This window comes from Mesorhizobium sp. WSM3224 (assembly GCF_000427725.1).
Lineage (GTDB): Bacteria > Pseudomonadota > Alphaproteobacteria > Rhizobiales > Rhizobiaceae > Mesorhizobium.
Window position 1 is genome coordinate 1 of the sequence record NZ_ATYO01000011.1, and the last position, 204,352, is coordinate 204,352.

Below are 204,352 nucleotides of genomic sequence, written 5' to 3' on the forward strand. Positions count from 1 at the left end.
GGCCTTGTCGCCGAGGAGTGCCTCAAAATCGAGGCCGGCGATCAAAGGCTCGACCCCGATGCTGTCGTGACGCTGGCCGGGCAAAAGGACGAAGCGAATGAGATTGCCGAGGGCATCGACCAAGGCCATGATTTTGGTGGTCAGGCCGCCACGCGAGCGGCCTATGGCCTGATTTTGAGTCCCCCTTTTGCGCCGGTGCCATGCTGGNGGACCCGGACGAGCGTGCCGTCGACAAGGACATATTCGAAATCGGGATCATCGCTGAGGGTCTTAAAGATACGCTCCCACACGCCCTTCTGCGCCCAGCGCCAGAAGCGCGTATATACGGTGAACCACTTGCCGAACACCTCTGGCAGATCACGCCACGGCGAGCCGGTGCGCGCGATCCAAAGAACGGCTTCGATAAACAGCCGGTTGTCGCGCCCGCTGCAGCCGGGATCACCGGCTTTACCCGACAGCTCCGGCGCGATCCGCTCCCACTGGCTGTCGCTCAACATCAATCGAATCAAAGGCTAGGTCTCCATTTCCAGCCTTGAATCAATTTTCTGCCGCTTTGGGAATCCTGACTGTAAACAGGCCTTAGTGGAAATGCGGCTCGCCGAGGCGTAACGCCAGGACGGCTTGCCTACGCCGGGTTTATGAAGTTTTGCGTTTCCCCAGGATGTTCGCCAGAAGTCGAATCGCGGGATCGATTTCCGCAGTGCCGATTGTTCCGAAGCTAAGAACCAGACCGGTCCAGCCCCGATCTTCGATCTGGTAACGCTCAAGCGGTTCTATCGCCAGACCGTGGGCGCTTAGGACCTGGTCGAGATTGCTCGAAACCCCGCGATCGAGATGCGCCGCCATGTGCAGTCCAGCCAAAGACGGGATGGGCCGCATGATATCGGCGCAATGGCGCGCCAGAGCTTCATTGATCGCAGTGCGCCGCTCACCGTAGATGCGGCGCATTGCGCGAACATGCCGCGCAAGATGGCCTTCCGTGATGAAGGCGGCCGGTGCACCTTGGGCTACCGAAGGTGAGAACCAGTCCGAGGCCTGCTTTGTGACGATCAATGGGTCGTGTGCCCAATAAGGAGCGATTATGTAGCCGAGCCGAAGGGCGGGCAGCAGACTTTTAGAGAACGTCCCGACGTAAAACACCCGATCGGTGCGATCGAGCGTTTGTAAAGCCTCGACCGGGAGTCCGCTGAAGCGGAATTCACCGTCGTAGTCGTCTTCGACGATGACCGCATCATGTCGATTGGCGAAGTCGAGCAGCTCTGCGCGACGCCGGGGTGACATGACAACACCCACGGGGAACTGATGCGACGGCGTCACCATGATCACGGCGATATCGGCCGGAACCCGCTCAACGATCAGTCCTTCACCGTCCACCGGCACAGGCGTGACCTTCGCACCGGCCCTGGCAAAGGCCCAGCGCGCCGGCGGATAGCCTGGGTCCTCCACGGCCACGTGGGTTCGGCCTTGCTCGATCATGACGCGAGCAATGAGATCAAAAGCTTGTTGGGCCCCGGCAGTAACAACCACGTCCTGCGCATCGCACGCGACGGCTCGCGCGAAGGACACGTGCCCGGCGATTGCTTGCCGCAGATCGAAGCGCCCTTCGGGGGCTTCGTATGTGGCGGTTGACCGCATCAACGACCGGAGTGCGCGGGTCTGAAGCCTCTGCCATATCTGAAACGGGAAGCGTCCAATGTCAGGCATACCCAAACGGAAATCATAGCGTATTGCAGGCGACGTATGCGCTGGAGGCGCTTCGTCCAGGGGCCATCGCCGAGCAATTCCCCTGTCCTCCTCCGCAGCAGGACGGGATGCCGTATTGCTCATCTCCATCGCCGGCACGGCAAGGCGCGAGACACGTGTCCCCGATCCCTGCCTGGAAAACGCATGACCCTCCGCGATAAGGCGATCATAGGCCGCGATCACCGTGTTGCGTGAGACACCGAGGAACGTTGCGAGTTGTCGCGTGGGGGGTAGGGGGCTGTCCGCCTTTAGTCGTCCATCGAAGATGGCTTGCCGCAATTGACCATGCAGCGCCGTAACGATCTGCCGCGATCCTCGGATTGGAAGCTGAAGCGGCAGCTCGAAGAATGGATCCATAGAATTCTTATAGGTTGGATGGATTTCGCAGAACCATAATGCCGGGCGGCGGATGACCTAGTAGTGATCTGAAATTGTGGTTGCTAATTTAGCATCAGCTTCGAACTTGGCTGGAAGATTTTCGGACCTGTGAATCCATCTTTTTAGAGGCTGGAGACAAACGACGAAGAGCCGTGCCGTTGCGGAGGCAATGGTTGCTCGAAGTCCTTCCCCCAAGGGCGATTACGGTAGGCCAGTGTGCGTTTCGCGTCCGTTATGGACCGCGCAGGATCGCCTCGATGACCCCAATGCGAGGCCGTCCGACGGGCGAGGCATGGCTCGAGCTATCCTGTTCCGCATCGTCATCTCTATAGAGCGCGTGGCTTGGCAAAAGCTGGGGTGCATTGGCAGCGAGCGGTGCTAGATTTTGTGACACCTATTGTGATATAAAAGCGTGCAAAAACAACGGCATTGCGCCGATCCTACCTCACTGCAGTTGCGCGCTGCGGCCCCCACGAGATCCAATATCCTCTCCTGACGGTGATCAATCTCCCGCCAACGGGAACTCGTTCGCGATGGTGACGTGGTGGTGGATGCGGCCTTCGAAATATCTGGCCAGGACCGCCTCGGTCGCGGCGCGCGATTCGGCGCGGGCGGGGCTGGCAAGGGCGGCGTCGACCGCCGCCATGTCGCGATAGTTGATTGCCAGTATCATCGGGAATTCCGGCGCGCCGTCGTCGCGCTTTTCGGCGAAGGAGACGCGCACGTCCAGCGCACCGGGGAAGGCCTTCCACTTGGGCAGGACGGTCTCGATGACGTCCTTGCGGAACGCCTCCGTGTGGCCGTCCTTCACCTTGCCCTCGAACAGTGCGTAGCGCGTGATCATTTGCCGTCCTCCTCGTCCTTGCGTTGGAAAAATTCCATCAGCGCGGCCTGGTCCTCGCCGCCCAGTCCGGCGGCCGTCAGCAACCGGTGCACCTCGGCGCAGACGGCCGTCAGCGGCATTGCCGTGTGGGTGCGCCGCGCCAGATCCTGCGCGGCGTTGAGGTCCTTCACCATGTTGTCGATGCGGCCGGTTCGCCGGTAGTCGCGGGTCGCGAAGCGCGGCAGGTATTCCTGCAGGATGGCGCTATCGGCGCGGCCACCCCTTAGCGCTTGCGGGATCTTGAGCGCATCGACGCCGGCGTCGAGCGCCAGCCGCGTCGCCTCAGCCACAGCCATGAAATTCAGGGCGCACAGCACCTGGTTGAGCAGCTTGGTCGTCTGGCCGGCGCCGGCCGGGCCCATATGGGTGTAGTTGGTGGCGACGTTGCGCAGCACCTTGTGGGCGTCCGCGACATCCTGGGCCTCGCCGCCGGCCATCAGCGTCAACTCGCCGATCAGCGCCTTCGGCGCGCCGCCCGAGAGCGGACTGTCGACCCAGCGCAAACCCTTCTCGCTTGCGTCGGCGGCCAGTTGGCGCGTCGCGTCGGGATCGATGGACGACATGTCGACGATCAGCGTGCCGGGCCTGGCGCCTGCAGCCACGCCGCTGTCGCCGAACACGGCGAGGCGCACGATCGGCGCCGAATTGAGGCTCAGGATCACGTAGTCGGCCGCGGCGGCCGCCTCGGCAGCGCTCGCCATGGCGAGCGCGCCCTTGGCGACCAGCGCCTCCGCCTTGGCCTTGTCGAGGTCGAACACGGCGAGGCGATTGCCGGTGGCGAGCAGGCGCTCGCCGATCGCCCCGCCCATGGCGCCGGCGCCGATCAGTGCGACTTTGTTGGTCATGACGGTAGCTCTCCGAATTTGGCTGCTATGTCGGCGACGATTTGGTCGAGCGGCGCGTCGATCGCCACGGCGATAGCGTTCTCGTCCTCGCCCGGCATCTCAAGCGTCGCGAACTGGCTATCGAGCAGGCTGGTGGGCATGAAGTGGCCGGTGCGCTCATGCATGCGTTTCGAGATCAGCCCGCGCGAACCGTCGAGATAGATGAACAGCACCGGTGCGCCAGCCCGCTCGGCGATGAAATCGCGATAGGCCCGCTTCAGCGCCGAGCAGCCGACGATCACCGGCGCGGGTTGTTGGCTGAGGGTTTCGCCGACCTTGGCCAGCCAAGGCCACCTGTCGGCGTCGTCAAGCGGAATGCCGGCGCTCATCTTGGCGATGTTGGCCTGCGGGTGCAGCTTGTCGCCATCGACATATGTCGCCGAGATCGCGTGGGCGAGCGCCTCGCCGACCGTCGTCTTGCCCGAACCGGTGACGCCCATGACCACCATGCGCGGCGGCGGGTCAGATCGAAGCCGTGATGCCGCCATCGACATAGAGAATGTGTCCGTTGACAAAGGATGATGCGTCGGAGGCCAGGAAGACGCAGGCGCCGACCAGTTCCTCGACCTTGCCCCAGCGCCCGGCGGGCGTCCGTTTTTCCAGCCACGCGCTGAATGCCGGGTCGGCGACAAGGGCTGCGTTGAGCGGCGTGTCGAAATAGCCGGGCGCGATCGCGTTGCATTGCAACCCGTGTTTCGCCCAGTCCGTCGCCATGCCCTTGGTGAGGTTGCCGACCGCGCCCTTGGTCGCCGTGTAGGGCGCGATGCCCGGGCGGGCGAGCGCCGTCTGCACGCTGGCGATGTTGATGATCTTGCCGCGGCCGCGCCCGATCATGTGCCGCGCCACGGCCTGGCCGACATGGAAGACGCTGGCGACATTGGTCTGCAGCAGGCGCTCGAACGCGTCGGCGGGAAAGTCCTCGAGCGGCGTGCGGAACTGCATGCCGGCATTGTTGACCAGAATGTCGATCGCCCCGCCGACACGCTCGAAAGCGTCGATGGCCGCCCGCACCTTGTCATGGTCGGTCGCGTCGAAGGCGAGGCTCGCGGCGCCGGGAATCTGGCTGGCCGCGGCACTCAGCTTCGCGTCGTCGCGGCCGTTGAGGACCACTTTGGCGCCTGCTTCGGCGAGGCCTTTGGCCAAGGCGAAGCCGATGCCTTGCGAGGAGCCAGTTACGAGCGCTGTGCGCCCGGTGAGATCGAACAGGGTGGATGACATAAATCTGAATTTTCCCGATTGCCTCGCGGCACGCAAGCTTGTTATGTTATCGATAACATCTTCTGTCAAGTCTAGTGGAGCGAAACCGATGCAGCGGCCTCACATCCTTCAGGTTGGACCCTATCCCGCATGGGACGAGGAGCCGCTCAACGAAGCCTTCAGGGTGCATCGCTATTTCGAGGCGGCTGACAAGCCGTCTTTCCTCGCCGAGGTCGGGCCACTTGTGCGTGGCATCGCCACGCGCGGCGAGCTTGGCGCGAACCGCGCCATGATCGAGGCCTGCCCTTCGCTCGAGGTCGTTTCCGTCTATGGCGTCGGGTTCGACGCGGTCGATCTCGCGGCATGCCGGGAGCGGGGCGTGCGCGTCACCAACACGCCTGACGTGCTGACCAACGATGTCGCCGATCTCGGCGTTGCCATGATGCTTTGCCTGTCGCGCGGCATGATCGGCGCCGAGCGCTGGGTGCGCGACGGCAGCTGGGCGGCCAGGGGGCTCTATCCGCTCAAGCGCCGCGTCTGGGGCCGGCGGGCCGGCGTGCTCGGCCTCGGCCGTATCGGCTATGAGGTGGCCAAGCGGCTTGCCGGCTTCGGCATGGACATCGCCTACAGCGATGTCGCGCCGAAGGATTTCGCCTCGGGCTGGGAATTCGTCGCCGATCCGGTTGCGCTTGCCGGGCGTTCGGACTTCCTCTTCGTGACGCTTGCCGCCTCCGCCGCGACGCGCCACATCGTGAACAAGGACGTGATCGCGGCGCTTGGCGAGGAAGGCATGCTGATCAACATCTCGCGCGCGTCCAACATCGATGAGGAGGCGCTGCTCGACGCGCTCGAGACGAATGTGCTCGGCTCGGCCGCGCTCGACGTCTTCGAAGGCGAGCCGAAGCTCAATCCACGCTTCCTCGCGCTCGACAATGTGCTGCTGCAGCCGCACCATGCCTCGGGCACGGTCGAAACGCGCAAGGCGATGGGCAAGCTGGTGCGCGACAACCTTGCCGCTCATTTCGCCGGCCAGCCCCTGCTCACACCGGTGCTGTAGGAGTTCGCCCGCTATGAAGTCGATCGTCATTCACGCCGCCAAGGATCTGCGCATCGAGGACCGCCCGGTCGAGGAGCCGGGGCCGGGCCAGGTGCTATTGCGTCTCGCCGCCGGCGGCATCTGCGGCAGCGACCTGCACTACTACAATCACGGCGGCTTCGGAACGGTGCGCCTGAAGGAGCCGATGATCCTCGGCCATGAGGTCTCCGGCGTCATCGAAAAAATCGGGCCCGGCGTCAGCGGGCTGGAGCGTGGGCAACTGGTCGCCGTCTCGCCGTCGCGGCCCTGCTACAGCTGCCGCTATTGCCGCGAGGGCATGCACAACCAGTGCCTCAACATGCGCTTTTACGGCAGCGCAATGCCGTTCCCGCACATCCAGGGCGCGTTCCGCGAAATGCTGGTGGCGGATGCGCCGCAGTGCGTGCCGGCCGATGGATTGAGCGCCGGCGAGGCGGCGATGGCCGAACCGCTGGCGGTGTGCCTTCACGCCACGCGCCGGGCCGGCGAGATGCTCGGCAAGCGCGTCCTGGTGACCGGCTGCGGTCCGATCGGCCTGTTGTCGATCATCAGCGCTCGGCGTGCCGGCGCCGCCGATATCGTCGCCGTCGACATCACCGATTTCACCCTGGCGATGGCCAGTCGCGCCGGTGCCGACAAGGCGATCAACACCCGTACCGATCTTGAGGGCTTGGCGCCCTATCTCGCCGACAAGGGGACGTTCGATGTCCTCTATGAATGCTCAGGTGCTGCGGCAGCGTTGGCGCAAGGTATCGCGGCGACGCGACCGCGCGGCACCATTGTGCAGCTCGGCCTCGGTGGCGCCGAGATGGCGCTGCCGATGTCGACGGTTACCGCCAAGGAATTGTCGATCAACGGCTCGTTCCGTTTTCACCCGGAATTCGCGGTGGGCATCGAGCTGATGCGCAAGGGACTGATCGACGTCAAGCCGCTGATCACCCACACGGTGGCCTTCGACGAGGCTCTGGCGGGCTTCGAGCTCGCCAATGACCGAAGCCGCGCGATGAAGGTCCAGATCGCCTTTGCATAAGCTTCGGCGGTGCGTTGCATTCCATTGTGATATCGATAACGTACGGCCATGCAGCCTCCGCCCAAACGCCCGACCATGGCCGATGTCGCGCATCGCGCCAACGTCTCGACGATGACCGTGTCGCGCGCCTTCAAGCGCGATGCCTCGGTCAGCGCGGACACACGCGACCGCATCCTGCGGGCAGCAGAAGAGCTCGGCTATGTCTTCGACAGTATCGCCGCCAATCTTTCCTCACGACGCTCCGGTTTCGTCGCGGCGACAATCCCTTCGATCAACAATGCCAACTTCGCCGACACGGTGCGCGGCATGACCGAGGGACTGCGCGACAGCGGTCTGGAGATCCTGCTCGGCTTCACCGACTACAATGTCGAGGAGGAAGAGCGCCTGGTCGGGCAGTTGCTGCGGCGGCGGCCGGAAGCGATCATCGTCACCGGCGGCCGGCACACGCCGCGCTGCCGCAAGATGCTGACCAATGCCGGCGTGCCCGTGGTGGAAACCTGGGACCTGCCCAGCGAGCCGATCGGCCATGTCGTCGGCTTCTCCAACGCGGACGCCGGGCGGCTGATGGTCGATCATTTCGTCGCGCGCGGCTATTTAAGGCTCGGCTTCATCGGCGGCGACACCTCGCGCGACACGCGCGGCCTCGACCGGCGGCGCGGCTTCGTCGCGGCGCTGCAGGACCGCGGCCTCGACGCCTCGCGCGTGATCGCCTCCGGCGTGCCGCCGATCTCGATGCGCGAGGGCGCCACCGCCATGGTCGAGATGATCTCGCGCTGGCCAGACACGCAGGCGGTGATGTGCGTGTCGGACCTTTCCGCCTTCGGTGCGCTGATGGAATGCCTGCGGCGCGGCATCCGTGTTCCCGACGACGTCGCGATCGCCGGCTTCGGCGCCTACGATCTTGCCGAGCAGTCGGTGCCGCCGATCACCACGATCGATGTCGGCGCGCATGAGATCGGCATCCGCGTCGCCGAGCTGGTGCTCGACCTCCTCAACGGGCGCCGGGCGACGGACGACCGGGTGGTCGTCGGCATGACACCCAAAGTGATCGTGCGCCACACGGCTTGAACGCTTTTGAAAACCAAGGGCCGGCGGGGTGACAGCCGGCCCTTGGCTGTTCCGACAGATACTGCCGAAGCTTATTTGCCCCAGACCTTCTTGTATTCGTCGCGGTAGCCGTTGCCGGGGTCGAAGCGGTTGTCCGGGCCGCCGTCGAACTCGACATTGTTCGAGGTCACAACGTGCAATGGCGAGATGTAGCCCGACCATTTCTCGCCGGCCATGGCGCGGTTGAGCTCGTCGACGAGCTGCCAGCCCTGCAGGTTCAGCGGCTCGGCCACCGTCACCTTCTGGAACTGGCCGGAGCGGATGCGCTGGTAGGCCGATTCCGAGCCGTCGCCGGCGGCCACGCTGATCGGCGCGTCGGTGCCCGACTTGCCGGCGGCTGCCAGCGACGGTCCCATGAAGTCGAAATAGAGATCGTTGATCGCCAGCGAATGGGTCCATTGATCGCCGTATTTCTGCAGCAGCGACGTGGTGAGCTGCGGCATGCGCTGCGAGGTCTCGGCGATCGGCGTGTCGACATATTCGAGCACCTTGCCGCCGAGATCCTCGATCTCCTTCTTCATCCGGTCCGCCTTGGCGATGGCGATCTGATAGGTGGAATCGGCGAAGATGATGACGCCGGGCTTGCCCTTGGCATCGACGAAGGCCCAGTCGGCCGCCGCCTTCGACACTTCCATCGGATCGGTCGAGACATTGGCGATGATGCCGAGATCGTCGATCGGCCCGACCGTCGGTGCGGCGTGCCATGCCGCCATCGGGATCTTGGCCGCCTTCGCCTGCTCCATCGCCGGCTTCTGCTCGACGGCATCGAAGCCGTTGATGATGATGCCGTCGGGATTGAGCGCCAGCGCCTGGCCGAAGGCTGCCGTGCGGCCGCCGATGGAGCCGGCGCCGTCAAGCGTCTTGACCGTCCAGCCGAGTGCCGCCGCGGCCTCCTCGACGCCCTTGGTGACGCCGAGAATGCCGCCGTTCTTCATGTCGGCGCCAAGCACGACGATGGTCTTGCCCGCAGCCCCCTTCGGCCCGGTCGTCGGCCCGTCCCACTTCTCGACCTTGCTGGCGTATTTGTCGACGACCGCCTTGGCCTCGGCCATCGGGTCGGCAAGGGTCGGCGAGGCGATGCCGAGCGCCAGGCAGGCGACGCCAAGCTGAAGGATTGTCCTGCGATGCATATCGTTTCTCCCATTAAGCATTTTTGGTTGTCGTTGTTGGTTGGCTGGTGGCTGGTTGATTGGCGGGTGCCTGGGACGGCACGACCGCGCCGCGGCGGCGCTGCGCGTAGCCAGCAATGCCGATCGCGACGAGCAGAGTGACGCCGTTGAACAGCGGCTCGACCCAGAACGAGCCGCCGAACTGCTGGATGCCGGAAATGCCGACGGCGAGGATGACCACGCCGATGATCGTGCCCCAGACATTGACGCGGCCGGGCTTGATGGTGGTCGACCCGAGGAAGGCGCCGACCAGTGCCGGCAGCAGATATTCGAGACCGACGCTGGCCTGGCCGATCCTGAGCTTCGAGGCGAGCAGCACGCCGCCCAGCGCGGTCAGCGCGCCTGAGGCGACGAAGGCGCCCATGACGAATTTCCGTACCGGAATCCCGTTGAGCGCGGCGGCCTTCGGGTTGGCGCCGATGGCGTAGAGGTAGCGGCCGAGCGGCATGTATTCGAGCACGAGCCACATGGCGAGCGCCAGGACGACCACGTAGTAGCCGGTGATCGGCAGGCCGAACAGCATCGTGCCGTTGAGGGAGAGGAAGCCGTCAGGCAGCACGCCGACGACCTGGCGGCCGCCGGTGTACCACATGGCCAAAGCGTAGAGCACGGTGCCGGTGCCGAGCGTCGCGATGAAGGAATCGATGCGTGCCACCTCGACCAGCCAGCCGTTGATGAAGCCGGCAAGCACGCCGAGCAGGATGACGATGATCACCGCGATCGGCCACGGCACGCCGAAGGCGGTCTGCAGGCTGATGGCCAGGATGTGCCAGAGAACGATGCCGTAGCCCACCGTCAGGTCGATGCGGCCCGAGGCCATGGGGATCATTGCCGCCAGCGACAGCAGCGCGATGATCGCCTTGTCGGAGACGATCGAGCGCAGATTGAGCAGCGTCGGGAACGTTCGCGGCAGAAGCAGCGAGAACAGCAGGATCAAGAGCAGCGTCAGGATCGGCAGGCCGTAGACCGGCAGGTAGCGCGCCGCCTTCTGAGCAAAGCTCAGCCCTGACAGTTCCGAGCGGGTCGGCTCCAGCGCCGTCGATTTGATCGAGTTCATGGATCCTCCTCAGGCGGCTTCGGACACAGAGGCAGCGCGGATGAGCGCCGCCGTGGTCAAGGCATCGCCGGCAAGCTCGCGCACGATGCGGTTATGCGAGAAGACGAGGGCGCGATGGCAGATATGGGCGACCTCCTCGAAATCGGTGGAGACGACGATGACCGCGAGCCCGGCCTCGACGGCAACCGCGATCAGCCTGTAGATCTCGGCCTTGGCGCCGACATCGACGCCTGCCGTCGGATCCTCGGCGATCAGGAGCTTGCGGCCCGTCGCCAGCCAGCGGCCGACGACCACCTTCTGCTGGTTGCCGCCGGAGAGCGCCTCGATCGGCAAATGCGGATCGTTGGGCCTGAGCCCGAGCCGCGCGCCGAGCTCCTGGGTGAGCTCGCTTTCCCGTGCCGGCTTCATGAAGGAGAACAGGCCGCGGCCGACGGCCGACGGGTTGAGATACATGTTCTCGCGCACGGAGAGCGACAGCGCGACCGACTCCTCGGTGCGGTCGCGTGCGATGAGGCCGACGCCGGCGGCAAGGGCGGCGCCGACCGAGGACAGGTCGAGGCTGTTGCCGTCGAGCGAGACATTGCCCTCGAAAGGCTCGGCGCCGAACAACGCGCGCCCGACGGCCTCCTGTCCAGCGCCGCGCAGGCCGACCAGGCCGAGCAGCTCGCCGGAGCGCGCCTCGAAGCGGACCGGGCCGACGCTGCCGCAGGTAAGGCTCTCGACCCTCAGCCGCTCCGGCCCGTCCGTCCATTGCGACTTGGCGAACATCTGGTGCGCCGGTCGGCCGACGATGAGATCGACCAGTTCCTGCGGCGTGGTCTCGGCGACCGGCTTCACCGCGACCATGCGGCCATCGCGCATGACGGCAACACGGTCGGCGATGCGGAACACCTCGTCCAGCCGGTGCGAGACATAGATCATGCCGACGCCGCGCTCGCGCAGCGGCCGCAGCGCCTCGAACAGGCGCTCGACCTCGTCGGCCGGCAGGCTTGCTGTCGGCTCGTCGAGCACCAACACATCGGCCTCGGTGGCCAAGGCGCGCGCGATCGCCACCAGAGATTTTTCGGTGCGGGAAAGATCCTGGACACGCGTCGCCGGATCGAAGGCGCAGCCGACCAGCGCCAGAGCGCGCTCGGCGCGGCGCTCGGTGTCGCGCCAGTCGATCAGGCCGGAGCGGCGTGAAAAACCCTGCGCCATGCCGACATTCTCGGCAACGGTCATCCATTCGATCAGGCCGAGGTCCTGATGGATGAAGGCGACCTTCTGTGGCTTGTTGGGGCGCGGCGGGCGGTGGTGGTAGTCCTCGCCGCGAAAGCGGATCGTGCCCTGGTCGCGCCTGTGGATGCCGGCGAGCGTCTTGATGAGCGTCGACTTGCCGGCGCCATTCTCGCCGAGCAGCGCGACGATCTCGCCCGCGTGGATGTCGAGCGAGACCGAGTTCAGCGCCAGCGTTCCGCCGAAGCGCTTGGAGATATCGATGAATTCGATGAGCTTGGGCCGCATCGTTTTGGCCTCCTCCCAAGCCAAGCAAACAGACTGAATTGGCATCGATGTTATCGCTAACATTTTTGCAGGTCAAGTCTTGAAAATGGCAGGCCGCAAAGGCTATCGATGAGCCGTTATCGCGGAGGGATCAAGCATGTTCGGAGACATAGAGGGCGCCGGCTTCGAGGTTCTCGACGAACGGTTCGAGAGCTGCTTCGTCGGCCATGTCGCGGTCGAGCGGCTGTGGACCGGGGGACGCTGGCTGGAAGGTCCGGCGTGGTTCGCGCCCGGCCGGTATCTGGTGTTCTCGGACATCCCGAATGACCGGCTCATGCGCTACGACGAGACCAATGGCGTGGTCTCGGTCTTCCGCGCGCCGTCCGGCAATGCCAACGGCAACACCGTCGACACGCAGGGGCGCCTGGTCACCTGCGAGCACCGGTCGCGCCGCGTCACGCGCACCGAGCATGACGGGTCGATCACGGTGATCGCCGACCGCTTCGGGGGTAAGCAGCTGAATTCGCCCAATGACGTGGTGGTGCGCTCGGACGGCACGGTGTGGTTTTCCGATCCGCCCTACGGCATCGCCACCGACTATGAGGGCGATCGCGGCGATCAGGAGATCGATGGCTGCCACGTCTATCGCGCCGATCCCGCGACCGGCGAGGTGACGCGCGTCGTCGCGATGATGGCCAAGCCCAACGGTCTCGCCTTCTCGCCGGACGAGAGCATCTTGTATGTCGGCGACACCGGCGTCACGCATCAGAAGAACGGGCCAAGGCACATCCGTAAGTTCGCGGTCGAAGGCAGCACGCTGCGCGAACTCGGTATTTTTGCTACGTGCACGGCCGGCCTGTTCGACGGGTTCAGGGTGGACATGGCTGGCCGCCTCTGGGCAGGCGCCGGCGACGGCGTCCATTGCTTCGATCCCGACGGCACGCTGATTGGCAAGATCCGCATCCCCGAGACGGTGGCCAACCTCACCTTCGGCGGCCCCAAGCGCAATCGCCTGTTAATCACGGCGCGACAGTCGCTCTATGCAGTCTTTGTGGTCGCCAACGCGGCAGCGCGAGCGTGAGGTCGATGGTGCCTGCCCGGGTCAGGTCAGGTCTCGAATGATTCATCTCGCAACGAGATTGAGCACCCATATTTGGCTGAACCCCTCGAAGCGAGCATTAATTCCTGTTGGCGAACGGCGCATAGGCTATCGTTTGATTACAGACGACAGCGTACACCGGCAAGAACAGCGATCTCTTCCCAGATTAGGGGTCGGAACAAGGTAAGCGTCGGGTGAGCACCGTGGGTGCTTGCGATCGTCAGGGACCGGGCGGCCGGTAAGGACATTCCAAACGGTGTTGTAAATCGCGTCAGAGACCAGCCAAGCATCGCGCAAGCCTTCAGCCCTCAGCCCGATCAGCAGCGGCTGCTCACGGATAATCAACTCCAGCTCAGCGCGCCGGACCTCATAGGGGTGACCTGGAAATCGAAAATAGTCGGCCATTTGGGTAGCGCCACTCCAGCCAGCGTGTTCATGCCGCCACTTGGGAGAGGGCGCCCTCCAGTTCCATGGCAGGAATTCTGCAAGCCCGGCTCCGACGCTGGCGACGGGGCTGCGGCAATGTAGACGCTCATCGATACACGGCTCAACGAAGTCAACCTCGAAGCCAGGCTCACCGATGTCTTCGTCACAGACTCGTCATGCCGCTTCCGGAAACTAGTTCAGGCCAACGCGATCGGCTCACGGCTTCATTGATGCATCCGCCCTGTGCGCACGGCAGACCCGGCCAATTGCGCGAGTTATGCAAGGAGGTCGGTATGGCCTTGATCGAATCATTCGTTGGCTTATGATTTGGGCAGCAAATGAAGATAAAAAACGCGAAAAAGTTTACGCGCAAGGGGCAGCTCCTCAATCAGGTCGGAGCACTTCCCTATCGCCGAGGGGATGGCCATTCGATCGAGTTCCTCCTCTTGACCTCAAGAGGGACGCAGCGGTTCGTAATTCCGAAGGGCTGGCAGATGAAGGGCAAGAGCGACCGACAGGCTGTCGCGCTTGAGGCCAAGCAGGAGGCAGGCGTCACGGGACAGGTCAAGCCGACTCCGGTGGGAGCCTTTCAATATTGGAAGCGCGTGAAGAACGCCTTCGTCCCGATCCAAGTGACTGTCTATGCCCTTGAGGTCGAGGCCGAACTGTCCAACTGGAAAGAAAGAGGTCAGCGTCAGAGAAGGTGGCTGACCAGTCAACAGGCCGCCAGTCTGGTCGACGAGCCCGAGCTTTCCTCGTTGATTGCCAGCTTTCAACCTTCTGATCAAACAGCTGGGTAGCCCCTGTAGCGTTAAATCTGCGGCTTTCCCATTCCATGATCATCAATCGCGGACCGGATCATCAATCACGGAACGCGACGGTACCACGCGGCCGCTGTTGGGTCGGTATTTTTCTTGCTCGAAACGTTCCTAGCGAAGAATCTTGGTACTGAATGCGGCTCACAACCTATGCAATAAAGTTCTCCGATCGACGACGTGGAAAGGATCAGGTGATCCGGCACAGACAGTCAGCCTGGCTCCGGCGGTGTGGAGACGTTCGCTATCCAACCGCGGAAGCGCTTCCGCGGCCCAAGGATCCGGAAGGCGCGGCGCTGGGTGTGGTTTCGACGCTGTCGGCGCGCTCCAACTGGCCCGAGCGGAGAAGGAACGGAGCTGTCGGATCGCATACTCGTGGCGGGCAAAGATGCGGCACGGACATTGATCCAGTCGGTTGGGCGAGATAGTGTTCGGGAAATACGAACATCTGCGCTTCTCTTCTTGAGGGCTAACTGGTTCGCCTCTTCCGGCCCGACTATTCGCCGGGGTCGAATTCACCATTGAACAAGATTGTCTCCACCGGCCCGAGCGGATTAGCGATCCGCCTCTCCAGCACTTCGACGAGTGTACGCCCGATCCCTGCCATGTCGACAGAATGAACGCCAATTTTGGCGGGTAGGAAACGTGCCAACCGCGTGCTGTCACGAGTGACAATGTGGACGTCGCTCCCCGGCGCAAGACCTCTTTTGCCAAGAACGTGTAATGCCCCTAGAAGGCCCAGCTCGTTGGCGCAAGCCAAGCCCGTCGGTGGATTTGGCGACCCCAGTAAGCGATCGAACCAGGCGGCGCTTGATTCCATGGTGAACATGCCATGGCCGATCAGGGACTGGTCAATCGGAATACCGGCCTCCGCCATCGCCCTTCCATAGCCGGCGAGACGCATGGTGCTCGCCTGATCCTCCGGAACGAGAAGCTGCAGGGCAATACGTCGGCAGCCCTTGTCCATGAGCCATCGGGTCGCCTCGTAGGCAATCTGTTCATTGTCGATATCGACATAAGGATACGCGGTATCCAGGTCGGTTTTTCCAAACGCGACGAATGGGATGAGTTCATCCAGCAGCAGCTTGACGCGCGGATCACCCGACACCAGGCGTGTGATGATGAGGCCGTCCGCGCTATGCGCCTGAAGCAGGCGCTGCACGCTTTCGACCGGGTCGTCGTCGGGCGTGGTGGAATAGATGGATAGACTATAACCCGCTCTCCTCGCCGCCAGCGTCATACCCTCGACCAGAGGGAGCTTCGCCAGATCGGAAAGGTAGTCGCGCGTTTCCATCGGCAGCACTGCCGTCAAGGTCAGGGTTCGTCCGGTTTTCAGCGCGCGACCATGATGGTTCGGGACATAGCCGACCCGCTTCGCCACCTCCTTGACGCGCGCCGTGGTCAAGGGATGCACTTCCGGTCCGTCCTTGAGAGCCCGCGATACCGTGGTCACTGAAAGGGAAAGTTCCGCCGCGATCTGTTTTAGGTTGACCATTATCGCCTGAATTCATTTGCGAAAGCGCCGGCTGATTTTGCAGACCGTCGCAACGTTACCGGATTCCAACTCACGGTCAATCCAAGCTCTCGCTAAAGCAACTTGACTCCGTTGTCTTCGGATGCAATCGTAACGTTACGATTAACAAAAATAGCGCTTTTGAGTGACATTTCAATGAATCCTAGGGAGGAGAACCTATGTCTTGGCTACGCATTTCCTTGGCCGCAATCGCGGCCACCGTTGCCCTGCCCGTTTCGGCCCAGACGGTCACCATCACGACCGCAGGCGGTGATTATGGGAACGCCATAAAGGAGGCCATGTGGGCCCCCGCTGCAAAAGAGCTTGGCTATGATGTTCGCGAGGAGACGCAGAGCGACGGCCTGGCAGCGCTCAAGATGCAGGTCACCTCGGGCGCGGTCTCGACAGACATCATCCACTTGGGCTCACCGGAAGGCGCGCAGGCGGCCGCACAGTCGCTGCTGGAGCCGCTCGACTACAAGATCATTGATCCAAAGTCCGTGCCGGACGGCGCAAAGTCCGACTACTGCTACCCGTTCGACTCCTATGGCACCGTCATGTCGTGGAACACCAAGACCTATGGCGAGAACCCGCCGAAGACCTGGGCGGAGTTCTGGGATGTCGCGAAGTTCCCGGGCCGTCGCGCCCTGCGCGCCAATGCGCAGGATTTGATAGAGATCGCGCTGCTCTCCGACGGCGTGGCGCCGGCGGACGTCTATCCCGTGCTCAGCACACCGGAGGGTCTGGATCGCGCCATCAAACGGCTTGAAGCGATCAAACCGAATGTCTCGGTCTGGTGGACCTCGGGAGCGCAGTCCGCGCAATTGCTGAAAGACGGCGAAGCGGATTTGCTGGTCACCTGGAATGGACGAGCTCAGACCGTGAAAGCCGATGGCGGTACGGTTGACTACACGTTCAAGGGTTCCGTCATCGGCACGGACTGCCTAGCGGTACCGAAGGGGGCGCCGAACAAGGAAGCGGCCATGAAGCTCATCGCGGCGATGACACAGCCCGCGCGCGTGGCGAAGCTGACCGACTTCATCGCCTATGGACCGGTCAATCCAGCCGGCTATGAGGGTGGCCTTATCCCCAAAGACCGTCTGAAGACCCTGGCGACCGCGCCTGAAAACGCAGGCACTTCGGTGTTCTCAAATGCCGGCTGGTGGGTCAAGAACGGCGAGGTCGCCCAAAAGGCCTTTGATGAAATGATGAACCGCTGAGTCTCGAATTCGTCAACTTCCAAAGCTGGAGCCCATCATGAAGTCGCTCCCGATCACCATCGACGGCGTGCGCAAGACCTATGGGTCTTATGTCGCGCTGGATGATGTTTCGATCGACATTCAGGCTGGCGAATTCCTTACGCTGCTAGGGCCGTCCGGATCGGGCAAGACCACGTTGCTCATGGCCCTGGCCGGATTTGTCCGGCTGGATCGCGGTAAACTCTTGTTGGGTGATCGGGACATCACCCGCCTAACCCCCAACAAGCGGGACATCGGCATCGTCTTCCAGAACTATGCCCTGTTTCCACACATGAGCGTCCTGGCAAATGTCGAGTATCCGCTGGTGCTGCGCAAGACGCCGAAAGCCGAGGCCCGCCAGAGGGCGCTCGATACTTTGGCCCGCGTGAAGCTCGAAGGTTTGGCGGAGCGCAATATTGCCGCGCTATCCGGCGGCCAACGCCAGCGGGTAGCGCTGGCGAGGGCGATCGTCTTCGAGCCACGCGTGATGCTGATGGATGAGCCGTTGTCGGCGCTCGACAAAAATCTGCGCGAAACCATGCAGTACGAGATTCGGCGTCTGCACGATGATCTGGGGATCACCACGATCTATGTGACGCATGACCAGCGCGAAGCACTGATCATGTCAGATCGGATTGCGGTGATGAATTCCGGCCGTATTCAGCAGATCGACACGCCACAGCGAATTTACGATCGTCCATCGACCCGCTTTGTCGCGGAGTTCATGGGCGAGGCCAACATTGTAGCCCCGGGATCGGTGCGCAAAATCGACGGCGCCGATGCGTCGCGCGAAGCTTTGATGATCCGCGCGGAAAGCTTCCATCTTGATGCGACGCTCGCCGGGCGAGACGGGATGGTGCTTGAGGGAATGCTGCGCGCCAAGACGTTTCGCGGCGAGAACTGGCTTTTGACGCTGGCGCTTGACGGCGGGCAGGAAGTCCTTGTCTGCATTCCGTCAGCACTTGCCGGGGGCTGCGCCGAACTTGCCGCCGGTCAACGGGTGACCGCCTATGCACCAGCAACGAAAGTTCACGCGATACCGGGAGCGGCAGCGTGACCGTCCTTGCCGATCCTGCGCTGGCAGCAGACGCTCGACGCGAGCGGCGGTTCTTCCTCTCGCTTTCACTGCCTGCGCTCTTCATCGTGGGACTGGCGGCGATACTGCCTATCCTATGGATCATCCGGCAATCCTTCCTGACCACGGCGGGCGAGTACACCGTCGGCAACTACGAGAAGGTGCTTTCTAGCGGACTGACATGGTCGGCGCTCGTCACAACCCTTGAATTGTCCCTGGCCACGCTGGCGATCTGCATTCTTCTCGGTACCCCCCTGGCGCTCGCCCTGGCCAGCGCCAGACCAAGGGTGGCCAATTTGTTGATGGCATTCGTCATGCTGCCGTTGTGGACCTCCATTCTGGTGCGCACCTATGGCTGGCTCGTCCTGTTGCGACGCGATGGCCTGATCAACTCGGCTTTGACCGGCTCAGGCCTGACAGCCGAGCCATTGCCGCTGGTCTACAATTTCACGGGAACGCTCATTGGCATGGTTCACTACATGCTGCCGCTTTTTCTGCTGCCCGTTTATGCGGCGATGCGCGATATCGATGCAAACCTCGTCCGCGCGTCGGCGAGCATGGGTGCCACGCTCGGGCAAACGATCCGCACGGTCATTCTGCCGCTTTCTGCCGGCGGCATCTTCTCGGGTTCGATCATCGTCTTCATTTACACCATAGGGTTTTTCATCACGCCGGCGGTGCTTGGCGGCGGCAAGGTAAATCCTCTTTCCACGCGGATCGAGCGCACGCTATCGACGTTCCAGGATTGGGGCTCGGCGAGCGTCCTGGGCATTCTACTGCTCATCTTGATGGCATTGGTGGGGATGATGTTCCTGGCTGCGCGGCGGCTGATTGCCGGGCACAAAGTCGATACAGCCCATGCTTGAAGCCTATCCAGACAACAGACTGGCCCTTATCCTTCTATGGAGCTTTTGCGCGCTCGTATTGGCGTTCCTGATGCTGCCGACGCTGGTGGTCGTGCCGCTCTCCTTTTCAGCGTCCGATTTTCTCGAGTTCCCGCCGCGCGCATACTCGTTACGCTGGTACGAGAATTTCTTCGGTTCGGCGACATGGATGGCCGGGCTCAGGACGAGCCTGATCCTTGGGACATTGACGGCGACGGTCGCGGTGCCCTTGGCGCTGCTGGCCTGCATCTCAATGAATCGGCTCGGCGGAAAGGCTGCGGCGACCATTCAGGGCGTTCTGCTCACCCCCTCAGTCGTGCCAGGAATTCTGCTTGCGATCGGTCTCTTCTTCGTGCTGGCGGCGCAACGTCTGGTCGGAACGCTGTTCGGCGTGCTGGTCGGACATGTGGTGCTGGCCATTCCGGTCGCCTGCATTGTGTTGTTGCCGGCCCTTGCCCGCTTTGACTGGAACCAGGTGCAGGCGGCGCGCAGCCTCGGCGCAAACTGGCCAAGAGCCATCGGCGGGATAATTGTTCCGCAACTTCAGATCAGTCTGTTGTCGGCCACGCTGATGGCCTTTCTGACGTCGCTCGACGAGTCCGTCATTTCGATCTTCGTCGCCAGCGGTCAAAACAGCACGCTGCCGAAGCTCATGTTCCTGTCGCTGCGCGATCAGATCGACCCGACCATTGCGGCGATCTCGACCTTGTGGACCGTCATCGTCCTGGTCGCCGTCCTGATCGTGAGCCTTCGCCAAAAATCCTGACAGAGACTGGAAACATGCCTACAGAACATCACGCAGCCGGTGCTCCGGCGGATCAATCAACGGACATACCCCAGGTGGGGTTGGCGATCATCACCGGCTCGGCAAACTGGGGGCTTGCCTTCCCGGAAGATGTCGAATTCGCGGGTGTGCGCACCTTGCGGCGGGACATGAGTTTTGAAACGCCTTTCGGTCGCAGCGACAACTGGAAGCTTCTCGAGTTCGATGCCTCGATTTCCGCCGAAGGCAAAACCAAGCGTGCTTTGTGCATGTACTCGCACGGCAATCCCCGCGACCATGTAGACCATTCCTGCCATCGCCGCGCGTTCTGGGTGTTGATGAGCGCGGGGGTAAGGCAAGTCCTGTCGTGTTCGACCATCGGCGCCGTCAACAAGGCGATCAAGCCCGGCGACATGGTGGTGAACGCCGATATCATCGAACTGACGCAGACCCCGTTTTCGCTGCTGCCTGGCCGCCAGAGCTTCGACTGCTCGGGCAAGCAGATTGTATGTCCAAGATGTGCGGCGATTCTGGCCGAAACTGCCCGGCGCCATTGGCCAGCCGAATGCCGCGTTCATGGCATCGAGCAGCAGTTGGTCGCTGGCCACTGTTACGGTCCGCGGCTGACCACCCCGGCCGAAGCCTTGGCGTTTCGAAACCTGGGGGCGGATGTGCTCAACCATTCGATCGCCCCTGAGGCCACCTTGTCGCGCGAGATAGGCGCGTGTTTCGTGCCTCTTGCGTTCGTGACCGCAGGTTTCAACGACTATATGGACCGCAGTCGGCAGGAATTGCTGCAGGAGCATGTGTTGCCGAGCCTCTCTATGACAGCCTCGCGCGTCGCGCTGGAGACTGCCGCACGACTTCCGGCAAATCCGGAATGCTCTTGCCAGGGTTTAAAGTCGCCTCAACCGGCAGAGCGTTCTACCCGGTTCTGAACGAGCGATGGAGTCAGGATGCTCGAATGCCCGGACTTGCCAAGATAGCTTCAGTGTCACAATTGACTCTGCCCCCGGCGGCAGTCGGCTCAAACCACCCATCAGCCGCTCGGCGGTTCACAACTACTCTGCCGAAATCGCGACGATCGCTTCCACCTCGAAAAGCATGCCGTCGAGGGCCAAGCGTGGAACCGGGATCAACGTAGCCGTCGGCATCATGCCGGGACCATAGGCACGTGCGAACTCCTCGCCAAGAATGTGAAGCTTCTTTTCATCGTGATCGACGACCAGCATCGTTTGTTTGACGACGCCCTGCAGATTCGCACCAACTGCGGCCGCAGCGACCGCAAGATTATCGAGGGCTTGCCGTACCTGAAGACGGAAGTCAGGCGAAAGTGACCCGTCCGGCGTTTCACCGCCTTGCCCAGCTATAAATGCGATGCGGGCGCCCATGCCGAGCCGGGCAATATGCGAATAGCCATTGGCCGACGGGTCATAGAGGCCGGCAGGATTGATAAATTCAAATGCTCGAGTCTGTTGCGCCTTTGCGTTTGCCAATGGTTTCTCTCCCTTCTGCTGGGTTTGTGGTCGATTCAGTCGTAGCCGCTACGCAAGCGAAGGTGACCCCGTCGAGCTGCTGCAGTATTGCGCTACAGCTCGACGAAATCCTCGCGTACTTACATCGCCGGGCGATAATACGCGGAGCTCTGCGGTCAGCTTACTGGGTGCAGAAAGCGGGCAACGCCGGGCGACAACACCGCGGTTGCACTACCCCATGAAGGTCTTCGCCCCTGCGGCTACGCGTTTGTCGTCAGGGTTGATATCTGATCGGTGTCGTACCGGTTCCGCAGCTCGGCAAGCGCCTCCGGATCCGGAGAGCCGTGCGCGGCCACCTTCGCAAGCTCCTCGAAATAGTGCTCGTGCCCGGGCGGAGAAACAGTCATCAGCACGCGCGCCGGCTTGTCGCCGATATTGGTGATGTTGTGCTGCACGCCTGGTGGAATGAACAGGTAGGTACCCGGCGTGGCGCGGATCGTCTTTTCGCCGACGTGCCAGACACATTCGCCCTCAAGCAGGTAGAAGGTTTCCTCCTGCACGCGATGAACATGAAGGCCGGTGGCGAACCGTGGCGGGATCGTCCAGTCGAACATGCTCGTGTGCTTCGTGTTCTCCCCGGTGACAAGAAACGCCAGCGGATGGCCACGCAACATGACCCCTTTATTCTCACCTGGCATGCGAATGACGGGAGCGGCGCTCATCTGATCCTCCATTGGCTCGGTGCTGTTCGGCAAGCACCCGGTCAAGATGCGCCCGCCATTTCGACAAGTCGTGAAGCCGCTCCGAAATGATTGCGAAAAATTCGCAAACGGTATCTCCTTCGGGGATGGCAAGAAGCCTCGCCTTTGGCCCATTTCGCCTGGACGCCGGTGCCGGGATTCTGTTCCACGGCGTCGAGCCGACGCCGCTCGGTCAGCGGGCAGTTACACTGCTTGCGCTGCTTGTGGAGCGGACGGGCGTGCTGGTTTCGAAAGAGGCGCTGATCGAAACGGCATGGCCCGGGCAAGCCATCGAGGACAGCAACCTGACGGTCCAGATTGCGGCGGTGCGCCGGGTGATCGAGAACCTGGCCGGCGGCGCGGGCTGGATAGAGACGCGGCCGCGACGCGGCTATCGCTATGTCGGACCGGCAGTCTCGGTTGATGACCTCAATCCGGCAGCCGAGATCCTCGTCAGGCCAACGCCGACCCTGCCCGGCAAGGCGTCGATCGCGGTTTTGCCGTTCTCGAATCTGAGCGGCGATCCTGACCAGGATTATTTTGCCGACGGCATCGTCGACGATATCATCACTGGGCTAGCGCGCATCAACTGGCTGCTCGTCATCGCGCGCAACTCGACCTTCACCTACAAGGGTCGCGCGGTGGACATTAAGCAGATCGGGCGCGAGCTTGGCGTGCGCTATGTGCTCGAAGGCAGCGTGCGAAGGGCCGGCGGCAGCGTGCGCGTGACCGGGCAGATGATCGATGCATCGACCGGCGCACACATATGGGCCGAGCGGTATGATCGCAGCTCCGCCGATATCTTTGCGCTGCAGGATGAAATTGCCCTATCGGCTGTCGGCGCAATCGCGCCGAGCTTGCGGCGCGCAGAAATCGACAGGGTGAAGCGCAAGCGGCCCGACAGTCTCGATGCCTACGATCTGGTGCTGCGGGCGCAACTCGACGTGGATTCCGGCATGCCGGAGCGGGTTAAGAAAGCGCTCGTGCTACTCGAACGTGCCATCGAGCTCGATCCGGCCTATGCTCTGGCGCATGGCAACGCTGCGATGTGCCACCATTGCCTCTTTCTCCGCGCCGGCTTGCAGGAAGCCGACCGCGCCGCTTCGATACGATATGCGCGCTCAGCCATCCTTCATGGACAGGACGATGCCACCGCGCTGACCCTTGCGGGGTTCTCCGTGGGCATGGATGGACATGACCGCAAGGCTGCCTTCACCGCCTTGGAGGCTGCGCTCGCCATCAGCCCGTCGTCCGCCCTGACCTACATTTTGGGAAGCGTCATTCTCGGCTGGGCCGGTGAAGCGGAGCGGGCCATCGAGTGGAGCGAGCGGGGGATGCGGCTCAGCCCATTCGATCCATGGGCTTTTGCCGCATTCGACGCGCAGGCGATGAGTCATTTGCTGCGCGGCCGCTACGATGAAGCCTGCCGCACCGCCTACAAGTCCGTTCATTCCAATCCCGCGCACAGCATCACTTATGTGCAATTGGCAGCCGCCCTGGCCAAGCTCGGCCGGCTGGAAGAAGCAAGGGCGGCCGCTGCGCGGGTCCGCGAGTTGCATCCGACGTTCCGCTATGGGCGGCAGTTCGCAGCCGTCAACTGCGACCCTGCACTCGCGCAATGCCTCGGTGAGGCACTAAATGCTGCCGGCTTGCCGGAGTAACGCATAAGCCATGTCCGCCCCATATTCACCGGCCCAAGCCGGCTTTTGCCATCGTCCCGTATTGCAGTCAGTTTCTTCCTAGGGGCCGGGACGGGGCGAGCGCAAGGTTGAAGGTCGTCGGCAGACGCGGATGGGTGTTGATGATCGAGGCTGTCGTATCCTGGTCGGCCGACAAGATGACAACCATTCGCGCTTGGCGCCTGGGGAAGACGAGCCGTCCGGTTACCAAGAAGATGAAGGCGAGACCGCATATCACCAAGATCGCGGCGAAGGTATTTGCAATTATCTCGCCAAGTTGCATCGTACCGCTCTCACAAGTGATCCCTGCCGTTCGGGTGAACACGGCTTCTCATGATACCCTTGAACAAGGAATTTTATTCCGCAGTCACAGTGCCAATGAGGCCTACCTGCCCTTCAAAAAAGAATTTCGCTGTCGCCTGGAATAGTTTTCGGCTGATCTTAGTAAATGGTGGAAGGAGGGTGAGCCCGACCTGGAAGCGTTTCGAGGGCCATGTCGGAACACAGGGAGCGGCGCAGGCAACTGAGGATGCATGGCTCTCAGTTCTTGCAGTCGGGAGGAGCACGCTCCCAATCGGCCCAGCGGTTGCCTGTCCCTAACCGCTGGGCCGCTTCTCTTGCCGCTTTGACGCGAGAGGGTTGAGCGGGTGTGGCTTAGGGAGCAGAAACAGCTTTGGTGATATGAAGAATTTGGACGTCATACCGCACTTGGAAGATCTCTGGCGCTACGGCCGGGTGTTGACCGGCAACGATTCCGAGGCAGATGATTTGGTTCAGGAATCTCTTGTCCGAGCGCTCTCTTTGGCTCGCACTTACGACAGTTCTCGTCCATTGCTGCCATGGCTCATTACGATCGTTCGAAACACCTTTCTCACACATGCCAGTCGAGTTCATTCCCTCAGGCAGCGCATGGCTTCATTTGCCGATCTGTGCGATTCCGCCTTGCCGCCTTCGCAGGAACATTCGGCTGAACTCGCCAATGTCGGACGGGCTCTTGCACGAATGCCGACCGATCAGGCCGAAATACTCCATCTGGTTGGGGTGCTGGGCTTCACTTATGCGGAAGCAGCCGAGATCCTGGGAGTGCCTATAGGAACGGTGATGTCCCGCCTGAGCCGGGCTCGCGCCGCTTTGAAGCACAATATGGAAAACACGGATGACGGGGCTTCCGGTCATTTGAAGCTCGTGGGAGGGCGCGATGTGGCCCACTGATAGCATTTCCGAAGAGGATATCGGCCGCCTGCTGGACGGTGAGTTATCGCAGTCGCAGAGATCCGACCTGCAAGCCCGACTTGCACGGGAACCTGAACTGGCGGCAGAGGTTTTCGCTCACGCACAGCGCATGGAAGCGTTGCGCGACTCTCAGCCACGGCGGTTGTTTCCGCCCGGCGCGAGCGTGGATAAGGCGAAGCAATTGGAAGGGGCGTTTCGCCGCAGGAAAATCCTTGCGCTGCTCAGACTTCAAGTCGCCGCTGTAGCGCTGGTGGCTATCGGGTGGTCGGCCAACTCGTTGACCGTGCCGCTTCGCCAGGGAGGCAAGACGGCCGACGCAACCTTCATCCTGGCCGCTCGGGACGCCTTGCGGGTCGCGCAACTCAATGCCGGGCCAGAGAGGGGTGTCGAGCCGAAGCAGGACAAGATCGAGCGGCTGGTTGGCGCCGTCAACGTCAGCATGCCGACGCTTCCGTCGGTTTGGGTGGTCAAAGATGTCCAGGTGCAGCCATGGAACGGCAAGCAAAGCCTGGTCGTGACTGCCGACACGCCAAGCGTCGGCCGCATCACGCTTGTCGCCGCCCCGATGAACGGCGAGGATGCGGTGCCGCCGACCACGGCTACGGACGGTCGGGTGCCAACAGTGTACTGGCAATCGGGAGGCACGGCCTACGCCTTGATGGGCTCCGCCGCGCCGGACCGGCTCGAGGTGGAAGCAAAGCAGATCGAAGTCGCCACGCGGAGGAATGTCGCTCCCAAGACAAGAGGTTGATCATGGGTCCAATGGCCCGGAAGAAGAATCAGACGGGCGCAATATTAGAGTAAAAGATTTTTCCGTACTGGAGCGCCACTGGCACTGGTCTAGCGCTTCACCGCCGGCCGCGAGCCGTTTGGGAGATTTACACGATGAACATGTTGCCTTTTGAGAGGAGATATTATCCTTCCTCATGCCCAATCTGCGCTGGAACGGCTTTGGAGGCTGAAATCACGCTCCGCAAGGCAGAGTTTCAGTGTGCGTCTTGCGGTGCGTTCGAAATCACCTCGGCAGCGCGCGCCGCCATGAAGGGGCTCTCTCAGGAGAATCGCGGGGTTTGGCTATCGCAGGCGCGGCAACAAGGTCCAACGATACCGCTCGTTGCATGCGCAAACGAATCCATGTCGGATTCAAATGGCCCTGTGGTCTAGGAAGTGCGACCGCGCGGGCACTTCCTCACGGCCCGGCATCAGGCTGGGGTGATGCCGGGCCGTTACGCTGGAATGCCTCCCGTCTTTGTTCAACCGAGGAGAGGTAGTCGCTTTGAAGGCAGCCAACGAGAAGCGCAGATTGAAGGACTACGAAGAAATTGGCTTAATCGGTTATCCCTGCGATGGGGAATACATCGCGGTGGTGGATGACAACAAATGTCAAGGTTGGCTGCTTGGAGGCGAGTTGTGTGGGCTGAATGGAGCGGCTCTCGTTGATCAGGCCGCTGCTTTACCGAGATATTATCCGCAGGGCTGCCGCTTGGTCCTGGCCACGGTAAGGGACGATTGGATCGTCGCTATTCGGGACTACGTCCCGCAGGCAAACGAACTGCCCGAGTTGCCGTCATGACGGCCAGATCGGAAGAGCGCCCTGGGAATGACCTTGATGAGGTGCGGCTTGCCGATATCCGCGCCGCGACCATGTTGCGGGAATCGGCACCAGTGTCGTTCGACCCAAGCATCGAGATCGCGCTGGCCGAAGCCGCTGCTGAAATGAAGGTCGCGAGATCGGACGTCATTCGGCTTGTCCTTCAGGAATGGCTGGCAATCCGCCAAAAGGCGCTTCTCAAGTGACGCGAGCGCGCCATATCGTTCTAAGACGCCTGCTTGCCCAAGCAAGCTCGGGAAAGCGCCATTTTCGGATTGAGCGCTGAGTTAGGCCATGCCGCTAATACCCAAAGCTCGTTCCAGTTTGGACTTGTACGAACCGATCAACGTCCTCAAGCCGGTGGCTCCCGATGTGTGGATCGTTGATGGACCGCAGATTGAGTTCGGCTTCGGATCAATGAAGCTTCCTTTCACCACGCGGATGACAGTCCTTCGGCTCCGCAACGGCGACCTGATCCTCCATTCGCCCGTGGCCCTCACGCCCGCGCTGCGCTCCGCAATCGAAATGCTGGGGCCAGTCCGTTTTTTGGTCGCCCCGAATTCATTGCACTACTGGTGGGTGCCGGACTGGAAAGCCGCCGTAGCCAGAGCGGACGTTCTCGCGGTGCGAGGTTTGCAAAAACGGGCCAAGCGCCCGATCGAGGTTGACCGGTTGCTGGTGGGTCGGGACTCGCCGTGGCCTGGCGAGATTGAGATGCTGGTCGTACGGGGCGATGTCCTCACAGAAGCGGTTCTTTTTCATCGCGCCTCGCGAACGCTCGTCCTCACCGATCTAATCGAGAATTTTGAGCCAAAGCGGGTGCACAACTGGCTCTTTAGGCTGCTGATCAGACTCGCCGGGGTTGCCGACCCGGACGGCAAGGCGCCGATCGACATGCGGCTGAGCTTTTGTCGTCGCCGCAAGGCCTTGCAACTGGCGATTCACCAGATGCTCGCCTGGCATCCGGAACGCGTCATAGTCTCGCATGGCCGATGGTACGAGAAAGACGGGACTGCCGAACTCAGACGAGCGTTCCGCTGGGTACTGTGAGGGTGGTGGTGGAAGCTTGACGCCGGTTTGATTTGTCATTCAGGCAAAGGCAACTAGCTTTCTTGGGGATGGACAGAACGATTGAAACCGCGCTGTTCTTGGTCGTATTGGCGATCGTTGCGATCGGCTTGTCGCTATGGCTTTTTGAGCCGCCCAATTGAGCAGGAAGGTTCTAAGCAGGTGCGCGGATGACGACGCGGGCAGGGGTCTCGTGTGTGCTACGCTTTGATTGCGCCCAGGAAGCTGGGCAAGCGCGTCGCTTCCCGTCTCGGATCGGAGACACTTAAGCTCTCTCGTTGCTCGCGCCGCTGAAGAGATAGCCGGAAGCGGGGCGCCAGTTTCCGGGTGAGAATGCGATCCTAGGCGATCCCGGTGGTATTCGACACCTCTCTATTCCCAGCAATCGTCCCTTTCAGTACGTCGGCTCAAAGGTCTGAAAAACCGACGCACTGAAAAGTCAAACTGTTGGCGAACCGACCCTAATTTCTGGGCAGGATCAGCCGTTGGTAACAGGCAGTGCGACGAAGCGGTTCGAATCGTCGCGGGTGATCTGCATCAGCACCGCCTTGCGGCCGGCCTTGGTGGCATCGGCCATGGCCTTCGAGACGTCGTCGGTGGTGTTGACCTTATTCGAATTGATCGAGGTGATGACGTCGCCCGGTTGGATGCCGCGGTCCGCGGCGGTGCTGTTGGGATCGACATCGGTGACCACAAGGCCCTTGCCGTTGTCGGCCTTGGTGACAGTGAGCCCAAGTTCGGCAAGCGTGTCGGCCTTGGCGGGGGGCGCCTGCCGCTTGCCATCATTCGAGGCCTGCTTGTCGCTTGCCGGCAGTGTGCCGAGATCGACCTTGACGGTCTGAGTCTTGCCGTCGCGCCAGACCGTGACGTCGACCGACTTGCCAGGCGCATAGGCGCCAATCAAGCGGGCGAGCTCCTTCGGCGAAGCGACATCCTTGCCGTCGACCTGGGTGATGACGTCGCCAGCAGCGATGCCGGCCTTCTTGCCGGGGCCGTCGTCCTGGGCGCTCGAGACAAGCGCGCCCTTCTCGGACTTCAGGCCGAGCGACTCGGCGATGTCTTTGCTGACCGGCTGGATCTCGACGCCGAGCCAGCCGCGCTGTACCGAACCGTTCTTCATCAGGTCCTCGACAATCTGCTTGGCGGTCGAGGCCGGGATATCGAAGGCAATGCCGACGCTGCCGCCCGACGGCGAGAAGATGGCGGTGTTGATGCCGACCACCTGGCCGTTGAGGTTGAAGGTCGGGCCGCCCGAATTGCCGCGGTTGACCGGGGCGTCGATCTGGATGAAGTCGTCATAGGGGCCGGCGCCGATATCGCGGCCGCGGGCCGAGACGATGCCGGCGGTGACGGTGCCGCCGAGGCCGAACGGATTGCCGACGGCAACCACCCAGTCGCCGATGCGGACCTTGGAATCGTCAGCGAAGTCGACATAGGTGAACTTGTTGCCGCCGCCGTCGACCTTCAACACGGCGAGATCGGTGCGCGGATCGGTGCCGATCAGCTTGGCGTCGAATTCCTTGCCGTCATTGGTGACGACGCTGAAGTCCGAGCCTTCCGAGACGACGTGGTTGTTGGTGACGAGATAGCCGTCTTCGGAGATGAAGAAGCCGGAGCCCTGCGCGACCGGACGGGGTTGGCCGTTGTGGTCACGGTGACCGAAGCGGCGCATGCCGAACTCGCCGCCCTGATCGCCAAAGCCGCGGAATTCCTTGAAGAACCGACGCAGTTGCGGGTTGTCGGGCAAGTTATCGAAACCATTCTGATCGTTGGAGCCGTCGTCGGCGGTCGACTGGACCTTTGCCTTGACCTTGACGCTGACGACCGCCGGCGTGACCCGTTCGACGAGATCGGCGAAGCCCGGTAGCTGCGCTGTCTGAACGTGCACGGCATCGGCCAGAACGGGCCTTGTGCTGGTGGCATAGGCCCCGACGCCGATCACCCCGGCAACAGTCAGGGACGCAGCGGCAGCCATCAGACGTTTGTGCGTACTGGAAGCCATACTGGGGAAATTTTTCATGATTTCGTATCCTCTTTGCAAGAATCTCGCCCTGATGGGCATCGTACCGAAAAGAATAGAGAGGCGCACATTACGACGTCATTTCCATTGTATGAACAGTTTGTAACGTTGGCGAATAATCCATCCGGGCACTGCCCTTGAGATGATCTCGTACTGACGATTGCCGTGAAGGTCGGAAGCTTCCATTCCTGACTAGACAAATAGTCAGCTACTTCCTATGCTCAAATCTGAACAGTACCAGAAGTGCTGCGATCATGCCGTGGCCGTGTCGGACTCCAGACCGGCGTGCTGTCAACGGGCGCTACATCTTGGCAGCGACCCTCCGCTTGAAGCCATCCAGGATCTGCTCGGCCAAATGTGAGTAGTTGCCGTCAAAGTGGTGGCCGCCGGGTGTCTTGATCACCTCAACACCTCGCTGGGAGAGCGCATGACAAAATGTGTCAGACTCCTCGTCCCCATAAAAGCATTGGATCAAATCCGGTGGCACCTGCTGGATCGCCGGCGCGACTGGGATAGCCTCTGAGCTGGGAGCAGCGCCAAGCCATCCTGCGACTTGAATCTCCCAATCGGCTGTATTCGCGAACCCCAGTAGGGAGATTTGCGCTATATGTGCTTTCACGTTGGTGGCGAGGTGGTTGTAGGCGAACGGGAGTACACCTGCCCCAAAGGAGTAGCCGACCAAGGCCACGTGTTGGGTGTGCCATTTTTCACGGTATGTCTGGATCACCGCGGTCAGGTCCGCCGCGGTCTGTTCGGGCGTTTTTTTCTTCCAAAAATACCGGACGCTGTCCCAACCGACTACGGACACCCCACGCGATTGCAGCTCTTCGGCGATTGTCTTGTCGAGGTCGCGCCAGCCGCCGTCGCCTGACAGAACGATGGCCATCAGCCCAGTTGGATGTGACGCCGGCAGCTCGATCAAGGGAAGCGCCGAGACACCATTGACGCCGCCCGTGTCGAGATGTGGCGCTACAAGCGAGGGGAGGGCGCTGGCCGGGGTGCCGGGGACAGACTGAATGCTCATCGCCGCACCGGCGCTTTGGAGCGAAGTAAAATGAACGCGTGCGTCTTGCGGTTCTCCTGCCGTGAAGCCAAGGCTCCAAAATCCCTGCAAGGCCTGGGACGGCCCGTACGCGAAACCACCTTTCTCCGGAAACGAGGGCGCCCCCGCGCAAAGCGGGCGCTCGCTGGGAAGAACCACGCTCGGATCTACCGAGACAGCCCCAGCCAGCGTGTTGACGGGAGCTTGCGCCAGAATGGCCCGCGCAAGCGTACCGCCGGCACCGACACCAGCCAGAATGGGAAAATGGTACTGCAGGCCACTGTGCTCACGCTGCAGCCGGCGGCTAAGGACCTCCACATCGCCCACGAGGTTATGGCAGGGCTCCTTTTCTTCCGACAGCTTGGCCAGATAGGTTTTGGTGTCCACGCCGACCGCAAGCGCCCCCTGCCGTCCGAGTGCCGCGAGCGTCGCCTGGTTCGCGTCGCTCCATCCGTTCTCATCAGAGAACAAGACGACGTATCCCTGGATCTGGCCGTCCGGCACCAAAAGGTGGACATCCCCGTAGCGGCCGCCCTCGATCGCCAGTGATGGTGTCGGCGCCAGGATTGCGAATGCTGCTGCCAGCAGAAAGGCCAGACTATTCATTCTGCGTTCGTGCTCCTGCGCCCCTGAACCTGCCACTAATCAAAGCCGTAGCATCCGCCAGGATGACAAATGGGCTCAACGTGCCCGAGGCAGCCAAGTAGCGCGGCTCCCACACCGGATTGAACTTGTTTTTGAAAACTCTGAGGCCCTGGAAATTGTAAAGGCGCGTGCCATATCGCCAGATCATTTCACCCAACCTGTGCCATCGCGACGATAGCGGAGCCGCCAGCACGCCGCTCAGCGGAGCCATGCCGAGGCTCAAACTGCGATAGCGTATGTCCTTGAGTTCGAGGATCAGCTTCGTGAACAGGAATTCCATGGCGTAAGGCGATGCCATGGCAGTGTGCCGCATCAGGCCAACCGACGCTTCCTGGAAGGTTCCAGTCGTCATGACGGTTGCGAAGGCGACGGGAACATCGCCTTGGCGAGCGAGGGCGACCCACTGAGAGCCCAGATAGGCCGGCTCGAACGCAGCGATCGAGAATCCTTTTTCCCTGGTCCTGCGCGAACGCAGCCACTCGACCGAAACGTCGGTCAGAGCATCCATGACCCTGGCAGTCTGGTGAGGCGGCACCAGGTCGAACGTCAATCCTTCACGCTCGCCTCGCTTAAGCGCATAGCGAAGGTGGGCACTCGCTCCACCTCTCAGTTCGAAGGCAGCCAGTTGCACGCATGCCTCCTCGCCAAGCTTCATCACCGAAAGGCCCGCATCCAGGTAGAACGGCAGGTTTTCGGGGCGGATCTGGTAGAATGCGGCGCGGCCACCGTGACTGGCGGCCAATGCGACGAACCCCTTGATGAGCTCCGGCCATTCCTTGACTGGACCTACGGGATCGAAGAGCGCAATCCAGCTACGGCCGCGCTTTCCATACATTATGAAAGCGTCTCCCGTTTGCGAGAACATCAGGCTCTTGTCACCCATGAGGGCTAGCATTGCCTGGCTCCTGTCCTGCGCACGAATGATCCGCGAGGCCTGCCCGAGCACCATTGGGTTCGGACGCGTCGCAAGGCCTTTTGGTGGGCGAAGCAACTGCCAAAGGCCGATTGCGACGGCAAGAACCGCCGCGCCAAGCAAGGCACGCAGCGCCCTGGGAGCTTGCGCGTCGAACTCGAATTGCCACCACAGATCGCGTGCTGTGTAGTCGGCATTCCGGAACGCAACAAAGAAGATCGCGCTCGTTGCGATGACTATCAGACCGGCGGCGGCGATCCATCCCAGGGTAAAGGGGTGGTCCAGCATTGACGCTGGCCGGTCGAATTGGCGTTTGGTGGCGAGCAGGAGGCAGATCACAATAGCGAGGAATCCAGCCTCGCCATAGGCAAGTCCCTTGGCCAAAGACAAGCCGAGGCTCGCTGTGGCCATCAATAGCGCAAGCCACCAGGCGCCGTCACGTCGCTCGAACAATCCGCGTGCGACAAAAAGAAATACGACGCCCAACAGGCTGCCCATGAAATGAGAGGTTTCCACCACCCAAAGAGGCAGTTGCATCGAGAGGATGGCCAGCCTGTGTCCGAAAGTCGGCGTCGCCCCGGACACGAGAAGCATCACTCCGGTCGCAAACGCGATGACACCCATGAAGCGCGGTGTCAGGCGTGCTGCTGCCTCGATGAGAGGATCGCCTGCGGTAGGGTTCCTCGTTCCAATAGCAAGCCGAGCTTCGAATATTGCGAGCAGAGCCGCGGAAAGCACCACCGGCATCGCAAAATATATCCCCCGATACGCCAGCAGCGCGGCCGCGATCTGGTCTACGGAAGCATGTCCCGCAAAAGCCCAGAAAACAGCTGCCTCAAATATCCCAATGCCGCCTGGTAAGCTGCTGACAACGCCCAAAGCGGTAGCGGCAGAGAAAATCGCGGCAAAGCTAAGGAAGTCGATTGAAGCCCCCGGTAGCAGCATCCACAGTGCGGTCGCGGCTGCGAAGAGCCGGACACCCGTCAGCCCAAGCTGCATGCCGGCGATCGCTTTGCTCGGTGGGGCAAGACAAAAGCCGCCGATGCGGACGGGGCCGCGCAAGCCAAACAACAGCAGTATGATCGACCCAGCGAGCGCGCCCCCTGCCACGACCTGCAAAAAGGTTGTCGGCCACTCCAGAAGATGGGAGACCGGCACCGCTTCGATCAGGGTCGTCAAGCCTCCGAAGCCGGCAAGGCCGAGACCGAACCCGCCCGCGACGAACAAAAGGAGGCGGGCAATGTCATCGGACCGAATCCCGGCGGCACGGTAGATGCGGTATCGGACAGCCGCGCCCGTGAGAGTGCCAAACCCGACAGCGTTGCCGAGAGCGGTACCGCAAAAACCGGCCACCACGGGCGCTAGGCGGGGCGTGCGAGCGCCGACGTAATACACCGCACAGATGTCGCGCCCGATGACGGCCGCGAAGCTTACCGCTGTTGCAAGGATCGACCCGCCAATCGCAGCCGCAGGGAAATGACTGAGGGTGTGCACGAGGGCATGATAATCGATGCCCTGGATCGTGCTGCCGAATGCCAGAACAAGAAGGCTCAACGCTGCAAAAATGATTGCGGAAAGCGCGAGGCGGCGTGCCTTGGCACCTGATTGAACCCCCAGTCGCGGGATATCCAACTGCACCGCGCGGGGGGCGGAGTTCTCTTGCGCGATGCTCGCACGTCCGACATCTGTTTGGGCGGCAAGCGACACCGCTTACGCCCTTATTTCTTGTCGCTGGAACGAAACGTAGGCGATGGTGAACAGCACTAGAAGCGCGGCGATCATGCCGGCGAGCTGCGGCCAGATCAGCGCCACGCTCAACGAGAATGGCAGGGGTGCTCCCATCAGTGCCCCGCTCAACTGGTCGGTGAACAGCAGGCCGAGCGAGCGCGTTGCCGGGTTGAGCAAGGCAAGCGTGGCTTCCCCGTAGAGCGTGTTGGGCGAGATGCGGGCGATGGCCTGCTGAATGTCGATTTGATGAACCGCGGTCATCGGATCGAGAGGGTCGATCGGCGCGACGGCGCCGGCGATCAGCGGCGCCAGCATCGGCCAGAACACGGTGAACAGCAGCCATGCGGTGAGCGCGCAGAGCGCCGACGTCGCCGGCGATTTGACGATGGTGGAGAAAGCCATCGCTACCGCCAGCCAAACGCCGGCATAGACGAAGGAAGCAAACAGGAAGGCAAGGCCGCGGGCGATCTCCTCCCCGCTGGGTGGCAGCCCCAGCAGGAGCATGCCAAGGCCGGTGACCAGCAGCCACAGAGCCAGCAGGCAGATGGCGATGACCAGAAGCCCGCCCAGGAATTTGCCGGTGAGAAGCGCGTCGCGGTAGATCGGCTGCGACAGGATGCGCGACAGCGTGCGGCGATTGTATTCGCCGTTGATGGCGTCGAAACCCAGCGCTATCGCTACCAGAGGGATCAGGAAGCCGAGGAAGAAGACGAAGGAAGGCAGGGGTTGCTGCGCGGTGGTGAACAGCCGCAGGAACAGGAACTGATCTTCACCGATTGTGGCCTTGATCTGGCCGATCGCGGCATAGACCGATCCGATTGCCGTAAGCAGCACCAGAACCATCACCAAGTGGATGCGGATGCTGTTCATGTGATCGGCGGCTTCCTTGAGCGCGATCGTCGACAGGCCGGCAAATGGCGATCCTTCACGCCGCGACATCATGGTTGTCTCCTTCGAAAAAGCGGACATAGACCTCGTCAAGGGTGGCCTGACGGATGGTCATTGAATGAAGCGCGCCGCCGGCGTCTACGATGCGCCGGGCAATGTCGGCCCTGACGTCCGCGTCGGCATCGATGCGCCAGCGTCCCGTACCCAGCGGGGCCAGGCCGGATATGTGTGGCGCGCCGGCGAGCACCTTTGGCAGATCGGCCCTTTCAGCCTCGACCTCAACCATATGTGAGCCGCCGAGGACGTTGGCAGTGAGATCTTCGACCCGTCCGATGAGCCCGATGCGGCCTTTGCGGAAAAGCGCTACCCGGCCGCAGATCGTTTGCATCATCGCAAGCTGATGGGAGGAAAGCACGAACGTCACGCCCTCGGCCGCCAACTCACGGATCAGCTCCAAAAGTTCCTGCGTCGATTGCGGGTCAAGACCCGAAGTCGGTTCGTCAAGGATGGCGATTTTGGCTTGCTTGACCAGCACCTCGGCCAGTCCGAGCCGCTGGCGCATGCCGTGCGAGAAGGTGGCGACGTGGCGATGGGTGACGTCGGCGAGCCGCACCCGCGCCAAAGCGTCAATGATGCGCGTGTCGGCCTCTTTCGATATCAGGCCTGCAAGCCTTGACGTGTAGGCGAGATTTTCCCATGCAGTCAGATGATCGTAGAAGCCGATCTGGTCGGGGAGGTATCCGACCTGCCGTTTGACGGTCAGCGGCTGGCGCAGCGGATCGAGTCCGAGAACACGGATCGAGCCCGCAGTCGGCTCAGTGAGGCCGAGAAGCAAGAGGATCGTGGTGGTCTTCCCCGAGCCATTAGGGCCGAGCAAACCGAATACCTCGCCCTTCTCGACAGTGAGATCGATGCCGTCGACCGCCGGAAATCGACCGTAACGCTTGACGAGGCCGCGCGCTTCGATAACCGGGCTCATCGCCGTCCATACCGAGTCACGGCGAAGGCGAGCATCAATGCAGAGGCGCCGATGACGCCGAGGCCGGTCACTCCCCAAAGCGTGGATGTGCGCACGGTCACCCGGAAATTGGCGCTATCGGATGCGCCCTCGCCATTGGCACGGACCGAGACCATGTAGTCGCCGGCGATCGCCTGGGTCGAAGGTGTCATCGAGACGCCGACATCGGATGTTCCGCCTGGTGCGATCTCGTCGACCTTCTCGGGATGGAAGGTGACCTTCCAGCCGGATGGTGGGCTCGCCGAAAGCTTCAGATCGCGGGCCGGTGCCGACCCGCTGTTGGACAGCGTGAATGTGAAGGTGCGTTCCCGACCCGCCGTGGCATCGCCGGAAAGCCGGCCCTGGGGACCTGAAAGAGAAACGGATGGCCTGCCGGTAATGTCGAGCAGCAGTTTTGTGTCGGCGCTGGCGGTACCGCCGCTGGCTGCGACCGCCACTGGATATTGACCAGCCTGGGCGTTGTCCGGCGGCTGGACGCTGACCGAGAGCGTTTTCGATTCCCCCGCTTTCAGCGGCAGGCTGGTCAGTTCCTGAGACCCGTAACCCTGCTTGAAGGTCACCTGGAAGCCGGGCGGCGCCTTCGAAAGCAGGTTGACCGTCGAATCTTCCTGGCCATCGTTCTTGATGTCGACTTGGAAGTCGAAGGCGGATTTGGCGGTGCCGCGCAACGCAGGGAGCTTGGGTTCCAGCGTCAACTTCGCCGGCTCGGTCTTGGCAAGCGTCACCACCATCGGCAATTTGAGAGCTTCCGTGCCGGCCTTCCCGGACACGGCAAAGTTTATCCCCTTGCCGACATCACCTGTCGGCGGCGTCAACTTCAGTGTCAGACCGACCGTACCATCGGATCCGGCGATTGCCGCGGTAACGGGTTTGCCGCCGCCGTCGATCTCCCACTTCCAGCCGTCGGGCAAGCCATCGACGCCGAGCTCGACACGTTGCGGCGGCAGTCCGCGGTTAGCCAGACTTAGGGGCACGCTGACATTCTTGCCGGCCTGGGCCGAGAATTCAGGATAAGGCGTGGTTAGCCACAAGCCGGTCGGCGATTGGCTCGCGGCACTCGCCGCGGTTTGCGCGTGTGCCTGAGGTGCAGCTGAAACGAGGCCGACCGCCAATATGGCTGTTGCGACACAGGTTGTTGGGTTTGAAAAGGGCGCGCGAATACCCGCAGGATTCATGGATTCCTCCCGCTCACAAATTGAAAATTATCGTTTTCGTGCAAAGCCTTGGCGGCTTTGCACGGGAAGAAATGGGGGCCTCTATTGTGGCACGAGTTGGGCGATTATCATCCCGCGCGGCCGTGTTCACGGATTTGTTCCTATTTGTAATAACGCGTGATGACGCTTGCTGCCGATTCTCGGTTCGAAAAGGTCGCTCCGCTGGAAATGAACGAGACCTTTAGCCAGCGCGAAGCGTCGCGCGGGGCTCATTTTCCCTTCCCTCGCCAATCCTCTACCAGCGAGAAGAGAAACGAGCCTGACCAGGTCAGGAGTAGCAATCCGTTCAGTGGCGCTATGGACGTGACGAGCCGCATTTCACCGGCGGGTATGACGTTGTTGTACCCCAGGGAGGCGTAAGCCTCTGCTGCATAGTAGAAATAGTCCATGCTCGACGGAAAGGTCTTTCCGTTGAAATCGCCGAGGGAAAAGGTCTGGTCCGCGAGGTGGAATATCGCAGCATAGATCCCGATCTCCAGAAGATGAAGTCCAACCAGTCCGCAGATAACGAACAGCAGCGCGGGATAAGCCCCAGCTGACCTGCGGGCCAATCTGTCGAGGCGTTGGATTGCCTCATAGTGCAGGGAAGACGAACCAATAACTGCGACAAACGTCAAGGCGATGGCGATCAGCATGTTCAAGGGATTGTCTCGCTGTCTCTTTTCAGCGCTTTGAGCCGCCGGGAGAAGACCGCTTTGAGCTTGGCGAAGTTGCCATGATTGCGCGCAAATGGGCCGAGAAAGTGAGGCGTTTGGCGTCCGCATGCAGGTGCATTGGTATCATCGTCTCACCACAGTGCCGCCGTGTCTCTGGACCACCGCGTCAGTGTTGGGTCGAAGGCCAAGGGTCGCTACACTGCCCTTCGAGTTCTGCTGACAACTGCTCGGGCGTAATCACGCCCCGTCTGAAAAGGCTCATCACCTTTAGTGCGATCCGCTCACGGTCAGAGTCGTCAACGATCTGGTGCGCGGCGCAATAATCGTCCAACGCTTTTGTCAAAATGGCGAGTTCGATGGAATCAGCCACCCCGTATGGTGACATGCCTGCCTCCCTGTGCCCGGCGAAAGCCTGATAGTCGCTTCCAAGCGTCCGCTTGCCTCGGTTCGGTACGGGCGACGAATGGGGGCTACGCCTTAAATGTGACCCCCAAGAGTCAATTCAAACCGCACGCGAAAAAGTGAACGCTCGGCCGACCTAAGCGGCCGGCAAATGCATACACCCTAAAGAAATCGACCACTCAACTGGAGAGCAATTCGCGCATTCGGTTCCGTTCCGCCAAGCGGGGAGGCCACGGATGCCCGACCGACGTCGCAGGTCATTTCATTGGATTTATTGAGGCGGTGAGAGCATACTCGCTTGCGCCGTTCCTCCTAAGGAAAGGCATACTCATGCGCATGGGTGCAAGAAGCATCCCGATCGAATACTACATTCTCAGGATTGCCGGGCCGGCCGCTCCGGAGTTTGGCGCCGATAGCACAATCGTCGGTTACCTTGCTGATCAACCGATCTTCGCCACGGTCGCGGATTCCGCAGGCACCCGCTACCGCTACGTTGGACTTGCGGCTCGACTGTCCGACGGACGTTACGATGTCCAATCACTCTCTCCCGGCGAATGGATCGTTGAGCCGGGCCTCGTTTACCGTTCGCAAGGCTGACGTTCCTTTCTAGAACGATCAATTAATTGGGCGCCGCCAGTGATAGTCAGGTAGCTGCACGGCGTCGGTAATTTCCTTCCCGATCACCAGACGCGCCAGCCCAGGTACTGCGAATGCCTTTGTAACCAAGTTGCGGAACAGCAGCCCGAACTGTGTCCTCGGTGCCAGCGCGGCCGCGAACCGCTCTGCGCCTTGCTGCTTTTTTCGGATGTAGTCCCGCAACAATGTTTCGTAACGGAGGAAGGCTTCCTGATGCCGTCCGCCAGCTTTCAAGAGCTCGCCTGCCAGCACATACTTGGAAATCATCGCCAAGGCTGAACCCTGTCCCGCCAACAGGGAAACGCAAAAAGCGGCATCACCGGTAAGGGCAATGCGACCGTGCGACCAGCTGGTCATCATGATCTGGCTGACGCTGTCGAGATAGAGCTCGTCAGTACGATTCAACTCTTCCAGGACGTGAGGGCATTCCCACCCCCCATCGGCATACTTGTTGCGCAGCATTTCCTTTTGCATGTCTAACGCCGTTGGCAACGGCTCGCTACCGACGGCGAAGACGAACAGGAACAGCGTGCGATTGCGATGCAGCGTGAACCGGCCGAGCATTCGCCCTGGCCGCCCGTACATCAAATACACGTCCTCGTCGCGCGGGCGGTAGCCTTCGGCCTCGAATGCCGCGACGGCGTAGCCGAGTTTCTTCTCGAATTGACGCTGGGGCCCGAATGCCAGCCGCCGAACGCCCGAATGCAAACCATCCGCGCCAATCACCAAACAAACTTGCGTTCGCCTCCATGTTTGAAACGAACGCGCACGCCGGCTGACGCATCTTCAAGCCCGACGATCTCATTGCCGAAAATGATCTCTGTCCTGTCTTTGGCCTTTTCGAAGAGCAGCCGCGAGAGATCGCTGCGCGCGAGCGTGACATAGCGGCCGTTTGTCAACTCGCCGAAGACGTCTGTGCCAAAGCCTGCGACGCGCTTTCCGTTATCGTCCACGATGCGCATTTCGCGCGCATGATATCCCACGCGATTGATGTCTGCCTCGAGGCCCATCCTTTCGGCGATCCAATAGCCAAGGCCCCAAAAATCAATGACGTAGCCCCCGGTGCGCAATTCAGGCGCCTGTTCGATCAGAGTCGGCCGGAATCCGGCAGCGGCGAGCCAAAAGGCAAGGGTAGGTCCCGCAATGCCCCCGCCGGAAATCAACACCGTTCGGTCGGTCATATTGAGCCACCCCTTCTTAAAGCACTTCGCCGGGATAGACGCCCCACAAGTTGGTTTGTTTGACGAAACCGGAGGTCTCCCCTAGCGCGACAGCGCACCACTTTCCGTCACACCGTGTCAGTTTGACTCGGACGCGAGGCTCGAGCCAGGCGGTGATGGGACCATCGATTGTCGGTCTGTTGCGCAGCGCCACATTGTTCTTCGTCCAGGGAGCGACAATCCCCGTTCTGCGCCCCGACAACAGGGGTCCAAAGATCCATCCGGTGGTTCCCTCCCAATCCCTTACGCGGCGCCAATTGCCATACTGCTGGTAGATCTCCAGCGGGATGCCCGGGCGTGTCATGACCCATTGGATGTCGTAGCCGGTGCCAGGGCCGACGCGAAGGTTGGCCGATGAAGCTTTCAGCGAGACGAAGCGAGGTAGAGGAAGAGCTCGGACCTCCGCCCGCAGCCCTGTCATCGGTGCGGGTATCGAGATCAGCGCGGTTGTAAGAATGAAAAGGGCGAGCACAAATTGCAACCGACGTCCGACCAGCCGGCGGACTGTCAGGAAGCCGAGCGGTGCTCCGGAATTCATGGTCGTTTACCTACGAATGTGGGAGGGGTCGATCATCGTCAGACGCCGTCAGAGGCGCCGCTCACTGCGTCCGATCGCTCGGTGCTTAGGCTTATTCGACGAGCATGTGCGCTTCTCGAGCCGCATCGACCAATGCGTCCCTGGCGACGTCGGCCGCAATGGCGCCATTCATGGCTTGGCGGCAGGCGCGTAGCGCCGCCAGATGCTTCTGACTTCCTGCACTGCGCCAGTGCTTGGTAAGCAAGTCGACCGCTTGATTGGCGTTGGAGAGGTTCTTGATCTCGCCGGAAATGCCGGTCGCCACTGGCACCGGCCTTGAAAACCACGCTTCATACATGGCCTGGCCTCCATCGCGATGAATGCCCGGCAGTGCACGCGCGCTGCCGGGTGATTCTGGAGTGGCGGTCAACTTTTGGTGTTGTCCTGAGCCACGCTGTTGGCCGGGATTGTGTCCATCGCCGCCAACCTGTCCGCACACAGGTCCGCGGCGCCCGGGGCATCCTTCTTCATTCCGGCCAGTTTCACCCAGCCGCCGTCGCTGATGAAACTGTCCCTCTGGTAGGAAGACGTTGCCTTCAGCTTGGTCAAGTTATCACTCGCGTTCGAGGCAGTGATGAATTTTTGGACGCAGAGATTGGCGACCAGTTCAGCCCGCGCCTTGATGGCGGACGTCTTCGCCATTTCAGACGCCGTTCCGGCCGTAGTCCAACCGCCAGCCGTGAAGCCGACCATCATCGTCAGCACCACTGCGCCTGCTATTGACCAAAACCATAGTGTCTTGGAGGGCTGATATTCGTCGAAGCGTTGCGAAATTGTTTGATTGGCTGCCATGGTTTCCTCCGTTTTAGATACGCTCGTTGTTTCAGGTTGATTTCCGCCGTCCCGGCCGAAAATGGCCGGAAATCGGCCTGTTGATCGACATGATGAGTCCATCTCTGCAGGGGCGACCCAGTTTGGGAGATGGGTCAGGGGGATGCTGGGTCCGATTGGCAGAATTTTCGGTCGCGAGCACGTCGGCGCAGATACTCGTACATTCGCACTCATCTCCCGCACTCTGACGCCTGGGACGCTGTGCTTGAGCACTCGGAAATTCTTCAAAATGGCGAGCACGGACAAACTTCACCTCGATGCCGCATAATATACCGAGCCCGGCCGAAAACTATTCCAGACAGTCGCGATTATGTGAAGTTGGGGCATTGTTGGCGTGGTCAGTTGGCCAGACCTGAGAAACGTCGCGGCCGGACCAAGTGGCAGGATTTCCGTCGCACACTTGCCGACAATGGCGGCTGCCTAGGGGCATGCCGCCAATCGCTGGCGACTGTTGAGCGCATCGACAGGTTATTTGTTTCCGCTCAGCGGACGGCGTCCGCCCACGTCGCTGCCAGGTCGGCGGCAGAGGCGATACTGGCCCCGCAATCCGCCAATATCTGCGCGGTAGCCGCCACCAGTTCAGCATTGGATGCGGCGATGCTGCCGTTCGGCAAAACAAGGTTGTTTTCGAAGCCGATCCGGACGTGACCGCCGAGCAGTGCGGCGACCGTGACGCATGCAGCTTCGTTGCGACCGAAAGCGCAAACACTCCAATGCGTAAAGCGCGGCATGTCCTGGGCGAGGAATGGCAGAAGATCGGAGGGAGAAGAAATTTGTCCCTGTGTGTAGCTGCCCAGAACAAAGAGCACAGGCACGTCCGACCATGGAACAAGGCCGCGCTGTTGCAAGTTCGACAGCCCAATTGCCTCCTCAGGGGAATAGAGGATGATCTGCGGGAATATCCGCTCGGCATGCAGCCAGGTCATGAAGCTCGCGAATGCCGGTTCCGATGCGGAGTCCGGAACGATTTCGCGAAGCGCCAACGACACCGCTTGCGGCTTCACGTCCCGCACGACAGCCATCTGGTCGGCGGGCGAATAGATGCCCAGCGCTTCGGATGTGATTTGGACGACAAGCCTATCGCCGACAGCATCGCGGATGGCGGCGATCGCCTGGCGATAGGCGTCGGCGTCGAGCAGATGATTGCCGTCTCTGTCGCGCACATGGACGTGAATCATGGCCGCACCTGCTTCGGCGCATTCGGCGGCGGTCCGTGCCAATTCTGCCGGTGTCAGCGGGATTGCGGGATGGTCGGCCTTTGTGCGCCGACCGCCGTTCGGCGCAACGGCGATGGTGATCGGGCTGAGGTTGTTGGTGAGGCTCAACGAGGTGTACCGAATATTAGAAGATTCATACGGATCAGAAGTTCATCATATTGAAACGTATGTTGCAATCGTTGATCTGCCGAGCTAGCAATATTCATGGACCAGGGGGAACTTGCTGAACAGATCATCAATGCGTTCGACGGAATGTCGGCGCAGCTCCGGTCCGCGGCCCGGTATGTCCTAGACAGGCCACATGATGTCGCGCTGCTGTCGATGCGCGAGCAGGCCAGGCAAGCCGGCGTGCAGCCGGCGACCATGACGCGACTGGCACAGCATCTGGGCCTGGATGGCTACGAGACAGTACGCGAGATCCACGCCGCCGCGATCCGCGGCGGTGAGATCGGTTTCGCCGGCAAGGCCGGCGTCCAGGTCGCCAGCCAAAAGCTCAAGGGCGATCACGCCCTGGCGACCGATATCCTGCAGTCGATTTCCAGTCAGGTCGCCTGTCTGGCCGAAAGCAGGTCGATCGGCCGGCTGGTGGAAACGGCCAAGGCTCTGACCGCGGCACGGCGCGTCTACTGCCTGGGCCTGCGGTCGAGCCACGCGGTGGCGTGGCATCTCCATTACATCCTGTCGCTGATCGGCGAGAAGTCGGTTCTGCTGCACGGCATCGGCGGAACAGACGGTGATGCTCTGCGCAGCGCAACCAGGGACGACGTGCTGATCGCCGCCAGCGTTCTGCCCTACACGCGCTTCACCATCGAGCTTGTCGAGTTCGCAGCCGGCCGTGGCGTGCCTATCATTGCCATCACCGACAGTGAGGTAGCGCCACTGGCGCAACTGGCCGACCATCTGGTCATCGTGCCGACTAGCAGCCCGTCCTTTTTTCACACCATGACGCCGGCTTTCATCGTGTCGGAAATCCTCGGCGCTCTGGTCGCCGGACAGGCAGGCGAGAGCGCTGTCGAGGCCTTGCGACGTTTCGATGAGCAGGGCGCCGCCCTCAACACCCATTTGAATCAACGTCCGCCGAAGAAGGTGCTCTGAGAAACAGGTCATGACACACATCCTCCATCGAGCCATCCACTCGACGCTGCCGGTCGCGGTTCGAGGCAAGGGCATCGAATTGTTCGATGCCGAGGGCAAGTCCTACATCGACGCGTCAGGCGGCGCCGCCGTATCCTGCCTTGGCCATGGTCATCCCGACGTCATCGCCGCGCTCCACGCCCAGCTCGACCGCATTGCCTACGCCCATACCGGCTTCTTCACGACAGAGGTAGCGGAACAATTGGCGGATCGACTGGTCGAGGATGCACCCACAGGGCTCGACCACGTCTATCTGGTCAGTGGCGGCTCGGAAGCGATCGAGGCCGCGCTCAAGATGGCCAGGCAATATTTTGTCGAGAAAGGCGAACCGCAACGGCGCCATGTCATCGCGCGCCGGCAGAGCTATCACGGCAACACACTCGGTGCCCTCGCCACCGGCGGCAACGAATGGCGGCGTGCCCAGTTCAAGCCTTTGCTGATCGAAACCCATCATATCGATCCCTGCTACGCCTATCGCTACCGCCAGGAAAGCGAAAGCGACGAAGCCTATGCGGCGCGCGCCGCCCAGCAACTCGAAGACAAGATCATCGAACTTGGTGTCGACGAAGTCATCGCCTTCGTCGCCGAGCCTGTTGTGGGCGCCACGCTTGGCGCGGTGCCGCCGGTCGCAGATTACTTCAAGCGCATTCGCGTCATCTGTGACCGCTACGGCGTGCTGCTCATCCTCGATGAGGTCATGTGCGGCATGGGCCGCACCGGCACCCTGCATGCTTGCGAACAGGACGGCATCGCTCCCGACCTGCTGGCCATCGCCAAGGGACTCGGCGGCGGTTATCAGCCAATCGGCGCAGTGCTGCTCAGCCCGCACATCTTCGACGCCTTCGCCAACGGCTCGGGCTTTTTCCAGCATGGTCACACCTATATGGGTCACCCGATGGCGGCCGCGGCCGGCCTTGCCGTGCAGGAAGTGATCCGGCGCGACCGCTTGCTCGACAATGTCAAAGCAATGGGCGCGCGGCTCGACGAACGGCTGCGCCAGCGTTTCGGCAATCACCATCATGTCGGCGACATTCGCGGCCGCGGCCTTTTTCAAGGCGTCGAGCTTGTGCTCGATCGAGCGACCAAGCTGCCCTTCGACCCGAAGATCAAGCTTCACGCCCGCATCAAAAAGGAGGCGATGGCCCGAGGGCTGATGGTCTATCCGATGGGAGGCACGATCGACGGGGTTCGCGGCGATCACGTGCTGATTGCGCCGCCTTTCATCGTCGCTGAACTGGACGTCGACCGGATCGTCGAGCGCCTCGGCGACGCGGTCGATGCGGCAATCGCTTCGGCGACGTGAATGCGCGCCCCAGCCGCCAACCAGTTCCAAAACGTCACCGGCGCGAGGCCGGGACAACCACCAGAGAGGTAGCAACATGCGTAGTTCAATGAAAACACTGATTGGCGCGGCGGCCTGCATGCTGCTGGCGCTGCCGTCGAATGCGGCGGAGCAGCGCTTCGTCACCATCGGCACTGGCGGAGTCACAGGTGTCTACTACGCCGTCGGCGGTGCCATTTGCCGACTGATGAACAAGGATCGCCAGAAAACCGGTATCCGATGCTCGACGGAATCGACTGGCGGTTCGGTCTTCAACGTGAACTCCATCCAGACCGGCGATCTCGACTTCGGCCTGACCCAGTCGGACGTCCAGTATCAGGCCTACAACGGCACCGGGAATTTCGACGGCAAGCCGTTCAAGGATCTACGCGCCGTGTTCTCGGTCCACCCCGAGCCCTTCACCGTGCTGGCGCGACCGGATGCCGGGGTCAAGAAATTCGAGGATTTCAAGGGCAAGCGCTTCAACGTCGGTAATCCCGGTTCAGGCACGCGTTCCTCGATGGAGGAACTGCTGAAACAGATGGGCTGGACGCTTGGCGATTTCTCGCTGGCCGCCGAACTGAAGGCCGACGAGCAGGGTAGCGCGCTCTGCGACAACAAGATCGACGGCTTCTTCTACGGCGTCGGTCACCCGTCCGCCGCGATCCAGGATCCGACCACGGCATGCGGCGCCAAACTCATCCCGCTGACGGGTCCAGCGGTCGACGCGCTGGTGGCGGCGCATCCCTATTACTCGGTGGCCACCATCCCTGGCGGCATGTATGCCAACAATCCCGACCCGACGACCACATTTGGGGTGCGCGCCACGGTGGTAACCAACGCCATTACGCCCGATGACGTGGTCTACGAAATGGTCAAGGCAGTGTTCGAGAACTTCGACGACTTCAAGAAGCTGCATCCGGCCTTCGCCAATCTCGATCCCAAGGAGATGATCAAGGCCGGCCTGTCGGCGCCGCTGCATCCGGGCGCGGAGCGCTACTACAAGGAAAAGGGCTGGATGTAGGCCAACCATTGCGAGGCGCCTGATAGGCGCCTCGCAATACAATCATAAGAGAAAAAATGAGCGTGGGGAACGATGACAAATCAAAGCCAGCAGGTGGAAACGCCTGACCAACCCGTCGTCGACATCGACAAGCTCAACGAGATCGTCGCCGAGGCTGACACCGGCGGACGCAAGCCGGCCGGCCTCACCGCGAAGCTGATCCTCTACGTGTCGCTGGCTTGGTCGCTGTTCCAGCTCTGGTATGCGTCGCCCATTCCCTTCATGCTGAATTTCGGCGTCGTCAGCGACGGCATCGCCCGCTCCATTCATCTCGCGTTCGCCCTATTCCTGGCGATGCTGACGTTTCCGGCGTTCAAGTCGTCGTCGCGCCGCCGCGTTCCGCTGTCCGATTGGGTACTCGGCATCGCCGGTGCGGCGGCGGCGCTTTATCTGGTGGCCTTCTACAAGGATATCGCCCAGCGGCCTGGTCTTCCAACCATGGCCGATCTTGTTGTCTCGATCGTTGGCGTGCTCATCCTGCTCGAAGCGGCGCGCCGCGCCGTCGGACCGGCCATCACCGTCATCGCCGCTATTATGCTGGTCTATATCTTCGCTGGCCCGTATCTGCCCGGATTGCTCGCTCACAAGGGCGCAACCTTGCCGCGCGCGGCCTCGCAAATGTGGCTGACCTCCGAAGGCGTGTTCGGCGTGGCCCTCGGCGTTTCAACCAATGTCGTTTTCATGTTCGTGCTGTTTGGCACATTGCTCGAGCGCGCCGGCGCCGGCGGCTTCTTCATCCAGCTTGCCTTCTCACTGCTCGGCAAATATCGCGGCGGGCCGGCCAAGGCCGGTGTAGTGGCCTCGGGCCTGACCGGGATGATCTCCGGGTCATCGATCGCCAATGTGGTGACGACCGGGACCTTCACCATCCCGCTGATGCGCAGGGTCGGCTATTCGGCGGTGAAGGCCGGCGCAATAGAATGCGCGGCCGGCGTCAACGGCCAGCTGATGCCTCCGGTCATGGGCGCGGCCGCGTTCCTGATCGCGGAATATGTCGGCATTTCCTATGCCGAGGTGGTCAAGCATGCTTTCTATCCCGCGTTGCTGACCTACGGCTCGCTATTCTACATCGTCGATATCGAGGCGATGAAGATGGGGCTGAAGGGCCTACCGTCGAGAAGCACGCATTCGGCATTTCAGGGTGTGCTACGCGGCCTGATGGGGGTATGCGGCTTCATCGTCCTTGCAGGTTTCGTCTATTACGGGATTGGCTGGACGAAGGTCGCGTTCGGCGCAGCCGCGACCTGGATGATCGGTGCCGCACTCGTCGCGGTCTATATCGGCCTTGTCGCCTACCGCGCGCGTCATCCCGATCTACCGCTTGAAGACCTGGAAGGCGAGATCGTCCGGATTCCGCATTTCGGCGAGACGGCGCGCACCGGCCTGCATTTCCTGCTGCCGGTGATCCTGCTGATCTGGTGCCTGATGGTGGAGGAACTGTCGCCCGGCCTTTCAGCCTTCTGGGGCTCGGTTGCCTTGATGGCACTGATCGTAACACAGCGGCCTCTGACGGCATTTTTCCGCAAGGATGAGGCGCTTGGGCCGCACTGGTTCCAAGGTCTCGACGACCTTTTCGGCGGACTGAGCGCTGCCGCACGCAACATGACAACGGTCGGTATCGCCACCGCAACCGCTGGCATCATCGTCGGGACCGTACTGCTGACTGGCATTGGGCTGGTGATGACGGAACTTGTCGAATTCATCTCGGGCGGCAGCTTCATCATCATGCTTTTGTTCACCGCGGTGATCTGCATCATCCTCGGCATGGGAATGCCGACGACCGCGAGCTATGTCGTCGTCGCCACTTTGATGGCACCGGTGCTCGTCAGTCTCGCGGCGCAGAACGACCTCGCCGTGCCGCTGGTCGCGGTCCACATGTTCGTGTTCTATTTTGGACTCATGGCGGACGTTACGCCGCCGGTGGGCTTGGCAGCCTATGCCGCGGCGGCGATTTCCGGGGCGGATCCGGTCAAGACCGGCTGGCAGGGCTTCAAATATGAAATCCGTACCGGCCTGTTGCCGTTCATCTTCATCTTCAACACCGGCCTGCTGATGATCGATCTCGAAGGGCCCTTCGACTTCGTCGCCATGGTGGCAACGTCCACATTGGCCATGGTTTCCTTTGTCGCGGCAACGCAGAACTGGATGCTAACCCGTAACCGTTGGTACGAGACGATCGCGCTGCTTGTGATCTGCTTCGTTCTGTTCAGGCCGGGTTTCGTCCTTGATCAGGTGAGCGAGCCGTACAAGGCAATGCCTGCCTCTGAACTTGGCCATGTCGTCGACGAAACAGCGGACGGAGGCGCTATTCGCCTGCGGCTGACCACGTTGAACATCAATGGCGACGAGATATCGAAGCTGGTGAGGCTACAACTCGGGCCCGGAAATTCGTCCGCAGAACGCCTGAAGGCTGCAGGCCTGGATGTCAGTGCGCTCGGCGACAGCGTAACGGTAGGTGTCGTGCGGCTAGGTAGCCAGGCGGCCAAATTCGGTCTTCAGCCCGGCGACGAAATCAATCAGGTGCTGGTGCCGGCCGCGCGCCCGTCGCGTTACTGGTTCGCGCTTCCCGCCATTCTGCTGTTCGGGCTGATCTTCTGGATACAAAGGCGACGTAGCCGCTCGCTTGGCCCGCAAGCCGCGTAAGCTATTTTTTTCGCACGGCAGTTCCTCCCCGTTTCATTGCCGGTAGAAACTGCTTCGCCGATTGCCACTGAGATCTTGTATGCTAATGCATGTCGCCCAAAAGTGCTCAGCGGTTTTGGGGGAACGACATGCATCAAAACAAAGACTTGAAGCGCGTCAGCTGAATTCGTTTCAGCGCGACGCGCTTTAGTCGCACGAAGGGTGAAGATCTCGCTGGTCGGGCAGGACATGCATCCGGCGCTTTCGGGCGACCGCGGCTACGTCATGGAAACCGGTCGCATCGTCCACCATGGCGCGGCAAAGGCGCTGATCGACGACCCGGAGGTGCGCCGGGCCTATCTCGGACTGTAGGTGGTGCGTCCCGATCGCGTAGCCGATAGCCACGAGCGGGCCTCTCCAACCTAAAAGTGGACCCGCACAAGATTTTTCGTAAGCTGGTACGGACGTTAACCTCGGGACTGCGCCAGAGCTGTGACGTCAAGAACACTCAACGTCTACACGTTCGTCTTTTGTGCTTCGAAAGTCGCCTAAAAGGAATTCAACGGTATGACGTCCGGAATTATCTGTCGTCGTGAGGGGCAAGAGTCCAGAATTATCTGTCGTCGGCCGGACTTCTAAGTGGATGATATCCCGCCGCTTTCGCCCAAAGAGGTTACCAATGCCCTTTGGACAACAGGTTACCAATGTGCCCCAACGACAATCAATTCGCGACTGACCTTAAGCGGATGTTTTGATTGAGCTATTGCAGCCACGATTGGGAACCTAAGGCCAACCAACACGCGCATTGGTAACCTCCAGCGACAGGTTTGGTAACCCTCATTGAGCGAGTGGCGCCCGCACTCGCCGGGGGTGACATTGATATTGTCTCCGCGAGGTGGTCTGGGACGATCGTCAAATAGCCTACACGTTCGCGATGTAGCATTTCCCCACAAAATTTTCAGGACTTGCCCCGCGTCGACGCCAGGTTGCTAACTATGAGTGAGTGGCTGACCACAGTTGAGTTTTCTGCGCTGGTCGGCATTGGGCGGCAAGTCGCTCACCGCGCTCTTCGTCGGCGTCGCTGGCGAAAAAATTCGCTTGAAGTGCGGAAGGTCAATGGTCGGCGCGGCGGGAACGCCGGAGAGCAATATCAGGTGAATTCCACGTCCCTGCCGCTCGAATACCAGCACCGTTTAAAGGTCTCTCAAACCCTCGTTGAAAACCACTCAAAATCAATCACCGGCAGGACGGCAGAGCACACGTGGTGGCTCGATTACCTGAGGCCAGCGCTTCAGCATCCGGTCAAGTCGACTGCCCGCACCGACGCCCTGGCCGAGCTAGCAGACAACCCAACGCGGAACTGGGAGGGCACGGCGGTCAGCTATTCCCTGCGGACGCTGCAGCGCCATGCCGCACGCTTTGACGAAGACTTGAAGGTCGGACGGCATGGTCGATCGGACAGGGGCAAGAAGCGTGTCGTCGTAAGCCGGAGGTGGGACAAGCTGGTCCCGTTCGACGCATCCACCAAGGCAAAGATCGCGGAGGACCTAAAGCAGGAAATCCGCGGCCTGCTCAAAGGCGGCATGTCGTGGGGCCACACCCTGCAAGAAGCCGAGAAGTTCCTGATCGACGCGACTCGGGCCTGGGGCTTCCGCCCCGGCGATCCTAACGTGATGGAGCGCGCTTGTTCTATTCCAACCGACCTCGTCTCAGCGGAACTCCACTTCCGAAACGTCCACCGGTTTAAGCGCGACCATAAGGCTTACGATGATCGCCGGCCGCGTATCCGGCGCACCGTCGCCTGCATGCAGCCGATGGAACTGGTGGTCGGCGATGTTCACCCCGTCGACATTCACCTCACTCGTCCTGACGGCACTGTCGCCACTGCTAGGCTGATCGGCTTCCTAGACTGGGCGACGCAGCGCCTCTGGATAGGGCTGATCTTTTTCGAAAAGCGCGGCGGCGTGCAAAACCGCGACGTGATCGAAGTCTTCGCGGCCATGATCGAAGCGTGGGGCATGCCGCAGTCGCTCTATGTCGACAACGGCAAAGAATTCGGCTTCGCCGCCTTTCTGGACGACGCCATGCTGCTTACCGTGCCGGGCTTCCATGGCCCGTCCCGATCAACCCACGTCATCAATGCTTTGCCCTACAACGCCTCCGCAAAGCCGATTGAGCGTTTATTCGGCGATCTGGAGACGCGCTATTTCAGCACGGCGCGCGGCCACATCGGCGGCAACCGAATGAGCAAGAAGCAGGAGGCTATCGGCAGGACGGTGGCTCCGTTCGGCGCGTTCGAAGATGTGGTGCCGGCCATAGAAGGCTTCGTGCGCACCTATAATCACACTGCGCAGGGCAAAAAGAGCGCGCTCAAAGGTCTCTCACCTGAAGCCACATTCCGCAAACACCTTGGGGCCGGATGGGCACCGACTGCGATGAGCCGCGATGAAGTGCGCGCGGCATGTGCGCGAACCGAAGAGCGGTCGGTTATTCAGGGTGCGATATCGGTCGGTGGCCGTCATTGGACATGCCCGGAATTGCAGGCTTACCAGCACGAGAAGATCTGGGTTCGTGTGCCGGCCTATCACACACCGGCCGAGTTGCTGCTGCTTGACCGCTATGGTGAACGAGTCGGCATAGCCTCTCCCGACGTCGAGTTCCATCCGCTCGACAGGCGCGGCGCAAAAGCATCAGCCGAACGCGCAAAGGTGCATCGGCAGGCGGTGCGTGACCTCGATCGGTCAGCGCCTGATATCGACGTGGCTGCACGCCTGATCGCACGCGGCCAAGCCCAGCCTGACACGGTCCCCAACGAGCCCGTCGGCATCGTCTCTTACGATCCGGCGAAGCGGCCGGCGCGGATCGTGATGCCGAAGAAGCCTTTGCTCTCCGAAGAGCGCCGACGCGAACAGGACGAGCGCATAGCCGCTCAGATGGATCTGGTGAAGAGGATCGTCGGATGACGATGTTCGTTGAAACCCGGGCTGCGCTCACCGTGCGGGCTGCCTTCGATACGGCGGTCAAGATGCGATATCCGGTGCTTGCGGTCGGCAAAGCCGGACTCGGAAAGACTGTAGCGCTCAACTGGATAGCCTCCCAAAGCGGAGCTGCCTATTGTGAGGTTGCGCAGCATACCAAGGCTATCAGGCCGATGTTCCTGATGCTGCATGACGCCTACCGCGTCCAAAGGGACAGCAAGCACACATACGATCTTGCGAAGGATTGCATGAATTTTTTGGGCGCCCGATACGGCCCGACGCGTTCGTTGCTGGTGGACGAATATCAGAACTTCACACCCACTGTTTTGCGGGAGCTGCTGCATCTTCAGGAGCGATGCGGATTCGCTTTGCTGCTCACCGGCAACACTCATCGGTTAGCGGGCACGAGGCGTGATACCCACGCTGTGGATCAGATCGAAAGCCGTATCGGCATGCGTTTCGAGATCGGGCAGCCGACGCGGGAGGACTGCGTGAGGATCGGCGCGGAACACAACGTTGAGGGAGCCGACGCCTACGAAGCGATTGTTATCTACGGTGAGAACACCTCCCTTCGCGCGCTTTGCCATCTCCTCCAGAATTGCGCTGCCGGGACCAGCGGCTTCGGCAGCATTCGTCTTCCCCGGATAGAGACCACGCTTCGCGGCATGTCGTGCGGCAGCGATGTGCTCAGGCTTCTACACGAGCGCCGAAATGCCGCCGCAGACGACCTCCGCAGCCCGGCTTAATTCCGGACAGCGACAGATAATTCCGGACGGCACACTGGAATTGGTGCAATCGCGAAAGTTAGCGCGCTAGCTGATCAGCCCTATTCGCCTCATTCCTACACTTTCAAGCGGTGGGGAGATGGCGGTTGCTGCTCTTTTGGCGAGCTCCTTCCCGGCAAAGTTTGTAGTCGGCTTGCCGCCTCCCGGGGAGGTTAACCGTCAGAAATGAGTTGCCCAATAGTGGTCATTCGAACGGATGGATCGTTGTTCTTTCCGCGTCCAAGGGGAGCCTGTCTCCAGGTGATCTACCCGAAGCGATCGATTCTGAAATCGTCGAGTGACGTTTCACAACGGCCGGTCGTCATGAGTTCGGCCATGGCGTCGCCCACGCCCGGGCCAAGCTGGAAGCCGTGTCCGCAGAAGCCGAAGGCATGGAACAGGCCTGGCGTCGTCGCCGAGCGTCCCATGACCGGCAGCATGTCGCGCACATAACCCTCGCAGCCGGACCAGGTGCGGATGACCGCGACCCGCGCGATTGCAGGCACCAGCCGCGCGACCGCGCGCAGTTGCAGCGAAAGGTGCGTGGGATCGGCCGTCGCATGGCCCGGCTCCAGGTCCACCTGCACCCTTTCGGCCGCGCCGCCGAACACGATGTTGCCCCGCTCGACCTGACGCAGATAGGCGCCATGGTCCTTGTCGCGGGTCCAGATGCCAACCACCGGCAGGATCCGATGCGGCAGCGGCTCGGTCACCCCCATCTGCGGGCCGCGGACGTCGAGCGGAACCTCTTCGCCGAACTGCGCGGCGATGCGCGCGCCCCAGGCTCCGGCGGTGTTGAGCAAGCACTCGGCGGCGAACCTGCCTTTTGAAGTGGCGACAAGGAAACCGGAGTCCGTCCGCACGATCTGTTCGACCCTGGCGTCCTCGACGATCGCCGCGCCAAGCTTGCGGGCAGTTTCGGCGAAGGCCGGCGCGATCAGCCGCGGATTGCCGCTGCCATCTTGCGGCGAGAACGACGCCGCGATCGCCTCGGGACCGAGCCGGGGAAAGCGTGCATGGATTTCACGCGGCCCGAGTTCCTGGAGTTCAAGGCCCCAAGGTCGCGCCGCCTTGGCGTAGGTCCGCATGTCGGTGAGACCGCCTTCATCGAAGATCAGCCGGATATGACCGGTGGCGCGGAATTCCACGTCGCGCCCAAGCATGTTTTCGGTCTCGCCCCACAGCCTGAGCGAGCGGTGAGCCAGCGGGAGCTGGGACAGATGACGCCCGGTGCGCCGGATGTTACCGAAGGAGGCGACGGTTGCCCCGGTGCCGATCCGATTGCGCTCGATCAGCGTCACGCGTACGCCACGCCCGGAGAGGAAATAGGCCGAAGCCGTCCCCATCAGTCCGCCGCCCAGCACGATCACGTCCATCGTCATTCCTTGTGCAGGGCGGATGATCCTTGAACGCCGATCTTGTCCGCGTCGCTGCATTGCGTCAAAGATGGGTTTGGGTAGCAGCCATAAGCTTGACCTATGGAGTGGCAATGCGGGCGCGTCAGCTCGAGGTATTCATAGCCGTCATGCGCGCGGGCACCGTGACTGCCGCCGCGCGGATGCTGAACATTTCCCAGCCTGCGCTCAGCCAGATTCTGCTTCACACAGAGGACGAACTCGGCTTCGCATTGTTCGAGCGGGTGAAGGGCCGGCTACGCCCGACTCCGGAGGCTCTGGAGATTTTCCCCGATGCCGAGAGGCTGTCGGCAGGGCTCGACGGGCTGCGCCGCAAGACCACGGATCTGCGATTGGGGCGCGCCGGGCTGGTGAGGGTAGCTGCGTCCCCGCCGCCCGCCATGGCGATATTGCCGCGCGCGTTCACGAAATTCCGGGCGAAGCATCCCAATATGTTGTTGCGCTCCCACAGCGCGCCGATCGCGGCGATCATCGACATGCTGCGCGCGGGCGATGCCAGCGTCGGGGTGGCCATGGATGACCGCTTGCCTCCCGATATCGAGGCGGAAGTGATCGGCAGCGTCGGCTTCTCATGCTTGCTGCCCGCTGGGCATGCATTGAGTGGGAAAACCGAGGTGACGCTCGCCGATCTCGTCGGCGAAGAATTGATATCCTATCGCGGGAACACGCATCCCGCCGACGAACTGGCCCATGCAGCCCGCGCGCAGGGCGTGGCGCTTTCGCCGTCGCTCGAGATTGACGCATCCATCTCCGCCGTCGGGTTCGTTCAGGCCGGCCTGGGAATCGCCCTTATCGACGCGCTGCTGCCGTGGCACCAGTTTGCCGGGCTTGCCATCAGGCCGCTTGCTGCGGGGCCGGAATTTCCGATCGCGCTGCTCACCTCGCGCGCACGAGGGCTTTCACGTGCCGATGAGTTGATGCGCGATGAAATCCGCGCAGCCTGTTCTGCTGTCCTGGGTGAAGGCCCCGCAAGGGCATAAGCAAGGCTTATATCTTTGTCTGTCATCCATCTTGGACCCGAACCATCCGGTCATGCCAGCTTCAGTCGGCAGACAGGAAGGGACGCATCATGGATGGTGTCATCGGGGCGAACGACGCGCAGAACGGAGCCGACTGGAAGGTCGGCGTCGATATCGGCGGGACATTCATCGATTTCTGCGCGCTTGAAGCCCGTTCCGGTCGTGTCGCCTCGCTGAAAGTGCTGACGACGCCGCAAGACCCGGGCGCCGAGCTGATGACGGGTCTCACTCTTCTGGCTGAGCGCGAAGGCTTTGATCCTAGGCACATGACGCGCTTCGTGCACGGCACGACCGTCGGCATCAACACGGTCATCCAACGCAAGGGCGCGCCGCTCGCGCTGTTCACCAATGCCGGCTTCGAGGATGTGATCGAGCTCGCGCGGCTGCGAATGCCGGACATGTATTCGCTGTTCTGCTCGCGGCCGGACCCGCTGATCTCGCGCGACATGGTCTTCGGCATTCCGGCTCGCATGCGCGCCGATGGCAGCGAATCCCAGGCACCGGATCTGGCGGCGGTGGAGAGGGCGGTGGCCGTGGCGAAAGCGAACGGAGCGCAGGGGATCATCGTGGCCTTCCTCCATTCCTGGCGCAACGCCGCGCAGGAGGCTTCCGTGAAAGCGGCGATCACGCGCCTTGCACCCGACCTCTTCGTCTTTTGCTCGGCCGAGGTCTGGCCGGTCATCCGCGAATACGAGCGCAGCTCGACCGCCATTCTCAACGGCTATGTCCATCCGCGCGTCGCGGGCTATCTGACGGCGCTGGAAGAGCGGCTGAAGGGTCTCGGCGCGCCAGCCCGCCCCATGCTGACCAAGTCGAACGGCGGGCTGATGAACGCTGCCGAAGGCAAGCACGCCTGCGTGAACATGCTGCTGTCGGGAACGGCCTCCGGCGTCATCGGCGCCTCGTGGCTGGCGCGTCAGGCAGGCGAAGACAAGGTTCTTACTCTCGACATCGGCGGCACCTCGGCCGACTTCGCGCTCATCATCGGTGGCGAGCCGCAGTTCGGCACCGGCGAGCTGATTGGCGAATTTCCGCTCTATATCCCTTCCGTCTCGGTCAGCTCGATCGGCGTCGGCGGTGGCTCGATCGCCAGTGTCGACGCGCAAGGCGTGCTGCGGGTTGGGCCGGAGTCGGCCGGCTCGACACCGGGACCGGCATGCTACGGCCGCGGCGGCGAGCACGCGACGGTGACCGACGCCATGGTGGTGTGCGGATGGCTCGGTCACAGCGAGATGGCCTATGGCCAACTGCGGATCGATACCCAACTGGCGCATCACGCGGTCGGCGAGCTTGCCGCCCGACTCGGCCGCCCGATCGAGCAGACCGCGCAGGCGATCCTCGACATCGCGGTGTCCGAAATGTTCGTCGAGGTCGAGAAGCTCACCTCGCGCGCCGGCATGGACTTGCGCGATTTCACGCTGATGCCGTTCGGCGGCGGCGGCCCGATGCTCGGCGCCTTCCTTGCTCGCGAACTCGGGATGAAACGCGTCATGGCGCCCCGCCGGCCCGGCGTGGTGTCGGCGCTCGGCGGGCTGGTGGCGGATCTGCGCGGAGACTTCATTCGCACCATCTTCAGCCCGCTGTCGGACATGTCGCTTGCAGGAATTCGCGAGGCCTTCGAGGCTCTGGCGCGCGAGGGGCGCGACTGGCTTGCGGCGCAGGGGCACGATGCAGCGGCGGAGCTCAATCTGTCCTGCGACATGCGCTATATCGGGCAGAGCTACGAGATCGAGGTTGTCCTCTCGCCGGAATGGCTGACGGACGGCAACGCGGCCGCCATCGCGCGGGCCTTCCACCGCACCCATGAGCAGCTCTACGACTTCCACGATCCGGACGGCGAGATCGAACTTGTGAACGTCCGGCTGTCCGCCATAGGCGCCGGGCCGAAACTCTCCCTCCCGCAGACCGAAGAAGTGGAAGGTGCGGCCATCCCGGCGCGCCGGCTCCCGGTCTATACGGGCCTGGGCGTCGAGACCGTCGACCTCCACGACCGGCAAGCCCTCGTGCCGGGCAGCACATTCCACGGGCCTGCCGTGGTCGTTCAGGAAGACACCACCTTCGCCATTCCCGCCGGGGCAAAGGCAAGGGTCGACCGCCACCTCAACCTTCTGCTGACCTTTGCGGAGTGAGCCATGTTTGACCGCACAAACCTTCAGGTCCTGGCCAACCATTCCCGCGCGGCCGCCGAGAATATGGCCCACACGCTGCATCGCACCGCGCACTCCGCCTTCGTCAAGGAGACGCAGGATTTTACCGTGATGCTGATGGACCGTTCAGGGGCAACCTTCGCCGTCCCGATGGAGCTTGGCGCCACCTGGTATCCGGGGCTTTCGTATCACCGCGCTATCGCAATGGTCGACGACTACCGGCCGGGAGACGTTGCGTTCACCAACGATCCTTATTCCGGCTATGTAGCCACGCACGCACCCGACACGCATCTGTGGAAGCCGGTCTTCGTCCAGGGCGAGATCGTCGCCTGGACGGGAGGGCATATCCACAACACCGACATGGGCGGGGCGGTGCCGGCTTCGCTCAGCCGGGCGCTGACCGAAATCCATCAGGAAGGCATCCGCTTTCCTCCCATGAAGCTGGTGAACGAGGGCGTCTTCGATGAGGCGATTCTCCGGATCATGAGCACCAACGTGCGCAAGCCCGACCTCAACATCGGCGACATCAAGGCGCTGGTCGGCGCGCTCAATACGGGCGAGCGCAAGATCCAGGCAATGGTGAGGAAGTTCGGCAAGGCCGGCTTCGTCGAAGGCGTTGCCGCTCTTCTCGACCATGCGGAGGCGCAGGCGCGCGACGTGCTGCGCTCTATGCCCGACGGCATTTGGGAATTTGCTGACTATGCCGACGAGGATTCAGTCGAGGCCAATCCCTGCCGGCTGAAGCTGACGCTGACGATCAGGGGCGACGAGGCGGTGCTTGACTTCACCGGCTCCGATCCACAGCTCGGCTCCTCGCTCAACGTGCCCTCTGGCGGTGACCCGCGACACACCATGCTGCTGGTGGGCGTCTATTACGTGCTCTACACGCTCAACCCGAAGATCCTGCTCAACACCGGCCTCACCCGGCCTTTCACCTGCATCACACCTCAAGGTTCGGTGCTGAACCCGGTCCACCCCGCCGCAGTCGGCATGCGCTCGCTCACCTGCGCCCGGCTGCGGTCGGTCATCTTCGGCGCCTTCTCGCAAGCGGTGCCTGAGCGCTTGCCCGCCGCGCCGGCCGGCAACAACTGCATCGTCAACGTCATGACCACCGACGAGCGCACCAGCCGGACCGTCATCGCGGCGGTGAACCCCGTGGTAGGGGGCGGCGGGGCGATGCCGCATCGCGACGGGACCAACGGATCGGGCGCGGACGCAGCCTATCTCAAGAACACGCCGATCGAGATCACCGAGACCGAGACCCCGGTCGAATTCCTGAAATACGGGCTGGCCAGCGACAGCGGCGGTGCGGGGCGCTGGCGCGGCGGCCTGGCGACCGAGATGGCCTTCCGCGTCTTCGCCCCCGATTCCAGGATCACCGCGCGCAACCGCGACCGCAGCCTCTTCCGTCCCTGGGGCGTGCTGGGCGGCAAGGCGGCCGGCCTGTCGGATATGGTCGTCAATCCGGGAACCGGGCACGAGCGGCGGCTGGGCAACATCGACACCGCGGTTCTCCAGCCCGGTGACGTGCTCGATATCCGCTCCGCCGGAGGCGGCGGGCGCGGCGATCCGCTTGAGCGCGAGCCCTGGCGGGTCGTGCAGGACGTGCGGCGCGGTTATGTCTCGCCGGCCGCGGCCGAACGCGACTATGGCGTCGCCATCCGCGGCGGCAAGGTCGACGAACAGGCGACGCAAAGGCTGCGCGCGCGGCAGGGTCCGGCTGCCGGCCATTTCCATTTCGGTCCCGAGCGCGAAGGCTACGAAGCGCAGTGGTCGCCGGCCGCCTATGACCGGCTCACCGCCATACTAAGGGATTTGCCGATCCACTGGCGGTTCTTCGCCAAGACGGAAATCTTCCGCCGCATGGTGGGGCGCTCTGGGCCGGAAGGCGTCCAGGCGGCCTTCGATGCAGTCTGCGAACGGTTTCCCGAACTGCCTCGTCCTCGCCTGGTGCGAGAGGCCGCGGAATGATCGCCGCCGGCCGCATCGTTCGGCTGGCCGAGCGCGACCGGACGCAGCTGCATTTCTTTCTCGACGGGCAGACGCGCACTGCATTGGCGGGCGACACCGTGCTGACCGCCATGCTGGCTTCAGGGCACGCATTGCGGAAGTCCGAATTCGGGCCCGAATGGCGCGCCGGATTCTGCCTGATGGGAGCCTGCCAGGATTGCTGGGTGTGGCAGGACGAGGGACCGCGCATGCGGGCGTGCTCGGCACTTATCGCCGAAGGCATGCGGTTGCGAACGACGCCGCCGGAGAGCTGGCCGTGAGCGAGACCTTGCCGCGGGTCGCGATCGTCGGCGCCGGTCCCGCCGGCATAAGGGCGGCCGCGACGCTCATCGAGGCTGGGCTGCACCCGGTGGTGATCGACGAAGGGCATAGCGCCGGCGGGCAGATCTACCGCCGTCCGCCTGCGGAATTCGTCCGCACGCCAGAGCAGCTCTACGGATCGGAGGCGGCGAAGGCACGCGCGCTGCATGCGCTCTTCGACCGGCTGGCGGCAGACGGCCGGCTCACTCATTGCGCGGCGAGCTCGGTCGTCGCCGTGCATGAAGGTCGGCTGCAGGTGTTGGGGGAAGGCGGCGCGCAGATGATCTCTTATGACCGTCTGATCCTTGCGACTGGCGCCTCCGACCGTGTCGCTCCGGTCGCGGGCTGGCAGAGCGCCGGCGTCTACAGCCTTGGCGCGGCGCAGATCGCGCTCAAGGCGCAGGGCGTGGCCCTCGGACGGCGGATCGTCCTGATCGGATCGGGGCCTCTGCTGACGCTGGTCGGTGCCCAACTCGTCAAGGCTGGAGCGGATGTGGCGGCAGTGCTGGACACCTCTCCCTGGCATCGGCAGGCGCGTGGGTTTTGGCAGCTTGCCACCCGTCCTATTGTCGCGCTGCGCGGTCTGGCCCTGCGGGCGAGGCTCGGCGGCCGCTACCACGCGGGCGTGACGCTCGAACGGATCGAGGCCGACGGGAAGGGTGTCATGGCGATGTGCTGGCGCGATGCCGGCGGAAGGCAGCGCCTCACTCAATGCGATACGATAGGCATGGGCTGGCACTTGCGGGCGGAGACACATCTGGCCGATCTGGCTGGATGCGCGTTCAGCTATGATGAGCAGTGGCGGCAATGGCTGCCCAAGACCGACCGGATGGGTCGGGCCGGCAACGGCGTCTATCTTGCGGGCGATGGGCTTCGTCTTCTGGGAGCGGACGGCGCGGAGATAGCGGGGCGTCTCGCCGCGGCGGCGTGCCTTGCCGATCTCGGATTGCCGGCGCCCTGTGCCAGCGCCGATTTGCGCAAGCTTGCGCGGCTCGAGCGCTTTGCGGGCGGTCTGGCCTGCGCCTTTCCCTGGCCGGCCGCGATGGTGCGGGCGCTTCCCGACGACGCGGTCGTCTGCCGATGCGAGAATGTGAGTGCCGCAGACGTACGCCAGAGTGTGGATCTTGGTAGCGGCGAGGCGAACAGGGTGAAGGCACTGTCGCGCGCCGGCATGGGGCGCTGCCAGGGGCGCTATTGCCAGCTGGCTGCCGTCGAACTCGCAGCTGTGCAGGCCGGCTGCACGCCCGGCGCTGTCGGCCGATTTCGCGGGCAGGCGCCTGTCCGGCCGGCGCCCATCGGCGCTTTTCTCCGGGAAGGCTGATGCGGTTCCAGAGGCTGGATGTCGGCACGGATCAGGTCTTAGAAATCGGCGACCTTCCCCCAGGCCGAAGCGTCGAAGCGCTGGGGATCGTAGGACTTCGGATCGACGATCGGTTTGGAGCCAGTCACCAGATCGGCGACAAGGTGTCCGGCGCCGGGTCCGATGCCGAAGCCGTGTCCCGAAAACCCGGCAGCCAGGAAGAAACCCGGAACGGTATCGATCTCGCCGATGGCAGGCACGCCGTCCGGCGTGCTGTCGATGTAGCCGGCCCAGGCCGCGCTGATCCTGGTCTGGCGCAGTGCCGGCAGAAGTTCGAGCGCCCGGGCATGGGTCAGGCGGATGGTCGCCTGGTCCGGGGCCGGATCAAGGATGCGCATCTGCTCCATCGGCGTCGGCTGGTCGAGCCGCCAGTGCCGGAGCGTTTCGTGGCCCGAACGCATGCCCTGCAGGCCGCCCGGCGCGAGACTTCGCCACCGCTTCAGGAACATGGGCAGGAACCGCGAGGAGAAGCGCATCTGTTGCGGCGTCACATCCACGCGGCCGCGTCCGCTTATGGCCAGCGTGTAGCCGCCGTCGCCACGGCGCGTGGCCGAGATCCTTGCCGTGTGCAACGCATCCGGAAGGCCCTCCGCGCCCGGCGAGACGGACAGGATGGAGGAGCGGATCGAAGCCTGCGGAAAGCGGAACCCGAACTGATGGCAAAACGAGGAGGCCCAGGCGCCGCCGGCCAGCACCGCCATCTTCGTCAGGATCGTTCCGCTTTCCGTGACCACGGCGCTCAGGCGCCCGCCTTCGGTCTCGATACCGCGCGCGGCGCAATTCTGATGCACGGTGCTCCCGAGCTTGCGGATGGCCCGGGCGACCGAGGGTGCTGCCCGCGACGGGTCGGCGGTGCCATCGGTCGGCGAGAAGACGCCGCCCTTCCATGTCCGGCCCGTGGCGCTGCCTCGCTCGCTGGCCTCGGTGCCGTCGAGCATGTGCGTGGTAACGCCGGCTGTTCTGGCGAAATCACGCCAGCGCGCCCAGCCGGCGAGCTCCGCTTCGTCATTGCTGAGGTAGAGCAGGCCGCAGCGGCGAAAGCCGGTGTCTTCGCCGGTTTCCGTCGCGAAGGTGTCCCACAGATCGAGGCTGCGGGTCGCCATTGGCAACTCGCGGGCGTCGCGGTTCTGCTGCCGGCACCATCCCCAGTTTCTGGAGGACTGCTCGGCGCCGATACATCCCTTTTCGACAAGCGCGACCTTCAGGCCGCGTCGTGCCAGGTAATAGGCTGCGAAGACACCGACGATGCCGCCGCCGATCACCACAGCGTCCGCGGTCTGTGGCAGGTCGCCGGATGTCTCGATTTGCTGTAGCGGTGCGCGCATGGCCTCTCTGCCTTGAAGCGCCAATCTACCGTGTTGCGCAGGCAGCCGCTGCCGCAGTTGAGGCCGAGGCAGAATTTTATTCCGATAAGCCTGCACAATTCGAGAGCCCATGCGTTTCAAAGCCCTGTCCATTCGGATGGACAGGCAGGCGAGCTGTGGTAGTGTCGGCGGCTCTTGGCAAGGCAGCATTTTGTGCTGTGGCATGCGTTCTTCGGAGACGACCATGAAACTGGATCGGATCGACATCAAAATTCTGTACGAATTGCAGAAGAACGGCCGCATCACCAATGTAGAACTGGCTGATCTGGTGCATCTGTCGCCAAGCCCGTGCCTGATGCGGGTTAAGAAATTGCAGTCGGAAGGCTACATCGAAGGCTATTCCGCGCAGGTCAATATCGGCAAGCTCGGCCAGACGCTGACCGTGTTCACCGAAATCACCTTGAAGAACCATCGCCAGGTGGATTTCGCCCGCTTTCTGGCCGTGGTGGAGAAGATCGACCAGGTCATCGAATGCCACCTCGTGTCGGGCGGCTACGACTATTTGATGAAATTCGTGACCGCCGGCATCGCCGAGTACCAGACGATCATGGAACGGCTGACCGATATGGATATCGGCATCGACAAGTATTTCAGCTTTGTCGTGCTGAAGTCGCCCATCGTCAAGGCGCACATGCCGCTGCCCAGTCTGTTTCCGAGGTAGCAAGCGGCGGCCGCGCCGCGCGCTGCAATTGTCGATTGCAGCGCGCTACAAGATGTCCGGCCGCAAGATCGGGTGCAATGCCTCCAATTCGGCTTGCATCTCGGCGACCATCCAGGCGCGGATATCGGCGACGACAGGTCGTACCAGCCGTGAGCGCGGTGCAATCAACTGATGGATCCTGCCCGTGTTGATCTGTCTGTCCGAGGCTGGGACAAGGGTTCCCTGAAGCAGTGCCCTTGAAACGTTGCTGAGCCAGCCGAGCGCCACGCCTTCTCCGTTCATCGCAGCCTGCAGGACGACCGCATAGTCCGAGAATTCGAGCCACTTCGCCTTGCTGGTCTTGCGGTCCGCCACACTGCCCCAGGCGTTCAGCCACTGCTCCTTGGCGTCGGTAAGGTGAAGCAGGACATGACTTTCCCCGGTTCCGGCATGCATCAACCGGCCGTGGGCCGACAGGTAGGATGGGCTGCACACCGGAACGATGATTTCCGGCGAGAATGCCCAATGGTGATAGTGCGTATCGTCATCGGTCAGGATCCTCATGGCAAGGTCGACATTCTCGGCAGGCCCCCGCAGAACGCCCGCGATCAGTTCGAACCTGAGGTCCACATCGGGAAACCGCGTGTGGAAAGCCCCCAGCCTGGGAACGAACCAATGCGTTGCCAGAGAGCTCGACAGGGAAAGGGTGACCACAGGCTTCGCGGCGTTGTTCTGCTTAATTCTCCGGATCACCTCCTCGATGCCGTCAAATCCTTCCCGTACAGCCGAATAGAGGGCGCGCCCGTCCGGGGTCGGGGCCAACCCCGTTGGGCCCCGCGTGAAAAGAGCGACGCCAAAATCGGCCTCAAGCTGGGCGATGCTGCGGCTGATGGAAGGTTGCGTGACGTTGAACTCGCGCGCCGCGGCCGTGAAACTACCCAACCGGGTAGCAGCCTCGAAAACAAGCAGTCCGCGCGCGGAAGGAACGAGTTTTGCAAAACCAGCCATACGCCGAGCGTATAGCCACCCCAACAATTTTCAAGCTTTCCGCGGTCTCGTAAATGGCGAACTATAACCATCATGAATGGGGTGGAGCAGGACGTGAAGACAGCGGCATCTAAAGCAGACAGCACATCCAGCGATCCTCTGCTTCAGCCGTTTCGGCTCAAGGGGCTGACGCTGCGCAACCGCATCGTCAGCACCAGTCATGCCTCGATGCTGGATGATGGCGGCCTGCCACTCGAGCGTTACCAGCGCTACCATGAGGAGAAAGCGCGCGGCGGCCTGGCGATGACCATGGCGGGCGGCTCAGCAATGACCTCGCCCGATTCGAGCTGGGGCGGCGGTCAACTGGACCTTTCGACGGATCGCATCGTCCCTCATCTCCAGTCGCTGTCGCGGCGAATTCATCCCCACGGCGCGGTCGTCATGTGCCAGGTCTCCCATCTTGGCCGGCGCGCTACCGCCTATGCCGGAAACTGGTTGCCGCCGGTGGCGCCTTCACGCGTTCGCGAGACTCGAAACCGGAATTTTCCGAAGGAGATGGACGGCGCGGACATCGACAGGATCGTCAAGGATTACGCCAGTGCCGCCAAGCGCTGCCATGACGGCGGTATGGACGGCATCGAAACCGTCACCGGCGGCCATCTGATCGGGCAATTCCTCTCGCGCAGAACCAACAGACGCACGGATGGCTTCGGCGGTTCACTCGAAAACCGCGCGCGCTTCGGCCTCATGGTCCATGAGGCGATTCGCCGTGCGGTAGGCGACAACCTTGCTGTCGGCATCCGGTTGGTGATCGACGAGGCCGCCGACGACGGGTCGGATTTCGAGGAATGCCTTGCCTTCGCCAGGCTGTTCGAGCGGGAAGGCCATATAGACTTCTTCAATTGCATCTTTGGCCGCATGGACACCGACCTGTCCCTGGCTGAGCAGAACATGCCCGGCATGTTCAGCCCGAGCGCACCGTTTCTGCCGCTGGTCGGGCAGTTCAAACGGGAAACCAGGCTGCCCATCATCCACGCCGCAGCCATTCGCGACGTAGCCACCGCCCGGCATGCCATTCGCGAGAACCTCGTCGACCTGGTTGGCATGACGCGGGCGCATATTGCCGACCCCCATATCGTCAACAAGGTGATGCGCGGAGAAGAAGAACGCATCCGCCCTTGCGTCGGCGCATCCTACTGCCTCTACAAAAAGGTCCAGTGCATCCACAACCCGGCCAGCGGCCATGAAACGATCATCCGCCATACGATCGTGCGGGCCGAAACGCCGAAACGGGTGATCGTGGTCGGCGGTGGCCCGGGTGGGATGGAAGCGGCAAGGGTCGCCGCCGAGCGCGGACACAGAGTGAGCTTGCTTGAAGCCGGGGCGCGGCTTGGCGGGCAGGTGCTCGTCGCGGCCTCCGCCTTCGACCGCAAGGATCTCATCGGCATAGTCGACTGGCGCGTCGACGAACTCGTGCGCCTGGGCGTGGAAGTCCGTCTCAACACCTATGCGGACGCAGAAATCGTCCTTGCCGCAAAGCCAGACGCGGTCATCGTTGCCACCGGCGGCATTCCGGACATGGAATGGCTGGAGGGCGCCGAACATTGCGACAGCGTCTGGGACGTCTTGACCGGGGCTGTGCCGGCGAAGGACGATGTGCTTATCTACGACGAGACCGGACGCCAGGCCGCAGTTTCCTGCGCCCTGCATCTGGCCCGCCCGGGGCGCGTGGTCAGTATGGTCATAGCAGACGACACCTTGGCGATCGAAACGCCCTATCCGGACAGGGTAAGTTTCCGCAAACGCGCCTCCGAACGCGGCGTCCGGGTCGTCAGCGATGTGCGCCTGGTCAAGGCAGCGCGCCAGGGCAACGGGATTGCCGCCACGTTCCGGCATGAGCTCACCGGCGCGGAAACGGAAATGACGGCAGCCCAACTCATTGTCGAGCGCGGTACGGTGCCCATGGAGGATACCTACCAGGAATTGCGTATCCGCTCCGCCAACAACGGCGTCACCGACATAGCACTCATGACGGGAACGGAAACGAAGGGAGACTATGGTCCCCAAGCTGCCGGATCGTTTGTCCTGCACCGCATAGGAGACGCGGTTGCCAGCCGGGACATCTACTCGTCGATCTATGAGGCTTACCGGCTCTGCTCGCAATTGTAGACAGGGTGAAAGCCGGCTGCGGTGGGCTGATTTGCCCTGACAGGAAGCACATTAGCCCATGAAACTCGATCGGATTGACATCAAGATCCTCTCCGAGCTGCAGAAGAACGGCCGCATCACGAATGTGGAACTGGCGGAATTGGTCAATCTCTCCCCCAGCCCATGTCTGATGCGGGTAAAGAAGCTGCAGGCCGAAGGCTATATCATGCGCTATTCGGCGCAGATCGACATCGCGAAGCTGGGGCGGACGCTTACCGTCTTCACCGAAATCACGCTAAGGAACCATCGCCAAAATCGACTTCGCGCGTTTCCTTGCCGCCATCGATAAGGTTGATGCGGCTGTCGAATGCCACCGCGTTTCCGCCCGCTACGACTACCTGATGAAATTCGTGGCCGCCGGCATCGGCGAGTACCAGGCGATCATGGAGCGGCTGACCGACATGGATATCGGCATCGACAAATATTTCAGCTTTGTCGTGCTGAAGTCTCCCATCGTCAAGGCGCACATGCCGCTGCCCAGTCTGTTTCCGATGTAAATCAACGATGGCCGTATAGGTTGACCAGCTCGGGGTCGCGAATGAGGCTATCGAGCCACGTCGGGTCAAGCTTCGGCACCGAGGAGAACAGAAGCTTGGAATAGGGGTGGGTGGGCGCCTTCAGCTTGTCGGGCGTGATCTGCTCCACCCGCTCGCCATTGTACATGACCATAATTTCGTCGCAGATCGCTTCGACGACCGAGAGGTCGTGGCTGATGAAAATGTAGGAAAGGCCCAACTCGCGCTGCAACTCCTTGAGCAGCTCGATCACGGCGGCCGCGACCACCGTGTCGAGCGCCGAGGTGATTTCGTCGCAGATGATGAGCTTGGGTCCGGCCGCCAGGGCGCGCGCGAAGTTCACGCGCTGCTTCTGGCCGCCCGAGAGCTCCGACGGGCGACGGTAGCGCAGCGCCCTGGGCAGGCGAACCATGTCGAGCAGTTCGTCGACGCGCTTCGAGCGCGCCTGCCTGTCGAGGCGGTGATAGAAGGCCAGCGGCCGGGAAATGATGTCCTCCACCGGCTTTGCCGGATTGAGCGCAGTATCGGCATACTGGAATACGATCTGCATCTCGCGCAGTTGGTCCTGGCTGCGTTTCCCTGCGACGCGCTGTAGTTGCTTGCCATCGAAAACGATATCGCCGGCCGCCGCCGGATGGATGCCGGCGATGACGCGCGCCAGCGTCGATTTTCCGCAGCCGGATTCACCGATGATGCCGAGGTTGCGTCCCTTCTCCACGACAAGGCTGACGGAGTCGACCGCGCGGATAACCGGCTGCCCGTCAGGTTTCACCGGTCCGTATCCGGCCGTCAGATTGTCGATGCGAAGCAGCGGCCTCGCGCCGGCATCCGCGTCCGCATGCGCTTGGCGCGGCTTCGGCTCGAAGGCGGCCAGCAGTTCGCGCGTGTAGGGATGCTGGGCAGCCGAAAGAATCTGAGCCGTGGTGCCGGTCTCCTGCACTTCGCCGCCCTTCAGCACCATGATGCGGTCGGCGATCTGGGCGACGACCGCGAGATCGTGGGAAACGTAGACACCCGCTATTCCGCCCGCGCGCATGACCGATTTGAATGCCTTCAGCACGTCGATCTGCGTCGTCACGTCGAGTGCCGTCGTCGGCTCGTCGAAGATCATCAGCTTGGGATCGCCGATGAGCGCCATGGCCGCCGACAGCCGCTGCAACTGCCCGCCCGAAACCTGGTGCGGATAACGGGAGCCGATCCCTTCCGGGTCCGGCAGCGACAGGGCCCTGAAAAGCTCGACCGCTCGCTTTCGCGCCTGCTCGGGCGGCATCAGCCTGTGGATGCGCGTAACCTCGATCACCTGCTCCATGATGGTGGACGAGGGGTTGAAGGAGGCGGCGGCGCTTTGCGGAACATAGGCAATGGCCGTGCCGCGCAACCTGGCCCTTTCCTTCTCGGAAAGCGCCGCCATGTTCTTGCCGTTCACGTTGATTTCGCCGCCGCTTATTCGGCAGCCGGGCCTTGTGTGGCCCATGAGCGAGAGCGCCACCGTCGTCTTGCCGGAACCGCTCTCGCCGATGAGCGCGATGATCTCACCGTCGGCGATATCGAGGCTGATGCCTCTGATGATTTCGACGACCCGCCCGGCATCGGTCGTTGCCTCGATCCTCAGGTTCCTGACCTCGACGAGATTGGTCATGCGTCCCGGTCCCTGATCTTCTGCGGCAGGTTGTCGATCAGCAGGTTGACGCTGATGGTGAGGCTGGCGATCGCCAGCGAGGGAATGATGACGGCGGGAGCCGCGAAGGGCAGGCCGCCGATGTTCTCCCGCACCAGCGCGCCCCAGTCGGCGAGCGGCGGCTGCAGGCCGAGGCCAAGGAAGGAGAGGCCGGAGAGCAGAAGCACGATGAAGACGAAGCGCAGGCCGAAGTCAGCCAGCACCGGGCGGATTATGTTTGGCAGAATCTCGGACCCGACGAGGTAGATGATGCTTTCGCCGCGGACGCGGGCGGCGGTCATGAAGTCCATGGTGTTGATGTTGACGGCGAGAGCGCGCGCGAAGCGGTAGGCGCCGGGGATATAGATGATGGCGAGCGTCAGGATCAGCACCGGGATCGACGAGCCGACCGCGGCGACAACCACAAGGCCGAACAGCTTGCTGGGGATGGAGTTCATGGCGTCCAGGAAGCGGCTGAGACAGGTGTCGAGCCAGCCGCCGGTGACGGCAGCGATCATACCCAGCACGACGCCCGAAAAACAGGCGATGGAGACGGCTGCGAGCGATATGCCGACGGTGTAGCGTGCGCCCATCAGAACCCGCGAGAGCATATCGCGCCCCAGATAGTCCGAACCGAGCCACAGTCCCTGGCGCATCGGGCCGAAATAGTCGTCGTCGACAATGTCGCCGATGGAATGGGGAGTGACGTGGGGCGCCAGGATCGCGATGAGCGTCCACGCCAGGATGACCAAAGCGGCCACGACGCCGACGAGGCTGTAGCTGTGGCCCAGGAAGGACCGCCGGGAGGTTGTGGCGCGCGCTATTGTCATCTCAGCCTCGGGTTGGACATGATGGCGACGACGTCGGCGGCGGTGATGAGGAAGAGGTAGCCGAGGCAGAAAATCATCGCGCAGCTCTGGATCAGCGGCAGGTCGCGGGTGGCGACGGCATCGACCATCAGCTTGGCGATGCCGGGATAGTTGAAGATCGTCTCCACGATGATGACGCCGCCGACTAGATACGACAGCGAGAGCGCGACCGCGTTGACGATCGGTCCGAGCGCATTGGGAAGTGCGTGCTTCAGAACCATACGGCTGCGCGATGCGCCCTTGAGAAGCGCCATCTCAACATAAGGCGTGGAGAGCGTTTCGATCACCGCGGCGCGGGTCATACGGATCATCTGGGCGGAGATGACGAAGGTGAGCGTGATCACGGGCATCGCGTAGATGCGCACAAGGTCGGTCAGCGAATGCGCCTCGTTGACCGAGGACAGCGCCGGCAGCCATCTGAGATAAACGGCGAAGAGCAGGACCGCGAGCGTCGCGACCATGAATTCCGGCACGGAGATGACGCCGATCGAAAGAATGGTGACGGTGCGGTCATAGACAGAGCCGCGCAGCATGGCGGCGGTGATGCCGAGCGTCAGCGCCAGTGGCACCGAGAGCAGCGTGGTAATGCCGGCGAGCTTCATGGTGTTGACCAGGCGCCCGCCGATCAGCGCCGCGACCGGCATCTCGTTGGCATATGAGGTGCCGAGGTCGCCGTGGAGCAGGCCGACAAGCCAGAGCAGGAAGCGCAGGATCGCCGGATCGTTGAGATGCATGGCCTCGCGCAGGCCGGCGACCGCTTCGGGAGTCGCCGCCTGGCCGAGCAGGATCGACGCGGTGTCGCCAGGTAGCATGCTGGTGGCGAAAAACACGGCGAACAGCACGATCAAAAGCGTGATGGCCGCGATCCCCAGCCGCTTCAGCACGAGGTTGAGAACCCCTGACTTCATTGAAGCGCTCCCGGCGGTTGCGTTCGGCCAAACAATCTTGCGCAATGCAGTGCCGGGAACCGGCTGACCGGCCCCCGGCAGGCTTCTCTTAGGCTTCGAGCCAGAGGTATTCCGCCATCGCGTAGCCCATCATGCCACCGAGTGGGTTCGCCTCCAAACCCTTCACCTTACTGGAGAGGGCATCCACGTTGGAAATGTAGGCCGGGATGATGGTGCCGGCCTCTTCGGAGACCATAGCCTGCATCTGGCCATAGATCTCCTTGCGCTTGGCCTGGTCGAGCGAGCCGCGCGCCTCGATGAGCATCTTGTCGAACTTCTCGGACTTGTACTGGCTTTCGTTCCACGGCGCGTTGGAAGCGTAGAGGAGCGAGAACAGGATGTCCGGCGTCGGGCGCGGATTGATGTTGCCGAAATGGATCGGCGCCTTGAGCCAGTAATTGTCCCAGTAGCCGTCGGCCGGGACGCGCTGGACGTCGAGCTTCATGCCGATATCCGCACCGGCGGCCTGGATGATCACCGCCATGTCGATCGACGAGGTGGCGGCGTCGGAGGCGATCACCGGGATGGACTGGCCGAGCAGGCCCGCCTTGTTGAAGTGGAACTTCGCCTTGTCCGGGTCGAAAGCCTTCGGCTTGACATCGGGATTGTGGAAGATATTGGCCGGCGAGACGGGCTGGTCGTTGCCGATTTCTCCGAGGCCGCGCAATGCGGATTTGACGATCTGCTCCCGGTTAACGAGATACTTCATGCCGGCAACGAAGTCGGCCTTGCTGCCCGGATCCATGTCGAGCCGGATGTTGAGGTCGGTGTAGTTGCCCGAAGTCGTCTTCGACAATTCGAAGCCCTGTTGGCCGCCGATGAGCTTCATCGCTCGCGGATTGATTGAGGCCGCAAAATTGATGTCGCCGGAAAGCAGGGCGTTGACGCGGGCGCTGTCGTCGCTGATGGCGATGAACTCGAAGGAGTCGAGATAGGGCTTGCCCGACTTCCAGTAGTTCTTGTTCTTGGTGACCACCGAACGCACGCCCGGTTCGAACGTTTGCAGCACGAAGGCGCCGGTACCATTACCCTTGGAGAAGTCCGTGGTTCCGTCCTGGACGATCATGAAGTGATGCAGCGCCAGGATGGTCGGCAGGTCAGCATTCGGGTCGGCGAGCGTGATTTCGACGGTCGACTTGTCGACCGCCTTGAAGCCGGTCATCTGCGCTGCGATCTTGGCGACCTTGGAACCGACCGCTTTGTCGAGATGGCGCTTCAGCGAGAAGACGACGTCGGCGGCGGTGAGGTCCTTGCCGTCGTGGAAGGTGACGCCCTTGCGCAGCTTCACTGTCCAGGTCTTGGCGTCCTTGCTGTCGAAGCTTTCAGCCAGCTCCATCTGCGTGACGCCATCCTTGTCGAGGAAAGTCAGGCGGTTGTAGAGCGAGCAGCAGCGGACATAGTCGGTGGAGAGCGACGCCTTTGCGGGATCAAGCGTGTCAGCGGTCGATGACGACCAGCCGGCGGCCTTGAAATTTCCGCCGGAAACCGGCTCAGCAGCGACGGCATTGGTGGCGCGGCCGAGCACCAGGCTGCCCGCGGCAACCGCGGCGCCGCCGGCCAACAGCATCTTGAGAAGTTCGCGGCGGCTCGCGCCCCGCCGAATGGCGTTTTCGACCATGGCATCGTCTGCGCTGGTCCAGTTCGGGATCTTGTCGGTCATGTCATTCCCCTTTCTATTTGTTTCTCCGGGATGCTCGTCTTGCTGCGGCTTTCCGGGCTTGGGCTCAGGTTCGTTCCTTCAGGCTTTCCCGCACGGCCGCCGCCAACGCGGCCATTGAGGTGAAGTGATGGTCCGGCGCGGTGAAGCGCTCGGGCTCGATCGTGCCGCCATAGCCTTTCTGGGCGTGCCGGCGCTCGATCCAGCAATTGGTCAGGCCAAGTGTCCGGGATATTCCGATGTCGTGATACTGGCTTTGCGCGACGTGCAGGATGTCGTCCTTGCCGTCGCCGTGAGAGGCGACGAAATCGAAGAGCTTCTGGAAAAACGCCGGATCCGGTTTTTCCGTGCCTGTGTCGTCGGTGGTGAAGGTGGCGAAGAAGGGTGATCCGAGTTGCTTCTCGAAATGGTCGAGCGCCCAGCGCCGGGCATTGGTCATGGCTATTAGCTTGTGGGATTTCGCAAGCTCGGCCAACGCCGCCGCGCTGTCGGGGAAACCTTGCCAGGCGCTGGCGGAGTCCCGCAGCCTGACGCCGTATTTCTCTTCGGCCGGCAGGCCGAGTTGCGGCGCGATAACCATGTAGACCCGCACGAGATCGTCGGGAAACAGCCCCGCATCGGGCATGTAGCGTGCCTGCCGATACAGGGCCAGCGCGGCTTCGCCATCGATGGCAACGCCAGCATCGGCGGCAATCCCGGCCAGGCAGGTCGTGATGCCGCCTTCGAAGTCGATCAGCGTGCCGACGACGTCGAAGGTCATGTACTTGAATTCGCTAAAGCCCCTGGCCAAGACTGGCTCTCCTCTGCGCGCGGCCGAATTGCATGGTGCTGAACAGAACAAAATTCCGTGGGCGTCGACCTGTCAAAAGCCCTGAAATTTGGGACTTCTGGCCTTGTCTTAAGGACAGTCTGGCACTTCCCCCGCGCTGGATTAGCCGAAAAGGCGCTGGGCTGCGGCACAAAATTGCGAAATCGTCTGCCCCGGCGCTATTTCGAAACACGCGGTGTTGGTCGCCCGTCATGCCAAGGCCCGGCGGACATCGGCATCGTCCAGCGTCTGGTCGAGCGTCCGGCGCGTGCGCTCGATGATCGCATCAATGTCGCCGTCGGTGCAGCAGAGCGGGGGAGCGTAGCCGAGAACCCCGTTGGCAAAGGCACGGATGATGAGACCGTTGTCCCATGCCCTGTCGAAGACGCGCCGCGCCGGCATGGCCGATGCGGGTAGCGGCGTCTTCTTCTGCTTGTCGACCACCAGTTCGATCGCTGCAAGCATGCCGCGACCGCGCACATCGCCGACGAGCGGGTGATCGCTCAGGCCTGCCAGTCCCGCCATCAGGCGAGCGCCGGCCTTGATGCCATTCTCCAGCAGGCCGTCTTCGTAGAGCCTCAACACCTCGAGCGCGACGGCGGCGCTGACGGGATGGGCCGAGTAGGTATAGCCGTGGCCGACCGCCGAGGCGCCCGCGCCATCGGCGACGACGTCGTAGACATGATCGGCCATGAACACGGCGCCCATTGGAACATAGCCCGAGGTCAGCCCCTTCGCGCTCGTCATGAAGTCGGGAACGATGTCCTCTTCCGTACAGGCAAACAGGGGGCCGGTGCGGCCGAAGCCGGTGATCACCTCGTCGGCGACGAACAGGATGCCGTATTCCCGGCAGAGCTCGCGCACGGCCTTGATCCAGCCCTTCGGCGGGACGATGACACCGCCCGAGCCTTGGATCGGCTCGGCATAAAAGGCGGCGACCCGCTCCGGTCCGAGTTCCTCAATCTTGGCCTTCAGCGCGGCTAGCGATGCGGCGGTGATCGCGTTCCCGTCCTCGCCCACCGGGTTGCGATAGGGATAGGGCGAGGGGATCTTGTGCTGCCATTCGAAGGGAATGCCGAAGCCGGCGTGAAAGGCGGGCAGTGCGGTCAGGCCCGCGCCGACCACCGATGACCCGTGATAACCCTGTTCGATGGAAATGAACTGATCGCGTTTCGGTTCGCCCCTGGCATTCCAGTAGTAGCGGACGAAACGGATCGTGCTGTCGACCGCGTCCGACCCGCCGAGCGTGAAAAAGACGTGATTGAGGTCACCTGGCGCGCGCTCGGCCAGTTCCGAGGCGAGCCGGATGGCCGGCTCCGAACCGAGATCGAAATAGGCGGTGGCGTAGGGAAGCTCACGCATCTGCCGGGCCGCCGCCTCGACGATGCTGTCGTGGCCGTAGCCGGCGTTGACGCACCACAGCCCCGCAAAACCGTCGACGAGTTGCTTGCCGGAGGCGTCGGTCACGGTCGCGCCCTTCGCCGATTTCAAGACGCGCACGCCTTGCGCTTCATGACCACGGTATGAAGAGACCGGATGGACGAGATGGGCGCGGTCGAGTTCGATCAGGGAATTGGCGAGCATTGTTGTCCTCCTAGCCGAGCGCCTGGTTGGCGAGGGCGTAAACTTTTGGCCTGGCCTGTTCCGCGCCGTTCTTGGGCGGACGGTCCATGGCCACGCCGCCGCCGACATGGGCGAGGCCGATTTCCTCGAGCCAGCTGGCGATGCCGGTCCCGCTGCCAGTATCCACACGCAGGAAAGCGCCGGCGCGCGGCGCGGCGAAGAAGCCGATCAGGGCCTTCGCCTCGTCGATACTTCCCGCGATGACCGGACCAATCACCTCGCCGCGTCCGAACGGGCGGATCGCGGCATAGGCCTCGATGACGCCATTGCGGCGGACGACGGCGAATTGCCCTCTCTCAGCCAGCGCGTCGATCAGAACCCCACGGTCGGCGCCATAGGCATCGCGGTCCATAGCCTTGAGTTCAGGCAGGTCGTCCTTGCCTGCAGCCTCCACGCGCTCAGGCGCGTCAAGCGCCGCGACCTCGCCCTGATGCTGCACAATGGTGCCGGAGGGCACGAAGCCCAGTTTCTCATAGAGAGGCATGCCGTCCGCCGTCGCGACGAGCCGCAGCGGACGGTTCCCGGCCAAGGCGAAGGCCTTATCCATAAGCCGGCGCCCAAGCCCATTGCCGCGCGCGCTCCTGTCGACGATGACCATGTTGATCATGGCACAATCCATGCCGTAGGGCGTGACCAGGATGGTTCCGGCGACGCGGCCGTGGTCGTCGAGAGCAACGGCGCCGCTTGAGAGCTGCAGCGCCATCTGCCAGTCCTGCGGGCGATGCGGCCAGTTCTCCTGGCGAGAAAGCGCTACGGCTCCCTCAATATGGTCAGGCCCGAAGGCCTGGAGTTCGATGTCGCCCTGCGGCATGAGGCATCCTTCCGTCTGCTGCCCAAGTGTCGGTCATCGGCGCGGCGCAGATCGTCTGAAGGCATTGGTTTTGGCAGTATCTTTCGCCTTTGCGCGATGGGTGCGCCGCATCTTGTGCTGGCACCGTCCCCGATTGCAGCGCCTCACGCTGCGCGGCGCCGCCATCGGCGCGCCAGATGCTACAGCGTGCCAAACCGGATAGCGGATACGGAACTTTCTGCTTTCAGGAAGGCGATTTCGGTCAGGTGGGTCGCCGTCTGCCGTCCTATGATGAAATACATCCCAGCACGGATGTGCTTCCACCGGAGATCGACGGACATGGCTTCTTTCAGGCCCAAATACATCACCTTCGACTGCTATGGCACGTTGACCTTTTTTCAGATGGCGGAAGCGGCGCGCGACCTCTACGGCAGCCGGCTCGACGAACCGCGCATGCAGGAGTTCATCAAGAACTTCTCGGCCTATCGGCTCGACGAGATCATGGGCGACTGGAAGCCCTATGCCGACGTCATCCACAATGCGCTCGAGCGCACCTGCAAGCGCAACGCTGTTACCTTTAACCCCGACGACGCCAGGATGGTCTATGAGCGGGTTCCGACCTGGGGACCGCACGCCGACGTTCCGGCCGGCCTGGCCAAAGTCGCCAAGGAAATTCCGCTGGTCATCCTCTCGAACGCCATGAACGCGCAGATCATGTCCAATGTCGAGAAGCTCGGCGCCCCGTTCCATGCCGTCTACACGGCCGAGCAGGCGCAGGCCTACAAGCCCCGCTTCAAGGCCTTCGAATACATGTTCGATAGGTTGGGCTGCGGCCCGGAGGATGTTCTTCACTGCTCGTCCTCTTTCCGCTACGACCTGATGTCGGCACACGATCTCGGCATCAAGAACAAGGTATGGGTCAATCGCGGCCACGAACCGGCCAACCCGTACTACGGCTATGTCGAGATATCGGACATTTCCGGTCTTCCGGGCGTGGTTGGGCTTTGAAACAGGCGGATCGGCGATGAAGTTGGTGTCCTACTGGCACGACACGGCACCGTTCTTTTCCGGCGGCGCGCAAGGCCCGGTCGAGGGACACTATGATGCAGCCATCATCGGCGGCGGATTCACCGGCCTCGCGGCGGCGCGCCAACTGGCGAAGGCTGGCGCCAGGGTGGTAGTGCTGGAAGCGGAGCGGGTGGGCTGGGGGGCGTCCGGTCGGAATGGCGGGCACCTGAACAACGGACTGGCCCACAGCTACCTCTCGGCCAAGGCGGAGCTCGGCAAGGAACGCGCGATCGCGCTCTACCGGGCGCTGGACGATTCCGTCGACACCATCGAGGCGCTGGTCGCCGAGGAAGGCATCGACTGCAATTTCCGCCGCGCCGGCAAGCTGAAGCTCGCTTCAAAGCCGCAGCATTTCGATGCGATCGCCCGCAATTTCGAAGCTCTTCACGCGGAAGTGGATCCGGACACGGCGCTGCTCTCGGCGGCCGATCTCAAATCCGAGATCGGCTCGCCCTTCCATGGCGCGATGCTGTCGAAGAAGAGCGCCATGATGCATATGGGTCGCTATGTGGCGGGGCTCGCCACGGCGGCCGCCCGCCGCGGCGCCATCATCCATGAGAACACGGTGGTGACGGATCGCAAACAGGCCGGCGGCAGGCATGAGCTGACCACTTCGCGCGGCCGGATCAGCGCCGACAATGTGCTGGTGGCGACTGGCGCCTACACCACGCCGAATTTCGGCTATTTCCGCCGCAGGATCATCTCCGTCGGCAGCTTCATCATCGCCACGCGGCCGTTGAGCGACGCCGAGATCGCCGCCACCATGCCTGGCAACCGGACATGCGTGACCTCGATGAACATCGGCAATTACTTTCGGCTCTCGCCTGATAACCGGCTGATCTTCGGCGGACGCGCGCGCTTTTCGGCGACATCCGACCAGCGCTCCGATGCCAGGAGCGGCGAGATACTACAGGCAGGCCTCGCGGCGATGTTCCCGCAACTCGCCAAGGTCGAGATCGACTATTGCTGGGGCGGGCTGGTCGACATGACCAAGGACCGCTTCCCGCGCGCCGGCTATCATGACGGCGTCTGGTTCGCGATGGGCTATTCCGGCCATGGCGCCCAGCTCTCCACCCATCTCGGCATGATCCTGGCCGATGCCATGCTCGGCCGCGAGGATCGCAATCCGATGAAGGGACTGGGGTGGCCGTCCATACCCGGTTATTCCGGCAAACCCTGGTTCCTGCCGATGGTCGGCCTCTACTACAAGGCGCTCGACCGGATTCGGTGATCGCTGGCCCCGCTCCGCCGAGGCTTCAGCCAAATTGCCTTAGCTGAGGCCGCCAATGTGAAAACTCTTCATCTCGAGATATTCCTCGATCCCGGCTTGCGCCCCTTCTCGCCCGAGGCCGGACAGCTTGACGCCGCCGAACGGGGCGACCTCGATCGAGACCGAGCCAGTGTTGAGCCCCACCATGCCGAACTCCAGCGCCTCGCTGACGCGCCAAGCGCGTTTCAAATTCTCGGTGTAGAAGTAGGAGGCAAGCCCATAGGGCGTGCCGTTGGCCAGCGCGACCGCCTCCTCTTCCGTCTCGAAGCGGAAAAGCGGCGCGACCGGCCCGAACGTTTCCTCGCCGGCGAGCAGCATGTCCTTCGTGGCGCCGCTCAGCACCAGCGGCGCTACGTACTGACAACCCTCCGGCAACGCCGGTTTCTCGGTGATGATCGCAGCACCCTTGGCGAGTGCGTCCTCGACGTGGCGGTTGATCTTCTCGACCGCCGCCATGTTGATCATCGGCCCGATGGCGACGCCGGGCTGAGTGCCCGGCCCGACCGTCATGGCGTTGACGCGGGCGGTAAGCTTCGCGGCGAAGGTTTCATAGACACCGGCATGGACAAGGATACGGTTGGCGCAGACGCAGGTCTGGCCGCCATTGCGGAATTTCGACACCAGCGCGCCCTCGACGGCAAGATCGAGGTCGGCGTCGTCGAAGACGATGAAGGGTGCGTTGCCGCCGAGTTCGAGGCTGAGCCGCTTCACGCTGTCGGCCGCCCCGCGCATCAGCATCGACCCGACCCGTGTCGAGCCGGTGAAGGAGATCTTGCGAACGGTCTCGTTCGCCATGATCTCGTTGCCGATCTCTGTGGGCATGCCGGTGACGATGTTGATGACGCCGGCGGGGATGCCCGCCCGTTCGGCAAGCGCACCGAGCGCTAGCGCCGAATAGGGCGTGAACTCGGATGGTTTGATCACCACCGTGCAGCCGGCCGCCAGCGCCGGCGCGACCTTGCGGGTGATCATCGCATTGGGGAAATTCCACGGCGTGATGATGCCGCACACCCCGACCGGTTCCTTCAGCACGATGATGCGGCGGTCTTGCGTCGGTGATGGGATGGTGTGGCCGTTGATGCGGCGTGCCTCCTCGGCAAACCATTTGACGAAGGAAGCCCCGTAGCGGATCTCGCCTTTGGCCTCGTCCAGCGGCTTGCCCTGTTCCGTTGTCAGGATCAGCGCGAGATCGTCCAGATGCGCCAGCATCAGGCCATGCCAGGCCTCCAGGAGGCCAGCGCGCTCGGCGCTGGTCTTCTTCTTCCAGCCAGCATAAGCGGACGCCGCGGCCTCGATGGCCGCCCGGGTCTCCGGACCGGCCATGTCGGGCACCGTGCCGATCGCGCACTGAGCAGCCGGATCGACAACATCGACCGTTTTGCCGGATCCGGCAGCGACCCATTTGCCGTCGATCAGGCCGGCTTCGCGGAAGAGACTTTTGTCTTTGAGGTTTTTCATCAAACGACCTTGCAATCAGGAGAGCGCTGCGACGACGGCGGCCGTGATGGCCTGCGTTCTGTCTTTGCCCGGAATGGTTCCAATGCCGCGCGCGGTTGTCGCTTCGACCGCTTGCATGACCCGCCCGGCTGCGGCCGCTTCGCCGAGATGGTCGAGCATCATGGCGCCGGACCATATAGTAGCGATGGGATTAGCGATGCCCAGATGCGCGATGTCGGGCGCGGAACCGTGCACAGGCTCGAACATGGATGGTGCCGAGCGGTCGGGATTGATGTTGGCGGAGGCGGCGTAGCCGAGCCCACCCTGGATCGCTGCGCCGATGTCGGTGAGGATATCGCCGAACAGGTTGGAGGCGACGACCACATCGAGGCTCTCCGGTGCCATGATCATGCGCGCGGCGAGCGCGTCGACGTGATAGCTGGTGACGTCGACGTCCGGATAATCCGCAGCCAGCTTTCGCGTGATGTCGTCCCAGAACACCATCGAATATTTCTGCGCGTTGGACTTGGTGACGGAGGCCAGCTTGCGTCGACGCGCCCGCGCCTGCTCGAAGCCGAAGCGCAGGATGCGCTCGACGCCGGCGCGGGTGAAGATCGAGGTTTCCACCGCGACCTCGTCCAGAGTGCCCTGATGCACGCGCCCGCCGGCGCCCGAATACTCGCCCTCGGTGTTCTCGCGGATGCATAGGATGTCGAAGCTCTCGGCACGCAGTGGGCCGTTGACGCCCGGCAGCAGGCGGTGCGGCCTTATGTTGGCGTATTGCACGAATGCCTTGCGGATCGGCAGCAGCAGACCGTGCAGCGAGACCGAATCCGGCACCTCCGCCGGCCAGCCGACGGCGCCCAGAAGAATGGCGTCGAAGCCGCGCAAGGTCTCGATGCCGTCCTGCGGCATCATGCGGCCGGTATCCTTGAAGAATTTGCAGGACCAGGGGAACTCGGTTCCGGTCAGCGCAAAGCCGAAATTTCCGGCCACCGTTTCCAGCACCGTCCAGGCGGCGGCGGTCACATCGCTGCCGATGCCGTCACCGGGGATCAGGGCAATCGAATAGGACTTCATCGGCATCTCTCTAGAGGCTGATCAGGACGCTCTTGGTCCTGCGGTTGGCGAGATAGGCCTCGCGGCCGAGATCCTTGCCGATGCCGGAGCGCTTGTAGCCTCCGGTCGGCAGGATATGGTCGCGCGAGCGGCTGTAGCGGTTGATCCAGACGGTGCCGGCCTCAAGCTTGCGCGCGAAGCGGATGGTACGGGACAGGTCGGAGGTGAACAGGCCGGAAGCCAGCCCGTAGGTCGGATGGCTGGACAGCGCCAGCGCCTCTTCCTCGGTCTCGAAGGTCTGGATGGTCAGGACCGGGCCGAAGATTTCCTCGACGATCGCCGGGTTGGCCTGGTCGACATTGGCGATCAGTGTCGGCTCGTAGAAATAGCCGGGGCTGTCCATGGCGCCGCCGCCGGTCAGGCACTCGCCGCCGGTCGCGATGGAGGCCCGCACGATGCTATCGACACGCGCCCGCTGTCGTTCCGAGATGATCGGCGAATACTGCGTCGCCTCGTTCCAGGTCGCGCCGGGCCGCACCGCCTTCATCTTGTCCAGTATGGCGGCCGTCAGCCTGTCGGCCACGCTCCTCTCGACGATCAGCCGCGTGCCGGCGACGCAGGCCTGGCCGGCATTGAAGGTGACGCTGCCGGCGATGGCCGTCGCCGCCTTCTCCAGATCGGCATCGGCAAAGACGACCTGCGGACTCTTGCCGCCGAGTTCCAGCGTCATCGGCTTGACGCCGGTGCGGGCAACGTTCTCCATGATCGCCGAGCCGGCGCGGGTCGAGCCGGTGAAGCTGACCTTGGCGATCTCGGCATGGCCGGTCAGCGCCGTGCCCGTCGTCGGGCCGTCTCCCAGCACCACGTTTATGAGCCCTGCCGGCAGGCCCGCTTTGACGGCGAGTTGCGCCATATAGACGGCCGAGAAGGGCGTCATTTCCGATGGCTTCAGCACCACCGCATTGCCCGCTGCCAGCGCCGGACCGAGCTTCCATCCGGCCATCGAGATGGGAAAATTCCAGGGTGTGATCGCGCCGACCACGCCATAGGGCTCGCTCATGATCATGCCGAGAGTGGCGTCGGCGGTCGGCACGAGCTCGCTTCCTTCCTTGTCGGCGAATTCGGCAAAGAAGCGGATCTGCTCGGCGGTTATCGCGATGTCGCCGACAACGAGCTGGCCGACGGGGCGGGTGGAGCACAGCGCCTCGATCTTGGCCAGCGTTTCGGCCTCCGCCTCGATCAGGTCGACCCAGGCCTGGAGCGCCTTCGTCCGTTCGCGCGGCCGAACACCACCCCAGTTGCTGGACTTCAGCGCGGCCTTAGCGCTTTCCACGGCACGGCCGATCATATCGACGCCGGCCACCGGGCAGGCAGCGTATGCCTTGCCATCCGATGGTCGGCGCATCTCGATCGCACCCTCGGCCGCGATCAACTCGCCGCCAATGAAATGGCCGATGGGAAGGGAGACGGTATCCGGGTCGAAGCTCAGGCCCATGGCACCCACTCTGGAATATTCTGCAGGAGCCTAGCGCGGGCTCTGGCGCAGCATGCACCGTTCGACGATCGGTCGCGGATGATTGTTGTGTGCCGGCGATGACAGACGGCAAAATCTGTTGCGGAGGCCGGCGCCTCCGCGCTCCCGTCACCCTACGGTCACGTAGATCTTGCGCACCGTTTCTATGGTCTTCCAAATCCCGGTGAAGCCAGGCTTCATCACGAAGCTGTCGCCGGCGCGGTAGGTCACCGGCTTGCCGCCGTCGGGCGTGATTTCGATCACGCCGGAGAGGATGTGGCAGAACTCGAAAGTCTCGCCCTTGATCGAGCGCGTTTCGCCAGACGTCGCCTCCCAGACGCCGGTATGGACGAGGTCGCCCTTGGCGACATCCTGAGCCCAGGTCTTGAAGGCGGGGTTGCCGGAAATCAGCCGTTCAGGCAGCGCCGCGGATTCGCGCGGCGGGAAGGCTGGGCTGGTATCGACGGTCTTGAGCAGGGACAAAGGATGGCCTTTCATGTTGGACTCAATAGCCGCGCGACCGGTCGACGAGCCCGATGGGGTCAAGACCGGCGCGGTAACGCTTGATGTTTTCGACAACGGCCTGTGCGGCGCTGGCGGGCTGGGTGACGCTGGCGACATGCGGGGTCAAAATGACCTTTTGATGCGACCAGAATGGATGGCCGGCCGGCAGCGGTTCGGGATCGGTGACATCGATCATCGCAGCAGAGAGTTGGCCACTGTCGAGCGCGGCGACGAGGGCTTCGTGGTCGAGCTGCGGCCCCCGGCCGGTGTGGACGAGCGCCGCGCCCCTGGGCAGTTTCGCAAACAGGTCGGCATCGAGGAAACCGCGTGTCTCCTCGGTCAGCGGCAGCAGGCAGATCAAAATGTCGCTGGCGGCGAGCATCTCGTTCAGCCCGGGCTCGCCATGATGACAGGTCACGCCCTCGATCCGCCGCGGCGAACGGCTCCATCCAGCAAGCGGGAAGCCGAAGGGCTTCAGTCGGTCGAGGACGGCTTGGCCAAGCTGCCCGAGGCCGAGCACGCCGACCCGGCGCGACCCGGCCTGCGGCTGTGCGATATCGGCCCATGTGCCGGCGCGCTGCTGCGCCATATATCCAGGCAGGTTGCGGTGGAGAGCGAGCACGGCAAGCGTCACATACTCTTGCATCATGCGCACAATGCCTTCCTCGATCATGCGCACGATCTTCACGTTCGCAGGCACCGCATCGAGGTGAAATTGGTCGACGCCGGCGCCGATGGAAAACAGGATTTCCAGGTTCCTGTAGTGGCTGGGATTATCCGGCACGGTCCAGCTGATCAGGTAACGCACGGTGTCGGGATCGACCGTTCCGGCATCCATCGTGAAGGGGACGTCCGGCAGTTCTCTCGCGAAGGCATCGGCGAAGATCGCCCCGCGGCGCGCATCGGAATTGAACAGGAATGTCATTCCGGGTTCCTTCAAGCCGCGCAGTGGGCGCCCAGCGCCTCGATCAATCGCTGGCTGGCGGCGAGTTCGCTGGTGAGAATGTGTTCATCCGGCTTGTGGGCGCGATCGATATCACCGGGTCCGCAGATGATCGCATCGAACCCAGCGGCCTGGTAAAGCCCGGCCTCCGTACCGTAGCTGACGGCGGCAAGCGGTGCTTCGCCGGTCAGGGCGTACAGCAGTCCCGCAAGCGGCGCATCCGGTGGCAGCGACATCGCCGGATAGGCGCTCATCGGGCTCCACTCGATGCGAAAGCCCTCGGTTGCAAGGGCCTCTGCGCGGGTCCTCACAGGCGCCAGCAGGCTCGCCGGGTCGACGCCAGGTATGGCGCGTGCCTCCAGGTCTAGCATGCAGGTGTCGGGGATGATGTTGACCTGATGTCCGCCTGCCACCACGCCCGCTTGCAGCGAGGAGTAGGGCGGCTCGAAGGCAAGGTCGAACGGACCGTGCGTCAGCCCTTCGGCCTCGTCGACGGCCGCGCTCAGCGCCGCGGCCATGGCGTGGATGGCGTTGAGGCCGAGATCGGGCCGCGAGGAATGGCCGGAGCGCCCGTTGACAATCACGCGGGCGGCAGCCTTGCCCTTGTGGCCGCGCACGGCGCGCATGCCGCTCGGCTCGCCGACGATGACGCCGAGCGGCTTGGCGCAAAGCTCGGGAAGGCGGGCGATCAAATGCGGCACGCCGCGACATCCCACCTCCTCGTCGTAGGAGAAGGCGAGGTGGATTGGCCTGGCAAGGCGCAGTCCCGCAAGCGTGGGCACGGCCGCGAGTGCCGCGGCAAGAAACCCCTTCATGTCCGTGGTACCGCGTCCGTAGAGCCGTTCGCCCTCCTGGCGAAGCGCGAAAGGGTTCGAACTCCATTGCGGCTCGCTGGCGGGAACAACGTCCATATGGCCGGACAGTATGTAGCCCGGGACATTGGCGGGGCCGATCGTCGCGAAAAGATTGGAACGATCGCCTTCCGGCCCTGGAAGCACGGTGACCTGGGTACCGAGTTCCGCGAGATAGGTCGCGACCCAGCCGACGATATCGCCGTTCGGCCTGCCGGCGACCGATGGAAAGGCGACGAGACGATCGAGGATGTCGAAGACGTCCATTCCAGCCCTCAAAGCGTTTCGGGTTCGCCGGAATCGGTGCCGTCGACCAGATGCTGCCAGATTTCCAAAGAGGATGTGCGCGTTCATTCGCGATTGCGTGCCGAAAGCTGAAATGTTTCAGTTGAATCTTGCGTTGCTGCGCGGCTTTCGAGCAAATCGTATCGGTCTGCTCGTTTAGCGTTGGCGGCAGAGGGTGGCCATCGGTGCGTGGCGCTCTGGTTGCGGAAATCTCGCAGGGGCATGGAATTGAAGCCGTCCGGAAGCTTGAAAATCGATACCTTCTCGATGCGGATTGGCGACATCGAAGACGTCGAACTGGACCGTTTGCACGCGCTCTCGCTCTCCGTAGGATGGCCGCATCGCGCCGAAGACTGGCAATTCCTACGCCAATCGGGAGAGGGGTTGGTGGCGCTCGATGAGATCGGCCGGGTTCTCGGTTCGGCCATGTGGTTCGCGCATGGTACCGATTTCGCAACCGTGGGCATGGTCATCACCTCGCCGCGGCTCCAGACGCTGGGGGCGGGGCAATGGTTGATGAAGCGGGTTTTCGACAAGGTCGCCGGCCGCGACTTGCGCCTCAACGCAACGCGCGCGGCAAGGCGGCTCTATCTCTCCCTCGACTTCCAGCCGGAGAAGACCGTTTATCAATGCCAGGGCATCGCCCGTGCGCAGACGATCGTTGCGCCGGCAAATATTCGGGGCGATGTCCGGAGTTTGGGCGAAAATGATATTGCCGCCGTGATCGCGCTCGACGCGGCAGGGTTTGGCGTGAGGCGGGCGGCGCTCATCGAAAAGCTTTTCGCACACTCGGCCGGCTATGGTCTTTTCAGGGGTGACAGGCTGAGCGCTTTCGCGCTCTGCCGGCCGTTCGGGCGGGGCCATGTCGTGGGGCCGGTCGTGGCGGAAAGCGACCCTGACGCCGTGGCCACCGTCCGGCCGCACGTGGCCGACCATTCGGGATCTTTCCTGCGGATCGACACCCACATGGACAATGGCGAGTTCGCTGCCTTTCTGGCGCACAGCGGAATGCCGGTCTTCGACACGGTACTGACCATGTCGATGGGCAAACGCCTCCCCGATTTTGTCATCGGCGGTGCAGCTACACTGACGACCTACGCACTAGCTAGTCAAACTCTTGGGTAATACTTTGGGTAATTCAGTCTCCCAAACCGTGCGCTTGGGGACTCGGGTCCAGCGAACGGCGAGCGCTACAGCGAGCTGCTCATCGCATAAACGGAGCCAAAGGCGAGCGGTAGAGTTTGCCAACTATCGATAAATACAAGTTATCGAAGAGGAAAGATCATGGTAATCTGACAATCGGCTGACTCGCCGATGATATTACACTCTTCCGTGGAACGTGCATATTTGCGGAAGCCATGCCTCGCCAAGTCACTTCATTGTTCTATGACAATTTGCGGCTGACCGATGCAGATAAACTGCGCAGGCTGGTCAGGACGGGGGCCTATGAAGGCCGTACAGACGGACTTGCGAGGAGCAAGCTCCAAGCCAACGTCGTGATTGTGCCCCGGCGCTTTGCCGGCGATTTCCATCGGTTTTGCGTCCGCAACCCTCAAGCCTGCCCACTGGTGGGGGTAAGCCGCGCCGGCAGCCCGCTGCTTCCAGCGCTGGGCGATATCGATATCCGCACCGACGCTCCGCAATACAATATCCACCGATTTGGCGAGGTGATCCGTCAGCGGACGGATATCATCGACCTCTGGCAGGACGATTTTGCCGCTTTCGCACTCGGCAGCGCGCTTACCGTCAAAGCGGCTCTCGTGGAAAAGGGCGTCGAGCTGCGCAGCATCGGCCGCGGCAAGGCCCTGCCAAAGTTCCGGACCAAAATCATGACGCGCGGCGCGGGACCTTTCGATGGCGAGATGGTCGTCTCCATGCGTCCCATAAGACAGGGCGATGTCGACAAGGTTCGCGCCCTCACCGCACGCTTCCCGCTTGCCCATGGTTCTCCTATCCATGTCGGAGAGCCATCGATTATCGGAATAGGAGATCTGATGGCTCCCGACTGGGGCGACGCGGTCGAAATCATGGACGGGGACGTCCCGGTTTTCTGGGCCAGCAGCCTGACTGCGCAACATGCGCTTGCTCGCGCCGAACTCGCGACTTGATCACAGTATCGCCGGGGGCATATGTTAATCACCGACGTTGATGCAAAAGCAGATGCTGGTACTTTCAAGGTTTGATACGGTTTCGCTTCCGGCGATACTATCATCGTCATCTTCGCAGGTTGGTGACCGGTACTGATGGCCGGGACGTGCTGGTAGGATCCGTCCGCTTTTCCATACCAAAGCCGTTGGTCAGCTTGCGGCTCCAAACTGTTCGTCAGCCGGTTCTGCAATTGGCGATCGACTGGGGTTCCTAGAAGCTTTTCGAACTTTCTGTCTTGCGGCTCCCGTCGAGATGCGCGCGCTTCTGGAGGAGGTCGGGCTGTCAGGATCCGCTGTGGTGCAACCTTGATCTGAGCATCTATGGGGGTTCGAGTCGGTAGACCGCTACATCGCAAAACCCACTATTGAGGAGGCGTTCTTTTGCTATCGTCGGCAAGCTACCTGACAGCAAATCGAGATCGAGCGCCACGATTCGAGATGGCGGGTCGGGACGATGATGGGACGGACTGAGCCGAATAAGTTCATACTTTTGAATGCCTTAGGTTAAGTCGCTGAGTAATGCAGTACCGTGCGGGCGGCAAAGGCAGCTTGAGCAGGCGCGGATCGATCGGCTCCAGAAAGACGCGGCTGCATTTCAACAGGCCACGAAATAAGGAGATTCGTCGAACTGCTCCGGGTGCGGCAGTCATCAACCTCTTCAGCCGCGCCCGAAACCCGAAACGTTTGAGCATCGGAGCCGTTGGCCGTTGGCACAGGCTGATCGGATCGATCCGGCGCGGTTGGGGATGCCCTTCTTGCGGCAATGAAAGACGAAGATGAGGGTCTAGGCCATCGGTAATGGCAGCCTGCTCAATCTCGCCAATCGTTGGTTGATCGCTGCCTCGCTCGCTTGTTTGCGCTCGGAGACGAGCGTCTGTCGATATCAGTTGTGTTTGACATAGGGGCCCTATGGCAATAGCTTGATGGCGCTGGTATAAAAGGTATGCCACGTGATTGGAGTTCAGATTAAACAGCGGAAGCTTTCGGACGAGGTCGCAGCACACCTCGAGCGAATGATCCGCAATGGAGAAGTGGCCGAAGCCGACCGGCTCCCGTCGGAACGGGAACTGATGCGGCAGTTCGGGGTCGGGCGCCCTTCAATCCGTGAGGCGCTGCTGCATCTGAGCAAGATGGGCCTTGTCGAGGTGAGGTCCGGCGAGCGTGCCCGCGTCACTCGACCCACCCCCCAATTCGTGATCGACGCCCTCTCAGGGCCGGCGCGGCACATGATTTCGGCCCCGGGCGGTGTTCACGACTTCCAGAGCGCGCGTTTATTTTTCGAGGTCGGGCTTGCCCGCAATGCCGCTGTGAATGCCGCGCCAGACGATATTGAAAGGCTCAAGGAGGCGCTCGAGATTAACCGGCAGTCCATCGGCGATCTCACGCGATTCGAGCGCACCGACGTCGATTTCCACTACGTGTTGGCAGTGATCACCCGGAATCGAATCTTCACAGCTATCCACGCCGCTTTAGCCGAATGGCTGCTCGAACAGAGGCGCACGACTTTGGCCGAAGGTGAAGACCGCAAGGCCTACGAAGCCCATCGCCAAATCTTCGAGGCAATCGCCGCGCGCGATCCGGACCGGTCCGAAGCGGCGATGCGCAGGCATCTGGAATATGTTTCGAGGCGCTATCTGGAAATCGCGAGGCCCAAGTGATGACCGGCTACGTTGTCTGGGTCGATTTCCGCCTCAAGCCGGGCACCCGAGACAGCTTTAGAGAGCTCGTCGACGCCAATGCGACTGCGTCGGTGTGCAACGAGGCCGGCTGTCGCCGCTTCGACGTGACGGAGGCGCGCGGCGAGCCAGACCGGATCGTGCTCTACGAGATTTACGATAGCGAAGCCGCCTTCGACGAACACTGCCGAACAGCTCATTTCGACGAATTCAATACTCAGATCACGCCGCTCGTCGACTCCAAGTCGGTGACGATCTGCGACCTCGTTTTCGAAGGCTGCGCCTTGAAGACATAATCGGATTGCGCCCCTTTGCGGGCGAAGGGAGGAAGTGCATGTCAGAGCCAAGGCTCAAGGCGTTAGCCGCTCACCGGCAGATTAAGCTCGGCACGCTTGTCGCCGAGTTTGCGACGCCGGGAATTGGGCACATTCTAAAGTCCGCCGGCTGCGACTTCGCCTTCTTCGATATGGAACATTCGGGCTTCAGCCTGGAAACGGTGAAGAGCGCGATCCGTTATTTCGAAGCTGCCGACCTGCCGGTTATGGTGCGTGTGCCGTCGAAGGACTATCATTTCCTCGCCCGCGCCATGGATATGGGCGCGGAAGGCCTGATCGCGCCGATGGTGAGTACCGTCGAACAGGCACAGCACATCATCAATTCTATGAAATATCATCCTGTTGGCGCTCGCGGCGTGGCGCTGCAGATCGCGCATGACCGCTACCGTCCGGGCTCGGTTGCAGATAAATTCGAAGCGGCCAACCAGCGCTCGGTGTTCATTTGCCTGATCGAGACAGCCGACGGCGTCAAGAACATCGACGGCATCGCGGCACTGGACGGGGTCGATTGTCTGTGGGTCGGACACTTCGATCTGTCGGTCTCGCTCGGTATCCCCGGCGAGTTCGCCCATCCCACCTTTACCGCCGCGATGGACAAGATCGTTGCCGCCGCCAAGAGCCACAACAAATCGCTCGGTCGCCTGGTGCCCAACGTCCAGCAGGGTCACGACTTCTACGCACAAGGGTTCGATTTCATTTGCTATTCGGGCGATGTCTGGGTCCTGCACGATGCGATAGCCGACGCGGTCTCCAAGATCCGGGCCGGGTGCCAGTAAGGGCGGAGGAGATGATGGACAGCGAAAACTTCAGGGTGGCGCTTTCCGGTGATTTCCGGAAGCCGGACGACTCGCCGACCTATCCCGACTTCGACCTGGAGCCGCTACGCAATGCGCCCGGCGTCGAGATGGCTTTCCTGGAATCGAACAATCCACTGCACGCCGAGCAGCTTGAGGATTTCGATGCGCTGATCCTGCTAACCCATCGTTTCGATGCAATGAGTGTCCCGAAGAGCGGCCGCCTAGCCGTCGTCGCTCGTTTCGGGGTTGGCTACGATACCGTCGACGTCGAGGCCTGCACCGCCGCCGGCATCGCCCTGGTCATTACGCCCGACGGGGTGCGGCGGCCCGTTGCCGTATCCGTCATCACGTTCATGTTGGCACTGACCGGCAAACTGCTCACGAAGGACGCGCTGACCCGCAAGGGACCTGAAGGGTTCAATCAGCGTTCGGAACATATGGGCGTCGGTCTCGTCGGGCGCACGCTGGGATCGCTCGGCATCGGCAACATCGGCGCCGAAGTCTTTCGCATGGCGAAGCCCTTCGACATGAAATTCATCGCCTATGACCCATTCGCTGACAGGAAGCTGGCTGCCGAACTAGACGTCGAATTGGTCGGGCTCGAGGATCTGTTCCGCCGCGCCGACGTACTGTCGGTGAGTTGTCCGCTGACGCCCGAGACCCACCACATCGTCAATGCCGAGCGGCTCGCCCTGATGAAGCCGACAGCTTACCTGATCAACACCGCGCGCGGCCCGATCATCGACCAGAAGGCGCTGACGAAAATGCTGCAGGAGCGCCGCATCGCTGGCGCGGGGCTCGACGTGCTGGAGCAGGAGCCGCCGGATGCCGAGAATCCGATCCTCAAGCTCGATAATGTCATTCTGACGCCGCACGCGCTCTGCTGGACCGACCAGTGCTTTGCCGGCAACGGCGCCGCGGACGTCAAGGCGGTGCTCGAGGTCCAGCACGGCCGAGAGCCGCGCGGCGTGGTCAATCGCGAGGTGCTTTCGAACGAAGTATGGAAGAATCGGCTGGCCGGTTTCGCTGCCCGCCTCGGGACTTAGGAGTACGAGCATTCGGCGCGCCGCCGCAGCCTTTGCGTCGGCTTCACGGGAGGAAGGCTCGACCGCCGCGCCCGCGGACGAGTGAAGCCAAACGTAATGGGAGGAGCAAGTACTATGAACGATCATGACAAACGCGACTTTCAGGCAGGCCTCGAAGGTGAGGTCGACGCCTTCATGCGCGGCGAAACCACCCGCCGAACTTTCATAACCCGCTTCGGGCAGATGACCGGCATGCTGGCAGCTTCCGGACCGATACTCGCCATGATGACGGATTGGGCGCTAGCGCAGCAGAAGCTCGAACTGGCGGACGCTGCTTCCCCGCTCGGCCAGGCACAGGCGGCGGCCATGAAGGCGTCGATGGAAGGCCCGGCGGATGGTTCCGCCTTCCGTGCGGTCCAGGCTGCCAAGACGCATTCTGGCGTCACGCTGAACATGACCTACGAAGCAGGGCTGCAGGCTCTCGACCCACGCAATTTTAGTGGGCCGATGTGGGAGCAGCTTACGGGTATGAAGTCGAATGTGGTCGAACTATCGAACCCGGACCAGTACTCTAAGGCTGTCGCCGAGCACATTGCCGGCTCAGGCGCCTATGACGTTCTCGACATCTCGCCAGCCTGGACGCCGTCGCTCGCCGATGGCGGCGTCATCGCACCTCTTGACGACTACATCGCCAAATATATGAACCCGGCCGACCTTGCGGACTATCATCCTCTCTACAAGGCGCTGCCGACCTACAAGGGAAAGATCTGGGGCTTCTTCGACGACGGCGACATGTTCGCTCTCTACTTCCGCAAGGATATCTTCGAGGATCCGAAGATGATGGAGGCCTACCAGGGCAAGTTCAACGCCAAACTGGGGCCGCCGAAGACCTGGGAGGAGTACGCCCAGATCGCTCAGTTCATCACCGACCAGATGGCGCCGAAGGTTTATGGCGCGGGCCACTTCCGCAAGGCGGGCAGCCCGGGCAACCAGTTCGACTTCCTGCAGCAGTTCCGCGCTAACGGTGGAAAACTGTTCGGCGAGGACATGAAAGCCGGCTTGGCTTCGGACGCCGGCGTCAAGACACTGACGAACATGCTAGCGGCGAACAAGGCCTCGATCCCCGGCAATAACGAACTCGACGCCGTATCCCTATGGGCGGCGTTCCTGACCGGAAAAGTTGCCATGATCTATTCGTGGCCGCCTACCGGCCGCATGGCGGCGAACTATTCGCAGTCCGCCACAGCGATCAACTTCATTCCGCAGTCGCAGATCGCTGGCAAGGTCGGCTATGCAGTCGTGCCGGGCAATCCGGAACATGCCACTGGCTACAACAAGGCGTTGTCGGCGGATTCGCCCAATCCGGAGGCGGCGTATCTGTTCATGCAGTGGGCCTGCTCGCCGCCCGTCTCGCTGGCGCGCTGCATGCTGCCCTATGCGTTGCGCGACCCGTACCGCATCTCGCATTTCAAGTCGGAGCTCTATGGCGCGCTGTTCCCGAGCGCCAAAGAGTACTTGGCCAACCTCAACAACTCGGCCAATGTCGGCCTGCTCGACCCGATCATGCCCGGTGCGCAGGACTATTTCCTCTCGATCGACCGGATGTGCACAGCGGTGTGGGCCGGCGCCGACCCGAAGGCATCGCTTGGGACGGCGGCAACTGAGTGGAACGAGACTACCGACCGGCTTGGCGTGGATTCGCAAAAGGCGTTCTTCACCGAGTTCCTGAAGCTGCCTGGCGCCACCGCCGACAACACGGTTGAGAAGCTTGGCATGGCAGTCACTCTCTGAGATCTCGGCCTGCTGGGAGGCACGTCGGCTCTCTTGAGCAAAATCGGTGTTGCGGGCGCTTCGCTCGCAACACCTCCCGCAACCGCCAGGCGGTTTTTGGAATAAACGGATGCAGCACACCGCCACGATCAGTCGTATGAAGGCCGCCGGCGCTCCGCCGCGGCTGTCGGCCTTCGCGCAATGGGCGGACCGCCACTTCAAATGGCTTCTGGTCGCGCCCGCGGTGCTGCTGATTCTGGCGCTGTCGATCTATCCGCTGCTGTTTTCGATGGTCGTCTCCTTCATCAACTACGACTTCCAGGTGCCGGGCCACGCCTTTGTCGGAGTGAAGAATTACGAGCGGGTCGTGTTCGATCCCGTGGCGCGCTGGTCACTGGTGCTGACAGCATGCCTGTCGGGACTCAGCGTCGCCATCGAGTTCGTGCTTGGGCTGCTTGTGGCGCTGACCATGGTGCGCAGCTTTCCGGGCCGCGGCGTGATCATGTCGATCCTGATCGTGCCGCTGTTCATAAGCCCGGTCATCGTTGGCCAGGCCTGGACGCTGCTGCTGCAGCGGCCTTTCGGGCCGACCAACTACATTCTGACGCAACTGCTGGGGCAGGAGGTGACGATCGGCTGGATGACGGAGAGCCCATGGCTCTATGTCTCGCTGATCATCGCCGATGTCTGGCAGTGGACACCGTTCATGTTCGTCATCCTGCTCGCCGGGCTTACCGCCATCTCCCCGAACCTCTACGAGGCGGCGGAACTCGACAGCGTCAATGCCTGGCAGGCCTTCTGGGCCATTACCGTGCCGCATCTCGGGCCGATGATGCTGCTGGCGCTGACCTTTCGGCTCCTCGACGCCATCCGCATGTTCGATACCATTTTCATCATGACCGGCGGCGGGCCGGGCACGCAGACCTACACAGCCTCCTATTATCTATACACCGTCGGCTTCACCCAATTCCATCTGTCACAGGCGACAGCCGGAAGTTGGCTGTTCCTGATCTTTACTGCATTGGTGGTGATGCTGCTGGTAAGGCGGCTCTTGAAGGCTGAGCCGGTCTGATGCCCGTCGTCGCGCGCGCCCGCCGCAGGAAACGCCGGTCGGTGCCGATCGGCCGCATCCTGCTGCTCGGCTTCTTCCTGGTCTTCGTGTTGTGGCCGCTCTACTGGATGTTTAACACCTCAATCAAGCCGAGCGACGACTACCTCACCGTGCCGCCCGTCTGGTTCCCAACCGCACCGACGCTTGTCCACTACAAAGCTGCGCTGTTCGCCTATCGCGGCCTCGACGGGCTGATCAACAGCCTGATCATCTCGCTGTCGGCAACGGTGCTCTCCGCCCTGTTCGGCACACTGATGGCCTACAGCCTGGCGCGCTACAACACCGGCGGCCAGCATTTGTCCTTCTGGGTGCTCTCGCAGCGTTTCCTGCCGCCTATTGGCATCGTGCTGCCAGTGTTCCTGATCTACCGTGGCGTCGGCCTTTACGACACGCATATCGGCCTGATCATAGCCTACACGGTGTTTACGCTGCCGGTATCGGTGTGGATGATGTTCGCCTATTTCCGCGGCATGCCGAAATCAATGGAGGAGGCGGCCCTCGTCGATGGCTGCACGCGCTGGGAGGCGTTCTGGCGCGTGGCTGTGCCGCTCGCCGCTCCAGGGATTGTCGCGGCGGCCGTCTTCGCCTTCATCGCCTGCTGGACGGAGTTCTTCTTCGCGCTGATCCTCACGAGCCGCACCGCTTTCACGCTGCCAACAGTGTTCCGTGCCTTCATCGGCTTCCAGGGGGCGCAATATGGCGAGGCGGCAGCCCTTGCCATCGTATCACTCGTTCCATCGATCGCGCTGGGGGTACTTGCTCAACGACACCTCGTGCGCGGGCTCACGCTCGGCGCCGTTCGCGGATAGAAAGGGTCGCATGGCCGAAGTCAGGATCACCGGCTTGCACAAGCGCTACGGCGCCTTCCATGCCGTGCGTGGTATAGACCTCGACATTCGCGACGGCGAGTTCACCGTGCTGGTCGGCCCATCCGGCTGCGGCAAGAGCACACTGCTGAGGACGATCGCCGGGCTAGAGGAGAGTTCGGAAGGCACGATCGAGATTGGCGGCGAGGTCGTAAACGATTTCAGACCGCGCGACCGCGACGTGGCGATGGTCTTTCAGGACTATGCGCTCTATCCGCATATGAGCGTGGCAAAGAACATCGGCTTCGGCCTGAAGGCCCGCAAAATGCCGAAACCGGAGGTGGAGGCGCGCGTCGCCGAGGCGGCGCGCATGCTTGGCATCACCCCTCTGCTCGGACGCTTTCCGCGCCAATTGTCCGGAGGACAGCGCCAGCGCGTCGCCATCGGCCGCGCCATCGTGCGCAACCCGCGCATCTTTCTGTTCGATGAGCCGCTGTCCAATCTCGACGCGCAACTTCGCGATGAAATGCGCGGCGAGATCAAGCGCCTTCACCAGGCCATCGCCACAACGATGATCTACGTCACCCATGACCAGATCGAGGCGATGACGCTGGCTGATCGTATCGTGCTGATGCGTGACGGGGTGATCGAGCAGCAGGGCACGCCGCTCGACCTGTTCGAGCGCCCCGGGTCGACCTTCGTCGCAGGCTTTCTCGGTTCTCCGCGTATGAGTTTCCTGCCGGGCACGCTGACTTTGGGCGGCAGCGCTGCCGCCATCCGGCTCGCGGATGTGCTGCTGCCTGTAGCGCCCGGCAGGAAACTGAATGGTGCCACGGACGGACAGAAGGTGCTGCTCGGATTAAGGCCAGAACATCTGACGCGCGCGCACGCTGCTAGGCCCGCGCAGGGCACGTTTCGCTATGATGCAACCATCGACCTGCTGCAGCCGACCGGCTCGCGCAGCTATGCGACCTTCCGCCTTGCCGGCGCGCCGGTGATGGCGGAACTGCAGGCGCACGACGTCAGCCGTCCCGGCGAGAGGCTGCCGATCGACATCAACATGAATCGAGCCTCGATTTTCGACGTCAAGACGGAGCGAGCGATTTGACCCCGGCAGCATCTCGAGCAGTCCGCCTGTGTGGAACCGAACAGATCGATCCGCCGCTGCGGTCGTTGCGCGCTGGACCCTTGTCGGTCGAGTTTGACAATGGGGCGTTACGCTATGTCCGTGTCGGCGGGATCGAGGTTTTGCGGGGGATCTCATTTCTCGTACGGGACGAGAACTGGGGAACCTATACGCCCGTTCTCGATGACCTCCAGATCGATGAAAAGCCCGATGCGTTCAGCGTCGCCTACCGTGGAACATGCGCCGGAATATGGGGTCGCCTGGCCTACCAGGTACGAATCGCGGGCAGGAGCGATGGTGCGCTGTCCTTTGTGGCAGAAGCCGAGCCTGAAACGGACGTGTTGACCAACAGAACCGGCTTCATCGTGCTGCATCCGATCGAGGGTTTGGCCGGCAAACCGCTAAAGGTGCTGCACGAGGACGGTCGCGAGGAACTATCGGCCTTTCCGGACCACATCGACCCCGCATGTCCCTTCACCGACATCCGCGCGCTGTCGCACGAGATCGCTCCTCGAATCTGGGCCACATGCACCATGGAAGGCGATGCATTTGAGATGGAGGACCAGCGGAACTGGTCCGACGCCTCTTACAAAACTTATGTGCGCCCACTGCGTCGCCCATGGCCCTACAGGTTGTCCAAAGGCCAGAAGTTCACGCAGGCCGTCCGTTTTCAGGTGTCGGGAACGCTTCCTGCCGGGACGTCTGAAAACCATAATCCACCTATCAGACTGACGATCGGCGGGCCTATCGGCCGTATGCCCCGCATTGGCGTCGGCGTCGCTGCCGACGAGGCGAAGCATGCGCTGGAAATCCCCGAGCTCATTCGACGGTTGGCTCCGCAGTGGATGGTCTGCCAGATCGATCTCCGGCTCGGACATGGCCAAGATCAACTTGAAAGGTACGCGGCCCTAGCACGGTTGACCGGCGGTAGCGTCGTTCTCGAGATTATCACCAAGGGCACGCTCGATCCCTTCGGCGAATTGGAGCCGGTTGCGGGGGCTGTCCACACCCTCGGCTTCGACCTGGAGGCTGTCTCCGTCTTTCCGGCGCAGGACATGAAGTCGGTGCAGCCGGGGGCACCGTGGGCAGCGATGCCCACCTTCGAGCAAAGCTACTCCGCCGCGCGCCGAGCTTTTCCCGGGGTGCCACTGGGCGGCGGCATGGCCGCATACTTTACCGAGCTCAACCGAAAGCGCCCGCCAGCCAGGGCGCTGGACTACGTGACCTTTACCACCTGCCCAAACGTGCACTCAGCAGATGATATCTCCGTGATGGAGACGCTTCGGGCGATGCCCCATCTGATCCGCTCTACGCGCACTTTCATGGGCGAGCGCTTGCCCCTGCGTATAGGTCCCAGTCAGCTCGGCTGCCGCGAGAACCCCTACGGAACCTCCACTGCGCCGAATGAAGCGAACGCTCGCGTCTGTCTGAGCCGCATCGATCCTCGGCAGCGCGGGCTGTTCAATGCGGCTTGGACCGTCGGCTATTTCGCGGCCTGCGGGCGCGAGGGGGTCGAGGCCGTCGCGTTTGGCGCGTTCACCGGCCCGTTCGGACACGTCTACAGGAAGGCCGACTTCGTGCAGCCGTGGTATGATCAGCAGGATCGCCGCATGATGTATCCCGCTTTCCATCTTATGGCAGGTCTCTCACAGCTCAAGGGCGCCACCCTGCTGTCCGTCGAAACATCCGGCGCTGAAAGCGTCGCGACGATCGCAGCTGAAAAAGATGGGCGCGCGACTCTGTGGCTCTCAAACCTCACCGCCAAAACCCAATCAGTGCAGCTTTCGGATACGCCGATCAGCGCCCGCATTGCTCTTCTTGCTGCCGACCAGTTCGAGCGGGCGGCAACCGATCTGAACTTCATGGAAAACTCCGTGAGACAGCTCGATGATCAATTCATCTCCCTTGACGCCTACACCGTCGCGCGAGTCGACCTCGACCGATCGTCTTCGACATAGCCCGATGGAGAACAGAGTCAAATGTTCGTTCTGGCGTTCAGTGTCGGATGTCCGGTTAATGGCGCATCTACGGCTTGCATGGCAGATGAATCCGCCTATCCAATATCAGATGGGACGCAGTCCCAACAAACATGCAGTTCAGACAGTCGATTACAAATCTATGATGAAGTCGTGCGGCGTGTCTTATGCTGTGGTGAGGCGACACGGTAACAACCTTTGCAGTCATTATATCCTTTGCTTTCATCAGCCGCATCCCTAGCTCAGTTCAAGTGAACAGGCGCCCAAACAGGTTCTGGTTCCCTGGTCTAATCGAATTTCAGGCGGCGGCTTCGAGTGCGACGGCCGTTTCCACGCCGGCGCTACGCGGAAACCATGGATGCAAGCCAAGTCCGTGGCACGCATGCCCGCACGTGAGCGTGGCATCCAGGCTCCCATGACGCAGTGCATAGACAAAGCATGCCGTGTACCGGTAGGGACCGATCTCACCGGCGACACTATTGTGGCTTCTGCGAGCGTTTCGGCTGCGAGGCGAATGCCAAGGCCAGCCCGGCCGGCCGCGTCCTTCGTTCGCCTGACCTGAGCGACACCGGTCACGGATGGGCAACGAGTTCTCGTCCAGGTCTTAGGCCCTTCTTCACCATTGGAAAAGCACAAGGTGCAGCAAGACCGAGTGCGCCAGCGATAATATTCGGGTTCGCCGAACTCAGACGCTCTCGAGCGTCTCAATCACGCCAGCCCTATTGATGCGACCTTCTCGTAGAGGGAAGTGGATCTGCATTCCAGTTTGCAGTCGCGGTATGCAGGAACTCCATGTCAGCTTGGTCGCGGCCCAATCCAAAGCCTGTGGGGTCGAGGCGCATAGTCTCGATATCGACCACTACACCGTGCGGCCGCTCAAGCTTCAGGACGGGCTGGCGCTGGCCCCGGACGAGCCGGGCGTGGGTGTCACCTTCGACTGGCAGAAACTGCATGAGTTTGAGCAGAAGCGCATTGGCTGAAGCTCTGGCGCGACAGCATCGGCCTGCCCGAGTGCATCATCTAGTGGAGCGAATGGGTTTGCGCGCCGAAGACTCCGCTCGGTGGAGCAATACGCGGTTTCGTCCGATTTGTTTTGCCAGATAAAGCGCGGCATCCGCTTGACGCTGCAATTGCTCCGGGGAAGTGGCCTCTTCGGACGCTTGAACCGCGACCCCGATGCTCAAGGTGACATGGCGTGATACGCGCGATCCTGGGTTGGGCAAACCAGCGTCCTCAACGCCCTTGCGAATTCTCTCCGCCACGGCGACGGCCTCTTCTTCATTCACTGCGGGCAGGAGCACCAGAAACTCTTCGCCGCCGTAGCGGGCCACTTGATCGCGATCTCGCCTGACGTTTTCCTGGATGATGCTGGCGACCTCGACCAGACAGCGGTCGCCCTCGGCATGGCCAAGGTGATCATTCAGCTTCTTGAAGTGGTCAATGTCGCACATCAGCATCGCCGCGCCGTCCAGGCACCGTTTGTCACTGCCCCACAAATGGTCGAGCGTTTCCGTCATCCAGCGCCGGTTGGCGATGCCTGTGAGCGGATCGGTCTTGGCCAGGAGTTCCAGTCGATCGTTGGCTTTCGCCAATTCGGCGACCCTGCGCCTGTCGCGAAGCTCGAACAAGAAAGTCTTCTGCGCCAGAATTGTCATGATGCGGCGCGCCGCGACGGTCGCGAAAATCCCACTGGCGAAAAACAGCGTCGCCGCGACGGCGTTTCCAAAACCGATGGCCGGATTCTGCAGCTGAAAAGCCAGATAGAGACCGAGCGACAAGGCGGCAATGGCCACCGTCCAGGCCAGCGGAATGCCGAAGATGATAATGGCTGTAATGGCCACGAACAGCATGATGTTCAAATGGCGTTCGTAGAATTCGCCACCCGCGCTCACGCCGACCAGGGCAATCGACAACAAGATGAGGAACATGCCTGCGATCAGCGACGCCCCTTGAATCCAGGGCGCTTGCGGTTTTCGCCAGAGCAGGACGACGGCCACGGCGACAGGTGGCAGGATGGCGCCTGGCAATAGCATAGAGTCGGCGACGGCGCCTGGAAGCATGAGCATATTGAGGGCCAAGGTCAGCACGTCTAGCAACGCAACCCAGACCATCCTGGCGCGGATGATCTTAGCCGTCTGCGACCAGATACGGTCCCGAAACAGGCGTTGTATCTCGCCGTTGAGGCGGATGTCGCGCGTGCGGCGCGCCAGAAGGCGGTCCACTTCGCCGGCTAAGGCAGGGTTGTCCTGCACGTCGAGATGCACCAGATCTGACACCATCGATAGGCCTTAACCTCATCCTCCTGGACGTCAATCCGAGCCCTCCGGTCCTCGGCAACGGGCAAACATGGCAAGTTATTCTGAAGATTTGATTTCTAGCAGAAAGTGATCTGCGTATTCGGTTTTAGCCGCGCGACAAGGGTTGAGGTCAGGTCCCTCATTGCAGGCAACTGAGATTTGACTGTAGTGCCAGTCCCCGAGCGGACGCCAATTCGTCCTGTCCTCGCGATAGCAGATTTGACCGACACAAATGTGATCCCGTCGGGCATTCCAGAAGTCTGCTTTCGCAAACGTTGCCAACTATTGTGCGCCCGACGTCCATTCGGGCAGTGGTGCTAGGCTACGGTTGAACTGCTTCCACCACATGGACTCATCTATCTCACAACAGGCGCGAAGCATGCCGTGCGCCTTCTCGAAAGCCTTTGTGGCGAGCGCATCGAACGTCATCTGGGCATCGTACGGAAGCGACACCACCAGTTCCTGACCCGTCTGTGTCCCGCCTTCATCGACCTGTAGATAAAGCCAAACGACGAATTGCGCGCCGTGGCCATTCGCGTCCGCATTGCTAATCTTGATGCGGTCAATGCCCGCTGCAGTGACTTTCATCCGGGGAGCCCTTCATCTTGGATTCGTAGCGAAATCGAGGAAGTCCGTAGCGAACAGAAAGGTTCCGTGAAGGTTCTCCCTATGGTGAAGTAATGATGAAAGAGGTGCGATGGCGGCGAACGGGCTGCGGCCATGCACATGCTGATCGATGCGGTCAGGCTCAACAACGTCAACCCGGAAGCTCGGCCCACCGACGTCTTTGCCGCGTTGCCGACGGTCACTCGATCAACCGGAGCGATGAAGTGCTGCCGTAGAATTGGCCTCATATGCAACGCGGTCTTGATGTGCTCGATCCTCTTAGCGGCCTGCTCTGCGCTGATCGCTGTCACATCGATCGTCAGGCTGTTCGGGTGCTCCGGATCAAGGACAGTGACCATCCGACTGCGGTGGCTCGCGGCTTCCGGATCGATCGATCTGAGGCGGTCACGTCGACTCTGGCGATATCACGCGACGAACTAACTCGGCTTCGGGTGGCGCAGAAACGACCGCATTGGCGTCCAGTTTACTGGCACTCTGCCCAAGCACCCTTCACGCGGCTGAAGTGTCAGCGCAGTGCTCAATAGCGGAGGGGGTCGGCATCACTGGCCGCTAATGATAAATAGTTAAAATCGTAAAGTTAAGCTCAGCTGGTGCTGGACGCTCTCGTGGCTGCGTTGCCCACTCTCGCCGACACGGTTTCAGGCGTCGCCGTGGCCTCCTATTTCGCGGTCCGCAATCCCGAACATGAGATCGCCGCGCGAGGTCTCATCCGTGAGCAAACCGAGCTTCCGGTAACCTGCTCGCATGAACTGTCGTCGAAGCTCGGCGGGCCAAGCCGCGCGCTGGCGGTCCTGTTGGCCAAGGCAGCCAACGAGCGCGCCAAGAGGAAGGCGAAGCAGTGAAAGCCCCGCGACGGTTTTTCGGATCAGTGAACGAAAATAAGTTCCGGAAAATTGATTTTGGTCAAACGCAGGCGGCTGGAAACATGGGATTTTTTCAACCTGCAGTTTCTCGAAATAGGCACCTCCGATGGCCGACAATGTTGAAAAGCTCGTAAGGGAGTGTAATCTCAGCCGAAGTAAGGGCGCGGACTTCCCGACAATTTGGCGGGTCACGTTACGAGGGCATTCGTATGTGTCGGGTCCGCCGGTACAGGACCGTGACGAACGCGGCCCTCTTCTCAGTATCCCTTTGATTACCGGTCGCCATATCTTGTTTGGCGATTCAGGTTTTCGCGCTGATTAGATTCTGGCAAGTAGTCGAAGAGCCGCCCATCGTTGCCGGACATTTCCGAATACAGACGAAGTGCCCTTCTGAGGTTCTAACACCTAGTTCGGTGGAGTAGCCATCCGATGAGGCGCATTGCTGTCCGGCAGCATTGACAAATCCCGGAAGAGGAAACCCGAGCAGGCGGCGAAATATTACGCGTCGCAGCCGCCGGATCAGTATCAGCCAATCTTGAAGCGGTCATCGGTCCTTCTTTCGCTTGCCAATCGCGTGAATGTCTACATCGTTGCCGCGGTTCCTGTCCGGCCAAACCATGAATAATCCTAGTTGCTATTCGCTAGATCTCGCTGGCCCCTGAGCGCGAGGACGAATCCTGATCGTCTGATGCATCCTTCCTCAAACGGCGGTTTGTTGATCGAGATCAACGATTGCCGGGCCGCCAATATGACAATGACAGCCGGTAGGCAGGAGTGATCAGCATGACCTTTCTCGATTACCTGATTTCAGTCGACGCCAGGACTGCCCTGATGAGCCATATGATGCAGAAGCTAGGCGTCGAGAAACAATTAAGATAGGTGCCGGACCATGCGGCCGTCACCAATCGAGCAGTGGATCGATATCGCTCGTGCGGGCGTCAGGACGAATGCTCGACCTGGCTCGACGAAGACCAGCAAGCCGATGATCCGCCAGATTATTGCCGCAACCGCGATCTTATCGCACGGCTGCAACACGCGGCCGGTCAACGTTAGAACTGTTGACCCTCGCCTGGACAGCATCAGGTCAACCGCGTCGGCGATAAAGGCCGCGTCATCGATCCTGATGACCGGGGTTGTCGTGATGGCTTGGGCAATGCATCGCCAACTCCTGGTCGTCGAATGGGCGGTGGGCTTTTTAATTTTACGTCGAATCGTCCGTGGCTTCGATTTACAGATAAGTGGTCGATGCCTCTGCGTATAGCCGCTCCTAATCGGAGGAAGCCCGTCGCTTCTGCTCATTAAGCTGCGACGGACTTTTCTCTTGGGCAAGCGCCGTTATGAAGGGGTGAGAATCAGTCCAATCAATCGGGCAGCATGCCCTCTTCCTTTGCCGCAGCCTCGAACGCGGTGCGCACATCGTCGGGACGACTCACCGGCCAGAGCGGCTAGGTAGGCTTGCACGGCTTTATTCCGGTTGCGACCTCGTTTGGGCCATTCAAGCAGGTTCTCAGCGGCGGCCTGAACGTTGTTGACCTCTAGCGGACGCCCGGCTGGCGGGTCTTCACCGATACCGGTGGCGAGAACCACCGCGTGCCATGGGTGCGCATCATTCAAAGTTGGTTAATTAGTAAATTCTTGGCAATGCGCCAAAAAAGATGAGGCCGGAATCAATCCATCCGGGCGACTCCGACCATCTGGAAGCCTGCCGCGCTTTGAGGGGAACGCCCAGCAGCATGCAGGCTTACGATTTCAAAGATGGCGGCAATATCGCCAAAGGGAAGAGAGACCAGCCACCGGCCAGGATGACTGATCTCTCGTCTTCACTCGCCGAGCGGACCTCGGGGGCGGGGGCTAAATTTAGAAGCTGTAGGACAGCCTCGCGCTTTTTCGCCTTCAACGATGGGTCGCCGTCGAGGCCGACCTCATGAAGCCAGCTTCCCCGCCATTCGCAACAGGCCTGCCTGGCCTCAAGCCCGGGCAAGCCCGCGAAAGCGGTTATCGACCGCTGCGGAGTCTATCGAGGGTTGGAGTCGCAGGACTGCGACCTAAGTAAACCACTATCGAGCAAGCACTCTTCCATTTTCAGCGACGTTCAGCACAATGCAAGGTAACGGCGCGCTGCCGGAGCACCTGTTGGGCGCCCGCCGAAGCGGCCCGACAGTCTGCTGGGCTGGCCAGTCGGTCACAATAAAGAAGGCCGCTCCAGGTGAAATGGCAGATGAAACGGCCTTCTCATGGCACGGCGCTGCTCAATAGGCCTTTTTTGATGCCGCAGCCTTCGCAACATGTCTCCTATGCTTCACCGGGCACTTGTGCTTCTTGGTCGGCTTGCAAACCTTCTTCGTCGCTACGTTCTTCTGGTGTGGCTTCGTGGCCGTGGTTGTGGCCGGCGCGGTCATCGTGGTCGAGGCAGCCGGAGCGGTCGTCTTGGTCGCGGCGGCGTTGCCGAGAACCGGCATCGACAAGGCCAGAGCAACAGCGAGGCTGACGGCGGAGAGGATGGACTTCTTCATGGCTTTTTCTCCTTGCGATGCAGGTCGGTTTTAGGTGTCACTGCATCGGGATCGATCGCCGTCACGCCAAGCAGCTTCAAAGCGTTTGCGAGCGTCCGGATTCCCTGCGCCTCCTTCTTGTTGGCGCAGAACCGGTTTCCCTTTCTTTGCAGCGCCTTCGCCGCGGCGACCTGCGTTGCCGCGCGATGGGTTTCGAGGGCTTCGTCAAGTTGTCGGCTGAGATTAGAGCAGCGCTCGGCCCGAGTTGTCGCAACCTTTGTGCCGCCGGCTTTAACCGGCCCGGTGACGAGAGAAATGCCGAGCAACGCGCCCATCAAGCTGATCGAGAACCTTTGCATCGCTTGTCGCCAATCCGAACAAGTGCTGCAGCGCAGCCGCCGATGATGACCCTCTCCAGGAAATCATACGCTTGAACTGTTTCTGGTGTTTTTCTGGATTATTTCTGAATTGTGTCTGAGCCTGCGAGTAAGCTTCGCCCCTCCAACGATCTGCTATTGAGGTATGCTGGTCGCCGAGCTTACCTGGCGAAAGCTGTTCGATCTCGACGCCATCGTCGCTGTAGCGAATGCGGATTTCGTCGAGGCTGTAGAGCCAAGCGGAGAGCTCTGCCGCCCATGCGCGGTACCGCTCAATATTGGAGCGGTCCTCAATGCTTCGGCAACAAAATCACGGTCATGGACCGTTCTAAACTTTGCGAGCGCCGATGCGATGTCGTCGGCGCTGCCAGATTCCCAAATCGTCAGCAATCTCGCCTTGACGGCCTTTAGTAAGGAACCCTTGCATTGGAAGGGTCCGGTCTTGCGGGCGGCGAGCAGCTTTTCGCCGCGGGCTGCCCACCCTTTTACGTCTACAGTACGGCGAACATTGAAAGTCAGTTTGCCAAGGGCACCGGGCTGGCCGGCGATCTGCTGGCTAAGCGGTTCGTATATACGCGAGATTTAGACCGTGGATACGGCGGAGGCGAGCCGGGCACCAATACGCACCGCCTTACCGTACAGCTCCCCAACCAGATCGTACGTATGTTCGTGGCCCCAAGCTGGACGGGCACGATCGGACTCTTGGTCAAGTCGTTGGTCATCGCGGTGAGCAGCGCTGACCTGCCATAACCTGGGCCGCCACGACCACGACATGCTGTAGCTCGTCACTCGGGAATGTTCGCAGGTCAAGGGTTGCCTGATTCAGCCGATGCTGCCAGCGCGGCGTGTCGGAGACTCCCTTCCCACTCCCGGTCCTTGGCAGAACCGTCATATTACGGCGCCAAGAAGCTGGCTCATTCGCGCCCAGTCGGTCAATTAGTCCGGCCGGTAACGCGCCGCGGGCTTCGGCAGAGATATCGCCGCGCGGTCCAATTGCAGCGCCAGGTTGTTTGTTTATTCCCCTCACTTCCTGCACGGTCGCGCTTCTAGGGAAGCATCTTACGCCTGCTGTGCAGGTCGGTGTTGTGAACCCTCGCTAATCGAAGGCCTAACCATAGTGTTCATCAGCGTCGAAAACCTCAACGCCTCTATCTGCGTGAGGCCAAGAAAGACACAGCCGTCGAACTCAGCCACGTTGTTTCGCACAGCATCCCAAACCAGCCATTCTCCAGTGAGGTCGCACAGCGGTTCGTAAGGGCCCCCGCCCAACGGGATAACGTTCCCGATCCTAACCTCCTTGACGCGCCGCCGACGCCTCCTCGATCCACAGAGTAGGCGTCTCGCCATGCAGTGGCATCACCCATTTGAGTTACGTTGACATTCCCGTTTGGGGTATGAGGGTGTCTCTGTCTGAGGTTTTGCTAAAGTAGAGCGATCGTTCTGGGGAGGTGGGACTGATCCATGCCCATTGCAGACGAATCATTGCCAATCGACATACAACGAGCGCCCGAAGGGCTCTATTCAGTCGTAGCCGCCTCGGAAACCTGGGCGCTGGTGCTCCACCCGATGGATGCTGTTTCTATCCTGCCGACCAGGCCCCGTGCCTTAATTCATCTGCCTGTCTCTCCTACGATGCGCGAGGTGCGGGTTAAAAACGGTGGTGCGTTTCGGCACTCGTTACAGCGACCGACCATGCCTATGTCTACGTCCTCGAAGGTTCGGTCGAGATCGGGCCCGCCGGTGACCTTTTGGAAGCCAGCCAGCTTGGCTGGTTGACGCGATCGGAGGAGCCGGGATCGTCGGAACTTACCATGACGGCGCGGGGCAATGCCGGCCGCGTTCTGCTTTTCGCCGGCCAGCCTTTGCGGGAGCCGATCGCATTTGGAGCCCTTCGTCGCGCAGGCGGAAATCAAGCAAGCGTTCGCCGACTACAGGGCCGGCCTCTTCTAAACACCCAGTCGACTTGGCGGCTTTCCGGCGGAACGGACCTTCACAGGAGCCGCGTGTCGACAGTCGTCGTGACGGCCATCGCGGCTGGAACAGGGGGATTTTCTGCGATTGCGCAGCGGGCGGCCTGTTCCTGTTTGGTTGAAGGCGATCATCATGCGTCCGATACGGACGTGCTTAAGACGATGCCTTCTTAACATCGTTGCTCGACGGGTTTGCCAAGGATGGCGCTTGTGACAATGTCAATGAGATGATCGGCCCGTGGCGCGAATGAAGGTAAGTCGACGAGCCACCCAAGCGCCAACATCAGGCCAAATAGATCGTCCCCATTCATATCCGCGCGCGCCCTGCCTTCTCCCTGAGCACGGGCCAGCAATCGCGCACTCGCTGAATGCACCGCAGCGCATGAAGCATACAGGGCGGAATCTGGGTTCGTATGTGCGGCCGCCATCATTGCGACAACTCCCTTCTGGGCTCGGGCGAATGCTATCCATTCGCGAAACCAAGACAGGATTGCTTCGTCAGGCCGGGTCGACGTTTCGAGCTCGTCTGCCTTCTGCGTCAGTGCGTCCAGCTTCGAACACACCAACGCTTCAAACAAGGCTTCCCGCGTTGGGAAATGACGAAGCAGCGTGGCCGGCCCGACGCCGGCGCGGCGAGCGATATCGCGCATGGACGCGTTGACACCGTGCTCTGCGACGACGTCGCGCGCGACCGTGAGAATATGGTCGTAATTTTTCCTAGCGTCGGCTCGCATATTTCGCCTCATAAGAGGATTGGTAATCCATATAAGTGGATCAGTGGTCCAATAAATATAGTGCTTGTTTGCAAATGGCAACAGATGCGCTGTTCAACAGCGTGGAAGTGGAAGCCATCGGAAGCACGAACATGGGCATAATCAGCGTCTTCCGCGCGCGACGCGACTGCAGCGGCCGGCGGCCCCCGCGGCAGCCGGTCACATCATCAAGGAGCAATAGCATGCACCGGCCACGAGGTGACCGGCCTAGTCCGGTCGGACAAGTCCGCGGACGCGGTGTCCGCGCCCGGCGGGAGGATCCGCCGCGGAGATCTTGCCGACCTCGAAGCGCTCAAGGCGGCGGCCGCGGAATCGGACGGCGTTCATCTCGGTTACAGGGCTGAACTGCTTAGGTCCGGCGGGATCGTCGCGCTGCGCGATTCGGAACTGTCGATCGTCCTCGCGTTCGGTGAAGCGCTGGCGGCACTGGAAAGCCGCTGGTCGTGGCGGGTAGCATCGCGCCTACGAACGCCGGCCGCGCGGGCCGCATTGGCGCACCGGTCATCCTGGGCCGGCCGGCGACCGAGGATGATCCTGCCCTTCCCAGCGGTCCCATGGACGAAGGCACTCTGGTGTCTCGCAACGTCGTGGAGAGCACCGTCGTCGGACTCGCTGAGCGGGGCGTGGGCTCCCCAGTCGTGCGCATTCCCCCCATCGTGCACAGTTCGACCGGTCGCCTGCAGATGATCGGGCTCGCGAAGCAGAAGGGCTCCGTCGGTTATCCGGTGAGGGAAAAAATGCACCCCATCAAGCGGCTGGACGAGAGCCTCGATGCCTTTGCCAGGCGCCCCTTCAAGAGCCGTTTCCTTACTGCCCTTGATGGCCGAGATCGACGAGGCTGAGAAGGCATGGCCGCACAGCTCTTCGCCGATCGCCTTGACCTTGCGGGTCGACACACCCTGCACATACATCTCGGCCAGCGTCGCCACCAAGGCCGGCTCGGAACGCTGGTAGCGCTCAAACAACTCGGTGGAGAAGCGCCCGGCACGGTCCTGCGGAACCCGCAGTTCGAGTTTGCCGACGCGCGTGGATCCCCCTATGTTTTGACCCATTGTGTTGCGCGACGGACCGGCGTCCGGCCCCCAGTGCTTTCACAATGGAGATCAATGGTTTGTTGCCTGGCTGCCATTGTGGCAAACCAAGTTCGCAGGGTCAGAGGGAGACCGATAGTCCCCCGTCGACCGCTAAAACATGTCCGTTGACGTAGGCGGCAGCGTCGGATGCGAGAAACACCACGGCTCCGCTGAGTTCCTCAGGTTGAGCCCAGCGGCCAGCAGGGGTTCGCGCCTCGACCCATTTGGCAAAGGCCTCGTCGTCGATGAGCGCGGTGTTGAGCTCGGTGGCGAAATAGCCGGGGGCGATCGCGTTGATGGTGATGCCGTGCCGGCCCATCTCGGCGGCAGTCGAGCGTGTCAGTCCATGCAACCCAGCCTTCGCCGCCACATAGGCGTGAATGGTGGGGCGGCCAAGGATCGCTGCAACGGATCCAGTGTTTATGATGCGCCCGAATTTGTTCGGCAGCATCAGACGCACCGCCTCGCGTATCATTCGGAAACAGGCCGAAAGATTGACTGCAATCACGCGGTCGAAGTCCTCGTCCTTCCATTCGACCAACGGGCTGCGATGCTGGATGCCGGCGTTGTTGACCAGGATATCGAGGCGGCCGTGGCGTTCGACAATCCCCTCAAGCGCCGCCCTTGAGGTCGCCGCGTCCGCGACATCGAACGGCAGGGCTTCGGCCCCGATTTTTTCCGCCGCCGCGGAGAGGGTGTCGATGTTGCGCGCGTTGACAATTACCGTTGCGCCGTTTTCCGCAAGCGCCTTGGCCATGGCAAAGCCGAGGCCACGTGAAGCACCCGTCACCAGTGCGACCCGGCCCGTGAGCGAGAACATTTCCGACATTGAAATCCCTGGAGCGCGATAAGACGACAATGCTGCAGTCTAATCGCATCTCGCTCCAAGGAAAGGGCGGGAGTTTCCTCCCGCCCAAGCACTATTTGGCGACGCAGGTATCGGCCGTCTGCGGCGTGCAGACGTCGAGGCCTGTGTAGGTCGGGTCAGCCGGGGGCGCCTTGCCGTCCTTCATATCCTTCAGTGCCATCATCGTCTTGTAGCCCATTTCGAACGGCCGTTGGCCGACCTGGCCAAGCGAGAGCCCTTCCTTCATCTGGTCGATCTGCACGGGAAGTGTGTCGGCGACGACAAGGGCCAGCGCTTTCGAGGCAATCTTGTCCTTGTACGGTGCGACCGCGGCGCGGTTGGCATCAGGAATGAACTGCGGGAAGCCACCCGTTGGAATGAATGCATCAAGGTTCGGATTTTTCGCCATGATGTCCTCAAACTGCTGCACCGAAAGCGGGAAGTCATCGTTGGTGTAGAGCGGACAGCCTTCGATTTCGGTCCAGCCATTCTGGCCCGTCAACCGGTCCCCGGGCGAGGCCGCCGATTTGGTGCCCGAAAGCGTATCGCGAATGCCCTGCATGCGTTCATTGTGGTTGGCCGCCGCCGCACCGCCCGACTGGATGCAGATCGTGCCGCCTTTAGGCTTGACCTGCATCGCAAGCTTGGCAAGGTTCACGCCGATCTCATAATTGTGGGTGCCGATGTAAGCGACGCGAAGGTCCTTGTTCTCGGGCAGCAGGTCGGAATCCCAGGTGAGGACCGGGATGCCGGCTTCCTTGGCGGCCTGCAGCGCAACCGCCATCGCCGCGGCGTTCGATGGTGACACGGCAATGCCGTCTACCTTCTTGGCCACGAGATCCTGCACGATCTGCACTTGCTCGTCGCCGCCGCCATGCTCGCCGGGGCCGATATACATGCATTCCAAGGCGCCCTTCGATTCGGCTTCGGCCTTCTTGCAGCCGTCACGTGCCTGGTCGAAGAAAGGATTGTTCATGTTCTTCGGTACCAGGGCGAAGGTATATTTCGCCTGGGCGCCGGAAACGGCGATCATCATCGCGCCAAGCGCCACGGCCGCCATCAGCAGTTTTCTTTTCATTTTGACGTTCTCCTCCTAGGTGGAATGCCCCGCAGGCCTCCCGCCGGCGGGGTTTTCTAGCGGCTTTTTTTGGGCATCAAGACTGCCAGCCAAGCGGCGAGAATCGATTTGCCGCCGGTCTGCATGCCCAAAAGAACCGCGAGAACGATGAAGGCGCCGACGAAGGCGCCTTGCCAATTTGAATCGATGCCGGCCATCAGCAGCGCATTCCGGATGACCTCGAGGAACGCCGAACCGATGATCGCGCCGAAGGCCGTGCCGGCTCCGCCCATAAGGCTGGCTCCTCCGATGACCGTCGCGGCGATCACGCGCAGCTCGTAGCCTTGGCCCATGGCATTAATGGCCGAGCCGTTGTAGCCGAGGAGCAAGAGTGAGGCGACCGAAGCGGTGAACGCCGAGAAAACATAGGCCTCGAATTTAATCCAGTCGACCGGGACGCCGGTGAGCCGTGCCGCCTCCTCATTGCCGCCGATAGCGAAGAGATGGCGGGCCCAGGCCGTGAAATTGAAGACGAAACCGACGATCAGGGCCAGGATCACCATGGTCCAGAACTGTGATGATAGTTCTGGTATCCAGTGCGGTGCCCAACCCTGTGGCCCATGCAACGGCCATTTCGCCTGACCGATGGCCTTTACGATCGGAGCATCGGGCCCGAATTGGTAGAGCATCTGGTTGGCGGAGAATACGACCGCTAGCGAACGCGCCGCGGACAGCATGCCGAGGGTGACCACAAAAGACGGCATTCCGATATAGGCGACGAAGAACCCGTTGACCGCGCCGCACGCCATACCACAGAAAAGGCCGGCGCAGAATGCGATGTACCAGGGATAGTGCCAGGTCAGGAACAGGCCGGCGACGATGACAACCAGGCCCATGATCGAGCCGACCGACAGATCGATGCCGCCGGTGATGATCACCACCGTCATGCCGAGCGCCATGATGCCGAAAGGTGCGAAGTTGCGCGTGACGTTGGCGGCGTTTTCGGAGGTGCCGAAGCTCGGCTCCATGGTCGTCATTAAGGTGACGAGGGCAATGAGCGCGATCGTCACCCAGAACGGCTGACTTGAAAATACATGTTGAAGCGCCGTCTTTTCCTTGGTCGGGACGAAGTCCGACATGGCCGATCGACCGGTTTCCGGGGCCGACTCCCTGGCACTAACCGATTCCTGAGCACTATTCGCCACGGATGGCCCCCGTTATCAGTCCGGTGATTTCCTCGGGCGACGTATTGTCGACATCCTTGTCGGCAACCTTCGAACCTCGCCTGAGCACAATGATACGATTTGCAACGGCGAAAACGTCAGGCATGCGGTGGCTGATCAACATTACGCCGACACCTTGCGCTTTGAGGCGCCGGATCAATTCGAGCACCTCTGCCACCTGGCGTACCGAGATGGCGGCCGTCGGCTCGTCCATCAACACCAGCTTGGCGTTTGAAAGCCGGGTCCGCGCGATGGCTACCGCCTGGCGCTGCCCACCCGACATCTTCCTGACGAGGTCGCGCGGCCGGGTTTCCGATTTGAGTTCCCTGAACAGCGCTGCAGAGCGGTCGATCATCGCCTGCTTGTCGAGCACTCTGATCGGCCAGAAGCCCTTCTTCATCTCGCGGCCAAGGAAGACATTTTGCGCGGCCGTCAGATTATCCGCGAGCGCCAGGTCCTGATAGACGACTTCAATTCCCTTGGCACGGGCCTGAACGGGTTTATGGAAGTGACAAACCTCGCCGTCCACGACAATTTCGCCGTCGTTCGGCGGAAAATTCCCGGCCACCGTCTTGACTATCGTCGACTTGCCGGCGCCGTTGTCCCCCATCAGACCCACGACTTCACCCCGCTCCACCTTGAAGCTGACGTCGGTCAGGGCCTGGATCGCCCCAAAGTTCTTGGAAACGTGACGAACCTCAAGCACCGGCATTGCGGTCCTCCCCGGACAACATTTGCCAATTTTGTTCCGGTGTTACGCAAGGCAGCTAATCAGCGAAACGCACTCAACACAATCATTATTAGATTGGCCTTATGAGATGGCAATCTTCCTCTGCAACGGCAGGTGAGAAGCGGCTAGGCCGCCACATCAATTGCCGCCAAGGAGTAGGGGGGTCCTCATGGAAGAGAAGCGTGAACTGAAATCCGCTGATATTGTAGCGCCCTGGAAACTGGGAGAGAAAGCGCTGGTCCCGGTCGTGATCGTCGGTGGTCGACGCATGGTGAGCTGCCAAGCCAACATAGGAGCTTTCAAGGACAATGATATCAAACTAACAGGAGCCCACGGCATTTCGACCGTGATGAGGTCTGGTAGTTGATTAGCAGCTAACCCTGAATCCGCCCCTAAACCGGACGGTCTGAAATCGGCCCACTGCGGCTAGTCTACTCATCCCCTATCTTTCCTCCACAATCCGCAAATAAGCCGCCGTCACGAACAGCACGATCAGCCCGAACAATATCCGTCTCGCCCGCTCAGGCATCTGCAGGATCGTCAAGAGGGTCGTCAGCATGGTGGGGCAACCGTTCGGAGTTTCAGGCAACCCCAGAGTAAATGAACGAAAGTTCCGTTCGTTCGAACGATGACATGTAAGGAAATCGGCAGATAGCCTCCATGCTCTGGCCGGTGCTTCGGCGTCGCCGAGGATGCTTCACTGATCTTTTTGCTGCGGCATCCAGCGCTCGGGCGTTTAGGAAGTGGAGAAGACACTAGCGGTGAGGGCCGCGATCGGTGAGGTTCAGCGATGAATCATGCGCAGAGCACCAGGTCGAAATGTCTCCGCTATGACTTCACCTTTATCAAACGACAGCCTTTGATTTTAGCTCACGGGATCCGCAGCAGGGCGCGTAACGCCATGCTCTCCCTCGTTCCATTATGCCTCGGCCTGCTGCTGGCATTTCCGGCAAATAGTCAGTCGGTGGTGGTTTCGGAACAGACCGGTGTCGAGAAAGAACCGAGCAACGCGCCAGCGCTCGGCGAGCATGAAGAGGCTTTACGCCGCGAATTGGCAGCGGCACGAGCGGAACTGGCCAAGCAAGCGCAGGCCTTAAAAGAGCAGCAGCAAACAGACAAAGCGCTCGCGCTCGATCTGGAGACGGCGCAGCGCGCCATTGAAAACTTCAGGGCCGAAGCCAGTCTCTGGGACAACGAGAATGCCGCCAAGCTTGCGGCGCACCCTTCCGAAGAAGCCTCCCAGGCTGCTGCGAAGCAAGCGCTTGATGACGAGCGGAACAAGCTCGAGCGCTTGGAGCAAGAACGCAACACGGCTCGCCAAACGATCGATACTCTCCGGACAGCCGCAAATCTGACCGCGGTCGAGCAGGCCAACGCCATAAAGGGCCGAGAGGCAGCCGAGGTCGCTCTAAAGCAAGCTGGACAAGCACTCGAGCTTGGGCGCCAACGAGCAGATTCAGCTGTCCGTGACCTCGAAGTCGTTCGCAAGGAATGCGACGCTTCAAAGCAGGTGTCGGCAGAGTTGAGTGCGGAGTTGGAAGAAGAACGTGAAAGAGCGATCGGTCTGGCCCGCAGCCTCAGCGCCGCGCGTGACGCAATCGACAAGGTCAAGGCCAGGGATCGGGCTGCGGGTATGGAGGGCGGGCGGATAACACGCAACCCGGCAGGTGCAGTTTCAAGCAAGTTATCGACTTCAGGCGTCCAGCCAGCCCACAAACCTGACTTGCGGAGAAAACAGAAGGTGACGGTCCGAAGGCCACCGCAATCTTCAGCGCTGGCAACCATCGCTCTTCCCGCGGTATTGCTGCCGACGCGGGCACCGAAGAAACGTGACCCGCGCCCGTGAAGACGAGAGCGAGCGAAGTTTATGCGAGGGGGAACATGACAATGAAACAGCACGTCGCAGCCGCGTTGACCATCGGCATCGCAATTGGGCCTGCCTCGGCTCTTGACCCAGGGATAGGCGGCAAGGTCGGCGGTACTGGGGTCGGTGCCGGGGTGAGCGCCGGTTCGCGAGGCGTATCTGCCGGGGTGGGCGAGCGTCGGCGGTGTAGGCGGAGCCAATGTTGGAGCTTCGGTCGAGCGCGTCTGGTGGCAGGCCAAGGCGCTCCACTTTCCTAAGCTCAATGTGACGGTCTGCTTTGACGGGTCGCAGATGGTTGGGCTCGAGCATTGGGGTTATCGCGAGCCCAAGTGGCGCATGAGGATTTCGCCGGCCGATTGGCGGCCCATGCCTGCAGGTTATTGACATGATGCCGAGCGGGCCTTGGTTGGCATGGCGCGCGGCCACAGGCGGGCGGCAGCAAGCGCAGGACGCTTTGGCAGTGTAGGACAGCGGCGGCAAAGAACGCGTGCTGGCGGGGTTATTGTTGTTTCGGGGCGGACAGTCGCTTGTGATACTTGCAAAGTATGACGTAATTCGGTTCCCCGTTAAGGCCGCTGCCGCTCGCGTCAGGAAGCGTGAGAATTTGAAAGCCGAAATCGCAGATCTCGGCCACAACGTCAGGCACATCTCTAGCACTTAATCCAGATACACTGACGACATCGCCGTCTTGGCAATTGCTTGGGCCCGCCAGCAACCCTAACGTGAATATTTTGCACGACCGCTCGGTGTGAGTGGGCTGCGCTTGGGTTGCCCCGGAATCAATCAATTTAGTTACGGTTTTCGGCTGGGGCGTCGGCACTTCCGTAGGCTTCAACGCATCATAGCAGGCTACTCTGTCGGCACCGTCGACCAGTTGCCGGCAATTCTCAATGCCTTGAATGGTTTGGGCGTGGGCGGCGCCCATGAGCACAAGCGACAAGATCGCGAGATATGCCTTGAACATTTTACGCCTCTAGCGTTGGGCCTTTTCGGTCTGTGGTTACGGCCTGGCCCCTGGGAGAGTGATGGATATTCCCGGCACGCGCGCAAGCCGCCGCCTCACCATCCGACGAATTAGCTTCACTGAAATGGTAAGTGGACTTAGCAGCCCGGTTTACGGCAAATTACCCCAGAAGGATGGGGAACGATGGCCAAGGACAAGTTCACGGTCGACGACCTCGAGCAGGATCTGCGTAGTAGAGAGGCGAAAGCCTCACTTCGAAAGAGCGGGCCGTCCAAACGCGATTATCCCAACGCCGATCGCTACGGCGAGGACGGGCGGCGCATTTACAGTGCCTATGATGCTACTCCAGTTCCCCCGCGATCTAGACGCCAAGTCCGGGCGAAGCGCATACGGCTCGCCGCGATCGTCCCGGCACTGATAGCAGCGGTTCTCGTCGTCATCGTCATGAGCGCGTTGCCGCATTAGCTGGCAAGCCGTACTGGCGCTGGCTTGGTGGCTTTTGGACAGCGCTCAATTGACAATTATCTGCCCTTCCGCGTCTCCATTGATGCTCATTGCGCTAAAGAAGCGATGCCAGAAACGGCACCACGCCGAGTGATGGACGTAGGTGCCATGATCATCACGAGATGCAAACTCAAGGGAGGCAATGCCAGAGTCGAAGTCCTCCTCGGCATGCAAAAGTTGGTAGCCGTCGCAAGGTGGACGAGTGATCCTTACCGCAAACTCGCAGGTTGGGATCATGCTCCAGCGTTCGTCACCGGCATGGGAGTAGTTCGGCAGCGCCATCAGAACTATCGCTAGGCAGGCGCGCTTTACCGCCTTGTGACGATATTTGCCCACGCATTCTCTCCCGCCAGAGAATGCGGCCAATCGAGCGTTGAGTCCAGATGAGGGATTGCTGATGCGAGACAGCGCTTGGGTCCTACTGAGCTAATAGCCAATACGGGGGGCGGCTGAGTGCACGGCACGTGTAGGTGTGACCCTTCAAAGTTTGTCCCCATGTCCCCGAAAGGCAGGCGGCAGGACGCGCGGTCGGCTTCGACGACGTATAGATCGGGACGGCGAAACTCCCCTACGATTTGATGTTGCTTGCAGGCGGCATCTCGCGTGCCTGTGAAGTCAGTTTGTCTACTGTCGCGACGATAGCGGTTGCGAGCGCTTCGGCCTCATGAATCAGCTCCGGCCCATAGAGCCCATTGACCATTTCTTCGCTCGGAAGCACGCTCGGCGGGCAATTTTCTTCGATCGTGCGCCTTATCAGCGCGAGCGCTGCGCGGCACTCTTTGATGTCGACCGTCGCCATAAGAAATAAACATTCACTTTAGCTAAAATGTTCCGGAACCAAGTTAGAAGTCGCGCCTCAATCATGCCATATTGAATTAAATTCGGTATTGCGTGGGGTGCCAATGCGTAAGCCTGCCGGCGGGGCTCGGCTATCGTTCATTCCTCCGCTGATGCCGACCTTGGTCGACAAGCCTCCTGAGGGCGATGGCTGGATTCATGAGGTAAAGTTCGACGGCTATCGCTCTCAGATCGTCATTGACGACGCTGAAGTTCGCATCTTCACTCGGCGTCGGCTCGACTGGACCTCCGAAAAATCGCGACTTGGTCGAGGCCGCAAAAGGACTTCGCGTTCAAAGCGCGATTATCGATGGCGAAATAATCGTCCTTAATCATGCCGGAGTTTCAGACTCGGCGGGTGGCGTAAAACCATCACGCGGCGCCAGCACGACCTCTATTTCGTCGCCTTCGATCTCCTGCACCTCAACGGCAACGACTTACGAGATATGCCGCTGGAGGACCGGCGCGAAGTGCTGCAGGCGATGATCCCGGCCGGGGAGCGAATCCAGTTCAGCGAAGCGCTGCCAGGCGCCGGCGCCGCGGTCTGGTGGAGCACGCCGGGCTCGAGGGCGTCGTCTCAAAGCGGAAAGACAGCAAATATCGCTCGGGACCTTCGACCAATTGGCTGAAGGCCAAGTGCTACATCATCGATGAATTCGACCTGCTTGGTGTCGAGCGCGAGCCTGGCAAGCCGGCCTTTGCCCTGATGGCCGAGCGGGGCACAGGGCGCTATCTCGGCGCTGCCTTCATAACCTTGAACCGGGAAATGCGCGAACGGCTCTGGCAGCGCGTGCAGGAGCACTCCGGCCCGGCACCGAAGGTAATGAAGCGGCCGGCGACGCAGTGGGTCAAACCGGGGCTAGTCGGCCGTGTGAAGCACCTGCGCGGCGCGCAAGACCTACGCCATGCCTCGCTGCAGGATTTCCGGGAAGACTCTTAGAAAATGTTAATGTCAGTCGGCGCAAAGCCGGCGCATAATACATGCCTCTGCCCCGCCACTGCGGGTAAGGGTGCCCGGCCTGCATGTCAAAGTCCCCCCGACCCAAGCAGGCCGGGCACTTGGGGGTGGCCGTTTTGTTTCAGCGCAGCGATCAATGCATCTTCCGTCGGAAGGGACTTGGCAAGCCACCAATCATACGGTTTTGGCGGGCGGCCCGGCTGCCGAACCACCTGGGGAGGACAAAACAGCCGGGCCGAGGCCGGAAGAGTCCGTTCTTTTACCCAGCCACCTGCAGAATGGCCTTCATGGCCGCTTAACGCAAGCCGCTTGCTAGAACCGGATTATGGCATCCCGTTGAAGTAGGTAAAGGATCACCAGCACTGCGATGAAGGCAATCTAGATGATCAAGCGGTTCAATAGCGACCCCGTCCGCAGCCTAACCCCGGCGCCGTGTGCCTCGAATTTTTAGATCATATCGGGCTGCCAGGCGCGCGCCAAGCTATCGCGCCGAAGCATCAGTGGCCCAAGTGCCGCCCGGATACGAAATCCTGGTTTCATTGCTGGGGGGCGGCCGTGTGCAGTCGCTTAAGACAAGTAACCCCAAGATCGCGACAAAGGACAGTCTACGGATAAGCATGACTCTCTATTCACCTTTCTGGCTTCGCGTCGGCCGCTGGGCGCCTTGCCCATGGTGCAGCGGCCCGGCCGGCTGGGGGGTAGCACGAGCCGGGCCATGCGGGGGCACACGGATACATGGCGTCGGCTGAAGGCTATGATCACTCCCGCCCCGGCCATCCATACGCTTCCACAACGAGTTACGCCGGACAAGTAATGCGTGTGTATTAGTACGTCCTGTCTCATATTGGGAAATTGTCGACGGCGGAGAACTTGCAAAGGCCACGGGGGCGCGGCCGCACGCAGCAGGCGGTTCATAGGGCAGGCCTATCTGGGCGCTCATGTCACCACCGGAGCCCGAGCCCGTTGTCATGGGCGACGTCACCATGGGCCGCCGCGGCGATGCAGATCGAGCGCGACGCTGCCTCGATCGCCGCTGCAATGTTCGATGGAGGCGCGGAATATCGCGTCTGGATTGATCATCTGGCCGGTATTCTGACAATTTCGCGGAGGTCATCATGACCACGTCAACCATCGACCGCCGCCAAATGCTTCGTGGCCTTGCCGCCTCGTGTGCCGCCGCCGTTACCTTGGCGACTGCAACCACTATTCCAGCCGCGCCTGCCGAGCACCCCGACGCCGAACTGTTCCGGCTCGAGAAGGAATTGGAAGCGGCCCACGCCACGGTCGAGAAGGCTTCGGAGGCCAACCGAAGCCTCGAACGTACGATTGACGCCTTGTTGCCGCCAAGGCCCATTCAGGATTGGATAGCGCCGCCAATGCCGGCTCACCTGAAGCACCTGTACGATGAAGCGCATAAAGCCGTGCGCGTCGGTGACGCAATTAAGGGAGGATGGGAGCCGGAACCGGTTCGAGCATGGTTCGAGGCGAACGCTAAGGAAAGAGCGCGGGTCAAAGCCAAGTGGGATGACTGGATCGCACTGAAGGACGAGCGGTATCGCGAACACGACTATGATGCCACGGAAGAGGCATTCGAAGCCTTATTGGCGGTGGAATGGGAAATCGGCATGCGCATCTGCGAAATCCCTGCCCATACCCTTGAAGGCATCGGTTAAGCTTCGCGTGAACGACACGTTAGACCTGGAGGATTTTGCCGGTCCGAATGAGGCTCTCGTGCCGGCCGCCACAGATATCAGGCGACTCGCGGCCGCCGGCCGCAAGGTGGTGTGACATGGAACCCGACGCAGAGCTATTGCGGCTCGACTTCGAATTCCATGCCGCATTTACCGCTATGGACGCTGCGGCCGATCGGGTTGAGGCGTTCGAAAGGCAGGGCCTCAAAAACAGATGCGCGCGGCCGAACGCGAGCAGGAAAAACTCACGGCCACCACCGATGCCATCGCTCGCAAGATCCTCGCGACACGCGCCAGCACGCCGGCGGGAATGATGGTCAAGCTGCGGGTGAACGACACATGGCCCGGGACTTACGACGATGACGAACTCCTCGCATCCATCACCGCCGACATCAGGTCGGTGGCAGGCGGTGAATCATGAACGCCCACACGCCAGTTCTGAAGCCCTACGGCATGCCCGCAGGCGTTGACCCGCGCCACACGGCGCCAGTCGGTCGAGAAGCGCCTGAACGACCTCCTAGACCGCGCCATGTCGTTGATCACGGCGCTCGACATGATGGAGGTCGATTGCGATCTGGAGGAGACGACCGACGACGAACCGTCACTGCTTTGCCTCCATGATCTTGAGCAGGACAACTGCGACGACGAGGACGGCGGCGACGCCGAGCCGGATCATGACGGCGAGCACGTCACGTGGCCCGACGATTTGGAATCGCAGGAAGTGCTCGTGAGGCCGGCTGCCGCGGCCAGGGCCGATCTCCAGGGCATCTGATCATTCCGCAAATTTGGTTTGAAGCCCGCTGCCTCACGGTGGCGGGCTAGGGGTCCACCGGAACCTCGCACCCGCATTCGCTACACTTGAATAAAGCGTTTTCGCCGCCACTCCCTTGTTCAATGATTGGCTCCTGCCTTGCTCGCTGTATCCAACAGCGCGGGCATTGAGGTACCGCGTCAATGACGGGTTTATATGTGTATACGCGGGCGCCGGCAGCGGCATTGGTGTCCAGATCAGATCTCAGTTTTGTCCTGGCTTCGTCGTGAAGGGCCAACTTGTGTCGCAGTTCCTCAGCTTTCCTTCGCCTGTCGAACGCCAACGCTTCCGCCACAGCCTTTAGCGCGTCATTCAAACGGACCATCAAACCCTCCCGGTCGCGTCCACGTCGCACGGACTTGCCCGATAGTCGCAGGAAAGGGATGGCACCGCAATTCGGCACCAGACAGCGAATGGTGACGCTAGGGAAGACGATCGAACATCGGGAGAACAAACCGGCCTTTCCGTGTTGCAGTCATGTTGCACAGACTGAACGGGACGGGACATGCCCTTTCGACAGCTGTTCCCACGCACCGCCCACCTGCGAGTCCCCGGGGTCCATTTTGCCGACATCATCCAGGCCTCCGTCAAACTGGGGGAAGAGCCTGCCGACCCGGGGAAGACTTTCGATGAACATCTTGCGGAGAAACTGGCCCCGCTTTGCGAGGGTGGTGAAAAACTGATCGAGCTTGGGGACGGCAGAATATTTTCTTCGCGTACAAAGCTCCTGCCTAATGGCTGCATCTTGGGGATGATGTCAGACATCACGGAGCGCCGGAGTTTCGAGAAGAACCTTGAGTATCAGGCACTATCGACCCTCTCACAGGTTTGCCGAACCGCGCCTCGATCTGGATCGCTTTAAGGAAGTCATCGATAACTTCGGCCATGCTGCAGGGGACCTCCTTCTGGTCGAGGTCGCGCGGCGTCTCGGGAAGTCCATCAGGCGGGGTGATTTGGCGGCGCGGTAGGTGGGGACGAGTTCGGCGTCCTGATGTACGGTGCGACGAATGGGACTGGCGACGTCAGCATGGCCACAAGGAGTCGGCTACACCGTTTTTCCAGGCGATCAAGAAAGCCCAGAAGGGTTGCTAAAGAACGCGGACCGCGCGCTCTATCAAGCAAAGTCGAGGGCCGTGGAACGTGGGAGCGCCTACGTGCCAGGGGTACCGGATGCCGCAGCGAGACGGGGCTAATCGCCGATCCGGTGATGATGTTGGAAAATGCGGGGTGGCCTGATGGAGGTCATCTATGGTCGAAGAGACCGACAACCGCCGCGAACGGCGACAGCGCGTGCTGAAAGGCGCGGCGATCATCACGAGCATCAGCAACTCCGAAATCAGTTGCACCATTCGCAACCAGAACGCTGGCGGCGCCGAACTCAAGGTGCCCGTCGAGGCGCGAGTGCCTGAACGCTTCGTCCTGTACGTACCAACGGACGGCGTTGCATATCAATCCGTGTTGCGGTGGCGCAGAAACGACCGCATCGGCGTCCAGTTCACCGGCACTGTACCCAAGCCCCGCCTTCACTACGGCTGAAGCACCAGCGCAGCGCTCAACAGCGGCGCCAGCCGGGAACATTAGGCCGTTAATGATAAACAGATAAAATCCTAAAGTTGCTTTCCAGAGAACGGAAACCAATCCCTTCAAACGTCCTCGCTATTCTGCAACGAACTGGCACCTTAGCACGTACTAATATGAGTGGCAGGCAAGCGCGTGCTGCCCTTAGCTAGTAAGGCAACCACAGGAGAGTGTCATGGCCAGTATCTTCGCGAGAACCGCCAAAGCATTGGCGAGTGGTGCAATGATCGCGGTTATGTGCATGCCGGCATATGCGGCCGGAATCAGCGTCGGAGCCTCTGTAGGCGGGAGCGGCGGCATCAACGGCGGGGCCGGTGCTTCTGTCGGTGGGTCCGGCGGCATCAACGCTGGAGCCGGTGCCTCCGTCGGTGGGTCTGGCGGCATCAATGCTGGGCTCGGAGCATCGGTTGGCGGATCGAGCGGTGTCAGCGCCGGTCTTGGAGCATCGGTCGGCGGCGCAAGTGGTGTCGATGCAGGCGTCGGCGCGACAGTCGGTGGGCCGAAGCTCTTGAAGGCCAGAATTGGCGCAAAGGTTGGCGGTCCCAGCACATTGCGGGCAGGAGCTGGCGTTTCAGCCGGTGGGCCAAGTGGCGTCAATGCCGGTCTGGGGGCGTCCGTTGGCGGCTCCAGCGACATCAATTCCGGAGCCGGGGCGAGAATCGGAGGAGCAAACGCCGTGACGGCCGGGTTGGGTGCAACGGTCGGCGGCACGGGCGGCATTGGTGCTGGTGCCGCTTCAGGGGTCGGCAACGACCTCAATGTGGGTCTCCTCGGCATCGGAGTCGGAAACAATCCGAGCAACCCGACTGGCCCAAGCAATCCCAGCAACCCGACGGGTCCAAAACTGGCCAGTGCCGTCGCCAATATGTCGGGTGGCAAGTTGGCTCGCATGAAGAAGCGGTGCGTAGACGTGCTCGGCAGCCAAGAGACTTACGACCGCGATCTGCGCCAGCTCTGTCTGCTGATCGCCGGCCGCTGATTGGATGGCCGGAATGGAAGTGCGAACCAGCCGTGAGGCGGTATGACACTCTCCCAGCCTCCGGCCAGTCAGAAAGCCCGCTGCCTGCGCGTGGCGGGCTTTCTGCCATCTCGATTGAGGAGCGGGCGGCGGTGTGGTCCAGGTTCCCGGCAGAGCTTATGTGAACCTATTCATAGCTCCTAACCAGCGGAATCCAGACTGATTCACTTCGTCGCGGATCAGTCCGCCTGGGCTGGAACGCGGGTCCGTCGCGCCTCGTGGACCTTCCGCCAGTCGAGACCTTCGAGCAGCGCCGACAGCTGTGCGGCCGTCAGCCGCATCATGCCGTCATGCACTTTCGGCCAGCGGAACTCCCCACCTCCAAACGCTTGGCGTAAAGGCAAACCCCGGTGCCATTCCAGAAGATCAGCTTGATCCGGTCAGTCCGCTTCGCCCGGAAGACGTAGACGGCGCCGCTGAACGGATCGGCGCCCATCGTTTCGCGCACCAACGCCGCCAAATCCCTCCGCACCCTTGCGGAAGTCTATCGGCGGCGTCGCCACCATGATCTTGACCGCACCCGTGGGCCCGATCACGACGTCGCCTTCAGCGCGCGGATTACTGCGGCCACCGTCTTGGTATCGGCGCCCCGGCCGACGCGCATCGCGATGCCGTCGATCTCAAGCTCGATCATACCGGCACCTCGGGTGGCTTGCCGTTTCCGCTGCTTCGGTGAACGGCTGACTACAGGTTCCGCCACCGCCAAAACCGCCGACACAAAGGCAGGAGAATCTTGCTACACCGAAGTGGCCTGTTTGCGCGCTTCGCGGCGCCAGGCGAAGACCTGCTGCGGGCTAAGGCAATACCGACGGGCGACCTCGGAAATGATTGCCTTCGGCTCCAGCGTCTCCGCGATGATCCGCGCCTTATCAGCCACGACCAGTGACGCCGACCGCCGGCACCGTTGATCACCTCCAAACGCCGAAGCTGCCGCTCCGGGTCAAGCGTAAGGTCTGTCCAGACACAAGCCTATCCCCGATCCAAATACAGGATCGGCAACCTCACAGATCGCGATCACTCTCGAAAGGTGGCCCGGAAACACCGCTTACCGAGAATCGACTTCGCCACGACGATCTCTGTGGTTCGCTTCAGACCTCTGCGAAGGCAAACGCCTCGTCCGCCGCAAGCCGCGCCGGTTCGAGTTCGCCACAGGTGAGATGGTATTCGGCCGCCTGGTTGAGCACATAGGAAAGCAGCGCCTTGTCGTCGAAGCTGCGCAAGGCAGCGAGCGCCGCCACCAGCCTCACCTAGAACCTCTTCTGGGTCAACATCCCACCGACGCTATAGAGTGAGGACCGGCGGTAATGCAGCCAATCCTGCGAGGCAGATGGAGGAACCCGCCCTTTAAGAGTTCGACCGAGCGAAGGTGAAGCCGGTTGTATGCCTAGCCCACGTCCCGAATACCATGGGTGAAGAACGAGGGGATTCCTGAAAGGGGCGTCGCTAACCGCAGCGTTGCATCGCTCACGGTTCTTGGGATCTCGGTGGAGGCTTGGCTTCCTCTGAGTTCAACGCCTCAATGACCAGTGGCCAAGCCCTGAGACTGCCGATGCGGCATAGCCGTGCCGTCGCGCCGGTAGCGGCCGAGGGAAGGTCAGCTGCGAGTTTTCACTTCCGCCTGCAGTAGCTTCGAGACGCTGGCTGCGAGGCCTGGCGAAACGTGAGAACGGCTTGCTCACGCGCTTCCTGACCGTAGGCAAGGGAGCCCGGCTTTCGGGTGAAGAGATCGGGGAATGCTCCCTGCGGCACGAGGTTCGGCTAGCCCGCCGCCGACGTCCGCTTCAACGACCCAGCGCCGGCAGTTCGAGGAAGCAAGCGCGGCCTCCCCCGGCTTTGGCGTGGTGAGCACGCGCGCGGCGCATTTATGGTGAGACCGATGAACTACTCTCTCACTTGAGTCCACTTGCAAACCCCTCGAGTGCCGGGGATCGCGAGCCGTCCCATCGTTGCAACAATGTCTGGCGGTAACGAAAATTGAAAGCAGGCCGCTGGTCAAGCGGCCTAATCTGGTCACGTATTAGGTTTGGCTAAAATACTTGGAGACCCTAAAATGCAGCAGACAAAACGAATCCTGGTGACTGGAGGCGCGGGTTTTCTGGGATCGTTCTTGTGTGAGCGACTGCTTGGCGAAGGTCACGAGGTTATATGTGTCGACAATTTCTTCACCGGAAGCCGAAGGAACGTCTCGCATTTGCTCGACAACAGGTCCTTCGAGATCATTCGCCACGACGTGACGTTTCCGCTCTACGTGGAGGTTGACGAGATTTACAATCTTGCCTGTCCTGCGAGCCCCGTTCACTATCAGGACGATCCGGTCCAGACGACCAAGACCAGCGTCCACGGGGCGATCAACATGCTGGGGCTCGCCAAGCGGGTTCGCGCAAAGATCCTTCAAGCGTCCACGTCCGAGGTTTACGGCGACCCTGAAATTCACCCGCAGACCGAGCGCTATTGGGGCAGGGTAAATCCAATAGGACCGCGTGCTTGTTACGACGAAGGCAAGCGATGTGCCGAAACCCTGTTTTTCGACTATTGGCGACAGCACAGGTTACGGATCAAGATAGCGCGCATCTTCAACACGTATGGCCCCAGGATGCGTCCAGACGATGGCCGCGTTGTCTCCAACTTCATCGTGCAAGCCCTGCAGAACGAGCCGATAACAGTGTACGGCACCGGCCAGCAGACGCGTTCGTTTTGCTATGTCGACGACCTCATCGACGGTCTGGTTCGCATGATGCAAACGGGTGACGATGTTATCGGTCCGATCAATCTCGGCAATCCGGTCGAATTCACGATGCTCGAACTCGCCAACCTTGTGATCGAAATTACTGGAAGCCGATCGAGGATCAGTCTTTTGCCGTTGCCCATCGACGACCCACGGCAGCGACAGCCCGATATCGGAACCGCCTTGCGTGAGCTCAATTGGGAGCCAAGAACCACGTTGCGCGACGGCCTTGTCAAGACCATCGCCTATTTCGAGGGCTTGGTTTCGTCGGGCTATCTACGCCCCGCCGCTGCCGAATGAAGACGGTTCTGGTCACCGGCGGGGCCGGCTACATCGGATCACACTGTTGCAAAGCATTCGCCGAATCGGGTTGGTCGGTCGTCACGTATGACAATCTCTCGCGCGGTTGGCGCGACGCGGTCAAATGGGGGCCGATTGTCGAGGGCGACATTTCCGACGCCGAGGCCGTGTCGGCGGCTCTACAACAATATCGGCCTGATGTGGTGGCGCACTTCGCCGCCTATGCCTATGTGGGCGAGTCTGTCGAGCACCCGGAACTCTATTATCGAAACAACAGTTTCGGATCGCTGGTCTTGCTCGAGGAAATGTTGAAAGCCGGCGTCGGAAAGCTGATCTTTTCCAGCACATGCGCGTCTTATGGCGTTCCAGTTCGCTCTCCGATTGACGAAACGCATCCGCAGTCGCCCATCAATCCCTATGGATGGTCGAAATTCATCATAGAACGGATGGTGGACAATCTCTCCTATGCCCATGGCCTCGATGCGGTCGTGCTGCGGTATTTCAACGCGGCAGGATGCGATCCCGACGGCGAGATCGGTGAGCGGCATGAACCGGAAACACATGTCATACCGCTCGCTATCGAGGCGGCCGTCAGGCGGGACCGGATTTTCACCGTCAACGGCATCGACTTCGATACCCGCGACGGAACCGCGGTGCGCGACTATGTCCACGTCACCGATCTCGCACGTGCTCACGTCCTGGCAGGGGAGAAGCTGCTCAGCGACAAGGGTGTCCACGTCTACAATCTCGGGACTGGAACTGGAACATCGGTGCAGGAACTGCTCGATGCGGTGAACCGGGCATCGGGATCGCGCCTTCCTGTGGTTTACGGTCCGCGCAGGGCAGGTGACCCGCCAGCGCTCGTAGCTGCGGCCGGCAAGGCGCGCCGGGAACTCGGCTGGGCGCCTGAGCAATCCGGAATAGACCGGATCGTTGAGACGGCGCTGGCGTGGTATCGCAGGCAATTGTGACAGGCGCGCCACCCCGTCGGCTGTCCTACCGACTCGAGAGAGCACCTACCGCGCCGCCCGAAAGGTTTCAGTTCGCTGCCCGCGCCGAACCGAGTCGGTGGTGAGGCCAGATTAGTCACGTTTTCAGCGTTAGGGCCGACTGACGAAGTAGAGCAGCGTCAGCGTCCTTTATCCGCAGCATCAGAGTCACGCACGATTTCGTGCTGGCGACGTTGGTATTGAGGAACAACGAGGGAGGCAGGTCCTTGGCTGTTGACCCTGCCGTTCTCTATCCAAATGACATTGGCGGCATCACGAGCCGTTTCTACGCGGTGCGTGATCAGCAAAGTTGTCCTTTTGCCAAGCTGCCTGTCAATCGCCCGCCGCACCTGGTCCTCGAGCGCGGTATCGAGCGCATTCGTGGCCTCATCCAGGATCAGGAAGTCCGGATTGCGCAATACAGCGCGTGCCAGGCCAATGCGCTGTCGCTGGCCGCCGGAAAATCGCAGCCCCTCTTGCCCGATCCAGGTATCGTAACGCTCGGGAAGGTCCTCGACGAATGACGCGACGCCGGCACTGCGGGCAGCGACAATGATCTCTTCTTCGGCCGCATCGGCTTTGGCCATCCGGATATTGTCTGTCACCGTGCCCTCGACGAGGTCGACGTCCTGACCCGTTACGGCGATCTTGGACAACCAGTCGTTCCGCCTGATGTCTTGGAGGCGGGTGCCGTCAATCTTGATGTCGCCAGAGGTCGGTTCGTACAGCCGCAGGAGGAGGTTCACGATCGTCGTCTTGCCAGCGCCACTTGCGCCGATCAGCGCGGTGGTTTCTCCGGCTGGAATTTCGAACGACAGGTCCGTCAGGACCGGCGTATTTTGATCATATCCAAAGCTTACGTGCTCGAAGACGATACTCGCGTTCAAATTTCCGAGTGCCGTGGTCCCCTGCGATGGATATTCCTTGTCCTCGGACTGGACCATCTCCAGGACTGAGCGCAGTTGCGGCTGCAACTGCGCCAGAAACAGCAGATTGCTCTCGAACTCCTGCGTATGCGGCTGCAGCCGATAAAGCAGCGCGACGGCGGCCAGCGTCACCTCGAAGCTGATGTGCCACCACCCGGAGACCAGGACGATAGACCCCAACATTCCCAGATAGCCGATCTCGGTTGTTGGGCCGATCCAAGACGAAAGGCGAATCATGGACAGCGATGCCTTGCGCGCGGCCGCCGACGATTGCACGAAGCGGCGCTGATGAAGCGCCTCCTGTCCATAGGCCCGGATGGTGCGCAACGCCTGGAGCGTCATAAGCATGTGTTCGCCGAGCGATTGATGGATCTTCTTCACCTGATGGCCCAGATCCCGCGCGGGTCGCGAAAAGATACGCAAGATCGCCGAGATCGCGATTGAACCAAGGGCCGCGATCACCAGGATCTTCCAGGAGATCGTGAAGAGAAAAACGGCGAACACGAAGATAGAACAGCTGTTGATGATGAGTCGGGTCACCGCACCGTAGGCCTGCGCCACCAGCCACGATTCGGTCCCGAGCACCTCCATGAGCTGCGATTGCTCGTGCCGTTGGATGTACCCGAAGGCGACTGTGAGATATTGTTCGTGGACGAGGTTGCGCACCCGTTCGCTGATTCGTTCGCCGATGCTGGAGCTTATCAAGGAATATAGCAGCGCCAGCGCTCCACGCGCGAGAATAAGCAGGAGGATCGCGAAGGCGAGCCGGGTGGGACTGCCGAGCCAGGTGATTGCCAGACCCAGCGCTCGGCCCTGAAGGCCATCTCCAGTTTCTGTGATCCGGTCGGACACCAAATAGAGGAACAGCAGGATCAGGGTGATGCCGAGCGTCTCGGCCAAGGATGACAAAAAGCCAAGCGCAAGAAGCGCCGGCGTCGCCCACCGCGGCTTGCCGACGATGCGAAGCAGGTGCGACAGATCGCGCAACGAAGCTCGGACCGCACCGCGGCGAATGGCGCCGTTCGCGTCGCTCATTTCAGTTCCCCGGTCGGGAAGCGTACGATCGCCTGCGGGCGGACAGGCAGGCGGCCGCGCACCAGCTTCGTCGCGGCGCGCTTAGCCAAATGCGCCCCGATCCGGGGCAAATCCACGGCGATTATCCGCATGGCGATCGCGGGATGACTGTGAAGCAGCAGTGACAGGATCGGGAGAACATAGCGCGGGTGCCTCTGGCGCAAGGTCCGTTCCAGGAGCCACGCCGAATAGAAACGCAGGCCCTCACGCAGCTTAGATGCCGCTTCCGGATGGCGGCCGAGCATCTCGTCCAGCACCAGCATCCAGGACCGCAACATGCGTGTCATGTTGCTCGACATATTTCCCGGCAGATAGCGATATCCCACCAGCGGCTCTTCGACGACTTCGAAGTGGTATCTTTCGGCGACGCGACAGTAGAAGAGGACATCTTCACAACCTTGCGCGCCGGCCGCACGCAGCCCGCCTTCGAAACCGTCGGCGTCGATCAGCGCTTGCCGATGTACCAAGGCGGCGCTCCCGTTGCCCACGAAATTGCCGTGGAAAAGGCGCTCGAGCACATCGCCCCGCCAGTTTGGCCGATGTCGATCATCCGTTACCGCTCCCTGAGCGTCGATGACCAGAGACCAGCAGTAGACGAGCCCCACTTTCTCGTCCGCCCGATCGAACGCGGCCAGTTGCCGCTCTATCTTGGTCGGCGCCCAGAGATCGTCGGCATCGACGAATGCAATCAGGTCGGATCGCGCCGCTTGCCACCCCGTGTTGCGTGCAGCGGCCACGCCGGCATTTTCCTGCTCGATCAGCCGGACACGCGGGTCGGTCTCCGTGTGACGTCGGGCTATGGTGACAGTCTGGTCGCGCGAACCATCGTCGACGATAATAATCTCGAGCGCGCGGTGAGTCTGCGAGCGAACGCTGCGGAGAGTCTCGTCGATTGTATCTTGCGCGTTGTGAGCGGGGATAATGACACTGACGAGTTCGCCGTTCATTCGAGCACGGCCTCTACCATGGCAACAAAGTCATCGAGCGAACGATCCCCGCGCACCTCGATCCGGGGAAGGTCGATCGGATCGCAATCGAGATCCGCCGGCCCAGATCTGGCGCCGAAGCCAATTCGATAGCCGCATTCCTTGGCCAGCCGGCCAAGCCGCCGGTCGGTGACAGAGAAAGGCGCCGCGAACGCCGTCGTTGGGCGCCCAGTCCAGCGCTCGATGAACATGCGCGAGCGCAGCAGCTCGGCGGCCAGCTCGGAGCTCGACAGACCGTCGATTGCGCGATGCGTCGCCAGATGGCTTCCGAAGAATGCACCTTCGGCTGCAAGGCGCTGCACGGTCCAAGCGTCCATGAGCGGTGTCGGCGGACCGATGTCTGCATCCCACAGCGCGTTTTCACCCACTAGGTCCGTCACAAGGAAGACTTCCGCGGTAAAATCGTTCGCGCGCAGGGTTGGCCAGGCATGGTTGGCAAAGTTCTGAAAGCCGTCATCGAACGTTATGAGCACCGGACGGCCCACGAAAGGGTGACGGTTGGCGATAAACCATTCCAGTTGTTCCGACACGATCGCGTGAAAGCCATTAGCGCGCAGCCATGCCATCTGGCTGTCGAACGCGGCGGGCGTGAAGCGATAGCGGGCAAGAGCGGCCGGACCATCATCGCAGACGCTGTGATACATCAGAACGGGGATGCGCTGCCGCCGCTCGTTGCGCGCCACGTAGCTGCGCCGCGCCCGCGCCCCACCCCAGACGACGTTTCGCGCGACCTCGATTTCGACGGGCGCCTGGATCGAGACATGATCGACCGTCGGTTCCGCCGCTAGCTCTTCCGCGGACAAACGGCGGAACCGGTCGATGCGATAAAGTTCGGTCTGGATCGATCGCTCAAGGGCGAGGCCTTCGGTCGCTGCCAGCGTCTGCGAGATTACTTGCGCACCGAATTTGTTATCCCAATCGAAGCCTGTCCGTTCCATATTATCACTAAGCACGAATGCGTGCGCGCTGATGAAACTGCCGCCGGGTGCCAACGCGTCGACGAGTTTTGTGGCGAAGCGCCGCAGCGCGTCTAGATCATCCAGGTAATAGAGCACTTCCGAGCAGACGATCAGATCCATCTCACCTGGCAGGGTATCCGCGCTCAAATCCAGTACCTTGAATTCGACATTCAGCTGGTCCCTGCATCGTGCGCGTGCTCGCGCGATGGCAACGGCGGAGATGTCCGTTGCAGTCAAATGGCCCACTCGGGGCGCCAGTTGCCGCGTGAAATGGCCCTCCGCGCACGCCAGCTCAAGCGCCCGTGCTATCGGACCGGCCGGCAGAATTTCGAGCTGCCGCTCATATTTTTCTTGCTCGTAGGGCGAACCGTAGTTCCAGGGATCCGCAGTTATGAAAAAGCGATCCCAGAATGACGCGCGATCACCGTCGCGCCTTCCCTCAACCTGTGCACGGCGCGGCGGTGCGGAAGGTTTTTTCGCTTCGGTGTTTGGCTGCGCCAGCCGTTGCGCTGCCGCTGTCAACTGCGCAAGCCTGCCGTAGTGACTGTCCCGATGAGAACGGCGTCCGGCCATTCGCAGCAACGTCTCTGCCTCGATCATTTTTGTTTTGTTGGCCCCGGCGCCCGATTGCAGGGCTGGTACAGGCGATCGGCTCGTTAGCCGCGCGGCACCCTTCCAGAAGCGGAATGCGATGCGCTTAAACCCGGAGAGATCGCGTGTGAGCTCTTGAGCAGGCATGACATTCAGGATCAATTCAATCCAGTGTCGCTTTGTCACCGTCCCGAGCGCACCGAACTGAACCAGGGCCGCGATCTGGCCATCCACCATTAGGTAGGCATAGATTTGATCGATCCCTTCCGGCAGCTCGGTCGAGGCCGGATTTCGAGCATCGACGCGAATCCCAAGTGTCCGCGCCAGCCTGCGCGGAGCGGCAAGGTCGTCGAAGTCGAGAAGCATTTGCTCGAGATGATATTGCACGCGACGACCCGCAACCGGATCGCTCCAGATATTGCTCAGTTCAACAATCAAATCGGTGAGGGGGCCGCCGAACCTGTCCCATCTGGCGGCCAATTGCTGCGGCACGGATAGACTTCCTACCATTAGGCCGTCGAAGACCACCTTAGCGATCTCAGGCGCCCAGTCATATCTGGCGGGGAGCGCTTGCAGGTTCGACGGGCGGATGGAGCCGTCGCCGCTGCCGCAATCCGACGCAGCGTTCCACAAGGCGAACCACGCCAGTGCCTCGGAAGCGGCGTGGCCGTCCGAAGGGTTCGCTCCGTTGGCGTGCGCAGGCGCTGGGTGTTTAACCCTGGGGTCGGCAGAAAAGCCGCGAGCAATCACGATCTCTGCGTCTGATAGCATCTGCGTCGAATTTCGGGTGAGCGAGTTGGGGCTGGCGCGATAGAAGGCGAGCGGCTCGTCGACCATCACCCAACGGTTGCCGAGACGCGCGACACGCTGCCACAAATCCCAGTCCTCACACGTGCGCAGCGACACATCGAAGCCGCCTAACTTGACGATCGTGGCCCGGTCAATCAGCAGCGCGTGAGTACGGATGGCACAGCGTCGCGAGAATGTCTCGAACGGTTGGATCGCAACTTCGTGGGCGATGCTCGACGGGGTGAGTTCGCCATCGGGCATCACGCGCCGGGAACCGCAATAGGCGGCCACTGCATCGGGCGCGGCTTCCAGTGCGGCCAGCATTTTCGCGAGAAAGCTGGCGTCCACCCAATCGTCCGCATCCAGGAACATGAGCCAGCGGCCGCGCGCCGACGAAATCCCCTTATTGCGCGCGCCGGCGGCGCTATGTGCAGAAGAGTTCAGTGTCCGAAATCGGGCATCGCGCCCGACGTAACCGGCGATAATTTCGGCGGTGCCATCACTCGAGCCGTCATTGACGACAATCGCTTCCCAATCGATCATTTCCTGTTCGAGAAGGCAATCGAGTGCGCGTGCCAATGTCGGCTCCGCGTTATGCGCTGGAACCACGATCGAAACTAAGGGATCTTCCGCCATACGGTCTTACCGGCGCCTGGTTCGCAGATAGAACAGGATCCCCGAAGCGTATCCGGCGATTTCCCTCCACAAGAAACGATCTTCAGCAGTCCTGTGGCCGAGCAGTCTCCTGCGAACTCGGCCGAGATACCAAAGCGGCATCCATTTGAAAGCTTGTTTCAAATTTGATTTGACACCGGTTCGCTCACGCTGGACGAGCAACGCGGCTGAGTGACCGCGCATATAGAAGTAGATTTGCCTGGTCAGGCCTTCCATAGTCTGCCTGTGGAAATGGAAAGCAACGGAGCTCGGCTCGTAGCGGCAGTCATATCCGTTGGCCAGCAACCGATACCAATATTCGGAATCGCCTGAACATCCGGCTTGGCCGACGTCGAGCCGCTCGTCAAACAATCCCGCGCGGTCAAACACTTCGCGCCTGAACGCCATGCTGGCGCCGGCCCCAATCTTCCAGGCTGGATATACCTCGTACTGTCTTGAAGCGAAGTCGGCCGCGCGGAAGATTTGGGATGCATAACCCTGCCCGAAACTCCAGAATGTCTCAAAATGACGCTGCGCCTCGGTGGCAATCTCGGCGGGCAGAACAAGGCCTGTCACCGCGCCGGTCGAGGGGCCATCGAATGCAGCAACCAATTTTTCCAACCAACGTGGATGAAGCAGAACATCATCATCGGTATACGCAACGATAGCCGAGGACGCTCTCTCAGCTCCGCGATTGCGGGCAATATCGAGGCCGGGCCGATCCTCGCGCAGATAGATTGCACCCGCCGCCAGGGCGACCTGGCGAGTTTCGTCGCCTTTCGATGCGTTGTCGACCACGATGATCTCGGCCGGCGGTAAGCTTTGCTCAGGAAGAGACGCCAGGCAGCGCCGCAGCTCGTTCGGCCGGTCGCGCGTGCAGATGATCACGCTGGCGCTCGGCAAGTCCCGAAGCGCCAGGGTCGGTCTTGAGTCCTGCGCCGCCACAACTGGAGAAACGTGGCATTGACCGTCGCTCCCCTTGAGTAAATGTCCGACCGGCAGCCCGCCGCGCCAGAGCACGATCATGCCAGAATCGCAATCCTCGGGAGCAACTTGGGTGTCCAAATCCACATGCCGGATACCTACGCAGCCATCCGGGCCAAACAACTCATGCAGTTCTGCATTCAACAAATTTGCGCGCCGATCCGGCGTGACGGACATCTTCACCAGCCCATTTCGCTATACAGGGGCCGAAATTCGCCCTTGTCGTTTCGCATTCGTCTCACGAACATCTTGAGCCATCGAGGAACCAGTCGGGCCTTGCAATACTCTTCCAACATATTGGGTAGGCCGCAGATCGCTACTCCCGGTTCCGTCGCAAAGAGCCTCCTCAGCAGCTCGCTGGCCGCGAAAAATTGTCCCTCAATCAAAGCTCTTATGGCAAGCCAACGGATCATGTCGAACAAGTGGGCATCGAAATCGCTCGCGAATGACGGATATTTTTCACGAAATTCGGCAAGGACGATTTCACAGGAACGAAGCATTTGCATGACATCGCTCGACATATTGACGCTCGTCATCCGGTAACCGACAAGGTACTGAGGCACGAGGCGAAATTCGTAATTTTCCGCTATCCTAAGGCACATTAGAAGGTCCTCGCAGCCTTGTGCGTTCCTGGCTCGCAAGGACGGATCGAATTGTCCAACCCGCTCGAATGCGGAGCGACGTAAGAGCATCGAACTTCCATTGCCGACCAGGTTCTGTCTGCACATGCGCTGGAGAACGTGACCTTCGGCGTCAGGCTGATGGCGCAGCGAGAATACCCGACCATCCTGGTCGATATGCGCAAACCAGCAATATGCCAAGCCCGCCGAGGAGCCACCTTCCCGCAAGGCGCGCAATTGCAGTGCGATTTTCGAGGGAGCCCAAAGATCATCTGCGTCGACAAACGCCAGAAACTCCGCGTCGGTGGAGGCCGCGCCGCGGTTGCGAGCGTGCGCAACACCGCCATTCGACTGCCCTATGAGGCGTATACGTCGATCTTTCTCGGCATAGGAGGCTACAATTGATGGGGACTCGTCCGTCGAACCATCGTCCACCACGATAATGTCCAATGCGTGGTAGGTCTGCTGGCAGATGCTGGTCAGGGTGGAGCGAATGGTTCGCTCGGCATTGAACATAGGGACTATGACGCCAACCGTGGCTTTGTCATGGATCATCGGCGACTTCGTTTCTCCCTTAGTGGTAAAAACGGTTATGCTGTCACGGGTGTCAGTACCTGCTCTTCAATTCGGGGCGAATTCGCGGCGAGATTGCGCGGGCGTTCCATCCGTCTGACCCGGGGATTGCGATCGCGACAAAATCACGTCGAATCCAGGAAGAGGCGCGAGATCCATCGCGTCTCGGAAACGCTCTTCCATTAGCTTCTCCTGAATAACCATGTCAACCCGGGCACGGATCGGCGCTCCTGATTGTGACTCGTTTTGCGCGGAAGAGGAGATTGCGCGTTTTTGCGGGCTGCCGGACGTTCTTTGACTCCCAAGAACAAACGGATTCAACGCAGAAACCACCCAGCTTATCGATCTGTTTGCGGTCTCGGTTGCACGATCACGCTATCTACCTTATCGGGCAAATGGGGATGTGTCGGCGCTCTTATGGATCCCGTCGTTATCGCGTCCGGTGGCAGCAGTATGACCATGTTTGCCTCACGAACCGGCCACAGCGGTTTTCCGGCTGCGAAGAATGCGACTGCAATCACGCATAACAATAGAACGACGGCGAACAGGTTTGCGATGATTTCGCCGATATGCATCAGGCACTCCGTGGCAAAGGAACACCCGCCGCATCGCAGGTGGCGGCGGGTGTTGGTCTGCAACAACCAAACTGACGAAGAAGGGACCATGCTCGCCAGCCCGTGGAGCCAATGCGCTCGCCGGGTGTTTTGTTTCGGCTTTGGGACCAATGCGCGAGGACGTCGGACTTCGGTCTGTCTTCACATAAACCGAAGGGTTGAACCAGTGCTGGGGCAGTACGCTTGTCGAACGAAGGCGATAAATTGTCCCCCTTGCAGCCACATCAACAATCCATTTCGACCAGCTGGCAGTCAGCCTCGGTTGATCGTCACCTTGCCTTACCAACGCCGGTGACATCGCCTCGAAGCTCGATCTCCTGGCCGTGGGTCACCTTCGACGTTCGATCGACGATCGAGTGCGGCTGTCCATACCGCCTGCGCACCTTCGCCGTGATGGCGGCCTCATCGCCGATGTTGATGCTGCCCTTTGCCATGCGGATTTAACCCCGAACAGCCGAGTTGGTTCGCAAGCAGTTGCTAATGGAACAATCGACCGGCCAATCGGTTTAGGTCGCGCGGCATGGTTGTTCGGCATTTTCTCACCCGCCGCTATCGGAGTTCGCTCCGTTCCTCCGAAAGAGGCCTGCCCGAGTGGACCCTGGGGCAGGCCTGTTTCGCTTCTCGGCGGCCCTGGAACTTGCGCCCGAGGCTCACGTTCCTCATCAGCGGAAATCACAAGGATATGGCCATGCCCAATAATATCTCTCGTCGCGAGGAGCAGCGTGGCACTCGACGTGTGATGATGTGGGGCACTGCCATCGCCCTGGTGGTTTTCGTAGCGCTGTTGGCTTTCATGCTCTGGCCCGCGGTAACGCCGTAGCCGGATTCAATCCCGGAAAGCTGCCGTCGTGTATGACAGAAACGCCGATAGCCCGCTACGGATGTGCCACCACCATCCGCGGCGGGCTAAGGTGGCCGGCGCCTCTCGTTGGGGAGATTGCCTGAAAGCGGGCGCCGGCCTGGCGAACCGTGAGTCCGCCGCACATTCAGATTGGCTAAATTAGGTCTTTTGGACATGGTGTGATCACGTACCCATTGCAAGCGTTCGCCCGCTGGTTCACTCCGGCGGGCTTTGTGGTCAAGTTCGGCGTGCCCCTTGCGCGCCGGAACGGAGAGCCCGCTTACCTCCGCCACAAAAGAGAGCGGGCCTCTTACAACTCTGGCAGCACGGCGCGCTATATGCCTCGGCCCCGCCACAGCAGCCGGGCCTCTAGTCCATGGACAGAAAAGGCCCGCCACCCCAGGGGAGTAGCGGGCCTCCGCCTCTCCTATCGACGATGATCTCATCTCGCCGGTTCTATCAAATGATGCAGCGGCCGTTTATGTTCCGGCGCAAAGCGCGTGAGCGAAAAGTCCTTGACTCTGGCGCGGCTTGGCGCGTGCACGCTCCCGTTGCAGCTGTGAGCTTTCGGGAGGTTGTCCATTCGGACCGGACCGAGGAAACTGGAGTTACCAGGCTTCAGCATCCACCGGAGGGTCCGAATGAACATCCACAAGAATGCCCGTCTCACGCCGCTGCGTCGAGAGGAGATGGCGTTGTCGGTGATAGAAGGCGCTTTTTCCAAAGCCCATGCGGCGCGCGTCTATGGCGTGTCGGCCAAGATCGTGGCGCGCTAGGTCGAGCGTTATAGGACCGAAGGGCGGGCCGGCATGGTCGACCGCTCGTCTCGGCCCATCGTCATCCCGGGCCTGACCGAACAGGCTATTGCCGAGCGCATCGTCGCCTTGCGTCGCCAGCGGCTGACCGGCAAGCACATCGCCAGCGAGACCGGCGTCTCGCCCGCCACCGTCAGCCGGGTCCTCAAGCGAGCCGGACTGTCGCGGCTCAGGGACATCGGGCCGGCCGAACCGATCCGGGCCTCCGTGGCTCTGATCGACTACATTGCCCTGCAAGACGTCTCCATCATGCCCAGGCGACGGCTCGAAGGCGGCATCATCGATCGTAAACTTGCGGACTGTCACGTAACCTCCTCGGCTATATTGGCAGAGCTATCGCCCAAAGTTGGTGATGGCGGGATTCGGAAGGCCGCATATCGTGGGGGTGCTTGACGCCACCAGTTCTCCACCGAAGTAGGGATATGCGGTGTCCAACGATAACGTCAGCCACTCAGCCAGGAATCTTTAACGATAAGTCCGCGCACGGGGCACGTGCCCTTCTCGCCAAAGCGGTCGAGGTTGCAGACTTTCGCGGCTAGCATGCCGATTTGAAGACCGCGGACGGCCACCAACGCGCACGATCGCCACCAACGCGCACGATCGCGAGCCCGCCGGTGCCGATCCTGGCCGCATCCGATTCTCGCCCTCAATCCTGCCGCCCTGCATGCGCCGCTCGAAGTCCATCGAGACGCTGCCGATCCTTTAGTGAAGGGGATTTCGATCAGCGACTTCTCCGAGGCGCTGGCGGCGCTGCTTGGCAAGCACGATGCCGGGTTGTGGCGCGGGCTCGACGAGGCCCCGCGCTCGTCGTCGCCGATGGCGCACTGTGCGCTCGCGCTCTTATGAGGTCTCGTGCTTCACGGGGCTCTTGAGCGGCACGTCGTGTGGCTGGTGGTTTCATCGAAAGGCACAACTACCGTCTGAAACGGCAAGCGGCTTCCCGTCCAGGGACTATGAAGCCCTTGAGTATCCGTCCTCTCTGCTCTATATGATGCGTGATGACTGATGCGCGGCTAGGGCGATGTGAGAACAACACTGGCGATCGATGACGATGTCCTTTTGGCGGCCAGGGCCATGGCCAGGCAGCAGGATCGTAGCGTCGGCGAGGTCATTACCGATCTCGCCCGGCGCTCGCTGCGCCGTCCTCAGGCCGGCGGCGAGCGCAATGGGATCCCTCTGCTGTCGCCCCGGCCGGATGCACCTCCGGTCACGCTTGAGACCGTCAATGCTTTGCGCGACGAGCTACCGTGACCTTCCTGCTCGATGTCAATGTGCTGATCGCACTGATCGATCCTGGCCATATCGCCCATGACGACGCGCATGGCTGGTTCGAAGTGACTGGTAACGCCGCATGGGCTACCTGTCCCATCACCGAAAACGGCGTTCTCCGCATTGTCGGCAACCAAAAGTATCCTAATTCACCCGGCTCGCCGGCTGTCGTTGCGCAAATCGTTACTAAGTTGCGCGCCCTGCAGGGGCACAGCTTCTGGCCGGACGATCTGAGCCTCGTGGGCTCTGGCGATATCGATGCGGCGAAAATCCTGACCTCGGCACAGGTCTCCGACACCTATCTTCTTGCACTCGCCAAGGCGCATGGCGGCCAACTTGCGAGCTTTGACCGCAGGCTGTCGGCGGCGGCCGTGAAGGGCGGGAAGTCTGCGTTACACCTGATTCCCACAAGCTAGCCCCCGGGCCGAAGCGCGTAGGGTGTGCTCGGATTCGAACTCGCTGGCCGTCCTGGCCTGTCCGCAGGTGAACTCCACGCGCACGTCCAACTTGTTGGCAAGCACGAAAAGGGGGCACTTTGCTGACGGCCCGGTACTCGCTGCTCGTCGTGGAAGCCTTGTGCTTGACTCGGTCATTCCGGCCAATTTTCCAAAGCTGGAAGAAACTGGTCTGCCTCTGGCGGTGGATATCTTGCTGCAGAGCTCGCCGGCGCGGTTTGGCCCGATAGGCAGTGCGACAGGGTCGGAATCGGCGCTGTTGCTTAGGCACAGGTTCAGGCGGCGCCGCATTCGGGCCCCAAGCAATCGAGGGTCAAGGTATCCAACGACCCCAACTTCGACTTCATGGGGCCCGTCTTTTGCCGCAGCCGGCAACGCCGGAACCGACTGTCGCCGCCGGTGACGGCTCGGAATCGACCTATCAACGCATCCGCGCCGGTCAGTTCTAAAAGGTAACGGTCGCCGAGTCCCTCAACCTGCAGGGATGGCAATTGGTCGACGAGCTCAACCGCGCCATCGCCGGTGAAAAATGGTCGGGTTATCTGTCGCCGCTGTATGTCGTCAAAGCTGACAATGTCGAGTTCGATGCCGCACCATCGAGCTGCTCACTGAAAACCGACGACCATGTCGCTATGTCATCGCTAGAATTCGTGACAGTTCAGCGGGGGGCGTAGATGCGAAGCATGGTGCCGTTGTCGTAAGCGGCTGTTACGAGAACGTTTAGCTTGAGCGCGTCCGCCAAACCGCTGAACAGAGGCTTGCCACCGCCATAGGCGATCGGTCGAGTCAGGATGACGTACTCATCAATCAGCCCTGCCTTCGACAACGCCTGAGCGAAGCCCGCGCCGCCCCATGCAATGATTTCGCCGCCGGGTTGCTTTTTCAATTTAGAGATTTCCTCGCGTAGATCACCGTTCGCGATAGAGGAATCTGGCCAGGTAGCCTCCTTCAACGTTTTCGAAAACACGACCTTGGGGATGTCGTTCATCGGCGCGGCATAGGCATCTTCGGATTTTTGCCAGTATGGCCCCATTTCCTCGTAGCTCACGCGGCCCATGATGTGTGTGCCGGCGCGACGAATGCGATCGAGTTTCCAGCGCTTGAGCTCTACCGGTTCAGGAAAACCGCCCGTCGACATTCCTTCCGGCGCTACCACATATCCGTCGATTGACATGGTCATGATCAAGACGACTTTTCGCAAAATGGTCTCCGTCCGATTACCTCCGCCGTGGTCCCGCCAGCGCCAAGCAGATGGGTTCAGGGGAACCGCTCGCGCGCCGAGGCAATAGGGAAACTCCCACGCCGCCGACAGACGCGATGAACATCATCATCAATTTCGCACAGCCAATATGGAATGCGCCGCGCCAGATCCTTTCTTAGCCTCTGGGAGTGCGATTGGAAACGCTCAATGAGCGATGCGCTGGAGCATGAGGCGGCCTATGGCGACGTGTATCATCGCTTCTAAGACGTCGATGCAGGCTTCACAGTAGCGTACGAGGCGGCGCCGGCGCGTCATCCAAGCGAAGATTCGTTCGACGACCAGTCGTCGTGGCAGGACTTTGAAGCCGGTTCGGCCTCGATGCACTTGACTCTCTATGACGAAGTCGAGGTAGGCGGACTTGCCCGTCAGTATTGCGCTACGCTTCCCAAGCTTAACGCGTTTCACCGTTTCATGAACGGCGAAAGGCGTTATCTCTTTGTTTGACGCAATTCTTGACGGAAAGCCGCCAGCACTTTCATGTGGTTGCTAGACTGCAGTCAGATTGCCGAAGAACTTGCGGATATCGTCCACAAGAAGGTCGGACGTCTCAGAGGCTGCGAAGTGGCCGCCACGGGGCATCCCGGTCCAATGAACGATGTTGTTGGAGCGCTCGGCGAAACTGCGAACGGATCGGAAATCCTCAGGGAACACGGCCACGCCAGTTGGCGTCGGGTTGTTCATCTCCCGATATCCTGCCCCAGTCTGCGCGTCCTCGTAGTAGAGGTTCGCGGCCGACCCGCTGGTGCCGGTGAACCAGTAGATGGAATTGTTGGTCAGATAGTGTCCGCGATCCACACGAACTGCACCTGCACCCTCAAAGCCGAACCACAGTTCCGCATTCCAGGCGAGTTGGCCGAGCGGCGAATAGATGAGCGCGAAGGCAAGCGTTCCGGGGCGTTTCGAACTGGACCGCCTGGTATCCGCCGTATTTTTCGAAATTAGCCAGGTTTGCCATTCCTTCCATCTCGAAGGGTGACAGCTTCTCCATTTCGCCTGGCTGCCTCGAGGGAAACGCAAAGATCTGAAGAAGATGCGTTCCCACGAGACCCTCCGGGCCCACCAAAATTCTTAGATTTCAGCGGGTTAACGCGAATTCGCCGCAAAGTGGGCCTATCTAGAGCTGGTTGTTGGTTATTCGTACATCTGATCGTTTCCCGGAAGCGGTGCAGCGTAAGGGCAAACGTTCATCCTCATCCGGGAGCTAAATTCTCCTGCTTGTTAACACCAGCAAACGTAGTGCAGATGCTCTTACTCTGAAAGATTTCCGAGTGATGAGTGCGGTGATCGGCGGCAACGACGTACGAATAGGCGGGTTTTGACTGGACACAGATCCTACATTTCTGGCGGACGGCAGCTTGGCGCCCGATCGCAGCCATTAAAGTGACGCTGTTCGTCACCTGGAAGCGGACACTTAGACCAAATTCGGCAATGGACGGCTCTTCCCGTGGTCCCAGGATGTCGAAGTGCCTAACGCCTCACTGGAGCCGTGCTTTCTCTGACGATCAACCTGATCGCCAGCTCCCGTTGCCGCAAATGCAGCCGTTGCGATGGGGATGCCAGGATGTAGTCGGCAGCAATTCGGCCCATGTCGCGTGCTGGCACTTCCAGCGTGGTCAATTCAGGTGAGGTGAGCTCAGCAATTTCGAGATTGTCGAAGCCAACGATCGAGACCTCCCGGGGGACGGCGATCCCGGCTGCGTGGCAGTGTTTGATGGCACCGGCTGCCAGAATATCGCTGCCGCAAAACACCGCGGTGGGCCTTCGGTCTTCTTCCATCAGTCGCCGCATGCATCTCCGGCCGTCATCCAGCCTGTAGGCTCCTTCGACAACCGGAACCCTCGTATGGTCGATGCCTGATCGTTCGAGCTCATTCAGGAAGCCGTCACGCCGGCCGGCCGCACGATCATTGTCCCGTGTGATGCCCGCGATCATCCCGAATTGGGAGTGGCCGAGATCGAGCAGGTAGCGAGCCGCCGTGCGCCCCGCCTTCTCGTTGTCGAAACCTACCGCCGCGCCCGATTCCATTGATTTCGATGTATAGGTATAGACATACTCGATACGCTTCTGTTCAAGCATCGCTAGAGTGGTGGGCAGGTGCGTTGATCCGACGAGGACCACCGACTCGACGCCGCGCTCGACCAGCAGACGAGCCTGCTCATACTCAAGATCGATGTCGTAGCCAGAAGTATTGATGATCAGGGAAACGTCCTTTTCAGAAAGCCGGGCCTGAAGCCCGTCAACCATGGTGGCATAGATCGCGTGGTCCAAAGTCGGAATGATGGCACCGACCAGTCTTGTTCGCGTGGATCGCAGCGCTCTTGCGGAGCCATTGGGTACATAGCCAAGTTCCCGGGCGGCTCGCACCACACGATCCCTGACGGCCTCATTGACGTTTGGATTGCCATTCAGGACGCGTGAAACAGTGGCCGGCGAGCAGTTGGCAAGCCGGGCCACGTCAATCAGTTTGGCGCCGCCGTCTTCGATATCCATTGAGTATGGCCATTGCCAATTTTGAGAAACCGTTTTCTAGATCGCACAATTTCTTTCAAGTCGCCAGATATCTTTTGCAGCGAAAAGTCCAGAAATCTGGGTTGACAGCGGTAAGAAAAAGTTGTGAAAACGATTTCACAAGAGCGCAATCATAGCGCCACGTAAAGGGAAGAGACATGCTCAGCGGGATCAAGGTCGTCAGCTTTTGCCATTTCCTGCAGGGTCCAGCAGGCGCCCAGTATCTGGCTGACATGGGTGCTGATGTCATCAAGGTCGAGCCGATAGATGGTGCTCATGAGCGGCGGTGGTCGGGCGCCGACGTATATGTGGAGGGCGTCAGTGGCTTCTACCTGTGCGCCAACCGAAACAAGCGGTCCATCGGCGTTGATCTGAAAAGTCGCGAGGGCAAGGAAGTAGCGCGCCGGCTGATCGCCGAGGCCGACGTGGTCATGGAGAATTTCCGGCCGGGCGTGTTCGCCAAGCTGGGCTTCGACGACGAAGCGCTTCGCGCGATCAATCCCACACTGATCTTCGCCTCTGCCAGCGGGTTCGGCGCCACCGGACCGATGGCGCTGAAGCCGGGTCAGGACCTTCTCGCTCAGGCGCGGTCAGGCCTCATGAGCGTCACCGGCACCCCCGATCGGGGTCCGACGCCGGTCGGAGCGGCGGTCGTCGACCAGCATGGCGGCGCGCTGCTGGCGATGGGCATCCTGGGCGCGCTTGTGCGCCGGCTTCGCAGCGGCAAAGGCACGCGCGTCGAAGCCAGCCTGATCAACTCGGCGATCGATTTGCAGGGGGAGCCCCTTGTCAACTACTTCGCGGGCGGGATGAGCCGCGAAGTCCTGAAGCGCGAGAAGAACCTTGCCACCTGGTTTCACGCTGCGCCTTATGGTGTCTATCCCGCCACGGACGGCCATGTCGTGATCTCGCTCTGCGACTCCTCGGTTCTGGCCGAGTCGCTTGATAGCGACGGTCTGCGCGAAGTCGTAGACGTTGACCGATATGCGGATAGGGATGAGTACGCTCGCCGACTGGCCCAGGCCACGGCGATCTTTTCTGTGGCGGAACTCGCTGACCGTTTTGATCGCCATGGCATCTGGTGGGCGCCGATCAACCACTATGATGACCTGCTGGCTGATCCGCAGCTGGGCCACGCGCAGGTGTTCCGCCAGGTCACCGTGCGCGGCCGCACCATTTATCTGGTCAATCATCCCAACCGCTATGACGGCGAGGTGCCGGCACTGCGATGCATGGCGCTCGAGATTGGCGAACATACCCGCGAGATCCTGCATGAGCTCGGTTATGCCGAAGGCGAGGTCCAGAGCCTGTTGGCCTCGAAGGCAGTGGTCGCCGCGAGCGGTATCGGCACTGCCGTGGAAAGGAAGGCGTCATGATGCTGAACCAGGCTGCTCCAGCGGTCAGGGGCATGACTGAACGGCAGCCTTCCGGCGACCGCGGTCTTGCGGTTGTCACAGGCGGTCGACGCGGCATTGGCCGCGCCATCTGTTGCGACCTTGCACGGGTGGGCTTCGACATAGCAATCGTCGATATCGTCGACGACGAGAACGCCGGCGAGACGGTCGATCTCGTGCGCGCGCTCGGGCGCAATAGCGCTTTCTACCGCAGGGACATCTCCGAGACATCGGGCAACGCGGCCTTTGTCGAAGGCCTCGAACGCGACCTGGGCGAGATCACCTGTCTGGTCAACAATGCCGGCGTGCAGGTGAGCGTGCGCGGCGACCTTCTGGATGTCACCGAGGAAAGCTTCGACCGGCTGATTGGCGTCAACCTGCGCGGCACATTTTTCCTCACCCAGGCAGTCGCCCGCGCGATGCTTTCAAGGCCGCAAATCGCGTCGGAGCGATCGGTCGTGACGATCACCTCCGCCAATGCCGGCCTCGTCTCACCGGAAAAGGGTCCGTACTGCATATCGAAGGCCGGGCTCTCGATGGCCTCGCAACAGTTTGCGATCCGACTGGCGGACGCCGGCATCCGGGTGCACGAGATTCGCCCCGGCTTGATCCAGACCGAAATGACCGCCGACGTCTACGAGAAGTACTCGTCTCAGGTCGAGGCGGGCCAGCTGTCGGCGATTCGACGGTGGGGCCAGCCGGAAGACATTGCTCGCGCGGTGGCGACCTTGGCTGCAGGCGGCCTGCCATTCAGCACGGGAGACATCTACCACATCGGCGGCGGCATGCAGATCCACCGCTTATGAGCTTTTTTGAGCAAGGCGTGAAAACGATTTCTTGAGGCTCAAGATGAAAGATCCAGTTCTCGAGATGCGCGGCATCCACAAGCGCTTTCCCGGTGTGTACGCGCTGAATGACGTCAGCTTTGCGGTGCGCAGAGGCAGCGTCCATGGCGTGATCGGCGAAAACGGCGCTGGCAAGTCGACGTTGATGCGCGTCCTTTCCGGTGCCTTCCTTGCCAATGAAGGCGAGGTGGTGGTCGACGGCGCTGTCGTGCCAACGCCGACGCCGGAGCGGATGCTCGAGCTTGGCATTGCAGTCATTTACCAAGAACTGGCCCAGGCGCCCCACCTGACGGTTGCCGAGAATATTTTTCTTGGCCGATTGCCGAAGACCGGGCTCGGCACCGTCGACTGGCGCAAGGCCAAAGCCGCGGCTCGCGAGGTGTTGGACAGATTGGGTTTCCGGGTTGATCCGGCCGCCCGGATCGATGCGATAAGCGTAGCCCAGCGCCAAATGGTGGAGATCGCCAAGGCGATCGCACGCGAAGCGCGCATCGTGGTGCTCGACGAGCCGTCCGCCGTGCTGGGCGACGCCGAGTTGGAACACATGTTCATGACGATCCGGCGGCTCAGCGCCGAACAGGGCGTGTCCTTCATCTACATTACGCATCGTCTCAAGGAGCTCTACGAGATCTGCGACGACGTCACAGTGCTGCGCGATGGCCAGGTTGTCGCGTCCATGCCGCTGGCGCAGACGACAACCGCCGACCTCATTCGCCACATGGTCGGGCGGGAGCTCAAGGACGTGTTCCCGCCCCGTCCGAAACCGGGCCGGGAGGTGCGCCTGGAAGTGCGCAACATTTCGCGAGCTGGCGTTTTGAAGGATATTTCTTTCGATGTCAGGCAAGGTGAGATCGTCGGCATCTGCGGTCTCGCCGGGGCCGGTCGGACGGAGGTGCTGCGCGCAATCGCCGGCGCCGATGCGATCGACAGCGGCGAGATCAGGGTCGACGGCAAGGCGGTCGCGGTCGATGGGCCGCGTGCGGCGCTCGCCCACGGGATCGGCTTACTGCCGGAAGACCGCAAGACCGAGGGTCTTTTCCTAGAACAGTCGGTTGCCTTCAACGTCACCGTTTCCGAACTGGCAGCGATCGTCCAAGGCGGCCTGATCAGCCGCAGGCGCGAACAGGAGCAGGTTTCCCGCTTCATTCAGCAGATGCGCATCAAGACGCCAAGCGCCGATGCCAAGGTGCGCACACTCTCGGGCGGCAACCAGCAGAAGTGCGGCATAGCCCGGCAGTTGCACGCGGGAACCAAGATCCTTCTGGTGGATGAGCCGACGCGCGGTGTCGACGTGGCCGCCAAGCGCGAGATTTACGACCTGCTTGTCGAGTTGACCTCCAAACGTGGTGCGGCCGTAGTGATGGTCTCGTCCGAGCTTCCGGAAATTCTAGGCCTTTGCAACCGCATCGTCGTGATGCGGGAAGGCACCATCTCGGCGGTCCTGGATGGGGAAGGCGCGACCGAGGAGACCATCATGGCCCATGCGGTCTGGCAGTAGGAGCGAGATGGGCATGCGCAGCTACCAGCAGTTCATTGGCGGGCGGTTCGTGGCCGGTTCGGGCACGGGATCAATTGAACGCAGAGCGCCAGCAAGTGGCGAGCAGGTCGCCACTTATGCCAATGGCTCGCCCGCGGACGTCGATCTCGCGGTCGAGTCGGCACGGACCGCGTTCGAGGAGGGTCCCTGGCCTCGCATGAGCGGCATGGAGCGAGCCGAGGTACTCAACCGCCTTGCCGATCTCATCCACGCCAACCGTGAGCGGCTGGTAAGGATAGAGGTGGAAGAAGTCGGCAAGCCGATACGGTTTGCCCGTGGCGACATTGACGGCGCGGTCGGCCTGACGCGTTACGCCGCCTCCCTTGCCATGCAGATGGCGGGTCTGTCCTATACCAACATCGGTGAGGGCAAGACGGCGCTGGTCACGCGCGATCCGGTGGGCGTTGTGGCGCTCATTACGCCATGGAACTTCCCGGCCCTCATTCTGTCCCAGAAGGTGCCGTTCGCGCTTGCCGCCGGCTGCTCGGTCGTGCTGAAGCCGTCCGAATTCACATCCGGTTCGGCCTTCGAGATCGCGGCGCTGGCGAGCGAGGCAGGGCTGCCCGCCGGCGCCTTCAATGTTGTCAGCGGCTATGGCGCGACGGTCGGCGATCACCTGACAGCGCATCCCGGCATCGACTTTGTTTCCTTCACCGGATCGACCCGCACCGGCAGCCGCGTCGTCGCCAACACATCGCGCCACCTGGCCAAGTCCTCAGTCGAGCTTGGCGGCAAGTCGGCCAACATCGTCTTTGCCGATGCCGACCTCGATGCCGCCATTGATGGCGCGCTGATGGGTGTTTTCTTCAACAACGGCGAATGCTGCGTGTCAGGCTCGCGGCTGTTCGTTCAATCGTCCATCGCCGATCAGTTCATCGCCAAAGTGGTCGTACGGGCGCGCGCGATGAAGGTCGGTGATCCGTTCGACGAAGACACCGACATTGGGGCGCTGATCGACAGCAATCATCTGGAAAAGGTGGCGGGATTCGTCAGGGGTGGGATCGAGGACGGCGCGGAGCTTGTTCTAGGCGGCAACGTTGCGGGAGGAATGGCCGGACACTTCCACGAGGCAACCATCTTCGATCGTGTCGAGCCGCGCATGGCTATCTTCCGCGAAGAGATCTTCGGCCCTGTACTCAGCATCACTCGGTTCGACACAACAGACGACGCGGTGCGACTGGCCAATGATACCGCCTATGGCCTGTCGAACTACATCTGGTCGAAGAACATCGACACCGTCCTCACCGTGGCCAAACGCCTGAGGAGCGGCTGGGTCCAGGCCAACACAATTATCGATGGTGCGCCGCAGCTTCCGCTCACCGGCGTCAAGGGCTCCGGTTTCGGTTACGAAATGGGACAGGCCGGTTTCGAGGAGTTCACGCAGCTCAAGACGCTTCTAATCCAGACCGGATCTCGTACGCCGGTGTTCCCGATCCGAGGCGGTCAATGACCACCCCCCGCCTCATCGTATCCGACGTCGACCGGACCTTGCTCACCCACGACTATGTGCTGCCGCAGCGGGTCGCCGATGCCATACGCGCGGCTAAGGACAAAGGAACTGTCGTCGTTCTGGCGACCGCACGTTCTCCGCTCGGTGTGAAGCCATTTGCGGACCGGCTGGGTATCGCCGATCTCGTCATCGCGTTCAACGGCGGCTGGATCGGCAATGTTGCAACCGGGTCCACGATCTCGCAGCAGCGGATACCGCGCGCCGACGCCCTGCATGCCATGGCAACGGCGCAAGCGGCAGGCGTCCGGCCAATGTGGTTCACCGGTGATGCTGTTTTTGCACTGACCGACGACCCGCTCGTCGCACGCGAAGCCGCAGTGACGAGGGACCCCTTATTCGTAGCTGAAACGTTTGAAGCGCTACCGGGCGAACCCGGCAAGATCATGTGTGTTGCCGGCCGGGCCTCCGACCGGGAAGCCTTCGCATTGCTCCGCGAAACGCTTGGTGAACAGCTGTCCGTGTCGGGATCGCATCCGCGCCTGCTCGAGATCGGGCCGCCGGGGGTATCGAAGAAGACTGCAATAGGCCTCGTCACAGCGCGGCTTGGCTTTGCGCCTGATGAATGCGCGGCCGCCGGCGATGCGGAAAACGACGTCGAAATGTTGGCCTGGGCGGGAACCGCGATGACCGTCGCAAATGCTGTGCCGCCGGTCATGCAGCTTGCGCACTTCGTTGGACCGTCCTGCGACGAAGGCGGCCTGGCCGACGCCATAGCCTGGCTGATGCGGAGCCGGGAGCCGATATCCACTGCCGCGCAACGAATGGGAGGAAGGGATGGTTGAGATGACGACAAGACAAGCATCGGCCGTGCTTCAGCCGGGGTCCATGGGACGCCTACGCGGTTGGGCGCAGAGCCTCGGGCTGCTCTGGGTTCTGATCGTGCTGTGTGCCTTCGCGATATACCTTTCGCCGAGCTTCGTTCACATGGGCAATGTGCTGAACGTCGGTCGTCAGGTCGCTCTGTTCGGCATCGTCAGCGTCGGCATGACCTTCGTTATCCTGACACGCGGCATCGATCTTTCGGTCGGCTCGATTGTCGGGGTCGTAGCGGTGTCGACGGCGCTGATGATTTCAAACGGCGTCTCGATACCACTGGCCATGATCGCCGCGCTTGCCATCGGTGCCTTGTTTGGCGCGGTGAATGGTGCGGGCGTCGTTTTTTTCGGCATGCCGCCCTTCATCATGACCTTGGGTACGTTGGTGATGGGCCGCGGCATAGCCATGACGATCGCCAATGGCGAACCGAAGGCGCTTGGCGATGCTGCGGATGCCTTCGCTTATCTGGGCAGCGGATTTCTGCTCGGCATCCCGGTTCCGATTTGGCTTTTTGCCGCCATCGCCGCCGTAGCCTTCGTCGTCCTTCGTCACACGCCGTTCGGGCGCCGGGTCTATGCCGTCGGTTCGAACACCGAGGCCGCGCGGCTGGCAGGGATAAGCGTGCCCCGAACCCTGATGTCGGTCTATGTGATTTCTGGCCTGCTATCGGCGCTGACCGCCCTGGTTTTCGTGTCGAGGCTAACAGTCGGCGAGCCGACCGCGGGAACCAACCTCGAGCTTGAGGCAATCTCGATCGTCGTCATCGGCGGGACTAGCCTGTTCGGCGGCGAGGGCGGCGTGATCGGCACGGTCATTGGCGCCGCGATCATTGCTGTAATGGCTAACATTCTGAACCTGCTCGGCATTTCGCCCTTCACTCAACAGATCGTCAAGGGCGCCATCATCATCGCTGCGGTGATGTTCGAGGTCTACCGCCATCGCGTGCGGTCCTGACATCCAGGCGTGTCCGGTCCTGCCGCAGCAGGCCGGTTGGGGCGGCTGGAAAGCTAAACTGAAGTCCAAAGGAGGAGTTTTGAAAATGACCACTCGCAGACATTTCCTACGCACGACCGCGCTGGCCGCCACGCTGGTGGCAGGCGGCATGCTGACCGGCGCCGCCTTCGCCGAGGAGAAGATCAAGATCGGCTTTAGCCAGGGCACCATGAATCACCCGTGGCGCGTGGCCATGGTGGAGGGCAACAAGAAATATGCTGCCGAGCATTATCCGGACGTCGACCTCATCGTCACCGACGGCAACAACGACGCATCCAAGCAGGTGGCCGATGTCGAAAACCTGATCGCGCAAGGCATCAAGGTGCTGATGATCTCGCCGCTGACCGAGCAGGCATTGACGCCCGTGGTCAAGGAGGCCATGGATGCCGGTATCAAGGTCGTCACGCTCGATCGCAAGGTCAATACGCCCGTGACGGTGCATGTCGGCGGAGAGAATCTGCCGCTCGGCATCGGTGCCGGCGAGTTCCTCGCCAAGAAACTGAATGGCAAGGGCGCCATTATCGAGTTGCAGGGCACTGCGGGCGCTTCCGCCACCATAGACCGCAACAAAGGCTTCGCCGAAGCGATCGCGAAATATCCGGACATGAAGGTCGTCGCCTCGCAGAACTGCGACTACACACGCGACAAGGCGGTCAAGTTCATGGAGGATATGGTTCAGCGCTTCGGCCCGGGCCAGATTCAGGCAGTGTACGCGCACAATGACGAAATGGCGCTCGGCGCCATCCAGGTCCTCGAGACTGCCGGGCGGCTTAAAGAAGTGGCGGTTGTCGGCATCGACGGCCAGGAAACCGCGTTCGAAGCCGTCAAGCAGGGCAAGCTCGCGGCGACCTTCGTCTACCCGTTCGTGGCGCCGGAGGGAATCGAGACCGCCTATAAGGTCGCCAAGGGCGAGCAGGTTCCACCGACCATCACGCTGCCCACAGTTTCCGTCACTGCTGACAATATCGCGCAGATGATCGGAAAGGGCTTCTGAAGCCACGATCAACTGGGACGCCGCAACCTGCGGCGTCCCGCAGATTTTGAAGGGAATCCAATGACGAGCGAGAAAAAGCTATTTGTTGCCCAAGGCGTCATTCCAGCCTGCCTGATGCCGTTCAGCGCTGACCTGGCTGTCGACGAGGCCGCCTATCGCCAGCATCTTGGCGATGTCGGTTCCGTGGAGGGCATCTCGGGCATCACCATCAACGGACATGCTGCCGAAGTACACGCGCTCACAATCGAGGAACAGTTCCGCGCGATCGTCGTGACCAAGGATGTCCTGCAAGACAGGGTCCCGACAATCGTCGGCGTCTACACCAATTCGAGCCTGGAGGCCGCCCGCATCGCTGCCTATGCAGAGCGTGAGGGCGCCGACGCGCTTCTGGTGTTCCCGCCCGACTTCATGACGCTTGGCGGGCACCTGAGGCCCGAGATGATCTACGAGCATCTGCGGCGCATCACGGGCTCGTCGCGTTTGCCGATCATAATGTTCCAATATCCGCTCGCCTCCAATCTCGCCTACCCGTTGGCAACGTTGCTGGAATTGTGCCGCCGCTTCCCGTCCATCGTCGCGATCAAGGACCAATGCGGTGACGGCAACCTGCATGAACGTCAGATCCGGGAACTGAAGGCGCTCGATCGGCCGGTGAATACGCTGACCACCCACAGCGCCTGGCTGCTTGGGTCCCTGGCTCTCGGTTGTGACGGGCTTCTGTCGGGGGCCGGAAGCGTCATCGCCGATCTGCAGGTCGCGCTGTTCCGCGCCGTGCAGGCGAATGACCTGAAGACTGCCAGGGCAATCAACGATCGCATTTATCCGACAGTCAGGGCTTTCTATGATGCGCCGCTTCTCGATATGCACAATCGCATGAAGGAGGCGCTTGTGATCCTCGGCCGATTGGATGAAGCCCATGTCAGGCCGCCACTGATGAAGCCTGGTGCTGCTGAAATCGAAAAGATCCGCGGGTTGCTGGCCGAGGCTGGTCTCGGCGCGGGCTACAGAAAGGTCGCCTGATCGATGACCGAAGCTCTTGTGCGGACCGAGGAGCCGTCTCCCGGCATTCGCCTGCTGACGCTCAATCGGCCCGAAAAGCTCAACGCGCTGTCAAAGGCGTTGCTCGGCGAGTTGCGCGACCTGCTCGCCATCTGCGAGGCTGATGCCAGTGTTGGCTGCGTGGTTCTGACCGGAGCGGGACGTGCCTTTGCGGCGGGGGCGGACATCTCCGACATGCTGGAGCGCGGTGTTGCCTCCTACAGCGATCCGGAGCGGCTGGCTTGCTGGCGGGCGATCGAGGACTTTTCCAAGCCGATCATCGCCGCCGTCAACGGTTATGCGCTGGGAGGCGGGCTCGAACTCGCGCTGATCTGCGACATCATTCTCGCCTCTGAGAATGCGAGATTTGCCACGCCAGAAATCAAGATAGGCTCGTTTCCGGGTGATGGTGGCACGCAGCGCCTGCCACGGCTGGTCGGTAAATCGTTCGCCATGCAGATGGTGCTGACCGGGGAGATGGTCGACGCGGCGCTGGCAGAACGCAAAGGACTGGCCAGCGAAGCAGTCGCGCCTGACAGGTTGCTGCCGAGGGCCCTGGAACTCGCGGCCTCGATTGCTGCCAAGTCGGTCGCCATCACGCCTTATGCCAAGAGGGCGGTGTTGGCCGCGTTCGACACCGATCTGAAATCCGGGCTGGAGATCGAGCATCGGCTGACGGTTGAGGCATTCGCGAAGGAGGACCGCGTCGAGGGCCTGCGAGCCTTCGCCGAAAAACGGTCGCCTGTGTTCAAGGGCAGGTAGGCCCTCGCGATCTGGCGCGAACTAGGGTGGAGAGATCTATGTGGGACTATATCATCATCGGCGCCGGTTCGGCGGGCTGCGTGCTGGCCAATCGCTTGTCGGAAGATCCCGAAGTCAAGGTGCTGCTGGTGGAGGCTGGCAGTCGCGATTGGAATCCGATGATCCATATTCCCGGCGGCATCGGCAAGTTGTTCGGCCCCGGCGTCAACTGGCGCTTTCATACCGTCCCTCAGACGAATCTCGACAACCGCTCCATCTGGTATCCGCAGGGGAAGACTCTCGGTGGGTCGAGCTCGATCAACGCCATGATCTATATCCGCTGTCAGAAGGAGGACTACGACAATTGGGCGGCGCTCGGCAACGAAGGGTGGGCTTACGAGGACATCCTGCCCTATTTCCGAAAGTCGGAGGACAATGACCGCCTGGTCAACCGCTACCACGGCCAGGGCGGACCGCTATGCGTTTCCGATCAGGTGGGCCCGCACCCGCTGACGCGAGCCTTCGTGCGCGCGGTGCAACAGTATGGCCTGCCCTATAATCCGGATTTCAATGGCGACACTATGTATGGCGCCGGTTTTTATCAGGTCACGTGCCGAGATGGTCGCCGCCGTTCGTCAGCCGTCTCCTATCTGCATCCGGTCAGCAATCGCACCAACCTCACGGTGAGGACTCATGCCCGCGTCACCCGGGTGGTGGTCGAGAACGGCCGCGCGGTTGGCGTTGAACTGGCGGAGGGGCGATCGCGGCAGGTTCTACGGGCCGACCGGGAAGTGATCGTCTCGGCGGGTGCGATCAACTCGCCACGCCTGTTGCTGCTGTCCGGCATCGGGCCTGCCGACGAGTTGAAAGCGCTTGGGATTGATCCCGTGGGCGATCTTCCGGGCGTCGGCCGAAATCTGCAGGATCATCTATGCACTAACGTCCATCTGACCCTGAAGGACCCGATCAGCTATGACGGTCAGGACCGCTATCCCAAGGCTTTGCTGCATGGCATCCGTTGGTTGCTGTATCGCAACGGCCCTGCCGCTTCGGTTATCGTTGAAGGCGGTGGTTTCTTCCAAACCGAGGGTGCGACACGGCCCGACCTGCAGATCCACATCGCGCCGGCAATGGTGGTGCGCGGCGGTCAGACGCGGCTTGATGGACATGGCTTCACCATCAACTCGACATTCCTGCGGCCGCGCAGCATAGGCTCGGTCAAACTTCGCTCTTCCAACTTCGCGGACGAGCCGCTGGTCGATCCGAATTATCTTTCGGATCCATACGATCGTACCATGGCGCTGAAAACGGTCCGCATCATTCGCGAAGTGCTGGCGCAGAGTGAGATCGCCAGGTTCATCAAGGTCGAGCGGTTGCCTGGGCCGGCCGCGAGGACCGACGAGGAGATCATGTCCTATGTCAGGCAGTATGCCTGCTGCGATTACCACCCTGTAGGCACATGCAAGATGGGCGTCGACGAGATGTCGGTCGTCGATCCGGAATTGCGCGTGCGCGGGATAGAGGGATTGCGGGTGATCGATTCCTCGATCATGCCGGTCCTCATCAGCGGGAACACGAACGGGCCGACGATGATGATCGGGGAAAAGGGCGCGGATCTCATAAAGGGCATCCGATCTGGCCGGATGCATCCCGCAATGGCGGCGGTCGCCTGACCAGGGGCTCTCCATGCAATTCCTCGTCCTGTCTCGCCGCCGGACTGACCAATTCGGCGACGACGACTTCGAACAACTGGCACCCAGCGAGGGCGCCCAGTCCCGCCATCTCTACAGCATCGGCTTCACAAGGCAGATCTGGCATCGCGGCGACATCCCCGGTGCGTGCCAGATTGTCGAGGCAAAAGATGAGAGCGAAGTTCACGAGAAGCTGGCGACGCTTCCGCTGGCGAAGGCGGGGATGCTCGATTTCGAAATCATTCCGCTGAAGCCTTATGCGGGTTTCAGTATTCCGTGATGGCAGCCGACATTCCGCTTCCGGCCCCAATGCGGTCTTTTCCGCGGGTGATGTCGGTATCGGACGGGAACATGAGTATGCACTCAGGCGAGCGGAGTCGTTGCGGCTGCCCATCCCGGCGACAGGCTCAACACAAAGCCGCTTGATCGGATCATCCTACGAGCGTGACGTCGGCAGCGCAAGAAGCGAGGACAGCAGGTGCGAGGCCTCGCGGCAGACTATGGCTCCCGCCTCTGCCAGTTCATCGCCAACATCCACTGGAAGGCTGGTGTTGGATCCTTCTGGAATTTGATTGAGCCGGCCACCAATCAGGATCGGGATATCCAGGCCTCGAGACGTCAGATCCCGGCGCAGCTCCAGATAGTAGTCGAGGGCGACTCCGTTATACGTGCTTATCGCGATCGCCGTTGGCCGGATCTCGGTTGCCATTGCCGCGAGGGCCGCGGCATCGGTGGAGACTCCGCCATCGATGCTTTCGACATTCAACTGCTTTAGAATTTCCTCGATCAGCATCTTGCCGTGTTCGTGAACGTCGCTTGTCGCAACGATGACATTATGCCGGCAGTTTCGCAGCGCGACACGTTGATCGGTTGTCGCAAATTCGAGTGCGGCCTCCGCCATCTCATGGATTTCTGTCAGGATTGTTGCTGGCACCAAGGGCACACGCGCCTGGCTGCGGCTGTCTTGCAGTCCGACGCCGAATTCCCGCTCCAGTCTGCGCGCCCCAAGGCGCCGAAGCGCGAGCAGCATTTCAAAGATGTCTCCGACGTCGACGCCGACAGCGGCAAGGCCTTCTCGCACGTTTGACGCAAAGCGCTCGCCTGCGCTGACGAGAACCGAAGCGATCCGGTCGATCTCGGTAAAATCGATCAGCGGCTCATACAGCCTTGCGTGCTCTGCCAACCTTCCCGCAAACAGCTGCGCTTCCACCACCTCGTCTATTTCCGGGATACGCTCGTTCTCGGTGACGGGAACGGGATTGATCGCGTGCCCGGTCGGGAACAGCCGCTGGCCCAACGCATCGACAAGAAGATAGCTTCCAAGGCTCGCAAAATTCTGTGCGGGCACGCCTCGGTAGCTGATCGTGTTGCCATAGATGACGGTTCCAGGCGTAGCGTCGATCATCGCTATCGCCCTTTGGAAGGCGAAGCGTGTCACCGGATCGGAGAAATGATGTCCAAAGCAATGGCCCATCGCTACGTTCGCCAATCCGGTCACGATTGAACGCTCAAGCAGGATCATCCCAAAGCAGCTGGCAAGATCGGTAAATTGTGCGGCAAACCCGTCGTCGAGATTGGAGTGCACGATCACCGGCGCGGGTTGTTTGGCGATCAGCCCGATTGCCTTCACCGTTGCAGCTGTGGCCTCAATGTCATCGTTCCAACCGGGGATGCGGAAAGTGAAATATTGGCCAAGATTGCCGATTGCGGTGCTGCCTGCGGCAAGCGCTGCCTGGGTATTCTCAAGCGCCGCAGGGAAACCCAGCACGAAGTCGCCAAAGTGCGGCGCGGCCGGCGCACCTTCGGTCAACGCGATGAAGTCCTCGACGTCCGGCAAGATCATGCCGGTTCCACGAGTTGCGCTGGCCCGAACAGCACGCGGGAGTGCCATCGACCAGTCAAGGCAAAGGACGTACCGATCCACCCGCACGCCCTTGGCCTCACATGCCTCCCAAATCGAGCGATAGGCGCGACGGCTTTTATCATGGTCGCGATAGCCGATTTGAGCATGTTGCATGACCGCCCCTTCGGCCATCCTCACCCGTTTATATTCCATTTCACTACCGACACTCATCGCCGACAAGAATGGCGATGGGCCAATCGTCCAGATTTTGGCCAGCGCGCCTCCTTCACGCAGCAACTCGGTTCCTGCTGGGAGTTCTGCTTCCGGAAAGATCGTCTCTCGGGCTAGCATGTTAGGGATGTGTCCATTTGTCCTGCCCTTGACTTTGGCTTCGGTCGGCAGCCCAGATCGCCCGCAGAGACCGATTCCGTCGCGGCATGACCATCGGTCCGCCGCGTTTTAGCAAGGGATGAGAGTGTCGAAGGTCGGAGAGCGCGATTTGTCCAGCCGTCGCTTCCGCCCACGAAACTATGGAAGAAACTTCAGCAGCGCAGCCACGACCGCCTCGGGGGCATCCTCCTGCACGATGTGTCCGGCACCTGGAATGATCTTTAGCGTCGAGCCCGGAATTTTCTTGGCTAATGTCCGCCCATGCTCGACCGAAATCCACCTGTCCTGCTCTCCCCAGAGAATAAGGACAGGGCAGCGGATTTTGGCATAACTGGGCTCGACTTCATCGGTGTAACGCTCGTCCATCTGGGCGACCTGCCGATAAAACGCAGCCTGGCCCTGCTCGCCGAACCAGGGCGTCGCGTAGAGCGCCATTGTCTCGGCCGGGAGGGTTTGATGAGCGGAGCCCGCGATGTAAGCCGGCACGATAGCTTCATGAACATAGGCGGGAAGGCCAGCAAAAACGGCTTCGTGCTGGCGCGCATGGCGGATCAAGGCGGTTCCCCACGGCGCTATCGCCACGGGGTCGATTAAAGTCATGGAACGATAGTTTCGCTCGCCGAGCAAATGAGCGCGCAAAACAGTCGCGCCACCGAAATCGTGACCCACCACATCGGGACTATCGAGTTCCCAATGCTCCAGCAAAGCTTCCAGGACCTTGTTCTGAACACCGAGCGAAACATCCTGACCATCGCGCATTTCAGACTGGCCGTAGCCCAGCAGGTCGTAAAAGTAGACGCGTCGATGATCGCAGGAATAGGGGATGATCTTGCGCCAGACGGCCGAACTGAACGGTGTCCCATGAACCAGGACAAGAGGCGGCCCCTCTCCGACGGCGCCCCAGCGGACCTTTTGCCCGTGATAATCGAATGTCTGGGATGGCTGGACGCTAGTGTCGTGTTCGTTTGTCATGCCTAACCTCTTTCATATCAAGTTCAGGTTAGGTATGGTTGGGGGACACCATCTACGCAAATCAAAAATAGTCGTTCAAGGATGCAAAAAAATTCCATCGCCGAAGAGCAACGCTGCGTAGTAGGCGACGGCTTCATGCCCTGGCCTGTTCATCGTTCTTCCCTAAACGAATTGGGCGCAGGCTGGCGCCGAAGCACCAACGTCGCCTATCAGGTGAATGGCCTGGATTGCCTGGAGCCTGTCCTCTGGTTTCGCGCGTTCCAAAAGGCAACGCTGTTTGGTCAAGCCTATGCACCAATGGTCCCCTAGATCTTTTATCGGCGGACATCCCGTCCTCGACTTCTTGAACACTGGAGGCGGTGACACGAAAGCGCGCGACGTCGAAAGACTGGAAGCCTTCTCCGATGTTTTGACGTGGGCAGCGGCAGCGAGTGTGATCGACGCAACCGAATATACGGCGCTGGCACGGCTTGCGGATGCGTCACCTCGCACTGGATTGCATTGCCTGCAGGAGATGAGGATTCAACGCGAGAGCGTCTACAACTTCGTAACGGCCGCGATAGAGCAAAAGCCGCCCGCCGAACTTGATCTCTTGCAGATTGAAAGCAGCGCTCGTGCAGCCATAAGCCACGCTCGGCTGGTGCCGGGTCCTGCTCATCATTCAAAGTGGCAGGTCGATTTTTCGGACGCGCAGCTGTCGCTGGTTAAATTCAGACTTGATCTAGCCACATCGGCACTCGTAACCGACCCCGCCATGTGCCACGTGAGGCAATGTGAAACATGTAGTTGGCTGTTCCTGGACCCGTCTGCCACAAAGAGGAGGCGATGGTGCTCCATGGCGGTCTGCGGTAACCGAGCGAAAGCGTTGCGTCACTACCACAGAACCCGGGCGACCTGATCTGAAGCGGCTCAGTAAGTTGGATTGGGGTTGGCGCAGGCGCACGTCAGCACGATCGCGGTCTCCCATTTCCACTGCTCTAGGATGACGCACATGAATACCTTTGTAGGCAGATGTGAGTGTGGCAGCACCAAATTGTCGTGCAGTTTTCATGGTCGATCCGTCGGCAGGTGCGGCTGCTTTGAGTGTCGATCGCGAACCGATCCTGCCGAAGAATCCGTATTTGCGTGGTCGGACACATTGCACCTGGAGGGCCCGTATCAGCGCTATTCCGGAGAGATCGCCGACAACATGGTAGAAAAGGTGTTTTGTGCCGTGTGCGGCACGATGATCTATGCAATCGAGCCTTCAGGCAATGAATTGGCCTATGTGCACGTTTCGACACTATCCGGGTTTTTCAATTGAGCGCTAGAAGCGCTTGGAATATCCGTAATTCGCCTTCGCCGGGGCCGCTCACTCCTGCCTCCCGCCTGTTGTGGCGATGTGCTGAGGCCGCCCTGTTCAACCATAGGCGTCCGGCCTGAGGCGTCGCGCAACTGTGATGTTCTTGTTGAGTGTTGCTGGTTCGACTGCCTCAAGGGGAACGCTATTGCTGCGTGTTCTTTTTTCCCGGCTTGTCACCAAGCCACGTTCCCCTCTGGCGACTAGTCCTCTTCTTGGTACCGCCAGACGCAACGCGCTTGCTCGCAGGGCGATCACCATCTCTCGAAGCGATACCGCACCAAGCTGCTCCGCCGTCCCCGCTCAGGTGCGACTAAACTTCCAAGAAGGTCCGGACGTGGCTGACGAACAATTCGGGGTACTGAAACAGCGAGCCGTGGCCGGAATCGGGGTAGAGGACCAACTGGGCGTTGCCTAGAGCCTTGAACATTGCGTAGGCGTTGTCCGCCGGCAGCATCGCGTCGTGGCTGCCGCTGACCACAAGGACCGGCTGGTGGATGGCGCGCAGAAGGACGTGCTCGGGATCAGGTGTGGCGCACCAGGTAATAAGCGCCTTGGCCTGCGGATCCGTCACCGCGCCGCCATTATCGGTGTCCCGGTCTTCCTTACGCACCTTCGCCCGCTTCAGGAACGCCAGGCCGGCCGACTGGCTGGCAGACGACTTCGTGAAGAACAGCGGCAGGCGGGGGTCCGGCGCGTCGGTTTGGGAAAACGCGTCCTGCAGAACCGCCAACAGATGCTCCTCACCGCCTCTCGGAGCCGTGCCGACGAGGATGAGCTTGCGCACCAGGCGTCCGTGCTCGGCAGCGATCTGCTGGGCGACGCAGCCGCCGAGGGAAAAGCCAAGAAGGTCGACTTCGGAGAGGCCGAGCAGTTTGATAAAAGCGACCGCGTCTCGGGCCATCGCTGCGATATTGTCGGGCGTTTGGCCTGTCGAGCGGCCGACCCCGGCGTTATCGAAAGCGATCACCGGTCGATCGGCGGCCAGGGCATTCACGACGGCGGGGTCCCAGGCGTCGATGTTGCCCGAGAAATGCTGGAGGAGAATCAGCGGCGTTCCGATCGATGGGCCGAGGCGGCGATAGGCGAAGCGGATTCCGCTGCCTTCGATGTAACGGGTGGGCGCCGTTTCTAGCGTTGCGGCGTCCTGGCTCGGGGTGTCGAACTCAGTCATGTCATCCTCCGGATGCTTGGCATTAGAAATCGAGTGGGTGCAACTGGTGCGGTTTCAGCCAGGTCTGAGCCGTTCGCGGCCCAAGGCATGCCGTAGTTCGCCCAGCACGCGCGGTGCTCCCGGCACGAAGTGCCGGGAGCGGTATCGTCACTTCACGAGCGCGGCCTTTTCAATAACCGCGGCGACTTCCTTCGCGTGGACCACCAGGGAGGCATGGCTGCCGGCGACATCCTTCGTCTGGGCCTTCATCCTTTCGGCGAACAGCTTCTGGACCTCGGGTGCGATGACCTTGTCCTTCGTGCTGATCACATAGAACGTCGGCTTGTCGTGCCAGGCCGCCTTATCGACGGGAGCTTCGAACGCCGTGTGGTTCAACGGGAGCTGATGGTTTGCCAAGGATTCGGCGATCTCAGCAGAAAGGTCAGCCGCGACGGCTGAAGGAAACACTTTGGGATCGATGTAGAGGTTGCCCTTTTCGTCGGGATGAATCGCCGCGGCGCCTTCGGTTGCCGGACCGCTCTTGGCTAAGCTCGCCAGAGATTCTCCCACGTCGGGCGCGAATGCGGAGACGAAGACGAGCGCCGAGACGTTTGGATCGTCACCTGCCTGCGTGATGACCACACCGCCCCAGGAGTGGCCAACGAGAACGGTCTTGCCGTTCTGTTTCGCGAGCGCCTGTTTGGTGGCATCGACGTCCGCCGCCAGGGAGGTAAGGGGGTTTTCGACGAGCGTTACGTTGTAGCCCTTCTTCGTGAGGATATCGGCAACCGGCTTCCAGCTCGTCTGGTCGACGAAAGCGCCGTGGACGAGCACGATATTGTGGGCCGCCCCCTTGGGCAGCTGAGCTGATTGGGCGGGGGTAGCAACTGCTGCTCCGGCCATGAGGACAGTGGCGACGGTGAATAGAAGATTTCGCATTGGTTACTCCTGTTAAGATGACGGACGACGCGGGTCCGGGGAAGGGTAGGCGTGTCGGCAAGTCGCGGTTCTCCCATCTGCCGTTCGGGTGATGGTTGCCGCGCGACCTGTTGACTCGACTTGCGATCAACTAATACGTGGAGCATTTGGACGTTAGGCCTCAATCGTCCGAATATTGTGTCTGACCGTCCGTCGCACTAACATCGGGACGATGGACATCCTCGCTGAAGTGCTCGATCGCGTTCGCCTGGGCGGAACCTTGCTGTTCCACTTCGAGCTCGGCCATCCCTGGAATCTTGCGTTGGCAAAGCGCCCCTACGCCCTGTTCCACTATCTCAGCAGTGGCTCGGCTACCCTCGCGCTCGAAAGTGGACGAGAACTCCACCTGACCGAGGGCGACTTTGTTGTCGTCACACGTGGCGAGCCCCATGTGCTCTACTCGGATAGCCGGATCGAGCCGTTACCGATTCTCCACATCGACCGACTAGACGGGCGTCTTGGGCTCGTTCGCCACGGAGGCAGCGAGCAGACGCACGCGACGATGATCTGTGGTAATTTCACTGTGGCACGGCCCTCGCGCGGTAGTGTTTTGGAGTTGCTTCCGCCCCTGCTTCTCCTGAAGCCGACCGAAGACGGAGGATGGCTTGAGGCGATTCTGCAACGCATGGTGAGCGAGGCGGCGCACGCGCGTCCTGGCCAAGGCGTTGCACTCTCACGACTGACGGAAGTGCTCTTCATCGAGGTGTTGCGAAGCTGGATCAAATCGCTCGGCCCCGGGGAAGGCGGTTGGCTGGGGGCGATGGCGGACCCGCACATAGGACCGGCACTTCAGTTGATCCACGAACGACCGGATCGGCCCTGGACACTTGGCGAGCTCGGGCAAAGCGTGGGACTTGGTCGTTCTGCGTTTTCGGCCCGCTTCACCAAGCTGGTCGGGGAGTCCATGTATCGCTATCTGATCGCACGCCGGATGTCGGAGGCCGCTTTTCTGCTCGAAACAAGCGACGAGGGGATTGCTCGGATTGCGACCCGTGTCGGCTATGAGACCGCGTCAGCATTTTCGAAGCTGTTCCATCGACATCATGGTCTATCGCCTGGCCGTTACCGAGCGGTCCGCCGGTCTGACGGTGGCCGAAGGCAAGGAGGCGTGCTGGAAGCAGAAGTGGCCGATTGAACTCGACCAAGCCAGCATCTGGAAGGTCTGGGAACGGCGACTTGGACAGGAGTGCTCAGTTTGGACGAGATACGAACTGTCGTCGAGTTTTGGCTTGATCACAGGGCGACAACTGCTTTCGCGATGTTGCCATCCAGTAGTGGACAGTCTGCTTGCGGCCCCAATCGAGACGCTCCTTGCGCGTCGAAGAACGTCGTTAATGGTGCGACCGCGACTTTCCAATGAGGGACTGATACACCGTCACGATCCTTCTTCGTGAGATAGGGCGAGTGAGGCGTTCATCGGGCGAAATGCAGCGTGGTAGGTGGGACAAGAACATCGAAAAACATTGGAGCAGATTTGAATGCTTTGCTGTCCCACTAGTTCCTAACTGTTTGATTTAGCTTCTTTTCCTAACATCCTCCGGTGCCAGAATGCCGAGCTCGCGCCCGACAAGGGCGCCGGCGTCACCACCATGCGCGCCGTAGCGCTCGTAACCGAGCCCTTTCATCAGGGTGTCCCAGGCTTTGGCCGTTTTTGCGCTGTCTCAGCCGGACGAGGTCATCGGGCTCGACAAGCCGAAACCCGGCAATGATGGAATGACGAGATCGAACGCGATCGACTCGTCGAGTCCATGCGCCTTCGGATGCTCAGCCGCCCTATGAGGTCGAGGAATTCGACGGAACTGCCCGGCCAACCGTGGCTGAGGATCAACGACAGCGCATTGGGCGCCGGCGATTTGACATGGATGAAATGAATGGGCTGACCGTCGATCTGCGTCATGAACTGGGGTAGCGGTTGAGCTCGCGCTCGTGTTCGCGCCAATCGTATTCGTTCCGCCACTGTTCGGTCAGCTGCATGATGAGCTCGATTGGCTGACCCCGCGACCAATTGTGGGTGATCGCCTCCGGCCAGCGCGCCTGGCCGAGACGGTCTTTCAGATCGGCAATTGCTGCGTCGCTGATCGGAATCTTGTAGGGTTCAATAGAGAGCATTTGGCCTTTCTCCTGAGGTCGTGCGATTGCGGTGTACTGGCGATAGCGGTCAGCAGCGAAATGCCCCCGGCCGAATTTGCGGCGATAAAGACCATGATTCCGATGTGTGGAAGCTGAATGGGGGCACGGGCGAGGACGCATGCTCGCGCCAGACCCAGTTTTTCGTTGTCAATTGCAGTTCAGATGGACAGTCTTCCGCGCATCACGATCACTCCGGCGCCAGAGATCTCCGGCTCCGGGGCCAGGTTGACCTGTAGGATGCTGCGCCTCCCCATTTTGGTGCCCTATTCGATCTCGATGAAGCCCAAGATCAAGCCTTCGCTCGCAAGGTAAGCACCGAGGGGGCCGGCCGCCGTGCCGGTTGCTGCATCCTCCCATAAGCCTACCGTGGGGTTGAAGAAGCGCGCATAAGCGCGATGTGGTGCGGAGACATCCAGGGCATACACATAGCAACCCTCAGCAAACACGGCGCCGAGCAACTTGAGGAGGCCCTTGCTGGCGGGTTCGGCACGATCGACCGCCGCTGCATCGCGCAAATGAACCAGCAGGTGCGCTACTCCCGTGTCGGCGATCCGCGGCGCCGGTTCGGCGCGAATGTCCTCTCGCGCCAGGCCCAGCTGCGCGAAGAGGTCCAGCGGTCGCAGGATAGTTAGGTCTGAGTGGATCATTGCGCTATCGGCATCCGTTGCGCCCGTTGCTCGAATTGTGGGAGGTGAGCCGTTAGCAGCAGCGTATATTCTTAGCCAGCGGCCTATTCGTCCCGCCGGATCACGCGCTTCTCCCATCGGATTTAGCCAAGCCGTTACTGAAGCGGAGGCATCCCTGCTAAAATTTCGGCGTCCTGATTCAAAGGATCGAGCTGTTCGTCCGCGCAGACCCGATTGAACACACGTTCGCAAACAGCCAGATCGAGTTGGCTAAGACAGGTGCGATTGAACGCCGACGCAGCATTTGAGCGACCCTTCAAGGGCCTGCCGCTCGTGCTTTGCGGCAGGCCTTTGCCACCGAGGCTTGAGCGATATTGTCCACAGCTTTCTAGTAATATTACTTCATACCCGGCGATAGCGTTGTCACAGTAATCCCAACATCTGTGCGCACTCGCGAGACCTGTATTGCCCGGCAGTCATCAATTGGTAATAATCTCGCCGCTTGTTTTCTGGTATACAAAAGCCGCGCCGAAAATTCGCCGCCTCTTGTGGGGTTCTGGTGCAGCCAAGTTTGCTGGCGCTGACTTTCAGACTCGCCAGAGAGCATCCGAGCTTTGCCGCAATGTCTTTCAATGGTTCATTATTAGCGTACCCATCAAGAATTATCTTGCGGCGAGCTTCTCCTTTGAGCCTTTCGGCCATTTCCAGTCTCCTCAACCACGCTTTCACGATGTCGGAATCTATAGACAGCAGTCCGAGGAGTGTCGTTAGCCGCGCATCCAGAAACTTATCTCGGGATGCATTTCTTACTGTAATCCAGCGTGATCGCCGATGCGGTCTACAGGCTTGCCAGATGCCCGGGATACACCACATGATTGCGAGGGCATGGGCATACCGGATTCGGATATGGCACCACGCGCGTTGGACGCTAAAAAGCAACACGAGGCGCATGCCGGGCAATCGCCGGAGCGTGAGCGACGTCGCTGGCCGCGCGAGGTTCAACCTGGCGGTGAATCCGCTCCACCTCTCGCGCCGGCGCTGGAACCGTTGACCTTTTCAACGGTCAAACTGCCGCCAGAGGATCAGTTCACCGCTTGGCAAGCGCATATGTCACCGCTTGTTGAGGTTAAGTTGCCGGATAACAAATCGCTGGATGACGGCTTTCGTGCCGATCACACGGCTTGGAACCTCGGTGGCATGCTGATCGTTCAACAGCGCGCGCCCGCGCACAGTTATTTGCGTTCTGCCGCGAAGCTACGGTCCAGCTCGATCGATCACTGGTATGTCGTCTTGCCACATACCGGCCGGTCATGGACGGAGGTCGATGGCCGCGTCGCGGAGGGCCAGCCTGGCAAACTGGAGATCAGATCGCTTGGCTACCCGTTTCGCGGCAGGGCAACGGAATCCGAAAGCCTCTTTGTCTATTTGCCACGCGATTTGTTCGCCGATGCGGCCGGGACCCTCGACGCGGACAACAACTCAATTCTGTCCGGCAACTTCGCTAACCTATTGATCGATTACATCAACAGCATCGTAACAAGATTGCGCGATCTCACGGAGGAAGATCTGCCCCGCATCGTACACGCAACACGCAGCATGATCATTGCCTGCCTTGCGCCTCCGGCCGAACATGCCGCGGCGGCCGAACAACTGGCGGGTGTCGCGCTCATGGAGCGAGCGCGTCGATACGTCCAAAACAATCTGGACGCGGCTCATCTGACACCGGATTCAATGTGCCGGGCGCTCGGCGTTTCGCGATCTCGCCTTTATCAGTTGTTTGAACCAAGCGGTGGTGTCCTCCATTACATTCAAAGTCGCCGGCTGTTGGCCGCCCATCTTGCGCTTAGCAATCCGGCGGACAGCCGACGTATTGTTGAAATTGCGGAAGCCTCCGGGTTCAGTTCAGCGGCAAACTTCAGCCGAGCGTTCAGCAAGGAATTCGGTTACAGTCCCCGCGAGGGCCGCAGGACGATGGTATTGCCGCGCCCAGCCCCCTCTGTTTCCCCTGGCGACCGCGAGAGGGCCTCTTCCTTTGAAGCTTGGCTCAAGGCGCTTAGAAGCTGAAGGAGGCGTCGTCGGCGGTTGAGATCGGCGACACTTCCGTTCGTAAGATGCCAGATGGAATGCTCTTGGCTTGCCAGGTGCCAATGCCGCAACAGGGGTATGGGAACGTGCGGACCGGCGGCAATCCAAAGTAGCTCGGGGCCTCGGAGACGGCACAAAGTGATGCCGCGCCGATATCGAGATATGTACGCCTGGATAAGTATTTGGATGCGCAGCTAACGACAATGCGACACTACTCGTAGATGTTCGCGATGACCTGGCGGGGGCTCGGCACAGGCGGCAGGTTTCGAAGTTGGGGGGAATATCTCACCGCCTGTGCCGATCGCGCCACCGCTATCCGTCAAAGGTGGTGGCGTAATTGAGTTAGCGCGCCAAGGCCGGGGGCGGCCGCCTGGTGTTCGTTCCGTCGCAGAATGGCTTAGTGGGGGCTCGATGGCTTAGTGGGGGCTCGGCACAGGCGGGGCAGGTATCCAAGTTGGGGATATCGGACCGCCTGTGCCGCTCGCGTCACCGCTGTCCGTCAAAGATGGTGGCGTAGTTGGGTAAGCGTGCCAAGGTCGACGGCGATCGGCTGGAGTTCATTCCGCCGCAGATGCCAACGCTTGTCGAGCAGCCGCCCCAAAATGAGGGGTGGGTTCACGAGGCCAAGCTCGACGGCTACCGGACGCAGATCATCATCGGCAAGGGCGGCGTACGTCTCTACAATAAGAACGGCAGGGACTGGACGACAAAATACTGGCCCATCGCCCTGGCGACCGATCTGCCCTGCCAGGCGGCCATTCTCGACGGCGAGGTGATTGTGTCAGGCGTGCGGGGTACGCGCGATTCCCCTGAACTGGAAGCCGCGATATGGAACGAGCCGAGCCGGCTGATGTTCGTCGCGTTTGACATCCTCCATCTCGACGGTCGCAACCTTGCCCCGTTGCCCTTGCTGCAGCGCAAGCAAGCGCTGCGGCAATTGGTTGAGCCTGGACTCGACAAGATCCAATACAGTGAGCATTTTGAGGGCGACGCGCTGGCGATCTTTCGCGCCATCGAGAAAACCGGGCTTAATGGCGTCATCTCGAAACGCGCCGACAGCCGCTACAGAAGCGGACCGTCTAAAACATGGCTGAAGGCCAGATATTCGAGCAAGCCGATTTCAAATTGCTAGGCGACAGTGCTGCGCGGCTGCGAACGCCGCTCCCGCCCCGTTTGCCGTAATATTTCGAATCACGCCGACGCCCGCAGCAATTATCTGCAAATTAGCAATTTCTTAACAATTAATGGCCGCTTATCGTGTGGATAAACGACCGCCGGCCACAGCGGAGCATGCATCGCGGCTACGCTGCACACGGCGCTTGTTAAGAATGCTAGCTGAAAGTTTGCCAAGCTTGACGGTTATGCTATTTTTGAACTGGGGGACGCCCGTCGGCACCGCCTATGGAGGTGGCACTTGCATCCAAAGGCATCAGGCGCCGGCAAGGGGAGCGAGGGGCCTGCTTCTGACGCTGCACACGCCGCCGACGCGCTTCTCACTGACCTTTTGGCGAACACGACCGAACTTTTGTCGTTCTATAATCGCGACTTCCGGCTGACGCACTGCGCAGCCAGGCTCAAAGCCATATATGGTGGCGCGGTGGCTCAGGGTGCCGCCATTTGGGAGATCTATCCGAGCTTCCTCGATTCGCGCTGTCGCGACGAATTTCTTCGGGTGTTCCACGGCGGCTCTCCGACAAGCATCGACTTGCCGCGACAACCGGACGAAGCGCCTCGGTCCGTTTTCGTCTTCGGCACTGCAAATGGTGTTGGTATCAGAGAAACGAGGGAGCACGGCGCACGGAGCGCAGCTGAGGAGCAGGAGCACGTAATCCTGCTCCATCAGGCGACGCACGACGTGCTGACCGGACTGCAGAATCGGCGGCGATTCGGCGAGCGGCTGCAGCAAGCGCTGGCGGCCATTGGCGGACCAAAGCCGAAAGCTGCCCTGCTGCAAATCGACCTTGATGATTTCAAATCAGTCAACGACACGCTCGGCCATGGAGCAGGCGACACGCTTCTGCAGCTCGCGGCAGGTCGAATCCGCGAGGCGCTGCAGGACGGCGAATCTGCCTACCGGTACGCCGGAGATGAGTTCGCTGTTATCCAATTGGGCAAGGAGCAGCCCGCGGGAGCCGAACGTCTTTCCAGATCGCTGGTCGACGCGTTCAAGGAGCCGTTCGTCATCAACGGCATTCCCGTCTTTGTTGGCTCGAGTATCGGAATTGCATTCGGTCCGGAGCATGGGACCGACGGCGAGCAGCTGATGAAAGCCGCCGACATAGCTCTTTATGCAGCCAAGACGGATGGACGAGGTTGCGCTCGAACGTTCAACCGTTCGATGCTGCTCTTGCTCGAGCAACGCGAGAATCTGAGGCGTAGCCTTCGAACCGCGCTAGAGCGGGGCGAACTCTATCTTGAGTATCAGCCGCTCATTCGGCCACCATCGTCGGTGATCGGGTTCGAAGCGCTGCTACGGTGGCGGCACCCCGAGGTCGGGATCATTCCGCCCAGCGTGTTCATACCCGTCGCCGAGGCCGACGGTCTTATGGACGAGATTGGACGATGGGTGCTCGATCAAGCCTGTCGCCAGGCGTTGACGTGGCCTTCCTCGCTGACAGTCGCCGTCAACCTGTCGCCGGCTCAGTTCCTGAATGGTTCGCTGACAGACACGGTCGCTCAGGTCATCGACGCAGTTGGAATCCGAGCTGACAGGCTTGAGCTTGAGATAACCGAAACGGTTCTTCTTGAGAAGACCATCGACAATATCGATACGTTAAATACTTTGAATGTTTTGGGAATACGTATTTCGCTCGACGACTTTGGAACATATTATTCATCGTTGAGTTATCTAAAGAATTTTCCATTCGACACCTTGAAGATAGATCAATACTTCATCACGGACTTGGACACGGACCTCAAAAGCCAGGCGATCGTGCGATCGATCATCAATCTAGCGCACGGTTTAGGAATAAGCGTCACCGCCGAGGGGGTCGAGACGTCGGCACAGGTACGGTGGCTGATCAAGGAGAATTGCGATTGCCTGCAGGGTCATTACCTGGGACGGCCGCTCGGAGCCGAGGCAACCAGCGATTTCGTCAGGCGGTCCCCGCCGAAGGCAAGGCGAACGATGGAGGAATCAAATCGGGCGGTCTGACGCCTTGCATCCTCTGCAACTGTGAAATGGAGCTTCGTAGAAGCGATCGAGGGAGTTGCCGCGCAATTTTTCGATTCGGTGCGAGACTGAGTCATGGCGGAGCGCGGTGAAATTTTCCGCCTCGGAAGTCATCGCCCCACCAGGGATGAAACAAGGGAGGATGCCGATGGGACCTGTTCATCATGACTTGGCCGGCGGGCCGACTTTTGAGCCTATGATCCAGATCGACATGGAAATCAAAACTTTCGTCTCCGCTTGGAGACACTGCGATTATGTCTCGACATACATGGCCCGGATGGTCAGTCAAAACAGGTCAGACTCGGTCCGGCATTCAAATCTCTTTTCCTCTGCCTTCAACGAATTGCTGGAAATCGCCTTTCGTACGCGCCATGCCGACGGCGAACTGGCATGCAGGGTGTCTCGCCACGGCGCCACGGACAGGATCGAGTTGAAGTTTCCTTGCGTGCCAGAAGAGCGCCAGTTCTACGAAGAAGCCGTGTCGCAAGTCGCGGGGTTCGAGGCCAGTGAGCGATATCTTAATTCTGTGTCTGGGGATCTCGCGCCCAGCCGAGAAGTCGCACTCTTGGAGCTCGCCGTCGACTACAACGCGACACTCAGGGTCGAGGAAGCCGACGGCGGTGCGATCAAGCTTGTCGTGGACCTACCGCTTGAAGGCCTGCAACATTGAGCCCTTACGACCTTCTCCCGCGCTTCAAGGCGCAATACGACGCGAACAACCAGGAGTTCTCCATATCGGGGGTGGTCCGGCCTCAGGGGATCGATGAGCTTGGACCCAGCATAGCGTTGCTTCGTGATGCGATCGGCCGTGTGCGCGGCGTTCTCTACGTTAATGTCAGACGCCTCACGCAGATGAACAACGCTGCATTTCACGCTTTTTCAAGGATCATCATTGACGCCTGCCGTGCTCGACCCGAGCTCAAATTTGTCGTCATCACGTCAAGCGTCGTCGGATGGACCTCGCGAAAATTCGGTCGCTTGAGCGGAATCGAACCGAACATCACGATCGAGGAGTATGACAGCCAATTCTATCCGGGGCAGGGCTTCCTCGAAGAAGGCAGGTTCGTCCCAATCCTGCGCACGCAGACAAAAATGACATGGCGCCACGAGCGCGCAATCTTGCCGCGACACGGCATGAGGGCCGGGATGGTCATGGCCGACATCTGTTGCGGGATCGGTGATTTCGCCGTGCTCGTGCAAAAGGAGTTTCAGCCATCGCGGATCGTCGCCCTCGACCACTCCATATCAAGCCTGGATTATGCTCGGCGAGTGATGCGGGAGTTCGATATCCGGGGCATTGAATATACCTATGGCGATGCGTCGGAAATGCTACTCGACGAAGCGCAGTTTGACCTGGTGACCTGCCGGCATTCCCTGCAAATCTTCAATCGACCCGAACTGATCCTCAAGGAACTCTACCGCATATGCAAGCCAGGCGGTCGAGTCTACATTACTAACGAGAAGAATTCGCATTGCCTCGGCGAGCCGCGCGCCGAAAGCATCCGTTGGACATACAACGAGGTGGCAAAGCTGTTCGGGCATTTCGAGATGGACGTCGAGCTTGGGCCCAAGAGCCGGCGATACCTGATCGAAGCCGGATTCGAAGATATACGTGTGGAGACCTTCATGGTCACTAACCTGGACGGCGATCCGCAGGATTTCGCGGATGTCATTGCGGCCTGGGCGGATGTCTATGCGGGCGAGATGGCGACCAGACGCGGCGACGGACCTGAGTTCGTCGCACGGTTCCGGCAGGGCTTCCAGGACCACATTTTCGCCGCGCTCCACCCCAAGGGTTATGCGGGTTGGCCAATTTGGGTCGCATCGGGGCGACGGCCGCAATGAAAGCCGACGATGAGCGTACACCGCGCTTCGGCTTGCGTTCCTTTCGAGCCAAATTCGTATTGGTGGTCGGCGGCGCCGTGCTGTTCGACCTCCTGCTGAGCGGTGGCCTGGCGCTCTGGAACGTTCAAAAGCTGTCGCGCGATGCCACATCGGAAGTCGGTGAGGGCCTGACGACCGCGAACCAGGAATACATTCGGTCCTATGCCGAGTCGACGGCGACAAGTGTCGACTTGTTGCTCGATCGAGTGCACGGGGACGTCAAGGCGCTGGCAGGCGTGCTGCAGGCCCAGATCGACGATCCGAGGAGGCGGCAACAGGTCGGAGCGACCCTTTCGCAGGAGGCGCCCGGCTCCGTAAAGCTCGTCTACGACGCGCAAGGCGATTGGGCACAGAACCTGCCGGGCGCGCCTTCCGTGGTAAGCGTCTGGGGCTACCTGTTGGGCGCCGACCACAATCCTCTGCCGAGCGTTCAGCAGGAAATTGAAGACAGTACTGTGATCGATCTCGTCGCGCCGACTCTCATGGCCAGCGGGTCGTCCAAGCTGCAGATGTATTATATTGGTCCAAAGGAACGGCCGATTTTCAGGACGGTACCGTACACGGACCAGGCACAGACCTTCGACAAGCTCTATCCGGGCCACAACAAGGCGGAGTTCTGGGAGTTCTTCTTTCCGGGAATCTATGGTTCATGGCAGCAATGGGCCAGGGATCCGGCCTCACGTCCGGTCCACGACGACATTACTCAGACAGCGCCTTACACCGATGCAATCACGGGAAAGCTGATCGTCAGCTTTTTCCACCCGCTGTGGACGCGTGATCGCACCGGTATCGCCGGTACGGCAGGGGCAGACATCACGCTCGATCAGCTCTCGGAAGTCGTCGAAAGGGTGAAGATCGCCGAAACCGGGTTCGGCTTCCTCACAATGTCGACTGGCAACGTCGTGGCGATCAATCCGTCCGGCCAGGCGATCATCGGCCTGACGTCATCAAGCGATGCGGCCACGCAGGGTGTTACCGGCTTGGAGAGGTCCCTGCGGGCAAGCACGCAGCCGGCTGTCGCATCGCTGCCTCTCGACCAAAACAATGACGGCGTCATCCAGCACATCATGCTCGACGCCAAGGGTGAACGCGTACCCTACATTGTCGTCCTCAAGAGGTTGAAGCCGACCAATCTGTGGAGTTCGGGGCCCATCAAGTCCGAGGCGATGTCGGTCGGGATCGTCGTTCCCGAACGTGAGATCTATGCGTCCCTGTTCGCCGCGCAGCAGAGTATTTCGCGGGCAACCAACCGCATCCTGCTCTTTCAGATCGCCGCGATCGTCGTTTCGCTTCTGATTGTCTTTGCGGCAGTGCTCGGTATTTCGAAGCGCATCACCGCTGGCCTCAGGGCACTCGCCAGCGCCGCTCAGAGGCTCCAGTCCAAAGACTATTCAGTGCGCGTGAGCATTCCAGCCCGCGACGAGGTTGGAGCGGCAGGGATCGCCTTCAATCGCATGGCTGAGCAGATCAGCTTTCACACGGAAAACCTCGAGCAACTCGTCGACGAACGGACCAGGGAGCTCGGGGATGCAAATGAGGAGATTTCCGCGCTCAACGAAAAGCTGCGGGATGAGAACGTCCGTCTCGGAGCCGAGCTCGCGGTTGCCCGGCGGATTCAGATGATGGTCCTGCCGAAACCATTCGAACTCGAATCAATTCCAGGGCTGGAGATCGCGGCCTACATGCGGCCTGCCGACGAGGTCGGCGGGGACTACTACGACGTCCTGCAGAACGGCTCACGGGTCAAGATCGGCATCGGCGACGTGACCGGTCATGGTCTCGAGAGCGGCGTGCTGATGCTGATGGTCCAATCCGTTGCACGCGCGCTGCAGGAGACCCACGAAGCGGATCCCCACCAGTTTCTGGTTCGGCTGAACAGAGCGATCTATAAAAACATCGAGCGGACGAACACCAATAAGCATCTGTCGCTATCCTTTCTTGACTTTGAGGATGGGCGGGTGACGCTATCCGGCCAGCATGAGGACGTTCTCGTCGCGCGCGCGGATGGGAATGTCGAAAGAATCGATACGCTTGATCTGGGTCTGCCGGTTGGCCTGGAGAATGACATCTCGCAGTTCATTGACACGCGTGAGATCGTGTTCGAAAGCGGCGACGTGATCGTGTTGCATACCGACGGTGTGACCGAAGCGGAGGACGAGGATAGAAGACTGTTCGGGTTCGATCGCCTCTGCCGGAGCGTGCAAAAGCATCACGGCAGGAGTGCCGAGGAAATCAAGACCGGGATCCTCGAGGATCTGATGGCTCATATCGGAATCCAGAAGATCCACGACGACATCACCCTCGTGATCATAAGGCACATATAAAAATGACAGCGCTGTTCGGTACCCCTGACATTGCAATCGGGATGAAGGAGAGTGTCAGTCGCGTGCGGCTGTTCGATGGACCTCTCGACTTGAGTTGGCGTCATTGTGCCACGACCTCGGACTTCATCGCCGATCTTTTCGCGTTGCGCTTTCAGTCCTCTCGCAATGACTACATGGAGGTGCGGCATAGCATCGGGTATCTGGTCAACGAGCTCATCGAAAATGCGGTCAAGTTTCGCGCACCGGGCGAGATCGTGATCGAGGCGTCGATGGATTCGGAGTGCTTCAAGCTCAAGGTGTCGAATGACGTTGACGGTGAAAACGCCTCTCAGTTCCAAAGCCTCCTGGCGGACATCACGGTTGGCGACCCCATGGACCTGCTGATACAACGGATTGAGGCGAATGCCGCGAACCCCGACGAGGGAGGCTCCGGGCTCGGATTGCTGACGTTGATGAGCGACTATGGCGCGCGCCTGGCCTGGATATTCAGCGCCGCCGACGAAAGCGATCGGATTTGCGTGGAGACATATGCCTCCATTCCGATCTCGCAAATTCACAATTAAATAAATCGACGAGGAGCTATGGAAATCAAGACCGACGACTACCGCGTGTGGACTGAAGGAAGCGACATATTTTTCGACGGCGCAATGCGGCTTGCCAGCTCCGAGGCCGGTGCGCCCATCACGGCTTTGGCAATCAGCGTTCTTGCCTCGAATCCTTCTTCCATTACGCTCAATTTGAAGGACCTACACTTTCTCAACTCTTCCGGCATCAACCTGCTGGCGAAATTTACCATCGAGGTGCGCAAGCATCCCGATGTTCGGCTCGTCGTGCGTGGAACGCCCGACATCCCTTGGCAATCGAAATCATTGCCGAATCTGAAGAAGCTGCATCCTGCCTTGCTGCTGTTGATGGACTGACAGGTTTGTCCCGACGTCAATGCCCCTTCAATCGTCAGTTGTTTGATGCGGCGATAAGCCGCCAATTGAATTCGAAGGCAAAGCTTGACGCCCGACCGTTGGGTGCCGCTCGCATGGGCGGCCACGTCCGCGGAGATATGGGTAACGCCCAGCGTCGTGCGCTGCTTGTAGGAGGGAAGCGGACCTCAGCCGTCATGTCGGCACGCAGGCTGGATATCTCCTCGACCTTGACCTGAGCCTGGGCGACAACCGCGGTTTCATCTTTCCCCTGAACCCACTAATGACACGGCCAGATGTGTTGAAACGTTCCCAGGAAGCACGATGAAATCAATTCGGCGCGGTCTTGGCACTTTCGGGCAGGCTGGCGGGTGGCGGACATTCAACAGGTCGGCTTGTCTCGTCTTGCAAACACAGCCATCGCGGGTCAGGGGTGTCAGAGGAGGCGATTGAGCGTTGATGAAGACAATGTTCTGGCTGCCGAAGCCCCTGAGACGCTATGGGAGGTAGTGCGCTGCCTATCCGCGGCAGGAGCCGCTCTTGAACCTGAACAATGTGCCGACGTGGGGTCGGAATAAGACGCAACGGCTACCGCGTGCCTAGCGGCAGCTTATCGATGCCCGGCCTGCGGAACCGGCCTGTCCAACGCTTCAGCGCATTGCAATCAAGGGCAGTGTTGAGGTTTCGGCGTTGTTGCCCGGCGACGACGGCATCATGTATTCCCGGGTGCCAAGGTTCGGCCGCACAACATTATTCCTTTACCGCGCCGGTCATTGAGGAAACATAGTGCTCGACAAAGAATGAATAGAGCACAACCACCGGCAACGACCCGATCAGCGCGCCTGCCATAAGCGCGCCCCACTCATAGACATCGGAGCGAACCAGTTCAGTGAGCACGCCGACTGGCACCGTCTTCTTTTCCGACGATTGAATGAAGGTCAACGCGTAGATGAACTCGTTCCAGGATAGGGTGAAGGCGAAGATGCCAGCCGAGATCAGGCCCGGCACCGACAGCGGCAGTACGATCTTGGTCAGGATCTGCCAGCGGCTCGCGCCGTCGATCAGCGCGCATTCCTCCAGCTCGAAAGGGATAGAACGGAAATAGCCCATCAAGAGCCAGGTGCAGAACGGGATCAGGAAGGTCGGGTAGGTGAGGATCAGCGCGAACGGCGTGTCATACAGGCCGAGCTTGAAAACCATCAGCGATAGCGGGATGAACAGGATCGAGGGCGGCACGAGATAGGCAAGGAACACGGCGAGGCCGACTTGGCGCGCCCCCGAAAACCTCAGTCTTTCGATCGCATAGGCGGCAAGAACGGCGCACACCAGCGACAGGAACGTGGCTGCGGTCGAAATGATGACCGTATTGAGCAGCCAGCCGGGATAGGACGTCTCGAAGAGCAGATAGCGTATATGCTGGAAGGTCGGATGCACGACCCAGAGCGGATTGTAGTTCGCATAGTCGGTCATCTCGGCATTCGGTTTAACCGCCGTGATCGTCATCCAGTAAAACGGAAACAGCAGCACGACGACGAACACCAAAAGCGGCAGATAGACCGTAACCACCCGGCGCGGCAGGCTCTGCAGGTAGCCCATGCCGCCTTCGTCGGTGTTCGGGCGCTCGACTTGCTTGCTCGCGGTCATGTCAGTCTCCGCCGCCTTGCTGCCATTTGCGCCGTTGCAGGCCGAAATAGCTGAACAGGATCGCCGCCAGCAGGAAGGGGATCATGGCGACAGCAATGGCCGCGCCTTCGCCGAGCTGCCCTCCGGAAATGCCGCGCTGGAAGGACAATGTCGCCATCAGGTGGGTGGCATTCACCGGCCCGCCTCGGGTCAGCACGTAAATCAGCTGGAAGTCGGTGAAGGTGAACAGCACCGAGAAGGTCATGGTGATGGCGATGATCGGCGTCAGCAGCGGCAGCGTCACATGGCGGAACAGCTGCCATCGGCTGGCGCCGTCGAGCGTGGCGGCCTCATAGAGCGATTGGGGAATCGTCTGCAGCCCGGCAAGCAGCGTGATCGCGACGAAAGGAATGCCGCGCCAGACATTGGCCGCGATGACCGAGGCGCGCGCATTCGTTGGATCGCCGAGGAAGTTGATCCGGTGGTCGATCAGGCCCATCTGCTGCAGCGCCCAGGACAAGATCGAGAACTGCGAATCGTAGATCCACCAGAAGGCGATGGCCGACAACACCGTGGGCACCACCCAGGGCAGCAGCACCACCGCGCGGAAGAACGACTTGAAGGGCAGTTTTTCGTTGAGGATGAGAGCCAGCCAGAGGCCGAGCACGAATTTCAGAATCGAGGCGCTGACCGTGTAGAGCAGGGTGTTGAAGACCGACAGCCAGAACACGCTGTCGCTCCAAAGATATTCATAGTTCTCGATACCGATATAGATGCCGGGGCGGCCGATGCGGGTGTCGGTGAAGCCGAGCCAGACGCCGAGGCCGAGCGGATAGGTCAGGAACACCAGGAGCAGCGCCGCCGCCGGCAGCATGAAGCCGAGGCCAAGCGTGTTGCGGCTCTCGGCCAGGCGCGACAGGATCGACGGACGCCGCTGAACGGCAACGGACGGCACGGCCATGGCGCGGACTCCCTGCGAGAGACGGTGGAACGTTGGGTGACCGCTTTTCTTCCGTAGCCCGGAAGACATCGCGGCCACCCTGCTTCAGGTGCCCGACAGGATCAGACGCGATAATAGCGGTTGGCCCGCTTTTCGGCCTCTTCCATAGCTTCCTGAGGCGTGGCCTGGCCCGTCACCGCCTTGGCGAACATGTCAACCAGCACGTAGTCGGCCATGGTCGCGGCCGAGGCATAGCCGAGCGGCCCCGCATAGCCGTTGGGCCGCAGCGTCGCCGACGCCTTCGCGTAAGGGGCGTTGTTCGGATCGGCTTTCCACACCGGATTGTTGTCGAAGGCCTTCAGCGTCTGGCAGCAATAGGCGGCCGAGGAGGTGATCCAGTCCGACATTTGCGGATCCTCGAACATGAACTGCAAATAGGCTTTGGCGGCGTTGGGATAGGGCGTGTAGTTGAAGATGACGGCCGTGGTCACCTGGTACAGCTCGACCGACTTTCCGACCGGACCGATCGGCATGTTGGTCGTCCGCATGTCCTTGGCGATTTCGGTCAGCTTCGGATCCTTGTCCTTGTTGACCTTGGCTGTGTTGTAGACCGAGATGCCGTTTGCGATCACGCTCACTTCGCCGGCCAGGAAGGCGCGGTTGTTGTTGACGTCGAGCCAGCTTTCGGTGCCTGGGATGAAGGTCTTGTAGAGCTCCTGCGCATAATGGATCGCCTTCAGCGTCTCAGGGCTGTTGATCGTCACCTTGCCTTTCTCATCGACCATCTGGCCGCCATGGCTCCACAGCAGCCAATGCGCGTAATTGTTACCGTCGCCGACGCCGTGGCCATGCGTGAAGCCGGCCGGATGCCCTTTCGCCTTGAGCGCCTTGCAAAGCTCCAGGAATCCGGCCGTGTCCTTCGGGAATTCCGAGAAGCCTGCTTCCTTCACCCAGCTTTCGCGATAGACGATGGCGTTGCCGATGGTGGCGAGCGGCAGGCCGAGGAATTTGCCCTCGCGCGTCGCATACTGTTTCGGACCGTCGTGCCAGCCGCCATACTTCTTGCCGAGATAGTCGCCCAGTTCCGTCACGTCGAGCAGCTTGTCGGGATACTGGTGCGGGTCGTCGAACCAGACAAGCATCAGATCGGGGCCCGAGCCGACATTGGCCGCGACTGCCGCCTTGGGCCGGATGTCTTCCCAGCTCTCCTTGTCGACGCGCACATCGACGCCCGTCGCTTCGGTGAAGCGCTTGGTATTTTTGAGCCACTGGTCCTCGTCGCCCTGCACGAAAGGCGACCAGCGCAGCAGCCTGAGCTTGGCACCTTCCTCGGGCTTGTAGGTCAGGCCCTCCTGGGCGAAGGCGCTCGAGCCGACGAAGCGGCTGCCCAAGGCTCCGGCGGCCGCGCCGGCGGTCGTGCGGATCACGTCGCGTCTGGTGAACTTCATGCTCGTTTCCTCCTGTTGTTTCCTCGTTGCGTGGCTCTAGTGTGCCGCTGCGATCCGCTGGCCCGTCTCGCCGTGGAACAGATGGATGGGCCCCGGCTCGACCGACAGCCGGATGGTTTCTCCTGGCACGAAGGAATGGCGTTCGCGGAAATTGGCGACGATGTCCTCGCCGCCGGCCGTCCGGCCGATGATCTGCACTTCCGAGCCGGTCGGCTCGATCACCACCACGGTGACCGGAATGCCGTCATCGGCCAATCGAAGATGCTCGGGCCGAACTCCGAGGACCATGGCTTCGCGGTTGCCTATAGAGGGAAGTCCCGGCAAAGGCAGGGAAATGCCTCCCACGCCCCGGAAGGTCGGCGCGCCATCATTGGCGAATGTGCCCTTGAGCAGGTTCATAGCCGGCGAGCCGATGAAGCTCGCGACGAAGAGGTTGTTCGGACGGTCGTAGAGGTCCAGCGGCGGCCCGATTTGCTCGACGATGCCGTCATGCATGACCACGATCTTGTCGGCCATGGTCATGGCCTCGATCTGGTCGTGGGTGACATAGACCGTCGTCGTCTTCAGCCGCTGGTGCAGTTCCTTGATCTCGGCGCGCATCTGGACCCTGAGCTTGGCGTCGAGGTTGGACAGCGGCTCGTCGAACAGGAACACCTGCGGATCGCGCACGATCGCCCGGCCCATGGCGACGCGCTGGCGCTGGCCGCCCGAAAGCTGGCGCGGATAGCGCGACAAGAGCGGCACCAACCCGAGGATTTCGGCCGCCCGCTTCACCCCCGCATCGCTATCCGCCTTCGGAACACCCTTGAGCATGAGCGAGAACCCCATGTTCTCCGCAACCGTCATATGCGGGTAGAGTGCGTAATTCTGAAAGACCATGGCCACGTCGCGTTCCTTGGGAGCAACGTCATTGACGATACGGTTGCCGATCGAAATATGGCCGCGCGAAATCTTTTCCAGGCCGGCAATCATCCGCAGAAGCGTCGATTTCCCGCAGCCGGACGGTCCGACCAGCGTGACGAACTCGCCGTCTTCTATATCGACGCTGACGCCATGCAGGATCTCGGTGGTCCCGAACGATTTGTAAACATCGCTAATCGCGACAGACGCCATCGAACTCCTCCCGATGGACCCAGCGACGTGTCGCGGGGAGCCGTTTGTATCAGGCGTGGTTTGAAACGGATGCCGGCAATGCGGCAATCCACCACTGGCGTCGGCGACGTCTTCCCCCAGATCCCCCGGGTCACGCGACTTTGAAACGGTAGCGCTACCAAATCCGCCTGTAAAGCGGCCACGCACAAACCGCATAGCCGCGGGTCTATGGCCCTAAACCCGCGGCCGAAGGGCGCCATCTTGAAGCTCGGTTGGGGGCAAGTCGGCCGAAGAATACGATCGGGCCGTTGGGGCATTGTCAATCCATGCGGTGATTGAACGCACCTCGATGCTGACGGATGGAGCGGCCATAATTGTGGCATCGGCCACGCGTCGCTGATCAGGCGAAGACACCATTGCGGCTCTCGCGTGGCAAGAGACCCGAACTGACGATATACGGGACCACTAACACCCAACGAATGGCCAGCGCCATCGTTGCCGCCGTTGAGAAGGAAGCTGAAAATGTCTTTGCATAGGATCGCGGTGATCGGCGGCGACGGAATCGGCCCCGAGGTAGTTGAGGCCGGCGTCGAGGTGCTGGAGGCCTTGGCCGCCTCGCAATCCGGTCTTGCCTTCGAGTTCAGGCGCTTCGATTGGGGTTCGGACTACTATCGCCGCAATGGCCGCATGATGCCGCAGGACGGCCTCGCGCAGCTCGAGAACTTCGACGCAATCTATTTCGGCGCGGTAGGCGCCCCGGGCCTTCCCGATGACATCACGCTGTGGGGCTTGCGCCTCGCCATCTGCCAGGGGTTCGATCAGTATGCAAATGTGCGGCCAACGCGCCTTCTGCCCGGGTTGACCGGCCCGCTGCGGCCAGAGCTTGGCCAACAGATCGACTGGGTGATCGTACGCGAAAACAGCGAAGGCGAATATGCCGGTGTTGGCGGTCGCGCCCATCGTGGCTGGCCACTTGAGGTCGGCATGGACGTTGCTGTTTTCACTCGCACCGGTATTGAGCGTATCGCGCGTTTTGCCTGCGATCTTGCCATCTCGCGCCCTCGCAAGCTGCTGACCGTGGTGACCAAATCGAACGCACAGCGTCATGGCATGGTGCTGTGGGACGAAGTTGTGCGCGAAGTAGTCCGCGGCCACTCAGGGGTGACCGTCGACTGGATGCTGGTCGACGCCATGACGCAAAGAATGGTCAATAAGCCCGGCAGCATCGACACTGTGTTGGCGACCAACCTGCATGCCGACATCCTGTCTGATCTGGCGTCGGCGCTTGGCGGTTCGCTGGGAATCGGCTCAACCGCGAACATTGATCCGTCGCGCAACCGTCCGTCCATGTTCGAGCCGATCCATGGCTCGGCATTCGACATCACAGGTAAGGGAATCGCCAATCCGCTTGGATCGTTCTGGACGGCAAGCCTTATGCTCGATCATCTTGGCGAGCACGCCGCGGCGCGGCGCCTTATGGTAGCGATTGAAACCGTCACCGGCCGGGGCGAGCATCTCAGTCCGGACCTTGGGGGGGTGGCTTGCACCGCCGACGTCACCGCTGCAGTGATTGGCGCGCTGTCAGGTCTGAACAGCACGAGTTCATCTCCGCAGGTCGGATAGAGGCCTGGATCACTGTTGCTCGCTTGCAGGTCGCATGACGAGATTCTCTACACAACGACGCGGCCATGAGCTGCTGTATCTTGTTTTGAACTATGCGGCCGAGGAATGGAAACAACTGCCGCGCGAACGGTTCGAGGCCAGCACCCAGTTCGCCGTCCTGTTCGGCGAAAGGTTCGTCGAGCCAATCATGAATCGGCCTCGTGCACAGAACTCCTGAGCGCCGAGCCCGACGTGCCTGCCTACCTGACTTTCCCAAAGGAGCACCAGGCCCAGCTTCACCAATCCGGCGAGATCAACGGGCGCATCGAGGTCGTCGGCATCTTCCCCATGACGAACTGGTGTGCCCAAAAGCTCCGCCTTTTGCCGCTCATCGACCATCGGCCTCGCCTATCAACTCGACATCTGGACGCTGAAGCACCTGCGGTTTCGACCCTTGTCACTGCAAAATGGTCGATCTTGGCCGCGATCTTAAGCGGCGGGATACGGCAGGTGTGCTTGTATCAATCCGGTGATGGGGCTCGTTCGCGCAGTCCAGTCACTAGCGTAAGCGACAGCGCACACAATCCCGCCATCATGAGGAAGCCGGGCGGGCCATAGGCTCCATATAACTGTCCTGATACCCAGACTAGGCCCGCGGTGGCGAGGCCGGGGCCTATCGCGTAGAGGGCCTGCGCGGTGGCGGCAAGATGTGCGGGCACGCTGCTGGCGATAACACGCATACAGGCAAGATGCAGCAGCGCGAAGGTAATGCCGTGAAGCGGTTGAACGAACGCCAGTATCCAGACCTCCGCCGTTTCCGCCTCCACGACCCAGCGCAGGATTCCGGCCACCGCGGCCAGAGCGGCGACTCCGGCCACGCCAAGCCGGCGCAGCAGGATCGGCCCGACCACAAGGAATACCACCACCTCCGCTGCGACGGCTTCCGACCAAAGTATGCTGCTCGCCGCCGTGCCGACCCCCGCCGCTGTCCAGCGGATGACCGAGAAGGTGTCATGCATCGCGTGACTGCCATAGATCAGCGCCGCAATGGCCACGATGCGCCGGAACGTCGGAAGATTGATCAGCTCGCGCAGCCCGCCGATTACGCTTTGCCCGACCGGGTCCGAAGCCCGCTCGGCGCCAGTATCTGATTCCGGTACCAGCGCGGCGGCAGCCAACGCCGCGGCGAGCAGCGCGGCGTACATCCATATGATCGCGCCCAGCTCGAAAACTCGGAGCACCTGGCCAGCCATGAGGGTGCCAGCAACGAAGGCCGCCGATGCCGCACCTCGCACCCAACCGTACTCAAAACCCGGCTCCCGCACCGATGCCCGCGCCGCAAGGGCGTCGGCGAGGGTCGTGATCGGCGCCAGCCCGGCTGACTGGGCCAGATGGACGAGCAACAGAAGAAAGAGGCCTTGCACGCCAGCCAGCCCAAGTGTCGCTGCCACTGCGATCCCGATGCAAACCGCCAGGCAGATGCGGAGAGCGCCGAAAAGATCTGCAATCCGATTGGCGAGCGGTCCGGCAATCAGCCGGGCCGCATTGCCTACCCCGAACAGAACGCCCAAATCTTCAGGTGTCAGGCCACGCGACTCAAAATACCTTGGCCAGAACGGGGACGCTATTCCGAATGCAGCATACATTACGGCATAGAGCGCCAAAAACGCCAGCAGCGGGCCAAGACGTGCCATGCCAAAGTTCTGCCACGGACATGCCTCGCGTTACAGGGGGAATTGGGTCAGTCGACGCCGAGCTCGCGGTGCACACCGGCACAATCGAGCCACTCCGATTAGGCAATGCACAAGGTGCAATATGCCCGCCGATCATGATTGGCACTCCACACGAAACGTGTCGCGATCTTGAGCGCGAGAGGCTCACCTTGCGTGATCTCGAGAACCCTCGATCTTCGTTCCCCTTCAATGGCGCAAATCATTAGCGAGCCCTTGCGACCCGCTTCTTGCGTTTCCGGCTGTTTGGCCGGCGCAGCGCGCGGCCAAGGAACTGGTCTCCTGAAGGACCCTCAGATCGGTGACATATTTTCAATAAAGGCGCCCAGATCGGTCCCGGGGCCACGCCGTCGTCCGAGTTGCTTCGCTAACGACTTCACGTAGTTAATCGTCGCGGCCTTGATCGAAAGCATAGTCGTAGAACTCGGGCAAAGAATCGTAGGCCTGTTCCGCGGTTGCGGCGCCCTGACTCCCTCACGCCGCCGCCCTCTTCATTCTGGCGGCCACCCGACGCGTTCTACACAAATGGGCCGTGGCGATGCGCCCACTGCTGCATTCGTAGGCAAAATGCACGCAGGCAAGAAGTGCCGGCGTTCGCCAGAAAACTTCACCCGACCGAGTATCTGCTGGATGTTGCTGAGGCCGAGTCCAAGCGATGAGCCGTCGCAGCTGCCATGACCTTCTTGGACGACCTGGGGCTCCTCAGTGAGCATCAGTCCGCGACACCTGGCGGTGCTTTTTTACGCGGGCAATGGCCGACTTGCCCACGGTTATCACGCCGCCGCAGTCAATCCTCACCGCCAATTTGTTGGCTTCGTGATCGATGCGGATAATGTCTCCAACAAGAACAAGCTTGTCCCCGGCACGGGTTTTAGGTGGCGCATCGACCGAATAAGGAGATCCGTAAGACGGAATGCTTACTCTGGCACGTCCGCTGGGGAGAACTGTGGTCACGGTGCAGGTCAACGCGACCTCGTCACCGATCTCAAATTCCCGAGGCACACTATAATGTAGCATGGGCATCCTCCGGTGCTTTCCCCATCAATGCCCGGGAAAATAAGTTAGTTGCGTGAAATCTAAAATAAAGAAGCCCACACCTCTCTCTGAAGCCGACGAACGTGAAGGCGGGGGCAGGCTTGGCCGATGCACGGCTGTGATAATGAGACTTAACAGCGGGAACCTTTATCCCCTGTGTTGATTCCTCTGGATGGCCCAAACTGCTCAGGTTGCGCCGCCCATCTTCCCGGGTCACGAGGCCGGGTCGCGAGTTCGTGCCACGGATGTATGGGCTGAAGCGATTCTGATGTCAGCCTGGGACACCCAGTGCGCGCAAAATATAATAGGCCCTATCAAAGGGGAAACCGGGATGAGGTTCGCCGCCATGATGGATCCTGCTGACCAATGGCTGGTCTATGACCGATCAACCGATCTGCCCGCCGAGGCGCGAGACGGTTTGCTGATTGGGCTATCGCAAGCGGAAGCCGAGCGCCTGGCCCAAGAGGCCAACATCAAAGAGATATTGCTGCGCCGGGCAGCGCTGCCACTTCGTCGCGGAGACACGCGTGACAGGCGTCAAATCTCACGCGAGGAGAGTAGAGCGTGACGTCCCCATTATGACCCGAACGACGAAGGGCTCGGGACGTTTCCACGCTGCGATTCTCAATTTTTAAATGCGGACGCCTCTGCGTCTTCGTCTACGATGCGTCCGGCAAGCGGGTCTATTCTGCAACCCTGACAATTTCGCAGTCGTGGCCGCGGGTCGGCAGCCGGCAGAGGATGGTCGAGCGACAGGAACATTATCGCTGTCTTACAGTTTTTTAGTCCCGTGGCACCCTTGGTGGAATCATGGCCGGTTTGGCATTCGCCTTTGTCTATGTTTCCGGGCTGACGAGCCATGACATGCTAGGTGCCGTCGTGTCATTAAGGCGGGGCTGCTTCTCTACAGAGTGCTGCGTGAGGACCAACCAAACCCATAGACGGGCGGACAGGCGAAAGGCGTTCATTATTTGGTGGCGCGAGAGAATAGTCATTCATAGCGCACTAGGCACCCGGACCCTTGGAAGCGGATATCATGCTTTCGCCCAGTCTACGAGGCGGGCACGGGATCATCCAGTTTGGCGGATCCAGCCCAACTGAAAATTCTTGCAAAAGGTGTCGATGAGCATTGCACCAAGAATGCGTTAGCGGCTCAGGAAGTCCATGAAGTCGTGACCTTAAGGGGGTACGCTCTTCAGCCAAGGCATTGCCGACCCCGACAATTGGTTGCGCGGCCTGAGAAGTGCGACCGCAGTGGCCGGGTTAGACTGCGAGGCCCGGCCCAGGCAGTCTGCGTGTCGCTTCGGGCCGAACATGATCGCGCCCGGTGGCTTGTCGGTTCATGATCGGGGAGGGCGGAATACTGCGGCTGCTTACCATAGTGTGAGCAACCGGTCGGGTCGCTTCGTTGAGATAAATTTCGGTCTGTAGGCACAGCGCGAGCGAAAGCTTTCAGGGCAGGTTTGTACTGTCCGCGCTGATGTTTATGCGTGGCGCTGGGGCCCCGCGCGCAAAATCCTCTGCGATGGCCGCACACTTGGACAGCCCCTTTCTGGCTCGGGGAATGTAAGGGGCTTTTTGGTCAGCGTGAGCGGTTTTTGTTCGCGCTGATTTTCTTACCATAGGAGCCCCAGGCTTGTGTGTGCCATGCGCCCATGCCTGCACAGTCAGGCTCTTTGGCTGCCCGGAAGGGCAAGAACAGGTAAAGCAAGTGACGACCGTCGACGTGCGGGGTGCGGGGGGCAAGAATCGACGGTCGTCGGAATGAGAGGGACCATGGATTCAGCAAACTGCGTTGCGGGAGGTCCTTCCGTTTTATGACTTGATTCGGCTCGGATGAACAGTGGCTTGGAGCCGTTGTGGCGTCTTCAGTTCTTCAGAGGTCGCCTTGTTTGGGCGTGGCCGCGTCAAGAGTTTCGCTGGATTGGTTTGGATGCCACTTCAACTCGAGCTTGTCTCGCCGTCCGCCTCGGCGATCTTGTCGAGCACCGCTTCGGGCGCGACGTCGCGTTTTAGCTCGGTCAATTCGTCGTCCGTTTCCGTGCCGACATTCAGGGCGCGGGCAATTTGCTCGGTCATTTTGATAAGCTTCGTCGTCTCGTGCTCGTTAAGCAGGCTGACCTGAAGATCCAGATCTGCCCGAGCGTCATCTGCAGCAGCCATTCGATTCTGGTTGATCAGGACGAAAGTGGAGAGGAAGATCGCTTCCACGGATGCGAACATCGCCAGGACCACCAGGGACGGATCCCACGGCCGGACAAAGCTCACCGGCCCGATGTTGCAGGCTATCCAGGCGCCGAAAAGACCAAGGTGGATGTAAACGAAGATCATGCTGCCGGCGAACTTACTGATCCCGGCCGCTACCCGTTCTTCCATCGAGGCTGACTTCGCATCTCGGTTGCGGCGCTCGACGATCGCCTCGATGTTTCGGGCTAGGGCCGGCGCAAGTCCATCCGCAGCGGGCCTGGTCGGGGTGGTGCGGCCCTCATCTTCTACCGAGGCGCTGAGGTTCATAGCTCTCTCCTTGCTGTCCTTCTAACTTGCAGATCGACATTTCGCTCCACGCGGCAATGAAGCACTGCTTCGACGATCTCTCGCTTTGCACAGGACACGTTGGCGAGATCTGTGGGCCCTGTTACTCTCCACTTTAGCATCGGGAACCATCCGCCTCGCGACCGGATTATGGTTTGCAGGCCGCAGCGGACCTGGTGGCAAAGAGAACAGGTCTGGTTCTCCGGCTTCACGCCCTGGCCAAGGAAAAAGCAGTCGAGCTCTTGTCGCACCCGGCCCGCTCCTATCTGGCGTGGGGCATCGAATGGCAGAAGGCAGACAATCCACCGGGGGCGGCGTCGAAGTGCGCAAAGGCATGCCGAGCCCGCGTGTCGCGGAGGGGGAGTTCAAGCAGCGCTCCACGAAGCCGGTCAAGGGTCGTCGATGCTGAAGGACGCAGGTGGCAAGCTGACCGCCACGGCGCAATCGATCAGCGGCGTATTCGCCGGCGATGAGGTCATGAAACGCCCTCTGGCGAGCTACACATTCCAACATATGGAGATTGCCTCCTATACGATCCTCATCGCCGCGGCCAATGCCGTGGGCGAGGGCGAGGTCGCACGAGTGTGCGAACAGAACCTGCGCGAAGAGCAAGCCATGGCCGAGTGGCTGAAGGACAACCTTCCGCAAGTCACCCAGACCTTTCTGACGCGCGCGGAGGCCGACAGCGCCAAGCGCTGACTCCGACCGGGATCGAAACTGGCAGCCTGCCGCGGTCGCAGACGGCGCGGGTTCCTCAGTTCCTGCCCGCGCCGCGGCCCCGGCGCAGCGGCGAGGGGTGAATCATCTCAGGGCATAGAGGTAGGCGGCGATATCTCGCGCCTGCTGCTCGGTAATCCTCGTTGACGGCATGGCGGTATGCGGATTGATTTCCCTGGCCGAGCGTATCCAACGGATCAGATTCACGGGATTGTTCGCCAGCACGCCGCCCACAAAGACGCGGCCAGCAAGGCTGCCGTCCAGTCGAGGCCCGACCTGACCTTGCGCGCCGGGCACGCCGGTAATGATATGGCAGCCGGAGCAGCCGTTCGCAGTCATGATCGGAATGGCCCGGGCGCCGACGCCGCCGGTCGCGATGTCCGATTCGTGCCGGACGCGATCGAGCCGCTCGGACCACAAGGTCGCCGCCGCGCCTGCTGCGCTTAGCAGCAGGACCGCGGCAAGCGCGCCCCCGATCGATCTAGCCGGGCCGAAGGCCATCTGTTGCCTCCCTGGTTGCGCTGTTGCTTATCCAAAGGCCGGCGAGCAGCAAGGCGGCTCCGCCATAGATCAGGCCAGCCGGAACCCACATCACCAGCCCGGCGAGTTGCTGATCCTCGATGGGGCTCAGGCCCCAGAGTGCGGCGTTGGAGGCATTCTCCGGATACCAGAGTTTTGGCGACATCAGCAGCAGCACGCCGAGCAGGCCGGTATGAAGCGAGGTGAAGAAAAGATGCATGACGCAACTGCCATAGGTTTGCTGCCGACCGGGGCGCGGCAGGAGCACCCACCAGAACAGCAAGGCGGTACCGAGGAAGCTCGCATGCTGGGCATAATGCAGCACGCCTTGCCGGAGCGCAGCCTCGAACAGGACGGGGATGTGCCAGATCCAGATTGCGATGCCGTGGATGATCGTTGCGTTGAGGGGCCGGGTGGCAGCGGTCCAGACCGCTTGTAGCACTCTGCCGCGCGTGAGCTTTCCCGTCCCCCGGCGAAGCGAGCGCGGTAATGCCCATATCAAGGCAACGCCGGGACAGGCGGCGACAAGGAGCGGCGCCGTCACTGCCATCAACAGTTCATGCTCGATCATGTGGGCGGCAAACACCCGTTCGCCAAGTGCATGGATCGGACTGACCAGCGCTGCCGTCAACACACCCCAACCAGCGCAGAACAATAGGCCTTGTCGAAGCCGCTCGGGGCGGCCGCGAGCGCTGCGACGCCATAGGCGGCTTGCGCCGGCCCAATAGACGAGCGCGATTGCGGCCAAGGGAAGCGTGATAGGCAATGCAAGCGTCCAACCGGCCTCGGGCGCGCCGGCGCCGTAACAAATCGAGGTCGAGAAGAACGCGTCGAAGCTCATCGCAGGCATTCGTCGAGGATGAGCGCCGCGCTGCCTTGCATGATGATGACGAGGGCAAACAGCAATGCCGCAAGCATGGCGAGGTCTGCGACGAACTGCTCGGTGCTGCGCGTTCGCCCCGGCTTGAAGGCGGCACCGCCCTGCCGCTTTGCCCGCCATGACAGCGCGCCGCCGAGCAGAGAAAGCGAGGCGAGCACCAGCGCCGCCGGAAGCACGACCGGCACCTGGCGGTTGCACTGCCACGGCACAAGCGCGTAGTTCAGCTGAGTCGAGATCGCCCAAGCCATGGGCCCTGACAGCAGACCACCCCAGGACGTTCCCATTCGCAACGCATGCATCAGCCTAGCCTCGGCACCCAGTAGATGAGCAAATAGATCGGGATCCAGGTCAGCACGACGAAATCCCAATAGAAGACATTGTCGCCGACGTCGCCGAAGCGTCGGCCGCTGTAGCCATGGTGCGTGAACATCAACACCGTCAGGACGATCGTGTCGCCAACGTCGGTGATCAAATGCGTGGTATGCAGGCCGAGCAGTATCCAGATCATCGAGCCATAGGCGTTCGTGTCCCAGTAGATGTTTAGTGCGAGAAACTCGAACCAGCGTACGATGAGCGGCGCCAGGCCGAGCAGCGACATCACCACCATGCCGATCCGCACCGGGACAATGGCGCATTGCTTTGCGTAGCCGTTGAGGATGTGGTTCGGCACCAGGCTGACGATGAGAAGCAGCGTCACGATCGTTCCAGGCCAATGGTTCGGCTCCGGGGCGCTTAGACGCCAGTTGGGCCACAAGGTTGCGAGATAAAGGTAGGCGCCGGCGGCCAGCGCAAAGCCCGTGCCTTCCAGCGCCATGAAGCCGAGCGTTCCCCACCAGGTGGGGCTGCGCGGGCCATGTCCAAAGGTCGGGAGGCCGGAAAGATCTGCGGCCGGTCGTTGGTTCATTCCTCGTCCTCCGGATCGCCCTTGGGCCAGAACCAGCCGATCAGGGTAATGGCGATAGGCGCGGCGCCCCAAACGATCGCCCAGGGCGTGAAGATCGAATAGAGGAAGGTGCCGCCGACGGCGATCGCCGCCAGCAGCGGCCAGATCGATGGCGTTGCCGATTTCTCGCGAATGTCGGGATGGGCTTCCGCCACGGTTGAGATAAGCAACTCGCGCGCATCGACGCGAAGCCCGGTGGCGACGGGCAGGGTCCCTCGTTCCGCCCAGAGCGGCTCGACATTCGTGACGACCGGAATACGCGTGAAATTGTAGCTGGGCGGCGGTGAGGACGTTGCCCATTCAAGCGTGCCGGCGTCCCAGGGATTATCGCCGGCCGGAACTCCTCGCAATACGCCATGCACGAGATTGAAGGCGAACAGCACGAAGCTTAGGAAGAAGAGCACCGCGCCGGCGCTGATGAGGAGATTGATGTTCCCCCAGCCGAGTTCGGCAGGATAGGTGTAGACCCTGCGCGGCATGCCCCAGAGGCCGACAAGATGCATCGGAAAAAAGGCTGCGTTGAAGCCTATGAAGGCCAGCCAGAAGTGCCAGCGCCCGAGGCGCTCGCTCATCATGCGGCCGGTGATCTTGGGGAACCAGAAATAGGTAGCTCCAAGCAGTGGGAACACCGATCCGCCGATCAGCACGTAATGGAAGTGGGCGACGACGAAATAGGTGTCGTGCACCTGCAGGTCGAGCGGCACCGAAGCGAGCATGACGCCGCTAAGGCCGCCGATGACGAAGATGAAGAAGAAGCCGAATACGAACAGCAGCGGCGTGCGGATCACGGGCCTGCCGTCCCAGAGACTCGCCAGCCAGCAGAAGATCTGAACGCCATTGGGGATGGCGATCATCATGCTCGATGCGGTGAAGAAGCTGGCGCCGAGCTTGGGCAATCCCGTCGCGAACATGTGATGGACCCAGAGGCCGAACGACAGGAAACCGACGGCAATCAGCGACAGGACCAGCCCGAGATAACCAAACACCGGACGCCGGGCGAAGACGGGAATGATCGCAGAGACCATGCCCGTCGCCGGCAGGAAGATGATGTAGACTTCCGGATGGCCGAAGAACCAGAACAGATGCTGGAACAGAAGAGCGTCGCCGCCCTCGGCAGGATTGAAGATATGCGTGCCGACGAGCCGGTCGAGGATCAGGAAGGTCGAGGTGATCATCACCGCCGGCATGGCGAAGAGGACGACGAAGGAGGTGACCAGCAGCGCCCAGACATAAAGCGGGATTTTGTCCAGCGACATGCCGGGCGCGCGCTGCTTCAGCACCGTCACGATAGTCGCGACGGCGACCGCCAGCGACGACACTTCGGTATAGGTGATCATCTGCGCCCAGACATCGGCGCGCTTTCCTGGCCCGAATTCAGGCCCGGACAACGGCACATAGGCGAACCAGCCGACGTCGGGGGCCATGTTGAGGAGGAAGGAGATCCAGGCAAAGGCTCCGCCCGACAGATAGACCCAGTAGCTGAAGGCGTTGAGGCGCGGGAAGGCGATGTTGCGCGTCCCGACCATCAGCGGCACCAGGTAAATGCCGGTTGCCTGCACAATGGGCACAGCGAACAGGAACATCATGGTGACGCCATGCATCGTGAACAGCTGGTTGTAGAGGTCCGGTCCAATCAGGCCGCGCTGCGGGCCTGAGAGCTGTATACGCATGGCGACGGCGTTCAGCCCGCCCAGGCACAGGAATACGAAGGCGGTGATCAGATAACGCCGTGCGATGACCTTGTGGTCGACGCTCGACAGCGCGCCGATGATGCCGGGCGGAGTGCGCCATGTCCGCGCGAGCCAGCGATGCAGGCTGGCATCGTCCATGCCGGTGTCGCGGGGGCCGTCATGCTCGGGTGCGAGATCGCCCTTGGCGGACGTTTCGCGCTCCGGCGGCAGGTCGCGTTCGCTTGTGAGATCCGCGCTGCTCATTTCAGGCCCTCAAGATAGGCGACTATGGCGTTGAGCTCATCGCCGTTGAGCTCCACCACGGGCATGTGGGACCCGGGCTTGATGCTTTGCGGGTCGGCTATCCAGGCGGCGAGGTTACCGCGGCTCATCGTCAATGTTCCGGCGGCCAGGGTTTGCCGGCTCGCTATATGGGTAAGATCGGGCGCGACCGTTCCTCCGGCAGGCGTGCCGCCTATTCTGTGACACATCACGCAGGGGCGCCTCTGGAAGAGATCTTCGCCAGCCTTGGCCTCGTCACCTGTGGGATCCGCGGCCGGCCGCAGCTGGTCATTCCACCAGGTGTCGAACTTTGCTCGCGGCTCGGCGATGATGAAAGTCCCCATGTTTGCGTGCTGCACACCGCAGAACTCGGCGCACTGGCCACGGTAGACGCCGGGCTTGTCGGCTTTGATGTCGAGCACGTTCGTGTGGCCGGGAATGAGGTCGAGCTTGCCGGAAAGGCTGGGGATCCAGAAGGAATGGATCACATCGGTGGAGGTCAGCAGCAGCCGCACAGGCTCGCCGGAGGGAATGTGGATCTCGTTCGCCGTGGTGAGGATGCGGCTCGGCATGGCGTTCTCATAGCGCACCTCCCACCACCATTGGTGACCTGTGACGCGAATGGTCAGCGCGGCATCCGAGCCGATCGCGGCAAGCGTCCTGTTGGCGAAGAAGCTGAGCAAAGTGAGCCCGACCAGGATCACGGCGGTCACCCCGACGGCGGTCATCACCACGCGCAGCTTTCGGCCGTCGGCGCCGGGGTCGATCGCGAGCGGCTCTGCCTGCGCGCGCGAGCGCATCGTCAGGGGCGCAGCGAGGGCGATCATCACCAGCACCCACACCACTGCGCAAAGCCCGGTGAAGAACCAGATCAGCCATGCAAGCTCGCTCGCCGCGGGACCTTTCGGGTCGAGGGCCGACTGCAAGCCTGCGCATCCCTGGAGCGACAGAGCGCCGGCGCTGGCGAACGCCATCGAGAGGATGCGTTTCACGGCGACTTCCCCAGCGTGGCGGCGTCCGGCATACGGTTTTCCGACGGGTGGGTCATCATGTCGTCATTGCGCGACGGCGCGGCGGACGAGGGCGCATTACCGCCCAGCGAGCGGACGAAAGCCGCGAGCTCCCAGATCTGGTCGTCGGGGATCTTCTCGCGGAAGCTTGGCATGCCGTTAGGCCGACCATCGCGGATCGTGGCGTGGATGCTCTCCATCGAGCTGCCATAGATCCACTTCTCGTCCATCAGCGCCGGCCCCATGCCGCCGCCGCCATTTGCGTGACATCCCGAACAGTTGAACCAGCCGAACAGGCGCTTGCCTTCGCTCAGATGAAAGGCATTGGCCTCGAAGCTCGCCGCCTTGTTGTCGCTGGGGGAAGGCCGCTGCCCGCCGGGTTCAAGAGTCGTCACCGGCGTCGGCTGCTCGCCGGAGCCGAGCGAAGATTGCGGTCGGGTGTCCCGCTCCTCGCGCTGGCAAGCCCCCAAGGCAAGCGTCACGCACACCAGCGTCGCGAGACCCAGCCTCATCGCACCGGGCTCCCTGCCATGTCGAGAAGCGGCACGCAATATTGCGTCAGGACCGCGTCGATCTCGGCCTTGTGCCTGGCCAGCGCGCTGTTCACATCGCCGCGTAGTGCATCGTCCTCGCGCCGAACACCCATCGAAATGTCGTACATCAGCGGTAGTTGCGGTCCATCGATGCGAGGTGTAACCGGCGCGATCCGGAGCGGCACCTTTTGTTTCGTAGCAAAGTAACCGGCGAGCGGACCCCATACTACGGCAAGGTCGATCTCGCCGCTCGCGACAGCCTCGACTATGCGCGCGGCAGGGTTGGGAGCGGAATAGTCGCCGTAAACTGGATAGCCGACGAGGTGGCCGACGATGCCGCGACGGCCAAGCGCCTGGACCGGCGGCGAATTGGCACCGTCATCGCCGATGAGCTGAACGCCGATGCGCATGTCGCGCAAGCGCGGATCGTCGAAGGATGTCACGTCCGGGCTGTCCTTACGGCTCACGAAGACATAGGACGAACGATAATAGGGCGTGGTGGTGCGCAGCATTTCGAGATTGGCAGGCGTGCCGGGCACAAGATCGCAGAGACCCGCCTTCAGGGTATTGCGCACGAAACCGCGGCGTTGCGCCCACCAGGTGTAGGTGAGCTTCGCGCCGAGATCGGCGGCGATGATTTCCGCGATCCTGTTCTCGAAGCCCTGACCGGCCGCATTGGAAAAGGGCATGTTGTTGGGGTCGGCACAGACCCTCAGCTCACGCGCGTCGGCCACGGCCGGCAAGAGCAGCAAGGCGAGCGCGGCAATGCCGATCGCCAACCGTTGGAACGCCTTTTGCGCCAGGCCTGAAGTCAAGTCGAATCCATCAGGGCAGCCGGAACACATAAAGCGTGCCTCCCGCCGTTGTTGCATTCTTCAGGTCCTTCATGGCGTTGACGAAGCCGAGCGCGGCTGTGGCATCGTGTGGGTCAAGATCGCCCGAAACGATGGCGCCAGCCCAGCCGCCGACCCCCGACAGGATGGCGACATACTGGTGCCCGTCGGGACCGCGATAGGTGATCGGCTGGCCGATGATTCCGGACGAGGTCTTGAATTGCCAAAGCAGGTCGCCCGTCTTGGCACTCACCGCTTTGAACCAGCCTTCCATAGTTCCATAGAAGACAACGTCGCCGGCGGTTACCACCGCGCCGCTCCACACCGGAAAGTTCTCCTTGAGGCTCCAGGCGGGTTTCTCAGCGGCGATATCCCAGGCGGTGAAGGCCCCGCGATTTCCGCCGGGTCCGGGGATCATGCGGACGTTCATGCCGACATAGGGCGTCCCGGCGATGTAGTTCACCTCGACGCCTTCTTCGTCCATGCACAGATTGTTGTGCGGGATGTAGAGCAGTCCGGTCTTCGGCGAGAAGGCGGAAGGCTGCCAATCCTTGAGACCCGACGCTGTCGGGCAGATGTCGCGGACGACCTTGCCCGTGCCAGTCTTCTTGTCCGGGTTTTCGACCAGCCGGCCAGTCTTGAGATCGACGCCCTTGCTGGAGTTGACGGGCCCAAAGGGTTTTGCCGACAGGACTTCGCCGGTGGTCCGGTCGAGGACGTAGAGGTAGCCGTTGCGCTCCGGCCGGACCAGCACCTTGCGCGGCTTGCCCTGCCATTTCATGTTGAGCAGGACCTGCTCGTTGATGCCGTCATAGTCGTGCAGGTCGTGCGGGGTCCACTGATAGAACCATTGCGCCGCGCCGTTATCCGGGTTGCGGGCAAAGATCCCCGACGTCCATTTGTTGTCTCCGGGCCGCAGATCTGGATTCCAGGGTCCGGGATTGCCGGTGCCGTGGAAGATCAGGTTGAGATCGGGATCGTAGGAGATCCAGCCCCACATGTTGCCGCCGCCTATCTTCCATGCTTCCGGCGGCCATGTCGTGACGCCAAGATCCTTGCCTTTGTCCATGTCGTAATGCGGCTTGAAGTCCGGCCCGATCAGCACGTCCTTATCAGGGCCGGTATTGTAAGCCGTCCAGACGACATGACCGTCGCTGGCGTCGAGCGCCTTGATCCAGCCGCGAACGCCCATCTCGCCGCCGGAATTGCCGACCAGCACTTTGCCCTTCACCACCAGCGGCGCCATGGTGATGGTCTCGCCGATGTTGATGTTGCCGATATGAGCGTTCCAGATTGGTTGGCCACTGTCCGCATTGAGAGCGATGGTGTGACCGTCGAGCGTGTTGAAGAAGATGCGCCCGTCGGCGAAAGCCGTGCCGCGATTGACGACGTCGCAACAGGCAACCCCTTGCGCGGCGGGCTCGGGATTGGGCTCGTATTTCCATTTCATCGGCGCGCCGGGCTTCGAGAGGTCGAGCGCGTAGACGATGTTGGGGAACGGCGTCACGATATACATAGTGCTGCCGACGACCAGCGGCGCCGCTTCCTGGCCTTTGTTCACCCCGGTCGAAAAGGTGAAGGCCACCTGAAGGTTCTTGGCGTTGCCTTCGTTGATTTCCGCGAGGTCACTGTAGCGGGTCGAGGCATAATTCTTGGCGGGCATAGTCCATTGCCCATCGTCGGGCGGAGCGGCCGCGGCAGGCGGCGAGATTGTCGGCGCCGGCGGAGCTTCCGAGGCGGCTGTCAGCAAGGGACCGCAGGCCAACAGCAGCACCGCAAGAATGCTCTGGGAATATTGTCTGGGTGCCGCCGAGCGCTTGATACGTGCCTGGTGAGCGCAGGGTCGTGCCGATTGCGCTGCTTGCTTCATTTTGGCGTCGATCCTCCGACGCCGGCGCCCAGTTCATCCGCAATGTCGGCCTCGTGCCCAGCGCACAGCGGATGACCCCAGCCGGAAGCGCTTTTCCCGCCCGGGTCGAGATCGTAGATGATGGCGTCCTTGCGTTTGGGATTGACGCCGGCCGGAACCTTGTCCAGGCCGAGGGCTGCGCGGACGCGCCAGGCTACATTGTGGTCCGCGCAGGAAGAATCGCCGCTGACGCCAAGGCCGCCCACAATCCCCTTGCCGTCGTAAAGGGCGAGGCCGCCGCCAAACACCACCACGCCTCCGATCGGCTTGCCGATCAGCGGGTCGTTGGTGCTGCCGAAACTTTTGGCGTCGCCGGCATAGGCCGCAGCTTGATTGGGAGGATTTGTGAACTGTAAGCCGAACATCGGACCGCCCGGCTGGACCCCCGCATAAAGGTTGGCGGTGGACAGGGCCATGTTGGCCAGGCTGAGGCCATTGGCTGTGTTGGCCTTCTCGGCAGCGATCAACCTGCTGCCGGGCCACTGCGCATCGACCGCGGGTCCACTGAAGGCAACGGCGCAGACCATGCCGTTGCGGGCGACGACTGCCGCCCATTCATTGGTCTCGAAGCCGCCATTCGCTGGGCCGCCGCTCGCCTTGACGTTGGCCTTCAACGCCGAGAGCAGCCTGTCGTGATCGGAAGGGCAGGGCGCCTGCGCCCGAGCAGCACCTTGCTGTACTGAGCTGAACGCCAAGACCAGGAAACCAAGAACTAGTGACGAGAACCGGCGATGATCCATGGATTCGAGCATCTTGTTGGACCTCACCCAACTGACAGCCTGCTTCTTTGTTCCTCGATAGGAACAGGTTTGTAGCCGACCACTCCGCCGGATAGAGCGGGCAAATCGAGAAGCCGGCTGGGCGGAGCTGAAGTTAGAAAACGGCCCTTGGTCGGGCGGCTTAACTGGCTCTTTTCGGCAAGATTTGGGATGGGAGGCATTCGACGTGTGCGTCGAAAGACAGGCTGCTACGCTGTCCTGTCCAAAAAACGACGTCGGCGGCCCGGAATACCTGGGGCATCGCAAGCAGCTTTTCCTTCGGAAGAAGGCGGCTGCCGCCCCTCAACCCCTCAAATACTCGCGTCGCTCAAATCACACTTGGCCTTCAGCCTGCGCCGCGCCGTTGCGGTCAATCTCGCCTCAGACCGAAGCCCAAAGACGTGTTCCATTTGCCGGCCCAATTCGTAGGGCGTGTTGTCTTGGGCCCGCTTGGAACCACCACACGGCCGGGTCGTTCGTAGTCGATGGAACAGCTTCGTTCAGATTTCGCAGCCATGATGCAGCCCGGCTTCTGGATTGCTCTGGGTTTGATGGTCGTGCCGTATGGAATCGGCGTATCCTTTCTTGTAAGGACCTGCCATTGCCTCTGATTGCGCGAACCCCGTGCCTTAGCGGTCGCTGAGCACGTTCCAGCACTTGGTCGGCGATCATGATGGAATATTGCTCGTCGGTAAGCTCCATGCAGCTGTCGAAATCTGGAAAGTCGACCGAGCGATAGTCTGGGCAGAGCCGGCAACACAGCGCTTGAAATCTCAATCACATCGCGGGATTTGTGATTAGCCGGTTCGACGAACTTGGTGAAAGCCCGAATCTGGCGGACTCGAAGCCATTTCGGCTGTCGTAGCCGATGATCCGCTCAATTGCTTACTTACCTCGGCGTTCAAGCCGCTTAGGTTTGTTGTCAATCGTACCTCCGTCGCATCCGGTCGCCCAGTCATTCGCTTAATCCTGACGTTGTCGGACCAAGATGCACAGGGGCCCCTCGTGATGCACCAAGGAACCTAGTCAGCTCGGCGCGGCTCAGGCCGTAAGGCGAAGCTTTCGATCGTTCCGGGCCGTCCTCGGCACCGGTTTGATGGATCGGTGACAGTCGGTCGCCCGCCGGTGAAACAGACCGCTGAAGCTCGATCCGGCGTAAGTGCTATTGCTCCTCGACTAGCGTCCATTGGGTGCGCCGCTCCCGGCGCGGTATCGGCGCCAGCCGATGCTCAGCACAAAAAATGAACGTTCAAGACCAGCCGGCGACAGTGTCGATCACTGTCCTTTCCGGTGCGGCACGCCTGCCGAACCCGGCGCGCCGTCTTCCTCCGCCGGATAAACTCCTTTCAAGACGTCGTTGAAATGGCGGCTGACGGCCTTATTGCACTCGCAGGCGAGCGAGCGCAGTCCTTCTGGATTGCCCACCGCAAGCCGGGAACGCCGAGTTTCGATGACGCCACGCTGCCTCAGGTCGCGAATGACCCGGCTCATGTACGAGCGGCCTACTCCTAGCATCGTTGCAAGCTGTTCCTGCGTCACCGCCAGGCTTTCGGCTCCCGTGCGTTCTGTCGCGGCCAGCAGCCATCTCGCCGTTCGCTGTTCGATCGAATGTGCTGCGTTGCAGGCGACGGACTGGAATACCTGCGCCATCAGGCAATCGGCATAGCGGGCAAACAGGTGGCGCAATGTCAAGGAACGCTCTTTGGCTCCTTCGAGATGTTGCAGGTCGATCCTGAAGAACGAGCCACCGAGTTGAACTTCAGCCCGCGCATACGCCGGAAGTCTTCCTTGGCTAACGATGCCGCCGACCGCTCCTTCACGACCGATGAGTGCAGTCTCGATGGCTCGCCCGTCGCTTAGCACGACACGATACGAGACCAGGGCCGATCCGCGAGGGAAATAGACGTAGCGGACCGCATCGCCTGGCTCGTGCAGCAAAGTTCCGGCGGGCGCGGACCATTGTTCGAGCCTCGGCTGCAGGATTTGCAAGTCGTCGGCTCTGAGGGCCCGAAGCAGATTGTTTCCGATCGGGTCTGGTCGTCCTTGTGGGTTTTCCATCATACTCCTCTTTCCAAATTGCGGCGTATACAACGAGCGGCGCTCAGAAATGTTCACAAGTGCGCAGACGAGGCGGGCGCGGCTATCTACAAATTGCATAGGGCGCTGATCCAGGCCTCACCGAGCGCGAGCCGCTGTGCATCGGCTTCCAGGCAGACCAACGGCTGCTGAGGGAAGAAAAAAACGCCGGCGTCTGGATTCCACGGCGTGGCGCCTCGTGCACGCCGAAAACTGCAAACTTCGTGCAGCAAGGCGTGAGCATGAGCGTCAGTGATCGGTCCAGTCCAGGGGCCAACGGCCTGCTTCGACTCTATATCGCCGGCGATGCGCCGGGTGCCCATCGGGCGCTGGCAAACCGCCTGAGAATAATGGAGGAGTTGGCCGGCGAGGTCGAAATCCAGGTCGTAGACGTCCTCGCGCATCCTGACGAGGCGGAACGGACCGGCATTCTGGCCACCCCGACGCTCTCGGATGAGTCAACCACCCCTCCACGCCGGCTGATTGGTGATATCAGCAACATCGCTCAAGTTCTCGATTATTTCGGTTATCGCAAGAAGGACAGCGGCTATGACCACAGCTGAAGAGATCCTTATCGATCCGGTGCTCGAGCGCGTCAGGACCGGTATCGAGGCTTTCGACGATCTTGTGATGGGCGGCCTGCCGCGCGGGCGCACCACCATCGTCGGAGGCACACCCGGTAGCGGCAAGACTGTATTTGCAACGCAGTTTCTTGCCCACGGCATCACCGTGCTGGACGAGCCCGGCGTCTTCGTCACGTTCGAGGAATCGCCCGTTGAGATCGAGGTCAACATGGCCAGCTTCGGCTGGGATATCCGCCGTTGGCGTGAGAACAACAAACTGGTCTTTGTCGATGCAAGCCCGCGTGATCACGACCAGATGATTGTCGGCCATTTCGATTTGTCAGGCTTGCTGACGCGCGTCCTGCACGCTGCGCGGAACGCCGCGGCGAAGCGCATCGTCCTGGATTCCGTCACCCAGCTCTTCGACCACTTCGTCGCTGAGCAGACATCGGTGCGTCGGGAGCTCCTCCGCATCGCGACAGCACTTAAGCGGGAAGGTTTGACGGTGCTGATGACCGCCGAACGAAACAGTGAGTACGGCGAGATCTCCCGCCACCGGATCGAGGAGTTCGTTGCCGACAATGTCGTCATCCTGCGCAATGCGCTCGATCGCGAGCGGCGCAGGCGCACGATCGAAGTTCTCAAGATGCGGGGCAGCCGCCACGTCGAGGGCGAGGTGCCGATCACGCTTGTGGTGAAGCAAGGCATAGTGGCGGTGCCATTGTCTTCATTGCGGCTCGAGCAGCAATCCAGCACCACGCGTGTGACGAGCGGCAATCCCGAACTCGATAGGATGTGTGGCGGTGGATTCTTCCGCGACAGCGTCACCCTCGTCAGCGGAGCGACGGGCACCGGAAAGACGCTGCTGGTGACAAACTTTCTGGCAGGCGGCGCAGCGGCTGGCGAACGTGCCTTGCTGGTCGGCTATGAGGAGAGCCGCGGCCAGCTGTTCCGAAATGCCCGCGGCTGGGGCGTCGATTTTGAGGCCATGGAGGCGGATGGCCGGCTGAAGGTTGTGTGCATTTACCCGGAAGCGCAGAACTTGCCGGACCACCTGTTGATGGTCCGCGAACTCGTTGAGGAATTCAAGCCGGACCGGATCGCCATCGACAGCCTGTCGGCATTGGAACGGATCGCGCCAGAGACCGGTTTCCGGGAATTCCTGATCAGTCTCACTTCGTTCATCAAAAAACACGAGATCGCTGGCCTTTGTACCGCCACCAACAAATCGCTCGTCGGAGGCCAGAGTGCCAGCGAACAGCATATTTCAACTCTCACGGACTCGATCATCCTGTTGCGGTACATTCAGGACCGGGATTTCATGCATCGCGGGATCATGGTGCTGAAGATGCGCGGCAGCGAGCATGACAAGCAGATTCGGCGTTTCACAATCGACGGCGCCGGCATGCACCTCGGTCAGCCCTTTGACGGCGCACCCGATGTGTTCGGCGACTCCGCCGCGTCCTTGCGGTGAGTAACCTTGAGATGGCACGCGGCGCAGCCGAACTCTCGGAGCAATACGGCGACGCAAGTCTTACGGGTATTAGCCAGTTTGATTTTCGACGGCTGATCGAAACCACGGCAGACGGCGTTCTCGTCGTCGATCTGTCGGGAACGGTGCTTTATGCAAATCCGGCTGCGGCCGTGATTTTCGGTTGTCCGGTTGCCGATCTCGTTCACATTCCCCTGGGGCGACCGATCATATCGGGTGAAACCACCGAAATCACCGTCCACAGGCCCATTCGACCACCCGCCGAAGTAGAAATGCGGACGGTTGAGCTTAGCTGGGACGGCAGGCCGGCGCTGCTTGCCAGTCTTCGCGACGTCTCCGCGCACCGCGCGCAGCAGGAGCGTCGACGTCAATCGCAAAAGCTCGAAGCGATCGGCCGGCTCGCTGCCGGCATCGTTCACGACATCAACAATCTGCTCACAGTGTTCGAATCCGGGCTACGACTGCTTCGGAAGCAGCTGCGCGAGGATCCTGCCAATCCGAACACGGCGATGCTCATCGAGGAGTTGCTCAAACGAACGCAAAACGGCGGTGCACTCACGCAGCAACTGCTCGCGTTCTCCCGCGGACAGTCGCTGTATCCGGAGACGATCGAGCTGAATGGCAGGATTAAAGCCATCACGAGGCTGCTGGAGCGGACACTCGGGAATGGGATCAGCATCAACCTCGAGCTGGACCCGGGACTTGGTCCTGTCGTCGTCGACGCCAATCAGTTGGACGTTGCCATTCTGAACCTGGCTGTGAATGCCAAGGATGCGATGGCCGGCACGGGCATGCTGGCGATCGAGACCAGCGATACCCCCGGCGACATTGAAGAGATGCCCGCACTGGCTGCCTCTTTCGTTCGGGTGACGGTCAGCGATACGGGGTGCGGGATGAGCAAGGAGGTCCTAGCCAAGGTGTTCGAGCCGTTCTTTACCACCAAGGGCGATGGCCGTGGGACCGGCCTTGGGCTTAGTCAGGTTTACGGCTTCATTAAGCAGTCCGGGGGGCATATTCGGATCGAGAGTGCGGTCGGCGAGGGAACAAGCGTTCATCTATTTCTTCCTCGCGCGCCAAGAACAGGAAATGACGAGTTGCAGATGCAGGTCGAAATCCGGCCCAATACATGTGAGTGAAAAAAGCGGCCTGAGTTTCGCCTGGCGATGTGCCTGGCGGAAAGCGAGCCCGGAATTCCGGGCCCGCCGGAGATGCTGGTCAAGCCGTTGAAAGCGGACGGTCGCCGAAGAACCAAAGGCTTCCGGCAGCCAATGCCGCCACGATGAGACCCATGATCACATGTAGCCACATGGCCGTTGCCAGGGTCGAAAAACCGAGGGCCCAAGGCGAGATCAGCGTCCACAGCCCGGCCACCAGGTTTGCCCATTCCTCGTAGGAATGGAAAGCAACCAGCGCCCCCACGGCGATCAGGGCGATCACCGCACCGGCGATCCAGGCGTTCCAGGCCGCATGGGCTTCAGCCGCAAACCCGAGATACCAAGGCGATAGTACCAGAGCTATGCCGGCGATCAGATTGACCACATCGATCACCGGACGATTTTCAGTTTTCAGCCATTTCTCCATTGTTCATCCTCCTTTCCTTGACATGGTCAGTGCACCGCCCCTTGAGCGAGGGCGGGGTCGGCGGCCAGGGATTGTCCTTCGCCGCCGCTAAGCTTTCTTCGTCGGCCGGGCCGAACGCGGTCATCGCGCGGAACCGAGCCGGCCAGAACGAAGGGCTTGACCTCGTCGGGCTGGAAGCGGTTGCCGGCGATCTCGCGCAGGGCGAGTTCGACGGGCACCGTCACGCTGCCGGTCAGGCGAGGCTCGGCACCACGGCTGAGCGCACGGGCCCGGCCCGCCGCCGCAACGGCCAGCGCGAAACGGTTCGGCACGGTATTTTCACAATCGAGCACGATCATCGGATCCATGATGCCACCTCACGCTGCCTTCTGCTTCTGTTCAGGAACGGAAACGGCCAGTTTCGCTGTCGTAAGCTGCTCCAGTGCGAGCAGTGCCGATTCCACTTCGTCGAGCCGTGTCGGACGCGCGTTTTCAGGCATCCCTTCGGCCGTCGCGAGATCCACAAGATACTCGTTCCACGCCCAGTTGCGCAGGATGGCGCGTTTCTCGTCGACTGTCAGAAGAGGATCGACAACGAGGTCCATCGGCGATGCATAAAGCGCCTCAGGATCGGCCAATGCCGGTCCATAATGCGAGGCCTGTGAAACGGCACCGTAGCTGCTCATGATCAACGCCAGTTGCAGGCGGTTCCAGACAACCTCCCTGCCGGCCTGCAGCTGCTTTTCGGCACCGGAAGATTCGGCGGATTTTTCCGCCGCAGGATTTAGCTGAACCGAATAAGCGAAGCCCTGACGTTCAGCATAATCGATGGCCGACTGAACCGTCGGAAAATCGAGCTCCACCTGGGCCAGCGTGTCACCACTTCCGGTGTAGCCCATCAGCGGTTCGATGACCGGCGCCATACGGCGCTCGAAGATCAGCCGCCAGCCTTTCGGCTGCGCACGGCCCGAGGTCGTGACTGAACGGGAAGGCTTGTAGATCCGCGCGACCGCATCACGCGGGAACTCGGATCTGCCGAATGACAGCGCGCGCTTGCGATTGTCGTTTGCCGGTGCGAGATTTTCTGCGGCTTGTGTGACTTCTCTTTCTTCTTGCTTCTGCATCATTCCATCCTCCCATTTTGCGAAGGATGCGTCGGAGGCGGCTGCCTGCCGCCCCCGACTTGCTCCATGCGTCAGTGGGTGATCGGGATGCGCTTCACCTTCGATTGCGCGTCTGGGTTCTTCGGCAGCGTCAAGGTCAGGACGCCATTGGCAAAGGACGCCTTGACCTTGTCGTCCTCGACCTCGTAGCCGAGAGGTATGCGCCGCTCGAAGCGACCGTAGAAGCGCTCGGAGTAGCCCTTCTCTTCGGTCTCCGACCGCTTTTCGCCACGCAGGGTCAGCACGTCCTCGTCGAGCAGGACTTCGATGTCCTTCTCTTCCATACCGGGAACCTCGGCGGTGACGCGAAGCTCATTGTCCGACTCCGAAATCTCCACCTTCGGCCAGCCATTGTCGAAAGACGAGAGCTGCCCCATAGAAGGCAGGCGCGTCTCGAAGCTCCTCAACACATCGTCAAAGAGCCTGTTTACCTCACGGTGAAGCGAAACAAAGGGATCGCCACCGCCATAGATGTTGGGGGCCTGGTTGTTGTTGCGGCCCCACGGGATAAGGTCACGCATGTTCATCTTCATTCACCTCCATGTTCAAGAGCGCGGCACCGGACGAGCGCCGGTGCCTGTCGCTTCTGGTTCACTCTGACTTCAGGCGGCGTTCTTCTCGGCTTCGATCTGCCGTGGCTTCGCCTGGGCCGTGCTGCCGGTGATGGCGATCCGGCGCGGTTTCATCTCTTCGGGAAGCTCGCGCTTGAGATCGACGTTCAGCAACCCGTTTTCCAGGCTGGCGCCGACGACCTTCACATGGTCTGCCAGTTCGAACTGCCGCTCGAAGGCGCGCCCGGGAACGCCGCGATAAAGATACTGGCCGTCGTCCTCACCCGATTGCGAGCCGCTCACAAGCAGCAAGTTCGGCTGATGAGTGATGGTCAGTTGATCCTGCGAGAAACCGGCTACCGCCATTGTGATGCGATAGTCGTCCTCACCGGTCTTGGCGATGTTGTAAGGCGGCCAATTGTCTATCGCGGTGACACGGCTCGCATTTTCGAGCAGATCGAAAATGCGATCGAAGCCGATGCTGGACCGGAACAAGGGGGTAAAATCGAGGTTTGTCTTCATAGCCACATCCTCCTTTGAGCAACATGGATACAAAAGGACGCCAAGAGAGCCTTGACGCCTCCTGACTTAGCGCCGGCCCCATCAGGCGACCGGCGATTCTCGATTTAGAATAGCCAGTTGAGCGTTCAAGAGGTCTCTTAGGAAAATTTTCAGGCAAGATCCGGACGTATAGGGGAATGGCAGGAAGAAGGCACTCGGTTTCTTCGCTGGCGAATTCCTCGCCAGCGGCAGACCCCTCGGAAGGGCGGCGCTTGGGTTAAAGTCGATCGACCAGTGCTGTGAAACCGGCGGCCGCGATGTCGATCTCGTAACTGCGGCCGGCGGCGGGAAGCTTCTCGCATTGATCCAATTGGCGCAACGCGTCCATGATGGCATCGAAGCTGACCGGTTCGGTGACCCCGGGCGGCATGCGCAGCGCCGGCATCGATTCCACTGCACAGGCATCCGATGCCCATGACGACAGGATTGCACGCTTCTCCTGGACGTCCAGCGTCTCGTCGATCAGCACGTCCTGAGGTCGCTCGAAATGCCGTGCCGGATGCAGCAACCGGTCAAGAAAAACATCAGGACCCTCGGGCCCTACCTGGGGAAAACTCGTCGAAATGGCTCTTTCCATCGATGGTCCTCCGCTTTCAATAGGCTCCTCTGTTGACATTTCTTAGTGGTTTCACCAGCCGAAATTTGGAGAGTTTCGGCCAAATTTCAATAGCCCGCAAAGGCACCCTTTCGCGGTTCAACACCTCGGGCACCAATTTTTTGGGCCCGGTGAAACAATCGGCTTCGATCTCAGTTCGTGCATTCAATAGGCGAAGTCATGCAGCGGCGCCGGCGCGATCCGGACAGGAGAACCGATCATGTCTTATATATCCGGGAAGCAGCTGTGCATCGGCTTGATCGCAGCAACTCTAACGCTTTCAGCTGGCGGCTTTACTCGGGTTTCAGCACAGGAAATCCCAAACGACTTCAGCGCCATCGTGCGTCAGAAACTGCCGGCGGTGGTCGCCATCACGACCAGGCAGATCATCCAGGACCAACCGACGCTCGATGATTTTCTGAACCCCTTCGACGGCCGCGGGCCTGTCCAGCCGCAGGTGCGGGAAGCGCTTGGCTCCGGCTTCGTCATCAGTCCCGAGGGCTACATCGTCACGAACAATCATGTCGTGGCCGACTCCACCGAAATCCACGTCGTCTTCTCCGACAAGGAGACTTCGCCCGCGCGACTGGTGGGCCGCGATCCAGCAACCGACATCGCGGTGCTGAAGGTCGATCCACGGCCCAACATGACCATCGCGGCCTGGGGTGATTCCGACGCAATGCAGCCGGGTGCGTGGACGATCGCGATCGGCAGCCCCTTCGGGCTGGGGGGAACCGTTACCGTCGGCGTTCTTTCGGCCCGCTCGCGTGACATCCAGGCCGGCCCTTATGACGATTTCCTCCAGACGGACGCCTCGATCAACAGAGGCAATTCCGGCGGCCCCCTGTTTAACGCACGCGGCGAAGTGATCGGCGTCAACACCGCCATCGTCTCGCCGTCGGGCGGCAGCATAGGCATCGGTTTCGCCGTGCCGTCGCGAACCGCGCGGAGCGTCGCCGATCAACTGATCCGCACCGGTCGGATCGAGCGTGGTTATATCGGAGTGCGGCTTCAGGAGGTCACGCCCTCGATCGCCGAGGCGCTCGGAATAGCCGGCACCAAGGGAGCGCTGGTTGCCTCGGTCGAGGCCGGCAGCCCGGCCCAGAAGGCGGGGATCCAGCCCGGTGACGTCATCACCCGGTACAACGGCAAGGACATTCAGGGGGTCCATGACCTGACNTTGGCGGCAGCGAACCAAAAGCCGGGATCAACAGCGACGCTGACCACGAGCCGAGGCGGCACGCAACAGGATTTGTCCCTCACCGTCGGTCAACGCAAGGACGAGGAGGTACAGACCGGTGCCGTTCCGAGCCAAGGGCCGGGGGACCAGCGCCTCGGACTGGCACTCAGCCCCATCCCGGACGAAGC

186 protein-coding genes and 11 pseudogenes are annotated in these 204,352 nt (G+C 61.3%); 95 read left to right on the top strand and 102 right to left on the bottom strand.

Translation table 11 applies throughout. The features are described from left to right. From YU3_RS0119055 to YU3_RS0119080, 6 genes and pseudogenes are all read right to left on the bottom strand, one after another. A pseudogene (locus YU3_RS0119055) lies at positions 1-509 on the bottom strand (IS5 family transposase); the annotation flags it as partial. A gap of 127 nt (positions 510-636) precedes the next feature. Next, the gene (locus tag YU3_RS0119060; RefSeq protein WP_027167765.1) at positions 637-2,100 is read right to left on the bottom strand and encodes a PLP-dependent aminotransferase family protein; all 1,464 of its coding nucleotides are present in this window, start codon (positions 2,098-2,100) and stop codon (positions 637-639) included. Positions 2,101-2,623: 523 nt separating this feature from the next. Then, entirely contained in the window at positions 2,624-2,965 is a 342-nt protein-coding gene (locus YU3_RS0119065) for a hypothetical protein (protein ID WP_027167766.1), read from the bottom strand. Continuing rightward, the gene (locus YU3_RS0119070) at positions 2,962-3,849 is read right to left on the bottom strand and encodes an NAD(P)-dependent oxidoreductase (protein WP_027167767.1); all 888 of its coding nucleotides are present in this window, start codon (positions 3,847-3,849) and stop codon (positions 2,962-2,964) included. Before YU3_RS0119070 ends, YU3_RS0119065 begins: the two co-directional genes overlap by 4 nt. Beyond that, a complete protein-coding gene (locus YU3_RS0119075; RefSeq protein WP_156913517.1) occupies positions 3,846-4,382 on the bottom strand; it encodes a gluconokinase in 537 nt (178 codons plus the stop codon). The genes YU3_RS0119070 and YU3_RS0119075 overlap by 4 nt, the downstream gene beginning before the upstream one ends. Then, entirely contained in the window at positions 4,351-5,106 is a 756-nt protein-coding gene (locus YU3_RS0119080) for an SDR family oxidoreductase (protein WP_027167769.1), read from the bottom strand. Before YU3_RS0119080 ends, YU3_RS0119075 begins: the two co-directional genes overlap by 32 nt. Positions 5,107-5,194: 88 nt before the next feature. On the opposite strand from YU3_RS0119080, the gene YU3_RS0119085 reads away from it, so the two are divergent. The 3 genes from YU3_RS0119085 to YU3_RS0119095 are packed head-to-tail and all read left to right on the top strand — an operon-like array spanning position 5,195 to position 8,258. Continuing rightward, positions 5,195-6,142, top strand: a complete 948-nt coding sequence (locus YU3_RS0119085; RefSeq protein ID WP_027167770.1) for a 2-hydroxyacid dehydrogenase — start codon at positions 5,195-5,197, stop codon at positions 6,140-6,142. Between the two features lie 13 nt (positions 6,143-6,155). Next, positions 6,156-7,190, top strand: a complete 1,035-nt coding sequence (locus YU3_RS0119090; protein WP_027167771.1) for an L-idonate 5-dehydrogenase — start codon at positions 6,156-6,158, stop codon at positions 7,188-7,190. 48 nt (positions 7,191-7,238) lie between these two features. Continuing rightward, positions 7,239-8,258, top strand: a complete 1,020-nt coding sequence (locus YU3_RS0119095; protein WP_027167772.1) for a LacI family DNA-binding transcriptional regulator — start codon at positions 7,239-7,241, stop codon at positions 8,256-8,258. Between the two features lie 71 nt (positions 8,259-8,329). Here the strand turns inward: YU3_RS0119095 and YU3_RS0119100 are convergent, their stop codons facing one another. The 3 genes from YU3_RS0119100 to YU3_RS0119110 are packed head-to-tail and all read right to left on the bottom strand — an operon-like array spanning position 8,330 to position 12,026. Further along, positions 8,330-9,427, bottom strand: a complete 1,098-nt coding sequence (locus tag YU3_RS0119100; protein WP_027167773.1) for a substrate-binding domain-containing protein — start codon at positions 9,425-9,427, stop codon at positions 8,330-8,332. A gap of 13 nt (positions 9,428-9,440) precedes the next feature. Further along, positions 9,441-10,523 carry an ABC transporter permease gene (locus YU3_RS0119105; RefSeq protein ID WP_027167774.1) on the bottom strand — a complete coding sequence of 361 codons (1,083 nt, stop codon included), beginning with the start codon at positions 10,521-10,523 and terminating at the stop codon, positions 9,441-9,443. A gap of 9 nt (positions 10,524-10,532) precedes the next feature. Then, positions 10,533-12,026 (bottom strand): sugar ABC transporter ATP-binding protein, encoded by a 1,494-nt coding sequence (locus tag YU3_RS0119110; RefSeq protein ID WP_027167775.1) that lies wholly within the window; start codon positions 12,024-12,026, stop codon positions 10,533-10,535. Between the two features lie 136 nt (positions 12,027-12,162). On the opposite strand from YU3_RS0119110, the gene YU3_RS0119115 reads away from it, so the two are divergent. Together YU3_RS0119115 and YU3_RS0119125 are read left to right on the top strand one after the other, a co-directional pair. Continuing rightward, positions 12,163-13,086 (top strand): SMP-30/gluconolactonase/LRE family protein, encoded by a 924-nt coding sequence (locus YU3_RS0119115; protein WP_027167776.1) that lies wholly within the window; start codon positions 12,163-12,165, stop codon positions 13,084-13,086. A gap of 782 nt (positions 13,087-13,868) precedes the next feature. Then, the gene (locus YU3_RS0119125) at positions 13,869-14,330 is read left to right on the top strand and encodes an NUDIX hydrolase (protein ID WP_027167778.1); all 462 of its coding nucleotides are present in this window, start codon (positions 13,869-13,871) and stop codon (positions 14,328-14,330) included. A gap of 511 nt (positions 14,331-14,841) precedes the next feature. Here the strand turns inward: YU3_RS0119125 and YU3_RS0119130 are convergent. After that, the gene (locus tag YU3_RS0119130; RefSeq protein ID WP_027167779.1) at positions 14,842-15,840 is read right to left on the bottom strand and encodes a LacI family DNA-binding transcriptional regulator; all 999 of its coding nucleotides are present in this window, start codon (positions 15,838-15,840) and stop codon (positions 14,842-14,844) included. A gap of 218 nt (positions 15,841-16,058) precedes the next feature. Here YU3_RS0119130 and YU3_RS0119135 point away from each other — a divergent pair, with 218 nt between their 5' ends. The 5 genes from YU3_RS0119135 (at position 16,059) to YU3_RS0119155 (ending at position 20,756) form a co-directional block, all read left to right on the top strand. Beyond that, complete coding sequence (locus YU3_RS0119135; RefSeq protein ID WP_245273541.1) at positions 16,059-17,078, top strand: ABC transporter substrate-binding protein; 1,020 nt, start codon at positions 16,059-16,061, stop codon at positions 17,076-17,078. 37 nt (positions 17,079-17,115) lie between these two features. After that, positions 17,116-18,153, top strand: a complete 1,038-nt coding sequence (locus YU3_RS0119140) for an ABC transporter ATP-binding protein (protein WP_036258907.1) — start codon at positions 17,116-17,118, stop codon at positions 18,151-18,153. Next, positions 18,150-19,037, top strand: coding sequence for an ABC transporter permease (locus YU3_RS0119145; protein WP_027167782.1), 888 nt, complete (start codon positions 18,150-18,152; stop codon positions 19,035-19,037). The genes YU3_RS0119140 and YU3_RS0119145 overlap by 4 nt, the downstream gene beginning before the upstream one ends. 223 nt (positions 19,038-19,260) lie before the next feature. Continuing rightward, positions 19,261-19,821 carry an ABC transporter permease subunit gene (locus tag YU3_RS0119150; RefSeq protein ID WP_245273543.1) on the top strand — a complete coding sequence of 187 codons (561 nt, stop codon included), beginning with the start codon at positions 19,261-19,263 and terminating at the stop codon, positions 19,819-19,821. Between the two features lie 74 nt (positions 19,822-19,895). Then, positions 19,896-20,756, top strand: coding sequence for a 5'-methylthioadenosine phosphorylase (locus YU3_RS0119155; protein ID WP_245273562.1), 861 nt, complete (start codon positions 19,896-19,898; stop codon positions 20,754-20,756). Between the two features lie 123 nt (positions 20,757-20,879). Here the strand turns inward: YU3_RS0119155 and YU3_RS0119160 are convergent, their stop codons facing one another. Next, positions 20,880-21,314: a RidA family protein gene (locus YU3_RS0119160; RefSeq protein ID WP_036258909.1), complete on the bottom strand. Its 435-nt coding sequence runs from the start codon at positions 21,312-21,314 to the stop codon at positions 20,880-20,882. A gap of 239 nt (positions 21,315-21,553) precedes the next feature. Beyond that, positions 21,554-22,015, bottom strand: coding sequence for a cupin domain-containing protein (locus YU3_RS0119165; protein WP_027167786.1), 462 nt, complete (start codon positions 22,013-22,015; stop codon positions 21,554-21,556). 125 nt (positions 22,016-22,140) lie between these two features. Between YU3_RS0119165 and YU3_RS0119170 the strand changes: the two genes are divergently transcribed. The 7 genes from YU3_RS0119170 to YU3_RS0119200 all read left to right on the top strand — a co-directional run bounded on the left by YU3_RS0119170 (position 22,141) and on the right by YU3_RS0119200 (position 27,586). Next, the gene (locus YU3_RS0119170) at positions 22,141-23,694 is read left to right on the top strand and encodes a winged helix-turn-helix domain-containing protein (protein ID WP_027167787.1); all 1,554 of its coding nucleotides are present in this window, start codon (positions 22,141-22,143) and stop codon (positions 23,692-23,694) included. Positions 23,695-23,834: 140 nt separating this feature from the next. After that, the gene (locus YU3_RS40665; protein WP_156913518.1) at positions 23,835-24,140 is read left to right on the top strand and encodes a hypothetical protein; all 306 of its coding nucleotides are present in this window, start codon (positions 23,835-23,837) and stop codon (positions 24,138-24,140) included. A gap of 253 nt (positions 24,141-24,393) precedes the next feature. Then, positions 24,394-24,924 (top strand): sigma-70 family RNA polymerase sigma factor, encoded by a 531-nt coding sequence (locus YU3_RS0119180; RefSeq protein ID WP_027167789.1) that lies wholly within the window; start codon positions 24,394-24,396, stop codon positions 24,922-24,924. A 202-nt stretch (positions 24,925-25,126) separates the two neighbouring features. Further along, the gene (locus tag YU3_RS0119185; RefSeq protein WP_245273546.1) at positions 25,127-25,696 is read left to right on the top strand and encodes a hypothetical protein; all 570 of its coding nucleotides are present in this window, start codon (positions 25,127-25,129) and stop codon (positions 25,694-25,696) included. 525 nt (positions 25,697-26,221) lie between these two features. Next, positions 26,222-26,518 carry a hypothetical protein gene (locus YU3_RS0119190; protein ID WP_027167791.1) on the top strand — a complete coding sequence of 99 codons (297 nt, stop codon included), beginning with the start codon at positions 26,222-26,224 and terminating at the stop codon, positions 26,516-26,518. Next, the gene (locus YU3_RS36755) at positions 26,515-26,742 is read left to right on the top strand and encodes a hypothetical protein (RefSeq protein WP_036258914.1); all 228 of its coding nucleotides are present in this window, start codon (positions 26,515-26,517) and stop codon (positions 26,740-26,742) included. Before YU3_RS0119190 ends, YU3_RS36755 begins: the two co-directional genes overlap by 4 nt. 124 nt (positions 26,743-26,866) lie before the next feature. After that, complete coding sequence (locus tag YU3_RS0119200) at positions 26,867-27,586, top strand: DUF4336 domain-containing protein (RefSeq protein ID WP_245273547.1); 720 nt, start codon at positions 26,867-26,869, stop codon at positions 27,584-27,586. 496 nt (positions 27,587-28,082) lie between these two features. On the opposite strand, the gene YU3_RS0119210 is transcribed toward YU3_RS0119200, so the two are convergent. From YU3_RS0119210 to YU3_RS0119245, 8 genes are all read right to left on the bottom strand, one after another. Then, positions 28,083-29,624, bottom strand: coding sequence for a Do family serine endopeptidase (locus YU3_RS0119210; RefSeq protein WP_027167793.1), 1,542 nt, complete (start codon positions 29,622-29,624; stop codon positions 28,083-28,085). 301 nt (positions 29,625-29,925) lie between these two features. Next, positions 29,926-31,272 carry an AcvB/VirJ family lysyl-phosphatidylglycerol hydrolase gene (locus tag YU3_RS36760; protein ID WP_036258916.1) on the bottom strand — a complete coding sequence of 449 codons (1,347 nt, stop codon included), beginning with the start codon at positions 31,270-31,272 and terminating at the stop codon, positions 29,926-29,928. Beyond that, positions 31,265-33,931, bottom strand: a complete 2,667-nt coding sequence (gene mprF, locus YU3_RS0119220; protein WP_245273548.1) for a bifunctional lysylphosphatidylglycerol flippase/synthetase MprF — start codon at positions 33,929-33,931, stop codon at positions 31,265-31,267. Before mprF ends, YU3_RS36760 begins: the two co-directional genes overlap by 8 nt. A gap of 3 nt (positions 33,932-33,934) precedes the next feature. Next, positions 33,935-34,894: an ABC transporter permease gene (locus YU3_RS0119225; protein WP_027167795.1), complete on the bottom strand. Its 960-nt coding sequence runs from the start codon at positions 34,892-34,894 to the stop codon at positions 33,935-33,937. Continuing rightward, complete coding sequence (locus YU3_RS0119230) at positions 34,878-35,819, bottom strand: ABC transporter ATP-binding protein (protein ID WP_027167796.1); 942 nt, start codon at positions 35,817-35,819, stop codon at positions 34,878-34,880. Before YU3_RS0119230 ends, YU3_RS0119225 begins: the two co-directional genes overlap by 17 nt. Further along, a complete protein-coding gene (locus YU3_RS0119235; RefSeq protein WP_245273549.1) occupies positions 35,816-36,970 on the bottom strand; it encodes an NEW3 domain-containing protein in 1,155 nt (384 codons plus the stop codon). The genes YU3_RS0119230 and YU3_RS0119235 overlap by 4 nt, the downstream gene beginning before the upstream one ends. Positions 36,971-37,281: 311 nt before the next feature. Continuing rightward, on the bottom strand, positions 37,282-37,707 hold the full coding sequence (locus YU3_RS38675; RefSeq protein ID WP_027167798.1) for an ion channel: 426 nt from the start codon (positions 37,705-37,707) through the stop codon (positions 37,282-37,284). Between the two features lie 187 nt (positions 37,708-37,894). After that, entirely contained in the window at positions 37,895-38,113 is a 219-nt protein-coding gene (locus tag YU3_RS0119245; protein ID WP_027167799.1) for a hypothetical protein, read from the bottom strand. Between the two features lie 347 nt (positions 38,114-38,460). Here YU3_RS0119245 and YU3_RS0119250 point away from each other — a divergent pair, with 347 nt between their 5' ends. After that, a complete protein-coding gene (locus YU3_RS0119250; RefSeq protein WP_051334003.1) occupies positions 38,461-38,727 on the top strand; it encodes a hypothetical protein in 267 nt (88 codons plus the stop codon). An 18-nt stretch (positions 38,728-38,745) separates the two neighbouring features. On the opposite strand, the gene YU3_RS42135 is transcribed toward YU3_RS0119250, so the two are convergent. The 6 genes from YU3_RS42135 to YU3_RS0119280 form a co-directional block, all read right to left on the bottom strand. Further along, a complete protein-coding gene (locus tag YU3_RS42135) occupies positions 38,746-39,492 on the bottom strand; it encodes an FAD-dependent monooxygenase (protein ID WP_280797110.1) in 747 nt (248 codons plus the stop codon). Then, complete coding sequence (locus YU3_RS42140) at positions 39,489-39,947, bottom strand: FAD-dependent monooxygenase (RefSeq protein WP_280797020.1); 459 nt, start codon at positions 39,945-39,947, stop codon at positions 39,489-39,491. The genes YU3_RS42135 and YU3_RS42140 overlap by 4 nt, the downstream gene beginning before the upstream one ends. Positions 39,948-39,963: 16 nt before the next feature. After that, a complete protein-coding gene (locus YU3_RS0119260) occupies positions 39,964-40,524 on the bottom strand; it encodes an SH3 domain-containing protein (protein WP_051333989.1) in 561 nt (186 codons plus the stop codon). A gap of 91 nt (positions 40,525-40,615) precedes the next feature. Continuing rightward, positions 40,616-40,861 carry a DUF982 domain-containing protein gene (locus YU3_RS0119265; RefSeq protein ID WP_027167802.1) on the bottom strand — a complete coding sequence of 82 codons (246 nt, stop codon included), beginning with the start codon at positions 40,859-40,861 and terminating at the stop codon, positions 40,616-40,618. Positions 40,862-40,929: 68 nt separating this feature from the next. Next, positions 40,930-41,355, bottom strand: coding sequence for a hypothetical protein (locus tag YU3_RS0119270; protein WP_051333990.1), 426 nt, complete (start codon positions 41,353-41,355; stop codon positions 40,930-40,932). A gap of 521 nt (positions 41,356-41,876) precedes the next feature. Beyond that, a complete protein-coding gene (locus YU3_RS0119280) occupies positions 41,877-42,719 on the bottom strand; it encodes a 3-keto-5-aminohexanoate cleavage protein (RefSeq protein WP_027167804.1) in 843 nt (280 codons plus the stop codon). A 96-nt stretch (positions 42,720-42,815) separates the two neighbouring features. Here YU3_RS0119280 and YU3_RS0119285 point away from each other — a divergent pair, with 96 nt between their 5' ends. The 7 genes from YU3_RS0119285 (at position 42,816) to YU3_RS0119315 (ending at position 52,475) form a co-directional block, all read left to right on the top strand. Further along, a complete protein-coding gene (locus YU3_RS0119285) occupies positions 42,816-43,706 on the top strand; it encodes a MurR/RpiR family transcriptional regulator (RefSeq protein ID WP_027167805.1) in 891 nt (296 codons plus the stop codon). Positions 43,707-43,716: 10 nt separating this feature from the next. Beyond that, a complete protein-coding gene (locus YU3_RS0119290) occupies positions 43,717-45,048 on the top strand; it encodes an aspartate aminotransferase family protein (protein ID WP_027167806.1) in 1,332 nt (443 codons plus the stop codon). Positions 45,049-45,136: 88 nt separating this feature from the next. Further along, a complete protein-coding gene (locus YU3_RS0119295) occupies positions 45,137-46,090 on the top strand; it encodes a TAXI family TRAP transporter solute-binding subunit (protein WP_051333991.1) in 954 nt (317 codons plus the stop codon). A 72-nt stretch (positions 46,091-46,162) separates the two neighbouring features. Next, entirely contained in the window at positions 46,163-48,772 is a 2,610-nt protein-coding gene (locus YU3_RS0119300) for a TRAP transporter permease (RefSeq protein WP_036258923.1), read from the top strand. A 201-nt stretch (positions 48,773-48,973) separates the two neighbouring features. After that, positions 48,974-49,123: a hypothetical protein gene (locus tag YU3_RS39385; protein WP_245273550.1), complete on the top strand. Its 150-nt coding sequence runs from the start codon at positions 48,974-48,976 to the stop codon at positions 49,121-49,123. Between the two features lie 623 nt (positions 49,124-49,746). Continuing rightward, positions 49,747-51,714: a hypothetical protein gene (locus YU3_RS0119310; protein WP_156913520.1), complete on the top strand. Its 1,968-nt coding sequence runs from the start codon at positions 49,747-49,749 to the stop codon at positions 51,712-51,714. Further along, on the top strand, positions 51,711-52,475 hold the full coding sequence (locus YU3_RS0119315) for an AAA family ATPase (protein ID WP_156913521.1): 765 nt from the start codon (positions 51,711-51,713) through the stop codon (positions 52,473-52,475). Before YU3_RS0119310 ends, YU3_RS0119315 begins: the two co-directional genes overlap by 4 nt. 284 nt (positions 52,476-52,759) lie before the next feature. On the opposite strand, the gene YU3_RS0119320 is transcribed toward YU3_RS0119315, so the two are convergent. Continuing rightward, entirely contained in the window at positions 52,760-53,869 is a 1,110-nt protein-coding gene (locus YU3_RS0119320) for an FAD-binding oxidoreductase (RefSeq protein WP_027167811.1), read from the bottom strand. Between the two features lie 113 nt (positions 53,870-53,982). Here YU3_RS0119320 and YU3_RS0119325 point away from each other — a divergent pair, with 113 nt between their 5' ends. The 5 genes from YU3_RS0119325 (at position 53,983) to YU3_RS0119345 (ending at position 60,705) form a co-directional block, all read left to right on the top strand. After that, positions 53,983-54,888, top strand: coding sequence for a LysR family transcriptional regulator (locus tag YU3_RS0119325; RefSeq protein WP_027167812.1), 906 nt, complete (start codon positions 53,983-53,985; stop codon positions 54,886-54,888). A gap of 89 nt (positions 54,889-54,977) precedes the next feature. Further along, positions 54,978-57,056 (top strand): hydantoinase/oxoprolinase family protein, encoded by a 2,079-nt coding sequence (locus YU3_RS0119330; RefSeq protein WP_027167813.1) that lies wholly within the window; start codon positions 54,978-54,980, stop codon positions 57,054-57,056. Between the two features lie 3 nt (positions 57,057-57,059). Then, entirely contained in the window at positions 57,060-59,045 is a 1,986-nt protein-coding gene (locus YU3_RS0119335; protein ID WP_027167814.1) for a hydantoinase B/oxoprolinase family protein, read from the top strand. Beyond that, positions 59,042-59,344 carry a (2Fe-2S)-binding protein gene (locus tag YU3_RS0119340; protein ID WP_027167815.1) on the top strand — a complete coding sequence of 101 codons (303 nt, stop codon included), beginning with the start codon at positions 59,042-59,044 and terminating at the stop codon, positions 59,342-59,344. Before YU3_RS0119335 ends, YU3_RS0119340 begins: the two co-directional genes overlap by 4 nt. Continuing rightward, positions 59,341-60,705 carry an FAD/NAD(P)-binding oxidoreductase gene (locus YU3_RS0119345; protein WP_027167816.1) on the top strand — a complete coding sequence of 455 codons (1,365 nt, stop codon included), beginning with the start codon at positions 59,341-59,343 and terminating at the stop codon, positions 60,703-60,705. Before YU3_RS0119340 ends, YU3_RS0119345 begins: the two co-directional genes overlap by 4 nt. Before the next feature lie 38 nt (positions 60,706-60,743). Here the strand turns inward: YU3_RS0119345 and YU3_RS0119350 are convergent, their stop codons facing one another. Further along, entirely contained in the window at positions 60,744-62,069 is a 1,326-nt protein-coding gene (locus YU3_RS0119350) for an FAD-binding oxidoreductase (protein WP_027167817.1), read from the bottom strand. A gap of 223 nt (positions 62,070-62,292) precedes the next feature. Between YU3_RS0119350 and YU3_RS0119355 the strand changes: the two genes are divergently transcribed. Further along, entirely contained in the window at positions 62,293-62,769 is a 477-nt protein-coding gene (locus YU3_RS0119355; RefSeq protein ID WP_027167818.1) for an Lrp/AsnC family transcriptional regulator, read from the top strand. Positions 62,770-62,814: 45 nt separating this feature from the next. Here YU3_RS0119355 and YU3_RS0119360 read toward each other — a convergent pair whose 3' ends face one another. Then, positions 62,815-63,756 (bottom strand): LysR substrate-binding domain-containing protein, encoded by a 942-nt coding sequence (locus tag YU3_RS0119360; protein WP_027167819.1) that lies wholly within the window; start codon positions 63,754-63,756, stop codon positions 62,815-62,817. A 72-nt stretch (positions 63,757-63,828) separates the two neighbouring features. Here YU3_RS0119360 and YU3_RS0119365 point away from each other — a divergent pair, with 72 nt between their 5' ends. After that, positions 63,829-65,904, top strand: coding sequence for an NADH:flavin oxidoreductase (locus YU3_RS0119365; RefSeq protein ID WP_036258926.1), 2,076 nt, complete (start codon positions 63,829-63,831; stop codon positions 65,902-65,904). 58 nt (positions 65,905-65,962) lie between these two features. Continuing rightward, positions 65,963-66,440: pseudogene (locus YU3_RS36780) on the top strand (Lrp/AsnC family transcriptional regulator). A gap of 1 nt (position 66,441) precedes the next feature. On the opposite strand, the gene YU3_RS0119375 reads toward YU3_RS36780, so the two are convergent. The 8 genes from YU3_RS0119375 to YU3_RS41295 form a co-directional block, all read right to left on the bottom strand. Beyond that, positions 66,442-68,097 carry an ABC transporter ATP-binding protein gene (locus YU3_RS0119375; protein ID WP_027167821.1) on the bottom strand — a complete coding sequence of 552 codons (1,656 nt, stop codon included), beginning with the start codon at positions 68,095-68,097 and terminating at the stop codon, positions 66,442-66,444. Continuing rightward, the gene (locus tag YU3_RS0119380; protein WP_027167822.1) at positions 68,094-68,945 is read right to left on the bottom strand and encodes an ABC transporter permease; all 852 of its coding nucleotides are present in this window, start codon (positions 68,943-68,945) and stop codon (positions 68,094-68,096) included. The genes YU3_RS0119375 and YU3_RS0119380 overlap by 4 nt, the downstream gene beginning before the upstream one ends. Beyond that, a complete protein-coding gene (locus YU3_RS0119385) occupies positions 68,942-69,892 on the bottom strand; it encodes an ABC transporter permease (RefSeq protein WP_027167823.1) in 951 nt (316 codons plus the stop codon). Before YU3_RS0119385 ends, YU3_RS0119380 begins: the two co-directional genes overlap by 4 nt. Positions 69,893-69,980: 88 nt before the next feature. Further along, positions 69,981-71,591: an ABC transporter substrate-binding protein gene (locus YU3_RS0119390; RefSeq protein WP_027167824.1), complete on the bottom strand. Its 1,611-nt coding sequence runs from the start codon at positions 71,589-71,591 to the stop codon at positions 69,981-69,983. Between the two features lie 64 nt (positions 71,592-71,655). Continuing rightward, complete coding sequence (locus YU3_RS0119395; protein ID WP_027167825.1) at positions 71,656-72,378, bottom strand: HAD-IA family hydrolase; 723 nt, start codon at positions 72,376-72,378, stop codon at positions 71,656-71,658. Positions 72,379-72,606: 228 nt separating this feature from the next. After that, on the bottom strand, positions 72,607-73,980 hold the full coding sequence (locus tag YU3_RS0119400; RefSeq protein ID WP_027167826.1) for an aspartate aminotransferase family protein: 1,374 nt from the start codon (positions 73,978-73,980) through the stop codon (positions 72,607-72,609). A 10-nt stretch (positions 73,981-73,990) separates the two neighbouring features. Beyond that, complete coding sequence (locus YU3_RS0119405) at positions 73,991-74,830, bottom strand: GNAT family N-acetyltransferase (RefSeq protein ID WP_027167827.1); 840 nt, start codon at positions 74,828-74,830, stop codon at positions 73,991-73,993. A gap of 179 nt (positions 74,831-75,009) precedes the next feature. Then, positions 75,010-75,150: a hypothetical protein gene (locus YU3_RS41295; protein ID WP_198021687.1), complete on the bottom strand. Its 141-nt coding sequence runs from the start codon at positions 75,148-75,150 to the stop codon at positions 75,010-75,012. On the opposite strand from YU3_RS41295, the gene YU3_RS0119415 reads away from it, so the two are divergent. Continuing rightward, entirely contained in the window at positions 75,149-75,817 is a 669-nt protein-coding gene (locus YU3_RS0119415) for a haloacid dehalogenase type II (RefSeq protein ID WP_027167828.1), read from the top strand. The two genes, YU3_RS41295 and YU3_RS0119415, sit on opposite strands and share 2 nt — an antisense overlap. Positions 75,818-75,833: 16 nt before the next feature. Next, positions 75,834-77,108 (top strand): FAD-binding oxidoreductase, encoded by a 1,275-nt coding sequence (locus YU3_RS0119420; protein WP_027167829.1) that lies wholly within the window; start codon positions 75,834-75,836, stop codon positions 77,106-77,108. A 39-nt stretch (positions 77,109-77,147) separates the two neighbouring features. On the opposite strand, the gene YU3_RS0119425 is transcribed toward YU3_RS0119420, so the two are convergent. The 6 genes from YU3_RS0119425 to argE all read right to left on the bottom strand — a co-directional run bounded on the left by YU3_RS0119425 (position 77,148) and on the right by argE (position 83,721). Further along, positions 77,148-78,605: an NAD-dependent succinate-semialdehyde dehydrogenase gene (locus YU3_RS0119425; RefSeq protein WP_027167830.1), complete on the bottom strand. Its 1,458-nt coding sequence runs from the start codon at positions 78,603-78,605 to the stop codon at positions 77,148-77,150. Between the two features lie 15 nt (positions 78,606-78,620). Continuing rightward, entirely contained in the window at positions 78,621-79,664 is a 1,044-nt protein-coding gene (locus YU3_RS0119430) for a tartrate dehydrogenase (RefSeq protein WP_027167831.1), read from the bottom strand. Positions 79,665-79,674: 10 nt separating this feature from the next. After that, a complete protein-coding gene (locus YU3_RS0119435) occupies positions 79,675-81,138 on the bottom strand; it encodes an aldehyde dehydrogenase family protein (protein WP_027167832.1) in 1,464 nt (487 codons plus the stop codon). A 147-nt stretch (positions 81,139-81,285) separates the two neighbouring features. Continuing rightward, on the bottom strand, positions 81,286-81,639 hold the full coding sequence (locus YU3_RS0119440) for a cupin domain-containing protein (RefSeq protein WP_027167833.1): 354 nt from the start codon (positions 81,637-81,639) through the stop codon (positions 81,286-81,288). Positions 81,640-81,661: 22 nt separating this feature from the next. Then, complete coding sequence (locus YU3_RS0119445; RefSeq protein ID WP_027167834.1) at positions 81,662-82,585, bottom strand: glyoxylate/hydroxypyruvate reductase A; 924 nt, start codon at positions 82,583-82,585, stop codon at positions 81,662-81,664. A gap of 11 nt (positions 82,586-82,596) precedes the next feature. After that, entirely contained in the window at positions 82,597-83,721 is a 1,125-nt protein-coding gene (gene argE / locus YU3_RS0119450; protein WP_027167835.1) for an acetylornithine deacetylase, read from the bottom strand. A 240-nt stretch (positions 83,722-83,961) separates the two neighbouring features. Here argE and YU3_RS0119455 point away from each other — a divergent pair, with 240 nt between their 5' ends. From YU3_RS0119455 to YU3_RS0119510, 12 genes are all read left to right on the top strand, one after another. Then, a complete protein-coding gene (locus YU3_RS0119455; RefSeq protein WP_027167836.1) occupies positions 83,962-84,864 on the top strand; it encodes a GNAT family N-acetyltransferase in 903 nt (300 codons plus the stop codon). Positions 84,865-85,097: 233 nt separating this feature from the next. Then, positions 85,098-85,847, top strand: a complete 750-nt coding sequence (locus YU3_RS36785; protein WP_156913522.1) for a DUF1445 domain-containing protein — start codon at positions 85,098-85,100, stop codon at positions 85,845-85,847. Between the two features lie 989 nt (positions 85,848-86,836). After that, entirely contained in the window at positions 86,837-87,544 is a 708-nt protein-coding gene (nanR, locus tag YU3_RS0119465) for a transcriptional regulator NanR (protein WP_027167837.1), read from the top strand. Continuing rightward, positions 87,544-87,858 (top strand): putative quinol monooxygenase, encoded by a 315-nt coding sequence (locus YU3_RS0119470; protein ID WP_036258930.1) that lies wholly within the window; start codon positions 87,544-87,546, stop codon positions 87,856-87,858. The genes nanR and YU3_RS0119470 overlap by 1 nt, the downstream gene beginning before the upstream one ends. A gap of 38 nt (positions 87,859-87,896) precedes the next feature. Further along, complete coding sequence (locus YU3_RS36790; RefSeq protein ID WP_051333992.1) at positions 87,897-88,673, top strand: aldolase/citrate lyase family protein; 777 nt, start codon at positions 87,897-87,899, stop codon at positions 88,671-88,673. 11 nt (positions 88,674-88,684) lie between these two features. Then, positions 88,685-89,740, top strand: coding sequence for an NAD(P)-dependent oxidoreductase (locus tag YU3_RS0119480; RefSeq protein WP_245273551.1), 1,056 nt, complete (start codon positions 88,685-88,687; stop codon positions 89,738-89,740). 114 nt (positions 89,741-89,854) lie between these two features. Further along, a complete protein-coding gene (locus YU3_RS0119485) occupies positions 89,855-91,510 on the top strand; it encodes an extracellular solute-binding protein (RefSeq protein WP_027167840.1) in 1,656 nt (551 codons plus the stop codon). Positions 91,511-91,619: 109 nt separating this feature from the next. Continuing rightward, positions 91,620-92,561: a sugar ABC transporter permease gene (locus YU3_RS0119490; RefSeq protein WP_027167841.1), complete on the top strand. Its 942-nt coding sequence runs from the start codon at positions 91,620-91,622 to the stop codon at positions 92,559-92,561. Then, positions 92,561-93,409, top strand: a complete 849-nt coding sequence (locus tag YU3_RS0119495; protein ID WP_027167842.1) for a carbohydrate ABC transporter permease — start codon at positions 92,561-92,563, stop codon at positions 93,407-93,409. Before YU3_RS0119490 ends, YU3_RS0119495 begins: the two co-directional genes overlap by 1 nt. Before the next feature lie 10 nt (positions 93,410-93,419). Beyond that, on the top strand, positions 93,420-94,514 hold the full coding sequence (gene ugpC, locus YU3_RS0119500) for a sn-glycerol-3-phosphate ABC transporter ATP-binding protein UgpC (protein WP_027167843.1): 1,095 nt from the start codon (positions 93,420-93,422) through the stop codon (positions 94,512-94,514). A gap of 80 nt (positions 94,515-94,594) precedes the next feature. After that, complete coding sequence (locus YU3_RS36795; RefSeq protein ID WP_051333993.1) at positions 94,595-96,490, top strand: hypothetical protein; 1,896 nt, start codon at positions 94,595-94,597, stop codon at positions 96,488-96,490. 797 nt (positions 96,491-97,287) lie between these two features. After that, entirely contained in the window at positions 97,288-97,488 is a 201-nt protein-coding gene (locus YU3_RS0119510; RefSeq protein WP_027167844.1) for a hypothetical protein, read from the top strand. Positions 97,489-97,524: 36 nt separating this feature from the next. On the opposite strand, the gene YU3_RS0119515 is transcribed toward YU3_RS0119510, so the two are convergent. Both YU3_RS0119515 and YU3_RS0119520 read right to left on the bottom strand, forming a co-directional pair. Continuing rightward, on the bottom strand, positions 97,525-98,787 hold the full coding sequence (locus tag YU3_RS0119515; RefSeq protein WP_051333994.1) for a diguanylate cyclase: 1,263 nt from the start codon (positions 98,785-98,787) through the stop codon (positions 97,525-97,527). Between the two features lie 300 nt (positions 98,788-99,087). Further along, complete coding sequence (locus YU3_RS0119520) at positions 99,088-99,393, bottom strand: hypothetical protein (RefSeq protein ID WP_027167846.1); 306 nt, start codon at positions 99,391-99,393, stop codon at positions 99,088-99,090. A 620-nt stretch (positions 99,394-100,013) separates the two neighbouring features. Here YU3_RS0119520 and YU3_RS0119530 point away from each other — a divergent pair. After that, positions 100,014-100,229, top strand: a pseudogene (locus YU3_RS0119530) (hydantoinase/oxoprolinase family protein); the annotation flags it as partial. Positions 100,230-101,207: 978 nt separating this feature from the next. Continuing rightward, complete coding sequence (locus YU3_RS41695) at positions 101,208-101,348, top strand: DUF6455 family protein (RefSeq protein WP_245273563.1); 141 nt, start codon at positions 101,208-101,210, stop codon at positions 101,346-101,348. Between the two features lie 1,196 nt (positions 101,349-102,544). On the opposite strand, the gene YU3_RS0119550 is transcribed toward YU3_RS41695, so the two are convergent. Together YU3_RS0119550 and YU3_RS36805 are read right to left on the bottom strand one after the other, a co-directional pair. Next, positions 102,545-102,808: a hypothetical protein gene (locus tag YU3_RS0119550; RefSeq protein WP_027167851.1), complete on the bottom strand. Its 264-nt coding sequence runs from the start codon at positions 102,806-102,808 to the stop codon at positions 102,545-102,547. Further along, entirely contained in the window at positions 102,805-103,146 is a 342-nt protein-coding gene (locus YU3_RS36805; RefSeq protein ID WP_051333995.1) for a hypothetical protein, read from the bottom strand. The genes YU3_RS0119550 and YU3_RS36805 overlap by 4 nt, the downstream gene beginning before the upstream one ends. Positions 103,147-103,590: 444 nt before the next feature. On the opposite strand from YU3_RS36805, the gene YU3_RS0119560 reads away from it, so the two are divergent. After that, entirely contained in the window at positions 103,591-103,914 is a 324-nt protein-coding gene (locus YU3_RS0119560) for a hypothetical protein (protein ID WP_027167852.1), read from the top strand. A 1,390-nt stretch (positions 103,915-105,304) separates the two neighbouring features. Here the strand turns inward: YU3_RS0119560 and YU3_RS0119570 are convergent. From YU3_RS0119570 to YU3_RS0119600, 6 genes and pseudogenes are all read right to left on the bottom strand, one after another. Continuing rightward, positions 105,305-105,868, bottom strand: a complete 564-nt coding sequence (locus YU3_RS0119570) for a TetR/AcrR family transcriptional regulator (protein ID WP_027167853.1) — start codon at positions 105,866-105,868, stop codon at positions 105,305-105,307. An 857-nt stretch (positions 105,869-106,725) separates the two neighbouring features. Continuing rightward, positions 106,726-106,935 (bottom strand): annotated as a pseudogene (locus tag YU3_RS36815) (transposase); the annotation flags it as partial. 124 nt (positions 106,936-107,059) lie between these two features. Beyond that, positions 107,060-107,809: a glucose 1-dehydrogenase gene (locus YU3_RS0119585; RefSeq protein ID WP_027167854.1), complete on the bottom strand. Its 750-nt coding sequence runs from the start codon at positions 107,807-107,809 to the stop codon at positions 107,060-107,062. Between the two features lie 91 nt (positions 107,810-107,900). Next, entirely contained in the window at positions 107,901-108,905 is a 1,005-nt protein-coding gene (locus tag YU3_RS0119590; protein ID WP_027167855.1) for a sugar-binding protein, read from the bottom strand. A 56-nt stretch (positions 108,906-108,961) separates the two neighbouring features. After that, complete coding sequence (locus tag YU3_RS0119595; RefSeq protein ID WP_036258936.1) at positions 108,962-110,023, bottom strand: ABC transporter permease; 1,062 nt, start codon at positions 110,021-110,023, stop codon at positions 108,962-108,964. A gap of 55 nt (positions 110,024-110,078) precedes the next feature. Beyond that, positions 110,079-110,819 (bottom strand): ATP-binding cassette domain-containing protein, encoded by a 741-nt coding sequence (locus YU3_RS0119600; RefSeq protein WP_027167857.1) that lies wholly within the window; start codon positions 110,817-110,819, stop codon positions 110,079-110,081. A 187-nt stretch (positions 110,820-111,006) separates the two neighbouring features. Here YU3_RS0119600 and YU3_RS36820 point away from each other — a divergent pair, with 187 nt between their 5' ends. After that, positions 111,007-111,204 (top strand): hypothetical protein, encoded by a 198-nt coding sequence (locus YU3_RS36820; protein WP_036258939.1) that lies wholly within the window; start codon positions 111,007-111,009, stop codon positions 111,202-111,204. Positions 111,205-111,279: 75 nt separating this feature from the next. Here the strand turns inward: YU3_RS36820 and YU3_RS41525 are convergent. After that, positions 111,280-111,399, bottom strand: a pseudogene (locus YU3_RS41525) (ABC transporter permease); the annotation flags it as partial. Between the two features lie 228 nt (positions 111,400-111,627). On the opposite strand from YU3_RS41525, the gene YU3_RS0119610 reads away from it, so the two are divergent. After that, positions 111,628-112,683 carry a hypothetical protein gene (locus YU3_RS0119610; protein WP_027167858.1) on the top strand — a complete coding sequence of 352 codons (1,056 nt, stop codon included), beginning with the start codon at positions 111,628-111,630 and terminating at the stop codon, positions 112,681-112,683. Positions 112,684-113,200: 517 nt separating this feature from the next. Here the strand turns inward: YU3_RS0119610 and YU3_RS0119615 are convergent. Further along, entirely contained in the window at positions 113,201-113,665 is a 465-nt protein-coding gene (locus YU3_RS0119615; protein ID WP_027167859.1) for a hypothetical protein, read from the bottom strand. A gap of 183 nt (positions 113,666-113,848) precedes the next feature. Between YU3_RS0119615 and YU3_RS0119620 the strand changes: the two genes are divergently transcribed. Continuing rightward, positions 113,849-114,130 (top strand): hypothetical protein, encoded by a 282-nt coding sequence (locus YU3_RS0119620; protein ID WP_027167860.1) that lies wholly within the window; start codon positions 113,849-113,851, stop codon positions 114,128-114,130. A 45-nt stretch (positions 114,131-114,175) separates the two neighbouring features. Here the strand turns inward: YU3_RS0119620 and YU3_RS0119625 are convergent, their stop codons facing one another. Next, positions 114,176-114,505, bottom strand: coding sequence for a hypothetical protein (locus tag YU3_RS0119625; RefSeq protein ID WP_027167861.1), 330 nt, complete (start codon positions 114,503-114,505; stop codon positions 114,176-114,178). 232 nt (positions 114,506-114,737) lie between these two features. Continuing rightward, a complete protein-coding gene (locus YU3_RS0119630) occupies positions 114,738-114,968 on the bottom strand; it encodes a hypothetical protein (protein ID WP_027167862.1) in 231 nt (76 codons plus the stop codon). Positions 114,969-115,119: 151 nt separating this feature from the next. Here YU3_RS0119630 and YU3_RS36825 point away from each other — a divergent pair. The 8 genes and pseudogenes from YU3_RS36825 (at position 115,120) to YU3_RS36835 (ending at position 121,023) form a co-directional block, all read left to right on the top strand. Further along, positions 115,120-115,946, top strand: a pseudogene (locus YU3_RS36825) (ATP-dependent DNA ligase). Between the two features lie 1,133 nt (positions 115,947-117,079). Next, positions 117,080-117,637 (top strand): hypothetical protein, encoded by a 558-nt coding sequence (locus tag YU3_RS0119645; RefSeq protein ID WP_027167863.1) that lies wholly within the window; start codon positions 117,080-117,082, stop codon positions 117,635-117,637. A 232-nt stretch (positions 117,638-117,869) separates the two neighbouring features. Beyond that, entirely contained in the window at positions 117,870-118,076 is a 207-nt protein-coding gene (locus tag YU3_RS0119650; protein WP_027167864.1) for a hypothetical protein, read from the top strand. A gap of 45 nt (positions 118,077-118,121) precedes the next feature. Next, the gene (locus YU3_RS0119655) at positions 118,122-118,427 is read left to right on the top strand and encodes a hypothetical protein (RefSeq protein WP_027167865.1); all 306 of its coding nucleotides are present in this window, start codon (positions 118,122-118,124) and stop codon (positions 118,425-118,427) included. A 544-nt stretch (positions 118,428-118,971) separates the two neighbouring features. Beyond that, positions 118,972-119,328 carry a PAS-domain containing protein gene (locus tag YU3_RS41700; RefSeq protein ID WP_027167867.1) on the top strand — a complete coding sequence of 119 codons (357 nt, stop codon included), beginning with the start codon at positions 118,972-118,974 and terminating at the stop codon, positions 119,326-119,328. Then, positions 119,261-119,434 carry a diguanylate cyclase gene (locus tag YU3_RS41705; RefSeq protein WP_280797066.1) on the top strand — a complete coding sequence of 58 codons (174 nt, stop codon included), beginning with the start codon at positions 119,261-119,263 and terminating at the stop codon, positions 119,432-119,434. The genes YU3_RS41700 and YU3_RS41705 overlap by 68 nt, the downstream gene beginning before the upstream one ends. Positions 119,435-119,714: 280 nt before the next feature. Continuing rightward, a complete protein-coding gene (locus YU3_RS0119670; protein WP_027167868.1) occupies positions 119,715-120,002 on the top strand; it encodes a PilZ domain-containing protein in 288 nt (95 codons plus the stop codon). A gap of 217 nt (positions 120,003-120,219) precedes the next feature. Next, complete coding sequence (locus tag YU3_RS36835; RefSeq protein ID WP_036258941.1) at positions 120,220-121,023, top strand: hypothetical protein; 804 nt, start codon at positions 120,220-120,222, stop codon at positions 121,021-121,023. A 218-nt stretch (positions 121,024-121,241) separates the two neighbouring features. On the opposite strand, the pseudogene tnpB reads toward YU3_RS36835, so the two are convergent. The 3 genes and pseudogenes from tnpB to YU3_RS40680 form a co-directional block, all read right to left on the bottom strand. Further along, positions 121,242-121,598 (bottom strand): annotated as a pseudogene (tnpB, locus tag YU3_RS36840) (IS66 family insertion sequence element accessory protein TnpB). A gap of 200 nt (positions 121,599-121,798) precedes the next feature. Further along, complete coding sequence (locus YU3_RS40675) at positions 121,799-121,939, bottom strand: transposase (RefSeq protein WP_198021681.1); 141 nt, start codon at positions 121,937-121,939, stop codon at positions 121,799-121,801. Between the two features lie 211 nt (positions 121,940-122,150). Then, complete coding sequence (locus YU3_RS40680; RefSeq protein WP_198021682.1) at positions 122,151-122,309, bottom strand: hypothetical protein; 159 nt, start codon at positions 122,307-122,309, stop codon at positions 122,151-122,153. Positions 122,310-123,112: 803 nt separating this feature from the next. On the opposite strand from YU3_RS40680, the gene YU3_RS0119700 reads away from it, so the two are divergent. Next, entirely contained in the window at positions 123,113-124,087 is a 975-nt protein-coding gene (locus YU3_RS0119700) for a UDP-glucuronic acid decarboxylase family protein (protein WP_027167869.1), read from the top strand. Then, entirely contained in the window at positions 124,084-125,058 is a 975-nt protein-coding gene (gene galE / locus YU3_RS0119705) for a UDP-glucose 4-epimerase GalE (RefSeq protein WP_027167870.1), read from the top strand. The genes YU3_RS0119700 and galE overlap by 4 nt, the downstream gene beginning before the upstream one ends. 158 nt (positions 125,059-125,216) lie before the next feature. Here the strand turns inward: galE and YU3_RS36850 are convergent, their stop codons facing one another. The 6 genes from YU3_RS36850 to YU3_RS40685 all read right to left on the bottom strand — a co-directional run bounded on the left by YU3_RS36850 (position 125,217) and on the right by YU3_RS40685 (position 134,280). Continuing rightward, positions 125,217-127,037, bottom strand: a complete 1,821-nt coding sequence (locus tag YU3_RS36850) for an ABC transporter ATP-binding protein (RefSeq protein ID WP_084508141.1) — start codon at positions 127,035-127,037, stop codon at positions 125,217-125,219. Next, complete coding sequence (locus YU3_RS0119715) at positions 127,034-128,023, bottom strand: glycosyltransferase family 2 protein (RefSeq protein WP_027167871.1); 990 nt, start codon at positions 128,021-128,023, stop codon at positions 127,034-127,036. The genes YU3_RS36850 and YU3_RS0119715 overlap by 4 nt, the downstream gene beginning before the upstream one ends. After that, positions 128,020-131,037 carry a trifunctional glycosyltransferase/class I SAM-dependent methyltransferase/polysaccharide deacetylase gene (locus tag YU3_RS0119720; RefSeq protein ID WP_027167872.1) on the bottom strand — a complete coding sequence of 1,006 codons (3,018 nt, stop codon included), beginning with the start codon at positions 131,035-131,037 and terminating at the stop codon, positions 128,020-128,022. The genes YU3_RS0119715 and YU3_RS0119720 overlap by 4 nt, the downstream gene beginning before the upstream one ends. 6 nt (positions 131,038-131,043) lie before the next feature. Further along, entirely contained in the window at positions 131,044-132,216 is a 1,173-nt protein-coding gene (locus YU3_RS0119725; RefSeq protein ID WP_027167873.1) for a glycosyltransferase, read from the bottom strand. A gap of 2 nt (positions 132,217-132,218) precedes the next feature. Beyond that, on the bottom strand, positions 132,219-133,214 hold the full coding sequence (locus YU3_RS0119730; RefSeq protein ID WP_027167874.1) for a glycosyltransferase family A protein: 996 nt from the start codon (positions 133,212-133,214) through the stop codon (positions 132,219-132,221). Positions 133,215-134,115: 901 nt separating this feature from the next. Further along, positions 134,116-134,280 carry a hypothetical protein gene (locus YU3_RS40685; protein ID WP_156913525.1) on the bottom strand — a complete coding sequence of 55 codons (165 nt, stop codon included), beginning with the start codon at positions 134,278-134,280 and terminating at the stop codon, positions 134,116-134,118. A gap of 1,048 nt (positions 134,281-135,328) precedes the next feature. On the opposite strand from YU3_RS40685, the pseudogene YU3_RS39415 reads away from it, so the two are divergent. From YU3_RS39415 to YU3_RS39425, 5 genes and pseudogenes are all read left to right on the top strand, one after another. Beyond that, positions 135,329-135,703, top strand: a pseudogene (locus YU3_RS39415) (leucine zipper domain-containing protein); the annotation flags it as partial. Positions 135,704-135,929: 226 nt separating this feature from the next. Then, positions 135,930-136,264, top strand: a pseudogene (locus tag YU3_RS39420) (IS256 family transposase); the annotation flags it as partial. A 261-nt stretch (positions 136,265-136,525) separates the two neighbouring features. Beyond that, positions 136,526-136,753: a hypothetical protein gene (locus YU3_RS0119755; protein ID WP_027167875.1), complete on the top strand. Its 228-nt coding sequence runs from the start codon at positions 136,526-136,528 to the stop codon at positions 136,751-136,753. After that, positions 136,750-137,187 (top strand): TA system VapC family ribonuclease toxin, encoded by a 438-nt coding sequence (locus YU3_RS0119760; protein WP_027167876.1) that lies wholly within the window; start codon positions 136,750-136,752, stop codon positions 137,185-137,187. Before YU3_RS0119755 ends, YU3_RS0119760 begins: the two co-directional genes overlap by 4 nt. 363 nt (positions 137,188-137,550) lie before the next feature. After that, positions 137,551-137,900: pseudogene (locus tag YU3_RS39425) on the top strand (hypothetical protein); the annotation flags it as partial. Here YU3_RS39425 and YU3_RS0119775 read toward each other — a convergent pair. From YU3_RS0119775 to YU3_RS0119795, 4 genes and pseudogenes are all read right to left on the bottom strand, one after another. Then, positions 137,885-138,427, bottom strand: coding sequence for a dihydrofolate reductase family protein (locus YU3_RS0119775; RefSeq protein WP_027167879.1), 543 nt, complete (start codon positions 138,425-138,427; stop codon positions 137,885-137,887). The pseudogene YU3_RS39425 and the gene YU3_RS0119775 overlap by 16 nt on opposite strands. Before the next feature lie 204 nt (positions 138,428-138,631). Continuing rightward, positions 138,632-138,847: pseudogene (locus tag YU3_RS36865) on the bottom strand (IS5/IS1182 family transposase); the annotation flags it as partial. A gap of 126 nt (positions 138,848-138,973) precedes the next feature. After that, complete coding sequence (locus YU3_RS36870) at positions 138,974-139,282, bottom strand: hypothetical protein (protein ID WP_027167880.1); 309 nt, start codon at positions 139,280-139,282, stop codon at positions 138,974-138,976. A 672-nt stretch (positions 139,283-139,954) separates the two neighbouring features. Further along, the gene (locus YU3_RS0119795) at positions 139,955-140,977 is read right to left on the bottom strand and encodes a LacI family DNA-binding transcriptional regulator (protein ID WP_027167882.1); all 1,023 of its coding nucleotides are present in this window, start codon (positions 140,975-140,977) and stop codon (positions 139,955-139,957) included. 176 nt (positions 140,978-141,153) lie between these two features. Between YU3_RS0119795 and YU3_RS0119800 the strand changes: the two genes are divergently transcribed. From YU3_RS0119800 to YU3_RS0119850, 11 genes are all read left to right on the top strand, one after another. After that, positions 141,154-142,371, top strand: coding sequence for a CaiB/BaiF CoA-transferase family protein (locus YU3_RS0119800; protein WP_027167883.1), 1,218 nt, complete (start codon positions 141,154-141,156; stop codon positions 142,369-142,371). Then, complete coding sequence (locus YU3_RS0119805; RefSeq protein ID WP_245273554.1) at positions 142,368-143,195, top strand: 3-ketoacyl-ACP reductase; 828 nt, start codon at positions 142,368-142,370, stop codon at positions 143,193-143,195. The genes YU3_RS0119800 and YU3_RS0119805 overlap by 4 nt, the downstream gene beginning before the upstream one ends. A 64-nt stretch (positions 143,196-143,259) precedes the next feature. Continuing rightward, positions 143,260-144,732, top strand: coding sequence for a sugar ABC transporter ATP-binding protein (locus YU3_RS0119810; RefSeq protein WP_245273565.1), 1,473 nt, complete (start codon positions 143,260-143,262; stop codon positions 144,730-144,732). Then, entirely contained in the window at positions 144,716-146,221 is a 1,506-nt protein-coding gene (locus tag YU3_RS0119815; RefSeq protein ID WP_245273555.1) for an aldehyde dehydrogenase family protein, read from the top strand. Before YU3_RS0119810 ends, YU3_RS0119815 begins: the two co-directional genes overlap by 17 nt. Then, on the top strand, positions 146,218-147,063 hold the full coding sequence (locus YU3_RS0119820) for a Cof-type HAD-IIB family hydrolase (protein ID WP_027167887.1): 846 nt from the start codon (positions 146,218-146,220) through the stop codon (positions 147,061-147,063). The genes YU3_RS0119815 and YU3_RS0119820 overlap by 4 nt, the downstream gene beginning before the upstream one ends. 1 nt (position 147,064) lies before the next feature. Continuing rightward, positions 147,065-148,051 (top strand): ABC transporter permease, encoded by a 987-nt coding sequence (locus YU3_RS0119825; RefSeq protein WP_245273556.1) that lies wholly within the window; start codon positions 147,065-147,067, stop codon positions 148,049-148,051. A gap of 85 nt (positions 148,052-148,136) precedes the next feature. After that, positions 148,137-149,084, top strand: a complete 948-nt coding sequence (locus tag YU3_RS0119830) for a substrate-binding domain-containing protein (protein ID WP_027167889.1) — start codon at positions 148,137-148,139, stop codon at positions 149,082-149,084. A 60-nt stretch (positions 149,085-149,144) separates the two neighbouring features. After that, a complete protein-coding gene (locus YU3_RS0119835) occupies positions 149,145-150,104 on the top strand; it encodes a dihydrodipicolinate synthase family protein (RefSeq protein ID WP_027167890.1) in 960 nt (319 codons plus the stop codon). A gap of 3 nt (positions 150,105-150,107) precedes the next feature. Next, positions 150,108-150,884 carry an enoyl-CoA hydratase-related protein gene (locus tag YU3_RS0119840; protein ID WP_027167891.1) on the top strand — a complete coding sequence of 259 codons (777 nt, stop codon included), beginning with the start codon at positions 150,108-150,110 and terminating at the stop codon, positions 150,882-150,884. 38 nt (positions 150,885-150,922) lie between these two features. After that, positions 150,923-152,536, top strand: coding sequence for a GMC family oxidoreductase N-terminal domain-containing protein (locus tag YU3_RS0119845; RefSeq protein ID WP_027167892.1), 1,614 nt, complete (start codon positions 150,923-150,925; stop codon positions 152,534-152,536). A gap of 13 nt (positions 152,537-152,549) precedes the next feature. After that, positions 152,550-152,834, top strand: a complete 285-nt coding sequence (locus YU3_RS0119850; protein ID WP_027167893.1) for a muconolactone Delta-isomerase family protein — start codon at positions 152,550-152,552, stop codon at positions 152,832-152,834. Positions 152,835-152,990: 156 nt separating this feature from the next. On the opposite strand, the gene YU3_RS0119855 is transcribed toward YU3_RS0119850, so the two are convergent. From YU3_RS0119855 to YU3_RS0119880, 4 genes are all read right to left on the bottom strand, one after another. Beyond that, positions 152,991-154,694, bottom strand: a complete 1,704-nt coding sequence (locus YU3_RS0119855) for a cobalamin-dependent protein (protein WP_198021684.1) — start codon at positions 154,692-154,694, stop codon at positions 152,991-152,993. Between the two features lie 231 nt (positions 154,695-154,925). Beyond that, positions 154,926-155,759, bottom strand: a complete 834-nt coding sequence (locus tag YU3_RS0119860) for an alpha/beta hydrolase (RefSeq protein WP_027167895.1) — start codon at positions 155,757-155,759, stop codon at positions 154,926-154,928. Between the two features lie 1,652 nt (positions 155,760-157,411). Beyond that, positions 157,412-158,272 (bottom strand): alpha/beta hydrolase, encoded by an 861-nt coding sequence (locus YU3_RS0119875; RefSeq protein ID WP_027167897.1) that lies wholly within the window; start codon positions 158,270-158,272, stop codon positions 157,412-157,414. A gap of 147 nt (positions 158,273-158,419) precedes the next feature. Next, positions 158,420-159,190 (bottom strand): alpha/beta hydrolase, encoded by a 771-nt coding sequence (locus YU3_RS0119880; protein WP_027167898.1) that lies wholly within the window; start codon positions 159,188-159,190, stop codon positions 158,420-158,422. A gap of 211 nt (positions 159,191-159,401) precedes the next feature. On the opposite strand from YU3_RS0119880, the gene YU3_RS0119885 reads away from it, so the two are divergent. Beyond that, positions 159,402-160,364: an AraC family transcriptional regulator gene (locus tag YU3_RS0119885; RefSeq protein ID WP_027167899.1), complete on the top strand. Its 963-nt coding sequence runs from the start codon at positions 159,402-159,404 to the stop codon at positions 160,362-160,364. A 758-nt stretch (positions 160,365-161,122) separates the two neighbouring features. Here YU3_RS0119885 and YU3_RS41305 read toward each other — a convergent pair. From YU3_RS41305 to YU3_RS40690, 3 genes are all read right to left on the bottom strand, one after another. Then, positions 161,123-161,338 (bottom strand): epoxide hydrolase N-terminal domain-containing protein, encoded by a 216-nt coding sequence (locus YU3_RS41305; RefSeq protein WP_027167900.1) that lies wholly within the window; start codon positions 161,336-161,338, stop codon positions 161,123-161,125. Positions 161,339-161,622: 284 nt separating this feature from the next. Then, positions 161,623-162,006: a PhzF family phenazine biosynthesis protein gene (locus YU3_RS41715; RefSeq protein ID WP_051333999.1), complete on the bottom strand. Its 384-nt coding sequence runs from the start codon at positions 162,004-162,006 to the stop codon at positions 161,623-161,625. Positions 162,007-162,408: 402 nt separating this feature from the next. Next, on the bottom strand, positions 162,409-162,687 hold the full coding sequence (locus YU3_RS40690) for a hypothetical protein (RefSeq protein WP_156913527.1): 279 nt from the start codon (positions 162,685-162,687) through the stop codon (positions 162,409-162,411). A gap of 204 nt (positions 162,688-162,891) precedes the next feature. Here YU3_RS40690 and YU3_RS0119905 point away from each other — a divergent pair, with 204 nt between their 5' ends. From YU3_RS0119905 to YU3_RS0119940, 8 genes are all read left to right on the top strand, one after another. Next, complete coding sequence (locus YU3_RS0119905) at positions 162,892-164,049, top strand: helix-turn-helix domain-containing protein (RefSeq protein WP_027167901.1); 1,158 nt, start codon at positions 162,892-162,894, stop codon at positions 164,047-164,049. A gap of 538 nt (positions 164,050-164,587) precedes the next feature. Then, on the top strand, positions 164,588-165,202 hold the full coding sequence (locus tag YU3_RS0119910; protein WP_027167902.1) for an RNA ligase family protein: 615 nt from the start codon (positions 164,588-164,590) through the stop codon (positions 165,200-165,202). A gap of 372 nt (positions 165,203-165,574) precedes the next feature. After that, on the top strand, positions 165,575-167,224 hold the full coding sequence (locus YU3_RS0119915; protein ID WP_036258983.1) for an EAL domain-containing protein: 1,650 nt from the start codon (positions 165,575-165,577) through the stop codon (positions 167,222-167,224). Positions 167,225-167,384: 160 nt separating this feature from the next. Continuing rightward, positions 167,385-167,912 carry a ubiquinone biosynthesis methyltransferase UbiE gene (locus YU3_RS0119920; protein WP_245273567.1) on the top strand — a complete coding sequence of 176 codons (528 nt, stop codon included), beginning with the start codon at positions 167,385-167,387 and terminating at the stop codon, positions 167,910-167,912. After that, entirely contained in the window at positions 167,909-169,087 is a 1,179-nt protein-coding gene (locus tag YU3_RS0119925) for a class I SAM-dependent methyltransferase (protein ID WP_027167905.1), read from the top strand. The genes YU3_RS0119920 and YU3_RS0119925 overlap by 4 nt, the downstream gene beginning before the upstream one ends. Then, positions 169,084-171,450 (top strand): SpoIIE family protein phosphatase, encoded by a 2,367-nt coding sequence (locus YU3_RS0119930; RefSeq protein WP_027167906.1) that lies wholly within the window; start codon positions 169,084-169,086, stop codon positions 171,448-171,450. Before YU3_RS0119925 ends, YU3_RS0119930 begins: the two co-directional genes overlap by 4 nt. A 2-nt stretch (positions 171,451-171,452) precedes the next feature. After that, complete coding sequence (locus YU3_RS0119935; RefSeq protein WP_027167907.1) at positions 171,453-172,013, top strand: ATP-binding protein; 561 nt, start codon at positions 171,453-171,455, stop codon at positions 172,011-172,013. A gap of 18 nt (positions 172,014-172,031) precedes the next feature. Continuing rightward, positions 172,032-172,370, top strand: coding sequence for a hypothetical protein (locus YU3_RS0119940; RefSeq protein ID WP_027167908.1), 339 nt, complete (start codon positions 172,032-172,034; stop codon positions 172,368-172,370). A gap of 747 nt (positions 172,371-173,117) precedes the next feature. Here the strand turns inward: YU3_RS0119940 and YU3_RS0119945 are convergent. The 4 genes from YU3_RS0119945 to ugpC (YU3_RS0119960) form a co-directional block, all read right to left on the bottom strand. Next, the gene (locus tag YU3_RS0119945) at positions 173,118-174,011 is read right to left on the bottom strand and encodes a carbohydrate ABC transporter permease (RefSeq protein WP_027167909.1); all 894 of its coding nucleotides are present in this window, start codon (positions 174,009-174,011) and stop codon (positions 173,118-173,120) included. A 1-nt stretch (position 174,012) separates the two neighbouring features. Beyond that, positions 174,013-174,951, bottom strand: a complete 939-nt coding sequence (locus YU3_RS0119950; protein WP_027167910.1) for a sugar ABC transporter permease — start codon at positions 174,949-174,951, stop codon at positions 174,013-174,015. Between the two features lie 101 nt (positions 174,952-175,052). Continuing rightward, the gene (locus YU3_RS0119955; protein ID WP_027167911.1) at positions 175,053-176,378 is read right to left on the bottom strand and encodes an ABC transporter substrate-binding protein; all 1,326 of its coding nucleotides are present in this window, start codon (positions 176,376-176,378) and stop codon (positions 175,053-175,055) included. Between the two features lie 36 nt (positions 176,379-176,414). Further along, positions 176,415-177,491 carry a sn-glycerol-3-phosphate ABC transporter ATP-binding protein UgpC gene (gene ugpC / locus YU3_RS0119960; RefSeq protein WP_027167912.1) on the bottom strand — a complete coding sequence of 359 codons (1,077 nt, stop codon included), beginning with the start codon at positions 177,489-177,491 and terminating at the stop codon, positions 176,415-176,417. 501 nt (positions 177,492-177,992) lie between these two features. Between ugpC (YU3_RS0119960) and YU3_RS0119965 the strand changes: the two genes are divergently transcribed. After that, positions 177,993-179,093, top strand: coding sequence for a tartrate dehydrogenase (locus YU3_RS0119965; protein ID WP_027167913.1), 1,101 nt, complete (start codon positions 177,993-177,995; stop codon positions 179,091-179,093). A 90-nt stretch (positions 179,094-179,183) separates the two neighbouring features. Here YU3_RS0119965 and YU3_RS41310 read toward each other — a convergent pair whose 3' ends face one another. The 3 genes from YU3_RS41310 to YU3_RS0119980 form a co-directional block, all read right to left on the bottom strand. After that, the gene (locus YU3_RS41310; protein ID WP_027167914.1) at positions 179,184-179,471 is read right to left on the bottom strand and encodes a hypothetical protein; all 288 of its coding nucleotides are present in this window, start codon (positions 179,469-179,471) and stop codon (positions 179,184-179,186) included. A 122-nt stretch (positions 179,472-179,593) separates the two neighbouring features. Beyond that, positions 179,594-180,766, bottom strand: coding sequence for an MFS transporter (locus YU3_RS0119975; RefSeq protein WP_027167915.1), 1,173 nt, complete (start codon positions 180,764-180,766; stop codon positions 179,594-179,596). Positions 180,767-181,504: 738 nt separating this feature from the next. Beyond that, positions 181,505-181,819, bottom strand: a complete 315-nt coding sequence (locus YU3_RS0119980; RefSeq protein ID WP_027167916.1) for a hypothetical protein — start codon at positions 181,817-181,819, stop codon at positions 181,505-181,507. Positions 181,820-182,168: 349 nt separating this feature from the next. Here YU3_RS0119980 and YU3_RS40700 point away from each other — a divergent pair, with 349 nt between their 5' ends. Then, a complete protein-coding gene (locus YU3_RS40700; protein ID WP_156913529.1) occupies positions 182,169-182,405 on the top strand; it encodes a hypothetical protein in 237 nt (78 codons plus the stop codon). A gap of 1,373 nt (positions 182,406-183,778) precedes the next feature. On the opposite strand, the gene YU3_RS0119990 is transcribed toward YU3_RS40700, so the two are convergent. After that, complete coding sequence (locus tag YU3_RS0119990; protein WP_027167918.1) at positions 183,779-184,351, bottom strand: DUF1003 domain-containing protein; 573 nt, start codon at positions 184,349-184,351, stop codon at positions 183,779-183,781. A 168-nt stretch (positions 184,352-184,519) separates the two neighbouring features. On the opposite strand from YU3_RS0119990, the gene YU3_RS42145 reads away from it, so the two are divergent. Further along, a complete protein-coding gene (locus YU3_RS42145) occupies positions 184,520-185,068 on the top strand; it encodes a DUF892 family protein (protein WP_084508157.1) in 549 nt (182 codons plus the stop codon). A gap of 102 nt (positions 185,069-185,170) precedes the next feature. Here the strand turns inward: YU3_RS42145 and YU3_RS0120000 are convergent, their stop codons facing one another. The 11 genes from YU3_RS0120000 to YU3_RS0120050 all read right to left on the bottom strand — a co-directional run bounded on the left by YU3_RS0120000 (position 185,171) and on the right by YU3_RS0120050 (position 196,481). Next, positions 185,171-185,587, bottom strand: a complete 417-nt coding sequence (locus YU3_RS0120000) for a c-type cytochrome (RefSeq protein WP_027167919.1) — start codon at positions 185,585-185,587, stop codon at positions 185,171-185,173. Continuing rightward, positions 185,568-186,446 carry a cytochrome c oxidase assembly protein gene (locus YU3_RS0120005; protein ID WP_027167920.1) on the bottom strand — a complete coding sequence of 293 codons (879 nt, stop codon included), beginning with the start codon at positions 186,444-186,446 and terminating at the stop codon, positions 185,568-185,570. The genes YU3_RS0120000 and YU3_RS0120005 overlap by 20 nt, the downstream gene beginning before the upstream one ends. Continuing rightward, positions 186,443-186,733 (bottom strand): hypothetical protein, encoded by a 291-nt coding sequence (locus YU3_RS0120010; RefSeq protein ID WP_245273558.1) that lies wholly within the window; start codon positions 186,731-186,733, stop codon positions 186,443-186,445. Before YU3_RS0120010 ends, YU3_RS0120005 begins: the two co-directional genes overlap by 4 nt. 50 nt (positions 186,734-186,783) lie before the next feature. Next, positions 186,784-187,389 carry a cytochrome c oxidase subunit III gene (locus YU3_RS0120015; RefSeq protein WP_027167922.1) on the bottom strand — a complete coding sequence of 202 codons (606 nt, stop codon included), beginning with the start codon at positions 187,387-187,389 and terminating at the stop codon, positions 186,784-186,786. Beyond that, positions 187,386-189,362, bottom strand: coding sequence for a cytochrome c oxidase subunit I (ctaD, locus tag YU3_RS0120020; protein ID WP_027167923.1), 1,977 nt, complete (start codon positions 189,360-189,362; stop codon positions 187,386-187,388). The genes YU3_RS0120015 and ctaD overlap by 4 nt, the downstream gene beginning before the upstream one ends. Further along, a complete protein-coding gene (gene coxB / locus YU3_RS0120025) occupies positions 189,359-190,372 on the bottom strand; it encodes a cytochrome c oxidase subunit II (RefSeq protein ID WP_245273559.1) in 1,014 nt (337 codons plus the stop codon). Before coxB ends, ctaD begins: the two co-directional genes overlap by 4 nt. Further along, positions 190,369-190,902, bottom strand: a complete 534-nt coding sequence (locus YU3_RS0120030) for a c-type cytochrome (protein WP_027167925.1) — start codon at positions 190,900-190,902, stop codon at positions 190,369-190,371. The genes coxB and YU3_RS0120030 overlap by 4 nt, the downstream gene beginning before the upstream one ends. Then, on the bottom strand, positions 190,899-191,768 hold the full coding sequence (locus YU3_RS0120035; RefSeq protein WP_027167926.1) for a substrate-binding domain-containing protein: 870 nt from the start codon (positions 191,766-191,768) through the stop codon (positions 190,899-190,901). Before YU3_RS0120035 ends, YU3_RS0120030 begins: the two co-directional genes overlap by 4 nt. Then, complete coding sequence (locus YU3_RS0120040; RefSeq protein ID WP_156913530.1) at positions 191,749-193,626, bottom strand: methanol/ethanol family PQQ-dependent dehydrogenase; 1,878 nt, start codon at positions 193,624-193,626, stop codon at positions 191,749-191,751. Before YU3_RS0120040 ends, YU3_RS0120035 begins: the two co-directional genes overlap by 20 nt. Continuing rightward, entirely contained in the window at positions 193,623-194,690 is a 1,068-nt protein-coding gene (locus tag YU3_RS36895) for a heme-binding protein (RefSeq protein WP_348631178.1), read from the bottom strand. The genes YU3_RS0120040 and YU3_RS36895 overlap by 4 nt, the downstream gene beginning before the upstream one ends. Positions 194,691-195,698: 1,008 nt before the next feature. After that, positions 195,699-196,481 (bottom strand): Crp/Fnr family transcriptional regulator, encoded by a 783-nt coding sequence (locus YU3_RS0120050; protein WP_027167928.1) that lies wholly within the window; start codon positions 196,479-196,481, stop codon positions 195,699-195,701. 260 nt (positions 196,482-196,741) lie between these two features. On the opposite strand from YU3_RS0120050, the gene YU3_RS36900 reads away from it, so the two are divergent. From YU3_RS36900 to YU3_RS0120065, 3 genes are read left to right on the top strand one after another with little or no spacing between them, the layout of a single operon-like run. Continuing rightward, on the top strand, positions 196,742-197,062 hold the full coding sequence (locus YU3_RS36900; protein ID WP_051334001.1) for a circadian clock KaiB family protein: 321 nt from the start codon (positions 196,742-196,744) through the stop codon (positions 197,060-197,062). Beyond that, a complete protein-coding gene (gene kaiC, locus YU3_RS0120060; RefSeq protein ID WP_027167929.1) occupies positions 197,049-198,536 on the top strand; it encodes a circadian clock protein KaiC in 1,488 nt (495 codons plus the stop codon). The genes YU3_RS36900 and kaiC overlap by 14 nt, the downstream gene beginning before the upstream one ends. Before the next feature lie 11 nt (positions 198,537-198,547). Continuing rightward, positions 198,548-199,690: an ATP-binding protein gene (locus YU3_RS0120065; protein ID WP_027167930.1), complete on the top strand. Its 1,143-nt coding sequence runs from the start codon at positions 198,548-198,550 to the stop codon at positions 199,688-199,690. A gap of 79 nt (positions 199,691-199,769) precedes the next feature. On the opposite strand, the gene YU3_RS0120070 is transcribed toward YU3_RS0120065, so the two are convergent. The 6 genes from YU3_RS0120070 to YU3_RS0120095 form a co-directional block, all read right to left on the bottom strand. Next, the gene (locus YU3_RS0120070; protein ID WP_027167931.1) at positions 199,770-200,135 is read right to left on the bottom strand and encodes an SPW repeat protein; all 366 of its coding nucleotides are present in this window, start codon (positions 200,133-200,135) and stop codon (positions 199,770-199,772) included. A 26-nt stretch (positions 200,136-200,161) separates the two neighbouring features. Continuing rightward, positions 200,162-200,482, bottom strand: a complete 321-nt coding sequence (rpoZ, locus tag YU3_RS36905; protein ID WP_013895419.1) for a DNA-directed RNA polymerase subunit omega — start codon at positions 200,480-200,482, stop codon at positions 200,162-200,164. A 9-nt stretch (positions 200,483-200,491) separates the two neighbouring features. Further along, positions 200,492-201,241, bottom strand: coding sequence for an ETC complex I subunit (locus YU3_RS0120080; protein ID WP_051334002.1), 750 nt, complete (start codon positions 201,239-201,241; stop codon positions 200,492-200,494). 68 nt (positions 201,242-201,309) lie between these two features. Beyond that, a complete protein-coding gene (locus YU3_RS0120085; protein ID WP_013897129.1) occupies positions 201,310-201,804 on the bottom strand; it encodes an Hsp20/alpha crystallin family protein in 495 nt (164 codons plus the stop codon). Positions 201,805-201,879: 75 nt separating this feature from the next. After that, positions 201,880-202,350, bottom strand: a complete 471-nt coding sequence (locus YU3_RS0120090; protein ID WP_027167933.1) for an Hsp20 family protein — start codon at positions 202,348-202,350, stop codon at positions 201,880-201,882. 256 nt (positions 202,351-202,606) lie between these two features. After that, positions 202,607-202,966 (bottom strand): hypothetical protein, encoded by a 360-nt coding sequence (locus tag YU3_RS0120095; protein ID WP_027167934.1) that lies wholly within the window; start codon positions 202,964-202,966, stop codon positions 202,607-202,609. 238 nt (positions 202,967-203,204) lie between these two features. On the opposite strand from YU3_RS0120095, the gene YU3_RS36910 reads away from it, so the two are divergent. Then, positions 203,205-204,352 (top strand): trypsin-like peptidase domain-containing protein (locus YU3_RS36910; RefSeq protein WP_036259006.1); only part of this gene is annotated, 1,148 nt, incomplete at its 3' end.

Coding starts and splice junctions, on each gene's coding strand:
- YU3_RS0119060 (WP_027167765.1), bottom strand. CDS start 2,100: ATGGATCCATTCTTCGAGCTGCCGCTTCAGCTTCCAATCCGAGGATCG.
- YU3_RS0119065 (WP_027167766.1), bottom strand. CDS start 2,965: ATGATCACGCGCTACGCACTGTTCGAGGGCAAGGTGAAGGACGGCCAC.
- YU3_RS0119070 (WP_027167767.1), bottom strand. CDS start 3,849: ATGACCAACAAAGTCGCACTGATCGGCGCCGGCGCCATGGGCGGGGCG.
- YU3_RS0119075 (WP_156913517.1), bottom strand. CDS start 4,382: ATGTCGATGGCGGCATCACGGCTTCGATCTGACCCGCCGCCGCGCATG.
- YU3_RS0119080 (WP_027167769.1), bottom strand. CDS start 5,106: ATGTCATCCACCCTGTTCGATCTCACCGGGCGCACAGCGCTCGTAACT.
- YU3_RS0119085 (WP_027167770.1), top strand. CDS start 5,195: ATGCAGCGGCCTCACATCCTTCAGGTTGGACCCTATCCCGCATGGGAC.
- YU3_RS0119090 (WP_027167771.1), top strand. CDS start 6,156: ATGAAGTCGATCGTCATTCACGCCGCCAAGGATCTGCGCATCGAGGAC.
- YU3_RS0119095 (WP_027167772.1), top strand. CDS start 7,239: ATGCAGCCTCCGCCCAAACGCCCGACCATGGCCGATGTCGCGCATCGC.
- YU3_RS0119100 (WP_027167773.1), bottom strand. CDS start 9,427: ATGCATCGCAGGACAATCCTTCAGCTTGGCGTCGCCTGCCTGGCGCTC.
- YU3_RS0119105 (WP_027167774.1), bottom strand. CDS start 10,523: ATGAACTCGATCAAATCGACGGCGCTGGAGCCGACCCGCTCGGAACTG.
- YU3_RS0119110 (WP_027167775.1), bottom strand. CDS start 12,026: ATGCGGCCCAAGCTCATCGAATTCATCGATATCTCCAAGCGCTTCGGC.
- YU3_RS0119115 (WP_027167776.1), top strand. CDS start 12,163: ATGTTCGGAGACATAGAGGGCGCCGGCTTCGAGGTTCTCGACGAACGG.
- YU3_RS0119125 (WP_027167778.1), top strand. CDS start 13,869: ATGAAGATAAAAAACGCGAAAAAGTTTACGCGCAAGGGGCAGCTCCTC.
- YU3_RS0119130 (WP_027167779.1), bottom strand. CDS start 15,840: ATGGTCAACCTAAAACAGATCGCGGCGGAACTTTCCCTTTCAGTGACC.
- YU3_RS0119140 (WP_036258907.1), top strand. CDS start 17,116: ATGAAGTCGCTCCCGATCACCATCGACGGCGTGCGCAAGACCTATGGG.
- YU3_RS0119165 (WP_027167786.1), bottom strand. CDS start 22,015: ATGAGCGCCGCTCCCGTCATTCGCATGCCAGGTGAGAATAAAGGGGTC.
- YU3_RS0119170 (WP_027167787.1), top strand. CDS start 22,141: ATGGCAAGAAGCCTCGCCTTTGGCCCATTTCGCCTGGACGCCGGTGCC.
- YU3_RS40665 (WP_156913518.1), top strand. CDS start 23,835: ATGATCGAGGCTGTCGTATCCTGGTCGGCCGACAAGATGACAACCATT.
- YU3_RS0119180 (WP_027167789.1), top strand. CDS start 24,394: ATGAAGAATTTGGACGTCATACCGCACTTGGAAGATCTCTGGCGCTAC.
- YU3_RS36755 (WP_036258914.1), top strand. CDS start 26,515: ATGACGGCCAGATCGGAAGAGCGCCCTGGGAATGACCTTGATGAGGTG.
- YU3_RS0119210 (WP_027167793.1), bottom strand. CDS start 29,624: ATGAAAAATTTCCCCAGTATGGCTTCCAGTACGCACAAACGTCTGATG.
- YU3_RS36760 (WP_036258916.1), bottom strand. CDS start 31,272: ATGAATAGTCTGGCCTTTCTGCTGGCAGCAGCATTCGCAATCCTGGCG.
- YU3_RS0119225 (WP_027167795.1), bottom strand. CDS start 34,894: ATGATGTCGCGGCGTGAAGGATCGCCATTTGCCGGCCTGTCGACGATC.
- YU3_RS0119230 (WP_027167796.1), bottom strand. CDS start 35,819: ATGAGCCCGGTTATCGAAGCGCGCGGCCTCGTCAAGCGTTACGGTCGA.
- YU3_RS38675 (WP_027167798.1), bottom strand. CDS start 37,707: ATGCTGATCGCCATCGCCTTGACGTTTGTCGCAGTTATTGGTTCGTCT.
- YU3_RS0119245 (WP_027167799.1), bottom strand. CDS start 38,113: ATGTCACCATACGGGGTGGCTGATTCCATCGAACTCGCCATTTTGACA.
- YU3_RS0119250 (WP_051334003.1), top strand. CDS start 38,461: ATGCGCATGGGTGCAAGAAGCATCCCGATCGAATACTACATTCTCAGG.
- YU3_RS42140 (WP_280797020.1), bottom strand. CDS start 39,947: ATGACCGACCGAACGGTGTTGATTTCCGGCGGGGGCATTGCGGGACCT.
- YU3_RS0119260 (WP_051333989.1), bottom strand. CDS start 40,524: ATGAATTCCGGAGCACCGCTCGGCTTCCTGACAGTCCGCCGGCTGGTC.
- YU3_RS0119265 (WP_027167802.1), bottom strand. CDS start 40,861: ATGTATGAAGCGTGGTTTTCAAGGCCGGTGCCAGTGGCGACCGGCATT.
- YU3_RS0119270 (WP_051333990.1), bottom strand. CDS start 41,355: ATGGCAGCCAATCAAACAATTTCGCAACGCTTCGACGAATATCAGCCC.
- YU3_RS0119285 (WP_027167805.1), top strand. CDS start 42,816: ATGGACCAGGGGGAACTTGCTGAACAGATCATCAATGCGTTCGACGGA.
- YU3_RS0119290 (WP_027167806.1), top strand. CDS start 43,717: ATGACACACATCCTCCATCGAGCCATCCACTCGACGCTGCCGGTCGCG.
- YU3_RS0119295 (WP_051333991.1), top strand. CDS start 45,137: ATGAAAACACTGATTGGCGCGGCGGCCTGCATGCTGCTGGCGCTGCCG.
- YU3_RS0119300 (WP_036258923.1), top strand. CDS start 46,163: ATGACAAATCAAAGCCAGCAGGTGGAAACGCCTGACCAACCCGTCGTC.
- YU3_RS0119310 (WP_156913520.1), top strand. CDS start 49,747: ATGAGTGAGTGGCTGACCACAGTTGAGTTTTCTGCGCTGGTCGGCATT.
- YU3_RS0119315 (WP_156913521.1), top strand. CDS start 51,711: ATGACGATGTTCGTTGAAACCCGGGCTGCGCTCACCGTGCGGGCTGCC.
- YU3_RS0119320 (WP_027167811.1), bottom strand. CDS start 53,869: ATGGACGTGATCGTGCTGGGCGGCGGACTGATGGGGACGGCTTCGGCC.
- YU3_RS0119325 (WP_027167812.1), top strand. CDS start 53,983: ATGCGGGCGCGTCAGCTCGAGGTATTCATAGCCGTCATGCGCGCGGGC.
- YU3_RS0119330 (WP_027167813.1), top strand. CDS start 54,978: ATGGATGGTGTCATCGGGGCGAACGACGCGCAGAACGGAGCCGACTGG.
- YU3_RS0119335 (WP_027167814.1), top strand. CDS start 57,060: ATGTTTGACCGCACAAACCTTCAGGTCCTGGCCAACCATTCCCGCGCG.
- YU3_RS0119340 (WP_027167815.1), top strand. CDS start 59,042: ATGATCGCCGCCGGCCGCATCGTTCGGCTGGCCGAGCGCGACCGGACG.
- YU3_RS0119350 (WP_027167817.1), bottom strand. CDS start 62,069: ATGCGCGCACCGCTACAGCAAATCGAGACATCCGGCGACCTGCCACAG.
- YU3_RS0119355 (WP_027167818.1), top strand. CDS start 62,293: ATGAAACTGGATCGGATCGACATCAAAATTCTGTACGAATTGCAGAAG.
- YU3_RS0119360 (WP_027167819.1), bottom strand. CDS start 63,756: ATGGCTGGTTTTGCAAAACTCGTTCCTTCCGCGCGCGGACTGCTTGTT.
- YU3_RS0119365 (WP_036258926.1), top strand. CDS start 63,829: ATGAATGGGGTGGAGCAGGACGTGAAGACAGCGGCATCTAAAGCAGAC.
- YU3_RS0119375 (WP_027167821.1), bottom strand. CDS start 68,097: ATGACCAATCTCGTCGAGGTCAGGAACCTGAGGATCGAGGCAACGACC.
- YU3_RS0119380 (WP_027167822.1), bottom strand. CDS start 68,945: ATGACAATAGCGCGCGCCACAACCTCCCGGCGGTCCTTCCTGGGCCAC.
- YU3_RS0119385 (WP_027167823.1), bottom strand. CDS start 69,892: ATGAAGTCAGGGGTTCTCAACCTCGTGCTGAAGCGGCTGGGGATCGCG.
- YU3_RS0119390 (WP_027167824.1), bottom strand. CDS start 71,591: ATGACCGACAAGATCCCGAACTGGACCAGCGCAGACGATGCCATGGTC.
- YU3_RS0119400 (WP_027167826.1), bottom strand. CDS start 73,980: ATGCTCGCCAATTCCCTGATCGAACTCGACCGCGCCCATCTCGTCCAT.
- YU3_RS0119405 (WP_027167827.1), bottom strand. CDS start 74,830: ATGCCGCAGGGCGACATCGAACTCCAGGCCTTCGGGCCTGACCATATT.
- YU3_RS0119415 (WP_027167828.1), top strand. CDS start 75,149: ATGGCTTCTTTCAGGCCCAAATACATCACCTTCGACTGCTATGGCACG.
- YU3_RS41295 (WP_198021687.1), bottom strand. CDS start 75,150: ATGTCCGTCGATCTCCGGTGGAAGCACATCCGTGCTGGGATGTATTTC.
- YU3_RS0119420 (WP_027167829.1), top strand. CDS start 75,834: ATGAAGTTGGTGTCCTACTGGCACGACACGGCACCGTTCTTTTCCGGC.
- YU3_RS0119425 (WP_027167830.1), bottom strand. CDS start 78,605: ATGAAAAACCTCAAAGACAAAAGTCTCTTCCGCGAAGCCGGCCTGATC.
- YU3_RS0119430 (WP_027167831.1), bottom strand. CDS start 79,664: ATGAAGTCCTATTCGATTGCCCTGATCCCCGGTGACGGCATCGGCAGC.
- YU3_RS0119435 (WP_027167832.1), bottom strand. CDS start 81,138: ATGGGCCTGAGCTTCGACCCGGATACCGTCTCCCTTCCCATCGGCCAT.
- YU3_RS0119445 (WP_027167834.1), bottom strand. CDS start 82,585: ATGACATTCCTGTTCAATTCCGATGCGCGCCGCGGGGCGATCTTCGCC.
- argE (WP_027167835.1), bottom strand. CDS start 83,721: ATGGACGTCTTCGACATCCTCGATCGTCTCGTCGCCTTTCCATCGGTC.
- YU3_RS0119455 (WP_027167836.1), top strand. CDS start 83,962: ATGGAATTGAAGCCGTCCGGAAGCTTGAAAATCGATACCTTCTCGATG.
- YU3_RS36785 (WP_156913522.1), top strand. CDS start 85,098: ATGCCTCGCCAAGTCACTTCATTGTTCTATGACAATTTGCGGCTGACC.
- YU3_RS0119470 (WP_036258930.1), top strand. CDS start 87,544: ATGACCGGCTACGTTGTCTGGGTCGATTTCCGCCTCAAGCCGGGCACC.
- YU3_RS36790 (WP_051333992.1), top strand. CDS start 87,897: ATGTCAGAGCCAAGGCTCAAGGCGTTAGCCGCTCACCGGCAGATTAAG.
- YU3_RS0119480 (WP_245273551.1), top strand. CDS start 88,685: ATGATGGACAGCGAAAACTTCAGGGTGGCGCTTTCCGGTGATTTCCGG.
- YU3_RS0119485 (WP_027167840.1), top strand. CDS start 89,855: ATGAACGATCATGACAAACGCGACTTTCAGGCAGGCCTCGAAGGTGAG.
- YU3_RS0119490 (WP_027167841.1), top strand. CDS start 91,620: ATGCAGCACACCGCCACGATCAGTCGTATGAAGGCCGCCGGCGCTCCG.
- YU3_RS0119495 (WP_027167842.1), top strand. CDS start 92,561: ATGCCCGTCGTCGCGCGCGCCCGCCGCAGGAAACGCCGGTCGGTGCCG.
- ugpC (WP_027167843.1), top strand. CDS start 93,420: ATGGCCGAAGTCAGGATCACCGGCTTGCACAAGCGCTACGGCGCCTTC.
- YU3_RS0119510 (WP_027167844.1), top strand. CDS start 97,288: ATGCAGGAACTCCATGTCAGCTTGGTCGCGGCCCAATCCAAAGCCTGT.
- YU3_RS0119515 (WP_051333994.1), bottom strand. CDS start 98,787: ATGGTGTCAGATCTGGTGCATCTCGACGTGCAGGACAACCCTGCCTTA.
- YU3_RS0119520 (WP_027167846.1), bottom strand. CDS start 99,393: ATGAAAGTCACTGCAGCGGGCATTGACCGCATCAAGATTAGCAATGCG.
- YU3_RS0119550 (WP_027167851.1), bottom strand. CDS start 102,808: ATGAAGAAGTCCATCCTCTCCGCCGTCAGCCTCGCTGTTGCTCTGGCC.
- YU3_RS36805 (WP_051333995.1), bottom strand. CDS start 103,146: ATGCAAAGGTTCTCGATCAGCTTGATGGGCGCGTTGCTCGGCATTTCT.
- YU3_RS0119570 (WP_027167853.1), bottom strand. CDS start 105,868: ATGCGAGCCGACGCTAGGAAAAATTACGACCATATTCTCACGGTCGCG.
- YU3_RS0119585 (WP_027167854.1), bottom strand. CDS start 107,809: ATGTCGGAAATGTTCTCGCTCACGGGCCGGGTCGCACTGGTGACGGGT.
- YU3_RS0119590 (WP_027167855.1), bottom strand. CDS start 108,905: ATGAAAAGAAAACTGCTGATGGCGGCCGTGGCGCTTGGCGCGATGATG.
- YU3_RS0119595 (WP_036258936.1), bottom strand. CDS start 110,023: ATGTCGGACTTCGTCCCGACCAAGGAAAAGACGGCGCTTCAACATGTA.
- YU3_RS0119600 (WP_027167857.1), bottom strand. CDS start 110,819: ATGCCGGTGCTTGAGGTTCGTCACGTTTCCAAGAACTTTGGGGCGATC.
- YU3_RS36820 (WP_036258939.1), top strand. CDS start 111,007: ATGGAAGAGAAGCGTGAACTGAAATCCGCTGATATTGTAGCGCCCTGG.
- YU3_RS0119610 (WP_027167858.1), top strand. CDS start 111,628: ATGAATCATGCGCAGAGCACCAGGTCGAAATGTCTCCGCTATGACTTC.
- YU3_RS0119615 (WP_027167859.1), bottom strand. CDS start 113,665: ATGTTCAAGGCATATCTCGCGATCTTGTCGCTTGTGCTCATGGGCGCC.
- YU3_RS0119620 (WP_027167860.1), top strand. CDS start 113,849: ATGGCCAAGGACAAGTTCACGGTCGACGACCTCGAGCAGGATCTGCGT.
- YU3_RS0119630 (WP_027167862.1), bottom strand. CDS start 114,968: ATGGCGACGGTCGACATCAAAGAGTGCCGCGCAGCGCTCGCGCTGATA.
- YU3_RS0119645 (WP_027167863.1), top strand. CDS start 117,080: ATGACCACGTCAACCATCGACCGCCGCCAAATGCTTCGTGGCCTTGCC.
- YU3_RS0119650 (WP_027167864.1), top strand. CDS start 117,870: ATGCGCGCGGCCGAACGCGAGCAGGAAAAACTCACGGCCACCACCGAT.
- YU3_RS41700 (WP_027167867.1), top strand. CDS start 118,972: ATGCCCTTTCGACAGCTGTTCCCACGCACCGCCCACCTGCGAGTCCCC.
- YU3_RS0119670 (WP_027167868.1), top strand. CDS start 119,715: ATGGTCGAAGAGACCGACAACCGCCGCGAACGGCGACAGCGCGTGCTG.
- YU3_RS36835 (WP_036258941.1), top strand. CDS start 120,220: ATGGCCAGTATCTTCGCGAGAACCGCCAAAGCATTGGCGAGTGGTGCA.
- YU3_RS0119700 (WP_027167869.1), top strand. CDS start 123,113: ATGCAGCAGACAAAACGAATCCTGGTGACTGGAGGCGCGGGTTTTCTG.
- galE (WP_027167870.1), top strand. CDS start 124,084: ATGAAGACGGTTCTGGTCACCGGCGGGGCCGGCTACATCGGATCACAC.
- YU3_RS36850 (WP_084508141.1), bottom strand. CDS start 127,037: ATGAGCGACGCGAACGGCGCCATTCGCCGCGGTGCGGTCCGAGCTTCG.
- YU3_RS0119715 (WP_027167871.1), bottom strand. CDS start 128,023: ATGAACGGCGAACTCGTCAGTGTCATTATCCCCGCTCACAACGCGCAA.
- YU3_RS0119720 (WP_027167872.1), bottom strand. CDS start 131,037: ATGGCGGAAGATCCCTTAGTTTCGATCGTGGTTCCAGCGCATAACGCG.
- YU3_RS0119725 (WP_027167873.1), bottom strand. CDS start 132,216: ATGTCCGTCACGCCGGATCGGCGCGCAAATTTGTTGAATGCAGAACTG.
- YU3_RS0119730 (WP_027167874.1), bottom strand. CDS start 133,214: ATGATCCATGACAAAGCCACGGTTGGCGTCATAGTCCCTATGTTCAAT.
- YU3_RS40685 (WP_156913525.1), bottom strand. CDS start 134,280: ATGGCAAAGGGCAGCATCAACATCGGCGATGAGGCCGCCATCACGGCG.
- YU3_RS0119795 (WP_027167882.1), bottom strand. CDS start 140,977: ATGGATATCGAAGACGGCGGCGCCAAACTGATTGACGTGGCCCGGCTT.
- YU3_RS0119800 (WP_027167883.1), top strand. CDS start 141,154: ATGCTCAGCGGGATCAAGGTCGTCAGCTTTTGCCATTTCCTGCAGGGT.
- YU3_RS0119805 (WP_245273554.1), top strand. CDS start 142,368: ATGATGCTGAACCAGGCTGCTCCAGCGGTCAGGGGCATGACTGAACGG.
- YU3_RS0119810 (WP_245273565.1), top strand. CDS start 143,260: ATGCGCGGCATCCACAAGCGCTTTCCCGGTGTGTACGCGCTGAATGAC.
- YU3_RS0119815 (WP_245273555.1), top strand. CDS start 144,716: ATGCGGTCTGGCAGTAGGAGCGAGATGGGCATGCGCAGCTACCAGCAG.
- YU3_RS0119820 (WP_027167887.1), top strand. CDS start 146,218: ATGACCACCCCCCGCCTCATCGTATCCGACGTCGACCGGACCTTGCTC.
- YU3_RS0119825 (WP_245273556.1), top strand. CDS start 147,065: ATGACGACAAGACAAGCATCGGCCGTGCTTCAGCCGGGGTCCATGGGA.
- YU3_RS0119830 (WP_027167889.1), top strand. CDS start 148,137: ATGACCACTCGCAGACATTTCCTACGCACGACCGCGCTGGCCGCCACG.
- YU3_RS0119835 (WP_027167890.1), top strand. CDS start 149,145: ATGACGAGCGAGAAAAAGCTATTTGTTGCCCAAGGCGTCATTCCAGCC.
- YU3_RS0119840 (WP_027167891.1), top strand. CDS start 150,108: ATGACCGAAGCTCTTGTGCGGACCGAGGAGCCGTCTCCCGGCATTCGC.
- YU3_RS0119845 (WP_027167892.1), top strand. CDS start 150,923: ATGTGGGACTATATCATCATCGGCGCCGGTTCGGCGGGCTGCGTGCTG.
- YU3_RS0119850 (WP_027167893.1), top strand. CDS start 152,550: ATGCAATTCCTCGTCCTGTCTCGCCGCCGGACTGACCAATTCGGCGAC.
- YU3_RS0119860 (WP_027167895.1), bottom strand. CDS start 155,759: ATGACAAACGAACACGACACTAGCGTCCAGCCATCCCAGACATTCGAT.
- YU3_RS0119875 (WP_027167897.1), bottom strand. CDS start 158,272: ATGACTGAGTTCGACACCCCGAGCCAGGACGCCGCAACGCTAGAAACG.
- YU3_RS0119880 (WP_027167898.1), bottom strand. CDS start 159,190: ATGCGAAATCTTCTATTCACCGTCGCCACTGTCCTCATGGCCGGAGCA.
- YU3_RS0119885 (WP_027167899.1), top strand. CDS start 159,402: ATGGACATCCTCGCTGAAGTGCTCGATCGCGTTCGCCTGGGCGGAACC.
- YU3_RS41305 (WP_027167900.1), bottom strand. CDS start 161,338: ATGCTCTCTATTGAACCCTACAAGATTCCGATCAGCGACGCAGCAATT.
- YU3_RS41715 (WP_051333999.1), bottom strand. CDS start 162,006: ATGATCCACTCAGACCTAACTATCCTGCGACCGCTGGACCTCTTCGCG.
- YU3_RS40690 (WP_156913527.1), bottom strand. CDS start 162,687: ATGGCCGAAAGGCTCAAAGGAGAAGCTCGCCGCAAGATAATTCTTGAT.
- YU3_RS0119905 (WP_027167901.1), top strand. CDS start 162,892: ATGGCACCACGCGCGTTGGACGCTAAAAAGCAACACGAGGCGCATGCC.
- YU3_RS0119920 (WP_245273567.1), top strand. CDS start 167,385: ATGCCGATGGGACCTGTTCATCATGACTTGGCCGGCGGGCCGACTTTT.
- YU3_RS0119930 (WP_027167906.1), top strand. CDS start 169,084: ATGAAAGCCGACGATGAGCGTACACCGCGCTTCGGCTTGCGTTCCTTT.
- YU3_RS0119935 (WP_027167907.1), top strand. CDS start 171,453: ATGACAGCGCTGTTCGGTACCCCTGACATTGCAATCGGGATGAAGGAG.
- YU3_RS0119940 (WP_027167908.1), top strand. CDS start 172,032: ATGGAAATCAAGACCGACGACTACCGCGTGTGGACTGAAGGAAGCGAC.
- YU3_RS0119945 (WP_027167909.1), bottom strand. CDS start 174,011: ATGACCGCGAGCAAGCAAGTCGAGCGCCCGAACACCGACGAAGGCGGC.
- YU3_RS0119950 (WP_027167910.1), bottom strand. CDS start 174,951: ATGGCCGTGCCGTCCGTTGCCGTTCAGCGGCGTCCGTCGATCCTGTCG.
- YU3_RS0119955 (WP_027167911.1), bottom strand. CDS start 176,378: ATGAAGTTCACCAGACGCGACGTGATCCGCACGACCGCCGGCGCGGCC.
- ugpC (WP_027167912.1), bottom strand. CDS start 177,491: ATGGCGTCTGTCGCGATTAGCGATGTTTACAAATCGTTCGGGACCACC.
- YU3_RS0119965 (WP_027167913.1), top strand. CDS start 177,993: ATGTCTTTGCATAGGATCGCGGTGATCGGCGGCGACGGAATCGGCCCC.
- YU3_RS41310 (WP_027167914.1), bottom strand. CDS start 179,471: ATGGTCGATGAGCGGCAAAAGGCGGAGCTTTTGGGCACACCAGTTCGT.
- YU3_RS0119975 (WP_027167915.1), bottom strand. CDS start 180,766: ATGGCACGTCTTGGCCCGCTGCTGGCGTTTTTGGCGCTCTATGCCGTA.
- YU3_RS0119980 (WP_027167916.1), bottom strand. CDS start 181,819: ATGCTACATTATAGTGTGCCTCGGGAATTTGAGATCGGTGACGAGGTC.
- YU3_RS40700 (WP_156913529.1), top strand. CDS start 182,169: ATGAGGTTCGCCGCCATGATGGATCCTGCTGACCAATGGCTGGTCTAT.
- YU3_RS0119990 (WP_027167918.1), bottom strand. CDS start 184,351: ATGAACCTCAGCGCCTCGGTAGAAGATGAGGGCCGCACCACCCCGACC.
- YU3_RS42145 (WP_084508157.1), top strand. CDS start 184,520: ATGGTTTGCAGGCCGCAGCGGACCTGGTGGCAAAGAGAACAGGTCTGG.
- YU3_RS0120000 (WP_027167919.1), bottom strand. CDS start 185,587: ATGGCCTTCGGCCCGGCTAGATCGATCGGGGGCGCGCTTGCCGCGGTC.
- YU3_RS0120005 (WP_027167920.1), bottom strand. CDS start 186,446: ATGAGCTTCGACGCGTTCTTCTCGACCTCGATTTGTTACGGCGCCGGC.
- YU3_RS0120010 (WP_245273558.1), bottom strand. CDS start 186,733: ATGGCTTGGGCGATCTCGACTCAGCTGAACTACGCGCTTGTGCCGTGG.
- YU3_RS0120015 (WP_027167922.1), bottom strand. CDS start 187,389: ATGAACCAACGACCGGCCGCAGATCTTTCCGGCCTCCCGACCTTTGGA.
- ctaD (WP_027167923.1), bottom strand. CDS start 189,362: ATGAGCAGCGCGGATCTCACAAGCGAACGCGACCTGCCGCCGGAGCGC.
- YU3_RS0120030 (WP_027167925.1), bottom strand. CDS start 190,902: ATGAGGCTGGGTCTCGCGACGCTGGTGTGCGTGACGCTTGCCTTGGGG.
- YU3_RS0120035 (WP_027167926.1), bottom strand. CDS start 191,768: ATGTGTTCCGGCTGCCCTGATGGATTCGACTTGACTTCAGGCCTGGCG.
- YU3_RS0120040 (WP_156913530.1), bottom strand. CDS start 193,626: ATGAAGCAAGCAGCGCAATCGGCACGACCCTGCGCTCACCAGGCACGT.
- YU3_RS0120050 (WP_027167928.1), bottom strand. CDS start 196,481: ATGGAAAACCCACAAGGACGACCAGACCCGATCGGAAACAATCTGCTT.
- YU3_RS36900 (WP_051334001.1), top strand. CDS start 196,742: ATGAGCGTCAGTGATCGGTCCAGTCCAGGGGCCAACGGCCTGCTTCGA.
- kaiC (WP_027167929.1), top strand. CDS start 197,049: ATGACCACAGCTGAAGAGATCCTTATCGATCCGGTGCTCGAGCGCGTC.
- YU3_RS0120065 (WP_027167930.1), top strand. CDS start 198,548: ATGGCACGCGGCGCAGCCGAACTCTCGGAGCAATACGGCGACGCAAGT.
- YU3_RS0120070 (WP_027167931.1), bottom strand. CDS start 200,135: ATGGAGAAATGGCTGAAAACTGAAAATCGTCCGGTGATCGATGTGGTC.
- rpoZ (WP_013895419.1), bottom strand. CDS start 200,482: ATGGATCCGATGATCGTGCTCGATTGTGAAAATACCGTGCCGAACCGT.
- YU3_RS0120080 (WP_051334002.1), bottom strand. CDS start 201,241: ATGATGCAGAAGCAAGAAGAAAGAGAAGTCACACAAGCCGCAGAAAAT.
- YU3_RS0120085 (WP_013897129.1), bottom strand. CDS start 201,804: ATGAACATGCGTGACCTTATCCCGTGGGGCCGCAACAACAACCAGGCC.
- YU3_RS0120090 (WP_027167933.1), bottom strand. CDS start 202,350: ATGAAGACAAACCTCGATTTTACCCCCTTGTTCCGGTCCAGCATCGGC.
- YU3_RS0120095 (WP_027167934.1), bottom strand. CDS start 202,966: ATGGAAAGAGCCATTTCGACGAGTTTTCCCCAGGTAGGGCCCGAGGGT.